Origin of the sequence: Stenotrophomonas sp. HITSZ_GD (assembly GCF_029543105.1) — a bacterium.
Lineage (GTDB): Bacteria > Pseudomonadota > Gammaproteobacteria > Xanthomonadales > Xanthomonadaceae > Stenotrophomonas_A.
The window spans coordinates 115344-340180 of the sequence record NZ_JARQXB010000003.1 but is presented as its reverse complement, the minus strand read 5'-3'; the positions used below and the strand labels follow the sequence as shown (position 1 = coordinate 340180).

Annotated in this window: 225 protein-coding genes and 5 tRNA genes (2 of these 230 cut by a window edge); 65 read left to right on the top strand and 165 right to left on the bottom strand. The window is 67.5% G+C overall.

Annotation, left to right across the window (positions count from 1 at the left end):
* A protein-coding gene (locus P6166_RS05110; RefSeq protein ID WP_277763428.1) for a DUF2939 domain-containing protein crosses the window boundary here: on the top strand, window positions 1-399 show its 3' portion. The gene continues 156 nt to the left of window position 1, outside the view; only the last 399 of its 555 coding nucleotides appear in the window; its start codon lies off the left edge, out of view; it ends in the stop codon at window positions 397-399.
* A gap of 116 nt (window positions 400-515) precedes the next feature.
* Here P6166_RS05110 and P6166_RS05105 read toward each other — a convergent pair whose 3' ends face one another.
* The 4 genes from P6166_RS05105 to P6166_RS05090 all read right to left on the bottom strand — a co-directional run bounded on the left by P6166_RS05105 (window position 516) and on the right by P6166_RS05090 (window position 8444).
* Complete coding sequence (locus P6166_RS05105) at window positions 516-1235, bottom strand: transferase (RefSeq protein ID WP_277763427.1); 720 nt, start codon at window positions 1233-1235, stop codon at window positions 516-518.
* Window positions 1232-2185 (bottom strand): 5'-nucleotidase, encoded by a 954-nt coding sequence (locus tag P6166_RS05100; RefSeq protein ID WP_277763426.1) that lies wholly within the window; start codon window positions 2183-2185, stop codon window positions 1232-1234. The genes P6166_RS05105 and P6166_RS05100 overlap by 4 nt, the downstream gene beginning before the upstream one ends.
* Window positions 2186-2246: 61 nt before the next feature.
* The gene (locus tag P6166_RS05095) at window positions 2247-3017 is read right to left on the bottom strand and encodes an NAD kinase (protein WP_277763425.1); all 771 of its coding nucleotides are present in this window, start codon (window positions 3015-3017) and stop codon (window positions 2247-2249) included.
* Between the two features lie 429 nt (window positions 3018-3446).
* Window positions 3447-8444, bottom strand: coding sequence for an NAD-glutamate dehydrogenase domain-containing protein (locus P6166_RS05090; RefSeq protein ID WP_277763424.1), 4998 nt, complete (start codon window positions 8442-8444; stop codon window positions 3447-3449).
* Window positions 8445-8769: 325 nt separating this feature from the next.
* Between P6166_RS05090 and P6166_RS05085 the strand changes: the two genes are divergently transcribed.
* The 4 genes from P6166_RS05085 to P6166_RS05070 all read left to right on the top strand — a co-directional run bounded on the left by P6166_RS05085 (window position 8770) and on the right by P6166_RS05070 (window position 14531).
* A complete protein-coding gene (locus P6166_RS05085; protein ID WP_277763423.1) occupies window positions 8770-9417 on the top strand; it encodes a TetR/AcrR family transcriptional regulator in 648 nt (215 codons plus the stop codon).
* A 28-nt stretch (window positions 9418-9445) separates the two neighbouring features.
* Window positions 9446-10639, top strand: a complete 1194-nt coding sequence (locus P6166_RS05080; RefSeq protein WP_277763422.1) for an efflux RND transporter periplasmic adaptor subunit — start codon at window positions 9446-9448, stop codon at window positions 10637-10639.
* A gap of 12 nt (window positions 10640-10651) precedes the next feature.
* Window positions 10652-13822, top strand: coding sequence for a multidrug efflux RND transporter permease subunit (locus P6166_RS05075; RefSeq protein WP_277763421.1), 3171 nt, complete (start codon window positions 10652-10654; stop codon window positions 13820-13822).
* A 313-nt stretch (window positions 13823-14135) separates the two neighbouring features.
* Window positions 14136-14531, top strand: coding sequence for a DUF1398 family protein (locus P6166_RS05070; protein ID WP_277763420.1), 396 nt, complete (start codon window positions 14136-14138; stop codon window positions 14529-14531).
* Window positions 14532-14595: 64 nt separating this feature from the next.
* On the opposite strand, the gene secF is transcribed toward P6166_RS05070, so the two are convergent.
* The 7 genes from secF to P6166_RS05035 form a co-directional block, all read right to left on the bottom strand.
* Entirely contained in the window at window positions 14596-15570 is a 975-nt protein-coding gene (secF, locus tag P6166_RS05065; protein WP_277763419.1) for a protein translocase subunit SecF, read from the bottom strand.
* An 18-nt stretch (window positions 15571-15588) separates the two neighbouring features.
* Window positions 15589-17442 carry a protein translocase subunit SecD gene (gene secD / locus P6166_RS05060; RefSeq protein ID WP_277763418.1) on the bottom strand — a complete coding sequence of 618 codons (1854 nt, stop codon included), beginning with the start codon at window positions 17440-17442 and terminating at the stop codon, window positions 15589-15591.
* Between the two features lie 55 nt (window positions 17443-17497).
* The gene (gene yajC / locus P6166_RS05055) at window positions 17498-17845 is read right to left on the bottom strand and encodes a preprotein translocase subunit YajC (protein WP_130319091.1); all 348 of its coding nucleotides are present in this window, start codon (window positions 17843-17845) and stop codon (window positions 17498-17500) included.
* Window positions 17846-17983: 138 nt separating this feature from the next.
* The gene (gene tgt / locus P6166_RS05050; protein WP_277763417.1) at window positions 17984-19129 is read right to left on the bottom strand and encodes a tRNA guanosine(34) transglycosylase Tgt; all 1146 of its coding nucleotides are present in this window, start codon (window positions 19127-19129) and stop codon (window positions 17984-17986) included.
* A 35-nt stretch (window positions 19130-19164) separates the two neighbouring features.
* Window positions 19165-20211 carry a tRNA preQ1(34) S-adenosylmethionine ribosyltransferase-isomerase QueA gene (queA, locus tag P6166_RS05045; RefSeq protein WP_277763448.1) on the bottom strand — a complete coding sequence of 349 codons (1047 nt, stop codon included), beginning with the start codon at window positions 20209-20211 and terminating at the stop codon, window positions 19165-19167.
* Window positions 20212-20278: 67 nt separating this feature from the next.
* Complete coding sequence (locus P6166_RS05040; RefSeq protein WP_277763416.1) at window positions 20279-20662, bottom strand: hypothetical protein; 384 nt, start codon at window positions 20660-20662, stop codon at window positions 20279-20281.
* 78 nt (window positions 20663-20740) lie between these two features.
* The gene (locus tag P6166_RS05035; RefSeq protein ID WP_277763415.1) at window positions 20741-21172 is read right to left on the bottom strand and encodes an Lrp/AsnC family transcriptional regulator; all 432 of its coding nucleotides are present in this window, start codon (window positions 21170-21172) and stop codon (window positions 20741-20743) included.
* A 122-nt stretch (window positions 21173-21294) separates the two neighbouring features.
* Here P6166_RS05035 and P6166_RS05030 point away from each other — a divergent pair, with 122 nt between their 5' ends.
* Window positions 21295-22791 carry an aminotransferase class III-fold pyridoxal phosphate-dependent enzyme gene (locus P6166_RS05030; protein ID WP_277763414.1) on the top strand — a complete coding sequence of 499 codons (1497 nt, stop codon included), beginning with the start codon at window positions 21295-21297 and terminating at the stop codon, window positions 22789-22791.
* Window positions 22792-22898: 107 nt separating this feature from the next.
* Here P6166_RS05030 and P6166_RS05025 read toward each other — a convergent pair whose 3' ends face one another.
* The 4 genes from P6166_RS05025 to P6166_RS05010 are packed head-to-tail and all read right to left on the bottom strand — an operon-like array spanning window position 22899 to window position 28580.
* Window positions 22899-23528, bottom strand: a complete 630-nt coding sequence (locus tag P6166_RS05025) for an inorganic diphosphatase (RefSeq protein WP_277763413.1) — start codon at window positions 23526-23528, stop codon at window positions 22899-22901.
* Window positions 23529-23551: 23 nt separating this feature from the next.
* Window positions 23552-24883 carry a metallophosphoesterase family protein gene (locus tag P6166_RS05020; RefSeq protein WP_277763447.1) on the bottom strand — a complete coding sequence of 444 codons (1332 nt, stop codon included), beginning with the start codon at window positions 24881-24883 and terminating at the stop codon, window positions 23552-23554.
* Between the two features lie 41 nt (window positions 24884-24924).
* Window positions 24925-26076 (bottom strand): phytase, encoded by a 1152-nt coding sequence (locus P6166_RS05015; RefSeq protein ID WP_277763412.1) that lies wholly within the window; start codon window positions 26074-26076, stop codon window positions 24925-24927.
* Entirely contained in the window at window positions 26073-28580 is a 2508-nt protein-coding gene (locus tag P6166_RS05010) for a TonB-dependent receptor (RefSeq protein WP_277763446.1), read from the bottom strand. Before P6166_RS05010 ends, P6166_RS05015 begins: the two co-directional genes overlap by 4 nt.
* Window positions 28581-28782: 202 nt before the next feature.
* Here P6166_RS05010 and upp point away from each other — a divergent pair, with 202 nt between their 5' ends.
* Entirely contained in the window at window positions 28783-29412 is a 630-nt protein-coding gene (upp, locus tag P6166_RS05005; RefSeq protein ID WP_277763411.1) for a uracil phosphoribosyltransferase, read from the top strand.
* Between the two features lie 60 nt (window positions 29413-29472).
* On the opposite strand, the gene P6166_RS05000 is transcribed toward upp, so the two are convergent.
* Window positions 29473-32499, bottom strand: a complete 3027-nt coding sequence (locus tag P6166_RS05000; protein WP_277763410.1) for a sensor histidine kinase — start codon at window positions 32497-32499, stop codon at window positions 29473-29475.
* A gap of 333 nt (window positions 32500-32832) precedes the next feature.
* On the opposite strand from P6166_RS05000, the gene P6166_RS04995 reads away from it, so the two are divergent.
* The 3 genes from P6166_RS04995 to P6166_RS04985 all read left to right on the top strand — a co-directional run bounded on the left by P6166_RS04995 (window position 32833) and on the right by P6166_RS04985 (window position 34842).
* The gene (locus tag P6166_RS04995; protein ID WP_277763409.1) at window positions 32833-33444 is read left to right on the top strand and encodes a hydrolase; all 612 of its coding nucleotides are present in this window, start codon (window positions 32833-32835) and stop codon (window positions 33442-33444) included.
* A gap of 30 nt (window positions 33445-33474) precedes the next feature.
* Window positions 33475-33957 carry a cupin domain-containing protein gene (locus P6166_RS04990; RefSeq protein WP_277763408.1) on the top strand — a complete coding sequence of 161 codons (483 nt, stop codon included), beginning with the start codon at window positions 33475-33477 and terminating at the stop codon, window positions 33955-33957.
* Window positions 33958-34047: 90 nt separating this feature from the next.
* The gene (locus P6166_RS04985; RefSeq protein ID WP_277763407.1) at window positions 34048-34842 is read left to right on the top strand and encodes an SDR family oxidoreductase; all 795 of its coding nucleotides are present in this window, start codon (window positions 34048-34050) and stop codon (window positions 34840-34842) included.
* A gap of 40 nt (window positions 34843-34882) precedes the next feature.
* Here the strand turns inward: P6166_RS04985 and P6166_RS04980 are convergent, their stop codons facing one another.
* Window positions 34883-35506, bottom strand: coding sequence for a response regulator transcription factor (locus tag P6166_RS04980; RefSeq protein WP_277763406.1), 624 nt, complete (start codon window positions 35504-35506; stop codon window positions 34883-34885).
* 176 nt (window positions 35507-35682) lie between these two features.
* On the opposite strand from P6166_RS04980, the gene P6166_RS04975 reads away from it, so the two are divergent.
* Window positions 35683-36324, top strand: coding sequence for an isochorismatase family cysteine hydrolase (locus tag P6166_RS04975; protein WP_277763405.1), 642 nt, complete (start codon window positions 35683-35685; stop codon window positions 36322-36324).
* Window positions 36325-36350: 26 nt separating this feature from the next.
* Window positions 36351-37274 (top strand): alpha/beta hydrolase, encoded by a 924-nt coding sequence (locus P6166_RS04970; protein ID WP_277763404.1) that lies wholly within the window; start codon window positions 36351-36353, stop codon window positions 37272-37274.
* Between the two features lie 125 nt (window positions 37275-37399).
* On the opposite strand, the gene P6166_RS04965 is transcribed toward P6166_RS04970, so the two are convergent.
* The 8 genes from P6166_RS04965 to rsmD all read right to left on the bottom strand — a co-directional run bounded on the left by P6166_RS04965 (window position 37400) and on the right by rsmD (window position 44461).
* The gene (locus P6166_RS04965; RefSeq protein WP_277763403.1) at window positions 37400-37687 is read right to left on the bottom strand and encodes a hypothetical protein; all 288 of its coding nucleotides are present in this window, start codon (window positions 37685-37687) and stop codon (window positions 37400-37402) included.
* Window positions 37688-37792: 105 nt separating this feature from the next.
* The gene (locus P6166_RS04960) at window positions 37793-39532 is read right to left on the bottom strand and encodes a glycoside hydrolase family 9 protein (protein WP_277763402.1); all 1740 of its coding nucleotides are present in this window, start codon (window positions 39530-39532) and stop codon (window positions 37793-37795) included.
* 127 nt (window positions 39533-39659) lie between these two features.
* Entirely contained in the window at window positions 39660-40562 is a 903-nt protein-coding gene (locus P6166_RS04955; RefSeq protein ID WP_277763401.1) for an MBL fold metallo-hydrolase, read from the bottom strand.
* Between the two features lie 10 nt (window positions 40563-40572).
* The gene (gene ggt, locus P6166_RS04950; protein ID WP_277763400.1) at window positions 40573-42324 is read right to left on the bottom strand and encodes a gamma-glutamyltransferase; all 1752 of its coding nucleotides are present in this window, start codon (window positions 42322-42324) and stop codon (window positions 40573-40575) included.
* Window positions 42321-42605, bottom strand: a complete 285-nt coding sequence (locus P6166_RS04945; protein ID WP_130319108.1) for a YfhL family 4Fe-4S dicluster ferredoxin — start codon at window positions 42603-42605, stop codon at window positions 42321-42323. Before P6166_RS04945 ends, ggt begins: the two co-directional genes overlap by 4 nt.
* A 184-nt stretch (window positions 42606-42789) precedes the next feature.
* Entirely contained in the window at window positions 42790-43284 is a 495-nt protein-coding gene (locus tag P6166_RS04940) for a hypothetical protein (protein ID WP_277763399.1), read from the bottom strand.
* 50 nt (window positions 43285-43334) lie between these two features.
* On the bottom strand, window positions 43335-43841 hold the full coding sequence (coaD, locus tag P6166_RS04935; RefSeq protein ID WP_277763398.1) for a pantetheine-phosphate adenylyltransferase: 507 nt from the start codon (window positions 43839-43841) through the stop codon (window positions 43335-43337).
* A gap of 14 nt (window positions 43842-43855) precedes the next feature.
* On the bottom strand, window positions 43856-44461 hold the full coding sequence (gene rsmD, locus P6166_RS04930; RefSeq protein ID WP_277763445.1) for a 16S rRNA (guanine(966)-N(2))-methyltransferase RsmD: 606 nt from the start codon (window positions 44459-44461) through the stop codon (window positions 43856-43858).
* Window positions 44462-44616: 155 nt separating this feature from the next.
* On the opposite strand from rsmD, the gene htpG reads away from it, so the two are divergent.
* The gene (gene htpG, locus P6166_RS04925) at window positions 44617-46515 is read left to right on the top strand and encodes a molecular chaperone HtpG (protein ID WP_277763397.1); all 1899 of its coding nucleotides are present in this window, start codon (window positions 44617-44619) and stop codon (window positions 46513-46515) included.
* Between the two features lie 351 nt (window positions 46516-46866).
* Here the strand turns inward: htpG and P6166_RS04920 are convergent, their stop codons facing one another.
* Complete coding sequence (locus P6166_RS04920) at window positions 46867-47163, bottom strand: hypothetical protein (RefSeq protein WP_277763396.1); 297 nt, start codon at window positions 47161-47163, stop codon at window positions 46867-46869.
* A 130-nt stretch (window positions 47164-47293) separates the two neighbouring features.
* Between P6166_RS04920 and ftsY the strand changes: the two genes are divergently transcribed.
* The 3 genes from ftsY to P6166_RS04905 are packed head-to-tail and all read left to right on the top strand — an operon-like array spanning window position 47294 to window position 49943.
* Complete coding sequence (ftsY, locus tag P6166_RS04915) at window positions 47294-48577, top strand: signal recognition particle-docking protein FtsY (RefSeq protein WP_277763395.1); 1284 nt, start codon at window positions 47294-47296, stop codon at window positions 48575-48577.
* A 38-nt stretch (window positions 48578-48615) separates the two neighbouring features.
* Entirely contained in the window at window positions 48616-49662 is a 1047-nt protein-coding gene (mutY, locus tag P6166_RS04910; protein ID WP_277763394.1) for an A/G-specific adenine glycosylase, read from the top strand.
* A 5-nt stretch (window positions 49663-49667) separates the two neighbouring features.
* Entirely contained in the window at window positions 49668-49943 is a 276-nt protein-coding gene (locus tag P6166_RS04905; RefSeq protein WP_130319116.1) for an oxidative damage protection protein, read from the top strand.
* Window positions 49944-49964: 21 nt separating this feature from the next.
* Here P6166_RS04905 and hutC read toward each other — a convergent pair whose 3' ends face one another.
* Both hutC and P6166_RS04895 read right to left on the bottom strand, forming a co-directional pair.
* A complete protein-coding gene (hutC, locus tag P6166_RS04900) occupies window positions 49965-50669 on the bottom strand; it encodes a histidine utilization repressor (RefSeq protein ID WP_277763444.1) in 705 nt (234 codons plus the stop codon).
* Between the two features lie 29 nt (window positions 50670-50698).
* Window positions 50699-52087, bottom strand: coding sequence for a formimidoylglutamate deiminase (locus P6166_RS04895; protein WP_277763393.1), 1389 nt, complete (start codon window positions 52085-52087; stop codon window positions 50699-50701).
* A gap of 61 nt (window positions 52088-52148) precedes the next feature.
* On the opposite strand from P6166_RS04895, the gene hutI reads away from it, so the two are divergent.
* The 9 genes from hutI to dxs all read left to right on the top strand — a co-directional run bounded on the left by hutI (window position 52149) and on the right by dxs (window position 63670).
* Complete coding sequence (gene hutI / locus P6166_RS04890; RefSeq protein ID WP_277763392.1) at window positions 52149-53369, top strand: imidazolonepropionase; 1221 nt, start codon at window positions 52149-52151, stop codon at window positions 53367-53369.
* A complete protein-coding gene (hutH, locus tag P6166_RS04885) occupies window positions 53366-54904 on the top strand; it encodes a histidine ammonia-lyase (protein WP_277763391.1) in 1539 nt (512 codons plus the stop codon). The genes hutI and hutH overlap by 4 nt, the downstream gene beginning before the upstream one ends.
* A gap of 19 nt (window positions 54905-54923) precedes the next feature.
* The gene (hutG, locus tag P6166_RS04880; protein ID WP_277763390.1) at window positions 54924-55787 is read left to right on the top strand and encodes an N-formylglutamate deformylase; all 864 of its coding nucleotides are present in this window, start codon (window positions 54924-54926) and stop codon (window positions 55785-55787) included.
* Window positions 55784-57451: a urocanate hydratase gene (gene hutU, locus P6166_RS04875; protein WP_277763389.1), complete on the top strand. Its 1668-nt coding sequence runs from the start codon at window positions 55784-55786 to the stop codon at window positions 57449-57451. Before hutG ends, hutU begins: the two co-directional genes overlap by 4 nt.
* Window positions 57452-57883: 432 nt before the next feature.
* Window positions 57884-58075 carry a hypothetical protein gene (locus P6166_RS04870; RefSeq protein WP_207221044.1) on the top strand — a complete coding sequence of 64 codons (192 nt, stop codon included), beginning with the start codon at window positions 57884-57886 and terminating at the stop codon, window positions 58073-58075.
* A 152-nt stretch (window positions 58076-58227) separates the two neighbouring features.
* A complete protein-coding gene (locus tag P6166_RS04865; protein ID WP_345781850.1) occupies window positions 58228-59811 on the top strand; it encodes a recombinase family protein in 1584 nt (527 codons plus the stop codon).
* Entirely contained in the window at window positions 59808-60701 is an 894-nt protein-coding gene (locus tag P6166_RS04860; RefSeq protein WP_277763387.1) for a plasmid partitioning protein RepB C-terminal domain-containing protein, read from the top strand. The genes P6166_RS04865 and P6166_RS04860 overlap by 4 nt, the downstream gene beginning before the upstream one ends.
* A complete protein-coding gene (locus tag P6166_RS04855; RefSeq protein ID WP_277763386.1) occupies window positions 60698-61600 on the top strand; it encodes a plasmid partitioning protein RepB C-terminal domain-containing protein in 903 nt (300 codons plus the stop codon). Before P6166_RS04860 ends, P6166_RS04855 begins: the two co-directional genes overlap by 4 nt.
* 159 nt (window positions 61601-61759) lie before the next feature.
* Window positions 61760-63670 carry a 1-deoxy-D-xylulose-5-phosphate synthase gene (gene dxs, locus P6166_RS04850; RefSeq protein ID WP_277763385.1) on the top strand — a complete coding sequence of 637 codons (1911 nt, stop codon included), beginning with the start codon at window positions 61760-61762 and terminating at the stop codon, window positions 63668-63670.
* 66 nt (window positions 63671-63736) lie between these two features.
* Here dxs and P6166_RS04845 read toward each other — a convergent pair whose 3' ends face one another.
* From P6166_RS04845 to P6166_RS04770, 16 genes are all read right to left on the bottom strand, one after another.
* A complete protein-coding gene (locus P6166_RS04845; RefSeq protein WP_277763384.1) occupies window positions 63737-64768 on the bottom strand; it encodes a TraB/GumN family protein in 1032 nt (343 codons plus the stop codon).
* A gap of 76 nt (window positions 64769-64844) precedes the next feature.
* On the bottom strand, window positions 64845-65300 hold the full coding sequence (locus P6166_RS04840) for a cupin domain-containing protein (protein WP_277763383.1): 456 nt from the start codon (window positions 65298-65300) through the stop codon (window positions 64845-64847).
* Window positions 65301-65323: 23 nt separating this feature from the next.
* Window positions 65324-66106, bottom strand: coding sequence for a WecB/TagA/CpsF family glycosyltransferase (locus tag P6166_RS04835; RefSeq protein WP_277763382.1), 783 nt, complete (start codon window positions 66104-66106; stop codon window positions 65324-65326).
* A complete protein-coding gene (locus P6166_RS04830) occupies window positions 66103-66906 on the bottom strand; it encodes a polysaccharide pyruvyl transferase family protein (protein WP_277763381.1) in 804 nt (267 codons plus the stop codon). Before P6166_RS04830 ends, P6166_RS04835 begins: the two co-directional genes overlap by 4 nt.
* 21 nt (window positions 66907-66927) lie before the next feature.
* Window positions 66928-68088, bottom strand: coding sequence for a glycosyltransferase family 1 protein (locus P6166_RS04825; RefSeq protein WP_277763380.1), 1161 nt, complete (start codon window positions 68086-68088; stop codon window positions 66928-66930).
* The gene (locus tag P6166_RS04820; protein WP_277763379.1) at window positions 68085-69575 is read right to left on the bottom strand and encodes a lipopolysaccharide biosynthesis protein; all 1491 of its coding nucleotides are present in this window, start codon (window positions 69573-69575) and stop codon (window positions 68085-68087) included. The genes P6166_RS04825 and P6166_RS04820 overlap by 4 nt, the downstream gene beginning before the upstream one ends.
* The gene (locus tag P6166_RS04815) at window positions 69572-70597 is read right to left on the bottom strand and encodes a GDP-mannose--glycolipid 4-beta-D-mannosyltransferase (RefSeq protein ID WP_277763378.1); all 1026 of its coding nucleotides are present in this window, start codon (window positions 70595-70597) and stop codon (window positions 69572-69574) included. Before P6166_RS04815 ends, P6166_RS04820 begins: the two co-directional genes overlap by 4 nt.
* A complete protein-coding gene (locus P6166_RS04810) occupies window positions 70594-71733 on the bottom strand; it encodes a glycosyltransferase family 4 protein (RefSeq protein WP_277763377.1) in 1140 nt (379 codons plus the stop codon). Before P6166_RS04810 ends, P6166_RS04815 begins: the two co-directional genes overlap by 4 nt.
* Window positions 71730-72800 carry an acyltransferase family protein gene (locus P6166_RS04805; protein ID WP_277763376.1) on the bottom strand — a complete coding sequence of 357 codons (1071 nt, stop codon included), beginning with the start codon at window positions 72798-72800 and terminating at the stop codon, window positions 71730-71732. Before P6166_RS04805 ends, P6166_RS04810 begins: the two co-directional genes overlap by 4 nt.
* A complete protein-coding gene (locus P6166_RS04800) occupies window positions 72797-74059 on the bottom strand; it encodes a polysaccharide biosynthesis protein GumE (protein ID WP_277763443.1) in 1263 nt (420 codons plus the stop codon). Before P6166_RS04800 ends, P6166_RS04805 begins: the two co-directional genes overlap by 4 nt.
* Before the next feature lie 59 nt (window positions 74060-74118).
* On the bottom strand, window positions 74119-75573 hold the full coding sequence (locus P6166_RS04795) for an undecaprenyl-phosphate glucose phosphotransferase (RefSeq protein WP_277763375.1): 1455 nt from the start codon (window positions 75571-75573) through the stop codon (window positions 74119-74121).
* A gap of 272 nt (window positions 75574-75845) precedes the next feature.
* The gene (locus P6166_RS04790; protein WP_345781849.1) at window positions 75846-77258 is read right to left on the bottom strand and encodes a GumC family protein; all 1413 of its coding nucleotides are present in this window, start codon (window positions 77256-77258) and stop codon (window positions 75846-75848) included.
* Window positions 77255-77899, bottom strand: a complete 645-nt coding sequence (locus P6166_RS04785; RefSeq protein ID WP_345781854.1) for a polysaccharide biosynthesis/export family protein — start codon at window positions 77897-77899, stop codon at window positions 77255-77257. Before P6166_RS04785 ends, P6166_RS04790 begins: the two co-directional genes overlap by 4 nt.
* Window positions 77900-78427: 528 nt before the next feature.
* On the bottom strand, window positions 78428-78661 hold the full coding sequence (locus P6166_RS04780) for a hypothetical protein (RefSeq protein ID WP_277763374.1): 234 nt from the start codon (window positions 78659-78661) through the stop codon (window positions 78428-78430).
* A gap of 77 nt (window positions 78662-78738) precedes the next feature.
* Window positions 78739-79440 carry a hypothetical protein gene (locus P6166_RS04775; protein ID WP_277763373.1) on the bottom strand — a complete coding sequence of 234 codons (702 nt, stop codon included), beginning with the start codon at window positions 79438-79440 and terminating at the stop codon, window positions 78739-78741.
* Window positions 79441-79563: 123 nt separating this feature from the next.
* Entirely contained in the window at window positions 79564-79815 is a 252-nt protein-coding gene (locus P6166_RS04770; RefSeq protein WP_277763372.1) for a DUF2188 domain-containing protein, read from the bottom strand.
* Between the two features lie 528 nt (window positions 79816-80343).
* On the opposite strand from P6166_RS04770, the gene P6166_RS04765 reads away from it, so the two are divergent.
* Genes P6166_RS04765 through P6166_RS04755 form a run of 3 tightly spaced genes read left to right on the top strand, consistent with a single transcriptional unit; the run spans window position 80344 to window position 81094 of the window.
* Complete coding sequence (locus tag P6166_RS04765) at window positions 80344-80577, top strand: hypothetical protein (RefSeq protein WP_277763371.1); 234 nt, start codon at window positions 80344-80346, stop codon at window positions 80575-80577.
* Between the two features lie 52 nt (window positions 80578-80629).
* Window positions 80630-80806 (top strand): hypothetical protein, encoded by a 177-nt coding sequence (locus tag P6166_RS04760; protein ID WP_277763370.1) that lies wholly within the window; start codon window positions 80630-80632, stop codon window positions 80804-80806.
* A gap of 3 nt (window positions 80807-80809) precedes the next feature.
* Entirely contained in the window at window positions 80810-81094 is a 285-nt protein-coding gene (locus P6166_RS04755) for a hypothetical protein (protein ID WP_277763369.1), read from the top strand.
* Window positions 81095-81169: 75 nt separating this feature from the next.
* Here the strand turns inward: P6166_RS04755 and P6166_RS04750 are convergent, their stop codons facing one another.
* From P6166_RS04750 to P6166_RS04515, 47 genes are all read right to left on the bottom strand, one after another.
* Window positions 81170-81406: a hypothetical protein gene (locus P6166_RS04750; RefSeq protein ID WP_277763368.1), complete on the bottom strand. Its 237-nt coding sequence runs from the start codon at window positions 81404-81406 to the stop codon at window positions 81170-81172.
* Between the two features lie 363 nt (window positions 81407-81769).
* On the bottom strand, window positions 81770-82294 hold the full coding sequence (locus P6166_RS04745) for a DUF1772 domain-containing protein (protein ID WP_277763367.1): 525 nt from the start codon (window positions 82292-82294) through the stop codon (window positions 81770-81772).
* A gap of 371 nt (window positions 82295-82665) precedes the next feature.
* Window positions 82666-82932 (bottom strand): hypothetical protein, encoded by a 267-nt coding sequence (locus P6166_RS04740; protein WP_277763366.1) that lies wholly within the window; start codon window positions 82930-82932, stop codon window positions 82666-82668.
* Between the two features lie 15 nt (window positions 82933-82947).
* A complete protein-coding gene (locus P6166_RS04735) occupies window positions 82948-83274 on the bottom strand; it encodes a hypothetical protein (protein ID WP_277763365.1) in 327 nt (108 codons plus the stop codon).
* 76 nt (window positions 83275-83350) lie between these two features.
* Window positions 83351-83578 (bottom strand): hypothetical protein, encoded by a 228-nt coding sequence (locus tag P6166_RS04730; RefSeq protein WP_277763364.1) that lies wholly within the window; start codon window positions 83576-83578, stop codon window positions 83351-83353.
* A gap of 5 nt (window positions 83579-83583) precedes the next feature.
* Window positions 83584-84252 carry a hypothetical protein gene (locus tag P6166_RS04725; RefSeq protein ID WP_277763363.1) on the bottom strand — a complete coding sequence of 223 codons (669 nt, stop codon included), beginning with the start codon at window positions 84250-84252 and terminating at the stop codon, window positions 83584-83586.
* A 31-nt stretch (window positions 84253-84283) separates the two neighbouring features.
* Window positions 84284-84568: a hypothetical protein gene (locus tag P6166_RS04720; protein WP_277763362.1), complete on the bottom strand. Its 285-nt coding sequence runs from the start codon at window positions 84566-84568 to the stop codon at window positions 84284-84286.
* A gap of 292 nt (window positions 84569-84860) precedes the next feature.
* Window positions 84861-85793, bottom strand: coding sequence for an SOS response-associated peptidase family protein (locus P6166_RS04715; RefSeq protein ID WP_277763361.1), 933 nt, complete (start codon window positions 85791-85793; stop codon window positions 84861-84863).
* A gap of 3 nt (window positions 85794-85796) precedes the next feature.
* The gene (locus tag P6166_RS04710; RefSeq protein ID WP_277763360.1) at window positions 85797-86024 is read right to left on the bottom strand and encodes a hypothetical protein; all 228 of its coding nucleotides are present in this window, start codon (window positions 86022-86024) and stop codon (window positions 85797-85799) included.
* Window positions 86015-88303 (bottom strand): phage tail protein, encoded by a 2289-nt coding sequence (locus tag P6166_RS04705; RefSeq protein WP_277763359.1) that lies wholly within the window; start codon window positions 88301-88303, stop codon window positions 86015-86017. The genes P6166_RS04710 and P6166_RS04705 overlap by 10 nt, the downstream gene beginning before the upstream one ends.
* Entirely contained in the window at window positions 88300-88887 is a 588-nt protein-coding gene (locus tag P6166_RS04700) for a tail assembly protein (RefSeq protein ID WP_277763358.1), read from the bottom strand. Before P6166_RS04700 ends, P6166_RS04705 begins: the two co-directional genes overlap by 4 nt.
* On the bottom strand, window positions 88880-89617 hold the full coding sequence (locus tag P6166_RS04695; RefSeq protein ID WP_277763357.1) for a C40 family peptidase: 738 nt from the start codon (window positions 89615-89617) through the stop codon (window positions 88880-88882). Before P6166_RS04695 ends, P6166_RS04700 begins: the two co-directional genes overlap by 8 nt.
* A gap of 2 nt (window positions 89618-89619) precedes the next feature.
* On the bottom strand, window positions 89620-90318 hold the full coding sequence (locus tag P6166_RS04690) for a phage minor tail protein L (protein ID WP_277763356.1): 699 nt from the start codon (window positions 90316-90318) through the stop codon (window positions 89620-89622).
* A complete protein-coding gene (locus P6166_RS04685; protein WP_277763355.1) occupies window positions 90315-90812 on the bottom strand; it encodes a DUF4376 domain-containing protein in 498 nt (165 codons plus the stop codon). Before P6166_RS04685 ends, P6166_RS04690 begins: the two co-directional genes overlap by 4 nt.
* The gene (locus tag P6166_RS04680; protein WP_277763354.1) at window positions 90812-91978 is read right to left on the bottom strand and encodes a hypothetical protein; all 1167 of its coding nucleotides are present in this window, start codon (window positions 91976-91978) and stop codon (window positions 90812-90814) included. The genes P6166_RS04685 and P6166_RS04680 overlap by 1 nt, the downstream gene beginning before the upstream one ends.
* A 7-nt stretch (window positions 91979-91985) precedes the next feature.
* Window positions 91986-92321 (bottom strand): phage tail protein, encoded by a 336-nt coding sequence (locus P6166_RS04675; protein WP_130318244.1) that lies wholly within the window; start codon window positions 92319-92321, stop codon window positions 91986-91988.
* Window positions 92321-95056, bottom strand: a complete 2736-nt coding sequence (locus tag P6166_RS04670) for a phage tail tape measure protein (protein WP_277763353.1) — start codon at window positions 95054-95056, stop codon at window positions 92321-92323. The genes P6166_RS04675 and P6166_RS04670 overlap by 1 nt, the downstream gene beginning before the upstream one ends.
* A 69-nt stretch (window positions 95057-95125) precedes the next feature.
* Window positions 95126-95707 (bottom strand): hypothetical protein, encoded by a 582-nt coding sequence (locus P6166_RS04665; protein WP_277763352.1) that lies wholly within the window; start codon window positions 95705-95707, stop codon window positions 95126-95128.
* A 90-nt stretch (window positions 95708-95797) separates the two neighbouring features.
* Window positions 95798-96142: a DUF1799 domain-containing protein gene (locus P6166_RS04660; RefSeq protein WP_277763351.1), complete on the bottom strand. Its 345-nt coding sequence runs from the start codon at window positions 96140-96142 to the stop codon at window positions 95798-95800.
* On the bottom strand, window positions 96106-96399 hold the full coding sequence (locus P6166_RS04655) for a hypothetical protein (protein ID WP_277763350.1): 294 nt from the start codon (window positions 96397-96399) through the stop codon (window positions 96106-96108). Before P6166_RS04655 ends, P6166_RS04660 begins: the two co-directional genes overlap by 37 nt.
* Window positions 96399-97058: a phage tail protein gene (locus P6166_RS04650; protein ID WP_277763349.1), complete on the bottom strand. Its 660-nt coding sequence runs from the start codon at window positions 97056-97058 to the stop codon at window positions 96399-96401. Before P6166_RS04650 ends, P6166_RS04655 begins: the two co-directional genes overlap by 1 nt.
* Before the next feature lie 62 nt (window positions 97059-97120).
* Window positions 97121-97477 (bottom strand): DUF3168 domain-containing protein, encoded by a 357-nt coding sequence (locus P6166_RS04645; RefSeq protein ID WP_277763348.1) that lies wholly within the window; start codon window positions 97475-97477, stop codon window positions 97121-97123.
* Window positions 97467-97946 carry an HK97 gp10 family phage protein gene (locus P6166_RS04640; protein ID WP_277763347.1) on the bottom strand — a complete coding sequence of 160 codons (480 nt, stop codon included), beginning with the start codon at window positions 97944-97946 and terminating at the stop codon, window positions 97467-97469. Before P6166_RS04640 ends, P6166_RS04645 begins: the two co-directional genes overlap by 11 nt.
* Window positions 97939-98295, bottom strand: coding sequence for a phage head closure protein (locus tag P6166_RS04635; protein WP_277763346.1), 357 nt, complete (start codon window positions 98293-98295; stop codon window positions 97939-97941). The genes P6166_RS04640 and P6166_RS04635 overlap by 8 nt, the downstream gene beginning before the upstream one ends.
* Before the next feature lies 1 nt (window position 98296).
* On the bottom strand, window positions 98297-98644 hold the full coding sequence (locus P6166_RS04630; protein WP_277763345.1) for a head-tail connector protein: 348 nt from the start codon (window positions 98642-98644) through the stop codon (window positions 98297-98299).
* Between the two features lie 4 nt (window positions 98645-98648).
* Window positions 98649-98993: a hypothetical protein gene (locus tag P6166_RS04625; protein WP_277763344.1), complete on the bottom strand. Its 345-nt coding sequence runs from the start codon at window positions 98991-98993 to the stop codon at window positions 98649-98651.
* Window positions 98994-99067: 74 nt separating this feature from the next.
* Window positions 99068-100402 carry a phage major capsid protein gene (locus P6166_RS04620; protein WP_277763343.1) on the bottom strand — a complete coding sequence of 445 codons (1335 nt, stop codon included), beginning with the start codon at window positions 100400-100402 and terminating at the stop codon, window positions 99068-99070.
* Window positions 100403-100416: 14 nt separating this feature from the next.
* Entirely contained in the window at window positions 100417-101289 is an 873-nt protein-coding gene (locus tag P6166_RS04615; RefSeq protein WP_277763342.1) for a head maturation protease, ClpP-related, read from the bottom strand.
* Window positions 101290-101294: 5 nt separating this feature from the next.
* Window positions 101295-102578: a phage portal protein gene (locus P6166_RS04610; protein ID WP_277763341.1), complete on the bottom strand. Its 1284-nt coding sequence runs from the start codon at window positions 102576-102578 to the stop codon at window positions 101295-101297.
* A complete protein-coding gene (locus P6166_RS04605; RefSeq protein WP_277763340.1) occupies window positions 102575-104275 on the bottom strand; it encodes a terminase large subunit in 1701 nt (566 codons plus the stop codon). Before P6166_RS04605 ends, P6166_RS04610 begins: the two co-directional genes overlap by 4 nt.
* A gap of 1 nt (window position 104276) precedes the next feature.
* Window positions 104277-104624 carry a hypothetical protein gene (locus tag P6166_RS04600; protein ID WP_277763339.1) on the bottom strand — a complete coding sequence of 116 codons (348 nt, stop codon included), beginning with the start codon at window positions 104622-104624 and terminating at the stop codon, window positions 104277-104279.
* 921 nt (window positions 104625-105545) lie between these two features.
* On the bottom strand, window positions 105546-106040 hold the full coding sequence (locus P6166_RS04590) for a lysis system i-spanin subunit Rz (protein ID WP_277763338.1): 495 nt from the start codon (window positions 106038-106040) through the stop codon (window positions 105546-105548).
* Window positions 106041-106042: 2 nt separating this feature from the next.
* A complete protein-coding gene (locus P6166_RS04585; RefSeq protein ID WP_057643407.1) occupies window positions 106043-106264 on the bottom strand; it encodes a hypothetical protein in 222 nt (73 codons plus the stop codon).
* Complete coding sequence (locus tag P6166_RS04580; protein WP_130318230.1) at window positions 106261-106581, bottom strand: hypothetical protein; 321 nt, start codon at window positions 106579-106581, stop codon at window positions 106261-106263. The genes P6166_RS04585 and P6166_RS04580 overlap by 4 nt, the downstream gene beginning before the upstream one ends.
* The gene (locus P6166_RS04575; protein WP_277763337.1) at window positions 106581-107066 is read right to left on the bottom strand and encodes a glycosyl hydrolase 108 family protein; all 486 of its coding nucleotides are present in this window, start codon (window positions 107064-107066) and stop codon (window positions 106581-106583) included. Before P6166_RS04575 ends, P6166_RS04580 begins: the two co-directional genes overlap by 1 nt.
* A gap of 380 nt (window positions 107067-107446) precedes the next feature.
* Window positions 107447-108376 (bottom strand): DUF4760 domain-containing protein, encoded by a 930-nt coding sequence (locus P6166_RS04570; protein ID WP_277763336.1) that lies wholly within the window; start codon window positions 108374-108376, stop codon window positions 107447-107449.
* 197 nt (window positions 108377-108573) lie between these two features.
* Complete coding sequence (locus P6166_RS04565) at window positions 108574-109359, bottom strand: hypothetical protein (protein WP_277763335.1); 786 nt, start codon at window positions 109357-109359, stop codon at window positions 108574-108576.
* A 207-nt stretch (window positions 109360-109566) separates the two neighbouring features.
* Window positions 109567-109935, bottom strand: coding sequence for a hypothetical protein (locus P6166_RS04560; protein WP_277763440.1), 369 nt, complete (start codon window positions 109933-109935; stop codon window positions 109567-109569).
* Window positions 109935-110456 carry a hypothetical protein gene (locus P6166_RS04555; protein WP_277763334.1) on the bottom strand — a complete coding sequence of 174 codons (522 nt, stop codon included), beginning with the start codon at window positions 110454-110456 and terminating at the stop codon, window positions 109935-109937. Before P6166_RS04555 ends, P6166_RS04560 begins: the two co-directional genes overlap by 1 nt.
* Window positions 110453-110821 (bottom strand): Ref family recombination enhancement nuclease, encoded by a 369-nt coding sequence (locus P6166_RS04550; protein ID WP_277763333.1) that lies wholly within the window; start codon window positions 110819-110821, stop codon window positions 110453-110455. Before P6166_RS04550 ends, P6166_RS04555 begins: the two co-directional genes overlap by 4 nt.
* Window positions 110814-110966: a hypothetical protein gene (locus P6166_RS04545; protein ID WP_277763332.1), complete on the bottom strand. Its 153-nt coding sequence runs from the start codon at window positions 110964-110966 to the stop codon at window positions 110814-110816. The genes P6166_RS04550 and P6166_RS04545 overlap by 8 nt, the downstream gene beginning before the upstream one ends.
* A 19-nt stretch (window positions 110967-110985) precedes the next feature.
* Complete coding sequence (locus P6166_RS04540) at window positions 110986-111588, bottom strand: hypothetical protein (RefSeq protein ID WP_277763331.1); 603 nt, start codon at window positions 111586-111588, stop codon at window positions 110986-110988.
* The gene (locus tag P6166_RS04535) at window positions 111542-112462 is read right to left on the bottom strand and encodes a helix-turn-helix domain-containing protein (protein ID WP_277763330.1); all 921 of its coding nucleotides are present in this window, start codon (window positions 112460-112462) and stop codon (window positions 111542-111544) included. The genes P6166_RS04540 and P6166_RS04535 overlap by 47 nt, the downstream gene beginning before the upstream one ends.
* The gene (locus P6166_RS04530) at window positions 112459-112680 is read right to left on the bottom strand and encodes a hypothetical protein (protein ID WP_277763329.1); all 222 of its coding nucleotides are present in this window, start codon (window positions 112678-112680) and stop codon (window positions 112459-112461) included. Before P6166_RS04530 ends, P6166_RS04535 begins: the two co-directional genes overlap by 4 nt.
* Window positions 112677-112847: a hypothetical protein gene (locus P6166_RS04525; protein ID WP_277763328.1), complete on the bottom strand. Its 171-nt coding sequence runs from the start codon at window positions 112845-112847 to the stop codon at window positions 112677-112679. Before P6166_RS04525 ends, P6166_RS04530 begins: the two co-directional genes overlap by 4 nt.
* 181 nt (window positions 112848-113028) lie before the next feature.
* Window positions 113029-113478 (bottom strand): phage regulatory CII family protein, encoded by a 450-nt coding sequence (locus P6166_RS04520; protein WP_277763327.1) that lies wholly within the window; start codon window positions 113476-113478, stop codon window positions 113029-113031.
* A gap of 230 nt (window positions 113479-113708) precedes the next feature.
* On the bottom strand, window positions 113709-113954 hold the full coding sequence (locus P6166_RS04515) for a YdaS family helix-turn-helix protein (protein ID WP_277763326.1): 246 nt from the start codon (window positions 113952-113954) through the stop codon (window positions 113709-113711).
* Window positions 113955-114036: 82 nt separating this feature from the next.
* On the opposite strand from P6166_RS04515, the gene P6166_RS04510 reads away from it, so the two are divergent.
* On the top strand, window positions 114037-114759 hold the full coding sequence (locus P6166_RS04510) for a S24 family peptidase (protein WP_277763325.1): 723 nt from the start codon (window positions 114037-114039) through the stop codon (window positions 114757-114759).
* Window positions 114760-114784: 25 nt separating this feature from the next.
* Here the strand turns inward: P6166_RS04510 and P6166_RS04505 are convergent, their stop codons facing one another.
* Window positions 114785-115180: a hypothetical protein gene (locus tag P6166_RS04505; protein ID WP_277763324.1), complete on the bottom strand. Its 396-nt coding sequence runs from the start codon at window positions 115178-115180 to the stop codon at window positions 114785-114787.
* Window positions 115181-115400: 220 nt separating this feature from the next.
* Here P6166_RS04505 and P6166_RS04500 point away from each other — a divergent pair, with 220 nt between their 5' ends.
* The 15 genes from P6166_RS04500 to P6166_RS04430 all read left to right on the top strand — a co-directional run bounded on the left by P6166_RS04500 (window position 115401) and on the right by P6166_RS04430 (window position 121843).
* Window positions 115401-115745: a hypothetical protein gene (locus P6166_RS04500; protein ID WP_277763323.1), complete on the top strand. Its 345-nt coding sequence runs from the start codon at window positions 115401-115403 to the stop codon at window positions 115743-115745.
* Window positions 115742-116269 carry a hypothetical protein gene (locus P6166_RS04495; protein ID WP_277763322.1) on the top strand — a complete coding sequence of 176 codons (528 nt, stop codon included), beginning with the start codon at window positions 115742-115744 and terminating at the stop codon, window positions 116267-116269. The genes P6166_RS04500 and P6166_RS04495 overlap by 4 nt, the downstream gene beginning before the upstream one ends.
* Window positions 116266-116496 (top strand): hypothetical protein, encoded by a 231-nt coding sequence (locus P6166_RS04490; protein WP_277763321.1) that lies wholly within the window; start codon window positions 116266-116268, stop codon window positions 116494-116496. The genes P6166_RS04495 and P6166_RS04490 overlap by 4 nt, the downstream gene beginning before the upstream one ends.
* The gene (locus tag P6166_RS04485; protein ID WP_277763320.1) at window positions 116493-116624 is read left to right on the top strand and encodes a hypothetical protein; all 132 of its coding nucleotides are present in this window, start codon (window positions 116493-116495) and stop codon (window positions 116622-116624) included. The genes P6166_RS04490 and P6166_RS04485 overlap by 4 nt, the downstream gene beginning before the upstream one ends.
* Complete coding sequence (locus P6166_RS04480) at window positions 116621-116788, top strand: hypothetical protein (protein ID WP_277763319.1); 168 nt, start codon at window positions 116621-116623, stop codon at window positions 116786-116788. The genes P6166_RS04485 and P6166_RS04480 overlap by 4 nt, the downstream gene beginning before the upstream one ends.
* The gene (locus P6166_RS04475) at window positions 116785-117057 is read left to right on the top strand and encodes a hypothetical protein (RefSeq protein WP_277763318.1); all 273 of its coding nucleotides are present in this window, start codon (window positions 116785-116787) and stop codon (window positions 117055-117057) included. Before P6166_RS04480 ends, P6166_RS04475 begins: the two co-directional genes overlap by 4 nt.
* Entirely contained in the window at window positions 117054-117557 is a 504-nt protein-coding gene (locus tag P6166_RS04470; RefSeq protein WP_277763317.1) for a hypothetical protein, read from the top strand. The genes P6166_RS04475 and P6166_RS04470 overlap by 4 nt, the downstream gene beginning before the upstream one ends.
* Window positions 117557-117781 carry a hypothetical protein gene (locus P6166_RS04465; RefSeq protein WP_277763316.1) on the top strand — a complete coding sequence of 75 codons (225 nt, stop codon included), beginning with the start codon at window positions 117557-117559 and terminating at the stop codon, window positions 117779-117781. Before P6166_RS04470 ends, P6166_RS04465 begins: the two co-directional genes overlap by 1 nt.
* On the top strand, window positions 117778-118044 hold the full coding sequence (locus tag P6166_RS04460) for a hypothetical protein (RefSeq protein ID WP_277763315.1): 267 nt from the start codon (window positions 117778-117780) through the stop codon (window positions 118042-118044). Before P6166_RS04465 ends, P6166_RS04460 begins: the two co-directional genes overlap by 4 nt.
* 295 nt (window positions 118045-118339) lie before the next feature.
* Window positions 118340-118489 carry a hypothetical protein gene (locus P6166_RS04455; RefSeq protein WP_277763314.1) on the top strand — a complete coding sequence of 50 codons (150 nt, stop codon included), beginning with the start codon at window positions 118340-118342 and terminating at the stop codon, window positions 118487-118489.
* Window positions 118486-119835 carry a DNA methyltransferase gene (locus P6166_RS04450; RefSeq protein WP_277763313.1) on the top strand — a complete coding sequence of 450 codons (1350 nt, stop codon included), beginning with the start codon at window positions 118486-118488 and terminating at the stop codon, window positions 119833-119835. Before P6166_RS04455 ends, P6166_RS04450 begins: the two co-directional genes overlap by 4 nt.
* A complete protein-coding gene (locus P6166_RS04445; RefSeq protein WP_277763312.1) occupies window positions 119832-120002 on the top strand; it encodes a hypothetical protein in 171 nt (56 codons plus the stop codon). Before P6166_RS04450 ends, P6166_RS04445 begins: the two co-directional genes overlap by 4 nt.
* Complete coding sequence (locus tag P6166_RS04440) at window positions 119999-120262, top strand: hypothetical protein (protein WP_277763311.1); 264 nt, start codon at window positions 119999-120001, stop codon at window positions 120260-120262. Before P6166_RS04445 ends, P6166_RS04440 begins: the two co-directional genes overlap by 4 nt.
* A 255-nt stretch (window positions 120263-120517) precedes the next feature.
* The gene (locus tag P6166_RS04435; RefSeq protein ID WP_277763310.1) at window positions 120518-120718 is read left to right on the top strand and encodes a helix-turn-helix domain-containing protein; all 201 of its coding nucleotides are present in this window, start codon (window positions 120518-120520) and stop codon (window positions 120716-120718) included.
* A 6-nt stretch (window positions 120719-120724) separates the two neighbouring features.
* On the top strand, window positions 120725-121843 hold the full coding sequence (locus tag P6166_RS04430; RefSeq protein WP_277763309.1) for a tyrosine-type recombinase/integrase: 1119 nt from the start codon (window positions 120725-120727) through the stop codon (window positions 121841-121843).
* Here the strand turns inward: P6166_RS04430 and P6166_RS04425 are convergent.
* From P6166_RS04425 to thrS, 12 genes are all read right to left on the bottom strand, one after another.
* A complete protein-coding gene (locus P6166_RS04425; RefSeq protein ID WP_277763308.1) occupies window positions 121836-122786 on the bottom strand; it encodes an O-methyltransferase in 951 nt (316 codons plus the stop codon). The genes P6166_RS04430 and P6166_RS04425 overlap by 8 nt on opposite strands.
* 1 nt (window position 122787) lies before the next feature.
* Window positions 122788-124119, bottom strand: a complete 1332-nt coding sequence (locus tag P6166_RS04420; protein WP_277763307.1) for an ATP-binding protein — start codon at window positions 124117-124119, stop codon at window positions 122788-122790.
* Between the two features lie 34 nt (window positions 124120-124153).
* Window positions 124154-125272 (bottom strand): DNA cytosine methyltransferase, encoded by a 1119-nt coding sequence (locus P6166_RS04415; protein WP_277763306.1) that lies wholly within the window; start codon window positions 125270-125272, stop codon window positions 124154-124156.
* Window positions 125273-125439: 167 nt separating this feature from the next.
* A tRNA-Pro gene (locus P6166_RS04410) sits at window positions 125440-125516 on the bottom strand.
* Between the two features lie 70 nt (window positions 125517-125586).
* Window positions 125587-125943, bottom strand: coding sequence for a MerR family transcriptional regulator (locus tag P6166_RS04405; protein WP_057647501.1), 357 nt, complete (start codon window positions 125941-125943; stop codon window positions 125587-125589).
* Window positions 125924-126223: an integration host factor subunit alpha gene (locus tag P6166_RS04400; protein WP_057647499.1), complete on the bottom strand. Its 300-nt coding sequence runs from the start codon at window positions 126221-126223 to the stop codon at window positions 125924-125926. The genes P6166_RS04405 and P6166_RS04400 overlap by 20 nt, the downstream gene beginning before the upstream one ends.
* A 22-nt stretch (window positions 126224-126245) precedes the next feature.
* The gene (gene pheT / locus P6166_RS04395; RefSeq protein ID WP_277763305.1) at window positions 126246-128624 is read right to left on the bottom strand and encodes a phenylalanine--tRNA ligase subunit beta; all 2379 of its coding nucleotides are present in this window, start codon (window positions 128622-128624) and stop codon (window positions 126246-126248) included.
* Window positions 128625-128664: 40 nt separating this feature from the next.
* The gene (pheS, locus tag P6166_RS04390) at window positions 128665-129660 is read right to left on the bottom strand and encodes a phenylalanine--tRNA ligase subunit alpha (protein ID WP_277763304.1); all 996 of its coding nucleotides are present in this window, start codon (window positions 129658-129660) and stop codon (window positions 128665-128667) included.
* A gap of 136 nt (window positions 129661-129796) precedes the next feature.
* Complete coding sequence (gene rplT / locus P6166_RS04385; RefSeq protein ID WP_003484828.1) at window positions 129797-130156, bottom strand: 50S ribosomal protein L20; 360 nt, start codon at window positions 130154-130156, stop codon at window positions 129797-129799.
* 10 nt (window positions 130157-130166) lie between these two features.
* A complete protein-coding gene (gene rpmI, locus P6166_RS04380; protein ID WP_010342861.1) occupies window positions 130167-130364 on the bottom strand; it encodes a 50S ribosomal protein L35 in 198 nt (65 codons plus the stop codon).
* A 257-nt stretch (window positions 130365-130621) separates the two neighbouring features.
* A complete protein-coding gene (gene infC / locus P6166_RS04375) occupies window positions 130622-131149 on the bottom strand; it encodes a translation initiation factor IF-3 (protein WP_345781853.1) in 528 nt (175 codons plus the stop codon).
* A 62-nt stretch (window positions 131150-131211) separates the two neighbouring features.
* On the bottom strand, window positions 131212-133116 hold the full coding sequence (thrS, locus tag P6166_RS04370) for a threonine--tRNA ligase (protein WP_277763303.1): 1905 nt from the start codon (window positions 133114-133116) through the stop codon (window positions 131212-131214).
* A gap of 284 nt (window positions 133117-133400) precedes the next feature.
* Between thrS and P6166_RS04365 the strand changes: the two genes are divergently transcribed.
* Complete coding sequence (locus P6166_RS04365) at window positions 133401-134429, top strand: LacI family DNA-binding transcriptional regulator (RefSeq protein WP_277763302.1); 1029 nt, start codon at window positions 133401-133403, stop codon at window positions 134427-134429.
* A 132-nt stretch (window positions 134430-134561) separates the two neighbouring features.
* Here the strand turns inward: P6166_RS04365 and P6166_RS04360 are convergent, their stop codons facing one another.
* Genes P6166_RS04360 through P6166_RS04350 form a run of 3 tightly spaced genes read right to left on the bottom strand, consistent with a single transcriptional unit; the run spans window position 134562 to window position 140001 of the window.
* Window positions 134562-136310, bottom strand: coding sequence for an alpha-amylase family glycosyl hydrolase (locus tag P6166_RS04360; RefSeq protein WP_277763301.1), 1749 nt, complete (start codon window positions 136308-136310; stop codon window positions 134562-134564).
* Window positions 136310-137791 carry an MFS transporter gene (locus P6166_RS04355; RefSeq protein ID WP_277763300.1) on the bottom strand — a complete coding sequence of 494 codons (1482 nt, stop codon included), beginning with the start codon at window positions 137789-137791 and terminating at the stop codon, window positions 136310-136312. Before P6166_RS04355 ends, P6166_RS04360 begins: the two co-directional genes overlap by 1 nt.
* Window positions 137788-140001, bottom strand: a complete 2214-nt coding sequence (locus tag P6166_RS04350) for a Six-hairpin glycosidase-like protein (protein ID WP_277763299.1) — start codon at window positions 139999-140001, stop codon at window positions 137788-137790. Before P6166_RS04350 ends, P6166_RS04355 begins: the two co-directional genes overlap by 4 nt.
* Window positions 140002-140233: 232 nt before the next feature.
* On the opposite strand from P6166_RS04350, the gene P6166_RS04345 reads away from it, so the two are divergent.
* Together P6166_RS04345 and P6166_RS04340 are read left to right on the top strand one after the other, a co-directional pair.
* Window positions 140234-142291 (top strand): glycoside hydrolase family 97 protein, encoded by a 2058-nt coding sequence (locus P6166_RS04345; protein WP_277763298.1) that lies wholly within the window; start codon window positions 140234-140236, stop codon window positions 142289-142291.
* Window positions 142292-142576: 285 nt separating this feature from the next.
* Window positions 142577-145333 (top strand): TonB-dependent receptor, encoded by a 2757-nt coding sequence (locus P6166_RS04340; RefSeq protein WP_277763297.1) that lies wholly within the window; start codon window positions 142577-142579, stop codon window positions 145331-145333.
* Between the two features lie 62 nt (window positions 145334-145395).
* Here the strand turns inward: P6166_RS04340 and P6166_RS04335 are convergent, their stop codons facing one another.
* The 4 genes from P6166_RS04335 to P6166_RS04320 form a co-directional block, all read right to left on the bottom strand.
* A complete protein-coding gene (locus P6166_RS04335; RefSeq protein ID WP_277763296.1) occupies window positions 145396-146079 on the bottom strand; it encodes a LysR substrate-binding domain-containing protein in 684 nt (227 codons plus the stop codon).
* A gap of 145 nt (window positions 146080-146224) precedes the next feature.
* Window positions 146225-147838, bottom strand: coding sequence for an alpha-glucosidase (locus P6166_RS04330; protein WP_277763295.1), 1614 nt, complete (start codon window positions 147836-147838; stop codon window positions 146225-146227).
* Window positions 147839-147963: 125 nt separating this feature from the next.
* Entirely contained in the window at window positions 147964-148341 is a 378-nt protein-coding gene (locus P6166_RS04325) for a hypothetical protein (RefSeq protein WP_277763294.1), read from the bottom strand.
* Window positions 148342-148421: 80 nt separating this feature from the next.
* Window positions 148422-148733 (bottom strand): hypothetical protein, encoded by a 312-nt coding sequence (locus P6166_RS04320; protein ID WP_277763293.1) that lies wholly within the window; start codon window positions 148731-148733, stop codon window positions 148422-148424.
* Window positions 148734-148894: 161 nt separating this feature from the next.
* Here P6166_RS04320 and P6166_RS04315 point away from each other — a divergent pair, with 161 nt between their 5' ends.
* The 6 genes from P6166_RS04315 (at window position 148895) to P6166_RS04290 (ending at window position 154378) form a co-directional block, all read left to right on the top strand.
* Entirely contained in the window at window positions 148895-149188 is a 294-nt protein-coding gene (locus P6166_RS04315) for a hypothetical protein (protein ID WP_277763292.1), read from the top strand.
* 151 nt (window positions 149189-149339) lie between these two features.
* Window positions 149340-150239, top strand: a complete 900-nt coding sequence (locus P6166_RS04310; protein ID WP_277763291.1) for a DUF4440 domain-containing protein — start codon at window positions 149340-149342, stop codon at window positions 150237-150239.
* A 165-nt stretch (window positions 150240-150404) separates the two neighbouring features.
* Window positions 150405-150764 (top strand): hypothetical protein, encoded by a 360-nt coding sequence (locus P6166_RS04305; protein WP_277763290.1) that lies wholly within the window; start codon window positions 150405-150407, stop codon window positions 150762-150764.
* 10 nt (window positions 150765-150774) lie between these two features.
* Window positions 150775-151239 (top strand): hypothetical protein, encoded by a 465-nt coding sequence (locus P6166_RS04300; RefSeq protein ID WP_277763289.1) that lies wholly within the window; start codon window positions 150775-150777, stop codon window positions 151237-151239.
* A 227-nt stretch (window positions 151240-151466) separates the two neighbouring features.
* Window positions 151467-152615, top strand: a complete 1149-nt coding sequence (locus tag P6166_RS04295; RefSeq protein ID WP_277763288.1) for an SIR2 family protein — start codon at window positions 151467-151469, stop codon at window positions 152613-152615.
* Window positions 152612-154378 carry an ATP-binding protein gene (locus tag P6166_RS04290; protein ID WP_277763287.1) on the top strand — a complete coding sequence of 589 codons (1767 nt, stop codon included), beginning with the start codon at window positions 152612-152614 and terminating at the stop codon, window positions 154376-154378. The genes P6166_RS04295 and P6166_RS04290 overlap by 4 nt, the downstream gene beginning before the upstream one ends.
* 165 nt (window positions 154379-154543) lie before the next feature.
* Here the strand turns inward: P6166_RS04290 and P6166_RS04285 are convergent.
* Window positions 154544-154618, bottom strand: a tRNA-Val gene (locus P6166_RS04285).
* A gap of 99 nt (window positions 154619-154717) precedes the next feature.
* Window positions 154718-156736 (bottom strand): excinuclease ABC subunit UvrB, encoded by a 2019-nt coding sequence (gene uvrB / locus P6166_RS04280; RefSeq protein ID WP_277763286.1) that lies wholly within the window; start codon window positions 156734-156736, stop codon window positions 154718-154720.
* Window positions 156737-156886: 150 nt separating this feature from the next.
* Between uvrB and P6166_RS04275 the strand changes: the two genes are divergently transcribed.
* Window positions 156887-157411: a GspH/FimT family pseudopilin gene (locus tag P6166_RS04275; RefSeq protein WP_277763285.1), complete on the top strand. Its 525-nt coding sequence runs from the start codon at window positions 156887-156889 to the stop codon at window positions 157409-157411.
* 57 nt (window positions 157412-157468) lie between these two features.
* Entirely contained in the window at window positions 157469-158152 is a 684-nt protein-coding gene (locus tag P6166_RS04270; protein WP_277763284.1) for a DUF2306 domain-containing protein, read from the top strand.
* A gap of 19 nt (window positions 158153-158171) precedes the next feature.
* Here P6166_RS04270 and P6166_RS04265 read toward each other — a convergent pair whose 3' ends face one another.
* On the bottom strand, window positions 158172-158789 hold the full coding sequence (locus P6166_RS04265; RefSeq protein WP_277763283.1) for a LysE/ArgO family amino acid transporter: 618 nt from the start codon (window positions 158787-158789) through the stop codon (window positions 158172-158174).
* 91 nt (window positions 158790-158880) lie between these two features.
* Between P6166_RS04265 and P6166_RS04260 the strand changes: the two genes are divergently transcribed.
* The 4 genes from P6166_RS04260 to P6166_RS04245 all read left to right on the top strand — a co-directional run bounded on the left by P6166_RS04260 (window position 158881) and on the right by P6166_RS04245 (window position 164769).
* Complete coding sequence (locus P6166_RS04260) at window positions 158881-159471, top strand: biliverdin-producing heme oxygenase (RefSeq protein WP_277763282.1); 591 nt, start codon at window positions 158881-158883, stop codon at window positions 159469-159471.
* A 165-nt stretch (window positions 159472-159636) separates the two neighbouring features.
* Window positions 159637-161886: an ATP-binding protein gene (locus P6166_RS04255; protein ID WP_277763281.1), complete on the top strand. Its 2250-nt coding sequence runs from the start codon at window positions 159637-159639 to the stop codon at window positions 161884-161886.
* Complete coding sequence (locus tag P6166_RS04250) at window positions 161883-162356, top strand: response regulator (RefSeq protein WP_277763280.1); 474 nt, start codon at window positions 161883-161885, stop codon at window positions 162354-162356. Before P6166_RS04255 ends, P6166_RS04250 begins: the two co-directional genes overlap by 4 nt.
* Window positions 162357-162387: 31 nt before the next feature.
* Entirely contained in the window at window positions 162388-164769 is a 2382-nt protein-coding gene (locus tag P6166_RS04245; protein ID WP_277763279.1) for a PAS domain-containing protein, read from the top strand.
* A gap of 83 nt (window positions 164770-164852) precedes the next feature.
* Here the strand turns inward: P6166_RS04245 and P6166_RS04240 are convergent, their stop codons facing one another.
* Entirely contained in the window at window positions 164853-165095 is a 243-nt protein-coding gene (locus P6166_RS04240) for a hypothetical protein (RefSeq protein ID WP_277763278.1), read from the bottom strand.
* Window positions 165096-165301: 206 nt separating this feature from the next.
* Between P6166_RS04240 and P6166_RS04235 the strand changes: the two genes are divergently transcribed.
* Window positions 165302-165493 (top strand): hypothetical protein, encoded by a 192-nt coding sequence (locus P6166_RS04235; RefSeq protein WP_277763277.1) that lies wholly within the window; start codon window positions 165302-165304, stop codon window positions 165491-165493.
* Window positions 165494-165768: 275 nt separating this feature from the next.
* Here P6166_RS04235 and P6166_RS04230 read toward each other — a convergent pair.
* The 12 genes from P6166_RS04230 to grxD form a co-directional block, all read right to left on the bottom strand.
* Window positions 165769-165845 (bottom strand) — tRNA-Asn (locus P6166_RS04230).
* Between the two features lie 74 nt (window positions 165846-165919).
* Window positions 165920-166363 carry a type IV pilin protein gene (locus tag P6166_RS04225; protein ID WP_277763276.1) on the bottom strand — a complete coding sequence of 148 codons (444 nt, stop codon included), beginning with the start codon at window positions 166361-166363 and terminating at the stop codon, window positions 165920-165922.
* Window positions 166360-171414 (bottom strand): PilC/PilY family type IV pilus protein, encoded by a 5055-nt coding sequence (locus tag P6166_RS04220; RefSeq protein WP_277763275.1) that lies wholly within the window; start codon window positions 171412-171414, stop codon window positions 166360-166362. Before P6166_RS04220 ends, P6166_RS04225 begins: the two co-directional genes overlap by 4 nt.
* Window positions 171415-171417: 3 nt before the next feature.
* Window positions 171418-171906: a PilX N-terminal domain-containing pilus assembly protein gene (locus tag P6166_RS04215; RefSeq protein WP_277763274.1), complete on the bottom strand. Its 489-nt coding sequence runs from the start codon at window positions 171904-171906 to the stop codon at window positions 171418-171420.
* 3 nt (window positions 171907-171909) lie between these two features.
* A complete protein-coding gene (locus P6166_RS04210) occupies window positions 171910-173175 on the bottom strand; it encodes a PilW family protein (RefSeq protein ID WP_277763273.1) in 1266 nt (421 codons plus the stop codon).
* The gene (gene pilV / locus P6166_RS04205) at window positions 173172-173645 is read right to left on the bottom strand and encodes a type IV pilus modification protein PilV (protein ID WP_277763272.1); all 474 of its coding nucleotides are present in this window, start codon (window positions 173643-173645) and stop codon (window positions 173172-173174) included. The genes P6166_RS04210 and pilV overlap by 4 nt, the downstream gene beginning before the upstream one ends.
* The gene (locus P6166_RS04200; RefSeq protein WP_277763271.1) at window positions 173642-174157 is read right to left on the bottom strand and encodes a Tfp pilus assembly protein FimT/FimU; all 516 of its coding nucleotides are present in this window, start codon (window positions 174155-174157) and stop codon (window positions 173642-173644) included. The genes pilV and P6166_RS04200 overlap by 4 nt, the downstream gene beginning before the upstream one ends.
* Window positions 174158-174306: 149 nt before the next feature.
* A complete protein-coding gene (gene ppnN / locus P6166_RS04195; RefSeq protein WP_277763270.1) occupies window positions 174307-175695 on the bottom strand; it encodes a nucleotide 5'-monophosphate nucleosidase PpnN in 1389 nt (462 codons plus the stop codon).
* Between the two features lie 106 nt (window positions 175696-175801).
* Window positions 175802-178984: a TonB-dependent receptor gene (locus tag P6166_RS04190; RefSeq protein ID WP_277763439.1), complete on the bottom strand. Its 3183-nt coding sequence runs from the start codon at window positions 178982-178984 to the stop codon at window positions 175802-175804.
* 343 nt (window positions 178985-179327) lie between these two features.
* Complete coding sequence (locus P6166_RS04185; protein ID WP_277763269.1) at window positions 179328-179927, bottom strand: YhgN family NAAT transporter; 600 nt, start codon at window positions 179925-179927, stop codon at window positions 179328-179330.
* A gap of 144 nt (window positions 179928-180071) precedes the next feature.
* The gene (locus tag P6166_RS04180) at window positions 180072-180824 is read right to left on the bottom strand and encodes an SDR family NAD(P)-dependent oxidoreductase (protein ID WP_277763268.1); all 753 of its coding nucleotides are present in this window, start codon (window positions 180822-180824) and stop codon (window positions 180072-180074) included.
* Window positions 180821-181141 carry a Grx4 family monothiol glutaredoxin gene (gene grxD, locus P6166_RS04175; RefSeq protein WP_130319187.1) on the bottom strand — a complete coding sequence of 107 codons (321 nt, stop codon included), beginning with the start codon at window positions 181139-181141 and terminating at the stop codon, window positions 180821-180823. Before grxD ends, P6166_RS04180 begins: the two co-directional genes overlap by 4 nt.
* Window positions 181142-181250: 109 nt before the next feature.
* On the opposite strand from grxD, the gene P6166_RS04170 reads away from it, so the two are divergent.
* Window positions 181251-181829 carry a Fe-Mn family superoxide dismutase gene (locus P6166_RS04170; protein ID WP_277763267.1) on the top strand — a complete coding sequence of 193 codons (579 nt, stop codon included), beginning with the start codon at window positions 181251-181253 and terminating at the stop codon, window positions 181827-181829.
* Between the two features lie 113 nt (window positions 181830-181942).
* On the opposite strand, the gene P6166_RS04165 is transcribed toward P6166_RS04170, so the two are convergent.
* Window positions 181943-183088: a 5-(carboxyamino)imidazole ribonucleotide synthase gene (locus P6166_RS04165; RefSeq protein ID WP_277763266.1), complete on the bottom strand. Its 1146-nt coding sequence runs from the start codon at window positions 183086-183088 to the stop codon at window positions 181943-181945.
* A complete protein-coding gene (purE, locus tag P6166_RS04160; protein WP_277763265.1) occupies window positions 183085-183588 on the bottom strand; it encodes a 5-(carboxyamino)imidazole ribonucleotide mutase in 504 nt (167 codons plus the stop codon). The genes P6166_RS04165 and purE overlap by 4 nt, the downstream gene beginning before the upstream one ends.
* 67 nt (window positions 183589-183655) lie before the next feature.
* On the opposite strand from purE, the gene P6166_RS04155 reads away from it, so the two are divergent.
* The 3 genes from P6166_RS04155 to P6166_RS04145 are packed head-to-tail and all read left to right on the top strand — an operon-like array spanning window position 183656 to window position 185938.
* Entirely contained in the window at window positions 183656-183925 is a 270-nt protein-coding gene (locus tag P6166_RS04155) for a Trm112 family protein (RefSeq protein WP_277763264.1), read from the top strand.
* Window positions 183926-183928: 3 nt separating this feature from the next.
* A complete protein-coding gene (nadC, locus tag P6166_RS04150) occupies window positions 183929-184819 on the top strand; it encodes a carboxylating nicotinate-nucleotide diphosphorylase (protein WP_277763263.1) in 891 nt (296 codons plus the stop codon).
* A gap of 45 nt (window positions 184820-184864) precedes the next feature.
* The gene (locus tag P6166_RS04145) at window positions 184865-185938 is read left to right on the top strand and encodes a DUF2272 domain-containing protein (RefSeq protein ID WP_277763262.1); all 1074 of its coding nucleotides are present in this window, start codon (window positions 184865-184867) and stop codon (window positions 185936-185938) included.
* 302 nt (window positions 185939-186240) lie between these two features.
* On the opposite strand, the gene pnp is transcribed toward P6166_RS04145, so the two are convergent.
* The 31 genes from pnp to trpB all read right to left on the bottom strand — a co-directional run bounded on the left by pnp (window position 186241) and on the right by trpB (window position 218674).
* A complete protein-coding gene (pnp, locus tag P6166_RS04140; RefSeq protein WP_277763261.1) occupies window positions 186241-188343 on the bottom strand; it encodes a polyribonucleotide nucleotidyltransferase in 2103 nt (700 codons plus the stop codon).
* A gap of 145 nt (window positions 188344-188488) precedes the next feature.
* On the bottom strand, window positions 188489-188749 hold the full coding sequence (gene rpsO, locus P6166_RS04135; RefSeq protein WP_057646089.1) for a 30S ribosomal protein S15: 261 nt from the start codon (window positions 188747-188749) through the stop codon (window positions 188489-188491).
* Between the two features lie 165 nt (window positions 188750-188914).
* The gene (gene truB / locus P6166_RS04130; RefSeq protein WP_277763260.1) at window positions 188915-189817 is read right to left on the bottom strand and encodes a tRNA pseudouridine(55) synthase TruB; all 903 of its coding nucleotides are present in this window, start codon (window positions 189815-189817) and stop codon (window positions 188915-188917) included.
* 125 nt (window positions 189818-189942) lie between these two features.
* Complete coding sequence (gene rbfA / locus P6166_RS04125; RefSeq protein ID WP_277763259.1) at window positions 189943-190311, bottom strand: 30S ribosome-binding factor RbfA; 369 nt, start codon at window positions 190309-190311, stop codon at window positions 189943-189945.
* Window positions 190312-190393: 82 nt separating this feature from the next.
* Window positions 190394-193123 carry a translation initiation factor IF-2 gene (infB, locus tag P6166_RS04120; protein ID WP_277763258.1) on the bottom strand — a complete coding sequence of 910 codons (2730 nt, stop codon included), beginning with the start codon at window positions 193121-193123 and terminating at the stop codon, window positions 190394-190396.
* Window positions 193124-193218: 95 nt separating this feature from the next.
* Window positions 193219-194730, bottom strand: coding sequence for a transcription termination factor NusA (gene nusA / locus P6166_RS04115; RefSeq protein ID WP_277763257.1), 1512 nt, complete (start codon window positions 194728-194730; stop codon window positions 193219-193221).
* A gap of 4 nt (window positions 194731-194734) precedes the next feature.
* The gene (gene rimP / locus P6166_RS04110; protein WP_277763256.1) at window positions 194735-195325 is read right to left on the bottom strand and encodes a ribosome maturation factor RimP; all 591 of its coding nucleotides are present in this window, start codon (window positions 195323-195325) and stop codon (window positions 194735-194737) included.
* A gap of 351 nt (window positions 195326-195676) precedes the next feature.
* A complete protein-coding gene (locus P6166_RS04105) occupies window positions 195677-196087 on the bottom strand; it encodes a CBS domain-containing protein (protein WP_277763255.1) in 411 nt (136 codons plus the stop codon).
* A 203-nt stretch (window positions 196088-196290) separates the two neighbouring features.
* Window positions 196291-196367: transfer RNA gene (locus P6166_RS04100), tRNA-Met, on the bottom strand.
* Window positions 196368-196434: 67 nt separating this feature from the next.
* Complete coding sequence (gene nuoN / locus P6166_RS04095) at window positions 196435-197895, bottom strand: NADH-quinone oxidoreductase subunit NuoN (RefSeq protein ID WP_277763254.1); 1461 nt, start codon at window positions 197893-197895, stop codon at window positions 196435-196437.
* Window positions 197896-197929: 34 nt separating this feature from the next.
* The gene (locus tag P6166_RS04090) at window positions 197930-199435 is read right to left on the bottom strand and encodes an NADH-quinone oxidoreductase subunit M (protein WP_277763253.1); all 1506 of its coding nucleotides are present in this window, start codon (window positions 199433-199435) and stop codon (window positions 197930-197932) included.
* Between the two features lie 19 nt (window positions 199436-199454).
* Complete coding sequence (nuoL, locus tag P6166_RS04085; RefSeq protein ID WP_277763252.1) at window positions 199455-201647, bottom strand: NADH-quinone oxidoreductase subunit L; 2193 nt, start codon at window positions 201645-201647, stop codon at window positions 199455-199457.
* A 7-nt stretch (window positions 201648-201654) separates the two neighbouring features.
* On the bottom strand, window positions 201655-201960 hold the full coding sequence (gene nuoK, locus P6166_RS04080) for an NADH-quinone oxidoreductase subunit NuoK (RefSeq protein WP_057646098.1): 306 nt from the start codon (window positions 201958-201960) through the stop codon (window positions 201655-201657).
* A complete protein-coding gene (locus tag P6166_RS04075) occupies window positions 201957-202616 on the bottom strand; it encodes an NADH-quinone oxidoreductase subunit J (protein WP_277763251.1) in 660 nt (219 codons plus the stop codon). Before P6166_RS04075 ends, nuoK begins: the two co-directional genes overlap by 4 nt.
* A 4-nt stretch (window positions 202617-202620) precedes the next feature.
* Window positions 202621-203109, bottom strand: a complete 489-nt coding sequence (gene nuoI / locus P6166_RS04070; RefSeq protein WP_057646100.1) for an NADH-quinone oxidoreductase subunit NuoI — start codon at window positions 203107-203109, stop codon at window positions 202621-202623.
* A 3-nt stretch (window positions 203110-203112) separates the two neighbouring features.
* Entirely contained in the window at window positions 203113-204210 is a 1098-nt protein-coding gene (gene nuoH / locus P6166_RS04065) for an NADH-quinone oxidoreductase subunit NuoH (RefSeq protein ID WP_277763250.1), read from the bottom strand.
* Window positions 204207-206441, bottom strand: a complete 2235-nt coding sequence (nuoG, locus tag P6166_RS04060) for an NADH-quinone oxidoreductase subunit NuoG (protein ID WP_277763249.1) — start codon at window positions 206439-206441, stop codon at window positions 204207-204209. The genes nuoH and nuoG overlap by 4 nt, the downstream gene beginning before the upstream one ends.
* Window positions 206438-207775, bottom strand: a complete 1338-nt coding sequence (gene nuoF, locus P6166_RS04055; RefSeq protein ID WP_277763248.1) for an NADH-quinone oxidoreductase subunit NuoF — start codon at window positions 207773-207775, stop codon at window positions 206438-206440. The genes nuoG and nuoF overlap by 4 nt, the downstream gene beginning before the upstream one ends.
* A 4-nt stretch (window positions 207776-207779) precedes the next feature.
* Window positions 207780-208307 carry an NADH-quinone oxidoreductase subunit NuoE gene (gene nuoE, locus P6166_RS04050; RefSeq protein ID WP_277763247.1) on the bottom strand — a complete coding sequence of 176 codons (528 nt, stop codon included), beginning with the start codon at window positions 208305-208307 and terminating at the stop codon, window positions 207780-207782.
* Window positions 208304-209611 (bottom strand): NADH-quinone oxidoreductase subunit D, encoded by a 1308-nt coding sequence (locus P6166_RS04045; RefSeq protein ID WP_277763246.1) that lies wholly within the window; start codon window positions 209609-209611, stop codon window positions 208304-208306. Before P6166_RS04045 ends, nuoE begins: the two co-directional genes overlap by 4 nt.
* The gene (locus tag P6166_RS04040) at window positions 209608-210357 is read right to left on the bottom strand and encodes an NADH-quinone oxidoreductase subunit C (protein WP_277763245.1); all 750 of its coding nucleotides are present in this window, start codon (window positions 210355-210357) and stop codon (window positions 209608-209610) included. The genes P6166_RS04045 and P6166_RS04040 overlap by 4 nt, the downstream gene beginning before the upstream one ends.
* A gap of 33 nt (window positions 210358-210390) precedes the next feature.
* The gene (locus P6166_RS04035; RefSeq protein ID WP_057646107.1) at window positions 210391-210945 is read right to left on the bottom strand and encodes an NADH-quinone oxidoreductase subunit B; all 555 of its coding nucleotides are present in this window, start codon (window positions 210943-210945) and stop codon (window positions 210391-210393) included.
* A complete protein-coding gene (locus P6166_RS04030) occupies window positions 210936-211292 on the bottom strand; it encodes an NADH-quinone oxidoreductase subunit A (protein WP_130319211.1) in 357 nt (118 codons plus the stop codon). The genes P6166_RS04035 and P6166_RS04030 overlap by 10 nt, the downstream gene beginning before the upstream one ends.
* 106 nt (window positions 211293-211398) lie before the next feature.
* A tRNA-Leu gene (locus tag P6166_RS04025) sits at window positions 211399-211483 on the bottom strand.
* A gap of 47 nt (window positions 211484-211530) precedes the next feature.
* On the bottom strand, window positions 211531-211992 hold the full coding sequence (gene secG / locus P6166_RS04020; protein WP_277763244.1) for a preprotein translocase subunit SecG: 462 nt from the start codon (window positions 211990-211992) through the stop codon (window positions 211531-211533).
* A gap of 36 nt (window positions 211993-212028) precedes the next feature.
* Window positions 212029-212784, bottom strand: coding sequence for a triose-phosphate isomerase (gene tpiA / locus P6166_RS04015; protein WP_277763438.1), 756 nt, complete (start codon window positions 212782-212784; stop codon window positions 212029-212031).
* Between the two features lie 188 nt (window positions 212785-212972).
* Window positions 212973-213908, bottom strand: coding sequence for a 2-oxoglutarate and iron-dependent oxygenase domain-containing protein (locus tag P6166_RS04010; protein WP_277763243.1), 936 nt, complete (start codon window positions 213906-213908; stop codon window positions 212973-212975).
* A gap of 239 nt (window positions 213909-214147) precedes the next feature.
* Window positions 214148-215497, bottom strand: a complete 1350-nt coding sequence (gene glmM, locus P6166_RS04005) for a phosphoglucosamine mutase (RefSeq protein WP_277763242.1) — start codon at window positions 215495-215497, stop codon at window positions 214148-214150.
* On the bottom strand, window positions 215494-216387 hold the full coding sequence (gene accD, locus P6166_RS04000) for an acetyl-CoA carboxylase, carboxyltransferase subunit beta (protein WP_277763241.1): 894 nt from the start codon (window positions 216385-216387) through the stop codon (window positions 215494-215496). Before accD ends, glmM begins: the two co-directional genes overlap by 4 nt.
* Window positions 216388-216525: 138 nt before the next feature.
* Window positions 216526-217329, bottom strand: a complete 804-nt coding sequence (gene trpA / locus P6166_RS03995) for a tryptophan synthase subunit alpha (protein WP_277763240.1) — start codon at window positions 217327-217329, stop codon at window positions 216526-216528.
* A 127-nt stretch (window positions 217330-217456) separates the two neighbouring features.
* Complete coding sequence (gene trpB / locus P6166_RS03990) at window positions 217457-218674, bottom strand: tryptophan synthase subunit beta (protein ID WP_277763239.1); 1218 nt, start codon at window positions 218672-218674, stop codon at window positions 217457-217459.
* Window positions 218675-218786: 112 nt separating this feature from the next.
* Here trpB and P6166_RS03985 point away from each other — a divergent pair, with 112 nt between their 5' ends.
* Window positions 218787-219683, top strand: coding sequence for a LysR family transcriptional regulator (locus tag P6166_RS03985; RefSeq protein WP_277763238.1), 897 nt, complete (start codon window positions 218787-218789; stop codon window positions 219681-219683).
* A 72-nt stretch (window positions 219684-219755) separates the two neighbouring features.
* Here the strand turns inward: P6166_RS03985 and P6166_RS03980 are convergent, their stop codons facing one another.
* The 5 genes from P6166_RS03980 to P6166_RS03960 form a co-directional block, all read right to left on the bottom strand.
* Window positions 219756-220412: a phosphoribosylanthranilate isomerase gene (locus P6166_RS03980; protein WP_277763237.1), complete on the bottom strand. Its 657-nt coding sequence runs from the start codon at window positions 220410-220412 to the stop codon at window positions 219756-219758.
* A complete protein-coding gene (gene truA, locus P6166_RS03975; RefSeq protein WP_130319345.1) occupies window positions 220409-221182 on the bottom strand; it encodes a tRNA pseudouridine(38-40) synthase TruA in 774 nt (257 codons plus the stop codon). The genes P6166_RS03980 and truA overlap by 4 nt, the downstream gene beginning before the upstream one ends.
* Before the next feature lie 85 nt (window positions 221183-221267).
* Window positions 221268-223013, bottom strand: a complete 1746-nt coding sequence (locus tag P6166_RS03970) for a FimV/HubP family polar landmark protein (RefSeq protein WP_277763236.1) — start codon at window positions 223011-223013, stop codon at window positions 221268-221270.
* A 109-nt stretch (window positions 223014-223122) separates the two neighbouring features.
* Window positions 223123-224151 carry an aspartate-semialdehyde dehydrogenase gene (locus tag P6166_RS03965; protein ID WP_277763235.1) on the bottom strand — a complete coding sequence of 343 codons (1029 nt, stop codon included), beginning with the start codon at window positions 224149-224151 and terminating at the stop codon, window positions 223123-223125.
* Window positions 224152-224242: 91 nt separating this feature from the next.
* A protein-coding gene (locus tag P6166_RS03960; RefSeq protein WP_277763234.1) for a D-glycerate dehydrogenase crosses the window boundary here: on the bottom strand, window positions 224243-224837 show its 3' portion. It continues 461 nt past the right edge of the window; only the last 595 of its 1056 coding nucleotides appear in the window; its start codon lies off the right edge, out of view; it ends in the stop codon at window positions 224243-224245.

Below are 224837 nucleotides of genomic sequence, written 5' to 3'. Positions count from 1 at the left end.
CGCGCCAACCTCAAGGCGCAGCTGGATGACTACGTTGTGCGCCGCGCGGGCATCGGCACGCAGTCCAGCCTGCTCGGCGGGATCGCCCTGCAGCTGGCGGGCGGCCTCACCGGTGCCGGCGTGGATGCGCTGGTCACGCCGCTGGGCATCGGCGCGCTGCTGCAGGGCCACCAGCTGTGGAAGCGCGCCAGTGGCGAGACGCTCGACGGCGATACGTGGTCCCGCCCGATGCCGGCACGGCCGCTGGCGCACGCGGTCACTCGCTACGCGTCCACCTCGCGCTTCACCGCTACGGTGCACACGCCCGACGGCGAGCCGGTCGTGTTCGTGCTGGACCGGCAAGGCCTGCTCTGGCGGCTGACCGATATCCGCCTGCCGCTGGCCGATTCGCCGCCCTGACCGCACGCACTGGCGATTCTTTCGCCAACCCGTTCAAGACGCCGCTACCGCAAGGGCGGGCGAAGGTTATCCACATGTTGGCCCACCGCGCATCCACACCCGGTGTGGACAACCGCTCAGCGGCGCGCCCAGGCCCGCGCCAGCCGCTGTACGCCACCGCGCAGTTGCCAACGCGCGGACAACCCCCACGTCCGCAGCCACTGCGATGCGGGCGGTGGCGTGGGGGTGCCCCGCCACGCGAACGCGACCTCGTTGCTCATGCCCGGCTCGGGCAGGCGCAGGCATTGCCCGCCGAAGACCTGGCGCAGGCGTGCCTCGTGCGCGCGCAAATCGGTGTCGTAGAGGTTGCTGGCCATCACGCCCCCGGGCGTCAGCGCGTCCCGGCACAGCGCATGGAAGCCGTGGCTGCCCATGTGGGCGGGAATGCCGCCGGCGTCGTAGGCGTCCAGCAGCAGCACATCGAACGCCCCCGGGTGATCGCGCAGCCAGGCGGCGCCATCGCCCTGCACCACCTGCAGGCGGGCGTCGTCGCGCGGGATGCGGAAGGCGTCGCGCAGCCCCAGCACGCCGGCGTCGTTCTCCACCACGTCCAGCCGCGCCAGCGGCAGATGCCGGTGCAGGAACTTCACCTGCGCCCCGCCGCCCAGCCCGACGATGCCGATCCAGCGCGGCGCCGGATGCAGCCACAACGCGGCCAGCATGCTGCGTGTATAGCCCACCCACAACACGTCGGGCGCCCAGCGCAGCATGCGCGTCTGGGTCACCGCGCCTTCGAACTGCAACTCCAGGAATGGCCCGCTACGGCGCAGGTAGGCGCCGGACCCGGCGCGCTTCATTGCGGGCGCGGGTCGTTCGCCACGCCGTGCGGCACGTGGCCGGCGGCGACGTGCTGGTGCTGGCGGGCGCTGTCGATGTTGTGCTGCGAATCGTCGAAGAAGATATCGGCGCCGAACGCGGCCAGGAACGGACCCTTGTGGCGGCCACCGAGGAACAGCGCCTCGTCCAGGCGCACGCCCCATTCGCGCAGCGTGCGGATCACCCGCTCGTGCGCCGGCGCCGAACGCGCGGTGACCAGCGCGGTGCGGATCGGCGAGGCCTCGCCGGCAGGGAACGCGGCCTGCAATGCATGCAGCGCGGAAAGGAAGTTGCGGAACGGGCCGCCGGTCAGCGGCTCGCGCGCGTTCTCGCGCTCGTGGCGGCCAAACGCCTCCACGCCCTGTTCGCGCGAGATGCGCTCGCTCTCGTCGCCGAAGATCACCGCGTCGCCGTCGAAGGCGATGCGCAGCTGGCGGGCATGCGGGTCGCCATCCGGGCGTGCGGCCTCCACCACTTCCTCGCGCCCGCGCGGCAGGATCGTCGCCGCCGCCACGCCATGGGCCAGCGCGCGACGCACCGATTCCGGGTTGGCCGACAGGAACAGGTCGGTGCCGAACGGCTTGACGTAGGGCCAGGTGGCTTCGCCGGAGGTGAACGTGGCGCGCACGATGCCCAGCTCGTAATGCTGGATCGAATTGAAGATGCGCAGCCCGGTGTCGGCCGAGTTGCGCGAGAGCAGGATCACCTCGACCCGTGGCGTATCCGGCGGCGCGCCCTCGTTGAGCGCCAGCAGCTTGCGCACCACCGGGAAGGCGACGCCGGGGCGCAGGATGTCGTCCTCGTGGTCGCGCTGGTAGGCGGCATAGGCCTCCACGCCTTCGCGTTCGAACAGCGCGTGACCCTCCTCCAGGTCGAACAGTGCGCGCGAGGTCACCGCGACGGTCAGCAGGCGGGGGGTGTTGTCGGCCATCTTCCAGGGAAATCGAAGGGAATGCGCGGCCATTGTGCCGCAGTCCGGGCTCGCCGGCCGCTCAGACGACGAACTGCTCGCTGAGGATGCGCTCTTCCAGGTTGTGCTCGGGGTCGAACAGCAAGGTGACGCGGTGTTCGCGCGATTCGCGGATGGTGACCTCGACCACGTCGCGGGTCTCGTGCGAGTCGGCGGTGACGCTCACCGGGCGCTTGTACGGGTCCAGCACCTGCAGGCGCACTTCGGTGTCGGCCTTGAGGATGGCGCCGCGCCAGCGCCGCGGGCGGTACGGGGCGATGGGGGTCAGGGCCAGCGTGTGCGAGCCCAGCGGCAGGATCGGCCCGTGCGCGGAGTAGTTGTAGGCAGTGCTGCCGGCCGGCGTGGAGACGAGCACGCCATCGCCGATCAATTCCTCGATGCGGGTCTGGCCGTTGAGGTCGATGCGCAGGTGCGCGGCCTGGCGGGTTTGGCGCAGCAGGGAAACCTCATTGTAGGCGAGCGAGCCGGTGGTGGTGCCCGATTCGGTCTGGGCGAGCATTTCCAGCGGGCGCAAGTGGGCCGGTTCGGCGCGGGCGAGGCGCTCGATCAGGTCGTCGTCGCGGAACTGGTTCATCAGGAAGCCGATGGAGCCGAGTTTCATGCCGAACACGGGTTTGCCCGAGCCGCCATGGCGATGCAGCGTCTGCAGCATGAAGCCGTCGCCACCGAGCGCGCACAGCACCTCGGCCTCGTCGGTGGGGTGATCGCCGTAACGGGCGGCGTAATCGGCGCGCGCGCGTTGCGCCGCGTCGGTGTTGCTGGCTAGGAAGGCGATGCGGGGGGATGCGCTCATCTTCGGCTCCGTGGATCGGTGGTCAGCATATACGAGGGGGCGGTGTTGGATCGGGCGGTGTTGGATCGGGCGGTGTTGGATCGGGCGGTGTCTGGTTCTGCGTGCGGCGGCCGGGGCGGGGCGCCCATCGGGACACGCGGTGAACCCATCCATGGGGCTCGTAGGCGACATCCATGTCGCCTACGGTCCCGAGGGGCGCCCCGCCCCGGCCACCCCAGGCGTTCATGCCCGCCCGATTCCTTTTTTTTCGCGAAAAGCAAAGGCCGACGCATTGCGTCGGCCTACTCGTGATTCATCTGGTGGAGAGCCCCCTTCTGTTAAGGGGGCGCGGCGAAGCCGCGGGGATAGGGAAGCCAGGCACTGCGGCGCCAGAAGTCTTGCTTGCAAGACGTCTGGGTCGGGCCCGCAAACGCGGGCCCGACCACGGGCTTACAGCCCGTGCGCCGCCAGCTGGCCGAGGCGCTGCACCGCGACCGAGACGGTCGGGTAGTCCAGCGTCTTCTGCGCGGCCAGTTCCTGCAGCATCGAGAGGGTGAAACGCAGGCTGGAGTCGTCACGCTCCATCCAGCGGGCCACCTTGGTCTCGGCGTTGGCGCCGGGCATCGACAGCACCTGGCCGGCGAGGTTGCGCTGGTGGGCGGCCAGTTCGTCGCGCAGCACGCCACGGGCCACGGCATGCCAGCGGCCGTTGACCTCCAGCGCGTCGATCTGCTCGAACAGCCACGGCAGCTGAAGCGCTTCGCCCAGGCGGAAGTGGACCTTGGACACGTCCACCGGCTTGAGCTTGCGCGTACGTGCCAGCTCGATGATGTCGAACGCCGGCTCCAGGTAGCGCAGCTCGGACAGCTGCTGCGCCAGCGCCGGCGGCAGGCCCTTGTCCTTCCACTCCTGCACGCTGGCCAGGTAGGCCGGGCGCTGCGAGTCGCCCAGCACGCCGGAAGCGACACGGATGTCGTTGAACGGGCCGTGGTAACGCTCCACCGCGGCGGTGATGCCCGGCATGGCGCCCGGGCGGAACAGCAGCCAGCGCACGAACGAGCGCTGCAGCTTCCAGATCACTTCCAGCGCGTCGATCTGCACCGACTCGGGCACCTTGCCGTCGAGCGCGTCGATCTGCGTCCACAGCGAGCGCGCATCGAGCGTTTCGCGGCTGATCGTGTACGCCTTGGCGACCTCGGCGATGCTGCGGCCGGTGTCCTCCTGCATGCGCATCAGGAAGGTGGCGCCCATGCGGTTGATGGTGGTGTTGGTGACCGCCGTGGCGATGATCTCGCGCTTCAGGCGGTGCTTCTCCATCGCGTCGGCGTACTTCTTCTGCAGCGGCTTGGGGAAGTAGCGCTGCAGTTCCTTGGACAGGTACGGGTCCTCGGGGATGTCCGATTCCAGCAGTTGCTGGAAGGCCACCAGCTTGGAGTAGGACAGCAGCACCGCCAGCTCCGGACGGGTCAGGCCCTGGCCACGCGCCTTGCGCGCGGACAGCTCGGCGTCGGAGGGCAGGAACTCGATCTGGCGATCAAGCAGGCCCTGCTGCTCCAGCGTGCGGATGAAGTGCTGCTTGGAGCCCAGGCGCTTGACGCTCATCCGCTCCATCAGGCTGATGGCCTGGTTCTGGCGGTAGTTGTCCCACAGCACCAGCTCGGCCACCTCGTCGGTCATCGAGGCCAGCAGCTTGTTGCGGGCGTCCACCGTGAGCTTCTTGTCCTGCACGACGGCGTTGAGCAGGATCTTGATGTTCACCTCGTGGTCGGAGGTGTCCACGCCGGCGGAGTTGTCGATGAAGTCGGTGTTGAGCAGCACGCCGGCCTGCTGTTCGGCCTCGATGCGGCCCAGCTGGGTCAGGCCCAGGTTGCCGCCCTCGCCCACCACCTTGCAGCGCAGCTCGCCGCCGTTGACGCGCAGGCCGTTGTTGGCGCGGTCGCCCACGTCGGCGTGGGTCTCGGTGGATGCCTTGACGTAGGTGCCGATGCCGCCGTTCCAGAACAGGTCCACCGGCGCCTTGAGGATGGCACTCATCAGTTCGGTGGGCGACAGGCTCTTCACCGCCGCGTCCAGGCCCAGCACCTCGCGCACCTGCGGGGTGATCTCGATGGACTTGAGCGTGCGCGGGTACACGCCGCCGCCCTTGCTGATCAGCTTGGCGTCGTAGTCGGCCCAACTGGAGCGCGGCAGCTTGAACATGCGCTCGCGCTCGACGAAGGAGGTCTCCGCGTCCGGGGTCGGGTCCAGGAAGATGTGGCGGTGGTCGAACGCGGCGACCAGGCGGATGTGCCGCGAGAGCAGCATGCCGTTGCCGAATACGTCGCCGGACATGTCGCCGATGCCGACGACGCTGAAGTCCTCGTTCTGGCAATCGCGGCCCAGCGCGCGGAAGTGGCGCTTGACCGACTCCCACGCACCGCGCGCGGTGATGCCCATGCCCTTGTGGTCATAGCCCACCGAGCCGCCGGAGGCGAACGCATCGCCCATCCAGAAGCCGTGCGCGATGGCCAGGCCGTTGGCGATGTCGGAGAAGGTCGCGGTGCCCTTGTCGGCGGCGACCACCAGGTACGGGTCGTCCTGGTCGTGGCGCACCACCTGCGGCGGCGGCACGATCTTGTTGCCGACGATGTTGTCGGTGATGTCCAGCAGGCCCTGGATGAACAGCTTGTAGCAGGCGATGCCCTCGGCCTGCACCGCGTCGCGCTCGCCGGACGCCGGCGGGCGCTTGCAGAAGAAGCCGCCCTTCGCGCCGACCGGCACGATGACGGTGTTTTTCACCATCTGCGCCTTCACCAGGCCCAGCACCTCGGTGCGGAAATCCTCGCGGCGGTCCGACCAGCGCAGGCCGCCGCGCGCCACCGCGCCGAAGCGCAGGTGCACGCCTTCCACGCGCGGGCCGTAGACGAAGATCTCGCGGTACGGGCGCGGCTTGGGCAGGTCCGGCACCTTGGCCGAATCGAACTTGAAGCTGATGCAGTGGGCGTGGTTGCCCGCCGCGTCGGTCTGGTAATAGCTGGTGCGCAGGGTGGCGTCGATCACGCCGATGAAGCTGCGCAGGATGCGGTCCTCGTCCAGGCTGGAGACGCGGTCCATCAGCTTGAGCAGCGCGGCGCGCGTGGCCTCCTGCTGCGCGGCCCGGTCGGCCTTGCGCGCCTCCACCACCGGCTGCAACGCCTTGAGCGTGGCCTCATCGCCACCGGCGAACACGTCCAGCGCGGCCTTCAGGCGCGCCTGGCCCTCGGCGATCTCGGCCTTGCTCTCGTTGCCGGTGGCCGGGTCGAAGCGGGCCTCGAACAGTTCCACCAGCAGGCGCGCCAGCAACGGGTAGTGCTGGAAGGTCTGCTCGACGTAGGCCTGCGAGAACGGCACGCCGGTCTGCAGCAGGTACTTGCAGTAGCCGCGCAGCAGCGCGACCTGGCGCCAATGCAGGCCCGCCGAAAGGATCAGGCGGTTGAAGCCGTCGTTCTCGGCATCGCCGTGCCAGATGCGCGCGAACGCCTCGCCGAAGGCGGCATCGGCCTGGGCCGCATCGATCGCGCCGGCGGTGGACTCGACCTCGAAGTCCTGGATGTACAGCGGCGTGTCGCCGACCTGCAGCCGGTACGGGCGCTCGGAAATCACCCGCAGGCCCATGTTCTCCATCATCGGCAGCGCGTCCGACAGCGGGATGTCGTCCAGCTGGCGGTACAGCTTCAGGCGCAGGCCCTCGCCGCCTTCGCGGCGCACCGCCTGCAGGCTCAGGTGCAGGTCGTCGGGGCCGGCCAGCGCGGCCAGGTGCTCCACGTCGCTGGCGGCGGCCTCGGTGGTGGATTCCTCGATGTAACCGGCCGGCAGCGCGCGGCCATAGGCGGCCGCCATGCGCAGGCCGGCGGCTTCGCCATGGCGGGCCACCAGCGCCTCGCGCAGGTCGTCCTGCCAGTTGCGCAGCAGGTGGGCGAGCCGGTCCTCGAGCACGCGGGTGTCGAACTCCAGCGCCTCGCCGGCCTTGGGCCGCACGATCAGGTGCAGCTGCGCCAGCGGCGACTCGCCGAGCACCACGTTGGAATCGATGTATTCGCCGTGCAGCGCTTCCTTCAGCAGCGCCTCGATGCGCAGGCGCACGTCGGTGTTGAAGCGCTCGCGCGGCAGGTAGACCAGCGCGGAAATGAAACGGCTGTACTTGTCGCGGCGCAGGAACAGGCGGCTGCGCACGCGCTCCTGCAGGCCGAGGATGCCCATCGCGGTGCGGAACAGCTCTTCCTCGTTGGACTGGAACAGCTCCTCGCGCGGCAGGGTCTCCAGGATGTGGCGCAGCGCCTTGCCGCTGTGGCTGCTCGGCGCCAGGCCGGACTTGCCCATCACGTAGTCGTGGCGGCGGCGCACCAGCGGGATTTCCCACGGGCGGCGGTTGTAGGCGCTGGAGGTGAACAGGCCCAGGAAGCGCTGCTCGGCGACGATGCGGCCCTTGGCGTCGTACTCCAGCACGCCGATGTAATCCATGTAGCCGGCGCGATGCACGCGCGAACGCGCGTTGGTCTTGGTGAGGATCAGCGCGTCCTTCGGGCCGTTGCCGGCGCTCAGGCCGTGCGCGGCCAGCGTCTTGACCGGGCGCGCGGGCGACTTGTCCTTGCCGCGCATCAGGCCCAGGCCGCTGTCCTCGACCGGCGCCAGCACGTCCTCGCCCTCGCGCTTCTCCACGCGGTACTCGCGGTAGCCGAAGAAGGTGAAGTGGTCGGTGGCGGCCCAGCGCAGGAATTCCTGCGCCTCGTGGCGGCTGTCGTCGTCCACCGGCAGGCGGCGCGAGGCCAGGTCCTCGGCCAGGCCGAGCATCTTCTCGCGCATCGCGCCCCAGTCGCCGACGATGGCACGCACCTCGGCCAGCACCTTGCGGATGTTCGCCTCGACCTGCGCCATTTCCTCGGCGGGCTGGCGGTCGATCTCCAGCACCATCAGCGATTCGGCCTTGCCCTGCCCCACCGTGGCCAGCTTGCCGGCGCGGTCGCGGGTGACGTGCAGCACCGGATGGCCCAGCACGTGCACGCCCACGCCCATCTCGGCCAGCGCCATGCTCACCGAATCCACCAGGAAGGGCATGTCGTCGTTGGCGATCTGCAGCACGGTGTGCGGCGATTCCCAGCCGTTGGCCTTCTGCGTGGGGTTGAACACGCGCACGCTGGCCACGCCCGCCTTGCGGGTGCGGAAGAACTCCAGCGTGTCGGCCGCCAGCGCGGCCCATTCCTCGGCACTGTGGTGCGGGAATTCGTCGGACTCCATGCGCTTGTAGAAATCGCTGGCGAACGCCTGCGCCTCGGGCTGGCGCGCGGCGGGGTAGCGCTTGCGCAAAGCTGCATACACCGGTTCGAGGCTGAAGGCCTGCACCTGCGTGCTGACCGGGGAAACTACACGCTGGCCGCCGGACTTGGTTGCCGGGGCCTTGGTCGATTTCGAAGCAGCTTTCTTGGGTTTCATGACAGGAGCGGTGAGAGCCCGACGGGAAAGTTGCAAATTGTAACGATGCGCCGTGACAGTGCCTTGCTGCATAGCGCAAACACGAGAAAAGATTTCTACGGCGTTCAAACAGCGGGGCGTACACGCATGAGCGCTTCGCAGCGGCCAATTGCGCGCCGGCGCGATGCATGCGGCGGTTTTCCGTCGCGCGGCGGCGGGCGCGGCAGCGGGCAGGCATGCGCTCGCCAACGGCCAGGAACGGCAAGGCACCCACCGCTTTGTGCATGGCCGGCACAAGCCCGTCAAGGCTATTTAAAAACTAAACTGGACGGTATAGTCCACCGCCATGATGCCGACCTCCTCCCCCGCCCGGCCGCGCCATGACCGCGACCGCCGCGTGCACGAAGCCGTGCATGAGGCCGTCCACGCGCTGCTGGCCGAACAGGGCATGCGCCTGAGCATGGAGGCCGTGGCCGCCCGTGCGGGCTGCTCCAAGCAGACCCTCTACGCCCATTACGGCTGCAAGCAGAACCTGTTGCGCGCGGTGATGCGCGACCAGATCGCGCTGACCACCGTGCCCTTCGACGAGGACGGCGCGGACCTGCGGCAGAGCCTGCTGGCCTTCGCCGAGCGGCACCTGGAGCAGTTGAACCGTCCTCACGTCATCCAGACCTGCCGCCTGCTAGATGCCGAATCGCATCGGTTCCCGGACCAGGCCAGGCAAATCTACGAGGACGGCATCGCCGCGCTGCAGGACCGGCTGGCACAATGGCTGCGCCGGGCCAGCGCACGCGGCCAGCTCAGGCATGACGATCCGCACGCGATGGCCGAGCTGCTTTTGGGCATGATCGTGGGGCTGGATTTCGAAAGGCAGCGGTTCCATACGCCGCACCGATCCGACGCCCCCTCGCGGCGCCGGTGGGCGGAACGCACGATCGACAGTTTCCTGCGCGCCTTCGCTCCGCAGAGCGGTTCCCCCGAATCCCACGCTTAAAAACAACAAAAAAACGGAGTTTTCCCCGATGACCGCCCCGTTCCGCACCCTCGCCCTGGCTTGTGCCGTCACGCTGGCGCTGGCCGCCTGCAAGAAGCAGGAACAGCAGCAGCCCCCGCCGCCGGAAGTCTCCGTCATCGAGGCCAAGCCGCAGACCTTGCCGTTGCAGCGCGAACTGGTCGGCCGCCTGGCCGGTTTCCGCACCGCCGACGTTCGCGCGCGCGTGGCCGGCGTGCTGCAGAAGCGGTTGTACACCGAAGGCACCGACGTCAAGGAAGGCCAGCCGCTGTTCCAGATCGACCCGGCGCCGTTGAAGGCCACGCTGGCCTCCGCGCAGGGCGAACTGGCCGCGGCCGAGGCGACCTACGCCAATGCGAAGGTCGCCGCCGACCGCGCCCGCCGCCTGGCCCCGCAGAGCTATGTGTCCAAGTCCGACCTGGATACCGCCGAGGCCACCGAGCGCACCTCGGCCGCCTCGGTGCAGCAGGCGCGCGCCGCGGTGGAGACCGCGCGCATCAACCTGGGCTACGCCACCGTCACCGCGCCGATCAGCGGCCGGGCCGGCAAGCAGCAGGTCACCGAGGGCGCGCTGGTGGGCCAGGGCGATGTCACCCTGCTGACCACCATCGACCAGCTCGACCCGCTGTACGTCAATTTCTCGATGAACAGCGACGAGCTCGCGCAGCTTCGCCAGGCGCAGGCCCAGGGCGCTGTCGCGCTGAGCGGCGACGGCCAGGCCACGGTCAACGTCAAGCTGGGCGACGGCACCGTCTACCCGCACGCCGGCACGCTGGACTTCACCTCGGTCACCGTGGACCCGAGCACCGGCAGCGTCTCGCTGCGCGCGCTGCTGCCCAACCCCGACCACGTGCTGCTGCCCGGCTCGTTCGTCTCCTTCGACGCCACGCTGGGCCAGCGCGCCAACGCGTTCCTGGTGCCGCAGGCCGGCATCCAGCGCGACGCGCACGGCGCCTACGCCCTGGTGGTGGGCAAGGACGGCAACGTGGTGCGCCGCAACGTGGTGGCCGACAGCCAGCAGCAGGGCCAGTGGGTGGTCACCAGCGGCCTGGAGGCCGGCGACCAGGTGATCGTCAGCGGCCAGCAGAAGGCCAAGGAAGGTGCGCCGGCCAAGGCCGTGCCGTACAACCCGAACGCCAACGCGGCGCAGCAGCAGCCCGGTGCCAAGCCGGCGGCCGCGCCCGCCCCGTCCGAGAAGAAGTAACGGAAGCCGGCCATGCCCAAATTTTTCATCGAACATCCGGTATTCGCCTGGGTGGTGGCGATCCTGATCTCGCTTAGCGGCGTGATCGCGATCCTCAACCTGGGCGTCGAGTCCTATCCCTCCATCGCCCCGCCGCAGGTCACCGTCAGCGCCACCTATCCCGGCGCCAGCGCGGACACGGCAGAGAAGGCGGTCACCCAGGTCATCGAGCAGCAGCTGACCGGCATCGACCACCTGCTGTACTTCAACTCCTCCTCGGCCGCCAACGGCCGCGTCTCCATCACCCTGACCTTCGAGACCGGCACCAACCCGGACATCGCCCAGGTGCAGGTGCAGAACAAGGTGGCCCTGGCGACCCCGCGCCTGCCCACCGAGGTCACCCAGCAGGGCGTGGTGGTGGCCAAGGCCAACGCCGGCTTCCTGATGGTGGTGGCGCTGCGTTCGGACAACCCGGCGGTGGACCGCGACGCGCTCAACGACATCGTCGGTTCGCGCGTGCTCGACCAGATCTCGCGCGTGCCGGGCGTGGGCAGCACCCAGCAGTTCGGTGCCGAGTACGCGATGAACATCTGGCTCAACCCCGAGCGCCTGCAGGGTTACCACCTGTCGGCCAGCCAGGTGTACAACGCCATCGCCAACCAGAACGTGCAGTTCGCCGCCGGTTCCATCGGCGCCGACCCGGCACCCGATGGCCAGGGCTTCACCGCGACCGTCTCGGCCGAGGGCCGCTTCAGCTCGCCGGAAGAGTTCGAGAACATCATCCTGCGCACCGACAGCGACGGCGCCACCGTGCGCCTGAAGGATGTCGGCCGGGTGGCGTTCGGCCCGTCCAGCTACGGCTTCGATACCCAGTACAACGGCAAGCCCACCGGCGCGTTCGCCATCCAGCTGCTGCCCGGCGCCAACGCGCTGAGCGTGGCGCAGGCGGTAACGGCCAAGATGGACGAGCTGGCCCCGAGCTTCCCGCAGGGGGTGACCTGGTTCTCGCCGTACGACAGCACCGCGTTCGTGAAGATCTCCATCGAGGAGGTCGTGCACACGCTGGTGGAAGCCATCGTGCTGGTGTTCCTGGTGATGCTGCTGTTCCTGCAGAACTTCCGCGCCACGGTCATCCCGACCCTGGTGATCCCGGTCGCGCTGCTGGGCACGTTCCTGGGCATGTGGATCATCGGCTTCACGATCAACCAGCTGACGCTGTTCGCGATGGTGCTGGCGATCGGCATCGTGGTGGACGATGCGATCGTGGTGATCGAGAACGTCGAGCGCATCATGACCGACGAGCACCTGGCGCCGAAGGCGGCCACGACCAAGGCGATGACGCAGATCACCGGCGCGGTGGTGGCCATCACCGTGGTGCTGGCGGCGGTGTTCATCCCCTCGGCGATGCAGCCGGGCGCGGCGGGCGCGATCTACAAGCAGTTCGCCATCACCATCGCCATGTCGATGGCGTTCTCGGCGTTCCTGGCGCTGAGCTTCACCCCGGCGCTGTGCGCGGCCTTCCTGAAGTCCACCCACGACCAGAAGAAGAACTGGGTGTTCCGCACCTTCGACAAGTACTACGACAAGGTCGCCCACCGCTACGTCGGGCTGGTCGGCCACACCCTCAAGCGCGCCCCGCGCTGGATGGTGCTGTTCGTGGTGCTGGTGGCGCTGTGCGGTTTCCTGTTCACCCGCATGCCGGGCAGCTTCCTGCCGGAAGAAGACCAGGGCTTCGCGCTGGCCATCGTGCAGCTGCCGCCGGGCGCGACCAAGACCCGCACCAACGAGGTCTTCACCCAGATGCGCAGCGTGCTGGAAAAGCAGGACGCGGTGGAAGGCATGCTGCAGGTGGCCGGCTTCAGCTTCCTGGGCTCGGGCGAGAACGTGGGCATGGGCTTCATCCGCCTCAAGCCCTGGGATGACCGCAAGGTCACCGCCACCGAATTGATCCAGCAGCTCAATGGCGCCTTCTACGGCATCAAGGGCGCGCAGATCTTCGTGGTGAACCTGCCCACGGTGAACGGCCTGGGCCAGTTCGGCGGCTTCGACATGTGGCTGCAGGACCGCGCCGGCGCCGGCCAGGAAGCGCTGACCAACGCGCGCAACATCCTGCTCGGCCAGGCGGCGCAGCGTTCGGACACGCTGGTGGGCGTGCGCCCGAACGGTCTGGAGAACGCGCCGCAGCTGCAGCTGCACGTCAACCGCGTGCAGGCGCAGACCATGGGCCTGTCGGTGACGGACATCTACAGCGCCATCCAGCTGATGCTGGCGCCGGTGTACGTCAACGACTTCTTCTACGAGGGCCGCATCAAACGCGTGAACGTGCGCGCCGACGAGCAGTTCCGCACCGGGCCCGAGTCGCTGCGCAGCTTCTACACGCCCAGCGCCACGGCCACCGATGCCGACGGCCAGCCGGCGATGATCCCGCTGAGCAACGTGGTCAAGTCGGAGTGGACCTACGCCTCGCCCGCACTGAACCGCTACAACGGCTATTCGGCGGTGAACATCGTGGGCAACGCCGCGCCGGGCAAGGCGTCCGGGCAGGCGATGACGGCGATGGAGGACATCGTGCAGAACGACCTGCCGGCCGGCTTCGGCTACGACTGGTCGGGCATGTCGTACCAGGAAATCATCGCCGGCAACGCGGCGACCCTGCTGCTGGTGCTCTCGGTGGTGGTGGTGTTCCTCTGCCTGGCCGCGCTGTACGAAAGCTGGTCCATCCCGGTGGCGGTGCTGCTGGTGGTGCCGATCGGCGTGCTCGGCGCGATCTCGCTGTCGCTGCTGCGCGGCCTGCCGAACGACCTGTACTTCAAGATCGGCATGATCACGGTGATCGGCCTGGCGGCGAAGAACGCGATCCTGATCGTGGAGTTCGCCGTCGAGCAGCGCGCGGCGGGCAAGACGCTGCGCGAGGCGGCGATCGAGGCGGCGCACCTGCGCTTCCGCCCGATCCTGATGACCTCCTTCGCCTTCATCCTGGGCGTGCTGCCGATGGCGATCTCCACCGGTGCCGGCGCCAACGCCCGCCACTCGATCGGCACCGGCGTGATCGGCGGCATGCTGTTCGCCACGATCCTCGGCGTGATCTTCATCCCGCTGTTCTTCGTGGTGGTGCGGCGCATGCTGGGCGACAAGCTGGACGAGCCGTCCAAGGAGTTCGTGGACGCGCAGACCGAGAGCGCCGCGGCGCGACCGGATCGCTGATCGCCGGTCCGTCTGGCGGAAACGCAAAAGCCCCGGCGCGAGCCGGGGCTTTTTTGTGCGCGCGCGACACTGGCCAAATATTGGCCAATGACCGGAAGAGCCTTGCGCCACGGGGGCATCGCAAGGTTGTCCACAGGTTTGCAGACGGGGCATCCACATCGGGTGTGGATTACCTCGCCGCGATCGGCGGGCGCGTCTTCGGCCGCGACGGCGCCGCGGCCGAAGACGCCGATCAGCCCGTTTGACGCCTTCCGCCGCGGGACAGCCACCGCGGTGCGGCGCACACTAGCGCTTCCGCCCCGTGGAGCCTGCCTTGGATACCGCCACCCGCCACCTCATCGAGGAAGCCGCCAACGGTTCGGCCGAGGGCCGCCTGCACTTTGGCGAGGTCATCGACGTGCTGACCCGCGCCGGCGTCGACTCCTATACCGCCGACTATCGCGCCGAGCGCACGACCTACTACCTGCGCGACGAACCGCCGCTCGACCTCCCCCTGCCCTCGCCCGGCACCCCCATCGCCGACGCTTTCGATGCCGCCGCCTTGCGGGCCGCCATCCGCGGTGCCCAACGCGGCGAGGTCATGTACCCGGCCTTCAAGGAGCTCACGCGCGCGGCCGGCTGCGTTGGCTACACGGTCTGGATCACCGGCCGCCATGTCGCCTACTACGGCCGCCGTGGCGAAACGCACGTGGAGCGCTTCCCGGACTGACCGTCGGCGCAAAGAAAAAGCCGCGCTTGCGCGCGGCTCTCCTGGAACGCATCGCGAGGCGGGCTCAGGGCCGGCGTGCGAGCGCTTCCACGTCCTTGGCCTTCGGCAGCAGGTCCTGCTTGGTGACCTTGAACGGGCCGATCGACAGCATCGGCACCGCGACCACGATCGAGGACACCACCACGATCACCGCACCGATCATGTGCGTGAGCGCCAGGCCTTCCATCGAGGTGCCACCGTACAGGTACAGCGCCCAGGCCGAGAGGAAGAACATCACCGCGGTGATCACCGTGCGCGACAGCGTCTGGTTGATCGAGCGGTTCAGCACTTCCAGCGGCTCCACGCGCAGGCTGCGGAAGTTCTCGCGCACGCGGTCGAACACCACGATGATGTCGTTGATCGCGAAGCCCATCACCGACAGCAGGCCGGCCAGCACGGTCAGGTCGAACTCGCGGCCCGTGCCGTAGATGTAGGCGGCGGTGACGATCAGGTCGAAGAACGCGGTCAGGCTGGCCACCACCGCGAACTTCCACTCGAAGCGGAACGCGATGTAGATCAGGAAGCCAACCAGCATGAACAGCGTGGCGTAGATACCGTCGCGCACCAGGTCGGCGCCAACCTGCGGGCCGACGAACTCGGTGCGCAGCACGGTGGCCGGGTTCTCGGCGGTGTTGATCGCCTTGAGCACCTGCGCCGAGACCGTCTTGTCGCCCTCGGCGTTGCTGTTCTCGCCGTGCGGCTGCAGGCGGATCATCAGCTCGTTGCCGCCGCCGAAGCCCTGCACCTGGGCGTTCTCGAAGCCGGCCGCGGCCAGCTTCTCGCGCACCTGGTCGACATCGGCCGGCTGGTCGAAGCGGGTCTCCACGACGGTGCCGCCGGTGAACTCCAGCGCGTAGGCCTCCTTCTGGAAGCCCTTCAGGCCGATGACCACCAGCGAGGCCAGGAACACCGCGAGCATCAGCCACAGCACCGCGTGGCGCCAGCGCATGAAGTCGATCTTGGTGTCGTTCGGGATGAGGTGAAGCGGGAAAATTTTCATCGATTCTTTCTCACCCGGTCAGATGGCCACGGACTTGATCTTCTTGCGCGAGCCGTAAATCAGCTGGGCCAGCGCGCGGGAGACGGTGATCGCGGTGAACATCGAGGCGAAGATGCCGATCATCATGGTCAGGGCAAAGCCCTTCAGCGGGCCGGTGCCGAAGGCATACAGCGCCACGCCCACGATCAGGCCGGTCAGGTTGGCGTCGAGGATGGTGCCGCCGGCCTTTTCATAGCCGGCCGCGATGGAGGCCTTCGGCGGCACGCCGTGGCGCAATTCCTCGCGGATTCGCTCGTTGATCAGCACGTTGGCGTCCACCGACAGGCCCACCGACAGCGCCAGGCCGGCGAAGCCGGGCAGCGTCATCGTCGCGCCGAACATCGACATCACCGCCACCACGATCAGCAGGTTCAGCAGCAGCGCCACCGAGGTGATCACGCCGAACATGCGGTAGTAGATGGTGAAGAACGCCAGGGTGAACACGAAGGCATAGAGCACCGCGGTGATGCCGCGCTCGACGTTCTCCGCGCCCAGGCTCGGGCCGATGATGCGTTCCTCGACGAAGTCCATCGGCGCGGCCAGCGAACCGGCGCGCAGCAGCTTGGCCAGGTTCTCCGCCTCGCTCTTCTCCAGGCCGGTGGTCTGGAAGTTCTTGCCGAACACGCCCGCGATGCGGGTCGGTGCCAGCGCCTCTTCCTTGACGCGGACGCTGCGCACTTCCTGCCCATCCACCACGGTGACCGTGGGGATGCGCTCGATGTAGACCACCGACATCAGCTTGCCGACGTTGGCGCTGGTGAAATCGAACATGCGCTGGCCGGCGGCGTTGTTGAGCGTGATGCTCACCGCGGGCATGCCGTTCTGGTCGGTGGCCACGGTGGCGTTGACCATCTGGTCGCCCGAGGCCAGCACGCGCTTGTTCAACAGCACCGGCTGGCCGGTACCGCGCACGGTGTAGAGCTTGGCGTCCGGCGGCACGCGGCCGGTGCGCTGCGCATCCTGCGCGTCGCCATCGACCACGGAGCGGAACTCCAGCGTGGCGGTGGCGCCGATCAGGCGCTTGGCCTCGGCGGTGTCCTGCACGCCCGGCAGCTGGACCACGATGCGGTCCTCGCCCTGGCGCTGGATGATCGGCTCGGCCACGCCCAGTTCGTTGACGCGGTTGCGCAGCGTGGTGATGTTCTGCTCCAGCGCGCTGCCGGCGATCTGCGCCAGTTCCTGCTGCGGGATCGTCACGGTGACGCGGTCGCCGCTGACGTCGTAGCTCAGCGTGGGCTGGGTCTTGGCCAGCGCCGCGCGGGCGCGCTCGGCCGCATCGGCGCCGGCCGACGGGCTGAGGGTGGCCACGATGCTGTTGTCCGGGCGACGCTCCACCGACTGGTAGCCGATGCGGTTGTCGCGCAGGGTCACGCGGATGTCCTCGGCGTAGGCGTCCACGCGCTTTTCCAGCGCCGCCTTCTGGTCCACCTGCAGCACGAAGTGCACGCCGCCCTGCAGGTCCAGGCCCAGCACCATCGGCTTGCCGCCCAGGCGGGCCAGCCAGTCCGGCACGGTGGAGGCCAGGTTCAGCGCCACGGTGTAGTTCTCGCCCAGGCTGTTGCGCAGGGCGTTGCTGGCCTTGCTCTGCGCTTCCAGGTTGGGCAGGCGCACCATCAGGCTGTTGCCTTCCACGGCCACCGACTTGGCGGTGATGCCGGCCTGGGCCAGTTCGGCCTGCACCTTGCTGCGCAAGGTGTCGTCGAGCGCGCCTTCGCGCTGGGCGGTGATCTGGACGGCCGGGTCCTTCTGGTAGGCGTTGGGCAGCGCGTAGAGCACGCCGATCGCGATCACGGCCAGGATCAGGAAATATTTCCAGCGAGGAAATTCAAGCATTGCATAACCCCGCGCGGCGCCTCCCCGGCGCCACGCATCAGGAGAAAGGAACGGATCAGGCGGACTTCAGCGTGCCCTTGGGCAGCACGTTGCCGACGGCGCCCTTCTGCACGCGCACGCGCACGTTGTCGGCCACTTCGATGGTGATGAAGTTGTCGCCCACTTCCGACACCACGCCGGCGATGCCGCCGGAAGTGATGACCTCGTCGCCGCGGCTGAGCTTGTCCAGCATGGCGCGGTGTTCCTTCTGCCGCTTCATCTGCGGGCGGATCATCAGGAAGTACATCACCACCAGCAGGCCGATCATCGGCAGGAAGGTCAGCAGCGGGCTGCCGCCGCCGGCCGGCGCGGCGCCGGCGGTCTGCGCCTGGGCGGCGGGAATCAGGAAATCGAGCAGGTTCATCTTTGCGTCCTAGGTTGGGCGCGGGGCCGGAAAAGCAGCCCCGCGTTCAATTCAAAGCGCCCGTCCGGGCGCAGAGCCCCCGATTATGCCATGGGGGCGCCGGCCCGCACGCCGGGCCCCGGCGTTCCCCGGTGACGGTCAGCCCGCCTGCCCCGGAAGCGCCGGTGCCTGGGCACCGCGTGCGGCATAGAAGGACTGCCTGAATGCGGCAAAGGTTCCCGCCGCGATGGCCGCGCGCATGTCGGCCATCAACTTCTCGTAGTACCAGAGGTTGTGCAGGGTGCCGAGCATCGGCGCCAGCATCTCGTTGCAGCGGTCCAGGTGGCGCAGGTAGGCGCGGGTGAACCCGCCGGCGCAGGCCGGGCACCCGCAGCCCGGCTCGATCGGGTCCAGGTCGCGCTCGTACTTGGCATTGCGGATGCGCACGGTGCCGAAGGCGGTGAAGTAATGGCCGTTGCGCGCGTTGCGAGTCGGCATCACGCAATCGAACATGTCCACGCCGCGGGCCACGCCTTCCACCAGGTCCTCCGGGCGGCCCACGCCCATCAGGTAGCGCGGGCGGTCGGCCGGCAGCCGCGGGTGCAGGTGTTCGAGCATGGCATTGCGCTCGTGCTCGGGCTCGCCCACCGCCAGGCCGCCGATGGCATAGCCGTCGAAGCCGATCTGCTGCAGGCCATCCAGCGAACGGCTGCGCAGGTCCGGGTGCACGCCGCCCTGGACGATACCGAACAACGCCGCATCGTTGCCCAGCGCGTCGTGCGCATCGCGCGAGCGGCGCGCCCAGCGCAGGCTCAGCTCCATCGAGCGGCGCGCCACGTCCTCGGTGGCCGGGTACGGGGTGCATTCGTCGAAGATCATCACCACGTCCGAGTCGAGCACCTTCTGAATCTTCATGCTCTCCTCCGGGCCGAGGAACACGCGCGCCCCGTCCGTCGGCGAGGCGAAGGTCACGCCCTGCTCGGTGATCTTGCGGCGGTGCGCCAGCGAGAACACCTGGAAGCCGCCCGAATCGGTGAGGATCGGGCCGTTCCAGCGGCTGAAGCCATGCAGGCCGCCGTGATCGGCGATCACGTCCAGGCCCGGGCGCAGGTACAGGTGGAAGGTGTTGCCCAGGATGATCTCCGCGCCCAGCTCGCGGATCTGGTGCGGCAGCACGCCCTTGACCGAGCCATAGGTGCCGACCGGCATGAACGCCGGCGTTTCCACCGTGCCGCGCGGGAAGGTCAGGCGGCCGCGGCGGGCGTGGCCGTCGGTGGTCTGGAGCTGGAACTGGAGTCGGGACATGAAGACCTGGAAGACGATGGATTTCTGAACGACGCTCAGGCGCCGGGGGCGTCGGCGTCGGCCGACCACAGCAGCATCGCGTCGCCGTAGCTGAAGAAGCGGTACTGCTCGGCGATGGCGTGCCGGTAGGCCTCGAAGATGCGCGCGCGGCCTGCGAAGGCCGAAACCATCATCAGCAGCGTGCTCTCGGGCAAGTGGAAGTTGGTCACCATCGCATCGACGCTGCAGATGCGGTAGCCGGGCAGGATGAAGATCTGCGTTTCGCCCGCGAACGGCTGCAGCTCGCCGTCGCGCATCGCGCTTTCCAGCGAGCGCACGACGGTGGTGCCCACCGCGATGACGCGGCCGCCGGCCGCGCGGGTGCGGCGCACCTGCTCGACCAGTTCCGCGCCGACATTGAGCCACTCGCGGTGCATGACGTGATCGGCCAGCGATTCCACGCGCACCGGCTGGAAGGTGCCGGCGCCGACATGCAGGGTGACGTGGCCGAACTGGACGCCACGCTCGCGCAGGCGCGCCAGCAACGGTTCGTCGAAATGCAGGCCGGCCGTGGGCGCGGCCACCGCGCCGGCCTCGCGGGCGAACACGGTCTGGTACCGCTCGCGGTCGTCCAGCCCAGGCTCGCGGCGGATGTACGGCGGCAACGGCAGGCGGCCGGCATGCAGCAGCCACTGCTCCAGCGGCTCGGGCACCTCGAAGCGCAGCACGTAGAACTCGCCGTCGCGGCCCAGCACCTCGGCTTCGCCGCCGGCGTCCAGCGCGATGCGCCCGCCGGCCTTGGGCGACTTGCTCGCGCCGATCTGCGCGCGTGCCTGCTGCGCGCCGAGCAGGCGCTCGATGAGGATCTCCACCCGGCCGCCGCTGGCCTTCTGCCCGAACAGGCGCGCCGGGATGACGCGGGTATCGTTGAACACGAGCAGGTCGCCTGGCTGGAGCAGCTCGGGCAGGTCGCGCACGTGGCGGTCCTGCAGCGCGGCCGGTGCCGGCGGCACGACCATCAGCCGGCTGGCCGAGCGCTCGGCCAACGGGGCCTGGGCGATCAGGGCCTCGGGCAGTTCGTAGTGGAAGTCCGACTTCTTCAAGGACACGGGGGTATGGCGGGGGAAAGACCGCCCATTGTACCGGCCCTGCCCGCCTCCGCCGCCCGGGCTACTCGGTGTGCTCCTTCACGGTGATGCCCTGCACCGAGTTGCCGGTGAGGGCGATGTCCAGCTTCGGGTGGCTGCCGCGCCGCTTGACCAGCACGTCCTCGCCGTCGTCGATCTCGACGTGGTAGCCCTTGCCCAGCGCGGCCTTCAGCGCGTCGCGGATCAACCGGGCGACGTGGTTCTCGTGCAGGTCCTTGTCCACGGGCACATCGACTTGGCGCGCGGTGCCGCCCTCCGGCGTGATGCCCAGCTGGATCGTCCCGGCACTGGACGCGTGGCCGTCCACTTTCAGCCGCCACTTGTTGGAGAACTGGGCATGGGCGGCAAACGCCAGCAATACACCGGCCGCCAGCAGTACACCGCGCATCCCGCCTGCGTGCTTCATGTCGTGCGCTCCATGGGGAACGGCCAGATCATGAGCCGCAGACGCGGCCGAGCGCATCGGAAAAACTACTGGCCGGCGTCAGCGCTCGAACTTCGTCGCCAGCACGATCGCCGAGGTCGTGCGCTCCACGCCGTCCAGCGCGCCGATGCGGTCGGTCAGCACGTCGATGTCGCCCACGGTGGCGGCCACGCCGAGTGCAACCAGGTCGTAGGGCCCGCTCACCGAGTGCAACTCGCGCACCTCGGCGATCGCCTGCAACGCCTTCACCACCTGGGCCATCTGCTTGGGCAGCACGGTGATCATGATGTGCGCGCGGATGTAGGCCCGGTCCACCGCGTCGTGCACCCTCACGGTATAGCCGCCGATCACGCCCTGCCGCTCCAGTTTCTCGATGCGGCTCTGCACCGTGGTACGCGACACGCCAAGCCGCCGCGCGATCTGCGCGGTGGAGGCGCGGGCGTCCTCGCGTAGCACGGCCAGCAGGGCCTCGTCGGCCTCGGTAAGCTTCATATCGCCGAAACCCCTCGTCAATCCGTCAGAACTCCGGGCAATTATGCACGATCCACAGCTGCCAACCGACGATGGACAGCAGTTACCTTAACGGTCATACCGCCCATTCGACGGAGACCGCCATGTTCCAGACCGCCCCCCTCGCCCCGCTGCGCGCCCATGCCGGCCGCCGCCTGACCGACGGCCTGGACGATGCCACCGTCGAACGCCTGGCGGCCTCCCACCCGGCCCTGGCCGAGGCGATCGCCGCCGCCGCGGCCGAATACGCCCGCCAGAAGGACGAGTTCGCCGACCTGCTGGACCTGGACGAACAGGCCCAGGTCGAGGCCGTGCAGGGCGGCTTCATCAATTTCTACGCGCACGATGCGGTGACCCCGTACATCGCGCTGGCCGCGCGCGGCCCGTGGGTGGTCACGCTCAAGGGCGCGGTACTGTATGACGCCGGCGGCTACGGCATGCTCGGCTTCGGCCACACCCCGGCGCCGGTGCTCGACGCGATGGCCCGCCCGCAGGCGATGGCCAACATCATGACCCCGAGCCTGGCCCAGCGCCGCTTCGACCTGGCCATGCGCGCGGAGATCGGCCAGCGCCGCGGGCGCTGCCCCTTCAGCCATTTCATGTGCTTGAACTCCGGCTCGGAAGCCGTGGGCCTGGCCGCGCGCATCGTCGACATCAACGCCAAGCTGCACACCGACCCGGGCGCGCGCCACGAAGGCGCGACGATCAAGCGCCTGGTGGTCAAGGGCAGCTTCCATGGCCGCACCGACCGCCCGGGCCTGTACTCCGATTCCAGCCGCCGCACCTACCTGCAGCACCTGGCCAGCTACCGCGGCGAGGATTCGGTGATCGCCATCGCGCCCTACGACGAGCAGGCCCTGCGCCGCGCGTTCGCCGAGGCGGCGCGGAACCGGTGGTTCATCGAGGCGGTGTTCCTGGAGCCAGTGATGGGCGAAGGCGACCCGGGCCGCGCGCTGCCGGCGGCGTTCTACGCCGCCGCGCGCGAGCTGACGCGCGAGCATGGCAGCCTGCTGCTGGTCGATTCGATCCAGGCCGGCCTGCGCGCGCACGGCGTGCTCTCGGTGACCGACTATCCGGGCTTCGAAACGCTGGACGCGCCGGACATGGAGACCTACTCCAAGGCGCTCAACGCCGCGCAGTATCCGCTCTCGGTGGTCGCGCTCACCCCGGAAACGGCGCAGGTGTACCGCAAGGGCTGCTACGGCAACACCATGACCAGCAACCCGCGTGCGCTGGACGTGGCCTGCGCCACGCTGTCGATGCTGACGCCCGCCGTGCGCGCGAACATCCGCGAGCGCGGCGCGCAGGCGCTGCAGAAGCTGGAAAAGCTGCGTGGCGAACTCGGCGGCATGATCACCAAGGTGCAGGGGACCGGCTTGCTGTTCTCCTGCGAGCTGGCGCCGGAATTCAAGTGTTATGGCGCCGGTTCCACCGAGGAATGGCTGCGCCGGCAGGGCGTGAACGTGATCCATGGCGGCGAGAACTCGCTGCGCTTCACCCCGCATTTCGGGATGGATGCGCAGGAGTTGGACCTGCTGGTGGAGACGGTGGGCAAGGCCCTGCGCGAGGGGCCGCGACAGGCACAGGCGGCCGCAGCTTAACCGGCGGCCGAACCGCCGCTGCCGCCTCGCTCGACCTGTAGGAGCGGCTTCAGCCGCGACCGCCATCTGCACGGTCGCGGTTTCGCTCGTCGGGGCTGAAGCCCCTCCTACAAGGAGGCAGCTTTCTCCGGTTTCCGCTGGGTGAAGCGCTGCAGCGATTCTTCAATCAACGTGCGTGCCTCGGCCGCGTTGCCCCAGCCATTGAGCTGCACCGGGTTCCTGCCGCCCGGCAGGTCCTTGTACACACGGAAGAACGCCTCGATGCGCTGCCGCTCGATCTGCGGCAGGTCCGACAGGTCGCGGATGCCGGCGTAGGTCGGGTCCACCTTGTCGGTCGGCACGCCGATCACCTTCTCGTCGTGTTCGCCGCCGTCGATCATCTTCAGGTAGCCGATCGGCCGGAAGCGGATCAGCACCCCCGGATGCAGCGGCTCGCGCGTGAGCACCAGCGCATCCAGCGGATCGCCATCGCCGGCCCGCGTGCGCGGCAGCGAGCCGTAGTTGGCCGGGTACGCCACCGGCATCGACTGGAACCGGTCCACGTACACCAGCCCCTGCGCGTTGATCTCGTACTTGGTGAAGCTGCCGGCGGGGATCTCCACGGCCAGGTTCACTTCCTCCGGCGCCTGCTTCGGCTGCTCGGCATAGAACGGATGGCGCACCGACGGATCGGCCTGGGCCAAGGCGGCGGCCGTCAGCAAGGCCAGCAGCGGAACCAGGGAAAGGCGCATTTTCATCGGCAAGCTCCTCGCGTCACGGGTCATTCCCAGCAGCGTTCTTCGCGGCCTTTCGGACTGGCCGCGCGCGGACAATCGCGCGGGGCGATGCGGCCCTGATCGATCTCCACCAGCCGCTTGCCGCCGTCCGCGTCGCGCCGCAGTTCGAAGGCGTCGTACAGCCGGCCGGTGGCGGTGCGCGATTCGTAGGCGATGCGCTGCGGGTCGACACGCAGCACCTGGTAGAGCTGGGTGTCCTCGCCGACCGGGCGCATCGTGCGCCGCGCCATGTCCGAAAGGCGGTACTGCTTCGGCCCGGCCACCGAGACGATGAACACCGGCGTGGCCGCCCCACCCTCGTCGCCGCGGCGGCCGTAGGTGTGGTCGTGGCCCTGCAGCACGAGGTCCACGCGATGCTTGCGCAGCACCGGCAGCAGCGTGTCCACCAGTGCGACGTTGTCGCGATCCGCGCGCGGAGAGTAGAACGGCTGGTGGATCAGCACGATCGACCACGGGTGCGGGTTGTCGCCGAGCACCGTGTCCAGCCACTTCGCCTGCGCCTGCGCGGTGCCCAGGTCCAGCGCCGAGGTGCCGTCCACCACCGCCACGCGCACGTCCTGGTAGTCGAACCAGTACGTCGTCCTGGCGGTTTCCACCGGGCCGTTGGCCGGCAGCGCGAAGGTCACCGGCCAGTGGCCGCCGAGCACGCGGCGCGCCTGGGGGGTGTCCTCGAATTCCTCGAAATACTCGTGGTTGCCCGGCGCCGGCGCCACCGCGGTGCCCTCCAGCAGCCAGCGGCCGGCTTCGAACCATTCGCCCCACTCGCTGTCGTCCACGCCGTCGCCGCCGCTCACCAGGTCGCCGGCGAACACCGCCAGGCGTGCGTCCGGCGCGCTGCGCCAAGCCTGGCGGATCACCCGCGATACCAGGCTGAGGTTCTTGTTCTGCGTGTCGCCAAAGTACAGCATCGTCAGCGGCTGGCCGGCCGGCGCGGCGGTGCGGAAGTGATTCCACGCGCTCCACGTGTGCTGGCCTTGCACGCGGTAGGCGTACAGCGTATCCGGCTGCAGGCCGTCGACATCGGCACGATGGTGCAGCGACACGCCGTTTTCGCTGCGCAGTTCCTGCGTGCGTGCGGCGATCACCCGCGGCGTGCCGACATCCGGCGAATCGCCGGCGACGACGAGCTGCAGCTGCGGCGTGCGCACCGAGGCATCGGTACGCCATGCCACGGCAAAGCCATGGGCGGCGTCCTGCGCGGGCGAGGCGACGATGCGGTCCGGGAAACCGGTGGCGGCGTAGTGGTGGCTGCCCGCGGGCACCTGCGTGTTGGGCTCGGCGGCCGCCCAGGCGACCGGGGCCCGGGCAGCCAGCAGGCCGAGGGCAAGCGCGACGGCGCCAACGCGACGGACCGCGCTCACTTAGCGCAGTCCTTAAGCCGTAGCGCCTTGGCGATATCGCGCCAGTCGAACGCGGCCACGGCCTGGTCGTCGTGCAGCGCGTAGAACACGCCATGGGGGAAGCGCGCATCGCCGGTGGGGTCCAGCCACACGCCATCGGTGTTGGCGGTGACGCGGCCGCTGAAGGCGCCCACGTGTTCCAGGCTGCGGCGGTCGAACACATGGAACAGGCTGCGATCCTTGAACTGGTCGGTGGCGATCCAATAGCCGCTGCCATCCTGGCACTGCAGCAGCGCCATGCCTTCGGCCTGCGCCTGGAACAACCTCGCGCCGACATTGCGGCTCTTGTAGCGACCGTCCAGGCCGTATTCGCGCAGCTGCGTGCCTAACGCGGTGTCTTCCTCGGCGATCATCAGCCGGTCGTGGGCGACATCGCCATACACCGACTCGGCGATGCGCACCGCGCCCTGCGCGCCGGTGTCGCCGAAGCTGCCGATGGCTTTGCCTTGCCACTGGCCGCCTTCGCGGGCGAAGCGGAAGCGCTTGAAGCGCTGGCCCAGTTCAGCCAACGGCGGCGGCACGTCCTTGTCGCCCGGCGACATGTAGTTGTCGCTGACGATCACCTCGTAGCCGCCTTCGAGCGGGCGCACCCACAGGCCGTACGGCTCGCGCAGCACGTCGCTACCGAATACCGCCAGCGGCTCGAAGGCAGGTAGCGAGAACACCTGCACGCGGCGGTTGTCGCGTTCGACCACGAACGCGAGGTCATCCACCACCGAGATGCCGTTCGGGCGATCGAGCTGGCCCAGGGCCGCTCCCTTGCCGCCCACGCCGCGCAGGCGCACGCCGCTGTCGCCGTCGAACACCACCAGCTGGTGGCTGCCCTTGGCGGTGGTGATGATCCAGCGGCGGCCATCCGGCGCGCGCCAGGCGGCGGGCGAATCGAGGTTGTCGGCCGGCGCGGACGGGGTCAGGAAGGTCTCACTGATCACCGCGTGCGGCACATGCGCCTTGGACAGCAGCGGCTCCCCGCCCTGCTCGTCCGGCTCGCGGTCCGCCTGTACGCGGGGCGCGGGCGCCGACGTGGACGCACAGGCGGCCAGCAGCGCCGCCGCCAGCGCCAGCAGCGCGCCGCGGGCGGCGTGCGTGCGATGGCCTACCGCCCTCACAGGGCCACCTTCAGGCCGAGGGCGTAGGTGCGGCCGTATTCCTCGTTCTGCAGCGTGCGCGAACACACGCCCTGGTAGAGCTCCAGCGGTTCGTCGAGCAGGTTCTGCGCTTCGAAGTAGACGCTCACCGCGTCGGTGAACTGGTAGCTCATGCTGAAGTCCAGCTGCGTGTTCGGCGCCACATAGATGTCGTAGGCCTTGCTGTCGCCAATGGTGTCGAGGTACGCGCTGCGATACACCGTCGCCACGCGGGCGCTGAAGCCGTACTTCTCGTAGCCGATATGCGCGCTGTACAGGTTCTTCGAGGCGCGCGGCAAGGTGAAGTCGTCGCCGTCGCGGTCGGCCAGGCCCGGGTCGAAATCGGTGTCCAGGTAGGTCGCGCTGACGCCGACCAGCAAGCCATCCCAGCCTTCCGGCAGGAAGCTCAGCTGCTGCTGCCAGTTGAACTCGGCGCCGTACACCTCGGCCTTGTCGCCGTTGATCACGCGCGTCACGTCGAAGTCCGGGTATTGCGGGTCATCGTTGCTGAAGGTCTGCACGATGTAGTCGTCGATCGACTTGTGGAACAGGCCCAACGAAACGATGCCGCTGTCGCCCAGGTACTTCTCCGCCGACAGGTCCAGGTTGGTGGACTTGTACGGGTCCAGCTCCGGGTTGCCGACGTCCACTTCCTCGTCGTCGCGGTTGACGGTCAGGCGCGGGGCGATGTCGCCGAAGGACGGACGCGAGATCGTCTTGGTCGCGGCCAGGCGCAACACCCAGTCGTTGCCCGCGTCATAGCGCAGGTGCAGGCCCGGCAGCACGCTGGTGTAGCTGCTGCTGGCGCGGGTCGGGGTGACGGTATAGGCGCGGCCGCCGTCGGCCACGTCCACCTGGTTGCCCTGCGCGTCGAACTGGGTGTTCTCCACGCGCACGCCGGCGATCACGCGCAGCGCGTCGATGTCCCAGGTGCCCATCGCGTAGGCGGCCAGCACGTCCTCGCTGGCGGTGTAGTCCTCCGACAAGCGGGTGACGGCATTGGCGCCGGCGTCCTGCGGGCGGGCCCGGTAGAGGCTGCCGTTGGCCGTCCAGTAGCGGCGCATCTCCGACGAGCTCAGGCTCTCGCCCAGCGTGCCGCCGCGATGTTCCGGCGCGTTGGTGGTCCACGGGCCCAGGTCGATGTCCGGTCCGTTGCGCAGCTCTTCCTCGTCCGAGTTCACGCTGCGGTCGCGCCAGCGCCCCAGCACGCCGAACTTGTAGCTGGACGCATCGCCGTCGAAGCGCACGTTCACCTGCGCGCTGTGCTCCTTGTCGTCCACCTGCTTGGGCGAAATCACGAAGCGGTTGAACTCGAACTCGTCGTTGCTTTCCCAGCCGTTATCGGAGAAATCCAGGGTCGGGATGCGGTGGTTCTGGTCCACGGTCACCGTGTCGATGTCGTCGCCGGCATATTCGAAGCGCGCTTCCTTCTCGTCGTTCACGCGCTCGCGGGTCTTGGTGTAGCCGACCTTGTAGTCCAGCGTGGCGGCGGTCAGCCGGTGCTCGCCGCCGAAGCTGGCGGCCAGCGTGTCCTCGCTCTTGGTGCGGTAGCGCACGCGCTTGGTGATGGCGTCCGCCGGCAGGTCGCTGACGGTGTAGGTGCCGTCGCCGTTGCCGGACACGTCGCCATCGCCCAGGCCGAACACGGTGTTCTGCCGGGTCTCGGCATCCTCGAACTTGCTGTACAGCGAGCGGAAGTAGTAGCGGTTGTCCGCGTCGGGGCGCCAGTCCAGGTTGAGGTTGGCACCGGTGCGCTTGCGCTCGATGGTGTACTTGCGGCGCTGCACCTCGGTGGCGAACAGGTCGTCCGGCCGGTCTTCGTCGTACTCGTCGTACTCGACCTCGGTGTTGTCGGACTCGAATTCGCGGTCCTGGTAGTTCACGCCCACGGCCACGCCGAAGGTGTCGTTGAAGATGTCGCTGTAGTTGAAGGCGGCCTTCGGGCTGGTCTTGCCGCTGAGCTGCTGGTGGCTGGCCTCGACGCTGCCGCGCACGCTGCGGCCATCGCGGTCGAACGCCGAGACCGATTCCACCTCGATGGCACCGCCGATCGAGTCGCCCGGCATGTCCGGGGTCGGCGACTTGATGACCTTCAGCCGCTCGGTCGAGTCGGAGGGGATCACGTCCAGCGGCGCCGAGCGGCTGGAATCCTCCGGCGTGCCCATCGCGATGCCGTCCACGGTGACGCTGTTGAGGTTGGCGTCCAGGCCGCGGATCACCACGTAGCGGCCCTCGCCCTGGTCGCGGGTGACGCTCACGCCCGGCAGGCGCTGCAGCGACTCGGCGACGTTCTTGTCCGGGTAGTCGCCCATGGCGTCGGAGGACACCGCGTCGAGGATCGCCTGCGCATCGCGCTTGAGTTCGACCGCGCGTGCCTGCGCTTCGATCTGCGGGCGCACTTCGATGCGGTCCAGGTCGGTGGCGGCCGGAGCACCGCTGGCGGCATCGGCGGCCATGGCCGGCACGGCGAGCGAGGACAGGGTCATGGAAATGGCGAGAAACAACGGCTTGCGGTTCGTGGTCACTGTGCGCCCCGGGGGAGGTGTCAAGAATGGGTGTGCACGGTATGTCCACGAGGTTTCATCGGCATGACACCGGGGCGACTGTTCTGTGCGGACGTGAGCGCGCTGGCGGTCGCGGCGCCCTCTCCGGCACACTGTGCTTACCTGCCACCGTCATCGAACCGCCATGAAGATCGTCGAAGTCCGTCATCCGCTCGTGCAGCACAAGATCGGCCTGTTGCGCGACGCCGCGCTGAGCACCAAGGGCTTCCGCGAGCTGGTGACGGAGCTGGGCACGCTGCTGGCTTACGAGGCCACCGCCGACCTGGAGACCGAATCGCACACGATGGAAGGCTGGGCCGGCCCGGTGCAGGTGCAGCGCATCGCCGGCGCGAAGATCACCCTGGTGCCGATCCTGCGCGCCGGGCTGGGCATGCTGCCGGGCGTGCTGGCGCTGATCCCGGCCGCGCGCGTGAGCGTGGTGGGCCTGCAGCGCGACGAGGAGACGCTGCAGCCGGTGCCGTATTTCGAGCGGCTGACCGGCCGACTGGAAGAGCGCGACGCGCTGATTCTGGACCCGATGCTGGCCACCGGCGGCACGCTGATCGCCACGGTGGACATGCTCAAGCGCGCCGGCGCGCGCAAGATCAAGGGCATCTTCCTGGTCGCCGCGCCGGAGGGACTGAAGGCGCTGGAAGCCGCGCATCCGGACGTGGAGGTGTACACCGCGGCCATCGACGCACGGCTCAACGAGAAGGGTTACATCCTGCCGGGGTTGGGGGATGCGGGGGATCGAATCTTCGGGACGCGGTTGTAAGGCTGCCCGCACGCCCACGGCGATCGCCACGGCGGCGGTGGCGTGTCGAGATTCGAGCCGTCACCTCGCGCCGCGCCAGCGCGGCAGGAACAAGCGCACGAGCGTGCCATTCCCCGGCGTGGACGCCAGCGACAGGGTTGCCCCCAGCGCGCGGGCCCGTTCACGCATGCCGATCAATCCCCAGTGGCCTTCGCGTTGTCCACCGGCAAGCAAGGCCGGGTCGATGCCGCAGCCGTCGTCACGCACCTCCACCCGCACGCCCCGCCAGCCGTGGGCCACGGATACCGTGATGTGCCGCGCACCGGCGTGACGCGCCGCGTTGGCCACCGCTTCGCGCACGATGCGGTACACCTCGTCCTGCTCGGCGGGCTTCAAGCGGCCCGGCCTGCCGCGCGTACTGAACGCGTAGGTGGTCTCCGGCGGTAGCGCCAACTTCTCGGGCAACTCGCCCAACCGGGCCTCCAGGTGTCGCGGCTCGGCGGGTTCCTGGCGCAACTCGCGAATCCTGTCGCGGCCTTCCACCAGCCCGGCGTTGGCTTCGGTCACCACGCGCGACAGCGCGGCCTTGGCCGCTTCGCCATCGCCTTTTTCGAGCCGCGCTCGCGCCGCCTCCACCATGAACATCAGCGCCTGCATGGATTGCAGCAAGGTGTCGTGCAAATCACGCGCGATGCGCTCGCGTTCGACGAAGCGCGCGCGATACACCCGCTGCAGCCCCGCGCGTGCGGCGGCCACGCGCCAGCGCACGAGCGCCCAGATCGCGCACAGCAGTGCCGCCAGGCAAGCCAGCGAGAACCACCAGGTCTGCCAGAACGCCGGCGGCACGTCGAATGCCCACGTGGCTTCGTTTCCGGACCCGTCCTCGCCGCTGTCGGCCGCCTGCAACGTGAAGCGGTAGTGGCCGGGCGCCAGGCCGCTGTACATCGCCTGGCGTTGCGCGCCGGCGTCATGCCAGTCGGTCTCCCGCCCTTCCAATCGATAGCGGAAACGGGCGCGTTCTGGCCGGCCCAGGAACGGCGCGGTGTAGTCGATCCGCAGGTCGCGGCTGCGCGCCGGCAAGGACATCGCCGACGCCAGCGGCACCGCCCTGTCGTCCACGTGCACCGCCAGCACGACGGGCGGTGCTGCGGGCTTGGCGTCGCGGCGCGGGTGCGCGGCGGGGTCGATCCAATGCACGCCGCGACTCGTCGCGACCCATATCCGGCCCTGGTCGTCGGCCACCGCCACCGGGGACGCGCCGCTTTGTTCCGCCGCCCCCCGCAGGCCATCGAGCACCCCGAACCGCTCGAAGGCCACGCGATAGGATGGCTGCGCCCGCCATCGGGCCATCTCGCGGGCGGGCACGCGGGTCACGCCGGGCCGCCCGACCAGCCACGCTTCGCCATTGGCGAGCATCACGATGCCGGCCGTGCGCTCGAACGTTTCACCCCCGCGCCCGAGCAGGTGCTGGAAATGGTCGCCGATGCGCGCGGCCACGCCCCGCACGCCGCCGATCCACAGCTCGTCCTTCCAGGCCCGCAGCACGGCGATGCGCCCGACCTGCGGCCCGTCTGCGTCGAAATCGTGGTGGCCGCCTTCCTCGAACACGCGGATCGTCTGTCCGGCGTCGGACCAGAGGCGGCCTTGCGCATCCTGCGCAAGCGCGCGCGGCGCGGTGCCCGCTTGCATGCCGTACTTGGCGTTCTGCGCTTCCCACCGCCCCTGGTACAGCCGCAACAGCCCGCCGTTGACCTTGCTCACCCACAGGGCGCCGTCGCGGTCGCTGGCCATCGTCACGATCGTGCCGTTGCCGGCCACCTCGGGCGGCAGCGGCACCGACTGCAGCTTGGCGCCCTCGCTGCGCCACAGGCCGCCGTTCGCATCACCGACCCAGAACTGGCCGTTGCCATCGCGAAACAGCGCGGTCACGCCGGCTTCCGCGCCCGCCACCTCCTGCACGCGCGCGCCGCCCGGCGCGTCCGGATCCGGGGTGATGCGCATCGGGCCCTTGTCCGCGTTCGCGGCCCACACCTGGCCCTGCCCGTCCACGCCTACCGCGAACACCTGGTCGCGGCGCGGCAGTTGGATGGCGGCCAGCGTGTTGGCACGGAAGCGATCCAGCCCGTTGGCGGTACCGACCCACAGGTTGCCTTCGCGGTCTTCGAACAGCGTCCACACCACCTCGGAGGTCAGGCCCTGTGCCGTGCCGAAATATTCCGGCGTCGGCGCGGCGTGGGCCCTGTCCGGCGCATGCAGCACGGCGGGGTCCCGCACACGCGCGACGCCATGTTCGTTGGCGAGCCACATCACGCCATCGCGGTCGAAGCGCAGGCCGGCGCCCTTGAAGGCCGGGTCGAGCCAACTGGCGGTGACGCCCGCGCGTCCGGGAAGCGGCACGGCCTGCGACAACGGACGCACGCCCCACTCGTCGGCCGCCCACAGCGTGCCATCGGGCGACTGGTCGAAGAACGGGGAGTCGATGGACTGCGGCATGACCTCGAACGCGCGCGCACCCGGTGCCAGATGCGCGATGTGCGCGGAGGTGCCGTCCGAATACGCCACCCACATGCCGTGGTCGCGGTCGAAGAACAAGCGCTGCGGCATCCAGGCAGGATCGAAGCCCATGTCCGGGACGCTCTTCCACGTGTCCGTGGCAGGGTCCAGGTAGACGAGCGCGGCCGACGTGGCGGCCCACAGCCGCCCCGTGGCATCGCGCCCGAAGCCGATCACCGAACCCAGCGGTACGTCGTCGCGCTGGTATTCGTAGTTCGCCGGATGGGCGCCGCCCATGCGGCTCATCCCGCCGCTGACATAACCCACCCACACGCTGCCGTCGCGATCGACGAACAGGTTGAGGATGTCGTCATCGACGATGGGGGCGCCGGCGATGGCGGTGATGCGTTCGAAGCGCAGGCCATCGAAGCGATACAGGCCCTGCCGTGACCCCAGCCAGAGGAAGCCATCGGGCGTTTGCGCGATCGACAGGATCTGCGCCGGCGCGCCCTGTTCGGGTGTCCAGCGGTCGTGCCGCAGCTGCGAGAGCGCGCGATCCGGCGCGAGCGCCTGGGCACCAGCGCACAGGCCAAGCCAGAACATGACCAGGCCCATGCGCAGCACACGGCGCAGCGCGTGCCTGGGCGCGACGCACCGCCAGGAAGAAACAGCAGGGACCGGAGGGGCCATGGCGGCGCGGGTGTCGAAGGAAGGTGCCCGGCGATCTCCCCCCGCCGGGATGGGCGGCGCGAGTATGGCCCAGCCTCCGGGTCGCCGCACAGCGGCCCGATGCCCGCCCGGGCCACGCCGATACCGCTCCCCCAAATGGAGGAGCGCCGCCCGCCCGATCCCTGTGATGCGAAGCGCCCCACCCGCGCGGATGCTGGCACCACGCCCCACCTCCGCGCTGCCATCGGCCGCGCCCCTTCTTTCCTGCAGGCAACCGAGATGACCTCCTATCCCCACGTCCGCGATGCGCTCCACGACCGCCTCCTGACGCCGCAGAACGCCGCGGTGGTCATCATCGATTTCCAGCCGGTGCAGGTCAGCTCCATCGCCTCGCGCGACAAGCGCCAGCTGGTGGCCAACATCACCGCGCTCGCGCGCATCACCCGGCTCTACGGCCTGCCCACGGTGCTGTCGTCGGTAAACGTTGCCACCGGCCGAAACCAGCCACTGATCCACCAGCTGACCGACGTGCTGCCCGACGTCCCGGTCGTGGACCGCACGTCGATCAACGCGTGGGAAGACCAGGATTTCGTCTCCGCCGTGAAGGCGACCGGCCGGAAGAAACTGGTGATGGCCGCGCTGTGGACGGAGGTGTGCCTCGTGCACCCGGCGCTGGATGCCCTGGCGGAAGGCTTCGAGGTCTACCCGGTGGTCGATGCCTGCGGCGGCACCTCGCTGGAAGCCCACGACGCCGGCCTGGAGCGACTGTTCCAGGCCGGTGCCCAACCCACCAGCTGGGTGCAGCTGATCTGCGAGCTCCAGCGCGACTGGAACCGCGAGGCCACGGTGCCGGGCTTCACGGAGATCCTGTTCGCGGTCGAAGGCCACTGAACCGCCACCCAAACTGGAAGGAGCGCACAGATGAGCAGATGGACGATGACCCTCCTGGTGGCCTTCGCGGCTACCGCGCAGGCTACCCCGCCCGCGGTGTCCGACCCGTACGCCAAGACGCCGGCGGAACTGTCGGCCCTCGCCACGACGGGCGGCGCGGGCGGTTCGGGCAATGCGAAGGTGCAGGTGGTCAGGTTGCTGGGCGATCCCTCCCGGTCCGGCCCGTACAGCCAGTTGCTACGCGCGGCGCCGCACGCGGCCATCCCCGCGCATCATCACGCGGGCGACCGTGTCGCCACGGTGCTGTCGGGCACGTGGCACTTCGGCTATGGAAGCAAGTTCGACGCGCGCAAGCTGAAGACCCTGCCGGCCGGTTCGGTGTATACGGAGCCGGCGAACGCGGCGCACTTCGCGCAGACCGGGGACGAGCCCGTCACCGTGCTCATCACCGGCATGGGTCCGACGGATACGGTGTACGAGAATCCCGCCGACGACCCACACGCCGGGCATTGAAGCGCGGTCCTTGATGCGCCCGGAACCTGCGCGGCGGTAAAACACCCATCCAGGCGTTACCGCCCTTCCCCCCTGCTGAAAGGAGCTTCCATGCACATCGACCTGAGCCACAGGAGCGCCATCGTCACCGGTTCGACGGCCGGCATCGGGCTGGCCATTGCCCACGGGCTGGCCGCCTCCGGCGCACGGGTGGTCGTCACCGGACGCACGCAGCCGCGCGTGGACGAGGCCATCGCCACCCTCACCCGCCAGGTGCCCGGCGCCCGCGTGTCGGGCGTGGCCGGCGACCTAGGCACGTTGAAAGGCGCGCAGGCGCTGATCGAAGCCGAACCGTCGACCGACATCCTGGTCAACAACCTGGGCATCTTCGAGCCAAAGGCCTTCTTCGATATCCCCGACGAAGACTGGATGCGCTTCTTCGAAGTGAACGTGCTCAGCGGTATCCGGCTGGCCCGCCACTATGCGCAGGGCATGGCGCAACGTGGCTGGGGCCGGGTCCAGTTCCTCTCCAGCGAGTCGGGCGTGCAGATTCCGACGGAAATGGTCCATTACGGCACGACCAAGACCGCGCAGCTGGCGGTATCGCGCGGGCTCGCCGAAACACTGGCCGGCACCGGCGTCACCGTCAACGCCATCCTGCCCGGCCCGACGCGGTCGGAGGGCGTGGGTGATTTCTTCGGGAAGATCGCCGCCGAAAAGGGCAGCTCGCTGGCCGAGGTCGAGCGCGACTTCATTGCCACGCACCGGCCGACCTCGCTGATCCAGCGCCTGGCCACGGTGGAGGAAGTGGCCAACCTGAGCGTCTACTTGGCCTCCGAGCAGGCGTCGGCCACCACCGGCGCGGCGGTGCGCGTGGACGGCGGCGTGGTGCGCTCGGTGATCTGACCTCGCGGCGCGCAGGCTGCGCGCGGCGCAGCCCGCCTGCTCAATCGTCCAGCCGCACCAGCCCGCGGCGCAGCGCGATATGGAACGCCTCGGTGCGGTTGCTCGCATCGATCTTCTCGAAGATGCGCGTCAGGTGCGACTTCACGGTTTCGGCCGAGATGCCCATCTCGTTGGCGATCCGCTTGTTCTCCCATCCCCGCGCCAGCGCGGTGAGGATGGTCAGTTCGCGCGCGGTGAGTGCCTCATCGCCGATGTGCCGCGAAATCTCCTGGGACACCTCGTTGGAGACGCAGCGCTTGCCCTGCGCGATCTTGCGCAGCGCGTCGATCAGCTCGCCGCGCAGCGCGCTCTTCAGCAGGTAGCCGTACGCGCCGGCGGCGATCGCCTCGCGCGCGTTGCCATCGCCGCTGTAGGTCGTGAGCACGGCCACGCGGGCCTCGGGAAACTCCGCGCGCAGGCGGCGGATGAATTCGATGCCGTTGCAGCCCGGCATCTGCAGGTCCACCAGCACGACATCGGGCAGCAGCCGGCGGAACTGCGCCAGGCCGTCGTCGGCGTCGCCGGCCTCGCCGGCCACGACCAGGTCCGGCTCCACCTCCAGCATGGCGCGGATGCCGTTGCGCACGAGCGGATGGTCGTCGATGGTCAGTATCCGGATGCTCATGTCCCGCTCCGCTACGCCCGCCGCTGCCGGTCACGGCGCAATGTATAGCAACCGGCGGCCCTCCGGGGGCATCCCCCAAATGGAGGACACGCGGGCCACCGTTCACCGCGATGACCCGGCCCGGGGCACGGCCGATGCTGCTCCGGCAGGCGCATACGGCGCGCGGAGAAGCAGCCATGGATTCGCTGGGGCCGGTCTATCCACCGGGACATACCGCGCTGCTGCTGGTGGATCCCTACAACGACTTCCTTTCCGAAGGCGGCAAGTTCTGGCCGCGCCTGGCCGAGGTCGCGGCGGGCGTGGACCTGCTGGCGAACCTGCGCCGCATCCGCCAGGCGATCCGCTGTGCCCGCTGGCCCCTGTTCTTCGTCCCCCATCACCGCGCGATGCCCAATGACTTCGAACGCTGGCAGCACCCCACGCCGTGGCAGCAGGCGATGTCCCAGGCCCAGGCCTTCGCCATGAATAGCTGGGGCGGCCAGTGGCATCCCGATCTCACGCCCGGGCCCGGCGACACCGTGGCCCGGGAGCATTGGGGCACTAACGGCTTTCTTGGCACGGACCTGGACCTGCTGCTCAAGCAACAGCGCATCAGCCACGTCGTCGTGGTCGGTGCGATCGCCAACACCTGCATCGAGACCACCGCGCGCCATGCCAGCGAGCTGGGCTACCACGTCACCCTGGTCACCGATGCCACGGCCGCGCTCAGCCACGACGCGATGTTCTACGCGCACGAGGTCAACGGACCGACCTTTGCGCATGCCCTGCTGACCACGCGCGAATTCCTGGCGCGCGTGCCCTTCACCACCGACCCGTGAACCATCGAACCCGACGAGGAATTCCCATGAAAACGCTCCTTCGCCTCTTCCAGCGCGCCGCCCTCGCGGGCATGGCGCTGTTCGCCGCCACCCTCGCCCACGCGGCGAACGTGGACATCCAAAGCCATACCGCCCAGGTCAATGGCGTCACCCTGCATTACCTGCAGGCCGGCCACGGCGACGGCACGCCGGTGGTGTTGCTGCACGGCTATGCCGAAACCAGCCGCATGTGGCAGCCGCTGATGCGCGAGCTGGCCGGCCGCCACGTGATGATCGCGCCGGACCTGCGCGGCGCGGGCGGCTCCTCCAAGCCGGCCGGCGGCTACGACAAGAAGACCCTGGCGCAGGATATCCACGCGCTCGTGCAATCGCTGGGCTATCCCAAGGTGAAGATCGTCGGCCACGACATCGGCCTGATGGTCGCCTACGCCTACGCGGCGCAGTACCCGGACCAGGTCGAAAGCGTGGTGCTGATGGATGCGTTCCTGCCGGGCGTGGGCGACTGGACCAAGGTGTGGCTGCTGCGGGACCTGTGGCATTTCCACTTCTACGGCGAAACGCCGCTGAAGCTGGTCGATGGCCGCGAGCGCATCTACTTCGAGCACTTCTGGAACGACTTCGCCGCCGACCGCAACCACTCGGTGCCCGAGGCCGACCGGCAGTTCTACGCGGCGCAGTACGCCCAGCCCGGTGGCATGCGTGCCGGCTTCGAGTACTTCCGCAACTTCGAGCAGGATGCGAAGGACTTCGCCGGCTTCGCCCGGACGCCGTTGCACATGCCGATGCTGGTGCTGTCCGGCGAGAAGGCCGGCGGCCAGTTCCTGATCGACCAGGGGCGGATGGTGGACACGAATGTGGAGGGCATCATCATCAAGGGCTCGGGCCACTGGCTGATGGAAGAAGCGCCCGGGCAGACGATTCCGGCGCTGGTGGCGTTCCTCGACCGGTAAGGCATGCTCGAGAAACGCGGCGCATGGAGAGAAGGCGCTGCCGGCAGGCAGCGCCCTGGTGCTGATAGACGCGCGCTATAGGATGGCAAATGGCTGGCGTTCTGGCCCCTGATATCCCGCCGTGGTCATGCACCAGGCAGTTTGGGAGACCGCGCTGCGACGGCGATGAACGCTGAAAATCCCCACAGTGCCGCCAATGGACCCAGACAAATCAGCAGCCACGACATGGTGTGAAGCGTCACCTGGAAAGGCGCCGAGGGAATGTTGGTCACCGACACGGACCAGAATGGATTGGGTTCCGGCAGAGCAGCGATGGCGCCGACTGCCGGATATAACAACGCAGCAAGACCTGCGATCATCCCCACCCAGATGAGGGACATCACAAGCAGTGCACGTACGGTCGATCGGGTCATCCGTCCCTCCAATGGTCGGCAGCCGGGCGAATCCTCTCAGTCGCGACGCCCGATGGGGCCCGATGTTCCGTCAGTTCCCGCCGGCTGACAAGCAACCGCTTCGCCTCAGCGCTTCCCTTCCACCGTTGCCGGGGTCAGCGCCTGCAACGCAGCGCTCACGTACACCAGCGGTGCGTTCCAGTTGATCGCCACCTCGTTGCTCGCGTAGCTGCACGTATCGTCCAGCCACGACAGCGCCGGCAACGCGCTGGGATAGCGCACCGCTCCGCAATCCTTCGCATCCTGCTGGCCCGGGTTCGGGCCGCCGGACAACCAGCCCGGCACCGGGGCGGCGATGCCGTCCGCTTCCGAAGGCCGGTGGTGGATATTCATCGGGCTGCGCGCGCCCTGCCCGGTCACGAACGACACGCCCAGCGGATTGCGCCCCAGGATGTAATCCAGCTGCGACTGCGCGGCGTCCAGTTGCACGCGATCGCCGTCCAGCCGGTAGCCCTGCAGCAGCATCAGCGCCTGGTTGAGCACGTCGGCATTGCTGCCCCAGCGAAAATCCTGTGGCTGCATCGTCACCCGCCACGCCGATTGCGACCACTTCGTCGCCAGCTTCGCCGCCTCGCCTGTCACGCCGTCGCGCACTTTCGCCCGCGCGGCATCGTCGGGCAGCTTGGGCAGTTCGCTGGCCAGCGAGATCCAGCCCAGCGCGCCCACGTCCGCCCAGTTCGGCACGCCCGGCGGCTGCGCGTAGCGCTCGAAGGTCTGGTAGTAGGCCGGCGTGCCGGTCAGCAGGTACAGCTCGGCGGCCGCCCACGCGAATTCGTCGTCGAACTTGTCATCGTTGTAGCCGCCGGTCTTGACGTCGGCTGGCTGCACGTAAGCCACGTCCGGATGGGTCATCGCCCAGCCCCACGCCGCTTCGGCCGCCGCGCGCATGCGCGCCGGCACGCCGGGAAAGCGGGCTTCATAGGGCGCGTAGACCCGCGCGGCCATCGCCATGACCGCGGCGAAATCCAACGTCGCCGCCGTGCCCTTGCCGACCATGTAGCGCCTGGCGTTCGCTTGCGCGGGCATCACGATGCCGTCGAACTGCAGGTTGGTGAGCTTGTGGTACACGCCGCCATCGCCCGGGTCCTGCATGGCGAGCATCCATTCCAGGTTCCACATCGCCTCGTCGAGGATGTCCGGCACGGCGTTGCCGCTTTCGGGGATATTGATGTCCCGGCCCTTGAAGACCTGCGGGTAATGCGCGTAGGCGGCCAGCAAGGTCCAGGTCGAGATGCCGGAGTTCACCACGTACTTGTTGTAGTCGCCGGCGTCGTACCAGCCCCTGGGCGCGGAGACCACGGTGCCGGCCGGCCGCCCGGGCGATGCGGCGGAAGGATGGATCTCCACCTGCGTATCCGGGTGGCCGGCCGCGCGCGCGAACTGCCCGGCGTAGCGCGCGTCCAGCGCGGTGCTGGCGCGGTTGTAGTAGTACGCCTTCAACGCGGCGTCGTTCAGCCCGGCATACGCGTTGGCGTCGATGCGGAAAAGGTCGGAGGCCGGCACGCCACGCACCTCGATGCGGTACTGGCCTGGCGTGGCCAGTGGGCTGAAATCAGCCAGCGCCGCCATGCGGTCGGCCGGCGCCCAGCGCGCCGGCGCGCCCAGCGTGCCCTTGAACACCGTCTTGCCATCCTTCGCGCGCACCACGGTGAAGGGTTGGCTCGCCTCGATGCCCTCCACCACCGCCAGCTTGCGTGCGCCAGGGGCAAATCCGAGCTGGTCGACACGGATGGCCGGTTCGGCCAGCGCGGGAACGGCGGCGACCAGCAGGCAGGATGCGGCAAGGCGCAACAGGCGGTGGGACATCGAGGCAGGCTCACGGGCGGGACGCCCGATCCTGCCCGGCCTGCGGTCGCGGGCGCAAGCCGCGCGGCGACGCCGGGTCGGCGAACCTTCATGCAGATCGCGCCGTGTCCAGCCGCGGCACGTGTGCTCAGGCCAGCAGCGGCGTGAACAAGCTGCGCGCGCGCAGCTCGGCCACCTCGTGCGTGGTGCCGTAGCGGCCGCGCGCGTCGCGCACCACCTGCGCCAAGGCGCAGTCCGGGTCGTGGGTGAAGAACAGATGGACGTTGCGCGCCAGCTTGTCGTCCAGGAAAGCGTGCTTCTCGTCGATCAGCAGCTCGGCATTGCGGTCGTAGCCCATGGTGATGGGCACGTGCACCCACGAACGCCCGGGGATCAGGTCGGCGCAGAACACCACCCCACCGTGCGGCTGCCCGTCGATCCATTCCGGGCCGACGATCTCGGCCAGCATCAGCCCCGGCGTATGGCCGTCGCTGAAGGTGAAGCGCACGCTGTCGCCGAGGGCCTGCGAACAGGCGCCTTCGACGATCTCCAGCCGCCCGCTGGCCTCCAGCAACGCCGGCAGTTCGGCAATGAAGCTGGCGCGGTCGCGCGGATGCGGGTGCAGCGCGCGTTGCCAATGCGCCGCGCCCACCAGGAACGTGGCATTGGGAAACAGCAGTTCCGGCGCGCGGCCTTCGCTCCAGGGCGCCAGCAGGCCGCCGGCATGGTCGAAGTGGAGGTGGCTCAGCACCACCACGTCGATGTCCTCGTGCTCGAAACCGGCTTCGCGCAGCGAATCCACCAGCACGTGCCGGTCTTCCTGCACGCCGTAGCGCTCGCGCAGCCTGGGCTCGAAAAACGCGCCGATGCCGGTTTCGAACAGCACCGTCTTGCCGGCCAGCGGGCTGGCCAGCAACGCGCGGCAGGCCAGCGCGATGCGGTTGTGCTCGTCCGGCGCGGCCCACTTCTCCCACACCGCGCGCGGCGCGTTGCCGAACATCGCGCCGCCATCCAGCTTCTGGCTGTTGCCGCGCAGGGACCAGAGTTTCATCGCGCGCGCCTCAGTTCGACGGGGCGGCGATCACTTCGGCGCTGCCCACCGGGTTGCGCGGGTCGCTGCCGCCGCGCAGCACGTTGCCTTGCAGGTCCCACTCCACCGTCTGCAGGTTGCCCCACACGTGGCTGGAACCGCGGCCGCCTTCGGCGCTGTCGCCCGGCACGTCCACCGTATGACCGAGCTTGCGCAGCCCGGCGACCACGTCCGGGCCGAAGGCGCCGCCCTCGGCCTCGATGGTGTCCGGCAGCCACTGGTGGTGGTAGCGCGGCAACGCGGCGACCTGCTGCGCGTCCAGGCCGGCGTCGTAGCCGAGGATGCCCAGCAGCACCATGGTGATGATGCGGCTGCCGCCCGGCGTGCCGAGCACGGTCACGCGCTGCGGCGATTCCATGAACGTCGGCGTCATCGACGAGAGCATGCGCTTGCCCGGCTTGGGCGCGTTGGCCTCGTAGCCCATCACGCCAAACGCATTCGGCGTGCCGGGCTTGAGCGCGAAATCATCCATCTCGTCGTTGAGCAGCACGCCGGTGCCCTTGGGAATCAGGCCCGAGCCGTACAGCAGGTTCACCGTCTGCGTGGCGCCCACGCGGTTGCCTTCGCTGTCGATGATCGAGAAGTGCGTGGTCTCGTCGTCTTCCAGCGGCGTGGGGTTGCCCGAGAGCAGGTCGCTGGGCGTGGCCTTGGCCGGATTGAGGGTGGCACGCAGCCCCATCGCGTAATCCTTGCTGGTCAGCACGCGCTGCGGGATGGTGACGAAATCCGGATCGCCCAGGAAGAACGTGCGGTCGCGGTAGGCGCGGCGCATGGCCTCCACCACCAGGTGCGTGCGCTGCACCTCGTCCAGCTTGGCCAGGTCCCAGCCTTCGAGGATCTGCAGCATCTCGGCCAGCGCAATGCCGCCGGAGGACGGCGGCGGCGCGGTGGTGATCTTCCAGTCGCGGTACTGGAAGCTGATCGGCGTGCGTTGCTTGACCTGGTAACCGGCCAGTTCCTGCGCGGTCCAGCGGCCGCCGGCCTGCTTCACGCCGGCCAGCAGCTTCTTGGCGGTCTCGCCGCGGTAGAAGCCATCAAAGCCCTTCTCGCCGAGCAGCGCCAGCGTGTGCGCCAGCTCCGGCTGCTTGAACACGTCGCCGGTGGCGATGGGGCGGCCGTTGCGCAGGTACACCTCGCGCGTGCCGGGGTAGCGTTCCATCACTTCGCGGCGCGAGGCGTAGCCCTTGGCCATGCGCTCGTACACCGGGAAACCCTCGGTGGCGATGCGGATCGCCGGCGCCAGCGACTGCTTCAGCGGCAGCCGGCCGTGCTTGCCGGCCAGCTCCACCAGCGCCGCCGGCAGGCCCGGGATGCCGGCCGACCACGGGCCGTTGATCGAGCGGTCGCGGTCCAGCTCGCCATTCTTGTCCAGGAACTGCTGCGGGGTGGCGGACTCGGGCGCGTACTCGCGCGCGTCCAGCATCACGTCCTGGCCGGTCCTGGCGTCGTGCAGCAGGAAGAAGCCGCCACCGCCCAGGCCCGAACTGATCGGCTCGACCACCGCCAGCGTGGAGGACACCGCCACCGCCGCATCGAACGCGTTGCCGCCTTCCTTGAGGATCTGCAGGCCGGCCTCGGTAGCCAGGTGGTGGCCGCTGGCCACGGCCGCGCCGGGCGGATGCCGGCCGGTTGCGGGCGCCGCCACTGGCGGTTCGGCGGCGAACGCGGGCGCGGTGAACAACACCAGCAGGCACAGCAGCACGGGGCGGGCGAAGGGCTTCATGGCGATGGCGGTTCCTCTTCGTAGAACTCGGGATGGTCGCGCTGCAATTGGCGCAGCTTGGCCAGGAGCTGGTCGTGGGTCTCCGGGATGTCCGGATCGGGGTCGATGCATTCGACCGGGCAGACCATCACGCACTGCGGCTCATCGTAATGGCCCACGCACTCGGTGCAGCGCGCCGGGTCGATGATGTAGATGGTCTCGCCCATGGAGATGGCCCGGTTCGGGCAGGCCGGCTCGCAGACATCGCAGTTGACGCACAGCTCGTTGATCTTCAGCGACATGGCGGCGGCATCGCGTCTGCGCGTGCGGCGTGTCGCGCGCGGGGCGGGGGCGCGGCGCCGGCACGGGCCGGTCCGGCGTGGCGGGGATCGTGCGCGAGCGCGCCGATCGCCAGGGGGAGTTGCGGGTACGGCAAGGCGGTTCCGATGGAGGGACCGGGCGCACGGGGCGCCCGGTCCGCGGGTATTACTTGGCTTCGACGAAGATGTACTCGGCGCCGGTCGGCTGGATGATGGTCTGCACGCGCGCGTTGTCGGCGGCGTCGCCGATGAACACGATGCGCACGCCCTTCATGGAGTCGGCCTGCACGTCCTTGAACACCGCGGCGATCATGTCGGCCATCTTGGCCGAGGCCGAGGAGCCGAAGGCGATCATGTTGCCCGGGCTGATGCCGCGGCTGATGGTCGTGGTCGCGCTCTCGACCTGGCGCTCGTACTTGGCCTGGAACTCCGGATCCGATTCCGGCGGCAGGTAGTACAGGAACGGGCTGTTGGTGACGTTGCCCATGTTCTGGATCGCCACCTGCTGCAGGTACTGCTTCCAGCCGGCATCGTCGTCCTTGCCCGGGGCCTTCAGCGCCACGGCGGCCTCGGTGGCAGGCTTGGCTTCTTCCTTCTTGCAGGCGGTGAACGCCAGCGCGGCCATCGATGCGATGAGCAGCCCACGCATGAGATTCTTCATTGGGTGATCCTCCCTGTTTCCTGTTTTGTTATGGGTGTGACGGGTGAAATTCACGCCTGGGCGCGCGCTTGGCGCGCCTGGCGCAGCGCCTCGACCACCGAGGCGGGGACGAAGCCGGACACGTCGCCGCCCAGGCGGGCGATCTCGCGCACCAGCGAGGACGAGATGAAGCTGTACTGCTCGGCCGGGGTGAGGAACAAGGTCTCCACCTCCGGGATCAGGTGGCGGTTCATGCTCGCCATCTGGAATTCGTATTCGAAGTCCGACACCGCGCGCAGGCCACGCAGCAGCACCCCGGCCTTCACCTCGCGCACGAAATGCGCCAGCAGGGTGTCGAAGCCGCGCACCTCGATGTTGTCGTGCCCGCCCAGCGCCTCGCGCGCCAGCGCCACGCGGCGCTCCAGCGGCAGCGCCGGCCCCTTGGAAGGGCTGTACGCCACGCCGACCACCACCTTGTCGAACAGCGGGGCGGCCCGCGCGACGAGGTCGATATGGCCGTTGGTGATCGGGTCGAAGGTGCCCGGATAGACGGCGATGCGGCGATTGGCCACGGTCATGCTGGATTACCGCGTTAAGGTGGCGTCAGTGTAGCAGCGGCCCGCCGCTGGTACAGCGCATAGCGCACCTCGCGGGTCGTGCCCTCGCGGTGCGGGCGCCATTCGGCCGGCAGCGCGGGCGCGGCGTCATGCGGCGCCTCCACGTACAGCCAGGCCTGCTCGGACAGCTGCGCGGGCAGCGCCGCAAGCACCTGATTCCAAAGGCCGGCGGCGAAAGGCGGGTCGACGAAGGCAATATCGAAACGCGCCGCCGGCGGGCGCGCCAGCCAGCGCAGGGCGTCTTCCTGTACCACCTCCACCTGCCCCGCCGCGCCGAGCTTGCCGACCTGCTCGCGCAGGCGCGCAGCCAGCCCGGCGTCGCGCTCCACCAGGCACGCGCTGCCGGCGCCGCGGGAGACGGCCTCCAGCCCGAGCGCGCCGCTGCCGGCGAACAGGTCCAGCACGCGTGCGCCGGGCAGCGCCGGCTGCAGCCAGTTGAACAGGGTTTCGCGCACGCGGTCGCCCGTGGGGCGCAGGCCGGGCAGGTCCGGCACGGCCAGGCGCGTGTTGCGCCAGCGTCCGCCGATGATGCGGACCTGCCCTTCTGGCTTGCGCGCGCTCACGCGCGGCCCCGCGCGGATGCGACGGGGCGGCAGGGCCGATACGGGGCGGAAGGCAGGCGGGTCATCAGGCCGCGCATGATAGACCAGCGCGGCCACCACCTTGAAAAGCGCGCGCCGGCCCATACCCGGAGCGCATCGCCGCATCCGCGGCCGCAACACGAGGAGCCACGCCCATGACCGAATCGCAACCGCAGACCCTGGGTTTCCAGACCGAGGTCAAACAGCTGCTGCAGCTGATGATCCACTCGCTGTACTCGAACAAGGAGATCTTCCTGCGCGAGCTGGTATCCAACGCGGCCGACGCCGCGGACAAGCTGCGCTTCGAGTCGCTGGTGCGGCCGGAACTGCTGGAAGGCGGCGGCGAGCTGCGCATCCGGGTCGATTACGACGCCGCCGCGCGCACGGTCAGCATCGAGGACAACGGCATCGGCATGAGCCGCGAGGAAGCCGTGGCCCACCTGGGCACCATCGCCAAGTCCGGCACCGCCGACTTCCTGGCCCACCTCAGCGGCGACCAGAAGAAGGACGCGCACCTGATCGGCCAATTCGGCGTGGGCTTCTACAGCGCCTTCATCGTCGCCGACCAGGTCGATGTCTACAGCCGCCGCGCCGGCCTGCCGGCCAGCGAGGGCGTGCATTGGTCCTCGCGCGGCGAAGGCGAGTTCAACGTCGCCACCATCGAGCGCCCCGAGCGCGGCACGCGCATCGTGCTGCATCTCAAGGACGGCGAGGAAGGCTATGCCGACGCCTGGCGCCTGCGCGGCATCATCAAGAAGTATTCGGACCACATCGCCTTGCCGGTGGAGCTGCGCAAGGAGGCCGAGGGCGAAGACGCCGGCGCCGAGGCCCAGTGGGAAGCGGTGAACCGCGCCAGCGCGCTGTGGACGCGGCCGCGCGGCGAGGTGAAGGACGAGGAATACCAGGAGTTCTACAAGCACCTCGCGCACGACCATGCCAACCCGCTGGCGTGGAGCCACAACAAGGTCGAGGGCAAGCTGGAATACACCTCGCTGCTGTACGTGCCCGGCCGCGCGCCGTTCGACCTGTACCACCGCGACGCCGCCAAGGGGCTCAAGCTCTACGTGCAGCGCGTTTTCATCATGGACCAGGCCGAGCAGTTCCTGCCGCTGTACCTGCGCTTCATCAAGGGCGTGGTGGATTCGGCGGACCTCTCGCTCAACGTCTCGCGCGAAATCCTGCAGGCCGGGCCGGTGATCGACTCGATGAAGGCCGCGCTGACCAAGCGCTCGCTGGACATGCTGGAGAAGCTGGCCAAGGACAAGCCGGAAGATTACGCCGCGTTCTGGAAGCAGTTCGGCCAGGTGCTGAAGGAAGGCCCGGCCGAGGACTACGGCAACCGCGAGAAGATCGCCGGGCTGCTGCGCTTCGCCTCCACCCACGGCAGCGACGGCGCGCAGGACGTGGCCCTGGCCGACTACGTGGCGCGCATGAAGGAAGGCCAGGACAAGCTGTATTACCTGACCGGCGAAAGCTACGCGCAGATCAAGGACAGCCCGCACCTGGAGGTGTTCCGCAAGAAGGGCATCGAGGTGCTGCTGCTGACCGACCGCATCGACGAGTGGCTGATGGGCTACCTGACCGAGTTCGACGGCAAGTCGTTCGTGGACATCGCCCGTGGCGACCTCGACCTGGGCGCGCTGGACAGCGAGGAGGAGAAGCAGGCGCAGGCGCAGGCCGCGCAGGAGAAGCAGGCGTTGGCGGAACGGATCCAGCAGGCGCTGGGCGATGAGGTGGCCGAGGTGCGGGTGTCGCAGCGGCTGACCGATTCGCCGGCGATCCTGGCCATCGGCCGCGACGACCTGGGCCTGCAGATGCGCCAGATTCTGGAAGCCAGCGGGCAGAAGCTGCCGGAAGCCAAGCCGGTGTTCGAGTTCAACCCGGCGCATCCGCTGATCGAACGGCTGGATGCGGAGCGCGACGACGCGCGCTTCGGCGAGCTGGCGCACGTGCTGTTCGACCAGGCGGCGTTGGCGGCCGGCGATACGCTGAAGGATCCGGCGGGTTATGTGCGCCGGCTCAACAAGCTGCTGCTGGAGTTGGCGGGGCGGTGATGGGTGCGGGAGGGGCGATGGTCGGCGTCGCCCCTTCTTTTTTGCAGGGTGCGGCAGCTGATCGTCGAGGTGACGCGGCGCCCGCTTTGGGCCGCGGTCTCGCGTTGATGGCTGGAGGCTCGGTGTCGCGTGGCTGGCCGTGGGCGTCGTGCGTTGCTCGCCTCGGTGTCGCGTTGCCTGCCGTTGTAGGAGCGGCTTCAGCCGCGACCCGTAGAGGGTGCAGTCGCGGCTGAAGCCGCTCCTACAATGCGGGCGGCAAGGCACGCGGACGGCGGGCGGACCGGCGATCCAGCAGCAAAGCCAGCCTCCATGCCAGCGACGCCGCCACCGGCAACGCCTCCCCCGCCCCCCTCACGCCATCACATCCAGCAAAAACCCAAGGCTTTCATCACTCGCCTTCAGCATCCGCGCGTTGGCATCGAAGGCCAGCGCCGAGGCGCGGGCGTCCACCAGGTCGCCCACCGGCGCGCCGGCGTCCGGCGCGGCTTCGGTGAGCGTGCCCTGCACGCCGCCGCCGGCACTGGCGGTGGCGCTGACCGCCACGCGCGGGCTGCCTTCCACCGGCAGGCGCGCCACGTTGGACGCGCTCGCCTCCAGCCGCAACGCCGCCACCCGCATGCCCGACGCCGAAATACCCAGACTGTCCATGTACGCCTCCGTGCCGCCCAGAACGGCAGCCCTGCACGCTCGGTAGCGGCCGCGCGCGCCTGGACTTGAGTCCACGCGGGCGCCACGGCCCCGGGTGTTAGCATATCGACCTGTCTTGAAGCCCCCGCCAATGCTCAATATTTTCCGCCGCAAGAAGCCCCAGGACGCCGCGCCGGACGCGCCCGCCACCCAGCACTACTCGGCCGAGGAGCTGGCCGCCGCGTTCCCGCAGGCGCCGGCCCAGGCCAGCGAGACGGTGACCGAGGCCGAGCTGGTGCAGGCCCTGCCGCAGGAGGCGCCAGCGGCCGCCACGGGGGCTGCGGAAGCCGCGCCCGCCGCCGCCGAGCCCACTGCGGTGGCCCCGGCCGAGGCCAGTATCCAAACGCCTGGCGCGGTGCCCGCGGCCGCCCCGCCCGCGCCCGTCGAACCCCCCGCCGCGACGCCGGCCAACGACATGGCCGACCTCGGCGCGCACGACGCGGTGCCGGCAGCGGCCGGCAAGCCGGGTTGGCGCGAGCGCCTGCGCAACAGCGGCTTCGCGCGCAGCTTCGGTGGCCTGTTCTCGCGCAACCCGCGCCTGGACGACGACCTGCTGGACGAAATCGAAACCGCGCTGATCACCGCCGACGTCGGCGTGCCGGCCACCACCGCATTGGTCGAGGGCCTGCGCAAGCGCATGAAGTCGCGCGAGTTCGCCGATGCGCCGGCGCTGCTGGCCGCGCTGCGCGCCGAGTTGATCGGCATGCTGCGCCCGGTCTCGCAGCCGCTGGTGATCGATCGCGCGGCCAAGCCGTTCGTGGTGCTCACCGTGGGCGTCAACGGCGTCGGCAAGACCACCACCATCGGCAAGCTCGCCAAGCGTTTCAAGGACGAAGGCCACGGCCTGATGCTGGCCGCCGGCGATACCTTCCGCGCCGCCGCCGTCGCCCAGCTGCAGGCGTGGGGCCAGCGCAACGGCGTCACCGTGATCGCGCAGGGCCAGAACGCCGACGCCGCCTCGGTGGCATTCGACGCGTTGCAAGCCGGCAAGGCGCGCGGCACCGACGTGCTGATCGCCGACACCGCCGGCCGCCTGCATACGCAGACCGGCCTGATGAACGAACTGGGCAAGATCCGCCGCGTGCTCGGCAAGGTCGATCCGACCGCGCCGCACGAAGTGCTGATGGTCATCGACGGCACCACCGGCCAGAACGCGCTTTCTCAGCTGCGCCAGTTCCATGCCGCGGTCGGCGTGACCGGCCTGGTGGTGACCAAGCTCGATGGCACCGCCAAGGGCGGCGTGGTGTTCGCGCTGGCACGCGAGTTCGGCATTCCGATCCGTTTCGCCGGCATCGGCGAGCGCCCGGAAGACCTGCGCGTGTTCGACCCGGAAGCGTTCGTCGACGCGCTGCTGCCCGAGGCGCTGGGCGCCTGACCGCCCCGTCCCCGCCGCCGCGCGGGGACGCGCACCGCATGCCGGACGCCTACAGCCACCGCCTGCTGGCCTGGTTCGACCGCCACGGCCGCCATGACCTGCCCTGGCAGCACCCGCGCACGCCGTACCGGGTGTGGCTGTCGGAAATCATGCTGCAGCAGACGCAGGTCGCCACGGTGATCCCGTATTTCGCGCGCTTCCTGCAGCATTTCCCCACCCTGCCCGACCTGGCCGCCGCCTCCGACGACGCCGTCATGGCGCAGTGGGCCGGCCTGGGCTACTACGCCCGCGCGCGCAACCTGCATGCGGCGGCCCGGCGCTGCGTTGAATTGCATGGCGGCGAGTTGCCGCGGGATTTCGACGCGCTGCATGCGCTGCCGGGCATCGGCCGCAGTACCGCCGGCGCAATCCTCAGCCAGGCCTGGAACGACCGCTTCCCCATCCTCGATGGCAACGTCAAGCGCGTGCTCGCGCGTTTCCACGGCGTGGAAGGTTTTCCCGGCCTGCCGGCGATCGAACGCCAGCTGTGGGCACTCGCGCAGGCGCACGTGGACACCGTGCCGGCCGGCCGCCTCGCCGACTACACGCAGGCGCAGATGGATTTCGGCGCCACCCTGTGCACGCGCGCCAGGCCTGCGTGCGCGCTGTGCCCCCTGCAGGACGATTGCGTGGCCCGCCGCGAAGGCCGCACCGATGCGCTGCCCACGCCCAAGCCGGGCAAGGCGGTGCCCGAACGCTCGGCGGTATTCCTGCTGCTGCGCAACGCGCGTGGCGAACTGCTGATGCACAAGCGCCCGCCGACCGGCATCTGGTCCTCGCTGTGGTCGCTGCCGCAGGCCGACGACCTCGCCGGTGCGCGCGCGTGGTTCGAGCAGCACGTGCGCGGCGATTTCGATGCCGCCGAAAGCCTGCCGGACCTTGTCCACGTGTTCACCCATTTCCGCCTGCACATGCAGCCGCTGGCTATCGCCCCGGTCGCCCCCGGCGACGCGGTGCGCGACAATGCCGACCTGCGCTGGGTCGCCCCCGGCGACCTCGCCGCGCTGGGCTTGCCCGCGCCGATCCGCAAACTCCTGGGCCCCTGACCGCCATGTCCCGTACCGTGTTCTGCCATTACCTCCAGCGCGAAGCGCCCGGCCTGGCCTTCGTGCCGTATCCCGGCCCGATCGGCCAGCGCGTGTTCGCCGAGATCAGCCAGGAGGCGTGGGCCGCGTGGCTGGCGCACCAGACCATGCTGATCAACGAGAACCGCCTGTCGCCGCGCGACCCGGCGCACCGTGCGTTCCTGGAAGGCGAACTGCAGAAGTTCCTGTTCGCCCGCGATGCGGAAAAGCCGGCCGGCTTCGTCGCCCCCGACGCGGGCTGAGGCGGGGCGCGCGCGCAGCGCTCAGCGCAGGCCGGGCGAAAAACGCGCGACCAGGTCGTAGAAGCTGCCCAGGAATACCTGGCGCACCCACGTCACCGGTTGATCGTCGCGCCATGTACGCCGTTCGATCACCAGGCAGGCGGTGGCTTCGGGCACGTCAAGCAGCCGTGCTTGCGCCGCGTCGGCGTTGATCGCGCTGATGCGGTGCTCGGCGCGGGTCCACGGCACATGCCGCAGCAGCCAGCTGCCCGGCGCCTGCGCGGCGAAATCCTGTTCGATGGCGGCGGGCACCGCGCGCGGGTCGATCAAGCGTTGTTCCAGCGCGAAAGGCCGGCCGTCGGCCAGGTGCCGGCTGTCCAGCGCCAGCACGCGCCCGCCTTCGGCCAGCGCACGCTCCTCTGCCTGCCCGGCGCGCGGCGCGCGCAGCTGCCGCTGCAGCAGTTCGAAGCGATAGGCGAAGCCGCGCTCGGTGACCTGCGCCTCGATATCGGGAATCTGCAGCGCCACCTGCTCCAGGTGCGGATGCGGCCGCGCCACGAAGCTGCCCGCGCGGCGGCGGCGCTCGATCAACCCGGCGCTGGCGAGTTGGGTCAGCGCCTTGTTCACCGTCATGCGCGAGCAGGCGTATTCGGCCATCAGTTCGTGCTCGCTCGGCACGCGGTGGCCGGGCGCCCACTCGCCGCGCAGGATGCGGCCCTGGATGTCGTCGCGGATGCGCTGGTGCAGCGAGGCCGCGACGCTGGCGACGGCGTCGCTCACGCCGACGCGCCCAACAGTGCCTTGAGCACCTGCGCGTAGCGCGCGGCGATGCGTTCGCGCGCCACGTGGCGGCCGTCGCGCACCAGCGCGCGGCCGTCGCGCCATACCGAACGCACGGCACCGCCGCGCGCGGCGAAGATCCAGCTGTCCAGCCAGGCATCGCCTTCGCGCATGGCGAGTGCCGGATGCGTGGTGTCCAGTTCGACCAGTTCGGCCGGCCGCCCCGTGGCCAGCCCCGCCTGCACGCCCAGCGCCTGCGCCGCGCCGTCGAGCGCCTGCGCGAACAACCAGCGGCCGCTGGAAGCGCCCTCGCGCGCCAGCACGTTGCGGCCGCGCAGTGCCAGGCGCTGGCCGTATTCGAGCAGGCGCAGCTCCTCGGCCGCATCGATCAGCACGTTGGAATCGGAGCCCACGCCGAAGCGCCCGCCGGCAGCGGCGAAATCGCGCATCGGGAACAGCCCGTCGCCGAGGTTGGCCTCGGTGATCGGGCACAAGCCCACCACCGCCTCGCGCGCGACCACGCCCTGCCACTCCTGCGCGGTGACGTGCGTGGCGTGCACCAGGCACCAGCGCGCATCGACCGGTGCGTGGGCCAGCAGCCACTGCACCGGACGCAGGCCGGACCACGCCACGCTGGCTTCCACCTCGCGCGTCTGCTCGGCGATGTGGATGTGCACCGGGCCGTCGTTGAGCGGCAGCAGCGCGGACAGCTCATCGGGCGTCACCGCGCGCAGGCTGTGCGGCGCGATGCCGAGCACGGCATCGGGCAACGGCGCCAACGCGTGGCGGCAACCTTCCAGCAGCCGCGCGAAGCCGTCCACGTCGTGGATCAGGCGGCGCTGCGCCGGGTTTGGCGGCGCGCCGCCGAAATCCGCATGCGCGTAGAACACCGGCAACAACGTCAGCCCGATGCCGCTGGCCTGCGCGGCGGCGGCCACGCGCGCGGACATCTCGGCCGGGTCGGCATGCGCGCGGCCTTCGGCGTCGTGGTGCAGGTAGTGGAATTCGCCCACGCGGGTGAAGCCGGCTTCGAGCATCTCGATGTAGGCCAGCTCGGCGATGGCCTGGAAGCTGTCCGCGTCCAGGTGCGCCAGGAAGCGGTACATCAACTCGCGCCAGCTCCAGAAGCTGTCGCCGCCGTGGTCCCCGATCTCGGTGAGCCCGGCCATGCCGCGCTGGAACGCATGGCTGTGCAGGTTGCCCAGGCCCGGCACGACGACGCCCAGGCGCTCGTCGCCCGGTTGCGCCGGCACACCGGCCGCGACCGATTCCCAGCGCCCGCCCGCCGACACCAGCCGCACCGCGCGCGCCCAGCCTTGCGGCAGCAGCGCATGCTCGGCCCACAGGCCCCGGGACGCTTCGTTGGAGTTTTGCTGCGCCGCCACTGGACACCCTCCTTCGCCGGCTTCTATTGTATAGACATATCAGATCAGCCCGGCGCACACCATGCACTGCGACACGCTCTGGCACAACGCCCACCTCGCCACGCTGGCCGAAGACGACGGCCTGGGCATCGTGCGCGATGGCGTGGTGGCCTGCCGCGACGGCGTCATCGTGCATGCCGGACCCGCGGCCGCCGCGCCCACCTTCGACGCCGCCGAACGCATCGACTGCGGCGGGCGCTGGATTACCCCCGGCCTGATTGACTGCCATACCCATCTCGTCTACGCGGGCAACCGCGCCCACGAATTCGAGCAGCGACTGCGTGGCGCCACCTACGCGGAAATCGCACAGGCCGGCGGCGGCATCGTCTCCACCGTGCGCGCCACCCGCGCGGCGGATGAGGACGCGCTCATCGCGGCCTCGCTGCCGCGCCTGGGCGCGATGCTGGCCGAAGGCGTGACCACGATCGAGATCAAATCCGGCTACGGCCTCACCCTGGAAGACGAAAGCCGCCAGCTGCGCGTGGCGCGCCGCCTGGGCGAACTGCGTGCGGTGGAAGTGGCGCCCACCTTCCTCGGCGCGCACGCGGTGCCGCCGGGGATGGAGGCGCAGGCGTACATCGACGAGGTCTGCACGCGGATGATCCCCGCCATCGCCGCCGAAGGGCTGGCCGAAGCGGTGGACGTGTTCTGCGAGCACATCGCCTTCTCGCCGGCGCAGGCCGAACAGGTGTTCGCGGCGGCGCGCACGCACGGGCTGGCGATCAAGATCCACGCCGAGCAGCTGAGCAACCAGCATGGCGCGGCGCTGGCCGCGCGCCACGGCGCGCTGTCGGCCGACCACATCGAGCACCTGGACGCCGACGGCGTGGCCGCGATGGCCGCCGCCGGCACCGTCGCCGTGCTGCTGCCCGGCGCGTTCTATTTCACCCGCGACACGCTCGTGCCGCCGCTGGACGCCCTGCGCGCGGCCGGCGTGCCACTGGCGCTGGCCACCGACTGCAACCCCGGCACCTCGCCGCTCACCAGCCCGCTGCTGGCGATGAACATGGCCGCCACGCTGTTCCGCATGACGGTGGACGAGTGCATCGCCGGCTTCACCCGCCATGCCGCACGCGCGCTCGGCCGGGGCCAGCGGCTGGGCCAGCTGCGCGAAGGCTTCGACGGCGACCTGGCGATCTGGGACATCGACGCGCCCGCCGACCTGGTCTACCGCATGGGCTTCAACCCGCTGCACGCGCGCGTCTGGCGCGGGCGCACCACCGCTTCCCGGAGAGATCGATGAGTTCCCCCCTCGTGCTGCGCCCCGGCGCGGTCACCCTCGCGCAGTGGCGCGCGCTTTACCACGGCGCCGACGTGCGCCTGGACCCCGCCGCGCTGGCCGCGGTCGAACGCAGCGCGCAGGCCGTGGCACAGATCGTCGCGCGCGGCGAGCCGGTCTACGGCATCAACACCGGCTTCGGCAAGCTCGCCAGCGTGCGCATCGCCGATGCCGACCTGGCCCAGCTCCAACGCAACATCGTGCTCTCGCATGCCGCCGGCGTGGGCGAGCCAATGCCGCGCGCGGTGGTGCGGCTGATGCTCGCGCTCAAGCTCACCAGCCTGGCGCAGGGCGCCTCGGGCATCCAGCCGGCCACGCTGGCGCTGCTGGAAGCGCTGCTGGTGCACGACGTGATTCCGGTCGTGCCGTGCCAGGGCTCGGTGGGCGCCTCGGGCGACCTGGCGCCGCTGTCGCACATGGCGGCGGTGATGATCGGCGTGGGCGAGGCCTTCGTCGGCGATGAGCGCCTGCCGGCCACCGAAGCGCTGGCACGTGCAGGCCTGCAGCCGATCGTGCTCGGCGCGAAGGAAGGCCTGGCGCTGCTCAACGGTACGCAGTATTCGACCGCCTACGCGCTGGCGGGCCTGTTCGAGATCCAGACCGTATTTTCCGCCGCGTTGGTCGCCGGCGCGCTGTCGGTGGAAGCGGCCAAGGGCTCGGACACGCCGTTCGACCCGCGCATCCACGCGTTGCGCCGCCAGCCCGGCCAGATCGCCACCGCGCAGGCCTTGCGCGCGCTGATGACCGGCTCGGAAATCCGCGAATCACACCGCCTGGGCGATGTGCGCGTGCAGGACCCGTACTGCCTGCGCTGCCAGCCGCAGGTGATGGGCGCGGCGCTGGACGTGATGCGCCAGGCCGCCGCCACGCTGGAAACCGAGGCCAATGGCGTCTCCGACAACCCGCTGGTGTTCACCGACACCGGCGAGGCGCTGAGCGGCGGCAACTTCCACGCCGAGCCGGTGGCCTTCGCCGCCGACATGCTGGCGTTGGCGGTGTGCGAGATCGGCTCGATCAGCGAGCGCCGCACCGCGATGCTGGTGGATCCGGCGTTGTCCGGCTTGCCCGCGTTCCTCACGCCCAAGCCCGGCCTCAACTCGGGCTTCATGATCCCGCAGGTCACCGCCGCGGCGCTGGTGTCGGAGAACAAGCAGCGCGCCTACCCGGCCAGCGTGGATTCGATCCCGACCTCGGCCAACCAGGAAGACCACGTCTCGATGGCCGCGCATGGCGCGCGCCGCCTGCTGGAGATGGCCGCCAATGCCGCGCACGTGGTGGGCATCGAACTGCTCGCCGCTGCGCAGGGCTGCGACTTCCACGCCCCTCTGCGCTCCAGCACGGCGCTGGAGGCGGCGCGTGCGCTGCTGCGCGCGCAGGTGCCGATGCTGCAGGAAGACCGCCATTTCCACCCGGACATGCTCGCCGCCACCGCGCTGGTGCGCGCCGGCGCGCTGGCGGCCGCCGCCGGCGTGGCACTGCCCGATGTCTGCGGCGAATGATCCCCGCCAGGAGCCCGCGATGAACGCCCTCCCCGACTGGTTGACCGTGCACCGCGGCGAGGCGCCGCTGCTGATCAGCTTCCCGCATACCGGCAGCGACTTCCCGCCCGAACTCACCGAGCGCTATGCCACCCCGTGGCTGGCACAGCGCGATACAGACTGGTGGGTGCACCACCTGTACGACTTCGCCGCCGAGGCGCTCGGCGCCACCACCGTGCGCACGTCCATCTCGCGCTCGGTGATCGACGTCAACCGCGACCCCAGCGGCGTGTCGCTGTATCCGGGGCAGAACACCACCGGCCTGTGTCCGCTGACCACCTTCGACAACGAGCCGCTGTACCGCGAGGGGCAGGCGCCGGACGAGGCCGAAATCGCCGAGCGCCGCCAGAAGTGGTTCGACCCGTACCACGCCACGCTGCGCGCGGAAATCCAGCGCCTGCGTGCGATCCATCCGCGCGTGGTGGTGTACGACGCGCATTCGATCCGCTCGCACATTCCGCACCTGTTCGAGGGCCAGCTGCCGCAGTTCAACATCGGCACGAACATGGATGCCAGCTGCGATGCGGCGCTGACCGATGCGGTCGAAGCCCTGTGCGCTGCCAGCGGCATGGGCCACGTGCGCAACGGCCGCTTCAAGGGCGGCTGGATCACCCGCCACTACGGCGCGCCGGCCGACGGGGTGCATGCGATCCAGATGGAGCTGGCCTGCCGCGGCTACATGCACGAGCCCGATGCGGTGGCCGCCGGCAACTGGCCTTCGCCCTGGCTGCCCGAACGCGCCGTGCCGCTGCGCGCCGTGCTGTGCCAGGTGCTGCGCGCATGCCTGGCGTTCGCCCGCGACACCGACAACACCTTGCCTTCGTCTTCGAGGAACCCCGCATGACCCGCCGCGACCCGACCCGCGTCATCCACGCCCCGACCGGCACCACGCTGAGCGCGAAGAGCTGGCTCACCGAAGCGCCGCTGCGCATGATCCAGAACAACCTGGACCCGGACGTGGCCGAGCGCCCCGAAGAGCTGGTGGTGTACGGCGGCATCGGCCGCGCGGCGCGCGACTGGGAAAGCTTCGACGCCATCGTCGAGACGCTCAAGCGGCTGGAGGACGACCAGACCTTGCTGGTGCAATCCGGCAAGCCGGTGGGCGTGTTCCGCACGCACGCCGATGCGCCGCGCGTGCTGATCGCCAATTCCAACCTGGTGCCGCGCTGGGCCAATTGGGACCACTTCAACGAGTTGGACAAGAAAGGCCTGGCCATGTACGGCCAGATGACCGCCGGCAGCTGGATCTACATCGGCGCGCAGGGCATCGTGCAGGGCACCTACGAAACCTTCGTGGAAATGGGCCGCCAGCACTACGGCGGCGACCTGTCCGGCAAGTGGCTGTTCACCGGCGGGCTGGGCGGCATGGGCGGCGCGCAGCCGCTGGCGGCGGTGATGGCCGGCGCCTCGTGCCTGGCGGTGGAATGCCGCCAATCCAGCATCGACATGCGCCTGCGCACCGGCTACCTGGACACCTGGACCGATTCGCTGGACGAAGCGCTGCGGTTGATCGACGAATCGTGCCGCGCGAAGAAGCCGCTGTCCGTCGGCCTGCTCGGCAACGTGGCCGACGTGCTCGCCGAGCTGCTCGCACGCGGCATCAAGCCGGACCTGCTCACCGACCAGACCTCCGCGCACGACCCGGTGAACGGCTACCTGCCGCAGGGCTGGACGGTCGAACAGTGGGACGACAAGCGTGTTACCGCGCCGAAGGAAGTGGAGAAGGCCGCGCGCGCCTCGATGGCGAACCACATCCGCGCCATGCTGGGTTTCCACGCACTGGGCGTGCCCACGGTGGACTACGGCAACAACCTGCGGCAGATGGCGCTGGAGGAAGGCGTGGCGAATGCCTTCGACTTCCCCGGCTTCGTGCCCGCCTACATCCGCCCGCTGTTCTGCCGGGGCATCGGCCCGTTCCGCTGGGCCGCGCTGAGCGGGGACCCGGAAGACATCGCCAAGACGGATGCCAAGGTGAAGGAGCTGATCCCGGACAACCCGCACCTGCACCGCTGGCTGGACATGGCCGCCGAGAAGATCAAGTTCCAGGGCCTGCCGGCGCGCATCTGCTGGGTCGGCCTGGGCGACCGCGACCGCCTGGGCCTGGCGTTCAACGAGATGGTCGCCAAGGGCGAGCTGAAGGCGCCGGTAGTGATCGGCCGCGACCACCTGGACAGTGGCAGCGTGGCCTCGCCGAACCGCGAGACCGAAGCCATGCGCGACGGCTCGGACGCGGTATCGGACTGGCCGTTGCTCAATGCATTGCTCAACACCGCCTCGGGCGCGACGTGGGTATCGCTGCACCACGGCGGCGGCGTGGGCATGGGGTTCTCCCAGCATGCGGGCATGGTGATCGTCTGCGACGGTACCGAAGCGGCCGCCAAGCGCATCGCGCGCGTGCTATGGAACGACCCGGCCACGGGCGTGATGCGGCACGCTGACGCGGGCTACGACATCGCCATCGACTGCGCGAAGGAAAAGGGGCTGGATCTGCCCGGGATTCTGAAATAGCTCATCTGAAGTTGGAAGAAGGGCGAAGCGTAGATGTTTACGCCGCATTCCTGTCAACGTCAGCAGTTCTGACAACAGCATGTCCCCAACGAATTTTCTTATAGTCGAGAGCATCAAAAGGGGCTTTCCTTGAAAAGCCAGAAGATTGCTGGCGATTAAAAGGAAAGATCATGAGAGTGTTGTCCGAATGCGAAATCGCGCAGGTGTGCGGCGCAATCAACGGGGTATCTCGCGAAACTGTCGGCTGCGCCGCAGGCGGAGCGATAGGCACTGGCTTTGGCGGCGTCGCCGGTGGGCTGGCCGGATGTATCGGCGGAGCCCTGGCCGCCAACAACATGGCAATTGGTGGAAGGTTCTCCGGTCCTTTCGGTGGCACACCTGCTGGACTGAGGGCGTGGATCGTCCGCATCTATAGCAGTTAGGACTCCGACTATGCCTTGGTGGATCAAGAGCTCGCTTTACGTTGCGATGCTGATCTGCACAGCAAGTCCACTGCAAACGCGCGTACCGCGCGGGTGGTTCATCGTCGTGCTCGCGATCCTCACCACGATCATCCTTATCCTGATAGAGGGGCTTGATCGTTGGTGGAAGCATAGAACGCACCAGCAAAAAGGCGATCACTGACTGCTTGACCCGTCGGCAACATGAATGTTGCCGACGGGCTTACCGTGGCCTCCCGCCCGCGCAATCACGGCGATGAGTGGTTCATCGGACCAAGAAATCTGAAATATTTCTGCAAAGCAGGATAACTAGCTTTATCCGGATGAACGGCACGCATGCGGATTATCGCAATGAATTCTGCTCATTGTGGAACTCAGGACCGTTGCAACAAGAGCCCACGAGTTCCGGTAGCTCAATACGTGCGCATGTCAACTGAGCACCAGCGATACTCCACCGAGAACCAGTCCAACGCCATCCGCGAGTACGCAGCTGCAAACGGAATGGAGGTTGTCCGAACATACGAAGATCACGGCAAAAGCGGCCTGAACCTAAGAGGCAGATCTGCACTTAGATCCCTTCTGCGCGACGTCGAGTCCTCCGACCCCGGATTTCAAGCCATACTCGTATATGACGTCAGTCGCTGGGGAAGATTTCCTGATCCCGACGAAGCTGCTGCCTATGTTCACGCCTGCAAGAGCAGAGGCATACCCGTCATTTATTGCGCGGAGCCCTTCAAGAATGACGGATCCCTGCCATCGACGCTCCTCATCGGACTAAAAAGAAGCATGGCTGCGGAATACAGCCGAGAGCTTTCCGAAAAAGTGTTTCGAGGAGCATGCACTATCGCTCGTCATGGCTACAGACAGGGCGGCCCACCCGGCTTCGGACTTCGTCGCCAACTGATCGATGAGAACCACAGACCCAAGACACTATTGGTCAGAGGGGAGAAGAAGAGCATACAGACGGACAGGGTCAGGCTCGTTCCAGGCCCAGAAAGCGAGGTGGCAACCGTACTACGAATCTATCGACTATTTGTGGAGAAGGCCCTCCCAGAACGCGTGATCGCCGCGACACTCAACAGGGAAGGCATCTACAACGGATCGGATAATTCGTGGACACGTTCGACGATCCACCAAGTTCTCACAAACGAAAAGTACATCGGCAGCAATATCTACAACCGTAGATCGTTCAAGCTCAAGCTTAGAAGAGTACAGAACCCGCCAGATGAGTGGATCTGCACCAAGAACGCATTCGAGCCAATCGTTTCCCTGGATCTATTCAACCAAGCGCAAGCGGTCATAGCAGCGCGATGCCAGCACTTGAGCGATAGCCAGATGCTTGAAAGTCTTCGATGCATCCTGGATAAGCGCGGAGATCTGTCGAAGGCACTCATCGATGAAGAAGAGGCTTCCCCATCCAGCAGCGTGTTCCGAACGAGATTCGGCAGCTTGCTACGGGCATATTCGCTAATCGGGTATGTGCCCAAACGGGACTACTCATATCTGCAAATCAATCAGCAGATAAGAGCCTTCCGCAGATCACTCCTCGATGAAACCATTGACGGGATCTTGAATCACGGCGGCCAGGCAGAGACAGGCCACGGAAATGAGATCCTCAACGTAAACGGCGAGCTTCGCATTCTGGTAGCTATTGCCCGCTGCCGTCAGACGCCCGGCGGATCGTACCGCTGGCTGATCCAACTTCCCACACCGCTTGAGACAGAAATCGTAGTCGTCGCCCGCATGGATTCCGGCAATCAAAAGCCTCAGGACTTCTACGTACTGCCGTCGCTCGACCTTGCGCCAACCAATTTGCCGACCCGGGAGGACAATGGATTCTCTCTGGATGCGTACAGAACGCTCTCTCTCGAAAGTCTCTTCGAGCTTACACGTCGCGCCCTACTGACGGAGTCCTCATGAGCATCCATGACGGCAGCATCAAGATGATAGAAATATCCGACATTCATATATCCAACCCACGGGTCCGCAATCAGCGGACGCACAGAAGCATTGTTCGTAGCATCGAAACCATCGGAATCAAACGTCCAATCAGCGTCAGACCCGCGAGCTCATCTGACGACCCCCGCCCATACGTGCTCATCTGCGGACAAGGACGCTTGGAAGCCTGCCAGCAACTGGGCCACAAGAGCGTCCCAGCTCTTGTTCTGAACGTAGACGAGAAGACGGGTCATGTAATGGGCATCATCGAGAACGTGGCGCGCCGAACCCCTCGTGCGGCTGAAATCATGGACAGAGTCCAAGATCTTCGCTGCTCGGGATACTCAGATCGCGATATAGCCACCAAACTCGGATGCACCGCATCTTGGGTAAACATCGTCGGAAATCTTCTTGAGCGTGGTGAACGCCGACTTCTTTCCGCTGTAGAAGCGGGCCACATGTCGATGAATCTTGCAATCGAGATATCAAGATCGGAGGACCAGGATGTCCAGCAGCTGTTGATAGATGCCTACGAGTCCGGCGATTTGAAGGGCAGAAAGATCTCTATCGTCAGAAGGTTGTTAGATCGGCGCTCGCACAGCGGAAAGAGTGGTACATCCACCTTTTCACGACAAGCAAACAGAAGAAAAATGACCCCAGAGGACTTGTCCAACCTCTATAAACGAGACGCCGAAATGCACAGGAAGATTCAGAAGAAGGCTGAGTTTGTCGAAAGATCACTCCTACTGTGCAGAGAAATTATGAGGGACCTCTTCCGTGATGAAGATTTTCTTGCCCTCATGAGGGAGCAGGACCTCCGAACCATCCCACAGCCTTTGGCCGACCTACTTCCAGCCGGAAAAGCAAGATGACAACGCCCAAATCAGAAGCAGTCAGACTTGGCTTCCAAAGGAGTTGCATCCAGATCCCGCTTGACCAACTCCACTACACCATCGACATTCCGAGCGGAGTGAAGCAGTCGATCAAGTACCGCCAGATCGTCGCATCGATCAAGGCAGTCGGGCTAGTTGAACCAGTTGCAGTGACGGTAGACAGGAGTGCGCCCAATAAGTTTCTTATATTGGATGGCCGTTTACGCCTTGAAGCTCTGAGAGACATTGGCGCTGCTTCAGCAACTTGCATGCTATCGACTGATGACGAGGGGTACACCTACAACAAGTATGTCAATCGACTATCCGTGATACAGGAGCACCGTATGATCCTGCGAGCTGTCGAGCGCGGGGTATCGATTGAACAGTTGTCAGCTGCTCTAGACATATCGCCGAGCACCATTCGTGACAGATTTCGGCTCTTGGAGGGGATTAGCGAAGACGTCGCAACAGCTCTTGCCGATAAGCCTGTCGCTGCGGGCGTGTTTCGCCTCCTGCGAAAGATGCGGCCGTTCCGGCAGATTGATGCAGCGCACACCATGATCAATCTTGGTGACTACTCGATCCGATTAGCCACGGCACTCCTTCAGAACACCCCAGCTGAGCAACTGTTAGATCCACCGAATGGGCAGAATCAGAATGCATCCCCCGCTGCAGCACTGCAACGACTTGAAAGAGAGCTTGCTGCGCTCCAGGCCGATACCAAGCTACTGGAAGAAAGCTACGGACCTTCTAGCCTTCAACTAGAGATCGTTAGAACCTACGTAAGGAACTCTCTATTGAATAATGCATCGGTCGTCCGTTGGCTTGCCTCCAAGAAGGCAGACTACCTGCAGCAGCTTCAGCGAATTGCTGACATCAAAAGCGCTGACGGCATTTGATCGAACGTTTTGGAGAAGGGTTCTCCACGACTGGCGGCGAGATCGCCATCGAACAGTGAGCACGCAATCCTTCACGCCCAAATGAACGGAAAACTGCCATTCTTGCCCCCCGCGCACCGGGGCGGGACAATAGCCAGTCATTCAGCACGCCCCACCTCCATGATCGATTCCGCCCGCTACCCCCGCCTGTCCCAGGTGCAGACCCCGGCCGACCTGCGCCGCTTCGGCGAGGACGAGCTGCCGGCCATCGCCGAGGAACTGCGGGCGTATCTGATTGAATCCGTGGGCAAAAGCGGCGGGCACTTCGCGGCCGGCCTGGGCGTCATCGAGCTGACGGTCGCCCTGCACTACCTCTATCAGACCCCGGCCGACCAGCTGGTGTGGGACGTGGGCCACCAGACCTACCCGCACAAGATCCTCACCGGGCGGCGCGACCAGATCCACACGGTCAAGCAGAAGGACGGCGTGGCGCCGTTCCCCAAGCGCGAGGAAAGCCCCTACGACACCTTCGGCGTGGGCCATTCGTCCACCTCGATCTCCGCCGCGCTGGGCATGGCCATCGCGCTGCAGCAGACCGGCGACGAGCGCAAGGTGGTGGCGGTGATCGGCGATGGCGCGATGACCGCCGGCATGGCCTACGAGGCGCTCAACCACGCCGGCGGCATGGAGCCGGAACCGAACCTGCTGGTCATCCTCAACGACAACCGCATGTCGATTTCCGAGGCGGTCGGCGGGCTGACCAAGATGCTGGGGCGTGCGACCGGTAGTCGCACCCTCAACGCGATCCGCGAGGGCGGCAAGAAGATCCTCGGCGACAAGAAGAACAACCCGACCGCGCGCTTCGTGCGCCGCTGGGAAGAACACTGGAAGGGCATGTTCGTGCCGTCCACGCTGTTCGAGGAAATGGGCTTCCACTACACCGGCCCGATCGACGGCCACGACCTGCCCGCCCTGCTGGGCGCGCTGAAGACGCTCAAGACCCTCAAGGGTCCGCAGCTGCTGCACGTGATCACCACCAAGGGCAAGGGCTACGAGCTGGCCGAGGGCGACCAGATCGGCTACCACGCGGTGGGCCCGTTCGACCCGGAAAAGGGCCTGGTCGCCAAGGCCGGCGCGGTGAAGAAGCCGACCTATACCGACATCTTCAGCGACTGGCTGTGCGACATGGCCGCCGCCGATCCGAAGCTGCTGGGCATCACCCCGGCGATGCGCGAGGGCTCGGGCCTGGTGCGTTTCAGCAAGGAATACCCGCAGCGCTATTTCGACACCGCCATCGCCGAGCAGCATGCGGTGACGCTGGCGGCGGGTATGGCCACCCAGGGCGCCAAGCCGGTGGTGGCGATCTACTCGACCTTCCTGCAGCGCGCCTACGACCAGCTGGTGCACGACGTGGCCGTGCAGGACCTGGACGTGCTGTTCGCGATCGACCGCGGCGGCGTGGTCGGCCCGGACGGCGCCACGCACGCCGGCAACCTGGACCTGAGCTTCCTGCGCTGCGTGCCGAACATGGTGGTGATGGCGCCCGCCGACGAAGCCGAGGCGCGGCAGATGCTGAGCACCGGCCATCGCCACGTGGGCCCGGCGGCGGTGCGCTATCCGCGCGGCACCGGCCCGGGGACCGCGGTGGGCAGCGACCTGTCCACCTTGCCGATCGGCAAGGCGCAGGTGCGCCACGAAGGACGCCGCATCGCGCTGCTCGCGTTCGGCGCGACCGTGCCGGCGGCCGAGAAGGTAGGCGCGGAGCTGGGCCTGACGGTGGTGAACATGCGCTTCATCAAGCCGCTGGACCGCGCGTTGCTGCTGCAGTTGGCGCAGACGCACGAAGGCTTCGTGACCATCGAGGACAACGTGGTGGCCGGCGGCGCGGGTTCGGGCGTGTCGGAGCTGTTCAACGCCGAAGGCGTGCTGCGCCCGGTGCTGCACCTGGGCCTGCCCGATGCCTTCCAGCACCATGCCAGCCGCGAGGACCTGCTGGCCGAGGCCGGCATCGACGCGGCGGGCATCCGGGCGGCCGTGCTCCGGCGCTGGCCGGAGCTGGGTACCAAGCCGCCGCTGAGCGTGGCGGGCTGAGCGCAAGCCCGGCCTGCCGCCGGGCGCGCGCCGCGTAGGCGCTGCGCCGGCGTGCGATGCCGCGCCCTATTCCGGCGCCTCCACCGCGTACCCTTCGGCCCGCAACGCCTCCAGGTAGCCGTTCGGCGCCAGCAACACGCTCAGCGGCAGCACCGCGAAGGTGCCGCTGTTCTCGCGCAGGGCTTTGCGGGCGATGCCCAGCCAATGCTCGCGCAAGCGCTGCTCCAGCCGATCCATGCCGCGGTTGCGCGCGAAATCCGTATCCGACAACGCCGCGCTGCATGCCGAGGCCGGGTCCTCGCGCGGCATTTGCCGCAACGCCTCGATATCCCCCACGGCCCAGGCGTTCGCACGCTCCACCATGGTGGGCAGGTCGTTCTGCACCGCATTGATCAGGCTGCGGAAGCACCCCGCATCGTGGATGCCGCCGGCGGTGAAATCGCGCAGCGCCTGCTTCGGGTCGGCCACCTTGAATTCCAGCGTGGTCGGCGTGGGCGTGATCCCGTGGCGCTTGGCGGCCGCCTCCACCACCGGCCATACCACCGGCTTGCGCGACAGACCATTCTTCTTGATGGCCGCCTGGTACAGCTCGCCGGCGGCGATCATCGGGCGCTTCTTCTCCACCCCGCCGTCGCGGCCCAGGTAATACGCCTTCAGCGGCACCCAGCGTGCGTACAGATCGGCCGGGAGCACTTGCTGCAGCGTGGCGCCGTCCGGGTTCTTCATCGCCTTCATCGCCGAAGGCACCAGCGCCAGCTTGCCGAAGAAGCCCACATCGGCATCGAGCTTCACCGAAGGCGAGGACAGGATCTGTTGCGATTGCGCGATGGCCGCCTCGACCTCGTCCGCCTGCCAGGTCATCTCGCTCGGCAGCGGCGCGATGGTGCCCAGAATCCACAGCGTGTGCTCGCCCTGGGTGATCTTCCACAACCCCGGGCCGGGCTGCACGCCGCGCACCACCATCGCCTCGAGATCGACGATGCCGCCCTGCCCGTTCGCCGCGGACGGCAAGGCGTCCTGCGCCTGCGCCACGCTGGATGCCAGCAACGCCGCCATCAACCCGCCCACCCACTTCCTTCGCCGCACCGCGTCCAGCATGACCCGCTCCGTTGGTTCGCCTGCGCGGACGCTAAACGATGGCGCGCGTTTTTGCGTTAGCGATTCGTTGCCGGGTTCACGGCCATTGGCCTTGCGTGCGCAACCACGCGGCCAGCGGATCGTCGTCGGCCATCAGCGCGAAGCGTTCCCAGACGAAGCCCGGCGATACGGTGCAGGCCACCAGTGCAAATGCCTCCAACGGGCGCGCGGCTTGCCACCAGCCGGCGGGCACCACCTGCATCGCCGGCTCGCCGGCCTCGGCCGCGCCGAGCCGGCACACATGCAGGTTGCGCGTGGCCGGGTCGAGCATGCGCAACTCCATCGCGCCGCCCTGCTGCCAGTGCCAGCATTCGTCGGCGTCCACGCGATGCCAGCGGCTGCGCTCGCCGCGCGTGAGCAGGTAGTGAATGGCGGTGAGCGCCGGCCGTCCATTCGGGCGCAACGCCGATTCGTAGCAGCGGCGGAAGTGGCCACCTTCCGGGTGCGGTTCCAGGCCGAGACGGGTGACGAGTGCGAGGGCGGCGGCGTCCATCGCCGCATCCTAGCGCGGCGCGCTCACTCGTGTCGGCGCGCATGGCAGGTGCGGAAGAACACCAGCAGGTCCCAACTGTAGCGCTTGAGCAGGCGGCGCGGCTCGTGCGCCAGGCGGTACAGCCACTCCAGGTGGAAACGCCTTACCCACTGCGGCGCCCGGCGCGCGTTGCCGGAGAGGAAGTCGAGCAAGGCCCCCACGCCGAATACCAGCGGCGTGCGCAGGCGCGGGGCGTGGTCGAGTATCCACTGTTCCTGCAACGGGTTGCCGAACGCCACCAGCAGCACGTCCGCGCCGCTGTCTTCGATCAGCGCCGGCAGCGCATCGCCCGCCTCCCGGCGGCCCGCATAGCCGTCGCACACGCCCACCACGATCTGCCCGTGCTGCTCGCGCAGCGCGCGCGCGGCGGCCTCGGCCACGCCCGGCTTCCCGCCCAGGAGGAAGAAGCGCAGCGGCCGCGATGCGTGGCGGCACAGATAAGGAATGAGGTCGGTGCCGTTGAGGTTGCCGGCGAAGCGGCGGCCGTGCAGCCAGCGCGCGGCCAGGTCCATGCCGATGCCGTCGTTGACGATGCGCACGCCCGGCGCGTCGAATCGCGCGCGCAACGGCTGGCACTGCACGATGAAGTTGGTGTTGGCGAAGAACACTTGCCGCTGTTCGCCCCGGGCGCGCGCGGCGAACAGCTCGTTCGCGAACGCCGCCTGCGTGGTGGACAACACCGGAAAGCCGCCCAGGCGCACGACCTCGCCGACCGCGAACCGGTCCGCGCCACCACCGAGGTCCGAGGCGGCCGGGTCGCTGCTCATGCGCGCGTCCACAGATCGTACGGAAAGGCATCGAGCAGGCCGTGCTGGACCGCGGCCAGGTCGAAATCGCCGTTGCCGCCCAGCGCGATGCACTCGGCCACGCTGGTGCCGGCGTGCCATTGCTCCCGCCCGGTGCCGCTGTAGTAATCGTCGTACTTGAAGCGATCCTCGCCATTGCCCCAGTCCAGATAGACGGCGGGGATGCCGTAGGCCTCGGCCAAGATCAAGCCATGCAGCGAACTGCTCACCACCAGGCGGGCGCCGAGCAGGCGGCGCATGAAGGTCACCGGCGGGCAATCCGGGGCGACCAGCTGGCCGGCGAATTCTCGGTACTTTTCCGCCGGCTCGTTGAAATGCGGCACCACCACGACATCGCGCGGCGTGCCGCCGCCCAGCAGGTCGGGCGGGAAAAACAGCGGCATCAGCAGGCCGGGATCGCCATAGACCTCCGGCACGGGGATGCCGCGATCGAGCAGGTACTGCCGCGTGCGCGGACCGCGCACCGCGCGCACGTCGAGCATGCCGAACTGGTGTGCGTCGGCGGCGATCTTGCCGTTGATGCCGCTGCCCCACACCGTGTCGCCGGTGCGGGCGAAGTGCAAGACCGAGCCGATGGCGAACAGGCGCTGGCCGTTGGCCGGCTTGTCGATCAGTTCCAGGTCGCGCAGCCCCAGGGTGCGCGCGACGATCACCTGCGAGAGCTGGTCGCCCATGTTGATGCGGCCGTCCTTGGGCTGCCACCAGAACATGGCGCGGCGCTCGGCGTGGGTGATCCAGCGGTGCAGCAGGGCGTTGGGCATGGAGAGGTCTCGGGAGAAGGATCAGCGCACGAGGGCGAGGCGGGTGTCGGGGTATTGCGTGGGGTCGAGCACGCGGTCGGTGGTCTGCGACCAGTCCAGGCACTGGCGCAGGCGTTCGCGCGGGGCGGCCAGGGCCAGCGACATCGCCGCCACGATGGAGGCCTCGTCGCCGGGCGTGTAGCCGAAGCGCGAGCGGTAGTCGCCCACCACCGCGTGCGGGCACACCGCCGGCAGGCCGAAGAAATCGTACTGCAGCAGCTTCATCGAGCTGTCGGCCAGGTAGGCCGGCACCTGCTCGGACGCATACGGCGCGATGCCGACCTGCGCATGCTTGATGTAGCGGATGGTGTCGGCGTGCTTCATCTCACCGTACACGACCACGTTGTCGCCGTAGTCGGGATGGCGCCCCATGCCCGAGCCGATGACATGGAAGGTCACCTGCGGGAAGGCGCGGCTGGCGGTGACGAAGAAGCGCGGATCGAACAACATCGAGCCCACCGCCACCGCATGCAGGCCTTCGCCGTAGGGAGACGGATCGCCGAGTGCGTCCAGGTCGTGGTCGATGCCGTGGCCGATGTGGAAGACGTTCTCGCGGCTGGCGATCTCCCCGGCCATCGCCGGCGAGACCAACGCGATCACGTCCAGCTGCGGCGCGACCCGGTCGAAGGTGCGCGCGACCCAGTCGGCGACATCGATGGCCGAGAGCGCGTCGGAGGCGCGGTAGATCAGCCGGGCGCGCGGGTTGAGCCGGCGTGCCAGCTCGATGAACGCGATGGCCGTGCCGCTCTCGAACACGATCACGTCGGACTCCACCATCCATTGCCGCAGGATCTCCGGCGGATGGCGCGCATACCAGTCGAACATCGCGTTCTCGATCGGCCGCGCCCAGCGCCGGCGCGTGTTGAACGGATGCACCAGCGCGCGCCACAGGTAGCACTCCACGCCGCGATGCTCCACAACGCGGTTGGCGGTGTCGTCCAGCGGCAGGCGCGCATCGCCCTTCCAGCGCGACAGGCGGCTGTAGCGCAGCGAGAAGAAGCGGGTCTGCCCGCGCAGCGCCAGCTGCTCGGCGATGAAATGGATGTTGGCGCGGCGCGGGGTGCGGTAGTCGTGCGCCGAGAGCACGAGGTAGCGCGGCGTGCGCGCTTCTGGGCGCGAGGGGGTGGACAGGAGGGCGTTCATCGGCGGCTCCGGGCTTCGGCGATCAGGTGGCGGGTCTGCAGGATGGACAACACGTCGCGGCGGAAGGCCGGCCAGGCGACGAAGACAAGGGCGAAGGCGGCGAGCATCGCGCCGGTGCCGACGGCCAGCTGGCGCCACAGCGCCCCGCCGATCCACCAGGAGGCCGCCCACGACGCCACCGCGCACAGGCCGTAGCCCACGACGGCGCGCAGGCCGTTGGCGAACACCGTCCATACCGGGATGTCGCTCACGCGGCCCACCCAGTACAGCGACAGCGGCCACATCACCAGCAGGCCGAACGAGTAGCCCGCGGCCACGCCTTCCACGCCCCACCACGAGCCGGCGAAGATGCAGGCGATCAGCAGCACCCGCGTCACCACCGAATAGCGCAGCTGCGCGCCCATCAGGCCTTTGGCAAGGAACACCCAGTAGGCAGCGTAGGCGGTGGTCTGGAAGACGCCGCCGGCCGTCAGCCACTGGAACAGCGGCACCGCCGGGCGCCACTGCTCGCCCAGCACGAGCACCATTAGCGGCAACGCTTGCGCGCAGGCGAAGGCGAAGGTGGCCACGATCAGGTGCACCATCACCGTCTGCCCGCGCACCAGGAACGCGGTGAAGCGCTCGCGCTCGTCCTGCAACTGCGATAGCACCGGCAGCGCGACCGTGGTGGCCGGCGCGTTGATCTGGTTCAGCGGCATCATCAGCAGCTGGAAGGCGCGGTTATACAGGCCCAGCGCCTCGGCACCGGTGCGCGCGCCGATGATGACCTGCCCGACGTTGCGGCTGGCGTAGCCGAGCAATTGCGCCAGCATCAGGTTCCAGCCGAAACCGAGGAACTGGCGCATGGGCGCGGCGCGGGTATAGCCACGCGGCAGCCAGCGCGCGCACAGCACGGTCAGCAGCAGCTGCACGCCGGCCTGCACCACCTGCTGCAACACCAGCGCCCAGAAGCCCAGCCCGGCCAGCGCGGCGGCCACGGCAGCGGCCAGGCCGGCGACCTGCGCGCCCACGTCGCTCAGCGCCAGCTGGCCGAAGCGCAGGCCGCGGCTGAGGTGGGCGCGGAACTGGGTGGTCATGCCGCTGAGCAGGAACGTGACCGCCAGGGCCTGCGAAATCTGCACCAGCGCCGGCTCGTGGTAGAACGCGGCCAGCGCGTGGGCGCCGGCGAACACCGCCACCGCCAGCAGCAGGCCGATGCCGCTGTTGATCCAGAACAGGTTGTCGCGCTGTTGCCGGCTGACCTCCTTGGCCTGGATCGCCGCCGAGGACAAGCCGAAATCACGCAGGATCTCCGCCGCGCCCACGATGGCGGTGACCATCGCCATCAGGCCGTAATCGTGCGGGGTGAGCAGGCGCGCCAGCAGGATGATGCCGCCGAACTGCACGGCCACCCGCACGCCCTGCCCGGCCATGGTGACGAAGGCGCCACCGGCGGCGCGTGCGCCCAGGCGCGGTGCGGGCGACATTCGCGCGGCCTCGCTGCTCATGCGTAGGCCTCGCTGTCGTGGCCGAGCGCTTCCAGGTAGGTGCGGTAGTGCTGCAGGCCGATCTTGGGCCAGTCGCGGCGCGAGAGGTCCGGCGCGGCGCGGCGGGGTTGATCGCGCAGGCGGGCCAAGGTGTCGGCGAGCACTTCACGGCTCAGCTCGCCGCGATACAGATGCACCCAGCCCGGCCCGACTTCCTCGGCCACGGCGGCGTTGGACTCGCTCCACGGCGCCAGCACCGGGCGATGCAGCGAGAGCGCCAGCAATAGCGTGCCGGAGTTGTGCATCTGCCGGTAAGGCAGCACGACCAGTTCGGACAGGCCGACCTCGCGCGCGAGCGTCTCGTCGTCCACATAGGCCAGCTGGGCGCTGATGCGCGGATCGGCGGCGCAGGCCGCCTCCACCGTGGCGCGCATGTCCGGCGTGGCCGGATTGCCGCAGATGCGCAGCCGCAGTTCGGGATCGGGCGTAGCCTGCACCACGTCGATCAGCGTCTCCACGCCCTTGTACGGCCGGATCAGGCCGAAGTGCAGCAGGCGGCCGCGTTGCGAGGCGGGCTGCGGGAAGCCGGCGAACCAGTCGCTGTAGTGTCCGTGCAGGATGGTGTCGGTGAACGGCGGGCGCGGCGGCGTGACGGCGTTGATGCGGACCCAACGCCGCGTCTGCCGGTCGAGCCAGCCCAGCAGCCACTGCTCCACGCGGCCCTGGCTTTCGTGCGGCTGCAGGTTGTGCAGGGTCCGCACTACCGGCGTGCGGGTGAGTTGCAGGCGCAGGAGCAGCAGCGCGGCGCAGGCGCGCTTGGCCCAGGTACCGGCGCGGCTGGGATGGCGCATCAGGTACTCGGGCCAGTGCACGTGCAGCACGTCGTAGCGCGACAGCAATGCGGTGCGCATGGAGAAGTAACGCACGGCGACATGGCCCGGCAACGCGCGATAGAGCTGCGTGAGGTAGGGATTGGTCTTGTCGCCCGGGGGATCGGTGGAGAACAGCACCACCATCGATGGGGCGTCGCGGCGCGGGGTCATCGGGCCACCTCCGTCGCGGCGTTCGGATCGAGCGCGAAGCGGTATTCGTCCTGGTACTGGCGCGCGATGTGGCGCCAGTCGTAGCGGGCGGAAAACGCCATGGCTTGCTCGCGCAGCGCCGGCAGGTCGGCATCGCTGGCCTGTGCCAGCGCCTGCACGCGCGCTGCGGCGGCGTGCGCATCGGATGGCTGCACGATCACGCCCAGGCCGGACTCGCGATGCAGGCGTGCGAATGGCGGGATGTCGCTCAGCACGGGCAGCAGGCCGGCGCTCATCGCCTCCACCGCCGCGATGCCGAAGCCCTCGTGGCGCGAAAGGCACACGAAGAATTGCGCCTGCTCCAGCAGCTTGGCCAGCTGCGAAGGAGTCGGCGACGGCACCAGCTGCACCGCCTCGGCCAGCCCGCGCGCGCCGATGGCCTGCTGCAGCGTTCCCAGGTCGAAATCGTATTCGCGCCCGGCCAGCAACAGCCGCCAGCGCGGATCGCGTGCGCGCAGCGCGGCGAGCAGGTCCAGCGTCTCCAGCAGCCCCTTGTTGACCGACCAGCGACCGAAGTACACCAGGGTGCGCCCGGCATGCGGGCTGCCGCGCCCGGCGAACTTCGCCACGTCCACGCCGTTCTCGATCACGCGCAGCCTCCGGCCCGGCACGATCTGCGAGAACAGCCGGCCGTCGTTCTCGCTGGTGGCGATGATGCGCGCGTAGGCCCGCGCCGAGGCGCGGGTGAGCGTGCGGAACCACAGTTGCTTCAAGCGCGAGGCGTAGGCGGTATGGAAGAAGCCGCCGTGCGTGGACACCACCATCGGCTTGCGGTGCAGCGGGCGGCTGAGCGCCAGGAAATCGTAGAAGAAGTCGATGCCATGCACGTGCACCAGGTCGGCATCGTGCAGGTGCGAGAGCACCGAGGGCGCCAGCGGATAGCGGGAGGAACCGCGGTAGCCGATGCGGCGGATCGCGATGCCCTCCACCTCGTCGTGCGTCTCCAGCCGGGTGTCCGGCGCGGTGAACAGGCGGTCGAGCGTGAGCACCTCGGCTTGCCCGCCCTGCTGCTGGTGTTGCCGCGCCACGTTGAGCACGACCTCCTCCATGCCGCCCACGGAAGGATGGAACTGGCGAACGACGTGCACGACTCTCATTGCGAACCTACCTCGGGAGCAGCGGGGACCGGCTTGCGGTACATGGCGGTGGGCGACAGGCCCAACGCCCAAGGCGCCCAGCGCGCCAGCATCGCGCGCGCGGGCACCGCCGCGGCGATGGCCACGGCGGTGGCGAACAGCGCCCATGCCGGGCCGGGCGGCCCGCCGATACCTGCCACGGACCGCACACCGGACAGAAAGAACAGCACCAGGAAGTGGGTGCAGAGGATCACCAGCGTGTTGCGGCCGATCCACTGCACGCCGGGCACGTGCTGGATCCAGCCGCCCACATGCAGCATCAGCGCGGTGCCCAGCAGCGCCACGCCCAGGAACACGGCCGGCGACTGGCCGAAGCGCAGCAGGTTCACGTCGACCTTGCCGTTGATCCAGGCCAGGGGCAGCCACAGCACCGCCAGCAGCAAGGGCATGCCCCACCAGCGCAGCGCCGGGTGGGGCTGGGCGGCGGCCGCATGGCGGGCCACCGCGGCACCGGCGGCGAAGAAGAACAGCGACACCGGCAGCACGTCCAGGCCCCACGGCAGGCGCACGCCCTGCCCCGGGAACCACGCGCACCATAGGCAGGCCACGACGGCCATCACCGCGGCAAGCAGCATGGCGGGCGCGCGCTTGCCCACATAGTGGAATGCGAGCGCGGTGACGAACAGCGCCGGCAGGAACCACAGCGCCGGCTGCACGTACAGGCCTTCGCCGGTGCCCTGCGCCCCGCCCACCAGCGGGTCCCACCAGGGCAACGCACCCCAGCGCGCGGCCTTCGTGCCGATGTGGCGCGTCGCCAACCAGTAGGCATAGGCGACGAAGAAGAAGAACACGTAAGGCACGACCAGCCCGCGCACGAGCTTGGCCCAGGTCTGCGCGTCGCTGCGCGGACGGCCATAGGCCGCGCCCACCCAGCCGGACAGGAAGAAGAACAGCGGCACGTGGAAGCTGAAGGCGAGCAGCGTATACGCCTGCGGCACGCCCTTGGCGTGCCCGAGCACGACCAGCACGATGGCAATGGCGCGGGTGGCATCGATGCGCCCGTCGCGCGTGGCCGCCGCCGCGTTCACGTCGCCGGCTCCGCATGCAGGCGACGGGCATGCCAGAGCCGCCGCGCCGATGGCAGCACGGGCGCGCCCTGCCACAGCCAGCCGCACACGAACCACCACAGGGCGGCGGTCTTGATCGAGAAATAGCCGTTGGACACCAGCAGGCTCAGCGCGAACGCGAAGATCGCCAATTGCTTGAACAGCTGCCCTTCCGTGCCCGGCAGGAACATCAGGAAGGAATACGCGAGCAGGAAGGCGAGCACGACGAAGATCGACTGGGAAACGATGAAGTACGCGATGCCGCTGTCGAAATAGCGGTACGCCGCATCGGTATCCAGGCCCAGCCAGGCGGGCAGCGAGAGGCGCGAGATGGAGTCGACGGTGAAGAAGATGCGGCCCAGGGTGGTGTCCTCATAGGCCTGTACCCCCGCCGCGGTGACCAGCAGCCAGCCCCCGAACAGGACGAGGAGGAACAGCCCGAAGGCCAGCCGCTGGTCAACGCGCCGCAGGATCGGTGCGAGCATCGCCATCAGCACGCATGTGCCGGCGGCCAGGCGGCCGTCCGAGGCGACGATGAGAAAGCCGATCAGGCCGATGCTCAACAGTTGTTTCCAACCGCTCAGCCAGCGCCGGAACGCCAGCAGCACGGCGGTGAAGAAGATGATGTAGTTGCCCATCGTCACCGGCTCGATGAACACCGAGGAGGCGCGCGGCAGGTTGCTCGAAGGCAGGAAGTTGCGCGCGCCCGGCCGGGTCGCGCTGACGAACAGGTTGCTGTCCTCGTTCCAGAAGCCGGAGGCGCTGAAGCCGCGGGCGTTGACGAAGTAGCTCTTGGGGTTCACCACGTCGCCATAGGTCGTGGGGGCGGCGAGCTCGAACCCGGCGACCAGCGCGATCACCAGCGTCATGCGCACGCACAGCTGCGGCACCGAGCCGCGATACGCGCAGCCCAGCACCAGGAACGCGAAGGGAATCAACGCATCGCGCAGGAACTTGGGGTCGAACTCCCACGTCAGGAAGAAGCGCAGCAATACCAGTGCCACGAGGAAGCCGAGCCCGCCGATGACCAGCGCGGCTCGCTTGCGGTCCAGCGACCACAGGCCGAGGACGAAGCAGGCGCCGTACAGCGCGAACTCCACCACGTAGGTCATCGCCGGGCGCACGGTGAATACCTTGGCGTTGATCACCGCCAGGACGAAGTTGTACCCCACCGCCAGCAACAGCACGCATTCGATGGCCACGTTGCGCCAGCGCACCCGGTGCGCGACGTGCGGCGGCAACGCCGTCGCCCACGCGGGCGACGGCGACGGCGCGCCGGCGTGGGCACCGAGGGCCGACATCAGTAAGCGTTCTTCTGGCCGAGCACCCGCACCGCGGTGAGCACGATGATGCGCAAATCCAGCCACAGCGACCAGCGGCGGATGTAGTCCAGGTCATACTGGATGCGCTTCTTCATCGTGCGCAGCTCCGGCGTCTCGCCGCGGAAGCCATTGACCTGCGCCCAGCCGGTGATGCCCGGCTTGACGTAGTGGCGCTGCATGTAATGGTGGATCAGCTTCTCGTAGTGGGTGTTGTGCTGGGCCGCGTGCGGGCGCGGGCCGACCACCGACATGCTGCCGCCGAGCACGTTGAAGATCTGCGGCAGCTCATCCAGGCTGGAGCGGCGCAGGAAAGCGCCAAAGCGGGTGATGCGGCTGTCGTTGCGCGTGGCCTGCTGCACATGCTGGCTTTCGTCGTGCACGCGCATGGAGCGGAACTTCAGCATCCAGAACTCGCGCCCGCCCAGGCCGTGGCGGCGCTGGCGGAACAGCACGGGGCCGGGCGAGCTGAGCTTGACGCCCAACGCGCAGGCCAGCATTACCGGCCACAGCACCAGCAGCGCGGCGATGGCGACGATCTTGTCCTGCATCGCCTTGGCGACGATGAAGTAGCTGTCGCGGTCCACGCCGCCCTGGCGCAGGTTGATCACCGGCACGTTGCCGATCACCTCGCCGGACTGGTTGAGCATGCCGAAGTCGAACAGGTCCGGCACCAGCTTGACGTTGATCGGGTAGCGGTCCAGGCGCTCCAGCAGCTGCTTGATGTGGTCGCGCTCGCCCAGCGGCAGCGAGATCCACACCTGGTCGACATGGTTGCCTTCCAGGTAGTCGATCAGCCCTTCCGGGTCGCCCAGGCACGGCAGGTCTTCCTGCCGGTGGTCGGCCAGCGTGAGGTCGTAGCGGCTGCTGAAGTAGCCGACCACCTGCATGCCCACCCAGGGATTGCGGCTCAGGTGCTGCTGGATCTTCATCACCGGATGGCGCAGGCCCACCACCACCACGCGCTGGGTATCCACGCCGCGGCTGCGCAGGTTGTTGAGCAGCATGCGCAAGGTGGTGCGCGAGACCAGCAGGCTGCCCAGCGCGCCGGCGAACCACAGGCCGATCCACAAGCGCGACACGCCCTGGCCGAATTGCACCACCAGCGCATGCACGGAGAACAGCGCGAACACGCCGCCAAAGGCGGCACCCAGCACGAGCAGCTCCTGGCGCAGGCCACGCCCCCGCCAGCTGCGGTACAAGGGGAACAGGGCAAAGCAGATCACCGCGTACAGCGCGGTGGTGCCGATCGCCACGCGATACGCGGCGGCCGGCACCCAGGTGCCGTACAGGAGGCGGTATGCGCACAAGGCGCTGGCCACCACCACCGCGACGTCGAAGACGCGCAGCACCAGGTCCGCGGCGGCGGAGTACTTGGTCAACAATCGCGGCGAAGTCGCCGTATAGGTCGCACTGCTCAGATCGGCCAACAACATGGGAATGTCCTCCAAACCTTCAGGCGTCGCGCGCGTGGGGGAACACGCTGCGCCTTCTGGCCTCGATCGCCTGCCACATGGATCAGCGACGCCCTCCTACGTCGACCCCGGATCCCGCGGCAGCCCTTTTCACTCGGCGGTATCCTCACCGCCGCCTATCTGGTGCATCGGTCAAACCTTCCTCCCGACCCGCGCTAACGACAGCTTGAAAACTAATCCATCCATTCGTTTCGACCCTGAACCACTTGTCACCAAGTTGACCGCGCACGCCCTCACGCAGCCGCCGGTTCATCGAGCGGATCACGTAACAGGAAACGCAGCAGCGCCACCGCCACGCCGATGAACAGCCCGAACACCAGCGCCAGCGCCACGTTAAGCGGCAGCTTGGGCATGTTGGGATTGCTCGGCACATCGGCGCCATCGACGATGGAGACGTTGTTGTTGCCGACATTGCCGGCCACGCCGATCTCCTTGTAACGCTGCAGCAACGCGTCGTAGAGCTGGCGGTTGGTATCGGCTTCGCGCTTGAGCAGGTTGTACTGGATGGAGCGCGTCTGCAGGTCCAGCTCGTCGCCCTTGAGCGCGGTGATACGCGCGTTCATCAGCTGCTCCTGCTGAGTGTCGGCGTCGTACTGGGCCTTCAGCGCCTGCCGGATGTTGAGCACTTCGCCGTTGATCTGCCGCTGCACTTCGCCGATCTGCGACTTCAGGCGCTGCATCTCCGGGTAATCGGGCTTGAACGTGGAGAGCTTTTGCTGGTACTCCGCATTCAGCCGCACCTGCTCGGCGCGCAGCTGCTGCACGAGCGGATTGGAGATCACCTGCGGCAGCGACAATCCATCGCCGCGGCTGGCCTGGCGCCACGCCGCCTCGGACTTGATGCGCTGATCCTGCGCACCGGCCAGCAGCGCATTGAGTTCGCTGAGGTTCTGCGCCGGCAGAGATGGCTTGTCATCGCCCACCGGCACGATCATCTCCTGGCTGGAGTAGGCCACCAGCTTGCGCTCGGAATCCTCCACGCGGCCTTGCAGCTGCTCCAGGCGTTCGGACAGGTACTTGGTCGCGAACGCCGACGCCTGCATGCGGCGCTGCTGGTTGCTGACGATGAACACGCGCGCATAGGCGTTGGCGACCTTGGCGGCCACGCGCGGATCGGGCGAGTCGAAATTGACCCGGACCAGGCGCGAGTTGCGGATCGGCTCGATCTCCAGCCCGTCCAGCAGGGCGGCGACCAGCGCCCGTTCGATGGCGGCCTGGCGCTCGGGCGATTGCTTGCCGCCTTCCGGGTGGCTGGCGTCGAACTTGGCCGTCACCTTGTCCACCAGCGGGCGGAAGTATGGATCGTTGGCCAGCTGCGCCTCTCGCGCCACCTGGCGGGCCAGCGAACGGCTCTTGAGCAGCTCGTACTGGGTTTCGTAGAAGTCGCGATCCTGCGGCGATTCGGCCGGCATAAGGTTCTCGACGTTGACCACGTTGAGCGCTTCGCGCTCGATCTGCAGGGTGCTGGTGGCGCGGTACGAAGGCGTCATCAGAAAGGTCACCACCAACGCCACCAGCACGATGGCCGCGGTGATGCCGACGATGAGCCAACGCTGCGCGAGCAGCGCGCGCCAGTAGTCGCGAAGGCCCAGCTCGGGGTGATGGTGCACGTGGGTGTGCGGGGTCGGGGCAATGGGCTGGCTCATCGATAAGCCCGCCACACCATCACGAAGGGAGTCAGCTCCAGCGCCGTGCGCAGCAGCAGGCGGGCATCGGAGCGGTATACCACGACGACGTCGCCGCCGTAGATTTCCGGGTCCGGCGCCTTGCCGTGCTCGATGTCGCTCAGGTCGAAGCGCGCGATCATCTTCTGGCCCTGGACCGTGCGGAACACGATGATGTTGCCGCGGCTGGCGATGTTGCTCACGCCCTTGGCCTGCGCGATCGCCTGTTGCAGCGTGAGGTTGGCGCCCACCACCGGATAGATGCCCGGCTCGTCCACGGCGCCGGTCACGGTGACGCGGCGGCCGTTGGCCTCCTGCACGAACACCGACACCTGCGGGTTCTGCAGATAGCTCTGCTGGTAGCGCTGGGCAACCTCGCGCTCGAATTCGGCCACGCCCTTGCCCGCGGCGGTCACGGTACCGATCAGCGGCAGCGAGACGTTGCCGTCGTTATCCACGCGGATCTGCCGCTCCAGGTCGTCGACCTGGAACACCTTGACCAGAAGCACGTCGCCAGGCGAAAGCCGGTACTCCGGCTGCACGGTGGCCAGGGCCAACGGGTCGGGCTGGGGCAATTCGTTTGCCATGTGGGACGTGCCGGCGCACGCGGCCAGCAGGAACATCAGGCCGAGCGGCAGCAACAATCTCGTCAGGCGTCTACTTCTGGTGGCGTAACTCATGCGTGGGGATCACCGCCTCGATCGGGATTTTCGGTACGACCTCGTCCACTCCGACCGGCACGCGGCCAGGCAGTGGTGAACTGAGGTGATGGAGTGGCCTTGCTTGCCGGCGGGGGGACACCGGCGCTCCGCTGACATCAACGTTATGGGGGAAGCGTTGTTGCGTTGGCAAAGCGTTGTTGCGACGCACTATGGCATAGAAAACGCTTCAGGCAATCCCTATGCGCCAAAAAAATGGCGCGCGCGGGGTTCTTGGTTCAAGTTCGTCTGCGGCGCGTTCACGCGCCCTGCACGGCTAGCGAAAAAGTGTGCATGACCGCACGAATCGAGGCGCTAAATGCATCACGACATGCCATCGGGTGAGGGTCGCTATTCCGTGCGGTGCCGAATCGTTTCAAGTGCGACGATGAAGCGCGACATGTCGCGGCGTGGCATCTGCGCGGAATTCACGCGCGCTGCACGTCGCGCCGCTCAACGCCTGCGCTCGGCCTCCGCATCGGTGGGAATCAGGCCCGCCTGCTCCAGCATGGCCTGCAGGCGACCTCGCACATGCTCGATATCCTCCGGCGCGGCCGACGCGACAATGCGGTCCGCCTGGGCCTGGAAGGCCAGGAAATCGAAATCGGCATCCTCGTCGCTGCGCAGGTTCGGCAGCTGGTCCTGCAATGTATCCAGGCAGCGATCGAGTTCTACTCGGCTCAACATGACCTTCGCCCCGCTCTACCTCACGGTGGCCCCTGTGCGCGCCATCCTAAGCGATGGGCAGGTCGTGAATCCGTGCACTAGGACGCGTGTGGGGACCACGGGTCGTCATCGCCGGCGGGATGCGCGCCACCCCCGCCCATGCCGCCTCCCATGCCCCCACCCATGCCCCCACCCATGCTACCGCCACCGCCTCCGCCGCCGGCCCCGCCGCGCTTGCCCTCGCCCTCCTTTGCCCGCGACCCACCGCTGCTCCGGGTAGGGCCTTGCGAGGGAATCGCCAGCGACGCGGGAATCGGGGCCAGGTCCAGCGCCTGGCGGATGAAATCGCGCAGCGAGACGACCAGCTCGGCGGTCTCCACCGGGCGGCCGGCCACCATCTCGGCTGCCGCCCGGGCGGCCAGCCGCACCTGCTCCTCGGTGCCGAGCAGCACCACATCCGAGAGCGCCGCCTCGACCGCGTCGCGGATGCGCCGGCGCCGGTCCGAGCCGTTAAGCGCCGGCTCGCCGCCTTGCGCGCCGGTCTCCTGGCGCGCGCGCAGGTCGCGCAGGTGGCTCGGGTCCACGCTCAACTCACCGGTGAAAGAACCTCCGAGCACCTTGTAGGCCGCGATCAGCGTCTTCAGGCGCTCGTTGATCTGGCGGTTCTCGCGTTCGCGCCGCCGCTGCAGCGTCTGCATGAACAGCAGGCGCACGCCCACCGCGACGAGCGAGACCATCACCAGTCCGAACAAGGTGGTCAGCAACGCGTTCCAGGAGCTGAAGTCGAGCATGTTGCGCATCGGCGATCCCTAGGCGTGTGGTGCAGACCATAGCCGATGCCATGCGCAGGGCCTGCATGCGCCGCCCACGCCATCCAGTGCGCCGTGCCTTGCCCGGCCTGCGCCCACGTCACGCGGCGCAGATCATCCGCTGGCGGCCACCGGATCCAGCCCATAGGACCAGCCCTCGCGCCAGCGCGCATCGCTGCCCTGGATCCGCACGCCGGTGAGCGCGCCGGTGGCGGCGTGCGCCGCGCGCGCGCAGAAGCGGGCGAACTCCAGCGCCTCTTCCTTCGTGCGGAACTGCCGGGCCGCGCCGGCCGCCAGGATCCCCTCGCCCTCGCGCACCGCCCACCCGTTGATATGCATCAGCACGTACCAGTACTTGCGTTCCATGACTTGCCTCGCCGCCTTCATGCCCCCTGGCGCCAGTAAAGCGCGGCCGCGTGCCGCGCGTTACACGGATTCGGCAAGCACGAAAAAGAAGGAACGCGTCTGCAGGCGGCGTGCGTGCCGGGTCGCCGGCCATCGGCGGCCGCGCACCACTCGCATTCCGGCGCGCGGGGGCGCGATATCGAATCCATTCGCTTCTTGGCCCAATAGGGAGTACGGTCAACCGGCACCCGACTTCCCACGTTCCGCCGCCCAGAAGGTGGCGCCTGGAACGATCTCCCGTCGCGACAGACTCGGCCGCCTCGCCCCTTCATCTCCAACGGAGATCGAAATGCTACAGCGTGGAAACCATCAATACTCACCGTACCGCCCCGGTGCGAGCAAGATTTCTTCGCACCAACTCGCTGCCGACCTGATGGCTTTCCAGCGCCAGGGCGGCGAGATCGAAAAGCTCGGACCGACGCGCGTCCTGCAAAGAATCCCGCTCCCTGGCGCCCCTGCCGGCCAACACGGGGAAGGTGAAACATCGACATGAGCAGCACCAAGCCCATCCTGGAAAAGCGGTTCGTCGAAGGCAGGCACAACGGCAGCGAGTTTTCCGTCGAAGCTTGGCTTCGCGAGGGCTCGGAGGCGTTTGTGCACCGCGTGGATGTCGACAGGTTGCCGGTGCCTGCCGGCCACCTACCGGTCTGCATGGGGATCGATGCGGCCTTGGACATCGGCGCGCACCTGGCACGTGGATTCATAGACGGCAGGCATCTGTGAAAGTGCCCTGCGCAGACGCCATGGTGCCCGCCCTGCCCGCCATGGAAGCGCCATGACCTCACCCGAGTCACGCATCGAATCGCTACTGGAAGATCTCGAGGAAATCCTGCACAGGCGCGATGAGCCCGCCAACGACGAACCCGACGGGTATCGCGTCGCGAGGATTCCCGAAAGCGATGCGTTGCGCCGGATACGCATCCGCCTGGCTCGATTTCGGCAGGGATACTGAGCCGTGACCCACCCGCCGTCGGGGATCGATATCCACGCCATGATCGAGCATTGGCGCGCCAGGCACGCCCGGGGCGAGCTGGGAAACCTGATGTTCGAACGCGATATCGCGCCGCTGATTCGCGCAGCGTGCGCCTCCTACGTGTCCTGCAACGGCAGCCGCCCGCAGATGAGGCAGTGCTACCGCACGCAGGTGGAATACATGGTGAGATTGCGCACCACCTCGCGCCAAGTGGATTGCGTGGCCGAGCACTGCTGGCGTGCGCTGGAAAATCCAACCCGGGCGTAGCCCGGCTACCGGCGCATCCCTCCCTGCGAGCTGATCGCGGCGGCCCGCGCGGAGCCGCCGCCACGACCGCGCACCTCAAGCGGATGGCGTATCTGTCCGAAGACGGTCCACCATCTCGCGCAACTCGGAAATCACCCGCTGCGCGTCTTCGGGCTTCACGTCGAACACCACCCTTCGAAAGCCCGGACCGCTGGCGTAGAAATCGCACAGGTCGTGGTCCGAAAAACAGTATCGATGGATGACGTACTTGCCGCGAAACTCGATGACCTCGTTGCGAGATCGCGCCCCTGCGTAGGCGCGCTCACCGTCCACCACGTTCCTCGGGTTCGCTGCCGCCCGATTGACCGCCGGCGCTCACCGTGCCGGTGGCGCGACGCAATGGCGTATTGCCGAGCCGCTCGATCTTTCCCCCCGTTCTGAGAAATTCCGCCACATCCTGCTGGACGTCGACGGCGCGTACGCGCGAACGGGTTGGCCTACTCGACGTGTAGTCAGTCGCCCTGGGCTGCATGTTTTGATCACCTGCGAAAACGCGAAGGGGCAGGTGCAGGCTACGACGCCTTCATCTGGAAGACGGCCCGGCGCAAGCGGGACCGTTGGATGCAGCATACGCCACCCGCCCGGCATAAGCTTGACGGGGTGATCACGCGCTCCAGCCCGCCAGGCAGGGAATGTCTACACCTCGCCTGCGGGCAGGCGGATGCCCGGCGTGGCGAGCGTAAGCGCTCTGACGGAGGCGAGAAAGCCGACGGCGATGAGTGCGATCCGGAACCCGTCCCACGCCCTCCAGCGCGCGGTGAGTTCCACGGCCTGCGCCACGCTGGCCACAGCCTTGCCCGTGGCAATGTCGTATTGCGCGTTGATCATCGGCCAAAAGATCGTGGGCGTGATCGCCCAGATCACCACGAACGCCCCCGTTCCCGCCAGCAACCAGGGGCGTACCGCGCGAGGCTGGTTCCATCCGGCAACCAGCGCTCCGACGATCGTGATGGCCATGAAGATCGACAGCGGCTGGAAGAAGCCTCCCGGGCTCATCGGATACTTCGGGCCATACGGCAGCAGCGCAAATGACGCAGGCGGCGAAGCCCCCCATGCACCCGCCACGACGAGAAGATCAAATATCTTCGCTCCGAGCCCGATGCCCCAGGCGAACGTGGAAGCCCACAGGAAGGCCTGCGTGATGCGGGTTCGTGACGACATCGCGTGATTGTCCTGTGCGGGTGACGGAAAACGCTGATGGATGGCGGGCGCCGGCCTCGAGCGCGTCTCAAGGCCACCCGCTTCGCGATACTAGGCTGAAATCGCGGTGCGCTGTGCGTGCCTGGGCCGACCAGTAGGCGACCCGCCCGTGCAAACGAACAACGGCCCACGCTTCGTCAGCGTAGGCCGTTGTTCGTAAAAGGGAATTTGGTCGGGGTAGCCGGATTCGAACCGACGACCACCAGTCCCCCAGACTTGACCTCTGTGCAGCGCAAGCATTTGAAATCTATTGCGCTGAGCCCTCCGCGGCACCGTCTAAAGATGGCCTTCTCGTATTAAAAGAATCAAGACGTTACACCCCGATAGGGTGATCAGCGCACCGGGCGCCTGACCTCGTAGATCGCTCCTCGGGTGAAATACCAGTCGTCCGGCGCGCCGTCCGGCAGCGCCCCAGGCGGCTCGGTGGCGATGTGGGTGGCCTGATAGCCGTTGGGGCCGAGGATTCGCAGCGGCCCGACCACGATCTTGCCAGCGACAGCCGGGTTCACCAGCACCACCGTGTCGCCGTTCTGCAGGCGCACTGGCTCGTCCGGCACTTGGCCGTTGAGCAGGATCGGGGGTTCGTCATGGCCCGTCATGAGTCCCGTCCCGCCTCAGCGACGCCGCCGGCGCCGATGGGTCGTCTGAACCTCGACGCCGGTCCGGCGTTCTTCTGGCAGCGCGCAGCCCAGACCGCGGTACTGCTCCCGGATCCGCTCCTCCCAGCGCACGGCCCAGCGCTCCAGGAAGCGGACAGACGCGTCACGGCTCGGAAGGAACTCGAATCGGAGGTTCGTCGTCCCGTCGTTCCGGGAGACGCGACAGCCTCGGCCCTCCGGCAGTTCGACGATCAGGCCGATCCCCCGGCCGTCGAGGTGAAGGTGCAGCTCGGTGCCCCAGGGGCGCCATTGGAAGCCGGGGGGAAGGTTCGGAAGGTCCATGCCGACGATCCTACGCCGCCGCGTCTCGGCGCTTGCGACGCGCGGATCACGGCGCTGAGCCGTTCACCTTCCCCGCCTAAGCGCGGTTGACCGGGGCGATGCCGTCGGGCATCAGGCCGGCCCGGTCCAGATGCCAGAGCGCGTACTGCCAGATGTAGATGCTGTCAGCCCGGCACTGATCGGCGACGCTGGCCACCCGCTCCCGGAACCAGCCGTAGTCGAAGTCGTCAGCCTGGGGAGTGCCGCCCGAGGGCAGCTCCCGGCAAAGTTGGTCGATCAGCGCGGTGGCGGTCGCGCGATCCATGCCAGCTACACGACAAAGAAAGCCGCCACGATAAGGATCGCGGCCGTCGTAATTAGGAAAGACGCGAGCACGAGCCCAAAGGCGCGCAACCAGCTTGCCTGGTTGAGTGCTCGAAAGGCCGAGGTTCGCGCCCACAAGTACCAAGTAACGCTCGCCAGCTGCAGAGCTACGCCCCACATGCTCCAGTTTCCAGTAGGCCAGCGAATCATGTACTCGCTGACGGCCAAGCCGAGCACGAAGGGACACGCCACAAATGCCTGGATCGAAAACGGCTCACGAAGTGTGTCCCGCGTGACGCGCGACCGCTGTCGCCTCAGAGTACCGAGCGCTGCGCCGAGTGCATACACGCAAAAGATCGCAGATCTTGTCAGGATTAGACCTTCCTCGGTCCCGAACAATACCTGCCCCACCGGACTTTCGATCTTCGGCAGTGGCATCTTCAGCGAGAGCTCAAGCGCATGGGCGAGCGCGACGGTCAGAATCAACATCAACACGGGGCTGATGGTCTCCTGAAACCGACTCTCCAGTGGCTTTGACAGCTCCTCGTGGGTATACCGCGCAATCTGCCCTGGATGGCAAAGAATTCTCCACAGGGTCCGGGGATAGAAGACTAGCCAACCCACCAGCTCGTAGAGGAACTCTTCGAGGGAACGTAACAGGCGGATCAAATCCATGGTGTCTAGGCCCTTGCAGACAAGGCGAAGCTTATGTCAACTCACTGGGACTTGGTGGGCTCAAATCTCTTGCAGCAATAAGTGCGTCCAGGGTCTCAGTCCACGCCGCCAGCTCATCCACGTAGGCATGCTTGTAGCCAATGCCCTCCCCCTGTGTCCTTCCGGCTCGCTCGTCGGCCAGCCGGCGGGCATGCCAGCGCCAGCGCACCACTTCCAGATCCTGATGCGACTGAATCAACGCGGTCGCCACCCACGTCAGTGCGTCACACCTGGCCTGGAGCACCTCAACGAGTTCTGCTTCCGTAGGCTTCTGCATGATGCCTCCGAGTTGAACTGCCAAAATCTGCCAGCCTGGGGCGAGGCGGTGCCGTCCGGTTGACATTTGATCGGATCCCGCACGCGAGAGATGCCAATTCTCCCTTGCCGTTGCGCACAAAAAACCCTGCTTGCGGACGGCCGGCAACCGTCCTAGATTGTAGCCATGCGAAGGGGGAGCGCATGGAATTTCTACGTCGATTCGAAGTGCCCGTGAAGGCGGCTCTGGGGTGTTTGTACGTGCTGCTTTTGGTCTACGCCGCGAGCATATTCGCCCGCTAGCGGGATATTGATCACGCCGCCAACTGGTGCTCGTAGAAGGGGTGCCGCTTGTCGTCGAAGATCGCGTACAGGGCCGCCAGGTTATTGGGGTCGGGGCTGAGCCAGGCGTCGACGTGCTCGGGCTTGATGTTGATGATCGTCCTGTCGTGGCCAGCGGCGGCGACCTCGGGCTCCGGCTCGTCGGTGATCGCCGCGAAGCTCAGCAGGTCCGGCTCCTGCCCCTTCGGATCGGTCCAGGCTGCCCACAGGCAGGCCACCAGCATTGGCTCGCGATCGCGCGGGGTGAACTGCAGAACCTGGTTCTTGCCGTCCGGCCCTTCCACGTTCTCGTAGAAGGTGTCCACCACCAGGATGCCGTGGCGCCGGCCGAAGGCCTCGCGCCAGTAGCTCTCCAGGCTGTCGCGGCGGGCGTTGTAGGTGCCGGGGAACTTGGTGTCGTAGAAGGCTGGCTTACCCTCCAGCCGGCACTGGTAGCGCATCGGCTTGATGACGCGCTTGCCGCCCTCCATGACGATCACCGGCGCGTACATGCCGGGGAAGATGCGGCTGTCCCGGTCGAGAGGTTCATCGCGCCGCAGGTCGGCCAGGCGCTTGGTGGCGCGCTCGATCTTGTTGGTGGCCACGCGCACGTCGTTCTCGGCCTTCTTGGTGACCTTCACCTGCAGGGCGCGCTGCGCGGTGTTCAGGCGCGTCTTCTGAGCGAAGAGCTCCTTCTCCAGAACCGTGGCCTCTTCGCCCCGCCACGCCACGATGTCGCGCCAGATGTCGTGCTCGGCGGTGTTCGACCACTCGGCGAAGGCGTCATCCATGGCCTTGGGCGTCTTCGGCCGCGCCTTGCCCGGGTCGTGGAAGTACAGCTTGGCGAAGTCGTCCAGCGACATGATTGCGCCGTACGTGCGCACCAGCTTCCGGTAGTCGGCCATCACCTGCGCGGAGTAGCACATGGGTCAAGCGGCCTCGTCGATCGGCGGAATCAGCCCGTGGCGGGCCAGCATACCCAAGGCCTGATGCTCGACCCAGTCCCGGTCGGCGCCAGGACCAGCCGCGTCGGCGATCGTCTCGACCATGGCCGCGAACGCTTCGATGAAGTGGTGCTCCTGGGTATCGACCAGCCCGGGCACGCTGCCCTCGAGCTGGTCCAGATGCACCTGCAGTTGGTCTCGGGTCAGGGCCATGGCTTGACCTCCGCTTGGGAGGACAGCCTAGGTCCGGTGCCGTTGAGGCGGCGTAGACGGGCCGCCACCCGATGGAGCCTGGCCACGGCGTCGGCATGGCGGCACCAGGCGCGCCAGCCTCCCGCGCGTGGCGGGGTCATCGCCAGGATCTGCCGCTCGATGGCTTCCGCCCGCTGAGCGGCCCTGCGGGCCTTGGTGGTGGCTTTGGGCATGGCCGGGAGGATGAATTGAGGGCGTCGCATGTGCTGCGACCGGCCAGTTCGAACGTATTTCCCCGGCAGCGGCGGCGGGATGCTTCCACCGCCTTGTCGACCGCGCAGAATTGCGCGAGGACCGGGACGTCCGGCGGCTACGGTGGCAATGCCCTGCTCCACCATCGAGCGCGAGGCCAAGGTGACGTTGGTCGGCGGGGCCTGGACGCTGGGCGGGATGATGCTGAGCGGCGGCAGCTCCAGCTTGGCGCCATCGTCGATCGCGGCGAACTTGCCGGGCACGTGCTTGAGCGCAGTGATGTTGAAGGTGATCCCCTCGCCCTCCGTCACCGCCAGCACCTTGAAGGTCTGCAGCGCCAGCTCAGCGCTTTCCGTCGCCCAGACCCCCTGCGGCTGGGGCTCCGACGACCACGGAGCGGAGACCGTCACCTGGTTGCCGCTGATCGCGGCGATGGTGCGCGCCTGGCTGCGGCCGGTGGGGAGCATCACCACGAGGCTGTCCCCCGCCGCCATGCCCTCCGGCGCCAGGTCAAGCACAACAGTCTGGCCGCTCGCCGAGTGGATGCGCCCGCCAATCCGACGGCCAGCACGCTTCGCGTCAGCCACCTGGATGATCTGCCCCGGCTCGGCCACCACGCCATCAAGGCCGACGGCGAAGCTCACCGTCTCGGTCTCCAGGTTCTCCGAGAGCAGGATGTGGTTGCCGATGCGCTGTGCCTGGCTGCGGGAGGTGCACCCGAAAGCGGTCACCTCGGTCTGCTGGATGCCGTAGCGCGCCACGCCCTCGCGGTAGATCACCGGCTCGACCTTCTGTCGGCCGAAGTCGCTCTGGTCGCTCCAGGACACCAGCGCCACGGTGTGGCGCGCCTTGCGGCCGCTGCCCTCGTAACTGAACCGGCTGTCGATCACGTTGGCGCCGGTGTAGGTATAGACCGGGTCCATCGGCATGTCCGCCGAGGCCAGAACCTGGCCCATGGCGTAGTAGCTGATGCCCCGGAACACCGAAGCCAGGTCCTGCAGGAGCTTGTAGGCATCCTGGGCGGTCTGCAGGTACACGTTGCAGGTGAAGCGCGGCTCCTGGCCCCCGAGCCCGTCGCTCACCAGCTGGTCGCAGTACTGGGCGATCTGGTACAGCCGCCACCGATCGACCATCTCCGGCGCGACGATGCCGCCCAGGCCGAACCGGTCGTTGGTGACCATGTCGTAGAACACCCAGGCCGGGTTGTCCGACCACGCCGACTTGAACGTGCCATCCCAAATACCGACGTAGGCCCGAGTCTCGGGGTCGTAGTTCGTCGGCACGCGGATGATCCGCCAGTAGCAGTCGTAGCCACGCGTGGGGATGCTCTGGAACTGGCTGGCGTCCACTTCGATGGCGACCAGCGCACTGTTGGGGTAGCGCAACTTCGCGTCGATGATCTCGGTCAACGACAGGATGTTGAGCGTGTCGGCGATGGTGGCGCTGTTCGCGTTGGGCGTCAGGCGCCGGAAGCGGATCTGCCACACGCTCCCAGCAGGTAGGTCGATGCGCCGGCTGCGCTCGTACTGGGTGGTGGTCTTGCCGGTGATCGTGTCGGTGAGCAGCGTGGTGTAGGCGCCGCCGTCGGTGGCCACGTCCACCGCATAGGTGATGCTGTACCCCACGGTGTCGCCGTTGTCGGTCTTCGTCCGCTGCAACGCCGGCACGGCCAGGCGCACGCGCACTGCCGACAGCTCGGAGCCGGAGACGGTGCGCACGATCGGCGTGTCGCTGCGCAGCTCCACGCCCACCGAAATCTCGTTCTCGACGCTCGGGAAGCCGGCCACGTATTCCTGGTCCTGCGTGCCGACGCGCGTCTGCACCACGACGTTCTGGAAGTTCATGGAGCCGTCGCTGCCTTGCAGCGGCGCACCATCCAGCGCGATCGACTGCAACCCGTTGGCCAGGCCGCGGATCTCGCCCTCGCTGATCAGGTCGATGATCTTGGCGTAGGCGATCGAGTGCAGGCTATCGGGCGACTCGACGGGCGTGCGGGCGCTGCTGGAGCCCTTGCCGCCGGCACCGCGGAATTCAGGGCCTGCGCTCACGCCTGGTCCTCAGCGTAAACGCCGCCGCTGATCACTGCCGAACCGCCCCAGCAGCGGCCATAGCCCACCGGTACCGGGTTGCCCTCGGCCTCGGTGTTGACCGGCCCATTGAAGCTGTAGCTGGGCTGGTTTTCGGGACTGTCCTTTGCACCGAGCCCTTTGGGCTGTGGAGAGAGCATTTGCACGACACCGCCAGCGATCATGGCGACACCCAGATTGATGAAGGGCGTGCCGCTGAAGCCGGTGTACACGTTGAGCACCACACCGACCACCACCAGGATCGCGCCAACGATGGTCTGCAGCACACCCGCGCGCTTGGCGCCCTGCAGAACCGGCGCAACGCGGATTTCGGCCGAGCCCGGCGGATCGTGCAATTGCTGCTCGCCGATATTGCGCTTGCCCAGGAAGACGGCGAAGACCATGCCCTTGTCCTTTGCGGAGTTCAGGTAGGCAGCCAGCCCCGGAATCTGCACGCACAGCGCACGCATAGCCTCAGCTGCGCTATCTACGGCCAGGTGGAACTCCCGCCCGAACCGCGCGCCCAGCGCGCCATATAGCCGAATGGTGCGGATAGTCTCAGCCATCGATCATCTCCCGGTGTCGCACGATGTAGCAGGTCCGCTCGGCCCAGTAGCCGCCGTAGACGACCCGGTCGGATAGCCGGCTGTGGAGGTGGTGCAGCATCACCCCGTCGCCCAGGTAGATGCCGGCGTGGTTGGGGACCGTGGACCGGATCTGCATGAGGATCAGGTCGCCACGACGCGGGGCATCCGTGATGCGCTCGAACCCCTCGGCCTGCAGGCGATCCAGGCTGTAGAGCTGCTGACCCTTGAGCCACCAGTCGTCCTCGCGGGTGTAGTTCGACAACTGGATGCCGAGCTCGCGGCGATAGAAGTCCTGCACGAGCGTGTAGCAATCCAAAATGCCGTGCGCGAACTGGCGTCCGATCAACGGTGCCTCGTAACCGGACGGCTCGATCGTCTGGATGTCGCCGCACTCGGCCGCGCCATCCACCTGGCCCACGCTGACGATATGCCAAACCAAGCCGCTGCCTTCGCACTGAACCCGGTCGGCGTCACTGGGCGTTGCCGGCGCATTGGGGTGGCTGTGCACGAGCGCCAGCACCTCGCCACGATCCTCAGCTGAGGCGTAGTCCTCCGCCGGCAGGCGAAAGTGCTCGCTGGGCGCGGCCGCCTCATTGCGGCAAGGCACGTAGGTCTCACGCCCTTCGATGGCGACCACCAGCCCGCAGCATTCGCGCGGGTATTCGGCCACGGCGTGCTCATGGATTGCCGCCAAGGTCAACGCGTCCATGGTCAGCTCCTCAGCAGCCCGGCGGCGGGGAACCCGCCGTAAGGAAGCGGATCGTTTTGGCCGAACCGCAGTTTGCAGCTCCCCAGCCGGCCGCCGCACTGGTCGCGGCTCGGGTCGCTGGTCGGCACGTCGTTAATGTCGGCTACCGGCGGTCCTGCATAGCCGCAGTAGGGGCCGCGGTACCCGCCGATGGTCACCCAGGCGCAAACGCCGGCGATAATCTGGCGGCGGGGCAACGTCACCTCGTTGAGGTCGATCGCAGTGGACAGTTCGAACTCGACGACCTCGCGGTCTTCACGCACCTTGCGCTCGATGAACCAGATCTCGTCCGGAAAATGCTCGTCGGGATCCGCCTCGGGGTTGCCCTGGGCGAAGTTCGGCGCATCGAGGTACTGCCTCAGCGTCTGCCTGCGGATGAGCTTCGCGCCCACCAGGTCGTCGAACAGCAGGCACATCGCTGTGATGCTGCCGTCGATGTTGCCCACGCTCAGGCGCGGGTTCGGCGGCTGGTCGCTCGTGCGCTCGAATCCCGTCGCCTCGATCGGCCACGGACCATAGTCCTGCCCCTGCCAGATGATCGGCTCGCTCTGCAGGTGGGCGTGGAAGAACAGCTGGTCGGCGCCGATGCCGCGTGCGTCGAGCTCGAACACGGTGACCCGTGCGCCGGGCTCCAGGGTCTGGATGTCGGCCAGCACGCTCACGCCGGCCACCCGCTCGTCACGTCATAGGCCTCAGCGGCCGCGATATCCGGCAACGCGTCGATGGCCTCGTGGTGCGCGCGCTCGGCGCTGAAGCACGCCTGCACGTGCACGGAGATAGCTCCGGCGATGGCCTGGATCTCGGCGAGCGTCAGTCGCGTCCAGCCGGACGCCGCCTTGAAATCGACCTCGGCGAGATCTCCCAGCTGGCCAGCAGCCAGTACCGAACTTATGCGGTTCTGGTCCTCCAGGCCGGTGGCCACCGAGACGCCGCCCACCTCAATACCGCCGGTCTCGTGCGACCAGCGCTGGGCGGTGGCTGCTGCGCGCAGACCGTCCTTCAGCGACTGCAGGGTAGCAGGCGGATCCGCCGGCTCGGCCTCATTCCCCGCGGCGAGCCAGGCCTCGTACTCATCCCACCAGCGGTGGCCACGCGGGATGTACATGGAATCCTCAATGCGTACCACGCACTCGGGATCATGAGTCAGACGGTACATTAGGGAATCTCCGCATCAGAAATGAAGTGGAAGAAGCCACCCCAACGCGACGCCGTGTTCTTCCAGTTGACTTGGAACTGATGCACGCCGACGTGGCTGATAGAGGCGGAGATCAGGCTTCCGTCGTCCTGCCCCACAGTGCCGGCGGAACTGGTCAGACCTGTGCCCCACAGCGCAACGGCTGGGGCTACCCGCTTAGTGACCTTGAACGGTACGGACACAAACATGTCGGCATTTACTGCACTGCTAATGCCGATAGAGAACCGTCCTAGGTTGGAAAGCGTGCCTGGGAATACATCGAGCTGAAAGCTCTTTTCGCAGTAGCGCTGGCACAGCACCAGCTCTACGCCAAGAGGACGAACCTCGAAGTTGCTGGGTACCGTTCCGCGCTCTAGCTGCACTTCACCGATGTACAGCTGGCCAGACTGCGCTCCAAGCGAGCCGTTGCGGGCGCTGTAGGAGCTGCCGCCGGAGAACCACAGCACCATGCTCAGGCAGTGGTTGGCGTTACCGATAGTTTTTCCGGCCGTGCTGGGCAATGTCACTTGCCCAGAAATGTGATTGATGCCAGCCGCCAAGGTGAACTTCTTAGGGCTGATGCCGGTTACCGTAGCAGAGCCGCCCGTACCGAACTCCTGCAAAAACTCCACGGCGATCTGCCGTCCCGCTGCGCCAGCATTGAAGACCGTTGCGCTAAAACTGACCGTCTGACCGTTGAACGTATTAACGTTCTCGATCTTCTGGGTCATGATGAAAAAGTGGTTCGTGCCGTCGCTGTTTCCAGTGTTGTTCACACTGCAAGCGAACGCACCCGTCTTGAAGTTGGCATCGCCAGCACCGACGACATACGCTTGGATACCCGCACCGGTGAGCGCATTGAAGGCGCAATTCCAACGATCCGGCCCGTAGCCGGTAACGGTGAACGGACCCCAGCCGCGCTGCCAGAAATCGAAGTTGCCGTTGATGAGCTTATTCTTTCCCAGGGCCAAAGCGATCGCCGACTCAATGACGTCAACTCGCTCATCAAGGGAGGTGCCGGATCCATCGCCCACCACGAGGCCATAGAGATCGTTGAAGTTCTCTTCCGCCTTCGCGAAAGCCTGCCGCGCGGTATCGCCGTCGGTTCCAGCGGGCGGCGTGCCGAGTTGGATGTGCTGCTGTGCCATGGGTGTCTCAGGGCTGGAAGGATTGCTGGAAGGTTGCGGAGAGCGTGAAGATGCCTCCGCCGTTGTCGCTGGCGTTGTAGCCATCGCACTGGTAGAGGCCCTGCGCCGCAAGCGGTGGCTTCCACAGGAAGGATTGGCCCACGTGGGCGTCCAGGAAGGAGGCGACGGCCTGGATAACGGACTCGCGGTCGGTGAAGCTCACCTGCCATTCGCGCGAGATGGGGTTGATCCCGTCGGCGCTCGACTGGCTGTAGCCGTCGCCGAACTGGGCACGGCTCACCTTGCCGGCGGCAGTGCCGCTGCTGCTCTGCGCCGTGGGGCGCCAACCGAAGATGTCAGCCATCAGCGAGCCCTCGAAGCGCTGAACATGCCGCCGGGGCGCTGCTGCTGGATCAGCACCTCGACCACCTGCGCCTTGATGAGGCCGGCGAGCTGCCTGGCCTGCGTGTCTGTGCTTCCGGACACCTCGTCCTGGCTTCCGCCGCTATCCACGGTCACCGCGATGTTCACGACTGGCGAAGCGGCAGCGCCAGTCGTGCGGCTTGCCGCAGAGATCGGCCGCACGGTGCCGTCGTTGCCGGGAATGAGGTAGCTGCGTCCGCCGGTACTGAAGATTTCCGGCTTGTTGTTCTCCCCGACCTCATAAAGCGAGGACCGGGAGACAGGTCCGCCCGCGGCGCGCCCACCACCGAAGCTGTAGCCGGCGCCGTTGTTCAGCCAGTCGGTATTGTTGCCGAAGCTCTGCGCGCTGTAGGTACCCGACACGCCTCCCGCGCTACCGGTGAACGCGCTGGCGACCATGTTGACGATGCCCACGATCGCTTGTTTGGCCGCGATGCGCGCGAGGTCTGCGATGATGGAATTCGCCAGGTCGGTGAAGGACAACTTACCGGTCTGGACGAACTTCACGAAGGCATCTTCCGCGCCCGTGAACGCGTTCTCGAGCAGGTGCTGCGTCTGGCTCGCGACGTCGCCTGCCTGGGCGCGATACTCCTCCCATGCCGCGTTCGCGCCGTTGCGCCAGTCGCCCATCATGGCAATGCGCTCAGCCTGGTACTCGCGCTCCGTTTCCAGCATGTCCGCCAGGTGCCGCTCGGCGTTGGCCTTCTGAGCGTCCCAGCTGTCCTTGTCCGCCGCCACGCTGCGGTCGCCCAGGCGCTTAAGTTCGTCCTCATAGGCGCGGCGAATGTCGAGCTGCCTACGAAGTAGCTCCGAAGCCTCGGAGCCGTGCCCGATCTGGACGAGGTCCGCCTCGTTGGCCCGCCGCTGGTTCTCCGATTGCTGAGCGAAGATGGCGTTCTGGCGCGCCAGCGCCTCCTTCGCCTTCTCCTGCTTGGTGTAGCTGTCCGTGAGCGCTTCGCTGGTCTCCAGCTCGGGCAGGATGGCCTTGAGCAGCGCGCGGGAGCTCGCGGACATCTGGTTGTTCTTGTCGGCCAGCATCTGCTTGGCCTGGATGGCCAGCTGATCGCCGGCCGTCACCTTGTCGCCGGTATCGCGCAGCTGCTCGTTTGCCGTGATCTGCCGCTGGATCGACTCCACCAGCGTCTGCGCGCTGTTCGAGTCTGCTTTGGCCTTGGCCGCCGCGGCGTTGCCGGCCGCCTTGTCGGCGTACTTCGCCTCGATGGCCGCGACCTGCGCGGAGATCTCCGCCTGGGTCTTGCCGAGCTTGTTGCCCAGCTCCCGGGCGTCGTTGATCTCCTTGCGCTTCTTCCCTTCCTTGTCGAGGCTCTGCTGGGTGAGCTGGGTCCACTCCTTCTCCAGCTTGATCTGGCGCTCGACCTCGGCAGAATCGACGATAGCGCCGGACGCGCCGCTGCCGGGCGAGTGCTGCGGCCGGCCAGCGATGCTGGCGTCGGCGGGATTCTGCGCCGCAAGGTACTTGCGCCCGTACGCATTGAGCAGCTGCAGCTGCTGCAGATTGCCGATGGGAAGAAGGTCGCTGAGGCCCTGTACGCCGGTGCCACCCAGCTTCATCGCGGCCACGCGGGCGAGCAGGTCCGCGTAGGTCTTGACCTCACCGACCAACTGGCTGGCGTAGTCCGTGGCCTCGCGCCAGAGCTTGGTGGTGGCGGGGAGCGCGGCTTCCGACCGGCGCGCGACCTCATCCAGGTGCTCGGCGTAGATGCGGACGCCTTCCGATGCGGCATCCTGCGCGCGGCCCTCTTCCTCGAGCTGCCGGATGCGGTCGATCTGGGCCTGCGTCAGGAAGTGCTCGGCCTCGTTTAGCTTGAGCAGCGCCTTGACCGGGTCGTTGGCGATGTCCTTGAAGCGGTCGATAGTCGTGTCGATCGCCTGGCCGGCGCTGGCCTCCATCCGCGCTGCGGCGGTGGCGACCAGGTCGAACTGCTGGCCGGCGAAGCGCCCCGATTCGGCCACCGCCCGCACCGCATCTGTGGCGCCGCCGCGCGTGACACCGTCAAGCTGGTCCAGCTGCAGCGCCAGCGACTGCAGCTGGGTGACTGACTTGCCTGCGTAGTCGCCGGTCAGGATGAGCGCGCTCTGGAAGGCCGCCTGCTCCTGGCGGGCTGCGTTCCACGCCAGCGCCAGCGCGCCTATGCCGGCCACCGTCAGGGTGATCGGGTTCACGAGGCCCGCGAGCGCCGTGCCGACGCCACGGATCGCCAGGCTGGCGCTGCCGAACTGGTCGCGGATCTGGCCACCCTGCTGCAGCAGCACCAGGCCCAGGTTCTGGCCGCCGGCCAGCTGGGTCACGATGTCGGTGCCCTGTGCGGGCAGGCTGCGCAGGGCGGCGCGGTACTGGCCGGAAGCGGTTGCCGCCCCCTTCATCGACTGGACCTGCTTGTCCAGCAATGCCGTAAGGCGAGCAGCTTGGTCACCGCTCGCCTGCTGCGCGATGCGCCAACGGATGATCTCCTCGCGGTCCTTGCCGAGGGTGGCGATCTGCCGCTCCAGCGCACGAATCTGTCGCGTCGTGGCCTGGACCTGCCGCTGGCTACCCTGCTCTACCTCCGTGGTGAGCGAGGAAACCGACTGCTTCGCGCGATTGATGCCGGGCTCGACCTTGCTGTTGTCGATCTCGATTTCAATTCGGGCGGTGCCAATGCTCTGGTCTGACATTGGGAATCCTTCGTGCAAAAAAGAAGCCCGCCAGATGGCGGGCTTTGTTGAGCCGCTTCTAGGGCGTCTCTACGGCTTGTCGGAAGCGAGAGTACTCGGCACTTTTATCGAGTAAATGGAACACTCGGCAGCTATCATCGCCACCGCGCCCATGCGCACCTGCTCCTCGTTAGCTCCGGTGATCGCGATCTTCACCTGCTCTCTCACCTTCGCAGCAATCTCATTCCGAGTCTCGGCGTCGGCAGCGCCTCCCAATCCAGTCGATTCCAGCGCCTTTCCTGTAAGGCCGGAGGCGCCTGCGAGACCGCTGAGCCCTGCGATCGTGGCGGCATTGGCCGATGCATTCGCAGCCGCAAGGGCTGGGACCACGATCGAACCAGCAACCAGTCCAGTCAAATAGACACCCAGTGCCCACTTCCGCTGGGTGCGGGAGCTTGCTTCGAACGAGGATAGGCGTCTGTCACAGACGGCCATCGCCTGCTTAAGGGCTTCCTCCACTCGCCGATCCTCTTCCTGCTGCTCTTTGGATCGACCCTTGTCGAGCGAACCCACGCGAACCGTGCGCAAGTCGCCGCCCGAAACCCCTACCGTTGAACACCCCGCACAGAATAGAGCCACTAAGCAAACGCTGGCAGCAAATTTTCTGTTCATTCCTTTCCCCTGTGCAACAGGCGTCATGCCTGCCGTGCGGCCTATCTACCACAGCTGAGCGGGCCGTTCCATCGCCCCGGAAACGGCGCCTCAAGCTTCGGCAAGAGCTCGAAGCGCAGCCGCCTCAATTACGGCCAGCGCGCCCATGACCTCGTCCCGCTCCTGGCCGGTGATCCCGGCGTGGGCCATCTCGTTGAAGACGACGCCGTAGTCCAGGCCGATAGGACCGCCCGCGCCGCAGCGCCACTGGTTGGAAATGCGCCGGAACAAGTCCACAGCGCGGTGGTTCTCGGGCCAGAGGTCGACCACCGGGGCGACGTAGTGCTTCGGCTTGAAGCCGGTGCCTTCGAGTTCGGCGGCGGTCGGGACGCGGAAGTACAGCGCCCCGACCGCCTCGATCAGTTTTTTTCCAGCGCCACCGTGCGCGCGCGCCACCAGGCTTCGATCAGGCCCTGACTGATGCCCGGGTGCTCATCCTCGAAGTCGGAGATGCCATCCACGGTCAGCGGATACTCCGCGTCCCAATCGTCGATCAGCCACAGCACCAGCTCGCCAATCGTGCCCTTGTGCTCGCGGTATTCCTTGCTGGTGTGGTTGACGAACTTCACGTTCAGCGCAAACTTCTCCGCCGCGGAGCTGAAGTTCAGCTCCGCCGGCAGTTGCCTGGGGGCCTCGCCCTTGCGTACGGGCATCAGACAGCCTCCACCAGGGTCGACTCGCTCAGCGCGGTGAACGTCATAGTGTTGCCCATCGGCGTGTTCGCCGCGATGGTCGGGTCGCCGTCGAAGGACATGTAGCCGTACCAGTACAGCACATCGCCGCCCGGGATCTTGCAGCGCAGGATGATGGGCTCGCTGCGCGCGTCGACCGCCTTCGCCGCCTTGTACCAGGGCAGCTTCGGATCGTAGTAGGTGGGCAGGGTCAGGGTCTTGGCGTTCTTCGTGGTGGGGATCGAAATCTGCCGGCCGGTCGGATCTTCGAGGAGGGTGCCCTGCCAGTACTGCTGGTCACCCCCAGACGAGGAAGGGTCGCCCTGCTGGGTGTAGTCCACGAACTCGCCGGCGATCAGCAGGGTGCCGGCGCCGCTGGTGCCGGGGAAGAGCACCGAATCGGAGGTGTCGGCGCCCAGCAGGGGCAGCGCGCCCGCAACTTCCTCGCCCGCGACCGCGACCTTGTTGTTGAGCAGCGGCCAGCCAGCGAGCTGGATAAGGACAACCTCGCCCTCATCAACCTCGCCGGTGGCGACGGTGGCAACGGTCGGATCGGCCTTGGAGAATGCGGTCGCCGCGATGGCGCTGGAAAGCACCGACGCGAAACCGAACTGGATGCCCTTGGGGAGCTTCAGTGCCATGGGAAAACCTCGCTTTGGTCAAAAAAAAGCCCGGCGCGACGCCGGGCGGTGGAGAGAACTGCTCAGGGGTCGGGGTACCAGAGTCCGAAGTCCTGCCGGGCCCCGTACTTCTTGATCGCGTCCTCGTAGGTCGCGGTCAGCGCGCCGATCACTTCGGACTTCGGCAGGCTCGTGCACAGCACGCCCTCGATGGCGCGCATCAGCGTGTTGGCCTCGGCGCGGCTTCCCGCCCAGAGGGTGATCTGCAGGCGCGCGTGCTTGTGATCAGGCATCGCGCCCTCGGCGAACCACAGGCCGCGGCCGCCGACCTGCTGGTAGACGCCGCAGGGATAGGTCGGATTGTCCGGAAGCACGTCGGCGTAGAACCGACCGCTCAGCAGCGGCGCGACCAGCCCATGCAGCAGCGGCTCATACGGCATCGCCTTCACCCTCCCCGCTCAGAAGCTCGGCCAGGCGCTTGCGCCCGCGCGCCGCGGCGATCTCCGTGAGACGCGCCAGGGTCGCCTCGTAGGCGGGCCGCAGGAATGGGTACGCCGGAGTCCACACCGGCGCCGGCAGCAGCTCCGTGGTTGCGCGCCACTTCCCGTCCTCGCCGCGCACCAGCACGTTGGTGCGCCAGTGGCCGAACTCCAACAGGTGGCCGTGCGGCGCCTTCTTGCTGTTCCAGCTGATCTGGTAGACGACTCGCGCGTCGCTGGACTCGCCCTCGCGGTAGGCCAGGTAGATCGAGTCGCGCAGCGTGCCGTCGTCTACCGGCGCGCGGGCCTTTGCCTCGCCGCGGACGGCCTGGCCGGCGGCCACGCCCATTGAGCGCGCCACGCTCGTGGTCATCTCGCCCAGGTTGTCGAGTCCGGCGAGCGCACTGGACAGGTTCACCCGGCTAGCCATTGTTCCCGCCCTGCTCGGCCAGGATGTACGCGCGCTCCCGGTCCTTCAGGTCGCGCGTGACGCCCTTGATGTCGAACACCAGGCCGTCGTGGACGATGCGCATGCCCTGGTCGATAGCGAGCGCCTGCGCGGTCTGAAAGCGCACGAGGAAGCTGTAGCGCGCGATGGACGCGGGCACATTGCCCTGCAAGCTGGAGCGAATGGCGCCCATGCCGGTCTCGTTCCCGATGCCGGCCCACACCTCGCCCACCAGCGCCCACTCCTCGATAGGCTGGCCCCAGCCATCCGTCCCGGTGCCGCGCCGCTCGATGCGGATGCGGCGGTTCAGCTCGCCGGCGGCGATGCTCACCTCAAACCCCCAGCCCGACGCGGTACGGCCACAGCAGGCTGTGGGCGCCCATCGGGATTTGGACCGCGGCGGCGCCTTGGCCGGTCTGCACGTCCTCGCGCGTGCGGTACAGATGGCCGAGGATCAGCAGGATGGCGGCAACCACCGGCTTGGTGACCACCATGGGATCGTCGCCAGCGACCTCGTCGATCACCGCGTCGGCCAGCGCATCGGCGTCCTTGAACACACGCCGGTTGAGGAAGTCCTGCGCGGCCTGCTCCGCGGCGTCGGCGTATACGGTCAGCATGTCGTCGTCGCCGGCATCGGCCCGGCAGTGCTGCCGGGCCTGCTCAAGGGTGATCAGGTCCACAGATTCAGGCCTGCGGCTGCTCGAGCACGGCGATGCGCGCGGTCAGCGCCTCGACCACCGTCTTGCGCTTTTTGCCGGCCTCGGCCTGCTCGGCCGCCAGCGCGGCGCGGCCCAGCTCGACGTCCGTCACGGCGTCCAGGCTGGCGATGACCTCGGCAGCCGTGCCCGAGACCAGCTGCTCGCCGGGGGTCGGGCCGTCGACGGGCGGCGCGGGCGACTGGACGTCCGTCACGGCGCCTTCCTTGACCAGGTCCGCGGAACCGGTGTCGATGAAGTACTGCCCGCGGCTGCTGTCCATGCGGACGGTCTGTCCGGCGCGCGGATCTGGGTTCTTGAACTTGATGAGCATGGGATACCTCCGAAAGAGGAGAGGCGCGCCGAAGCGCGCCCCTCAATGCCACCTGCGGACAGGCGGCGCTGCGATCAGGCCACGTTGCCCAGGTCGCCGTAGATGAAGGCCTGCGGGCGGTACACCGCCAGCGCCAGACGCTCCTCGGCCAGGATCGTGACCAGGTTCTTGACGAAGTCGTCCTCGTTCTCCGTCGCCACCTCGACGCGGGCCTGCCAGCGATCGAACACCTGCGCGCCCAGGCGGAAGGCACCGGTGAGGAACTTGTCCACCGCGATGGCCTGGGTGGCCACGACCGGACGGTTCCACAGGCTGGCGCCGATGACGCCCTGCGGGTTGCCGATGATGTAGCGGCCGGTGGTGTCCTTCAGCAGCTCGACGCGCGCCCAGTCCGTCGGGTTCAGCACGATGCCGGTGGCCGGGTACTCCGCCAGCTCGGCCTGCAGCATCGCCAGCCGGATCTGGTCGATCACGGTGACGTCGCCCGGATCGAACGGCGCGGCGTACGCAGTGGCCTGCGGGATGATGCCGAGCAGGTTCTGGCCGGTGCCGTCGCCGTTGAGCAGCTGCTGCTCTTCCTTGAAGGCCAGGCCGTAGCGCAGGCGGCCGTCGATGTAGCTCTGCAGCTGCGAGGCGTCGTCCAGGATCTGGCGCGAGGCCTTCACGAAGTGCGCGATGACCTTGGCGCTGGTGTTCACCAGGTCGAACTTCAGGGTCGACTCGGGCTTCTTCGCGCCCTCGGCAACCATGCCGGCGTTGTTGGTGAAACCGGTCTCTTTCACGTACTCCAGTGTGCTGCCGTCCATGCGGCCAGGAGTGATCAGGTCGCGCACCGTCATGCGGCGGTCCGGCGGCGCGATGATGCCCGGCAGGCGGGTGGTCTGGACCAGATCGCCGGCAGCGCCGTCGGTGTCGGTGGTGATGCTCGTGATCGCCGCCTGGAACGTCATATCCACTCGGCCGCGCGGGGTGGTCTGGCTGCGGAAGGCCTTCCACTGATCGCTGCCGATGAACTGCTCGCCGAAGGTCTGGTGCTGGACGTCGCCGCCGGCGCCGTTCGCCTCGATCTTTGCCAGCTTCTGCTCGGCGCCCTGCAGGTTGGCCTGCAGCTCACCCTGCCTCATCAGCAGTTCGTCGACCTTGGCCTTGGTCTCATCGGCCAGCTTTGCATGAGCCTTGATCTCGCTCTGCGCCTGCTCGGCCATGGCTTTGACCTGGTCGCCGATGCGCTCCAGCTCGGCCTTGATGCCTTCGGGCAGTGCGGCCATGACCGGGGCGGCCATCACGGCACCGGCGTGATCCGAGTGCAGCAGGTGCTGCACCAGGGTGGCAGCGCCCGCGTCGAAGGTGAAGAACAGCGCGACGATCGCGGTGATCGCCAGCAGGTAGAGGTACTTCTTGGTGTTCATGGTGTCTCCGTTGGTTACTGGGTGAGGGAAAAGCTGCGCAGCGCGGCGGCGAACGCCTCCTCGCTGGGTACTGCGCCGGCGTCGTCGCCGGGTTCGGTGGGATCTCCCTCACCGCCGCCAGCCGGGTCACCCGAGCTGGTCTTGATCTCGCTGATGAGGCGCATCGCCTCGCTCTTCGGCATCCCGCTGGCGCGCAGCGCCGACTCAATGCGGCGTACGGCAGAGGCGCCTGCCTTGCTGGCGCCCTTTTCGACTTTGTCGGAGGGCAGAAGCTCGTCGGCGAAGCCGTCCTCTACCGCGGCCTCGCCGGCGATCCAGGTCTCGCGGTCCATGAGCTTCGCCATGGCCGTGCTGTCCTGGCCGGTCTGCGCGGCGTAGATGCTGGCCATCGCGTCGTCGAAGGGCTTGAGGGTTGCGGCAACCTCCTCGAGGTCGTGCCGGTTGCCCACGGCCATGACCCAGGCGTTGTGGATCATCAGGAACGCCGCGCGGGCGATCTGGATCTTGTCGCCGGCCATGGCGATGACCGAAGCCGCGGAGGCGGCCAGGCCGAGGACCTTCACGGTCACCTCGCCGTCGTGCTCGCGCAGCAGGTTGTAGATGGCCAGGCCTTCGAACATGTCGCCGCCGGGCGAGTTGATGTTCACGGTGACCGGGCCGGCGCCCATACCGCGCAGCGCTGCGGCTATGCGCTTTGCGGTGACGCCATCGCCGGTCCAGTAGTCGTAGCCGATCACGTCGTAGATGCTGATGCTGCGCTCGCCCTCGCTGTCGGCCGCGGCGCGCACGCCCGCGTTCCAGCGGTCAAGGGCGCGCGGCTGCAGCTGACTGCTGACGCCGGCGCACGGCCGACCCTCCGGAGCACCCGGCAACGTCTTGATGGTCATGAGGATCAGTCCTTCTGGTCGTCGGAGAAGCCCAGGAACGCAAGGATCGCGGCCCGGGCCTGGTTGGCGTCGGTGCTGGTGCCGATTCCGTCCAGCGTGGTCATGGCCGACTGCACGGTGAGCACGGCAGCGTTGCCGCCCATGGCCTCGCGGTCCTCAAGCTCGCGCACCTCGTCGCGGGTCAGGATGCCGTTATTCACCATGGCGGCGTAGAAGGCCGCGCGGCCGGCGCTGTCGGCGCGCAGCAGGCCTTCCACGTTGAACTTCGGGTAGTACCGCAGGCGCTCGCCAGGAGTCAGTAGGTCCTTGCTGATGCCCTGCTCGATCCGACGCAGCCAGGGGCCGAGCGTGAAGGTCAGGAAGCCGATCATCTGCTGCTCGATGCCGGTACCCCAGCTGGTCGACTTCTCGGTATGGCCAACCATCCACGGTGGGACGCGGAACCAGCGGCAGATGGACTCGACCGAGAAGCCGCGCGATTCCAGCAGCTGAGCGTCGGACGGGTTTACTCCCAGCGTACCGGCCTCGGTCCCGCCTTCCAGCAGCGGTGCCTCGCCCCGCTCGATCGAGCCGACGAGATTGGCCTTGAACTCAGCGCGCTGCTTCGGGTTCAGGAACGCGCTGACCTTGTAGTAGATGGTCTGCAGCAGACCGTTGCGAAAGGTCTGCGCAGCAGCCTTGTCTGCTGCCATCGCGTTGCCGAAGACCTTCGCGCCGTAGCGGATCACCGAGACGCCATGCTGGCCGTCCAGCGTAAAGCCCGGCAGGGTCCAGATCCGCGAGGCCGGAATTACGCGAGGCGTCCCGTCCTGCTTCAGGTACCGGTAAATCTTGTTACCGCGCTGGTCCCGATTGATCGTGAGCTTGTCCGGATCGAGGAGCATCAGGCCGATCAGCCGCGGGCCGGCGTACAGCTTCTCCGCGCGCCCGTTCCCGCGCAGCAACATGGCCACCACCATCGCTTCCCAGAACACCGCTGCCGTCGATTCGTCGTTCGGCTGGTCATGGATGACGAAATGCAGCGGGTGCTGGCTGGCCACGCGCTTGCCTGCCGAGGTGCGCTCGTACATCGACAGGGGCAGCGTGGCGATGGTCTCGGAGATCAGACGCACGCACGACCAGACCGCGTCGAGCTGCAGCACCGTCTTGGCCGTGACCTCCACGCCCGCCTCGCTGGCCAGCACACGGTCCGCGTACAGTTCGCTGTCACGCAGCGTGAACGAGCGCACCCAGCCATCCACGGCGGCGCGCACGCGGCTGACGATGCCGCCGGTCGGCTTGATCTTCATGCGCGGCCTGCCCTCACCGGGTTGCTGAGCCAGTCGTCCATACAGCCTTGTCCTTCAGGGTTGAGCGCCATCAGCGACACGGCGTTGAAGAGAGCCATCAGTGGGTCGATCTTTGCCGAGCCACTGACTTGCTTCGTGATGGTGATGGCATTGCCAGTCGGCACCACCTTCGCGTTGCCGACGCACCACGCCATCATGGGCTGTCCTCCGTGGATGAGCGACCCGCCAGCCAGCGCCCGTTCCGCGGTCTTGATCGCGCCGTTGAGCTTCCAGCCTTGCGACACGGCCACAATCTGCTTCATGTCCACGCCACGGTCTTCGGTGGTCAGCTCATCGACGATGGCACCAATGCCCGCCGGGTCAACGCCGATGGCGTGCTCCTCCGGCAGTAGCCCCGCATCGAGCACCTGGCAGATCACGTCCGCAACCTGCTGCACGTCCAGCCCTGGCCGCTGGACGATCGTGAGGTCGCCGTCGCGTTCGAAGTCGCGCAGGCTCGACACCACGTCCTTGCGCCGCTCCAGCACGATCTCGTGGGCCCATGCGTGGCACCAGGCGACCCACCGACGGGTCTGGCGTTCTCGGCCAAGGGCCGCCAATCCCAGGAGATCGTCCAGGCCGCCGCCGTCGATGCCGAACGTCACGACGTCGCACCGCTCAATCAAATCCTCAATGGACAGCGCGCGATCCGCCCGGCACTCCCAGAAATCTGCGCCGGCCCAGCGGTCCGAGCGAAGGTTCTGGCCGACTTCGACGTTGCCATGCTTGGCCAGGAATCCGCGCAGCGCGTGCTCGCCTTCCTGGTCCGCCTTTATGTACTCGCGGCGCAGGTACTCCGCGTCTACCGATATCCCGAAGTTCGGGTTCACCAGCCGCAGGTTCTCCAGCTTCAGGTGCTCCCCCGAGGCGACCATCTCCGGCGGATGCTCGTAAAGCACCGGCAGAGAGGTCACATCGACGATCAGTCCGTCTCGGATCGACCGCATCCGCTGCAGGTCCGCTTTGAAGACGCCCGCGGGCGGCTCATCCGACTGGGTGCTCAACTTGATCACGATGCCTTCCGGGCGTGAGGTCAACCCGCCGGTCGCTTCGCGGAACATCGCATCCGTGTTCGCTTTCTTGCCGAACAGCCACTCCTCGTCGATGAGGACCCAGCTCGCCTTGTTGCCGCCGACCGTGTCGCTATCGGCGGCCAGCACGGTCAGCGTGGCCTTGGTCAGCCGGTGCGTGATCGTGCGGATGTGGTCCTGCACCTGGAACAGCTCGACCAGCTCGTCGTCCGCCTTGATCATGTCGCGCGCCGGCGCGAAGGCGTTGTTGGCGATCTTGATGGTCGGTGCCAGGATGATCATCTCGGCGGACATGCGCCAGTTGAGGATCATCGCGGTGACCATGATCCCGGCCGCCAGCGTGGACTTGCTGTTCTTCTTCGGGATGAGCATCAGCACTTCCCGGATCAGCCGCCGACCGGTCTCCGCGTCATAGGCGCCGAAGATGGCCGCCACGAAGTCGAACACCCACTGGTCGCAGGCCTCGCCAAACGTCGGGCTGCCCGGCGCATCGACGATCCGCAGCTGCTTGAAAACCCGCAACGCCTCCTCGGCTCGATCAGGAAAGATCGGCGGCGGGATGATCGATGCACCCGCGCGCAACCGCGCCGCCCAATCCGGGCAGGCGGTGGAATACGTAGGAACCACGTCAGTTCATCCGCGCCCGGGGCGGGGCGGTCGGCGCGAACCGCCCGCCGACCTTCTCCGCGGCCTTCTGCCGCTCTTCCTTCTTGCCGCCCTCGCCCTTCTTGGCGTGTGTGTACTGCACGGCGGCCACCGCCGCCTTCACCTGGATGGCATTGGCAGCAGTCTTGCCCAGCGCGATGTTCTGCAACAGGGTCAGCATGTCCTGCTCCTCCTGCTCGACGGGCTGCTCTTTCGAGCGCTTCAGAGCGCCGCCGTGCGGCTGAGCTTCCAGCTTCACCGCCACCGAGGTCGCCGCCTTCGGCTTGGCCTTGGTATTTGCTGATTTCGCAGCCTTCGCCGGGGTGGTCATCTTGGGCTTCCGACCGGCGCCAGGCCTTGCGCCGCCTGCGTTCTTCCGCGGGCCGCCGCTCTTGCCCTTCACGCCTGCCATTTGCTGATTACCTCACTGAAAGGGGGATTTTTTCTCTGCATGAGAGGACAGCCGGTCTAGCTTTTCGGAACCGCGCCGACTTTCGACCCACCCCTCCCGGGTCGGCTCGGGGTCGTGCCGGGGGGGGCGCTGGATGCCCGCAGTCGGCCCGTGGTGGCGCGCCCAGCCGAGCGGTCTGCTGCCTCCTGCCGCTGCTTCGTGCCGTCGTGGCAGGGCTTGCAGAGCGCCTGGTGGTTCGACGCCGACCAGAACAACTGCTGGTCCCCCTCATGCGGCACCACGTGGTCCACCACCACCGCAGCCTCCACCCGGCCTGCGGCCTCGCACATCACGCACAGCGGGTGCTGCGCCAGGTACCGCAGGCGGTACTGCTGCCACTGGTAGCCGTAGCCACGCGCCGTGCTGCCCTGCTTCCCTGCCCTCCAGCTATCCGAGTTGACCGTGGCCAACCTGCTGGGCACCTGCTGCAGGCGCGAGGGAACGGTGTGCAGGCGTGCCATCAATGGTGGGCCTGCAGAGGTTGGTCGACGCTGGCATGCGACGAGCGTGCGTGCGGAAACCTGAGGACGTTTAGCGTTGTGCCTGCCACGTACCCGCGTCCGCGCGTCCCGTAACACTCCCCTACTTCGAGCAGTTCAATGTGGTCGCCCTTCTGTCGGAGTGCACCATGAACCCCACACCCGTAGAAGCGCTCCGAATTCTGGCCCGTATACAGGACCGGCAACCCATCTCCGAGGCGCATCAGGCGTGGGCCGTTCGGCTGGGCTTCGCCACCCATGTACCTGACCACCCACTGGCGCTTACGCAGGCTGGGACGCTTGCGCTGAAGCACTGCCATCTCTAGCGAGCTCCCTCGCTGGGTGCGACCGGCCCAACTCGATCGGCCTCGATCACGGCCTGGGCTGCTCGGACTTGGTCGTCGGCGTCTCGGGCGACTCGAACAAGAGCGCCCGCGACCTCTGCTCGTAGTTGGGCGCCCGCATCACGTTCGACGGCGCCGGCGACGGCTTCGGACAGGCGGGCGGTGTTGCAGGTGGCAAGGTCGTCGCGCAGCCGGAGATTGCCAGTGCGCAGGTCATCGACCACAGCAGCAGGGACAGCCTCGGCTGCCCGGCGGTCTTCTTCATGCTTCGCTCCGATGTCGGCCAGCGCGGCCGCCTGGGTGTGTTCGGTGGTGCGGACTTCGTTGACCTGGGCCAGTGCGGCCGTGCCCGACTGGAACTGCCGCTCGGCGTCCGCCTTCTCGGCTCGGTCCCCTCTCCAGGCCCAGCCAGCGCCGAAGGCGGCAGCCGACCACACAACGAAGGCGACCACCGCGATCAGGATCCGGTTCACGCTCAGCTCCCGCCGGCCTGGCGCCGGCTGGTGATGTTGAAGAAGTAGCCGACCACGCCGCCGAGGGCGGTGTTCAAGCCGCCCAGCAGCAGCGAGAAGGCGTCCCGGTTGCTGTCCGGGATCGCCACCGTGATCAGCGCGGCCATGGCCATGCCGTACATGAAGAGGATCAGCACGGCGATGCCGATGCGGCCGGCGCCGGCGTTGCGCGTGGCCCAGCTCATGCCGCGCCCGCCAGTGCGTGGATCTCGCCCAGCGCCCAGTGGTACAGGCTCTGGTCCACGATCGTCACCCTCGTCAGCTGCTTGCCGCGCACCGTGCGCTGGGTCACCTGCGTGGACTGCTGAACCGCCAGAAGCACGAATGCCACCCGCTTCTGCAGCGGGTCCCGCTCCTGGAGCACGTCCAGCGCGTCCTGGACCATCGTCCGGATCGTGCCCAGCACCTCCGCCGTCGGCGTCTTCGTCTTCTGGTCCAGGACCATCAGGACGCCGCGCAGCTGGCTCTCGGCCGGCAGCTTGGCGGGCTTCTTCCCCGACATCAGTTGTCGCCCGCCGCATAGCGCAGGTTCCCGGCCACGCGGCGCGTCCAGCCGCGGCCGAAGGTGTCGAACGTGCTCAGCTTGGTGTAGAACTCCAGCCGCTCGGCATTGAACAGCAGCACCAGGTCGGCGGGCTGGGCGCGTGCCACCGCGGCCAGCGTGGCAGGGCCGATGATCCCGTCGTCGGCGACGCCGGCGGCGCGCTGCAGCCAACGCACAGCGTTCCCGATCCCGTGGTTCACCGCTGCATCCAGCGCCTGGAAGGCGAACGCCTGCGGCAACTTGTCGCCCTGCACGCGCGCCCAGAAGTCGCGGCGGTAGATCTCCACCGCATCCTCGCGGGTCAGCGCCCGGATGTTGAGCTGCGGGTAGCTCCGCTTGCTGATGCCCCACTGCGTCTCGCCGCCCGGGTCCTTCGGGTCGTTGACGTAGCCGCCCTCGTGGGAGAGGACCCGGCCGATGAACTGGTCGAAGCTGCTGGCCATGGTGCCTCCGGCAATAGGTGCCCGTCCTGCGGTCCAGGTGGTCCGAGGGTAGATTTGGCGAGAGGATGGGCAAAGAAAAAGCCCCGGCTGGTCGGCCGAGGCTCGGTTCACTTGCGATAGTAGGAATCTACGTCCGAATGTGCGGGGGCAGCAACCCCGCACCAGCTACATGCGCTAATTCTCGGAGAACACAGAGTCGAATGACCAGCGGGCTAGGCCGCGCGAAGCTCAAAGCCGTAGCACCTAGACGTCCAGGTAGCCAACAATGCAGCTGGTCAGCTGACCGACCAAGGCTTTGATCAGTCGTGCTGGCAGCAGAAGAGCGAGCTAGGTGAAATAGTCACCGCCCTAGGACAAGCTGCTCACGGCACACGAAATCATCAGGACCTTCTTTCCTTCTCGGCCCGCTCCGCCCGCTCCTTATCGCACTGCTTTTCCCACCGCTCGACGAGAGGATCTAGCGCACTAAACGCAAGTGAGTCCTTATCCTTCGATTGCACCTTTCGAACATAGGCCTCAGCTCGCCGATAGATGGACGGGACATGGGTTCCAAGCGAGTCATAGAGCAGATGGTCATCCAGATCGTTCTTCTCGATGCCCACCGCCATGAACTCGTAAAAGTTGAGCATGTAGCGAATTGCGAGAAGCGCTTCGATCTTGGAAATCTCTTGCTTCAGTTCAGCCTCAGCGCCGCCCCCAGCATCGTGCCCCTTAACCACCTGCAGGAGCGCCAAACGATCCTCTCTCTCGCGCAACTGCACCCAATTTGCAAGTGACGCGTCATCGTCCGTTAGCTGGGTACCATGCGGAAAATACCGGTTGATCGCTTCGGCCCTTTGCAGGAACTCCTTGCTGGTGCGCGTCTGCATCAGCAAGTTCCATGCGTTATTGGTCCGATGGGCTTTCGCTGTTGCTTGAAAATGAACGTACCAGCCCAATCCGGCGGCCCAGGTCGCAGCAATGACTGGTGGGATATTCAGAAGCTTATCGACCCCGAGCGGACCAGAGTCAGGACCAGCCGACATCTGTCCGAAGGTCATGAAATACGCAAGGTAAAGCAGAGTTAGCGTGACAATCAGCAAGACCACTGACCAGAAACAAACCTGACCAATGCTCTTGGCACCCCTATCAGCGCATCTGCGAACGGCGATTGCCATCGTGACGACGAAGGCGCCGCCGATGATCAGGAAAACCCCAGGCTTGTATTCTTCGTAAGCTGGATAGTCCGCAATGTCGAGCCCAAAGCACAGCGCAATAAACATGGCGATCGCTACTAATGCGAAAGCCATCGGGCCACTGATGTGACTCATCACCGCATGCGGATTCCGTTCCACGCTTTCCCCCTGAGACAATATAGAAGGGCCCCTTCCGGGGCCCCTTTGTGCGATTAGCAGTCGCCTTCGCCTTGATCGAACATCTTCATGGCTGGTTTCCTCTCCTAGTGCCCAAAGGGACTTCAATCTTCAGGTCGGACCGCCCCTGATGGTCCGACGCGCCCATGCTCGCACTATGTTGGACTGCCTGCAATTGGCCTCTTTGTCCTGGGTTGAGCGTCGTTAATCTCACGCACCAAAGAGACTCCGCAGGCCTGAGGCCAGGCCGAACGTCCGAGGGCTAAACGAAACGCGTCGGCGGCATCCCGTTCAGCTTCCTGCATCCGGCGAAGCATCCATTCATAGACCCCTCTCCAAGCCTCCCGGTAGCTGGACTCATCACGCCCAATCGCAGCCGCCCTACCCCTGTCGCTGAGCGGCACAGTGCCGTACCCCGAGCAGGTCTTGCACGTCACCAGGAGCTCGCAGGCCATCGCCTGGCCCCGTCCCTCGCAAGTCGTACAGTGGTTACAGCCCGCGATCTCAGCAATTACGGCGGTGGCTAGGGTGGGCAAGGATTCCAGGGTCGACCGTGGCCAGCACTGCCGCTTGATATGGCCCAGGCGCTCGGCCGCGCGGTCACGCTCTGCACGTTGCTCCGCGGTCACCGTGCCCGACCAGCCCATGCAGACCTCGGCCAGACCAACCTCCGTTCGCGCATCAGCCAGCCGGCGCTGCTGGCGCTGCAGCTCAGGGGCGACCAGCGCGATCACTGCATCCCTCAGCCGATGGCGGCGAAGGGCAGCGCCATCCGGCCACCAGCAGGCCTCCAGAAGCTCGCGACCCAGGCCAGCCGGCACCATGGCCAGCGCCGCGGCGATGTCCTGGTTCGTCAGCGCCGGCGCGCCACCGCCCTTGCCGATGTCGAACTTGATCGTTTGCGGATTCAGCCGCGCCAGCAGCTCTCGTACGTCAGCCATGGTTCCCCTCCCCAGTCAGTTGGCCTCGGGCCGATTTCATAGTCCGCACCCAGCGATACGCCGTCGCTCGATGCATTCCCCAGCGGTCCATCAGCTCCTGCGGCGTCGGCACCCGATGCGGGTACGCCTCGGCCAGTCGGAATGCCAGTTCGGCACCGGCGATCACCGAGGTGCGGGGGCCGCCAAGCTCGTCCATGAAACCGGGCTTCATAGCAGCGCCCCTGCTGGCGTGATCCGCACGACCACCACGCCGCCCGGGCGCACCTCGTCCTGCAGGCGCGGATGGCTGTAGAACCTGCTGTCGTCGATGCCCAGCGCCTGCGCCAGTCCGTCGCGAGCAGCCTTGAAGCTGGCGAGCATTCCGTCATCGTCCCGGCGGCGGCGGTCCGGAGGGTAAAAGTCGACCCAGAGATCCAGGCGTCCCTCGGGAAGCAGCGCGCGTCGCCAGCCGGCCTGCAGGGCAAGCGCAAACGCCGCCTCACGGGCCGCCTTTGTGGCCTTGGCCTTCTTGCCCCAGTGCGTACGAGCGTTTGGATGCAGGAGCCGGTCCGGCCACGGGAGTGTCACCGAAAGCATCATGCCGCCCTCCAATAAACGGGCAGAACCTCTACGCGACCGCCCCGTGCCTCGAACTCGGCAACGGTCTCCACAGGTCGAACAGCGCGCGCGCCGGCAGCGGGCGCTGGAATGTTCGCTGCGCCCAGCCCTACTCTGGCCAGCCGCGGTTGCCGAGCTGCAGGCCGTGCTTTCGCCGGTCGCCGGCGGGCGCGCTCCAGCTCGCGCACCCGCTCCGGATGCCGGGCTCGATACCGCTGGGAGGCTTGGCGCTGGTACTGCCGAAGTTCGTCCGGACTCAACGGCTGACGCAGTACCTGGACCTTGCCCGTCGAGCGGTAGCGGCTGTGCAGGCGCTCTCCGGACTGGCTCACGTAGCCGGCCGCCACGAGATCCCGCGTTGCCCATGCGACGCGCTTCCGATCCTTCCCAGTCACGATGCCCAGCGCGGCGCAGATGTCGGCCATGCAAAGCTCGTCGGAAGTCGCTTCGAAGACGGCGCGCACCCGGGCGCCGATGCCGGTCTTGATGCTGGTGGTCATGCTGCCTGCCTCATTTCGATGATGACGGTCTGCTGCTCGATCAGTTCGTCGTCGGCGCCGTAGGTCTCGTGGAAACGCCTGGACCCATCCATGAGGCTCGGACCGTATCGGTCAGCGGTCTCGCGGAATGAGAGGCCGTGCATCGGCTGGTGCCGGTGGTGCCAGACGCACAGGGCAAAGCCGAAGGCATGGCCGCGGCGGCGGTTGCCGCTCTTGCAGTGCTGGTAGTCGCAGCCGTAGACGACGTGGGCAGCGGCGAGCCTCCCATGCAGGTTGAGGACAAGACAGGCCATGCAAGGACCGGCCTTAGACGCTTCAATTCGCGCCGACTCGACAGCGTTAGGCGGCGGCGCAGAGCTACGCATGGCCCCTCTCCCGCTCCAGCCGCTCGGCCTCGGCCATGTAGTGGTCGTGGCGGCGCTGGCACGCGTCCGGCGTCTCCCACGGATTCTCCAGCGCGCGCAGCGCGGCCTGACGAAAGTCCGAAGGTGTCGGCTTCAACGCGATCACCAGCTTCCCTTGCCGGGCCTTACTCGCCATCGCTACCCCCATCGAAGGCAGCGCTCAGCTCGGCAGCGGCGCGCTCCATGGCAGCGCGCGCCTTCGCTCTGTCGGACACCAACGGCGCGCGCATCGGCTCGTGCGCGATGGCTTTCGCCGCCGAAGGCAACGGCTCCCCAGCCTGCACCAGCCGCAGCGCCTGCTCGTAGGCGTTCTGCACCAGCCGATGCTGGTCGCGGCCATCCCCTGTCCGGTAACGGTGCAGGTCCAGCTTCGACCACACCAGCACTGAGAACGGCGAGCGGTCCTGCCCCGGGCCCAATTCGGCCTCCACCTGCGCGAGGCTGGGTAGCCCCAGCGCCAGGATCCGGAAGCGTGCCGCGTTGGGCGGGAACTCGTGACCGGATCGCTGGGCTGCGGTGATGCCCGCGATGACGTGTCGCGGCGTCAGCCCGGAGATCGCCTCTGCCCAGGCCTTGCCCGCCTGGGACAGCTCCCCCTCCCGCATCGGGCTCAGTCCGTACTGGCTGGCCCAGGTGTTGCCATAGATGCCGAGCATCGCCTCCCACAGCGCGCGCAGCGCCTCATGGAGTCGTGCCGACTGCTCGCCATTCGACGTCGACGACGTCACCGGCAAGTTCTCCGGCGTGACCGCCGCGGCCCACGCCTGCACCTCGGCTCGGGCCGTCTGCGGATTCACGGCGCTGGTGGTCATGCTGCCGGGCAGCGCGGTCTGCAAGGGATTCGCCATGGTGGTTTCCGTGGGTGCTGGTGCTGGAGGTCGGGGTGACCGGCAGGTGCAAGCCGGCGCGGATCGTCTGCCGCAGCGATTCGTTGAGGTCATGGCCTTGCGCTTCGAGCTCGGCGAAGCGCGGAAGCAGCTCCAGCCAGGAGCTGATCGACCAGGTTCGCCGGCCCACACGCCGGTGACGGACGAAACTCGCCAGCACTTCGCGATCGAGGTTGGCCGGAATCCGGGGCAGGCCAGCGAGCTCCCGCTCGATCGCATCCGGCGAGAGGCGGCCGTCGTCGTCGCGCGCATGCGCAGATGACGGTTCCTTACGGTTCCTTACGGTTAATGACGGTTCCGTGTCCCGTTTTTGGGACTCTTCACGGGAAAAACGGGACTGTTTGGCGGGAAAAACGGTACTGTTTGCCTCCGTTTTCGGAACTGTTCCGTTTTCGGAACTGTTCCGTTTCTCCCCGCCCTTTCCGCCGTCGTCGGACCACATGAAATCGGGACCTCGCAGGCGGTAGACGATCACCTGCCTGGTGTCGCCCTGCCGCTTGCCGCTGTCCTCGATCAGGCCCCACTCGCGGAGCTTGGCTAGGTTCGAGACGACGGTCTTCCGGTCCTGTCCCGTGGCCTCGGCCAAGTAAGCCGTAGACGGAAATGCGAGCCAGCTGTCGCCGCTGGCACAGTTGGCCAGAACCACCAGCACGAACTTTGTCGACGACTGGCGGATGGGCTGCTTTAGGGCCCAGGTGATGGCCTCAACGCTCATGGCCTCGAACCCCCCAGCGGATGCCGCGCCGCTTGGTTGTCCTGCCAATGGTTGAACGCGCGCGCGATGCGGCGCTGCGAATGCAGACGGCCTGAGTAGCGCACATCCGCCACGAGTACCTCTCGAACTTGGGACGGCTCGGCACCCAGTGCCAAGGCGATCTCGGTGACGTTGCAGCGCTCAGTGGCCAGCGCGCGAATCTGCGCGGCCCGGCTCACGGCTTCACCTCGGCGGCGACCGCGGCCTTGAGGCGCTCGACCGTTCTGCGCTGATAGAAGAGCTCCTCGGACAGGCGGACGCGGCGCCACTCGCTGCTGCACGAGGCCAGACGCCCGCACAAGTCATCCAGCCGGTGGGTAGCCAGCTCGAGCTGGACCTCCAGCATGGTCTTGGGCAGACGGGGCTCAAGCGGGGCCATCGGCGGGCCAGCGACGTACCTTTTAAAGTCTCCTCGCCTCACCAGGCAGCCCTCCCCGTCAGGCGCCGAACGAGGCCGGCCCACAGCCAGCGACGGCGCACCGCGCACAGCGCGCGTTCGGTGGCATTCATGCGCAGCGAGCCCCGGCTCATGCCTCGACTCCGGGCCGACCAGTCACAGCACGCAAGCGCGAAAGCAGGTGGACCATGGCCTCCATCTGCGCGGTGCCAGCGGCACTGAGCGAGTTCATCTCGTTTTCGGTGATCAGGCCGTCAGAGAGGGCGTCGCGGAGAGCCTGTGCGAAAGCGCCCTGCTGTGACGCGTTGGCCAGCACCGCGCCCATGACGGTGTCATGCGCACTCGTCGAAATTGGCTGCAGCGTGTAGCCATGCTCGGCCGCCAGCGCGTGCAAGATCCTGTCGTCGCTGGTCACACCCATGATCTCGCTGGCCTCGACCAGGGTCAGGTGGTGCGTGTCGTTGTTCGGGTTGACCTTGTTGCGCAGCACAGCGGCAGACATGCCGATGCGCGGAGCTAGCGATTCGCTACCGCCCGGGTAGTTCTTCACGGTCTTGTGCGCGGCGTCGAGGATGTTCATGGGCGGAATACCTGAACGTGGTTCGGAACTGAGCAGTCCGGCAGGCTGTGCGCCATGGACGAACTGCAGCGAAGGATCAAAGCGGCAAGGAAGCGAGCCCCGAACGTCGTGACGATCGTGCGGGTCGCTGGGAACGTGTTCGGATTGCGGTGGGCGGACGGCCAAATGCACGTCCGGCTATTGCGGAAGGATTGACGGCATTGGCTATGGACGGCCCCGCCTCCCTGCACTCATGCAGCATCGGCGACCTCCTGCCCTTTGGCGGGCGGGAACAGATCAGGCCGCAGATCTCGATGGGTCACATATCCATCGGTCACGCGCTCGATGAACGCCCATCGCTCGGGCGGGATCAGCACCGTCCCGTTTTCCCACTGGGAAACGAGTCCCTGTGTGGCTGGCGATCCAGTCGCTGTCAGCAGAGCCGCAAGAGCAGCCTGAGACAGCCCTTTTTCCTGTCGGTAGGTGGCGAGGTCCATGGCCCAATATTAGCGCCCCTAATCCTGCAGTCAATAGCGCCCCTCATGGCGACAGTCGGCCGCGTTCATTAGCGTTGCTGATATGGACTCGAATCGACGGGCAAAGCCCACTCCACAGGACGTAGCCTCTGCCGCCCGCCTCAAGGCGGCGTGGCATGCCCGCGCGCGCGATCTCGGACTGACCCAGGAGAAGCTGGCAGACGAGCTCGGGATAACGCAAGGCGCCGTAAGCCAGTACCTGAACGGCCGCATTCCGATGAACTACCGGACGCTGATGGCCTTCAGCCAAGCCCTCGGCATAGCGGACACGGACATTCGCTCAGACCTTCCGGAGCAGCGCTTGGGGGCCAGCGCGACCCCTGAAGCCGAATGGGAGGACGTGACGGGCTACTCGCAGGCGGCGGGCTTGGGCAATGGCGCCGAGGCCGATGAGTATGCGGAGACGCACAAGCTGAAGTTCAAGGCCACTAGTCTTCGGCGACGCGGTATCTTCGGCCGCCCTCTCGCCGTGTACTACGGCAGGGGCGACAGCATGGAACCGACCATCAAGGATGGCGATGCCATCCTGTTCGACACATCTGACACGCGCGTGGTCGATGGCGTTCTGTACTTGGTGCAGTTCCATGGGAATGGCAATCCGGAGTACTTCGTGAAACGCGCTACGGTGCTGGACGGAATCGTGTTCTTTGCCAGCGACAACCCCACAGGTGATCACAACTGGAAAAAACCCAGGCGTATGGATTCCGCCCGATCGCCGATTACCGTGATCGGCCGCGTCCACTGGATAGGCGGCTGGGCCGACTGAAGTTGCGGCGCGTGCCGCATTCCCCCTACAGCACGGGCTCTATCGTCGGCTCGTTGTCCGTGTTTGTATGGATGCGGTAGCGCCTACTCTGTCCAGCGTCCACCGTGATCTCCGCTGATCTAGCGCGGGCCGTCGCGGCCTTCTCGCTGTAGAAGGCTCCGCACAAGCCATTGCCCCCGATATAGCGTGGCGTCAGCACATGTCGCCCAGCGCTAAGTTGGAAGCGCACCTGCTCGGAGGGATCGAGCCGGGCCGCTTCGGTTCCATCCACGAATATCCCGAGGAAGCAGCCGCTTCCAATCAGACCCACGTCGCGGGTGATAACCACCTCGCCTTTTGTCACCCCCTGATCGGGCAAGGCGAACACGCGCTCGGCCGGCGCCATCCGCACGTCCTTCGCGGGCGGCTGCTTTGTCGGCATGACGCAACCGCTACCTGCCACGGCGGCCAGCACTGCCGCGGCCGCCCATAGACAAAGTCGCCTTTCCATCCTGTCCTCCCCGTCTCCTCACCTGAGCATAGCCGACCCTGCCCAGAGGCAATATTAGCGCCCCTATTGACACCAATAATTAGCGCCCCTAATCTTGCGCCGTAGCCACGAGGACCCCCGGACTTCCCGGTAACGTGGCCCGGAGAGAGAGATGTCCGCAGCACCTCGCTTCACGTTGGCCACAGGCGACAGCCGTTCGAGCTTCGAGGTATCGCCCACCCCAGGTCCGTTCTACTGCGGCCCCGGCGTCACGACCATCTGGTCCGGCAATGGCAGCATCCGCATCGCCGAGTGCAAGTCGCCCCAGCTGAGCGTTGAGGGCAACGCCGCCAACGCCCACCACCTCGCCAAATGCTCCGAGCTGCCTGCCATCGTCAGACGCGCCGAGGCGGTGCTGCGCGGCCTGGGCGTCCAGCCCCGCCAGATCGGCAAGCCGGCCGAGCAGTTGCTGCATGACCTCCAGCGCGCGTGCGCTGAGCTGGGAGAAGCAGCATGAGCGCCGGTCCCGTGCATCAGCCCGGCACTTTCAACATCGAAGCCCATTCGGGCGGGCGCTGGCATGGCGGAATGAATCGCCTCACGCGGGAAGCAGCGATCGCCACCGCCCGAACTTGGGCCGCGCGGGATGGCAGCCGTCACCGTGTGTTCGACCTCGATGGCAAGGCGATCTTTGACACCGACGCCGCGCCTGTCGATGTGCTAGCGGTGATAGACGCGGATGCGCGCGCATCCCGGGCTGATCGGCTCGCGCAGGCCCGGATGTCTTCTCATTCGGTCGAGGAATCGCAGCGAGCGCAAGCACTTTGGAGTCGGTCTATCGATGCCCGCGCCGCCGTGGCCGAGCTGATCGACTCCCAGAAGGCGGACGCAAGGCTGGTAGCGGTCCTGCTGTCCTGCCTCAACGACAACCTATCCGAACGGGAAAAGGGACGGCTGGGTGCCGAGCTGATGGCGCGCGACCTGTCGGATCACGCTGCTCGCCGTGCCGCCGCCCTCGCCCGCGTCGGGGGTGCGTCGTGAGCGCCGTCATCCTGCCCTTTGTGCGCCCTGCTCGGGCTACCAACGCCGACGGCGCGTTCGCGGCAGTGAACATCGCCGCCCGCCGCATGGGCTACTCCGAGCACCTGGCGTTGCGCGCAGCGCGCGTGGCCCGCCGGGACGTCCTCGACGGTCGCGGCAGCGCCGCCGCGGTGGTGTCCAAGCTCAAGGCCGCCCTCGCCTGCGCCGCGCGCAAGGAGGAAGCATGAGCCGCTTCGAACAGCAGCTCGAAGACCTGAACCGCGATCACTTCCGGTTCGGCATCGTCCTCAATGCCGGCAGCTTCATCGCAGGCGTCGTGATCTCCCTCCTTCTGCAGGCGGTGGCCAACTCATGAACGAGCGCGACTTCATCGCGGCAATGAGCCAAGACCTGCCTGCATTGCCGGCCCCGACGGGCTTGGAGGTCAGCGAGTACACCAGCGACGGCGCGATCCTCAAGGGGAACCAGGATCTCCAACTTCCCGATGCCGAGCGCGTCGGCAAGGCTGGCGTGCCGTGAGCCAGCGCCAGGTCACCCACCTCGATCCGCTGCCACGCTGCCAGCACGGCCACAGCGCGCGCCACATCCTCGACGCCCGCCGTGCCAGCGCCGGCGGCGGCCATTTCCTGGAGTGCTCCTGCAGCGCCACCAGCAAGCAGCAGGAGTACATCGACGCGCTTCGCGAGTGGTGCCGGATGCACGGGCACCCGATGCCGGTCGGCACGGACCAGCGCCCGCTGCCGCTCACCGTCATCCCCATCCGTCCTGTTGAGGCCCGCGCAGCATGATCCACCAACTGCTGTCCCGCATGCGCGCACGCATTGTCGCCCACGCCCAGGCCCGGGAGCCTGACTTCATCGTCGGCGGGAATGAATCGCCCTACCTGCTCCGCTGGTGGCTGATCCCGCGCAACCGGCTGTTCAACGTCTACGTGCACTGCTTCCTGCGCGATGACGACGACCGGGCGCTGCACGACCATCCGTGGATGTGGTGCTCCGTCCTGCTGCAGGGCGGCTACACCGAGCACACCATCGACGCTGGTGGGATCCACCACCGCCGCCTTCGAATCGCCCCCAGCATCAAAGTCAGCTTGCCCAGCCGTGCCCACCGCATCGAGCTGCGCCGCGCCTACGGGCAGCCGCGGCCGTGCTGGACGCTCTTCATCACGGGACCGCGTGTGCGCAACTGGGGCTTCCACTGCCCAGAGCGGGGCTGGGTGCCATGGCAGGAGTTCACCGACCCGGGTGACGTAGGCCGAGTCGGCCGTGGTTGCGAGGAGGCCCCCTGATGTCCCGCACCTGCACCAGCTGCTGCCGACGCTTGCCGTCGGACCACTTCCCACCGGCGGAGCGGCGCCGCTCCACCTGCCGGCTCTGCGAAGCGGATGAGCAGCGCGTGCGCGCCCGCCTGGCGCCGGTGCGGATCGATCCGCTCCAGGTACGCCTGAACAACGCCGCCGAGATCTGGCACGGCCCGGTCGATCGTGGAACCCCGCTGAGGTGCGCTGCATGAGCCGTCATGCCACCCGCCGCGCGCCGAAGCGCAATGGCGACTTCTCGTGGGGCCGGCTGGCCACGTTCGATGGAGCCTTCATCACATGGCGCCTGTTCCGCCGCGACCACAGTGGCGCGCTGCACATGCGCGCGATGACCTTTTCCGCGACCGAAGCGCCGACACGCGTAGCCAAGCGCCTGCGCCGGGCCTGCCACCAGCTGCGCGACAAGGTCGACGAGATCGAGCTGGCCGCGATGTACGCTGCCGAGGAGGCCGCATGACGCTCTCAGCGCGTGTAGTAGTAATCGCCGCCCAGGATCTCGCATATCTCCGCTTCGGAGCAGCCGTGGGACGCCGCGCCGCCTTGCCGAAGCACAGCACGCATGGCGTAGATCGACGCCATCTCTCGGCTGTGCTGCCGGCCCTCCTTCTCAAGCCAGGCCCTGTAGTCCTCTCGAAGCGCCTGCGCTTGCCGTGCGTCGTATCGCTTTCTCGCCATATCCGCTCTCCCTCTCGGAGTCCACGAGCCTTTGCGCTATCGCGCATTGAACCCCAAGAAGCCAAGGAGGGTTGCGAGTGACTAGCATTTTCGATTTTCCCGATGCCCTGAATCCGTCCATTGCCCGTGCATGTGAGGCTGTTCAGACCCACAACCTCGTGCGCCTCAACGTGCTGCCGGCCCTGCAGGCCGAGCGCGACATGGTGCAGAAGGCGGTGCACGGGTGATTCACATCGGCGACTGTCTGGAAGTGATGCGCGGCATGGCCGAGAACTCGGTCGACGCTGTCGTGACCGATCCGCCCTACGGCATCGGGTTCATGGGGAAGGCCTGGGACGGGGCCGACATCGCAGCGCGCCACGGAAAGCGGCGCAGCATGCCTTCGGCCGATCCCACCGCGACCGCGAATGGGGCGCACAACAGCGCAGCAGCGGCGGCCGGTGCCTACGACCTCAGCCCCGAAGCGATGCGAGCGTTTCAGCGGTTCAGTGCTGCGTGGGCAGCTGAGGCGCTGCGCGTGCTCAAGCCTGGTGGGTACCTCCTATCGTTTGCCGCCGCGCGCACCTACCACCGGATGGCCAGCGGCATCGAGGATGCCGGTTTCGATGTGCGCGACCAGATCATGTGGGTGTTCGGCTCCGGATTCCCGAAGTCACACAACGGGCCATGGGGCGGCACCGCGCTCAAGCCAGCGCACGAGCCCATCGTCATGGCGCGCAAGCCGCTGATCGGCACGGTGGAGTCGAACTGGCGCGCGCACGGCACCGGGGCGCTGAACATCGACGGCTGCCGTGTCGTGACCGGAGGCGAGGTAAATCCGAGCATCGCCAGGAGGCAAGGGGCGGTAGGTCATCTCAGCACCCGCAGCGCAGCCGAGGCACAGGCCGACGGCAAGCTGGAGAGCCGACAAACCGAAGCGGCCTATCGTGCTGAGCGCGCAGGCGAGGCGCTGGGTCGCTGGCCGGCCAATCTGATTCACGACGGCAGCGCTGAGGTTCTCGCTGAGTTCCCGGACGCGCCAGGCCAGCTCGCGGATGCGAGCCGAAACCGCGACCAGCGCAAGACCCAGAACACCTACGGCGCGATGCGGCGCGGACGCGGCGATGAAGCCAGCGCGGACAGCGAGAATGAAGGCGCAGTTGGGTTCAAGATGCGCCCCGGCGCGCGGCGGTTCGATGCAGGCGGCGCAGCGCGCTTCTTCTATTGCGCCAAGGCGAGCAAGGCTGACCGCGACGAAGGGCTCGAGGCCATGGCGAAGCGCCCCGCCGGGATGGTGTCGAATACGAGCGGACAGCACATGACGCGGCGCGACGACGGCTACGAAGTCGCTGCCCGCGCTAACTACCACCCGACCGTGAAGCCCACGGATTTGATGCGCTACCTGTGCCGGCTGGTGACGCCGGCAGGCGGGATCGTTCTCGACCCCTTCGCTGGAAGCGGCAGCACCGGCAAGGCTGCCGTGCTGGAGGGATTCCAGTTCATCGGTATCGAGCTCGACTCCGCCTATGCGGCTATCGCCGAAGCGCGCATCCGCGCGGCGCAGCCCGGCCTGCCGCTGGGAGTCGTGGCATGACCGCCCAGCTCTTCCCCAAGCCGCCGAAGCGCATGCGCCAGCCGACGAAGGAGCAGCTGCGCGACCAGGTGGCCACCGTCACCGAAGAGAACATCCGGCTCCGTGCCGAGATCGACCACCTGCGCCGCCCGTGGTGGTGGCGCCTCTTTCATAGGAAGGCAGCATGAGCCAGATCATCGTTTTCCCGCGCGGTCAGTTGAAGGAGCTGGATCGCGCACGGATGGAGGAAGCTGGAATCGTCGCGGTGGAAGCCGACGACCCCGCGTCGGTCCTCACCATCATTCCGGGCGCGCCCCTCGCTACGCCCGATGACCTGGCAATGGCGGCGCTGTGGGCCGTGACGAATAGCGGCATCAGCAGCGTGGGCATGGACTTCGTCCGGGCGCTGCACCAGCGAATGAAGGCGCGGGAGGCCGGCAATGGCTGACGGTACTCACCCGTTGGCCATCGACAGCGCGGCGGACCAGCAGCGCAAGTGCCGGCGCGGCGGCCACTCCCGAGCCCACCACTTCGCGCAGGCAGTCGAAGGCCGATGCGTCACCACGGCACAGATCGCCGAGCGCCTGGACGTGTCGATGACGACCGCCTACGACCGCGCGCGGCGCGGCCCCTCCCCGCTCACGTGGAGCGCACTCACAGTACGCCCGACCCCGCGACAGCGGCCGGGAAAGGAAACCACGCCATGCTCCTGATGACCGTTTCGGCCTGGTCGGCGAAGTACTTTGCGCTAGGCAGCGAGCCCTCTGAGATCACCGTGCGGAGATGGATCCAGAACGGCGTGCTGCCGGGTCGCAAGGTCGGTGGCACCTGGTACATCGACGAACACCAGTGGCTTGCCGGCGGCGACGAGCTGGTCCTGCGCGTCCTGGCTGAGGCGGGGTAATCTCCGATGATGGGACGTGTCCGTTCACGCAGCAGGGCTGGATGGCCCGACAACCTCTACCCGAACCGGGACGGCTTCAAGTACCGGCACCCGGTGACGCGCCGCGAAACCTGGATGGGCAAGGACAAGGCGAAGGCCTTCGCCGCTGCCCGCCAGCTCAACGCGCTGCTCAGCCAGGCGACAGACCTGGTCGCGCGCGTCACGGGGTCAGCGAAGACCGTGGCCGACGCGGTAGAGGTCTTCCGGAAGGACGACATCCCCAACCGGAAGTGGGGAGCAAGGACCGCGGCCGAATACGAGATCATCATCCGCCGCATCGAGCGCGGCCTGGGCGACAAGCCGCTGGAGTCGCTGTCGGTGAAGGACTGCGCGGAATGGCTGCGCGCCGATACGGAATCCGAGCGCGGCCGGCAGACCCGGCGCCTGGTGCTGGGCTGGATCCTTGCGTGCGCCGTCGAGGAAGGCTGGATCGACTCGAACCCAGCGACGGTGACGCGGAAGTTTGCCTTCACGCGGAAGCGCCAGCGCCTGACGCTGGAGACGTTCCAAGCGATCCGCGCGGCTGCGCCGCACTGGCTGCAGGTGGCGATGGATCTCTCACTCCTCACCCTGCTCCGCCGCGACGACGTGGTGAGCCTGACGTTTGCCGATGTGCACGACGGCGCGCTCTGGGTCGTGCCCAGCAAGACCGAAGACAGCACGCTGGTGAAGCTCAAGATCACGCTCACACCAGAACTCCAGGCCGTGCTCACGCGCGCACGTGATCGGGTGGTCTCGCCCTACATCGTGCACCGCCTGCCGGAGAAGGCGCGGCCGCAGCAGAAGCGAGCCAAGGCGCGCGATCACCACACGCAGGTCCTGCCGGAACAGCTGACCCGTGCCTTTCAGGACGCGCGCGAGGCTGCCGGACTGGAGGCCGAGAACGCGCCGACCTTCCACGAGATTCGCAGCTTGGGCGGCGCGCTATTGCGTCAGTCCGGTTGGACGCTTCAGCAGGTGCAGCAACTGATGGGTCACGCGAGTACAACGATGACGGCAGTGTATCTCGACGGCCACGACGCGCCGTGGAGCGAGGTTCAGCCAGGAACACCGTTAGGCGTCGGCCAGCGCGGCGAGTCTAACTGATCTCAGCTTCAACGAACTTCGGAAAGTATCGATAGAACTTCGCATACTTCTCGATCTCCGCCGCCGGAAGGGGTAGCCGACACGACGCTTTAGTTCTTTCCGAGTCCATGTGGCGCATCTCTGCGTAGGTAACCAAGGGCGCCTCAATCAGGTAGGCATCCCCACCGAAACGGCAAAATTCAAATTGCTCGAAGTTGCACGCTCGGAAAACGCCCTTATGGGCGTCCTCAACCAGAACGCCGCCGAAAGTCACCATCTTCGTTCCGTCAGCGTAACGAAAGTTATAGACAGGCTCGAAGGTCATGCGCGAGCTAGAGCCTCCCGTAGAGCCACGCACGCGAAGGGCCTCCTCGATGACGGCCATCACAATGCGCCGGTACACATCTCCGACGCCCCACCCCGAGAGGTGCTTGTTCTCAACGTCTGCAGGAACTGCTTCTGCACCCACCTGCACCTTCAGCGTGTCTAGCGGCTTCATGCCCTCGGATCCACTGCTCTGTATCGGACCCGCGTTGAGGCTCAGCAACAACAGCGAGCCGCTTGGGGCGTTCCGCACGAAATACGCGACGTCTTCAAGGCAACTAGCGGCAAGCGCCCCGTCGTAATCTAGCCAGCAAATCGTTCGCACGTTCCACTTGAGCTTCTGCAGAACAGCCGTGGATGCGCCGAAATGCATCTGAATGTTGCCGAACGGCACGTTCAGGCGAAATCTAGCCTGCACGGTGAGATCCTGCGCATCCTCAATGCTCACCATCTCTTCGATACCCAGCGCCCTGTGCACAAGCGAGAAATCGGTGAAGTAGACAGAACCGAGCCCTACGTAGCGATACTTCTCCACTGCCCCGAAGCTGCGGAGGGCGCGGAACGAGTCGACCAACATCTTCCTTTCGATGCTTTTCGCCGGCCTGACTCGATAGTCGATTTTCGCGTAGCTTCCTGCCACGTCAGTGCTCCCTGTCCCACACGTATTCAAATGCAAGCTCGCCCACTTGGCGTGCGCTTTTAACGCCAAAAAAATCCTTCGCCCAGTCCACATCTTCGACTGCCCTGTCGTACTGGATTCTTACTGTCTTTGGCCTGTGCGCGGGCCCCGTCTGCGGGTAGTAAAACGATCTTGACTCGGTGATCATCGAGAGTCGAACCGGTCTGGCCGCAGCGACTACGTCCCGAAGGTGAGTACTGTCGGTATCCAGTTCGGCATCGAGCGCGTTCAGGAAATCGATCACCTGCCTGAGGGCAGCCACCATTTCACCCTTCATGAACTGGAAGATCGAGTTCTCTTCATCAACGCCACTCTTGGCGGTGTTCCAAGGCAATGATTGGGCATCATCGCTTTCGAAGAATACGTACCCTCGAAACCGAGAGAACTGATTGTGGACTTTAGGCACGGTAATTTCATTGAATACCGCGCCCCATCCAGTCAATGCGCTCTTGTCGGCACGCACAATCTGGCGCCCGTTACAGACGATGTACCAACCAGCCTCGTCAATGTTTGACTCGGCCACACCAGCATAGAGATTCACAAGAACCGGCCTTCGAATTCCCTGCGCCGGGTTCGCTGGAAACGACTGAACGATCCGAATCGGCTTGAGCTGCCCGCTCTGCAACAACATCGCAATATTGTGCGTCAATTGATGGTTGTTGACGGTTATCTCTAAGCCAGCATCCAAGCTCCGCGCATGCGCCTCTTGTATGCCGCGAATCAGCGTGGTCTTGAATCTTTCAGTAGCAAATTCTGCAGCGATGGGCGGGTGCAGATCCGTGACGACAATTGTCGTTGAGCACTCATCTGGGGGACGCGTCTCTCCCTCGATTGCCTCCTTGAACTCGAAGGTCCAGTCGTCTCGACCCTTCTCATCCTTTCTTGTTCGCCACTCATGCACGTTGACTTCGAGCAGGAAATGAGAGTCCGGTGCCTTCGATTGGATCTCGAAGTTGTTTCCCATCTTGAAAAGCGCGCGCTTCATTCCCACGCCGAACTGCCCGATCGAGCCGTCAGTTACCGGTGCGTCAGCCGGCCGACCAAACCGAAACGCATATTCACGCGCGACACTTACCTGTATCCCACCGCAATTGTCAGCAATTGCGAAGTGAGTCTCGGACAGCTCAATCGAGATATGAAGCCCTTCGTAGGAAGCTGCCTCCCCTGGCCTCAATCGCCTAGCACCGTCTATGCAGTTGTCCACCAAGTCCTTCGCAGCGTCTAACAGCGAAATGTCTCTGGTGATGATAGAGATGAAGAAATCTTTCGTTGGCGAAGCATCGATGACGTTCATTAGTGCCCCCTGCACTCCTTGTCTCGCGTCGACCTTAGACCATCAGCCGCCGAATCCTTTTCACAATAACTTCCGCCACGACTGGGCTGACGCTGTTTCCGATCTGGCGAAACGCGTGCCACTTAGTATCATGGAATTGGAACCAGTCAGGGAAGCCCTGGAGCCTGGCTGCCTCTCGAGGACTAACCACACGATGCGCCCTATGATGAATTGGCCGTACAGCTTGGAAGCTCCCCCTGTCTGAACCAGTTCCTGCTCTCAATGTCGGGCAATAGCCACTTTCCTTCAGTCGCGGGAAACGCGAGATCGGCTCGGTTCGCCCTTGAGGCGTCCTACGAAAGCGCTCCACCACTTCGGCTGTGTGTTCCGTCCCAAGGTTGCCAGACGTCAGACCTCCCACCGCAAGCTGCTCTATCGCATAGGCACTGCCCACGCCCGGCGGTATGTTGGACGATAAGTTAGCTACTAGGTCCGCTCGCATGCCGTCATAGCAAATCTTGCGCCAGCCCTGGCTAGGCAACTGCCAACTGCTCCGCACTCCTGGCATGCCTTTGAGCGCCTCGCCGACTGTGGGAGCGGTCACAGCCTCCGGCCCGAACAAATCCAGCTCCGTGACCGAATCGACTTCGTCGGGATCGTATCCGAAGAAGAACACCCGCTTCCGGGTCGTCGGCGCGCCGAGTTCTTCAGCTGAGACCACGGTCGGCCGGAGTACGCGATACTTGCTGGGCAACCGGCTGAGTGCCGCTTCGATCGTTGCCGCGTTCTTTGGCGCGAGCAGACCGGGGACGTTCTCGGCAAGGAATGCACGCGGCTTAGCCTCGGCAACGATACGAAAGAAGTGCCCGAACAGATCATTGCGCGGGTCATCGGGACGGCCGTGGCCCATCGTACTGAAGCCCTGGCAAGGCGGCCCACCTACCATCAGGTCGAGCTTAACCGCACTCGGCCAAAGCGTCTTTGCATCAAGCTCCGCGACGTCATGTTGAAGGTGCCGCGCAGCGGGGAAATTGATCTTGTGGGTCGCGCTGGCAATGGCGTCAAGCTCAACGGAACAAGCGAGCTGGAATCCCGCCCGGGACACACCCAGACTCATGCCGCCGACACCGGAAAATAAGTCCACTGCAGTGGGCAAGTCCAGCATTGTCGTCATCGCAAAATGTTAGCCAATTTTGAGGCAAACGTCGATCGACAGTTGCATCGCACTCGACCTGAGGCCGTGGTTCCAGACAGATAGGGTGAGGTTAGGGTGGAAATAGGGTGCAAACGAACAACGGCCCACGCTTCGTCAGCGTAGGCCGTTGTTCGTAAAAGGGAATTTGGTCGGGGTAGCCGGATTCGAACCGACGACCACCAGTCCCCCAGACTGGTGCGCTACCAGGCTGCGCTATACCCCGGAAGGTTGGTGCTCCGCCCTTGCGGGCGGCCCGCGATTATAACGGCTTCGCGCGCCGTTGTCGCTCGACTTCAGCGACGCAGCAGCTGCAGGACTTCTTCCAGCTCCATCCGCACCTGCTTGATGATCTGGTTGCTCAGCGCCGATTCCTCGCGCGCGCCAGCGCTATCCAGGCGCAGCCGCGCGCCGCCGATGGTGTAGCCCTGTTCGTACAGCAGGCCGCGGATCTGCCGCACCATCAGCACGTCGTGGCGCTGGTAGTAGCGGCGGTTGCCGCGACGCTTCACCGGCTCCAGGCTGGGAAACTCGGTCTCCCAGTAACGCAGCACGTGCGGCTTGACGTCGCACAGCTCGCTCACCTCACCGATGGTGAAGTAGCGCTTGGCCGGTATCGGCGGAAGTTCGCGGTTACTGCCCGGATCCAGCATAAGTCTCCACCCGTTCCTTGAGCTTCTGTCCCGGGCGGAAGGTCACCACCGTCCGCGCGGAAATCGGAATTTCCTCACCGGTCTTGGGATTGCGACCGGGCCTCTGGTTCTTGCGCCGCAGGTCGAAGTTGCCGAACCCCGACAGCTTCACCTGGCGTCCCTGCTCCAGCGCATCGCGCAGCACGTCGAAGAACGCGTCGACGAACTCCTTGGCCTCGCGCTTGTTCAGACCGACTTCGTCGAACAGGCGCTCGGCCATTTCCGCTTTGGTCAATGCCATGGCATTCCCCCTGATGACCGCCTCAACTCCGGATCCGGGCGCGGTGCTCGCGCTCGACGGCGGTCACCACGTCGGTCACCACGGCGTCCACATCCCGATCCGTGAGCGTGCGCGAGTTATCCTGCAAAATCAAGCCCATAGCCAGACTCTTGAAGCCGGCTTCGACGCCGGGCCCGACGTAGCGGTCGAACAGCTGCACATCGCGCAGCAGCGGGCCGATGCTGGCGCGCACGGTGGCGGCCAGGTCCGCCCAGGCGACCTGCTCGGGCACCAGGAAGGCCAGGTCGCGGCGCACCGAGGGGAAGCGGGACAGCTCGCCGGCGCGCGGCAGCGCGCGCGCGGCCAGCGGCGCCAGGGCCAACTCGAAGGCCACCACGTCCACGTCGATCTCCAGCGCCTTGGCCAGCGCCGGGTGCAGTTGGCCGATCCAGCCGATGCACTGGCCGTCGCGCCACACGTCGGCCGACCGGCCCGGATGCCCGAACGCGCGCGTCGAGGGGCGGTACTCCAGTGCCGCGCCGCTGGCGGCGGCCAGCGAGGCCAGGTCGCCCTTGAGGTCGTGGAAATCGACCTTGCGCGCGGGCTCGCCCCACTGCAGCGCCACGGCATCGCCGCAGACCGCGGCGGCCACGTGCTGGGTCTCCACCGGCGCGGCGCCCGCTTCGGACGCAGCGGCGAACACCTTGCCCAGCTCGAACAGGCGCACGCGCCCGGCCTGGCGGGCGGCGTTGCGGCCCAGCGCGGCGACCAGCCCCGGCAGCAGCGCCGGGCGCATCACCGCCAGCTCGGCGCTGAGCGGGTTGGCCAGCGACACGAGCCCGTCCCGCAGCTGCCACTTGGCCAGCAGGTCGGCCTCGACGAAGGCGTAGTTGATGGTTTCCTGCAGGTCGCGCGCGACCAGTTGCGCGCGCACGGCCGAGTCCTCCAGCACCGTCTCGGTCGGCATCGCGATGCGGCTGGCGCCGCCGGGCAACGTGGTCGGGATGCTGTCGTAGCCGTGGATGCGCGCCAGTTCCTCGATCAGGTCTTCCTCGATGGCGATATCGAAGCGGCGCGTCGGCGCGGTGACCTGCCAGCCGGCGGCGTCCGCCTCGACCTGCATGCCCAGCGCGCGCAGGATGCGCTCGATCTCGGCATCGGCGATCTCCAGGCCCAGCACGCGCGCCACACGCGCGCGGCGCAGGCCGATGCGCGTGGCTACCGGCAAGTATTGCGGCAGGTCGGCCTGGGTGACCGGGCCGGGCGTACCACCGGCCAGCTCCAGCACCAGGCGGGTGGCCAGCTCGATGGCCTGCGGCGGCAACTGCGGGTCCACGCCGCGCTCGAAGCGGTGGCCGGCATCGGTGTGCAAGCCGAGCTTGCGGCCGCGGCCCATGATGGCGGCCGGCTGGAAGTGCGCCGCCTCGAGGAACACGTTGCGCGTGGCCTCGGTGACGCGGGTGTCGAAGCCCCCCATCAGGCCGGCCAGGCCGACCGGGCGATCGGCATCGGTGATGACCAGGAAGCTGTCATCCAGGGTGACGTCGCGGCCATCGAGCAGCTTGAGGGCCTCGCCGGTGCGCGAACGGCGCGCGGCGACGGGGCCCTTCAGCGTATCGAGATCGTAGGCATGCATCGGCTGGCCGAGTTCGAGCATCACGTACTGGGTGATGTCCACCAGCAGCGACACCGGGCGCACGCCGCTGCGGCGCAGGCGCTCGGCCATCCACACCGGCGTGCGCGCGGACGGGTCGATGCCTTCGATCACGCGGCCGCAGAAACGCGGCGCTTCCGCGCCGGCGTTGAGTTCCACGGCGAGGGTGCGGGTGGACGCCGCCGGCACGGCGGGCACATCCATCGCCACCACTTCGCTGCCGCACGCGGCGGCCACGTCGTAGGCGATGCCGCGCACGCTGAAGCAGTCGGCGCGGTTGGGGGTGAGCTTGATCTCGATGCTGGCATCCGGCAGGCCGAGGTACTCGGCCAGCGGCGTGCCGACCGGCGCATCGTCCGGCAGCTCGAACAGGCCGGAAGCATCGCTGTCCAGGCCCAGTTCCTTGGCCGAACACAGCATGCCGTTGGATTCCACGCCGCGCAGCTTGGCGGCCTTGATCTTCATCTCGCCGATCTGCGCGCCGACCAGCGCCAGCGGCGCGACCAGGCCCGGGCGCGCGTTCGGCGCACCGCACACGATCTGCAAGCGCTCGCCGCCGCCGGCATCGACCTGGCAAACCTGCAGGCGATCGGCCTCGGGGTGGCGCACCGCCTCGACGATGCGCGCCACCACCACCTGGCCGAGCGCGCCGCCAAGCGGCGTCACTTCCTCGACCTCCAGGCCGATCGCGGTGAGGGTCGCGGCGAGCGCGTCGCGGTCGGCGTCGGTGGGGACATGGCTGCGCAGCCAGTTTTCGGAGAATTTCATGGGAAGCCGGAATCAGAAGGCGAAAGGAAGGACGTTCGACTTACGCGAACTGCCGCAGGAACCGCACGTCGTTCTCGAAGAACGCGCGCAGGTCGTTCACGCCGTAGCGCAGCATGGCGAAGCGCTCCACGCCCAGGCCGAACGCGAAGCCGGTGTAGCGCTCCGGATCGATGCCGACCGCGCGCAGCACGTTCGGATGCACCATGCCGCAGCCGAGCACTTCCAGCCAGCGCGTGCTGCCATCGGGCTGCTGCCAGGCGATGTCCACTTCCGCGCCGGGTTCGACGAACGGGAAGTAGCTCGGGCGAAAGCGCATCTCGAAATCGCGCTCGAAAAAGGCGCGCACGAATTCGGACAGCGTGCCCTTCAGGTCGGCGAAGGTCGAATGCTCGTCGACCAGCAGGCCTTCGACCTGGTGGAACATCGGCGAGTGGGTCTGGTCGCTGTCGCTGCGGTAGACCTTGCCGGCGGCGATCATGCGCAGCGGCGGGGCGTGTTCGCCCATGTAGCGCACCTGCACGCCGGAGGTATGGGTGCGCAGCAGGCGGCCGTCGCCGAAGTAGAAGGTGTCGTGCATGGCGCGCGCCGGGTGGTGCGGCGGGAAATTCAGCGCCTCGAAGTTGTGCCAGTCATCCTCGATCTCCGGCCCGTCGGCAAGCTCGTAGCCCAGGCGGGCGAAGATGCCGGTGATGCGCTCCAGCGTGCGGCTGACCGGATGCAGGCCACCGCGCTCGGCACGACGGCCCGGCAGGGTGACATCGATGCGCTCGCCGGCCAGGCGCGCATCCAGGGCGGCGGCGTCCAGCACCTGGCGGCGCTGCGCCAGCGCTTCGGACACCGCATCGCGGGCCAGGTTGATCGCCTCGCCGGCGGCCTTGCGCTGCTCGGGCGGCAACGCGCCAAGCTGCTTGAGCTGGGCGGTGATGGAGCCGTTCTTGCCCAGCAGGGCCACGCGCAGGTTTTCCAGGTGCTCGGGCGCCTGGGCGGCGGCGATATCCGCCAGCGCCTGTCCGGTCAGGGTTTCGATCTCGCTCATGGGCTTGCCACGTGTCCTGCTTGCAATGTCCGTCCGGCATGCGCCGGCACAAAAAAGAATGGGGAAGGACTCGCGCCCTTCCCCATGCATTGGTCCTACCTGGACGCCCGCGCCATGCGCGGGCGACCGGAACGACTTATGCCGCCAGCGCGCCCTTCGCCTTCTCAGCCAGCGCGGCAAAACCCGCCGCGTCGTGCACGGCGATGTCCGCCAGCACCTTGCGGTCCAGGGTGATGCCAGCCTTCAGCAGGCCGTTCATGAAACGGCTGTAGCTCAGGCCGTTGATGCGGGCCGCCGCATTGATGCGGGTGATCCACAGCGAACGGAAATTGCGCTTCTTCTGCTTGCGGCCGATGTAGGCGTACTGCTGCGCCTTGATGACCGCCTGCTTGGCGACGCGGAAAACCTTGCGACGGGCGTTGTAGTAGCCCTTCGCCAGGGTCAGGATCTTCTTGTGCCGGCGACGCGCCTGCACACCACGCTTAACTCGTGCCATTGTTCAGTCCTCAGAGGTAGGGAAGCATGCGGTCCAGACGGCCCGCGTCCTCGGCACGAACGTGGTTCGTCTGCCGCAGGTTGCGCTTCCGCTTGGTCGCCTTCTTGGTGAGGATGTGGCTACGGTTGGCGTGGCCAGCCTTGTACTTGCCGGAAGCGGTCTTGCGGAAACGCTTGGCCGCCGCCCGGTTGGTCTTGATCTTGGGCATTGCTATGTCCTTGATGGTTTTTATGTCACTGACCAGGGCGGTGGCTCGCGCCACACTTTCCGTCCATGCCCTCGCCTGCTTGTAAGCTCTTGATTCCTAAGGAACAACAGCCGGTCCTGTCACCGTTTGCACGGCATTCCCGACGGATCGGGCCGCACATTATGCCCGGGCGGGGAAAGCCATGCAAATCAGCGGGTTCTGGCGCGGTCGGCGACCGCGCGCAGGGCCGGTGGCGGCGCCACCGGCGGGAGCTGGGGTCAGCTCTTCTTCTTCGGCGCGATCATCATCACCATCTGCCGGCCTTCCAGGCGCGGACGGGATTCGATGACGATGTCCTCGCCCAGGTCGGCCTCGATCCGCGCGGCCATCTCGCGGCCCAGCTCCTGGTGGCTCATCTCGCGGCCACGGAAGCGGATGTTGACCTTGACCTTGTCGCCTTCCTCCAGGAAGCGGCGCATGTTGCGCAGCTTGATCTGGTAGTCGCCCTCGTCCGTGACCGGACGGAACTTCAGCTCCTTGATCTCGACCTGCTTGGTCTTCTTCTTGGCCTCGTTGGCCTTCTTCTGCTGCTCGAACTTGAACTTGCCGAAGTCCATGATCTTGCAGACCGGCGGGTCGGCCTGGGGCTGGATCTCGACCAGGTCGAGCCCTTCCTCCTCCGCCTTCGCCAGCGCTTCGTCGCGCGACAACACGCCGATCATCTCTCCGTCGCTGCCGATCACGCGCACGCGCGGCACACGGATTTCCTGATTACGACGGTTCTGTTTGTTGTCAGGTGTACTGATGTTGCAATCTCCCAGGGGAATCGAACCGGCGCTTCCGGAACCTCCAGACGGCCGGGGTTGGCTTACGCGGCGTGCTCGGCACGCAGGCGTTCGGCGAAGGCTTCCACGGACATCGTGCCCAGATCCTCGCCCGAACGGGTGCGTACCGCAACGGCGCCATTGTCCCTCTCGCGGTCGCCGACGACCAGCAGGTAGGGCACGCGCTGCAGCGTATGCTCGCGAATCTTATAGCCGATCTTCTCGTTGCGCAAATCGGCCTGGACCCGGAAGCCTTGATTTGCAAGGGTTTTCCGAACCGATTCGACGTATTCAGCCTGCGCATCGGTGATAGTGGCCACCACGGCCTGCACCGGGGCCAGCCAGGCCGGGAAGGAACCGGCGTGGTGCTCGATCAGGATACCGATGAAGCGCTCCATCGAGCCGACGATGGCCCGGTGCAGCATCACCGGGTGGCGGCGCTGGCTGTTTTCGTCCACGTACTCGGCGCCGAGGCGGCCGGGCATCATGAAATCCACCTGCATGGTGCCCAGCTGCCAGGTGCGGCCGATGGCGTCCTTGAGGTGGTACTCGATCTTCGGGCCGTAGAAGGCGCCCTCACCCGGCAGCTCCTGCCATTCCACGCCCGAGGCACGCAGCGCCGAGCGCAGCGCGCCTTCGGCCTTGTCCCAGGTGGCGTCGTCGCCCAGGCGCGAATCCGGGCGCAGGGCGATCTTGATCTGGATCTCCTCGAAGCCGAAGTCGGCGTAGACCTTCAGCGCCTGCTCGTGGAATGCGCGCACCTCGCCTTCGATCTGGCCCTCGGTGCAGAACACGTGGCCATCGTCCTGGGTGAAGCCGCGCACGCGCAGGATGCCGTGCAGCGCGCCGGAGGGCTCGTTGCGGTGGCACGAGCCGAACTCGCCGTAGCGGATCGGCAGGTCGCGGTAGCTGTGCAGGCCCTGGTTGAACACCTGCACGTGGCCGGGGCAGTTCATCGGCTTCACCGCGTAGGTCCGCTTCTCGGACTCGGTGAAGAACATGTTGTCCTTGTAGTTGTCCCAGTGGCCGGATTTCTGCCACAGGCTCACGTCCAGGATCTGCGGGCAACGCACCTCGCCATAGCCGGTATCGCGGTACACCTTGCGCATGTGCTGCTCGACGACCTGCCAGATCGACCAGCCCTTGGGGTGCCAGAACACCAGGCCCGGGGCCTCTTCCTGCAGGTGGAACAGGTCCTGCTGCTTGCCGATGCGGCGGTGGTCGCGCATCTCGGCTTCCTCGATGCGCTTGATGTAGGCGTCCAGCTGCTTCTTGTCCGCCCAGGCGGTGCCGTAGATGCGCTGCAGCTGCTCGTTCTTGGCATCGCCGCGCCAGTAGGCGCCGGAGATGCGGGTCAGCTTGAACGCCTTGAGGAAGCGCGTGTTCGGCACGTGGGGGCCGCGGCACATGTCCACATATTCCTGGTGGTAGTACATGCCCATCGCCTGGATGTCCTCGGGCATGTCCTCGATCAGGCGCAGCTTGTAGTCCTCGCCGCGGGCCTTGAAGATCTCGATGACCTCCGCGCGCGGGGTCATCTTCTTGACGACGTCGTAGTCCTGGGCGATCAGCTCGGCCATGCGCTGCTCGATGGCGGCCATGTCCTCGGGCGTGAACGGGCGCTCGGAGTAGATGTCGTAGTAGAAGCCCTCGGCGATCACCGGGCCGATGACCATCTTCACGTCCGGGTACAGCTGCTTGACCGCGTGGCCGACCAGGTGGGCGCTGGAATGGCGGATGATCTCCAGGCCTTCCTCGTCCTTGGGCGTGATGATGCGCAGGGTGGCGTCGTGGTCGATGACGTCGCTGGCGTCCACCAGCACGCCATCCACGGCCCCGGCCAGGGTGGCCTTGGCCAGGCCGGCGCCGATCGACTGGGCGACCTGCATGACGGAAACGGGCTGTTCGTACTCGCGGCGGCTGCCGTCGGGGAGCGTGATCGTGATCATGGCGGGTATCTGGATGAAAAACCGGGCGGCGGCGGCCGCGGGCGGTGGAAAACGAAAGATCGGCGTGGCGGCCGGGCGAAAAAAAAGCGCCGCGAGGGCGCCGGGGGCCGGGCCTCGTCGGGAATCAGCGCTGGGCGGTGGTAGTGCTCATGTCGCACGCTAGGCCGGCGTTGCCGCGGGCCACCTGGGCTGTTTGGGTCAGGGGTGCATGGTAAACCAATCGCGGCGGGCCTGCGCAGGCGCCGCGTGGCATGATGCGAGCGCCGTTTCCGCCGCGCGACCCGATGACCACCAAAGGCAAGGCCACTTCCCTCGACATCGCCTACCTGGCGGGCGTTTCGCAGCCGACGGTGTCGCGCGCCCTGCGTGGCAGCCCGATGGTCAACGAAGAAACCCGGCGGCGCATCCTGAGCATCGCCCGGCAGCTGAACTACAAGGTCGACAAGAATGCCTCCAGCCTGCGCCTGCGCAATGCCGGCACGCTGGCCCTGCTGTTCTTCGAGGACCCGACCCCGGACGATTCGCTGATCAACCCGTTCTTCCATTCGATGCTGGGCTCGATCACCCGCGCCTGCGCCCTGCGCGGCTATGACCTGCTGGTGTCGTTCCAGCAGCTGTCCACCGATTGGCAGGCCGACTACGAGGACAGCAACAAGGCCGACGGCATCATCCTGCTCGGCTATGGCGACTACCATGAGTCGCGCGCGCGGCTGCAGACCCTGGTCGAGCAGGGCACGCATTTCGTGCGCTGGGGTGCCGCCCTGCCGGACCAGCCCGGCGTGTCCATCGGCAGCGACAACTTCCAGGGCGGGTTCGACATCACCGGCCACCTGCTGGCGCAGGGCTGCCGGCGCATCGCGTTCCTGGGGCACGCCTCCAGCCACTACCCCGAGTTCGAGGAGCGCTATCGCGGCCATGTGGAGGCGATGCGTGCGGCGGGCATCCAGGCCGAGCCGGCGCTGCAGCAGGATGCGATCACCACCGAGCAGTCCGGCTACGACGCCTGCCAGGCGCTGCTGGCACGCGGCGAGCGCTTCGACGCGGTATGCGCGGCGAGCGACCTGATCGCCATCGGCGCGATGCGGGCGTTGCGCGAGCACGGCCTGCAGGTGCCGGCCGACGTGGCCGTGACGGGGTTCGACGACATCCCGCTGGCCGGCTCGGTCTCGCCCTCGCTGACGACCGTGCAGCAGGACACCAAGCTGGCGGGCAGCCTGCTGGTGGACGGGTTGATCGCGCTGATCCGCGGTGAAGCGGCGGAAAGCCGGGCCATTCCGACCCGGCTGGTGCCGCGAGATTCCTCTCGGCGATAAGAGCAACGGGCCGACGGCCGGCCCGCGTTCCCGATCCTCACGTCAAACCTGCCCCTCCCCTCGTAGGTGCGGCTGCCGCCGCGATGGCCATCCCACCGTTGACGACGCCGCCTGTCGGGGCTGAAGCCCCTCCTACGGGTTCGACGTAGCCGGTGCCTCGCGCTGGGCATCGCGCGCATCACGCGCCGCCTGCTGCTTCATCGCCTGCGCCAGCGCCGCCTGCAAGCCCGCGTCGCGCACGGGCGCGTCGAGCAGGAACACCCGCACGCCGTGGGCCGGCACGTCGGCCGCCAGCCGGCCCCTCGCCTTCACCGGCGCGCCATCGAACGCATCGCGCCATGCCCCGGCCTGCACGTAGCGATCCGCCTGCAGCGTCTTCGGGGCGTCGCCCTTGTTGAGCATCACCAGGGCCGTCTGCGCCTGCCCGTCATGCTGGTAGACGCGCAGGAAGACCGCTTCGTCGCCCTGCAGCCGCAGGTTCACCTGCAGGCCGCGCTGCAACGCCACGCTCTCCTCGCGCAGCCGCGCGATACGCCGCAGCGGCGCGTAGATCGGGCTTTGCGGCGCGGCATCGATGCGTTCCTGGCCGAAATACGCGCGGTTGCCCGCATGCTCGGCCCGCCCGCGCATGAAGCCGATCTCCGAGCCGTAGTACAGCACCGGAATGCCGCGCGCGGTGAACAGCCAGTTGTTGGCGTCGATGAACCCCGCATCGGTGGCATCGAGCCGCGCCATGTCATGGTTGTCGTAGAACGTCATCAGCTCGTAGGGGTTGCGATACGGCCCCTCCCCCAGGAACAGCGTGCCGTCCAGCTTCTCGAAGCCTTCGCCCTTGCGGCCGAACACCTCGGACATCGCGCCGCGCTGCGGGAAATCGAGCACGCTCACGCCGGCGTTGCGCTGCCAGGTGTGGCGCGCGATGGAGGCCGGGTCGTAGTCGAAGGCTTCGCCGAACATGAAAAAGCCGGGCTTGTGTGCCCGGATGCGCGCACTGAAGGCGTGCCAGAACCGGTCCGGCATCCAGGCGATGGTGTCGATGCGGAACGCGTCGGCGCCCTGGTCCAGCCATTGCAGATACGCGCCGGCCAGGTAATCCAGCACCGCCGGATTGTCCTGGTTGAAGTCGGCCAACTCGGCCAGGTTGCCGTCGAAGATCGAACCATCCTTCGCATCCACCGCGCCGATGTTGTTGTAGAACGCGTGCAGCGGGTTGTGCTTCGGATCGAGCTTGCGCGGCGGCAGGTTCTGGTGGTCGGCCAATAGCTTGCCGTCACGGTCGAACACCTGGCCGAACTTCGCCTGCTTGCGGGTCATGCCGAACGCCGGCGAGCCGTGGTTGCCCACGATGTCCAGCACCACCTTCAGGTCCTTGGCGTGCAGCGCGCGGGTGAAACCGGCGAAATCCAGTCCCGGGCTCGGCAGGTGCTCGTCGAGCTGGTAGAAGTTCACGCCCCAGTAGCCGTGGTAGCCGGTCTTGCCGTTGTCGCTGAGGTTGCTGTCGCAGCTCACCGGCTTGCCGCCGCTGAACGGCTCGTCCGGGTTGTCGACGATCGGGGTGATCCACACCGCGCCAAAGCCCAGGTCGCGGATGTAGCCGGCATTGTCGGCCACGCCCTTGAAGTCGCCGCCGAGGTAGCCGATGTTGCCGTCGATGCCGTCCGGGCAATGCACCGGGATGTCGAAGGTGGGGTGCTGCCCGCCCTGGTCGCGGTGGTCATTGGACGGGTCGCCGTTGACGAAGCGGTCGGTGACGACGAAGTACACCGCGTCGCTGGCGAACGGCTCCAGCGTGCCGTAATAGTCCGGGGCCGAGGCAGCGTGGGACGTGCCAGCGAGCAGTGCCAGGCAGGTGCCGAGGAACAGGATCGAGCGCGAATGCATCAGGGAGTCTCCGAAACGGCGGGCACCCGCAGCGCGCACACGCCGGCGATGAGCAGGCTCACGCCGCCCAGCACCAGCACGCGCATCGGCTCGCCGCCCAGCAGCGTGCGCAGCACGAAGCCGAGCGCGCTGGCGGCGACCAGCTGCGGGATCACGATGAAGAAATTGAAGATGCCCATGTACACGCCCATCTTCGCCGCCGGCACGCTGTCCGACAGCAAGGCGTAGGGCAGCGAGAGGATCGAGGCCCAGGCAAAGCCGACCCCGACCATCGACAGCAGCAGCCAGTGCGGGTCGCCGATCACCGTCAGCGAGATCAAGCCCAGCCCGCCCAGCCACAGGTTGACCAGGTGGCTCCAGCGCAGGCCGATGGCGCGCACCATCCACGGGATCAGCAGCGCGGCCACGGCGGCGAAGCCGTTGTACGCACCGAACAGCACGCCCACCCAGTTGGCGCCTTCGTTGTAGGCGGCCGACGCGGTATCCGTCGCCCCGAAGTGGCGCCCTGCCACCGCCGCGGTGGTGTAGATCCACATCGCGAACAGCGCGAACCAGGAGAAGAACTGCACCCACGCCAGCCGGCGCATGGTCGCGGGCATGCCGCGCAGGTCGTCCACGATCGCCGACAGCATGTGCGTGCCCGGCAGCTGGCGCGCGAGCCACAGCAGCACGCCGTAACCGGCGCACAGGCCGGCCAGCACGTAGAGCATGCGGTCGCCATCGCGCCAGGCAATGGCCGCCGCCAGCACGATGCCGATCACCAGCCAGCGTACGACCTGCGCGAACGGCGGCGGGCCATTACGCCGTTCGGCGCGGTGCGCCACGGCGGGTTCGGCGTCGTCGAAGGCGGCCAGCTGCTGCGGCGAATACTCGCGCGTGCGCAGCACCGTCCAGCCGATGGACAGCAGCAGTACCGCCGCGCCGGCATAGAACGACCAGCGCACCGTATCGGGCACCTGCCCCGGCGCGGCGGTATTGGCCACGCCCCAGTGCGCCAGCAGGTAGGGCAGGAAACTGGCGACGATCGCGCCCACGCCGATGAAGAAACTCTGCATCGCGTAGCCGGTGGGGCGCTGGCGCGGCGAAAGCTGGTCGCCGACGAAGGCGCGGAACGGCTCCATCGAAATGTTGATGGAGGCATCCAGTATCCACAGCGTGCCGGCGGCGATCCACAGCGCGGGCGAGTTCGGCATCACCAGCAGCGCCAGCGTGGTGAACAGCGCGCCGAGCATGAAGTAGGGCCGGCGGCGGCCCCAGCGCGTCCAGGTGCGGTCGGAGAGGTAGCCGATCACCGGCTGCACGAGCAGGCCGGTCAGCGGCGCGGCGATCCACAGCCCGGGCACGGCGTCCATCGGCGCGCCGAGCGTTTCGAAGATGCGGCTGGCGTTGGCGTTCTGCAGGGCAAACCCGAACTGGATGCCGAGGAAGCCGAAACACATGTTCCATATCTGCCAGAACGACAGGCGCGGCTTGGACGTCATCGGGCGGCCTCCACGACCGGCAGCGGGTACAGGCTCAGGCTCAGCACGCGGGCGTCGTTGACCACGCCCTCGTGCCCGCCCTGCCCGCCCGTGTAATGGGCGAAATGCGCCAGCGCGCTCATGTTGAAACCGGGTTCCAGCGCGAGGCGGCAAGGTCCGCGGCCGGCCTGGAATTCCACCAGCGTCGAGTCCTGCGGGCCCACGCTGTGCGGCAGCACCACGGCAAGCCGTTGCGCCGGCAAGCCCTCGCACTGCACCTGCAGCTGCTTCACCGCCGCGGTCACGCCGGTGTTGATCGGGCCGTGCGGGTTGTCGTAGCGCAAGCGCGCGCGCCACACGCCGGGGCGCGGGGCCGTCCAGCGCCAGTCGCCGGGCCCCTCGAGGTGGAGAAGCTCGCCGACGCAGGCTTCCGGGCTCGGCAGCGATTCCAGCCCGTCGCGGCCACGGCGCGTGAGCCGCAGGCAGGTCGCCGCGCCGGGCGCCAGCGACACGCGCGTCGTGCCGGCGGGCTGCGCCACGCCATCGCGCCACAGCACCTCGTCGGCGCCCACGTGGACCCGCCACGCGGCGCCCTCGGCCTCCACGGCCGGCGCGGCGGGCGTGGCCGGCGCGAAGCGCGCGGTGGGCTGCGGCGGCGCGCTGGCGGCACTGCGGCGGCCGACCAGTTGCACCACGGTCTGTTCGCCGCGGGTTTCCACCTTGCCGGCCACCAGCAGGTCGCCTTGCACGCGCGCCGGGCGCACCAGCACGTAGCGATGCGCGCCCTCGTCCAGGGTAATGCGATCGCGCGTGCCGAACAGCATGGGCACCAGCGACACCGGCAGCTTCGGCGCGACCTGCCCGTCCGGCATCACGCCGAACACGGCTTCGCGCACCATCGCCAGGTAGCCGGCCACCGACCACAGCTGGCGCTGCGAATTGACGACCGGGCCGCTCAGCTTGCCGTCGTCCACATGCACGGCCTGGCTGAGCATCTCGTAGTTCTCCATGTTCGAACCGGCCAGCGCGGCACCGCGCAGGATCGACTCGATCTCCACCGCGATGCGCGGCGCATCGTCCAACTGGCGCGCCGCGCGCAGCGCGTAGGCGCTGACGAACGGCCAGATCGCGCGGTTGTGGTAGATGGGCTGGTCCGCTTCCTGCGGCCACACCACGGGGCTGCCGGCGGCCGTGGTGGGATAGCCTTGCAACGCGCGGCGCGCGCGTTCGGCCGGGAACACGTCGGCCAGCACGCCGAGCGACAGGCCCAGCAGGTCGTACTTGGCCACCGGCAGCGGCGCGGACGCGCCGCCCCCGGCGTTGCGACCGCCGGCCGGGCCGAGGTAGCTCATGTATTGCCCGGCGTCCTCTCGCCAGAAAAGCTGGTCGATCTGCGTGCGCAGCGCATCAGCCCACTGCGCGTACTGCGCCGCGCGGGCGTCGCCGTGGCGCCGCGCCAACGCTTCGGCCAACCGCAGCGCCTGGTAGTGCAGGACGTTGGTGGACAGCGCGTAGGACTCGCCGATGAAGCGCACGTCCTGCGCAGTCCAGCCCGGGTAGGTCTGCTCGCGCCAATCCAGGAACGAGGTCTCGCCGCGATACAGGCCCACCGAGGCGTCGAACGCGTACTGGCGATCCTGCGCCACGGTCGCCTGCAGGGCTTGCCAGGTCTCCGCGGCGAAGGCCTCGTCGTCGAGCAGGTCGCGCGCGGCCAGGAACCACACCACGCGGTCGGTGCTGATCGGCCAGCTACCGCCCGATCCGGTGTCCTGGGCCACGAACAGCCCCGGCGTGTGCCCGTCGCGCGCCGGCGAGAGCTTGAAGCGCAACGATTGGCGGGTGCGTTGCGGGTCCAGCCGTGCCAGCGCCAGGTCGGCCGCGAAGCTCATGTCGCGCGTCCACACGTAGGGCCAGCGCGCACCGGTCTGGAAGCACTCGCACGGCACCGGCCGCCCTTCGTCGAAGGCCGGATCACGGATCGCATCGACCCGATTGGCGTCCAGCTCCTGCTGCGCCAGCGCGAACAGCGCATCGAACAGCGCGCTGCCGGTGTCGCTGCGCATCGGCTGCGCGGCGATGCGCACGTCCTCGCCGGACGCGTGCAGCACGTAGCCACCGTCGGTGGCGGTCTCGGCGCGCGCTTGGCGGCCGTCGAATTCCAGGTCCGCCGCAGCCGCGGCCGGACCCGCCGTCGCCCCGAGGGCCACGGCCAGGCAGATCATCTTCAGCATCGAAGCGGCAAACCGGTTCGCACCGGCCAGCCTCCCTCCCTCTTTGCCCGCGTGGTGGTGCACGCCGGTCGCCCGGCGCACGTTCGCGGCCCCCTCCCAGGGGCCTGCCACATGGTAGGCACGGCGGCGTGATGCGCGTCCAGCTGCATACGTATTCATGGCGTGCGGCGCGGCGCGAGCGGCCACCGTCGCTATAGTCCCCGGCAGTCACGCGGCCGCCTTGGGAGGGGAAATGCCGTCGTTGTTCCTGTTGCGGCGCGTGCCGCGCATCCTGCTGGTCCTGTGCGCCGCGGCCTGCGGCATCGCCTCGCTGCATGCCGAACCGGCCACCGTGGCCAGCGTCGAATCGCCCGGCAAGGTGCTGCGCGTGGCCTTCGAACTGGACGGGGGGCAACCCAGCTACCGCGTCGAGCGCTTCGGCGAGCCGGTGGTGGGCCGCTCCAAGCTGGGGTTCCAGTTGCGGGACGGCCGCCTGGATCGCGACCTGGCCGCCCTGGCGCAGGAAACCCGCAGCGTCGACGACACCTGGGAACAACCCTGGGGCGAGCGCCGCTTCGTGCGCAACCACTACAACGAACTGGTGGTGCACCTGGCCGAACGCGGCGGCGCCAAGCGGCGGCTGGACGTGGTGTTCCGCGTCTACGACGACGGCCTCGGCTTCCGCTACCGCTTCCCGGAGCAGCCGGGAATGCGCGAGGCAATCATCGACGACGAGCTGACCGAGTTCGACATCGCCCCCGAATCGACCGCCTGGTGGATCCCCGCCGGCGAGCCGATCCACTATGAATACCTGTATCGCCGCACGCCGCTGGACGAAGTGCCGCTGGCGCACACGCCGATCACCCTGCGCAGCCACGACGGGCTGCACGTATCGATCCACGAGGCCGCGCTGGTGGACTACGCCGGCATGTGGCTGCGCCGCACCGAGGGCCAGCGCCTGCGCGCGCAGCTCTCGCCGGCCGCCGAGGGCTGGAAGGTGCGGCGCACCCTGCCCTTCGACACGCCCTGGCGCACGCTGCAGATCAGCGACCGCGCCGGCGGCCTGGTCGAATCCAGCCTGATCCTCAACCTCAACGAGCCCAACAAGCTCGGCGATGTCAGCTGGGTGCACCCGGCCAAGTACATCGGCGTGTGGTGGTCGATGCACCTGAACCAGGAGACCTGGGCCACCGGTCCCAGGCACGCGGCCACCACGAAGAACACCAAGCGCTATATCGACTTCGCCGCCGCGCACGGCTTCCGCGGCGTGCTGGTGGAAGGCTGGAACCCGGGCTGGAACGGTGATTGGGTCGGCAACGGCAACGGCTTCGACTTCACCCGACCCACGCCGGATTTCGACATCGAAGCGCTCTCGGCGTATGGCGCGCGCAAGGGCGTGCACCTGATCGGCCACCACGAGACCGGCTGCGCGATCGACCACTACGAGGACCAACTCGGCGCCGCGCTGGACCTGTATGCGCGCCTGGGCGTGGATGCGGTCAAGACGGGCTACGTGTGCGACGACGGCCAGGTGGAACGACGCAACCCGGCCGGTGGCGCGCCGTGGCGCGAATGGCACGACGGCCAGTTCATGGCCGAGCACCACCTCAAAGTGGTGGAGGAAGCCGCGGCGCGGCATATCGCGGTCAACGCGCACGAGCCGATCAAGGACACCGGCCTGCGCCGCACGTATCCCAACTGGATGTCGCGCGAAGGTGCGCGCGGCATGGAATACAACGCCTGGGGCCAGCCGCCCAACCCGCCCGAGCACGAGGTCAACCTCGTATTCACCCGGCTGTTGGCCGGGCCGATGGACTACACCCCGGGCATCGTCAGCCTGGTGGGCCGCAACGGGCAGAAGATCCCCAGCACCCTCGCCCGCCAGCTGGCGCTGTACGTGACCCTGTACAGCCCGCTGCAGATGGCGGCCGACCTGCCCGAGCGCTACGAACAGCACCGCGACGCCTTCCGCTTCATCGAGGACGTGGCCGTGGATTGGGACGACACCCGCGTGCTGGACGGCGAGGTGGGTGACTACGTCACCATCGCGCGCAAGGACCGGCACAGCCGCGACTGGTTCCTGGGCAGCATCACCGACGAGTACGGCCGCGTGCTGCCGGTATCCCTTTCCTTCCTGGAACCGGGCGTTCGCTATCGCGCGGAGATATACCGCGATGGCGACGGCGCGGATTTCCGCACGAATCCCTTCGCGTTCGTGCGCGAGACGCGCGAAGTCCGCAGCGGCGATACGCTGGAACTGAAGCTGGCGCCCGGCGGCGGCGAGGCCGTGCGTTTCATTCCTTTGCCGTAGCCACCGCATCTGTAGGAGCGGCTTCAGCCGCGACCTGCCACATGGCGGTCGCGGCTGAAGCCGCTCCTACATTGGAAACGCTGCACGCGCCCGCCGCTGGCATAGCCGCGCCGCTTGGAATCGATTCCAGCGCGATGACCCGCATTGAATACGTATGCAGAAATATTCATACGCGCAGCACACTGCCTACCATTACCCACAGTCGCGCACCGCCCTGGTTGCGACGCGCTACCCGCTCGCGGGGGCGACACAATTCGAAATGACAACATTGCCTGGGAGGGGAAAATGTTGAACCACAAGCACAGCGCGCTGAGCATCGCGCTGGCCGCCGCCATGATGCCCATGATGGCCGCCGCGCAATCGGCCGATCCGGCCGCCGAAGACACGCAGGCCACACCGTCGAGCGATGTCACCAACCTGGATACCGTCGAGGTCACCGGCATCCGCCGCGGCATCGAGAGCGCCATCGCGGTCAAGCGCGATTCCACCTCGGTGGTCGAGGCGATCTCGGCCGAGGACATCGGCAAGCTGCCGGACATCTCCATCGCCGAATCGCTGTCGCGCCTGCCGGGCCTGTCGGCCCAGCGCGTGGCCGGTCGCGCGCAGGTGATCAGCGTGCGCGGCCTGTCGCCCGACTTCGCCACCACCCTGCTCAACGGCCGCGAGGTCGTCAGCACCGGCGACAACCGCAGCGTCGAGTTCGACCAGTACCCGGCCGAGCTGATGAACGGCGTCACCGTATACAAGACCCCGGATGCCGGCCTGGTCGGCCAGGGCCTGTCGGGCACCATCGACATGCAGACCGTGCGACCGCTGAGCTTCAGCGAGCGCGTGATCACTGTCGGCGGGCACTTCCAGAACAACTCGCTGGGCAAGGCGGCCAACGTCGACGCCAACGGCAACCGCTTCAACGCCAGCTACATCGACCAGTTCGCCGACAAGACCTGGGGCATCTCGATCGGCTACGCGCACACCGACACGCCGATCCAGGAAAACCAGGTCGGCCTGTACGAGCCGTGGAGCACCGAGAACACCGACCAGGGCTACCGCCCCGGCGTGCCGGCGGGCACCTACTACTCGGATGGCATCAAGGCCCTGCGCCGCACCGGCAACGCCAAGCGCGACGCCTTCATGGCCACCGTGCAGTTCCGCCCGTCCAACGCCTGGACCAGCACGCTGGACGCCTTCCACACCAAGGCCGAGCAGATCGACACCGCCAACCAGTTCGAGGTCAACCTCAGCAACTACAACGGCGGCTACACCCCGGGCCTGAACGTCACCGGCGTGCAGGTCAACGACAACGGCACCATGACCGGCGGCACCGCCAGCGGCGTGTACCCGCTGGTGCGCGGCATGTACAACAAGCGCGAGGACAAGATCGACGCGTTTGGCTGGAACAACGAATTCACCACCGATTCGGGCATCCGCTTCAACGCCGACGTCAGCTACTCCAAGGCCACCCGCGAAGAGCTGAACCTGGAGAACAACACCCAGCTGACTCCGATGCCGCAACTCGATACGGTCGGCCTGACCTATCGCAGCAACGACTTCTCGCAGCTGGTGCCGGGCCGCGACTATTCCGACCCGAGCACGCTCTACCTGACCAACACCATCTACGGCTCCGGCTACGGCAAGGTGCCCAGCGTGGAAGACCGCCTCAAGGGCGCGCGCCTGCAGGCCAGCTTCCCGATGCAGCTGGGCTGGTTCTCGGACCTGGACGTGGGCGTGAACTACGCCGACCGCGAAAAGCACAAGGAACAGCCGGAAGGCAACATCCTGCTCGGCGCCCAGGGCGACACCGCCATCGCCAGCGACCTGCAGTACAGCCCGGTCAACCTCGGCTTCGCCGGCGTGGGCTATATCCCGGCCTGGAACGTGCCGGCCGCCGTGGGCCGCTACATGATCTTCGAGCCGGTGGACGACCTGTCCTACCTGGTGTCGAAGGCCTGGACGGTGAACGAGAAGATCACCACCGCCTGGCTGAAGGCCAACCTGGATACCGAGCTGGGCGAGAACGTCACCCTGCGCGGCAACATCGGCGTGCAGATGCAGCACACCGACCAGTCCTCCCAGGCCAACTACTGGGACGGCACCCAGCCGGCCGGCAACGAAGTGCAGCCGTACGAAGCGGGCAAGACCTACAACGACTGGCTGCCGAGCATGAACCTGGTGTTCGGCTTCCCGCACGACCAGACGCTGCGCTTCGCCGCCGCTAAGCAGGTCGCGCGCCCGCGCGTGGACCAGATGCGCGCCTCGCTGGAATTCGGCGTGGATACGGCCACCGGCAAGCCCGGCGCCAGCGGCGGCAACCCGCTGCTCGACCCGTGGCGCGCCAACGCGCTGGACCTCTCCTACGAGAAGTATTTCGGCGAAAAGGCCTATGTGGCCGCCGCGGTGTTCTACAAGGACCTGAAGAGCTACATCTACACGCAGAGCCGCGACAACTACGATTTCTCCTCGTTCGTGGCCGATTACGTCCCGCCGCCGGGCGGCGCGCCGGCGCAGACCATCGGCACGTTCACCGCGCCGGAGAACGGCAACGGCGGCACGCTGCGCGGCCTGGAACTGACTGCCTCGCTGCCGCTGGACATGCTGTGGTCGCCGCTGCGCGGCTTCGGCGTGCAGGCCAGCGCGACGTTCAACGACAGCGACGTGAAGATCCGCGATCCGGAGAGCGCCTCCAGCGTGGGCAGCGGCGAGATCAGCCTGCCGGGCCTGTCCGACCGCGTGTACAACTTCACCGCCTACTACGAGAACAAGGGCTTCGAGGCCCGCGTGAGCCAGCGCCGTCGTTCGGACTTCATCGGCGAGATCGGCAACTTCAACGGCAACCGCACGCTGCGTTACGTGGTCGGCGAGAGCGTCACCGACGCGCAGGTCAGCTACAGCTTCGGCGATTCGCTGGAAGGCCTGAGCATCCTGCTGCAGGTGAGCAACCTCACCAACGCGCCGTACCGCACCTACGCCGGGCAGAAGGATCGCCCGCTGGAATACATCGAGTGGGGCCGTACCTACCTGATGGGCGTGACGTACAAGTTCTGATCCCTCCCAAAGGTGCAGAAAGGAAGGGCCCGCTGCTTCGGCAGCGGGCCTTTTTCTTTTGCTCAGTCGCCCAGCGCCGGTGGGCAGGCCACCACGCGGGAAAGAAACGGCCGGGCGTGTTGCCGGGTGGCGGCCGCTTCGGCCTCGAGCCACCTTCGCAGCCGCGCGATCTTGTCGTGCTGGCAACGCTTGACCGGCGCGGCGAACCAGAACGCGCGCCCATCGGAGGCGACGAACGTATGTGCCGGCACCAGCAGGCCGGCGCGCAATTCGCGCTCGAACACCAGCGGCGAGGCGATCGCCACGCCCTGCCCCGCCACCGCCGCGGCGACGTCCAGGTGCGTTTCCGGCAGGCGCGCGCCGAGCTTCCCGGAGAGATCCGCCAGCGGAAATCCGCGTGCGCGATACCACAGGCGCCACCAGTCGGGCCTGCCCAGCAGCGGCAGGTCGAGCGGCTGGCCGGGGTCTTCGATCGCGCCGGCGGCGCGGCGCAGCGGCGGCGCGCACAGCGGCATGAAGATGCACGGGAACAACCGGGCCGCGTGCAACCCACGCCAGTGGCCATGCCCGGCGCGGATGGCCGCATCGAATTGGCCAGACGACAGATCGCGCACGTCGCGCGACATTTCCAGTTCGATGGACAGGTGCGGGTGCTGGCGATGGAAGCCATCCAGGCGCGGCGCGAGCCAGCCCATGCCCAGGCTGGGCGGCGCGGTGAGGTTCAACCGCGCCGGCGCCTGGCCCACCGGCCCCGGGCGCGCCGTCGCATCGCCTTGAGGGCCGCGCGTGTTGCCGGAAGCGGCCGCAGGGGAAGGAGCGCCGATTTTCACGCCGGCCTGGCCCGGTCAGGGGGGAAGCCGGATGGTAACGCCGCGGGCGCGCGGCGCGGGGTCAGCCGCGCTTGGCGCAGTACATCGCATGGCCCGGCAGGTGGACGAGGCCGTCGCGTGCCTCGCCCGTGTCCGGGCCCGGCACATGGACCTGATGCCATGCGCCCGACGGCAGGGCGACCTGGGCCGGTTCGGCCGAGAGGTTGAAGGCCAGCAGCAGCACTTCATCGCCCAGCTGGCGTTCGAACAGCAGCACCGGTTCGGCGCTGTCGTGGAAGCGGATCGCGCCCTCCACCAGCACCGGCATGGTGCGCCGCCAGGTCAGGAACTGGCGGAACGCGCTGAGCACCGAGGCGGGGTCATGCGTCTGCCCCGCCACCGACATCGCCTTGTGCTCGTCGGGAATCGGCAGCCACGGCGTGCCGGTGGTGAAGCCGGCCTGCGGGCCGTCGTTCCACGGCATCGGCGTGCGGCAGCCATCGCGGCCCTTGAAGTTGGGCCAGAAGGTGATGCCGTAGGGGTCCTGCAGCGCCTCGAACGGCACGTCGGCCTCGCCCAGGCCCAGCTCCTCGCCCTGGTAGAGGCAGATGGAGCCGCGCAGCGAACACAGCATCGCCACCAGCAGGCGCGCCAGGCGCGGATTGGCCGGGTGGCCGCCCCAGCGCGTCACCGCGCGCTCCACGTCGTGGTTGGAGATCGCCCAGCATGGCCAGCCCTCGGTCATCGCCGCTTCCAGGCGCGAGACGGTCTGGCGGATGTAAGCCGCGCTGAAATCGTCCACCAGCAGCTCGAAGCTGTAGCCCATGTGCAGGCGGCCGGCGGTGGTGTACTCGGCGGTGGTGGCCAGCGAATCCTCCGAGGAAATCTCGCCCAGGCTCACCGCGCCGGGGTACTGGTCCAGCAGCGCGCGCAGGCGCTCCAGGAACGCCAGGTTCTCCGGCTGGGTGTTGTTGTAGTAGTGGTACTGGTAGGCGTACGGGTTGTCCGGGCTGAAACCGCGGCCGACCCGCTTGTCCGCCGGCTTGGGCGGGTTGTCGCGCAGCTGGGCGTCGTGGAAGCAGAAGTTGATGGCGTCCAGGCGGAAGCCGTCCACGCCGCGGTCCAGCCAGAAGCGCACGTTGTCCAGCGTGGCCTGCTGCACCTGCGGGTTGTGGAAGTTCAGGTCCGGCTGGCTGGCCAGGAAGTTGTGCAGGAAATACTGCTCGCGCCGCGGCTCCCATTGCCAGGCCACGCCACCGAACAGCGACATCCAGTTGTTCGGCGCGGTGCCGTCCTCGCGCGGGTCGGCCCAGACGTACCAGTCGGCCTTGGGGTTGGTGCGGTCCTGCCGGCTCTCGCGGAACCAGGCATGCTCGATGGAGGTATGGCTGAGCACCTGGTCGATCATCACTTTCAGGCCCAGCGCGTGCGCCTTGGCGAGCAGGCGATCGAAATCGTCCAGCGTGCCGAACAGCGGATCGACATCGCGGTAGTCGGCAATGTCGTAGCCGAAATCGGCCATCGGCGACTTGAAGAACGGCGACACCCAGATGGCGTCCACGCCGAGCGCGGCGATGTGGTCCAGGCGCTCGATGATGCCGGGCAGGTCGCCCACGCCATCGCCATTCGCATCCAGGAAGCTGCGCGGATAAATCTGATAGATGACGGCACCCCGCCACCATGGAGTCTTCGACATCGAGCCCCCCTCCGGGCTTTGAAAGCCCCCAGAAAAACGGGGCCTCGAACGAACCCGGCTAGCTTAGCGTCGGCGTCCCGGCACAGGGCCGGGATGCATACGTATTCAAGCGAGGAGGACGTGCATCACAACGCGGCGTTGGGTGGGAGCGCGATGACGGTGACGCCGTCGATGCTGCTGATCAACTTGCCCTGCCCACCGGACAACAACGCCGCCGCCGGTGCCGCATCGGCCGGACCGGGGCAACCGACCAGCACCGAGGTGTGGTCCAGGTAAGCCGATACCGCGGGTGATTCGCCCAGCCGGCGGCACGCATCGCCCGAGCGCGGGAAGCCATCGCCGATGGGCTTGAGCGACGCGGGCCAGGAGAACGCCTTGGCCTCGGCGGGCGTGGCGGCGGAGGCCAGCGCCTCCGGGGCCTGGCGCTGGCAGCCGGCCAGCACGCCGATGGCGGCGCATATGGGCAGCAACGAACGAACACGGAAGGCGGAACGGATCTGCATGCGGCAACTCCGGGGCCGGACGGGGCGTCCGCGCGCATTCGGCGGCAGCCGACGTCCGCCGTCAAGTGCGCCCGCCACGGTCAGCGCCGGCGCGCGCTCCCGACCGACCACAGCCCATCCTCGTTGACCACCGGCCGGCCAATGGCCTTGAACAGCGGCCACTGCGGATCGTAAGGACGATGGGTGGCCCGCCAGATGCCATCGGCAATGGCCAGCTCGGGGTCCTCGTACCAGTGCACCGCCGACATGTCCGGCACCACGCGGCGGAATTCCGCGTACGACGGCACCAGGCGTCGCAGCAGCTCGGCCGCGTCGTGCAGGGTGAGGCGCTCGAGGTCCGCACGGGCCAGGCCTGCGGACAGTTGGTGACGCCAGCGTTCGATCATCGGCATGGAAGCGGACTTTTCCTTTCGCGGACCCGCGGCGGCGTGGCGGCCGACGCCATTACCCTGCGGGCGCCGGCGTCAAGAACGCGCGAACGGGTGCGACAACGTGGCCCATGGCGTTTGCCGCCGCGAAGCCTAACGTGGAAGGCCCATGCGCGGTGTACGCCATGCCCTTCCCCACCTGCCCTCCCGACCCCCTGGAATACGCACTGCCGGCATGGCGCGCCACCCACGCGCTGGGGCCGTACCAGCACCTGCATTTCGAACGGCAGGTCGTGCCGATTCTGCTTGCGGCGTGCGCGGCGTATCGCGCGCATCCCGGGCAAGCGGGACGGATGTGGCGGCAACTCACGCGAGAGTTGGCCCGCCAGCCCGCGCTGCACGCTACCGATGAGGAACTGCGCGGAATCGCGCACGACTGCTGGGAGGACCTGCTGCGCGCGGCGCAGCGAGCCGCCTGACTCGGCTCGCGTCCGCCGGAGGCCCGGAAGCTCCCCCACCAGCAGGCGACGGAACCCCTCGGCCCGCTCGGCCGAGGCGCGTGGCGCACCCCGCCGATTTGGGGTTAGAGTGCGCCGGATCGGCCATTCCCGACACCGCACGAGGTCCACCATGAAGTGGCTCCTGTTGGTCCTGTTGTCCTTTTCTGGTGCCGCCGCCGGCACCGAGGCCGCCACCGTCGCGCAGCGGCTGCAAGACGCCAATGCCGGCATCGCCGCGGACTGGCGAACCGCCGACGCCGCGGCACTCGCTCGCCGGTATACGCCCGACGCCACCCTCATGCCGGAACACAGCCAGGTGCGCCGCGGCGCGTCGAACATCGGCCAGTACTACGCCGCGCTGTTCGATGCGGTGCGGGTGGAGGATTACCAACGCACTTCCCACGACGTGACCGTATATGGGCAGCATGCGGTGCAGATCGGCCACTATGCGCTGGCGTTCTCGCAGGCAGATGCGGGGCGTACCACGTTCAACGGCAAGTTCATGGCGTTATGGGACCTGGCCTCGCCGCAGCCGCGACTGATCTGCGAGCTGTGGGGAACGGACGCACCGTTCGATCCCGCGATATGGCCCAGGCTCAATGCGGCCACGGCCCCGGAGGTGACCGCATCGCCGGCCGACGCCGCACTGCTCCAGGAAATCACCGGGCGCAACCGGATCATCGGCGAACTGGTGACGGCGCGGCGCGGCGCCGAACACGCCGAGCTGTTCATGCCGGACGCGGCGTACCTCACGTACTACACGCCGATGCTCCTGGGCATGACGCAGATCCGCGATTACTTCGTGGCGCATGAGCGGCCCGGCGACGTGACGATCGAATCGCTGGCGCTACGCAGCGGCAAGCTTTACCCGCTGCAGGGCCGCGACCTTGCGTTGGAGGAAGGCCTTTACCGCGTCGCCTGGCGGGCGGGCGATACGCATGGTGTGGTGGAGGGGAAAAGCCTGAATCTTTGGAAGCGGGATGGCGATGGGACGTTGAAGTTGTTTCGGCAGGCGGTGAATCACGATTGAGTGGCGCCGGGCAGAACGAAGCTCATCGGCAAGCGGGCCTTCCGCATGGCGGTGGGAAAAATTCAACATCCCGGCGCTTTTTTGCGATCTGTCTATTTGAACCGAGATCGACCACGTCGGACGCGCGGGAAGCCCGTATCTCTCCTGCACCCCGAACGCTTGCGCGTGCTGAGCGTCGCCTACTACGGCGCGTCGCGCGCGCTGACCGAACGCGCCAACGACCTTCGCCGTCACCGCCGCTCGCTGGAACAGGAGATCCAGGATCTGGCCAACTACTTCGACGGTAGCCAGCCGCACATCATGCCCGGCGAACGCCGCTACAACTCGCGCGGCAGCGTCGATGCGGCGGTCAAGGCCAAGACCGAGGCAGCACGCCAGCAGGTCGCCGCCATCGACGCCATGCTCGAGATCGTGGAGAAGGCAAAGCGCGACCACGAGGAGAACCGCGGCGACGCTGCCGCCTTCCAAGCCGCCCAGCAGCACATGCGCAGCACGCTGGTGGCCTGGGGCTTTGAGAACCACTGAGGCGCGCCTCATGCCCGACTTCAACAAAGACGTGAGCCGCCTGCGCAGCCAGATCGCCGCGCTTAAGGAACAGCTGCAAGAGCAGGAGAATGGCGTACTGCCGAAGGCGGCCGCGCTACAGCGCGCTGAGGCGAGCGTCTACGCCTTCGCCGCCGACGTCGACTTCCCTGCCCACCACTTCCTCGATCAGGAGCGCAGCCACCTGGTCAACCCGACGCCTCAGGGCGCCAACGGCGCCTACGCGCTACTTTGCAAGCTATTTCCGGAGCAGGTCATCGGGCTGCTAACTACCGAGATCAAAGCCGCCTATGCCGGTGGTGTGACCATCGCTGATGACAAGGAGCGCGGAAAGATGGAAGCCAAGTTCGGCGAGCTCGAACGCCAGGAGGAGCGCATCATCCGCCAAGCAGCTGCCGTCGGCGTCCGCATCGCCCGGCGCGCCGACGTCAATCCGGAGGTACTGCTGGCGAGCTGATTGCGAAGGGACCAGCAGGCGGTGTCCCCAAGAACACCTGCAGCCTGGGCCGGCTCCCTGCAGATCCTAGAGGCCTCGCGCCGGTGACCGCCCCCCTCTTCCTCCAATGGCCTCACGGGTTATAAAGTTCGCCCACAAGGGGCCACGGATCTGGCCATGCCCGACTGCCATGGCATGCCAGAAGCGGAAACACGTCGCCTCGACTCGGCCGAAGGGGGACGCGCGCGATGGCTAGCAAAATCAACATTCCAGATATCTACGATAAGAATGTCAATTTCCTAATTGGCTCCGGCGCATCCGCCGGATTGTTCCCGACCCTGTCGCTGCAGGTAAGGGACGACTTCGGCGAGAAGATGACGATTGAGTCGCTCGCCACCGCATTTGAAGCTGCATCAGACGCGCGCTACATCCCACTGTTTATGTACTACTACACACGGTGCGTTCGACCCGCGCAGCTCTATGACCCAGCCAATGTAAAGAGCGAGGACAAGATTAGAGTTCTCGACAACTACAAGACACTACTGCGCACGATTCTCACTGCTCTGCAACGTCGGAAGCCGCTTGACAAGCGGTGCAACATCTTTACGACCAACTACGACAGCTGCTTCGCACATGCCGCCGACGCTCTCATTGAAGAATCGGCAATCGACTTCGTGCTCAACGACGGAGCGAGAGGATTTCGTAGGAAGACCCTCAACGCCCGAAACTTCAACTCATTCCTATGCCAGACCGGAATTTTCGACCGAACGCAGTCGAGCATCCCCCAAATCAATCTAATCCACCTCCACGGGTCGATCTACTGGAAAAAGGAGGGCACCGGGATCGCGGTGGATTACTCCAACCCAGCGACTGCAGATCTTATCGATAAGCAGACGATGAATAGCCTGACGCCGTTTAGCACCTCGCTCTGGGATGACGGATTGACTTACTCAGAGATCCCCACCCCCAAAATCACCCAGAGCAAGCTGGAAAATTTCTGGACTACATACAAGCAACTTCCAATTGTGAACCCGACCAAGTGGAAGTTCCACGAGACGGTCTTTGACGAGCACTACTATCAGATGCTGAGGCTACTTAGCTACGAACTCGAGAAGCCAAACTCGATCCTTATCACGTTCGGATTCTCGTTCGCTGACGAGCACATCTTGCATCTTGTCGAAAGATCACTCTCAAATCCGTCACTTCAGCTATTCGTCTGCTGCTATGACAGCGCCCAATACGAGCGCGTACAAAAGACGTTCAGAGCCTTCAAGAACGTCACATGCATTCAACCCGGCGCGTCGAACATCAACTTTGACGAGTTCAATCGCACCGTCTTTACCCTTGAATCCACTTTGCCCGATAGCGCGCCTACTCCTGGTGGAGACACCCCATGAGCATCAGAGTCGGCGAGGTAGTCGCGATTAGCGGCATAAGGATAACGCTCCGCATCGACGAGGAATCGAATAAAGAAACACTCTTCCATGAAGGGCAAAGGTATAAGGGCATCTCGATTCGGGAGCACATAGCCATCCAGAGGGGATTCAAAGACATTGTGTGCATCGTGGAAGGGGAACAGCTCGATGAGAAAAAGTTCGAGCTAGACGGCGATCGCACCCAGTACATTCGCAAGATTGAAGTTCGCCCCATAGGCTACTTCGAAGGCGACACATTCAAACATGGCGTCAAGTTCCTACCAATGATCAAGGATGCCGCATTCCTCTTGAACGAGGCACGGGTCCTGCAGATCTACGAAACATCTAAGGCCGGCGGACTCACCATCGGGAGAATGCTGAAGGAAGACCTTCCGGTGAGGCTACCGTGGCACCGCCTCTTCAACAGCCACATCGGCATCTTCGGAAACACTGGCAGCGGAAAGTCCAACACGCTAGCCAAGCTTTTCACAACACTTTTCGAAGAGCGCCAAGCCAGCATCCTTGGAAAAAGCCAGTTCGTGATCATCGATTTCAACGGAGAGTACACCGGCAATCAACTTACGACCCAAAAAAGGTCCTACCACCTGTCAACGAATCCAAGCAATTCGCTCTTCTACATCGACCAAGAAGAGTTCTGGAATTCAGACACGCTCTCGCTGCTCTTCCAAGCGACCCAGAACACCCAACGACCCTTTCTAACCAGACTGGTGGAAGGACGCCGCCTGTTTGGCGGCCTCCCCAACTCACTGAGCGGCTACGCACAGGCCACCTTCAAGAAGGTCTTTAGCTCAGCATCCCCTCGACCAGAGTCGCTAGAGCTATTGCGGAGAATTTGCAGGATAGCTGGCTCAGCTACCGTTGAAAGTGCGCTGCAAGACATATCCTGGAATGCGACTCTGAAGAACTTCTTCCGTCGCACCCCTAACAGGACCATCTACTTCGATGCCGACGGCCTGGAGTACGCCGCCACACTTGAACAGACCGTTCTTATGCTCGATTTATCGCGACTTAGCGCGTTCGACGAGCTAATCGTCCGCGTCCACATACAGTTGACCCGGGAGTTGCAGCACGGATTCGTTCAGTTCGATCACATACAACCACTGGTTAAGCGAATGGAATCCCTTGTGGGCGGCCTCCAAAAGGTGATTGCGGTTGGACGAGACCCTCTTTCAACTTCCGACTTGGTAAGCGTCATTTCACTGAAGCGCTGCAACACAGAGATCAAGAAGGTCGTCCCTCTGCTGTTGGCACAACACTTCTACCAACGCCACAAGGCTCAGTCCCTGACCCCACCGGAGCGAACAACGCACCTGATAATTGATGAGGCCCACAACATCCTGTCGCAGCAATCCACGCGCGAACACGAAAGCTGGCGTGACTATCGCCTAGAGATGTTCGAGGAGATCATCAAAGAAGGACGAAAGTTTGGCTTCTTTTTGACGGTTTCCAGCCAACGCCCGGCGGACATCTCACCCACAATTGTTTCCCAGCTGCACAACTTCTTCATACATCGGCTGGTCAACGATCGAGATTTATTCCTCATTGACAACACGCTCAGCACGTTGGACGCACTATCGCGCGCGCTGGTTCCGACGCTAGCCCAGGGCTGTTGTGTGGCGACGGGAACCGCCTTCGAACTCCCGTTAGTGATGCAGGTAGAGCAACTGGCGAGAGGCAAGTCTCCAGACAGCGAGGACGTCAACCTCAGTGTTCTATGGAGCTAACCGGCCACTGAGCGCAGTCAGGACGCATGCTGGCGACATCCCGGCCACCGTCGCAGAGACAAGATCGGACGATGGAACCGCACTTATACGGCACTTACGAAAAAGCCGACCTCTCGGCCGGCTTTCGTCTGATCCATCTTTCCCCTGATTCCTCAGGTACTTAGATGGTGGGCGGTACAGGGTTCGAACCTGTGACCCCTACCATGTCAAGGTAGTGCTCTACCGCTGAGCTAACCGCCCGGTAAGCCCGGCAACACGTTGCGCGTTGCGGGGCGCGCATTCTAGCCCAGCCGCGCGACGCAGGGCAATAGCCCGCCAGGCGTCGCGCGCGGGGCCGCCTTACGCCAGGCTGGCAGCCTTCAGCTTCTGAATCTGGTCGCGGATCTGCGCCGCTTCCTCGAACTCCAGGTCGCGGGCGTGCTGGTACATCTGCTGCTCCAGCGCCTTGAGCTTGGAGGCGATCTCCGCCGGCGCCAGCGCCCGGTAATCCGCCGGCTCCTCGGCCACCGCCACGCGCCGGCCCTTGCCCTTGCCGCGCCCGCTGGCGCCCTCCTCGCGCGCGCCTTCCAGGATGTCGGCAATCGGCCGCGCCACGGATTTGGGCACGATGCCATGCGCTTCGTTGTACTCCACCTGCTTCTGGCGGCGGCGGTCGGTTTCGTCGATCGCCGCCTTCATCGAGCGGGTCATCGTGTCCGCATAGAGGATCGCCTTGCCGCGCAGGTTGCGCGCGGCGCGGCCGATGGTCTGGATCAGCGAACCGGTCGAGCGCAGGAAGCCCTCCTTGTCCGCGTCCAGGATCGCCACCAGCGACACTTCCGGCATGTCCAGGCCCTCGCGCAGCAGGTTGATGCCCACCAGCACGTCGAACTTGCCCAGGCGCAGGTCGCGGATAATCTCCACGCGCTCCACCGTGTCGATGTCCGAATGCAGGTAGCGCACGCGAATGCCGTGCTCGCCCAGGTACTCGGTCAGGTTCTCGGCCATGCGCTTGGTGAGCGTGGTCACCAGCACGCGGTCACCCATGGCGATGCGCTTGTTGCATTCGCTCATCAGGTCGTCCACCTGCGTGCCGACCGGCCGAATCTCCACCTCCGGGTCCACCAGGCCGGTCGGGCGCACCACCAGCTCGGTGATCTCCTCGCCCGATTCACGCAGCTCGTACGGCCCGGGCGTTGCCGAGACGTAGATGCTGCGTGGCGAACGCGCCTCCCATTCCTCGAAGCGCAGCGGGCGGTTGTCCAGCGCCGAAGGCAGGCGGAAGCCGAACTCCACCAGCGTTTCCTTGCGCGAACGGTCGCCCTTGTACATCGCGCCGATCTGCGGGATGGTCACGTGCGATTCGTCGATCACCAGCAGCGCGTCGGCCGGCAGGTAGTCGAACAGCGTCGGCGGCGGCTCGCCCGGGCCCTTGCCGGTGAGGTGGCGGGAGTAGTTCTCGATGCCGTTGCAGTAGCCGACCTCGGCCATCATCTCCAGGTCGAATTGCGTGCGCTGCGCCAGGCGCTGCGCTTCGACGAGCTTGTTCTGCGCGTACAGCACCTCCAGGCGCTCCTTGAGCTCTTCCTTGATGGTGTCCACGGCGCTGAGCGTGCGCTCGCGGGTCGTGGCGTAGTGCGTCTTGGGGTAAACGGTGTAGCGCTGCAGCACGCGCAGCGTCTCGCCGGTGAGCGGGTCGAACAGGGTCAGCTTCTCGATATCGCCGTCGAACAGCTCGATACGCAGCGCTTCGGTGTCCGATTCGGCCGGGAACACGTCCACCACCTCGCCGCGCACGCGGAAGGCGCCGCGGGTGAGTTCGAACTCGTTGCGGGTGTATTGCAGGTCGGTGAGGTGGCGGATCAACTGCCGCTGCTCGATATGCTCGCCCACCGAAAGGATCAACCGCAGCGACAGGTAATCCTCCGGCGCGCCCAGGCCGTAGATCGCCGAGACGGTCGCCACCACCAGCGCATCGCGGCGGGACAGCAGCGTCTTGGTCGCGGCCAGGCGCATCTGCTCGATGTGTTCGTTGATCGAACTGTCCTTCTCGATGAAGGTGTCCGACGAAGGCACGTAGGCTTCCGGCTGGTAGTAGTCGTAGTAGCTGACGAAGTATTCCACCGCGTTGTGCGGGAAGAACGCCTTGAACTCGCCGTACAACTGGGCCGCGAGCGTCTTGTTCGGCGCCATCACCAGCGTGGGCTTCTGGATCTGCTGCACCACGTTGGCCACGGTATACGTCTTGCCCGAACCGGTGACGCCCAGCAGGGTCTGCTTGGCCAGGCCAGCCTCGAAGTTGGACACCAGTTTCTCGATGGCCTGCGGTTGGTCGCCGGAGGGCGAGTAAGGGGATACAAGCTGGAACCGGTCGCTCATGGAACGTGCCTCGGAAACGATTGGTCAGTATAGCGATGGGGGGATGACGGGCTCGCGAGGCGCGGGCCGATGCCGCGCCGGGTCGTAGGCCGATAGGGGGCGACCGGCGCGCCGGAAATACTGGCGCTTCCTCACCCCGTAGCGCCGCCCATGCAACGCCCTTCCGGCTTCACCGTTCTCGAACTGCTCGTCACCCTGGCGGTGCTGGCCGTGCTCCTCGGGCTCGGCATCCCGGCCTTCCGGGCCAGCCTGGAGCGGCAGCGCATCAGCGGGGCGGTGTTCCTGGTCGCGGCGCAGTTCGCCACGGCGCGCCATGCGGCCATCACGCGTCGCGAGGTGGTCACCCTGTGCCCCTCTGCGGGCGGCACGGAATGCGACGAGACAATGGACTGGAGCCACGGCTGGCTCATGTATGGGGGCCGGCATCGCGCTTCCCAACCCGAAGCACCGCAGGCCGTCCTGCGCCGTTTTCCACCGCCGGGGCATGCCACCCTGCGGTTCCATTCCAGCGCGGGGCGCCGCGCCCTGCACTTCCTGCCGGATGGCCGCAGCGCCGGCAGCAACCTGCGCCTGCGCATCTGCCTGGCAGGCCAGCTGCGCGGCGAAGTGGTGGTCAACAACCTGGGCCGCGTGCGTTCGCGGCGCCTGCCCGGCTGGCAGGCCTGCGAGGGGTGAGCGCTAGCCGCCCGGGTTTACGTGTAGGCTGGCGCGCGACGACTCCGGAGGCGCTGCATGGAAGTCAGGTCGGCACAGGGGTGGGCCTCTCCGCGCCGCGGCGTGTTGCGCCTGGCGGCGTGGCTGCTGTGGCTGGCGGTGGCGTGGTGGTGCGGCGAGTTCCTGTTGATCGCCTACGGCAAGTACCGCCACCTGGGCTCCGATGCCTATGCCCTGTTCGCCGAGCGGCACGGCTGGCTATGGACGCACCTGGCGGGCGGCGCGATCACCCTGCTGCTGGGGCCGGTGCAGTTGCTCACGCCTTGGTGGCGAACGCGCGCGCGGTGGCATCGCTGGGTCGGGCGCACGTTCCTCGTCGGCATGCTGGTCGCCTCCACGGGGGCGGCCGGGCTGATCGCCACGTCTCCGGCGCCGACCGGCATCCGCGTGGCCTTCGCCAGTACGGCGCTGGCCTGGCTGACGTGTGCCCTGATCGGCATGCGGGCCATCCGCCGCGGCGATGTCGCCCTGCATCGGCCCGCGATGACCTGCTGCTATCTGGTGACCCTGGCTCCCGTCACGTTCCGCCTGATGATCCGGGTCCCCGGCCTCATGGCGCTCGCCTCGCCGCCGACGATGATCGCCACCTTGCTGTGGGTGAGCTGGGCGCTGCCGCTGGTGATCTATCTGGTGGGCCGCCGTTTGATTGGCGCGGCATGGGCGCCGCAGGCCCGGTCGCGGGTCAACGCCACCCTGTCCTGATCCACTGCGGCGCCCTGCCTCACTGCAGCGGCCGGGTCACCAGCAGCACGCACAACACCAGCATGAAGGCCGCCACCAAGCCATCGAGCACGCGCCACGCCACCGGCTTTCGGAACAACGGCAGCAACAGCCGCGCACCGAAGCCCAATGCCGAAAACCACACGACGCTCGCCAGGCATGCGCCGAGGGCAAAAGCCCATTGCGCGGCGCCGGGGTAACGCGTGGACAGGCTGCCGAGCAGGATCATCGTGTCCAGGTACACGTGGGGATTCAGGAACGTAAAGGCCAGGCAGGTGGCGAACACGGCGCGCCACCCCAGATCCGCTTCCGTGCCCGGCGCGAGGGCGCCGCCACCGGCCCACGCACGCCGGGCGGCCAGCAGGCCGTAACAGAACAGGAAGGCCGCACCGCCGTAGCGGAACAGGTCGAGCACCACCGGCCACGCGCGCACGAGCGCGCCCATGCCGCCGACTCCACATGCGATCAGCCCGATGTCGCCCAGCGCGCACGTCGCCACCACGAGGGCGACATGGCGCCGCCGCAGTCCCTGCCGCAACACGAACGCATTCTGTGCGCCGATGGCGACGATGAGGCCGGCGCCGGAGAGCAAGCCGGCGAAGAACGCGGTGATCAGCATGCAAGGAACCTGTCGTCAGGGCGCGCCATGCTCGCGTCTTGGCCGCCGCTCGCCAAGTCCCAAACCGGCACGATCCTGATACGCTGAATGCATGCCCGCTCCCCTTGTCCTCGCCGTCACGTCGCGCGCCGAATCCCTGCGCCGCCTGACCAGCACGACCCACGCGCGGCTCGATCAGGCGATCATGGCCGGGGGCATCTTCCAGGACCGCGCGCGCTTCGCCCGCTTCCTTCACGTGCAGCATCGCTTCCATACGGATATCGCACCGCTCTACGCGCGTGAAGACCTGAACGCCGCGCTCCCCGCACTCGCCACGCGTGCTCGCCTGGCGCAGGTGCGGGCCGACCTTCACGCGCTGGGCGTCGAAGTACCGCGCGTGTCCGGCGAGGTGCCGGCGGCGCGGATGCCTCTACCCACCGCACTCGGATGGCTGTACGTGGCCGAAGGCTCCCAGCTCGGCGCGGCGGTCATTCTCAAGCTCGCTGCCGCGCTGGGCCTGTCGGCGTCGTTCGGCGCCACGCACCTTGCGCCCGCCCCCGCGGGCGTGGCCGCACACTGGCGGCACTTCACTGCCGCGCTCGATGCGATCGAGCTCGATGCCACCGAGGAAGCGCTTGTCGTCGCCGGTGCGCGTGCGGCCTTCACGCGCGTTCACGCTTACGTGCGCGAAGCATTCGCCTGACCTTCACATCACTTGGCGGAAAGGCCCTCGCTGGTCGTATTCACCATGCGATTGCGGCAAGATGCGCGACGCGGGCGCGCAAGTATCCCGCTGATGTTCACACCGTGCGGAAATCGGCGCCGAGGCCCCGATCGCAAGGTGTGCGGCCCGCAACAGGAGTTCCGAATGCCCGACGCCCCCTTGCTGGACCCGACGCTGGATCTGTTCCAATGCGCGCGTGAGCCCATCCACACGCCCGGTGCGATCCAGCCGTACGGCCTGCTGCTGGTGGTCGATCCCGAACGCTGGGTCGTGATCGAGTGCGCCGTGGCGCAGCCGGGCGTCGTGGCGCAGTTCGGCAACCCGCTCGGCCAGCCGCTCGACGCGGTGCTCGGCGGCGTGCTGCGCGCCTCGCACGCCACGCTCTCCGCCCTGGCACCGGATACATCGGCCTTCCTCGGCACGTTGCCGCTGGGCGAGGCGGGCCCCCATCACGCGCTGGCGCATCGTTCGGCCCACTACCTGCTGGTGGAGATGGAAGCGCCCATCGCCGGCGAACCGGGATCGCTGGAGGATCTGTATCCGGAGATCCGCCAGTTCATGGTCGAGATCGAGAATGCGACGAACGTGGCCGAGCAGTGCCAGGTCGCGACCCGGCACGTCCGGGCGATGTCGCAGTTCGATCGCGCGCTGGTGTACCAGTTCGATCGCGAGTGGAACGGCACGGTCATCGCCGAGGACCTCAACGAGGCGTTGGCGTCGTACATGGACCTGCGCTTTCCCGAGTCCGATATCCCGGCCCAGGCGCGTGCGCTGTACCAACGCAACCGCGTGCGGCTGATCGCCGACTGCGACTACACCCCGGTGCCGCTGCTGCGCGATGGCGCGCGGGCGGATGCCCCGCCTACCGACCTCAGCGCCTCCATGCTGCGCAGCGTCTCGCCCGTGCACCTGCAGTACATGCGCAACATGGGCACCGGCGCGTCGATGTCGGTGTCGCTGATCCGCGAAGGCCAGCTGTGGGGGCTGATTTCCTGCCACAACCGCGTGCCGCGGCGCGTGGCCTACCACGTGCGCACGGCCTGCGAGTTCATCGGCCAGATCCTTTCACTGCAGATCGCGCTCAAGGAGCGTGCGCTGGCGGTGGAGGAACGTGTCGCGCGGCGCGCGATCCAGGTGCGCCTGCTGGCGCGCATGGCCGGCGACGAGGATTTCATGGCGGCGCTCGGGCGCGATCCCGGCAGCCTGCTCGCGTTGACGCAGGCCGGGGGCGCGGCGATCGTGCATCGCGGCGCCTGCATCATGCTCGGCGAATGCCCGCAGCAATCGCAGGTGCTGGCGCTGGTGCACTGGCTGACCGCCCAGCATGGCGACCAGGATGTGTTCTGGACGGAGAAACTGCCGGCCGTGTGGCCGCAGGCCGAAGCGTTCTGCGGACCGGCAAGCGGCGTGCTGGCGATTTCCATCTCGCAGTTGCATGACAGCTTCCTGCTCTGGTTCCGCCCGGAAGTGGTGCGCACCGTGCGCTGGGGCGGCGATCCGCGCCACAAGCTGCAGGCCGGCGACGCGGGCCAGGCGCTCAGCCCGCGCATGTCCTTCGAGGCGTGGAAGCAGACGGTGCGCCAGCAATCCCTGCCCTGGCAGGAGGTGGATCGCGACGCGGCGCTGGAACTGCGCACGGCCATCGTGGACATCGTGCTGCGCAAGGCCGAGGAGATGGCCGAACTCAACGAACAGCTGGTGCGCAGCAACAAGGAGCTGGAAGCCTTCTCCTACTCGGTCAGCCACGACCTGCGCGCGCCGTTCCGCCACATCGTGGGCTATTCCGAGTTGCTCGGCGCCTCGGCCGCCGAGCGCCTGGACGATACCGAACGCCGCTTCCTGGCCACCATCGTCGAATCGGCCAAATCGGCCGGCACCCTGGTCGACGACCTGCTGAGCTTCTCCCAGATGGGTCGCTCCACCCTGGGCCTGGCGTCGGTGGACCTGGGCGTGCTGGCCGAAGACGTGCGCAGCAAGTTGGACATGGAGTACGCGGGCCGCTCGATCCAGTGGCGCATGGCCCCCTTGCCGCGCGTGGAGGTGGACCCGGCCATGCTGCGTCTGGTCTGGCAGAACCTGCTCTCCAACGCCATCAAGTTCACCCGGCACACGCCGGAGCCGCTGATCGAGATCGGCTACGCCCGCGTGGGCGACGAGAACGTCTTCCACGTGAAGGACAACGGCTGCGGCTTCGACCCGCGCTATGTCGACAAGCTTTTCGGTGTCTTCCAGCGCCTGCACCATGCCGACGAATACGAAGGCACCGGGATCGGCCTGGCCAACGTGCGCCGCATCATCGACCGCCACGGCGGGCGCACGTGGGCCGAGGGCGAGCTCGGCAAGGGCGCGACCTTCTATTTCACCCTCCCCCTTTCTCCCGGAGCCGACCAATGAGGGACCTGCGCCCCATCCTGCTGGTGGAAGACAACCCCAAGGACGCCGAACTGACCCTGGCCGCGCTGGCGCGCTGCCAGCTGCTCAACGAGGTCACCCACGTGCGCGACGGCGCCGAGGCGCTGGACTACCTGCGCGCCCAGGGCGCTTACGCGGGCGCGCAGCATGGCGGCCCGGTGGTTGTCCTGCTCGACCTCAAGCTGCCAAAACTGAACGGTTTAGAGGTTCTCGCCGAGGTCCGCAAAGACCCCCACCTGAGCAGCACCCCCATCGTTATGCTCACCTCCTCGAAGGAAGAGCGTGACCTGGTGAGGAGCTACGAATTGGGTGTGAACGCCTTTGTCGTCAAACCGGTGGACTTCAAGGAGTTCTTCGAAGCCATCCAGGGTCTGGGCATGTTCTGGGGCATCACCAACCAGCCGCCGCCCCATCGGCCCTTCGCTACCGGGCCTGTCCGCGGCAATGGTTGAGACGCAGCGCGCAGGGCCGATCCGTATCCTCATGCTGGAAGACAGTGCGCTCGACGCCGAGCTCATCGTCGCCCAACTCAAGCGCGCGAGCCTGGTGTTCGCGGTGGATCGCGTGTGGACGCGCGAGGACTTCCTGCGGGCGATCGAGCACGACTACGACGTGATCCTCGCCGACCACGTCTTGCCCGGTTTCGATGGCGACACCGCGCTGACCCTGGCGCGCGAGCATGCGCCGGAGATCCCCTTCATCTTCGTGTCCGGCACGCTCACCGAAGAGCTGGCCGTGCAGGCGCTGACGCGCGGTGCGCGCGATTACGTCGTCAAGCAGCGCCTGCAACGGCTGCCCGATGCCGTCGTGCGCGCGCTCGCCGAGCGCACCGAGCGCGCCAAGCTGGCGCGCGCCGAGGCCGAGCTGCAGCAAAGCCGCAACCGCCTGCAGCTGATCACCGATTCACTGCCGGCCCTGATCAGCCATCTCGGCCCGGACCACCGCTTCCGCTTCGCCAACCCCGCCAGCCTGGATTGGTATGGCATCGCGCCCGACGCACTGATCGGCATGTCGATCGCCGAGGTCGTGGGCGAGGCCGCCTTCGAGCGCGCGCGTCCCCACCTGGAGCGCGCGCTCGCGGGCGAGCGGATCAACTTCGAAAGCCATCTCACGCGCCCGGACGGTTCGGTGCGCTATGCGCAGGTGGATGGCGTGCCCGAGCGCGACGCGCACGGCGCCGTTACCGGCTACTACACGATGGCGCGCGACATCAGCGACCTCAAGCGCGCGGAGCTCTCGCTGCGTCAGATCAACGAGTCGCTGGAGCACCAGGTGCTGGAGCGCACCGCCGACCTGCGCCGCAGCGAGAGCCGCTTGCAGGCCGTGTTCCAATCCAGCTTCCAGCACCAGAGCCTGCTGACCATCCATGGCGATATCGTGCAGGCCAATGCCGCCTCGCTGGCGGCCATCCTGTGCACGTTGCCGGAGGTCGCCGGCCAGCCGTTCTGCGAATCGGCATGGTTCGCCGCCACGCCCGGCGCCCCGGCGCTGATCCGCGAAGCGGTGAGCGCGGCCGCGGCCGGCCGCGAGTCGCGCCACGAGCTGGAGCTGCAATTGCCGACCGGTACGCGCAGCTTCGACTTCTCGTTCCGCCCGCTGCACGACCCGGACGGCGAGGTGTCGGCCGTGGTGTCCGAGGCGGTGGAGACCACCGAGCGCCGCCAGGCCGAGGCGGCCTTGCGGCAGAGCCAGAAGATCGAGGCGGTGGGCCAGCTCACCGGCGGCATCGCGCACGATTTCAACAACATCCTGACCATCATCGCGGGCAACATCGAACACGCGCGATTGATGATCGACCACCTCGGCGATGCCGCCGCCCGCCCCGCCCGCGCGTTGGACAACGCGATGCGGGGCGTCTCGCGCGCCGCCGCGCTGACCCAGCGGCTGCTGGCGTTCGCGCGGCAGCAGCCGCTGCAGAGCCAGGCGGTGGACATCGGTGCGCACATGCAGGGCATGCAGGACATGCTGCAGCGTGCCCTCGGGGAACTGGTGCGGCTGCAGGTCGATGTCGCCCCCGACGCGTGGTGCGTGGAGCTGGACCCGGCGCAGCTGGAGAGCGCGATTCTCAATCTCGCGGTCAATGCCCGCGACGCCATGCCCGAGGGCGGCGTGCTGTCGATCGAAGCGGCTAACGTTCATCTGGACGAGGACTATGCCGCCCAGCATCCGGACATCGCCGAAGGCGACTACGTGCGGCTGCGCATCCGCGATACCGGGCACGGCATGTCACACGAGACCATGGTGCGGGTGTTCGAGCCGTTCTTCACGACCAAGGAAGTTGGCCGCGGCACGGGCCTGGGCTTGCCGATGGTATATGGCTTCGTCAAACAATCCGGCGGCCACGTGCTGCTGGAGTCCACGCTGGGCGTGGGCACGATGGTCACGCTGCTGTTCCCGCGTTCGGACCTGCCGCTGCCGCTTTCGCGCGAGACGCCGGCCCCGCTGATGGCAGGCGTCGACGCACCGGAAGAAACCCTGCTGGTAGCCGAAGACAACGACGATGTGCGCGCGTACACCGTGGAGGCGCTGCGCCACCTGGGCTATCGCGTACTGGAAGCGCATGACGGCGCATCCGCGCTGCGCCTGCTGGAGCGCCCCGACGTGCGCGTGGACCTGCTGCTCTCCGACATTGTCATGCCGGGCATGAGCGGCTGGGAACTCGCCCAGCAAGCCAAGCTGCGCAAGCCGGGACTGCGCGTGCTGCTGGCGTCTGGCTACCCGCGCGACATGGCGGCGCAGGACAGCGTGGCACGCGGCACGGCGATCCTCGCCAAGCCGTTCACGCGCGCGGATCTTTCCAACGCGGTCCGCAAGGCACTGGACGCGCCGGCGGTGGAAAACCAGGTCGCTGGCGCGGCACCTTGAAGTAAAGACAGGGCGGAGCGACGCAACGTCGCTCCGCCCGTTTCGCCGTACTTGGCGAAGACGCGTTCGGCAGTCACCTGCATTTAGTCGGGCGCCTTTTCGCTGATCAACCAGGCAATACCGCGCTGCTGGAACAGCAGCACGAGGGTATTTCCCCCGTCATCCAAGTAGGTGGCACTGGCCACTTCCGGCGGCGTTCCGATAAAGCTCGTCGCCGTCCACGCCACCGTGGGGTAGCGGTTCGCGAGAAACTGCTGCGCGGCGCGAGCAGGCTTGCTGCCGGCAAATTCCAGCATCTCTGCCGGGGTCTTATCCAAGAATCGCATAGGCGGCTCCTTGTGAACGTCGACCCGAGCATGCAAAGGCGAACCTGTACGAATTCATTCCGACGCGGATTTGCGTCAGCGGCGATTGCATTACGTGTAGCGCGGGTGATCACGCGCTCACTCGGCGTGGATGTCGCGCACGTTTGAGAAATTTCGTCGAGTGGTGGCGATCCGTGGGGGCTATCGCAAGGCTGAAACGATGCGCATTGAACGAAGACTTGCTCAGGGCATGGACCAAGTACGCAATGGCCGCGCCGAACCCGAAGACCCTGAAGCGTCTGCTCCTGCTTTCGCTTGAAAAGCACGCACTGCTGATGACGCAACTTGCGCTTGGCCCGCTCAATGCGCAAGGCGGTTTGACGAAGACGCTTCAGCGCCGAGATCGAGACCAGGAATGATCGATGGCATAAAGAGGCTGTCGGCCGCGCTCGATCCGCGGGTACCAAGGAGGCGTTGTTGTGCGCACCGGCGATACCGTCGCGCCCTTCCCCACCGCCCGCAGATGCCGCGTCAATGCGGCTACTACATGCACGTCATGCCGCCCAAGTTCCTGCACGGAGGAGCGCGGGACCTCGACGAGGTCGCTCCGGCCCTGAAAAGGCCTCATTCTCCCGGCGATTTCCCCGCACAAAGAAAAAGGGCCTGCGGAAGATCCGCAAGCCCTTGATATTTCTGGCGCCCGAAGTTGGACTCGAACCAACGACCCCCTGATTAACAGTCAAGTGCTCTAACCGGCTGAGCTATTCGGGCGGGGGCGCGCATTGTAACGAGATTTCCGGGAGGCATGCAAGCGCCCGAACATCACTTCTTTTCAGACCCTGATATCACCAGCAAACCGGGCCGTCGTCACTCGGCGCGGGCGTCTTGCGGTTCGCCTGATTGATGGTGAGCGTGCCGCACGGGTCACCCTCCTGGCTTCCCACCGGCACCGCTTCCAGCTCGAACGTGCTGGCATCGGGCTCTTCCGACCACTGGATCGTGTAACGCGCGGTCCCTTCGCGCGGCGACTGCGCAAATGGCAGGTCGAACTCGCCATAGGTGTTGTGCACCGTGCGGGAGCGCTCGGCGAGCTGCGCCAGCTCGAGCAGGTCGGCCTTGGCCTGCGCGCGACGCGACTTGCGCACCTGGTCGGTGAACGAGGGATACGCGATCGCCGCGATGATCGCGATGATCGCCACCACGATCATCAGCTCGATCAGGGTGAAGCCGGCGGCGTCGCGGCGATTACGGGTGCTGCCCAGGGCCATCATCGAAGTCCTCGTGTTCATCGCAGTTGTCGCCAGGATTGACGGCCGCACACGCGCGCGGTGGTCAGGGTGTTGGTCGAATCGGGGCTGTCCAGGATCACCTCGGTGCAACGCGCCTCGCTGCCACCGTCCTCGTCGGGCAGTGTGCAGTCGTCGTCGCCGGGGTTGCAGAACGCCGGGTCCGGCTTGGAGTTGTGCGTCAGGCCCACGTTCTGGTTCGGCGCATCGCCCTTGGTACCCACCGCCACCGTGTCCTCGCCACCCACGGTGGTGCCGGAAGGCTCCAGCGTCACCACGCCCATGTTCGGCGTACCGGTCAGCGAGGCCAGCTTGTACGTCATGTTCAGGCCGCCCGGATCGCAGTCGGCCGTGACGCCCGGCGTGTAGGTCGGGAACAGGATGCTGCCTTCGGAGATCTGTGGCTGGGCGATCATGCGCTCGCCCTGTGCATCGTCGCCCACCACCAGGTCCATGAACCAGCCGCGGTGCGTGTAGTAGTTCACCGAATTGCGGCTGCCCACGCGCGTGGAGGGATCTCCATTGCTGCCGGCACTGAGCGTCTGTTGCACGAGCGCGCTACGCGAATTGTCCACCGCCGTGCCGTTGTCCCACACCGCATACAGGCTGCTGATGTCCTTGGTGCCGTTGTCGCCCACGGCGAAGTAGCGGCCGGTACCGAAGTACACCATGTAGCCCGTGCCCGGACCCACCGCGATTTCCAAGCCGCCGGTGATCGGCTGCCGGTTGCCGCTCGGGTCGCGCGCGATGAACAGCGGCTTGGCATTGCCCAGGCCGTCGCGATAGGACGTGCCCCAGTTCGCTTCGTTCGCGTCGCTCAGGTCGAACTTCCACAGGTTGCCGTGGAGGTCGCCGCCGTACACGGTGTCCACCAGGCCGTCGTAGTCGGTATCCACGGCGGAGATGCTGCCCATGCCGTTGTAGCCCAGCTCGGACAACCCCGCGGCGGTCTCGTTGCCGACGATGCCATCGTCCACCATGATCTTCTTGATCACCGCACCGGTGGCGATATCCACCACGAACAAGCCGGCCCGGCCGTTCGTGCTGTTGTAGCCGTTGCCGAACAGCGCGACCCAGCGGCCGTTCTGCAGCGGCACCACGACCGGCTTGCCCATCACGTAGCCCAGGTCCGGCTGCGTGGTGGAGGTGACTTCCCACATCACGTTGCTTTCGTCGAACTCGCCGGGGTTGCTGATATCCAGGCCGAACACCGAGCGGCCGCCGGCGCCCAGGCCACCCACCAGCACGGTCTTCCAGCTGCCATCGACCACGGCGTCGCCCAGCGTGAGCTTGCCATCCACGTAGTACTGGTGCTGGTAGGCGCGGTTGGCCAGGTAGGCCATGTTGCGCAGCACGCCGTTGGGGACATAGGCGAACTGCTCGTCGCCCTGGTCGTTGAAGGCGTGCAGCATGCCGTCGTTGGCGCCTACGTACACGTACTCGCGGTTGCTCGAATCCGCCTTGGCGGTCAGATAGGTGGTGTACGCGGTGCGCGTGGCCTGCGGCAGGCCGCTGGCGCGTGCCCAGCCGTAGTTGGCGCGCTTGGTGGCCACCACCGGCGAGGAGTTGATAATGTCGCCCATGATGCTGCTGCGCGTACGGAACGGCGCCGTATTGAGCACCGCACCCTCCATCGTGCGCTCGCCGCGCAGGTAGGCGACCAGCTGGTTCGGCGTGACCGCGCCGAAGTTGGCGGAGATCTCGCCTTCGGTATAGCCCAGCCGCCCGAACATCTCGCTGTTGCTGGTGTTATTCGGGTCCACGGCGAGTTGCGCGGCGCGGAACTCGCGTACGTTGTCGTCGCGGTTGGCCGAATTGACGTCGGCGATGGCGGTGTACACCTTGCGCTCGTTCACCGCCGTGGCCGTCGCCGGCAGGCGCGCGGCCGCCGACCACAGCTTGGCGCCGAAACCACCGCTGGAGGACACCGAGTAGGCGGTGATATCGCCCACCCAGTCCTTGCCGTCGTTGAGGCTGGCATACGACGGCACCACCAGGAACGAGCTGGCGCTGACGCGGGCGCCGACCACCGCGGTGGAACCGCTGAAGCCGGACGAGGTGCCGATGGCATCGAACGCCTTGGTCAGCTGCTCGCGCAGGTACAGCGGGTTGGTGACCAGGAAGTAGTTGGTCGGGTCGCCATCGGCGTCCAGGGTCACGCCCTGGTCGTTGCCATACTTGGCGGCATACCACAGCGGATCCTTGAGCAACGTCGCGCCGGCGGTGTTGCCCACGCTGAAGTTGCGCACGGCGGTCGGCGGCAGGCCGGTGCAGTCGCTCGGCATCGAAGTGGTGTTGCAGTAGCCCGGCGAACGGCCCGGCGGGGTATTCAACTTGTAGGCCTGCTGGCCGGCGCAGCTGCTGCGGTTGCCGTCGTTGGTGCGGCCGTCGGCCAGGTCACAGACCTCCAGGTACACGCCGTCGTCGGTGGTGCCGGAGATGATGTAGCCCATGTGCTGGTCGATGCCGCCGGCGGCGTACTCGGACTTCAGCGTCACCTTCAGCTCGTTGGTCGCCGTCACCTCCAGCGTGTAGAGCACGATGGCGTCCATGTCATGGTCGGCGCCCTGCTCCACGTCCTCGTAGTTGATGCGGAACTCGGCGTAGGGGCGGCCGCCGTTGACCGTGGCGTCCTGGTCGCGCGCACCCGTGTTGGCGACCTTGGCGACGTAGAAGTCCACGATCTGGTCGGTCGGCTGGAAGTTGCCGCTGGCGTCGATCGAGCTGCCGCGCACCGACTTGGCGAACGGCACCAGGGTCACCCGGCCGCTTCCCACCGGGAATTCGAACTTCGGCAGCGGCGAAGCCAGCGCCACCGAGTAGGTCCGCACGAACTTGTCGCCACCGATCTTGTGGTTGGCGCCGAAGCGCGCCACCGAGGCGGAGTAGTACGTACCCTGCTTGGACGGCTCCTCCGGCGACAGGCCGCGGATGGTGGACATGTTGTTGACGTCCTTCGGCGTCGGCGCGTTGTCCACCACGCCGTTGGATTCGCCGATGAACACCTTGCGCGTGCCGCCGCCTTCCGCCGCCCAGATGGCGTCGGCCTCGGTGGACACGTTCAGCCCGCTGAGCGAGGTCGGGTCGCCGCTACCGCTGAACGTGCTCCAGTGGGAGCCAGGCAACTTGTAGTCGTAGGACGGGTTGATGTCGCTGAGCACCGTCATGGTCGGCTGCGAGCAGGCCGGGTAGCCGCCACCGCCGTTGGCCTTGGAGGTGTAAGGCGGCACCCAGCTCGGCTTGGACAGCGCCAGCGTGGCGATGTCCTGCGAGTTGTTGTTGATGTCGTATTCCGCGCGCGGCTGCGTGGCGCCGCCGAAGTAGCGCAGCGTCTCGTACATCATTTCCGCGACGGGGTTGCCCCACATCCAGCACTCGCCGGCATTCACCGGGCGGGTGGTGATCCAGCCGCAGCCGTACTGGTAGCCGTTGTAGTTGAAGTCGAGCATGCGGAAGGTGCTAATCGTATGCACGATGCCCTTCACGTCGTTGCCGCTGCCGCAGTTGCCGTTGAGGCAGAACTGGCCAGTGGTCGGGCTCAGCTCGCGCGAGAAGCTCGACATGTTCGAATGCAGCACGCCACCGGTGGTGTTCTTCTGGTACGAGCCGGTGAGCAGGCCGAAGAACATGCGGTTGCTCTCGCCGTACTCGTGCAGGATGCCGGTCGGCTTGTAGGAGGTGTTGTTCGAGTAGACCTTGCAGTTGTCCTCGCGCAACGCGGCCTTGCCGGCACCCGGCGGGCACGCTTCCACGCGCAGCGGATAGTTGGTCATGCTGACCGAGCCGCCGGAATCGGGCGTCTTCCAGTACAGCTGCCAGTAGTCGTCGCCGGCGTTTTCGCGATGGCGGACCTGCACGGTGTGGCTGCCCTGGGTGAGGTTGACCGTGCCGGAGTGGCTGGTCAGGCCGTTGGCGGAGGTGTCGCCGCCATGGTCGCCATACCAGCCGACCACGAGGCGGCCGTCGATATACACGTCGATCGCGTCGTCGCCGTTGACGGCGAAGCTGTAGTTGCCGGCGGTGGAGGCGTAGATATTGCCGGTGATCAGCGTGGCGTACCCATCCTGCGTACAGTTGTTGCTGCCGGGCACGAAGGGATTGTTGTTCGGACCGGTGGTGTAGATCTGGGTGAGGTTGGTGCCCGTGCCGCAACGGTTGTTGTCGCGGTTGCCGTTGAAGAACGTGGTCATATCCGCGTCGCTGCCGGGCGTGTTGCCCGAACGCTTCCACGTCGTGATCCGCAGGTTGGACAGGTTGGCGGCCGGCACCACCTGCCAGCCATCCGCCGTGCCGGAGCCGGTCACGCAGTTCACGCGGCTGTTGTTGGCGGTGAAGCAATCGTCACCGGCCACCGGGCGTTCGATCGACACCCAGTTCCAGATCTTGAAGGTGGTGTTGCGCAGCACCCGCATCTGCGGGATGCCGTTGTCGCTGAGCGTGGTCACCGCGAACAGGTGGTAACGGCCGGTGCCCGGCGCGCTCAGCGGGGTGTACTTGGTGATGTCGTAACCATCCACCGCCTGGGAGGTGTACTGCTTGCCCCAGCTATGGGCGTCCTGCGGGGTGTAGGACGCGCGCAGGATGGTCTGCGTGGCGCTATCGACCTCGCGGTAGCCACCGAAAAGCACCTTGCGCAGGGCGTCCATGCGCGAGGTGGTCACGTAGTTGAGGAAGTCGCCGCTCCAGGTGGCGCCGTCGCACTGCTTGCCGTTGGTGCCGCCGGCCGCCGACGAGGGCACGAACTTGGTGCCGTCGGTCGTGTAGCAGACGTGGGAGTTGTAGTAGCCGTAGTAGGTCGAGATCTGGTCCGGCTTGTAGCCGACGTCCAGCGCGCCATCGTTGTCCAGGTCCGAGGCGTCGTTGTACGCCTCGTAATAGAGCTTGTGGTCGCGCCCCATCACCAGCATGTTCAGCGGCGGCAGCGCGACGCGGGTGAACAGCGGCGCGTCGGCGATGTTGAGCGGGCCCGGCGCGGTGACGCCCTTGTAGACGAGCGAACCCAGCGCGGCGATCGCGACCAGGGGCAAGCCGTACTTGAGGAGATTGAGTTTCATCGATCAGGGCCTGATGAAGATGGTGTCGACCGCGGCCAGCGAAGAAGAAGCGGCGGCGTCATCGGGGAGATTGCGGCTGAACGCGGTGGTGCGGAACATGTTGCAGGGCTGCTCGGAGACATCCACGCCGGCCCCGGCGCTGCACTGGCGGTTGCAGATGCTGACGTTGCGCGTGCGCACCTCCGAACCCACGTCGTTGCCCACCTCGTTCGCCCACTCCACCGGCTCGAACGGCACGTTGCATTCTTCGTAGTCGTACTCGCCGCCGCTGGTGATGTCGGCCTCGCGCTCGCGCACCTGCAATTCGGCTTGCTGGAACGCCTGGTTGGACGCCAGGTAGTTGGCCGACATGCGCTCCTGCATGCTGGCGACCTGCATGCCGACCACGCCGATCAGCGCCAGCAGGATCAACATGATCAAGGCCACGTAGAGCACGGCGCCTTGCTGGTGGCCGCCACCCAGGCGGGTGGCCTGGAATTTGCGCTGGTTCATGCGTCAGTTCCCGAACAGGCGGTTGCGCAGCGCAACCGTGGTTTCGTATACGGAGCGGTAATGCCCGTCGGCGGGCGGATTGATCGACACCGCCAGCACGCTCATGTCGCCGTCCTCGGCCTGCTCGGAGGCGGCCCGCTCGCTGCCGCCGCGCACGATCAGGCCCACCTGCACCGAGCCGATGCGGCGCCAACGCGCGGCGTTGGTCGCATCGCCGATGTCGGCGGCCGAATAGCTTTCGTTGATGTAGCCGCTGGGCATGGAGGTCAGCGCGGCCGAGTCCTGGCCATACAGCAGCTGCAAGGACTCCACGCCTTCCACCATCTCTTCCGAATCCACGGCGAGCGCGCCCGCCGGATTGGCGCGCCAGCGCGCGCGATACAGCGACGGCACGTTGTCCGCGTTCAGCCCCACGTAGTAGGCCACTGACTCGGCGCGGAACAGCGACGCCTGGCCGGCGCTGTAGGCCGGCGCGCCGTCGTGGGAGCCGACGAAGCTCAGCGAGCTGAGGTTCAAGCCGCTCTGGTCCACGTTCATGCCGGTGTTGCCCGGCGCGGCGGTGGCCTGGAACACGGTGGCGCCACCGCAGTCGGCCACCGCGTACAGGCCGCGGCCACCGGTCGCCACGCGGGTGCTGCCCGCCGCGCCTTCGTCCGGGTAAATGACGGCCGGCGTCGCGCCAGGTGTGTAGCCCTGGATCTTGGTTTCTTCCGCCGAGAAGTAGCGCAGCATGACGATGTCGCTGCCGCGGATCGGCCGCGGGGTCAGGTTGGCCAGCGCGTTGGGCAGCGCCGGCGACCAGTCGGCAGCGGCACCGGCGGCGGGCGTGGTGCTGACCGCGAGGCTGTCGCCCGGTTCGGTGCCGACCGCATCGAAGCCCTGGATGGCGACATCGAAGCGCAGCGGGAACGGAACGTTGGCCACCGTATTGCTGTTGCGGTCGGCCTCGTTGAGGAACAGCGTGCGGATGTTGCCGCCGATCGGCAGGCCGGCGGCATTGGCGGCCAGCAGCTGCTGGTCGTTGACGCAGCCGGTGTGGCCGGCCATGCGCAGGTCGCGCGACAGGAAGTCGATCGCGAAGCGGCCGTTCTCCTGGTTGCGCGCGATGCCCTGGGAAAGCTGGTAAGCCTGGCGCGAAGCGGCGAAGACCTGGATCAGGCCGAGGATCAGCACCAGGCCGATCACCATGGCGATCATCAGTTCGATCAGCGACAGACCCGCCTGGCGACGGCGGCCTCGCGCTGCCGCGCGGGCTACGGCGAAACTCATATCCGGCTCCTCACGGTGAACGCGGTCACGGCCTTGGTGACGTCGGTTTCCCAGCTGGAATCGCCCCAGCGCACGGTCACGTCCACGGTGCCGTCCGCCTGCAGCTGCACCTGCGCCTGCCCGTCCGGCAGCGCGGTGGCGACCTCGCACTTCCAGCGATCGATGCTGGCCGTGGGCCCCATGTCCTGGCCCCGCTCGCACGGCCCGCTGATGCCGCCGAAGCTGTCGTAGCTGATGCCGTTGAAGTAGGAGCCGCGGCTGCGCTGGCTGCGCATGATGTCGATGATCTCGTAGGCCAGGTTGGTGGCCACGGTGCGCTGCTGCGCGCTCTTGGTGAAACGCACGTTCATCGTCTGCAGCAGCGCGAAGGCCAGCAGGCCCACGCCCATCACCAGCACGGCGATCATCACTTCGATCAGGGTGAAGCCCGCCGCGCTGGCGCGGGGACGGAAACTCAAACGCCGGCTCATGGGCAATTTCCCTTGGTGACGCGCACCGTGCCCGTCGGGCTCACGTTGACGGTGCGCTGCAGCTCCTGGCCGCCGCAGGTGGTGGGACGCAGGACGATGGCCTGGTCGGCCGTGGAAACGCGCATGCCGCGCGAGTTGAAGGCGATCACGTCCACGCCGTCGCCATCGGCTTCCATCTTGGGGTTGAGCTGGGTGAAGTTGATGACGGTATCGCCATCGGTGAAATCGCCGCTGCCGTCGTTGTCGGCGAACGCGATCCAGCCATTGCTCCAGTTGCCGTTGCAGCCCTCGCCGTCGGCGCTGGCGCACACGCCGCCGCCGCGGGTGTTGCGTACCGCCTCGCTGCGGGCCATCGACAGGGCCGACAGCAGCGCGTTGTTGGTGGTGGCCACGCGGTTGGAACGGAAGGTCGCCTCGAAGCTGGGGAAGGCGATCGCGACCAGGATCGCCAGCACGGCGATGGTCACCATCAGTTCCACCAGTGTGAAGCCACGACTGCTACGGCACGGCATACATACGCTCCCCAGCGTGTAGGTGCCCAGCGTGCCCGCCGGGACCGCCGGGGGCAAGCACGGGCGGGACGAACGGTCGGTTCGGGCGGACGGGCGTCAAGGCTTTGACGCCCGCCCTCCCCGGCCAGCCCCGGGGGCCGGCGCCCGGATCAGGTCACGACCCGGTAGCAGGGCTTGTAGTCCCCGGCGATCTTCATGCGGCGCTGCTCGACGAAGGCGCGCAGCAGTTCGTCCAGGGCCTGCATCATCTGGGCATCGCCGTGGATCTCGAACGGGCCGTGGGCCTCGATCCGCTGCATGCTTTCCTCCTTCACGTTGCCGGCCACGATGCCGGAGAACGCGCGGCGCAAGTCGGCCGCCAGCGCCGGCGCCGGCCGGCCCTGGTGCAGGTCCAGCCCGGCCATCGCCTCGTGCGTGGGCACGAACGGGCGCTGGTATTCCTCGGGAATGGTGATCGACCAGTTGAAGTAGAACGAGTCGCGCTGGGCGATGCGGTATTCGCGCACCTGCTTGATGCCGCGGGTCATGCGGCGCGCCACCTCGACCGGGTCGCCAACGATGATCTCGTAGCGCGAGGCGGCCGCATCGCCCAGCGTCAGGCGGATGAAGCGGTCGATCTGCTCGAAGTACGGCGCGGCGATGCTCGGGCCGGTGAGGATCAGCGGCAGCGGGAGGTGGGCGTTTTCCTCGCGCAGCAGGATGCCCAGCAGGTAGAGGATTTCCTCCGCCGTGCCCACGCCGCCCGGGAAGACGATGATGCCGTGGCCGATGCGGACGAAGGCCTCCAGGCGCTTCTCGATGTCCGGCATGATGACCAGGTGGTTGACGATGGGGTTGGGCGATTCGGCGGCGATGATGCCCGGCTCGGTCACGCCGATGTAGCGCGTGTTGGTGCGGCGCTGCTTGGCGTGGGCGATGGTGGCGCCCTTCATGGGCCCCTTCATCGCGCCCGGGCCGCAGCCGGTGCAGATGTCCAGCCCGCGCAGGCCCAGCTCGTAGCCGACCTGCTTGGTGTAGAGGTATTCGTCGCGCGAGATCGAGTGGCCGCCCCAGCACACCACCAGGTTCGGGTCGGAGGGCTGCAGGATGCGCGCGTTGCGCAGCAGGCCGAAGACCGCGTTGGTGATGCCCTCGCCCGACTCCAGGTCAGCCGCGTACTGCGGGCCCAGTTCGATGGCCATGTAGGCCAGGTCGCGCACCACGGCGAACAGCAGCTCGGCCACGCCGCGGATGATCTCGCCATCCACGAACGCCATCGCCGGCGCCTTGCTCAGGTCGATGCGCACCCCCCGGTCCTGCTGGGTGACCTGGATGTCGAAATCCGGATAGAGATCGCGCGCGGCGCGCGGGTCGTCCGAGGCGCTGCCGCTGGTCAGCACCGCCAGCGCGCAACGGCGCAACAATTCATGCATGCCGCCGGCGGAAGCATCGCGCAGGCGCGCCACTTCGGCGCGGGAGAGCACGTCCAGCCCGCCGCGCGGGTAGATCCGCGCATCCACTGCCGGCAGCGCCGTCGCCACCTTGTTGCCTTGTTCCATGAGCTACTCCTTCAATGCAGCCGCGGGACTGTAACCCAGTCCCCCCGACAAAAGAAAACGGCCGGGTTGCCCCGGCCGTCTCCTGTTCCGCTTGGGTTCCGAAGGATCAGAACTGGTAGCGGAAGCCCACCTGCAGCGACCACTGCGAGACACCGACGTTGAAGCCGTCGGCGTCCGCGTTGGCAGCGGTCGGCTGGCTGGTGCCGGTGTAGTTGTACACGTACTGGCCGTTGTAGATGCCGGCCAGGCGCGCCACCGAGGCGTCGGCGTAGAAGCCGTAGTCCACGATGTGGCCCCAATCCTTGTTGATCAGGTTGCCCACGTTCTGGATGTCCAGCCAGATCTGCGACTTGTGGCCCTTGTAGAAGCCCGGCAGCTCCTGGCTGATGCGCACGTCGAAGGTGTTCACGAAACCGGTGCGGAAGGCATTGGCCGGGGCATAGCTGCCGGCGTACTTCGCCACTTCCGGATGCGCGGCGAGCCAGGCATTGAAGTTGGCGGCCATGGTGGCGTCCGGGGTGAACTGGCCGGCCGAGTTCACGCTGCCGAACAGCACGTCGCCATTCGGAACGTAGAACAGGTCGTTGTAGGTACGGCCGTCGCCATTGAAGTCGTTGGCGTAGACGTAGCTGAACGGACGACCGCTGCGGCCTTCGTACACCAGGCCCACGCGGGTTTCGTAGTCACCGAAGAACTTGTGCTTCCAGTCCAGCGAACCGCTGATGCGGTCCTTGATCTCGTAGCGCGAGGTGTTCTCGGTGTTCGAGTTCACGTCGAAGGCGTACTGGTACGCCCAGCCCGAGCTGGCGGTGGAGCTGGTCAGCGGGCCGACTTCGGTGGCGTGGGTGTAGGTGTAGCCCAGGGTCCAGGACCAGTCGCTGCCTTCCGAGAACGGCTTGGTCAGCGAGACGGTGAACTGCGAGGTCTTGCCCTTGTCGGTGTTGTCGATCAGGTAGACGGCGTCGTAGTTGCTGTAGCGACCGAAGCGGCTGGCGGCCGAGTTGCTGCCGGTTTCCGCCGAGGTCCAGCTGACCTTGGTCGGGTTCCAGTACAGGGTGCGGCCGTCCGGACCGGTATAGCCCGGGCCCAGGTTCAGCGCCTGGTAGTACAGGCCGTCCTTGACCTTGGTGTACAGCACTTCGGCCGACGCGACGATGCCATACCACGGCAACTCGCTGTCAATGGCCAGGTTCGCCTTCCACAGCGACGGCTGCTTGAAGTCGTGGCCGACGAAGTTGACGTTCTGCAGCCGCGAGCCCGGCACGGTCGGGACCGGCTGGTTCAGACCATCCGGCGAGAACGGCACAGGCGTGGTAGTGGTGCTGGTGTTTGTCTGGTTGTACGAGGTGTAGTTCAGGCCGGTGTTGGAGTAGCTGTTGCCGATCCACACCTGCGGCGAATCACCCTGGAACAGGCCCACGCCACCGCGCAGCTGCATCGGGCGGTCGGTGTCGAAGTTGTAGTTGAAGCCCACGCGCGGCTGGAACAGGAAATCGCCGTTGAAGATTTCGCTGTTGTTGTAGCCGAAGGTGTTCGAGGCGGGCGCGTTGTAGGTCGGCGACGGGCTGGTGTCCGGACGGTCGGCGCGCAGGCCCAGGGTCAGGGTCAGGTTGCTGTTGACGTACCAGGTGTCCTGCACGAACAGGCCCAGGCTGTTGTACTTGTAGTCGGCCGGGATCGAACCGGGCGAGGTCTCGGCGGCCAGGCGGTAGCTGGACCAGATGCCGGCGGCGAAGTTGTCCAGGCCCTGGAAGATGTAGCTGCCCCAGCCGTTCTGGGCGAAGTAGTTGTAGATCTCGTTGGTGCTGTAGTCCACGCCGAACTTCAGGTCGTGGTCACCCAGCGTCCAGGTACCGGCACCGTAGTAGTTCCAGGTCTTGGTCGTCAGGATGTTGTTCTGCGAGCTCAGCTCCGTACCCAGGTACAGCGAGTCGTTGCCCGACTGGATCTGGATGCTCGGCGCGGTGGTCGGGGTGACGCGGATGGCCGAGTAGTCACGGTAGGACACCTTGAACTCGGTCGAGAAGGTGTCGGTCCAGTCGGAGAACAGCTGGCCGACGTAGCTCTCGATCGACTTCTCGTGCTGGTACCAGTACGAGCTCAGCGAGACCGAGCTGCTGGCCATGCCGTTGATGCGCAGCTTGCTCTGGTCGAGCTTGCTGTAGCGCACGCTGGCGCGGTGCTGGTCGTTGATGTTCCAGTCCAGCTTCAGCGCGTACTCTTCCAGGTCGGTGTTGCCGTTGCTGCTCAGCGTGCCCGGGTCGATGCCCCAGTTGTTCTGGGCGATCTGCTGGGCCTTCGCGATGAAGTCGTCATTGATGACCGCATTGGCCTTGCCGTACGCGGTGCTGGCCAGGTCGGCGCCCGGCGCGTTCTGCTCGAACTTCTCGTAGTTGGCGAAGAAGAACAGCTTGTCCTTGACGACCGGACCACCCAGGGTCATGCCGTAGGTCTTTTCCTTGGTGAAGCCGTTGAACGGGGTGCCGTCCGGGTTGTCGCCGAACCAGTCGCCGTCGCGGTAGCTGCCGTACACCGAGCCGTGGAACTCGTTGGTACCGGACTTGGTCACCGCGTTGACGGTGGCGCCGGCGGCGCTGGCGATGCTGACGTCGTAGTTGGACAGGTTGATGTCGAGGGCTTCGATGGCCTCCATCGACACCGGCTGGCGACGGGTCGCCATGTTGTTGCCTTCCAGGCCGAAGGTGTCGCTGGCGGCGACGCCGTCGATGCTGACGGAGTTGTAGCGCGGGTTCAGGCCGCCGGCCGAGATGCTGCCCGAGGCGCGGTCAACGAAGGCCACGCGCGGGTCCAGCCGCATGTAGTCCTGGATGTTGCCGTTGATGGACGGCAGCGCGGTGATCGTCTCCTGGCTGACCTGGGTGCCCGAGCCGGTCTTGGTGGCGCTGAACACTTCCGAGCCACCGGCCACGGCCACGGCGTTGACGGTTTCCAGGGTGGTCAGGTCACCGGTCAGCGCGGCGTTGACGCTCGCGGTCTGGTTGACGCCCAGGTAGATGCCGTCCTCGGTCTTGGTGCCCTCGCCCGGCTTGGTGATGGTGATGCTGTACGGACCACCGACGCGCAGGCCGCGCGCGGTGTAGCGACCCGCTTCGTCCGTGGTGGCGCGGCTGACCGTGCCCGACTCGACGTGGGTGATGGTCACTTCGGCGCCGGACACCGGCTGGCCGCTGGTGGAGGTGACCACGCCGCCGACGCCGGCGGAGGTGCTCTGCGCGAACACGGGCGCGGCGGCAAGGGCGGCCACGAGGCCAAGCGCGAGCTTGGACATGCGGAACTGGCGGGGGTGAGTCATGGGCGGTAGCCTCGATGCGTTGACGGATGCGGAAAAAACGGCTCAGCCACCGCCGTCGCCGGCAATGCGCTGATGTGATCTGGGGTTCCCTACCGGACGGTCTGGTTTCGGCCGTAACGGTTAACAACAGGTTAACACGTTAGTCGGGAAATGTGACGGGCGCGTGACTACGAATCCACCGCGCGCCACGGATGGAAACGCTTGCAACACAAAGACTTGCGCCGAAACAGGCACTTATGTGCGCCCGCAGCATGGCGGGGCTTGCAAGGACACGGTCAGCGCTTCATCACGCCCCGTGTACGGCGGGCATGGGGCGCCGTCAGATGGTGGTCGGCAGCTTGAGGTAGGTGCCGATGCCATCCAGGAACATCTGGACCGAGATCGCCACCAGCAACATGCCCATCAGCCGCTCCAGCGCCGAGAGGGCGCGGTGGCCCAGCAGCTTGTAGAGCAGCGTGGCGGAGAACAGGATCGCCGAGGTCGCGCCCCAGGCGATCAGCAGCGCGAAGCTGAAATCCGGCAGGCGGTGCGGCTCGCCGCTGCCCATCAGCATCACCGCAGCCATGCCGGAGGGACCGGCGACCAGCGGAATGGCCAGCGGCACGATGAAGGGCTCGCCATCCGGGATCTCGCCCATCAGCCCCTCCGGGCGCGGGAAGATCATGCGGATACCGATCAGGAACAGCACGATGCCGCCGGCGATGGATACCGACTCCTGGCGCAGGTGCATCATCTCCAACGCGTACTTGCCGCCCCACAGGAAACCCATCAGCACGACCAGCGCGATCAGAAGCTCGCGGGCGAGCACGATGCGCTGGCGCCGCGCCGGCAGCGGCTTGAGCACGCTGAGGAAGACGGGAATGTTGCCCAGCGGATCGAGGATCAGGAACAGCAGCAGGGCGGCGGACAGGATGGTCATGGGAGAGCCTGGGAAGACGGAAGGCGCCCGCCTTGGCGGCGGTCACGAAAGCGGCGCCGGGCGCGGGCGCCGGACGCGGCCTCGGCAGCAGGGCGCCGGCACGGCGCGTCGGGCGCGTATTGTCCCGTGCCGGATGCGATTCGGCTAGGCCGGCGTGGGCGTGGCCGCCCATACCGTGCCGCGATGCGCGGCGCCGGCAGGCGCGAGCAAGGTCACGCAGGCCGCGGCGTAGCGCGAGGCCTCGACGGCCTCGCGGTCTTCCTGGTGGGTGTAGGCCCGCGCGCGCAACGCGGTTCGCATCGGCCCCGGCTGCAGGGCGCAGACCCGCACCGGGCTGGCGGCAGTTTCGCCATGCAGGCTCGCGAGCAGCCCGCGTTGGCCTTGCTGCGAGACCCCATAGCCTCCCCAGTACGCCTGGCCGACGCGCGCGGGATCATCGACGACGAATACCAACGCGGCGTCCTCGCGCTGGCGCAGCAGCGGCAGGCAGGCCTGCGACAGCCACGCACGCGCGGTGAGGTTGACGTGCAGCACCCGCGCCATCACCGCCGGATCGGCCAGCTCGAACGGCGTCAGGCCGGGAAAGTCGGCGGCGCAATGGAGCACGCCATCGAGGCGGCCCAATTCGTCCTGCACGCGCTGCGCCAGGGTGGCGTAATCGTCCGGCGTGGCACCGGCCAGGTCCAACGGGTAGATCACCGGCTCCGGCCCGACCTGGGCGAGGCGGTCGTACAGGCGTTCCAGCTTCGCCGGCTTGCGGCCGAGCAGGATGACGGTGGCCCCCGCGGCGGCGGCGGCTTGCGCGGCGGCGGCGCCGAGCCCGCCGGCCGCACCGCTGATCAGCACCACGCGGCCTTCGAGCACGCCCGGTGCGCTGGCCGCCTCGCCGGCACTCACGAGGCGTAGGCCTCGGCGACGATGCGCTTGAGTTCGCCGGATTCGAACAGCTCCAGGGTGATGTCGCAGCCGCCGATCAGCTCGCCATGGATGAACAACTGCGGGAACGTCGGCCAGTTGGAATAGCGCGGCAGGTTGGCGCGGATCTCCGGCTCCTCGAGCACGTTGACCGTGTGCAGGCGCTCGGCGCCGGCGGCCAGCAGCGCCTGCACGGCGCGACTGGAAAAACCGCACATGGGGAACTGCGGGGTTCCCTTCATGAACAACACGATCGGATGCCCTTCGACTTCCGCCTGGATGCGCTCCATCACCGGCATGGCGATTCTCCTGTAGCGGCGGCAGTACCGACCTGCGGGTCGGCTAGACTGCTGCCTGGTCCGTCATTGTAAGCACAGGCCGCGACCCACGTGGCCCCTTCCCTCGCCCATGCCCATCGAACTCACGCCCCTGCCCTACGACCGCGCCGCGCTGGCGCCGCACCTGTCGGCCGAAACGCTGGATTACCACCATGGCAAGCACCAGCGCGCCTACGTGGACCGCCTCAACGCGCTGATCGCCGGCACCGAATTCGCCGAACTGGTACTGGAGGACATCGTGCGGCGCGCGCAAGGCCAGCTCTTCAACCAGGCCGCGCAGGTGTGGAACCACGAGTTCTACTGGCAGTGCCTGCGCCCACGCGGCGGCGGCGAGCCGACCGGCAAGCTGGGGGAGAAAATCGTGCAGGCGTTCGGCGACTTCGGCCATTTCCGTGGCGAGTTCGACCGCATGGCGCTAAGCACCTTCGGGTCGGGCTGGACGTGGCTGGTGCAACGCCCGGATGGGCAGCTGGCGGTGGTCAGCACGGCCAATGCGTCCACCCCGCTGACCGGCGACGACACCCCGCTGCTGGCCTGCGACGTGTGGGAGCACGCCTACTACATCGACTACCGCAACGGCCGCGCGCAATACCTGGAAGCGTTCTGGAAGCTGGTGAACTGGGACTTCGTGGCCTCGCGGCTGCGTTGATCGCCGTGGCGCCGCCGCCCGCGCGGAGAATCCGCGGCGGCGGCTTCCATCGCGACCGCGCATTCCGCGCCCGCGCCTGAAGCCATTGCGGCCAGGCGCGCAGCCGATACCGCTCAGCCTTCTTCCAGCCGCGCCACCACCGGCGCGACCTGCGCCACCCGCCCGAGCGCCTGGCCGGCGCGGGAAAGCGCCTGCGCCAGCGCGACCTGGGTATCGGCGCGCAGCGTGGCATGGCCCACCTTGCGACCGGCGCGCGAGGTCTTGCCGTAGTCGTGCCAATGCCCGCCCGGCACCGCCAGGAACGCGGACGCATCGGGCATCTCGCCCAGCCAGTTGAGCATGCAGGCGTGGCCGCGCATCGCGGTATCGCCCAGCGGCAGGCCCAGCACCGCGCGCAGGTGGTTCTCGAACTGCGAGGTCTCTGCGCCTTCGATGGTCCAGTGCCCGGAGTTGTGCACGCGCGGCGCCATTTCGTTGGCCAGCAGTTCGCCATCGCGGCAGAACAGCTCCAGCGCGAACACGCCCACGTAGTCCAGCCGCTCGGCCAGGCGCTGCGCATGGCCGGCCGCGGTGGCCTGCAACGCGGCGTCGGCGCGCGCCGGTGCCAGGCTTGCCGACAGCACGCCGTCGACATGCCAGTTCTCGGTGAGCGGCCACGCGCGGAATTCGCCATCGCGGCCACGCACGGCGACCACGCTGACCTCGCGCTGGAACGGCACGAATGCCTCGACGATCAACCCGACGCTGCCGGCCTGCGCGCCCAGCGCGTCCCACGCCGCGGCGGCGTCGGCCGGCGACTTGATGCGGAACTGCCCCTTGCCGTCGTAGCCGAAGCGGCGCGTCTTGAGGATGCACGGCGTGCCGATGCGCGCCAGCGCCTCGTCCAGCCCCGCGCGATCGGAGACGGCGGCGAAATCCGGCACCGGGATGCCCAACTCGCGGAACAACGTCTTCTCGCTCAGCCGGTCCTGCGCCACGGCCAAGGCCTGCGGGCCGGGGAACACCGGTGCGTGGTCGAGCAGCCACTGCGTGCTGTCGGCCGGCACGTTCTCGAAATCAAAGGTCACCACGTCCACGCCTTCGACGAAGCGGGCGAGCGCGTCGTGGTCGTCGAACGCACCGACCTGCAGCGGTGCGAGCTGACCCGCGCAGGCTTCGGCGGAAGGATCGAGCAACTTGAAGCGCAGGCCGAGCGGCGCACCGGCCAGGATCATCATGCGCGCCAACTGGCCGCCGCCGAGGATGCCAACCGTGGTCATTGGCGCGGGTCGTCGCTGGCCATCACATCGTTGGTCTGGCGCTGGCGGAACGCGTCCAGCGCCTGGCCGATCGCCGGCTGTTGCGGTGCGAGCATCGCCGCGGCGAACAGCGCGGCATTGGCCGCACCGGCGTTGCCGATGGCGAAGGTCGCCACGGGGATGCCCGCGGGCATCTGCACGATCGACAGCAGCGAATCCATGCCGTTGAGCGCCTTGGATTGCACCGGCACGCCGAGCACCGGCACCGCGGTCTTGGCGGCGAGCATGCCCGGCAGGTGCGCAGCGCCGCCGGCGCCCGCGACAATCGCGCGCAGGCCGCGCGCGGCCGCCTGCTCGGCGTACTGGAACAGCACGTCCGGCGTGCGATGCGCCGATACCACCTTCACTTCGTAAGGAACGCCCAGCGCGTCGAGCTTCTGGGCCGCGTGCTGCATGGTGTCCCAGTCCGAGCGCGAGCCCATCACGATGCCGACCAGCGGCGCGGTTTGCTTGGAGGTCATGGCCCTACCCTGCCTTAAAGACGTATTCTAGCCGCCTTCCACGCAAGACGAAGACCCGACCCAGGCCATGGACCGCAAACTGCTCGACCTGCTCTGCTCGCCCCACACCCGCCAGCCGCTCGGGCTGCTGGAATCCGCCGGACTGGATGCATTGAACCGCGCCATCGCCGCTGGCAACGTGCGCAAGGCCGATGGCGAGGCGCTGGCGCAGCCACTGCGCGAGGCGCTGGTGAGCCGCGACCGCAAGCAGATCTTCCGCGTCGAGGATGGCATCCCGGTGCTGCTGGCCGAAGAAGCCATCGACACCAGCCAGGTCGCCGACTTCCCCGCGCGCTGAACCGTGTCCTTCGCCGCCCCCGTGCTGCCGGCCTGGCTGCCGCAGGCGCAGATCGACGCCGACGTGGCCCGCGCCCTGGCCGAGGACATCGGCAGCGGCGACGTGACCGCCGCCTTGTTGCCCGACACCGACGACATCGCCTACCTGCTGTGCAAGCAGGATGCGGTGATTGCCGGCCGCCCCTGGTTCGACGCCTGCCACCGCGCACTCGACCCGCAGGTGCGGATCGACTGGCGCGTGTCCGAAGGCGAGCGCGTGGCGGCGGGCAGCGTGCTGGCCACGCTCGCCGGGCGCAGCCGCAGCCTGGTCAGCGCCGAGCGCACCTCGCTGAATTTCCTGCAGACCCTGAGCGGCACCGCCACCACCACCGCGCGCTACGTGGCGGCCGTCGCCGGCACCGGCACGCGCATCCTGGACACGCGCAAGACCCTGCCCGGCCTGCGGCTGGCGCAGAAGTACGCGGTGCGCTGCGGCGGCGGCGAGAACCATCGCATCGGCCTGTTCGATACGGTGATGCTCAAGGAGAACCACGTCCGCGCCGCCGGCTCGATCACCGCGGCGGTCGCCGCGGCGCGCCGGCAGCAGCCCACGTTGCCGCTGGTGGTGGAGGTTGAGGACCTGGACCAGTTGCGCGAAGCGATCGCCGCGGGCTGCGAGCGCATCCTCATCGACGACTTCGAGCCCGCACTGCGCCGCGAGGCGGTGCGCATCGCGCGCAGCGTGCCGCAGGCACAGCGCATTCCGCTGGAAGTTTCCGGCAGCGTCGGCCTGGAAGGCTTGCGCGCGATCGCCGAGGACGGCGTGGATTGCATCTCCATCGGCGGGCTGACCAAGCACGTGCACGCGGTGGATCTTTCGCTCAAGCTCGGCCCGCCCCCTCATCACACCGCCTGAACGGCGCTCTGGCAGTGTTCGGTTGTCCCGACCGCTCACTCGCCGATGAAATACCGCGCCCTGTTCCGCTGTGCTCTTGCGCTGTTGCTGGTGGCCTGCGGCCACGCGGCGGCGGCCGAGATCTGCGACCTGCCGCCACGTTACGGATTGAGCCCCGCGGCCATGGCGATCGTGCGCACAGCCTGCAACGAGCATCGCGCCTGGAACCAGCCTTTCATCGATACGCAGGGCCGTGTCGCCAGCCTCAGCCTTACCGAAGCCGAGCGTGGCGAGCTGTCCTATGTCGGCATGCCCGCCTGGATGCGGGTCGCGGCGTACTGGCGTGACACCGGGCTGCTGGCCTCGGTAGGCGACCGCCCGGGCGCGCGTAGCTGCATGGCGCCGGACGGCTCGCGTTGGAGCGAGGTGGATTGCCGTGCGTTCCTGATCGACACGCCGTGGTCGGCGGCGTTCGTCTCCTGGGTAATGGCGCGCGCCGGCGTGGCCGGTTTCCACGCTTCGGCGCGGCACCTGGACTACATCCGCGCGGCCTACCGTGCGCAAGACGGCGATGCCTACACCTTCACCGACCCGGAGAACTCCAAGCCCGAGCCCGGCGACCTGTTGTGCCTGCTGCGCGGGCGCGACGACGTGGTGGGCTTCGCCGGCCTGAGCGCGGCGCTGTCACGCACGGGCGCCGTGGGCTGGCCCTCGCATTGCGACATCGTGATCGCGGCGAACGTGGGCGGCGACCGCACGCTGTACCTGATCGGCGGCAACGTGTTCAACACGGTGATGATGCGCAAGCTGCCGCTGGACCGCACCGGCCGCCTGGTGCTGCCCAAGCCGTTGGCGACGGGCGATGGCAGCGAGGACGGCGTGGGTGTCGCGCTGGATTGCTCCCCGGCGCGCGAGGCCCAGTGCGACCTCAACCGCCGCGATTGGGCGGCGCTGCTGAAACTGCGGCCCACGGCGCTGCTGATCGCGCCCCCGCCCCAGGCGCTGCCGACGGTGACGCCGGCCACCCCGACACAGACACCGATGCCGCCGGGCTTCCCGCGCGTGGTGCCACCGCGTCCGGTGCCGCAGCAGACCCCGGCCACGCCCGCAGAACCGAACACTCCCATCAAACCGCGGTAGCGCGCGCTCCGGCGATAGGCCCCAGTCCTCGCAACCGCTAGTTGCCGGGGCAGGCGCTCAGGCGGGCGGCGCCCATGCCATGGCGGGGGCGTAGGGCGACATGGATGTCGCCCTACGAGCCCCGCATGGATGCGGTTTTTGGCGTCCCCCGGCATGGCATGGGCGCCGCCCGCCTGAGCGCCTGCCCCGGCAACGGGCCGAAGCCGAGGACGCCCCTACACAAGCAGCGCCCTGCAAAAGAAGCACCCACAAAAAAAGCGGGCCGAAGCCCGCTTTTCTCGCAAGTCAGGGGAAGCCAGCGATTACTCGCCCGCGCCCTCTTCCTCGACGGCCTTGATCGACAGGCGGATACGGCCCTGCTTGTCGACTTCCAGCACCTTGACCTTCACCAGATCGCCTTCCTTCAGCTTGTCGCTGACCTTCTCCACGCGCTCGCTGGAGATCTGCGAGACGTGCACCAGGCCGTCCTTGCCCGGCAGGATGGTCACGAACGCACCGAAGTCCATGATCTTGGCGACCTTGCCTTCGTAGATGCGGCCCGGCTCCACGTCCGAGGTGATCTGCTCGATGCGCGCCTTGGCGGCCTGCGCGGCGATCGCGTTGACCGAGGCGATGACGATGGTGCCGTCGTCCTGGATGTCGATCTGCGTGCCGGTTTCCTTGGTGATGGCCTGGATGGTCGAGCCACCCTTGCCGATCACTTCGCGGATCTTGTCCGGGTGGATCTTGATGGTCAGCAGGCGAGGCGCGTAGTCCGACAGCTCCGAACGCGGCGCGGTCAGGCCATGGGCCATCTCGCCGAGGATGTGCAGACGGCCGGCCTTCGCCTGCTCCAGCGCCTGCTTCATGATCTCCTCGGTGATGCCTTCGATCTTGATGTCCATCTGCAGGGCGGAGATGCCCTCGGCGGTACCGGCCACCTTGAAGTCCATGTCGCCCAGGTGGTCTTCGTCACCCAGGATGTCGGACAGGACGACGAAGCGGTCGCCTTCCTTCACCAGGCCCATGGCGATGCCCGCCACCGGCGACTTCACCGGCACGCCGGCATCCATCAGCGCCAGCGACGAACCACACACCGACGCCATCGAGGAGGAGCCGTTGGATTCGGTGATCTCCGAGACCACGCGGATGGTGTACGGGAAGGCTTCGATGGTCGGCATCACGGCCAGCACGCCGCGCTTGGCCAGGCGGCCGTGGCCGATCTCGCGGCGCTTCGGCGCGCCGAAACGGCCGCACTCACCCACCGAGTAGGGCGGGAAGTTGTAATGGAACAGGAAGTTTTCCTTGTACTCGCCCGACACCGCATCGATCACCTGGCCATCGCGGGCGGTGCCCAGCGTGATGGTCACGATCGCCTGCGTTTCGCCGCGGGTGAACAGCGCCGAGCCGTGGGTACGCGGCAGCACGCCGGTCTTCACGGCGATCGGGCGCACGGTGTCCAGGGCGCGGCCGTCGATGCGGACCTTGGTGTCGAGCACCGAGTCGCGCATGGTGCGGTATTCCAGCTCGCCGAATTCCTTCGACAGCTCGGCCGGGTTCCAGCCTTCGGCGGCCACGCGGCCGGCCAGCGACTCGACCACGTCCTTCTTGATCGCCGAGATGGCATCGCGGCGCTGCAGCTTGTCGCGCACCTGGAAGGCCTCGCCCAGGCGCGGGCCGATGGCTTCCTTCAGCGCGGAGATCAGCGCGGTGTTCTTGGCCGGGGCCACCCACTCGCTCGGCTTGGTGCCGGCTTCGACGGTCAGCTCGTTGATCGCGTTGATGACCTTCTGCAGCTCGCGGTGGCCGAAGGTGACCGCGCCCAGCATCACTTCTTCCGACAGCAGCTCGGCTTCGGACTCGACCATCAGCACCGCGTTGGAGGTACCGGCGACGACCAGCTCCAGCTGCGATTCCTTCAGCTCGGTGGCGGTCGGGTTGAGGATGTACTCACCGTTCTTGTAGCCGACCTTGGCCGCGCCGATCGGGCCCATGAACGGGGTGCCGGCCAGCGCCAGCGCCGCCGAGGCACCGATCATCGCCGGGATATCGCCGTCCACTTCGGGATTGAGCGACATCAGGGTGGCGATGATCTGGACTTCGTTCTTGTAGTCCTCCGGGAACAGCGGGCGGATCGGACGGTCGATCAGGCGGGAGATCAGCGTCTCCTTCTCGGTCGCACGGCCTTCGCGCTTGAAGAAGCCACCCGGGATACGGCCGCCGGCGTAGAACTTCTCCTGGTAGTCGACCGTGAGCGGGAAGAAGTCCTGGCCTTCGCGCGCGCTCTTGGCGGCGACGGCGGTGACCAGCAGTACGGTGTCGTCCATCTTGACGATGACGGCGCCACCGGCCTGGCGGGCGATCTCGCCCGTTTCAAGCGTGACGGTGTGCTTGCCGTACTGGAAGGTTTTGGTGATTTTTGCCACGGGGGTTTCCTTGGGAATGTAGCTTTCTTCGGATGGACCACCCTCGGCCCTTGCCAAGGATGGGTGGCCGGCGGTCCGGCCCGGAATGCGGGGGGTCACACAAAACGAAACCGCGGCGCATCACTGCGCCGCGGTGGGGGATCGATCAGCGGCGCAGGCCAAGCTTCTCGATCAGGGACTTGTAACGCTCGCCGTCCTTCTTCTTCAGGTAGTCGAGCAGGCTGCGGCGGCGGTTGACCATCTGCAGCAGGCCGCGGCGGCTGTGGTGATCCTTCTTGTGGGTCTTAAAGTGGCCGGTCAGCTGCTCGATGCGGGCGGTCAGCAGGGCGACCTGGACTTCCGGCGAACCGGTGTCGGCGGCGCTGCGCTTGTTGTCTTCAATGACCTTCTGGGTGTCGATCGACATGATGTTTTCTCTGGTAGATGCGGGGTCGGCAGGAACGCGCAGGGGGCGCACCGCCTGACTCGCCGATTGCGGGTGATTGCGCGTGAAGCGCGAGGTGCCTGAAAAGGCCGCGAAATTGTACCGGCCATGACCGCCGCGGACAAGGTCGCCCCGGCGCGCCCGGATTCAGGCGTTGAACAGGCGCTGCGGCGCCAGCAGGCCGTCGGCGTCCACCCGGCCCAGGCCGGAGGGCTGGCCGTCGGGCCCGAAGACGACCACCTCGCCGGCCGGGAACGCCGCGTCGCGCAGGCGCTGGCCCATGCGGAAGCGGCGGGCCGGCGCTTCGGCCAGGTCGATGCGGGGATAATCGGCCAGCCCGGCCGCCAGCGGCAGCAGCAGCGCCTCGGCCGGCTCGCCGGCCGCCAGCCGGGCCTCCAGGGCCTCCAGCGTGAACATCGCCGGTGCCCGGAACGGTTCCACCCACAGGCGGCGAAGGCCGGCGATATGCGCGCCGCAGCCCAGGGACTCGCCCAGATCGCGGGCCAAGCTGCGGATATAGGTGCCCGACCCGCAGGTCACCCGCAAGCGCAAGCGCGGGCCGTCCAGGCCGAGAATCTCGGCGGCGTGGACCTCCACCTCGCGCTCCGGCGCCTCGATCGCCTCGCCGCGGCGGGCCTTGGCGTACAGCGGCTCGCCGCCTTGCTTGAGCGCCGAATAGATCGGCGCCCGCTGGCGGATGCGGCCGGTCAGCGGGACCAGGGCCGTGGCGATGGCGGCCTCGTCAAGCACGGGAACGGGGCGCTCGCGCAGCGGCACGCCATCGGCATCGTCTGTGTCGGTCGTGACGCCCAGCACGATCTCGGCGTCGTAAGCCTTGGCCGAGCCGAGCAGCAGGCCGGCGATCTTAGTGGCCTCGCCGAAGCACAGCGGCAACAGGCCGGTGGCCAGCGGGTCCAGCGCGCCGGTATGGCCGCCCTTTTCCGCGCGCAGCAACCGGCGCGCCGCCTGCAGCGCCTGGTTGGAACTCAGGCCGGCCGGCTTGTCGAGCAGCAGGATGCCGTCGAGGCGACGGAAGGGGATCTTCGACATGGAATGCTCATGGGTGCCGGAAGCGCGCCGAACCCGCTGATTGTAGGCGCGGCTTCAGCCGCGACCCCGGGAATCCGACAGGCCGTGCAGTCGCGGCTGAAGCCGCTGCTGCGGGGATCGCGCCGTCAGGACTCGTCGTCGGCCGGCGCCGTCGGCAGGTCGCGCAGCAGGTTGTCGATGCGCTCGCCGCGGTCGACCGAATCGTCGTAATGGAAGTGCAGCTCCGGCACATGCCGCAGCTTCATCGCACGCGCCAGCTGCATGCGCAGCTCGCGCGCCAGTTCCTTGAGCCCCTTCATCGCCTCGGCCGAACGCTCCGGCTGCAGCGCGGTGACGAACACCTTGGCATGCGCGAGGTCGCGGGTGACCTCCACGTCGGAAACGCTCACCGACGGCAGCCCGTGCTCGCGCACGGCGACATGCACCAGGGTGCCGAGCTCGCGGCGGAGCTGGGCGGAAACGCGATCGGTGCGATGGAAGGACTTGGTCGGCACGTGCTTGGGATTCTTCTTCTATTGCGGGGGAACGGCGGATACGGGGAACCGGGGCCCGCGGTGGCAGGCCCCGGAACAGGTCTTACAGGGTGCGCGGCACTTCGATGCGCTCGAAGCACTCGATCTGGTCGCCCACCTTGACGTCGTTGTAGGCCTTCACGCCGATACCGCATTCGGTACCGTTGCGAACTTCCTCGACGTTCTCCTTGAAGCGGCGCAGCGATTCCAGTTCGCCCTCGAACACCACCACGCTGTCGCGCAGCACACGGATCGGCTTGGAGCGCTTGACCACGCCCTCGACCACCATGCAGCCGGCCACGGCGCCGAACTTGGAGCTGCGGAACACGTCGCGGACTTCGGCGATACCGATGATCTCCTCGCGAATCTCCACGCCCAGCAGACCCGAGGCGACCTGCTTCACCTGGTCGATCACGTCATAGATGATCGAGAAGTAGCGCAGGTCCACGCCGTTGGCTTCGATGATCTTGCGCGCCGAGGCGTCGGCACGCACGTTGAAGCCGATGACCGTGGCCTTCGAGGCGACCGCCGAGTTGGCGTCCGACTCGGTGATGCCGCCCACGCCGGAGTGGATCACGTTGATGCGGATGTCGTCGTTGGACAACGCCACCAGCGCCTGCTTCAGCGCCTCGACCGAGCCCTGCACGTCGGCCTTGATCACCAGGTTCAGCACCTGCTGGCCTTCGCCCTTGCCCATCTGGGCCAGGATGTCTTCCATGCGGTTGCCCGCCGAAGCGACCAGGCGCGTCTCGCGGCGCTTGGCTTCGCGCTGCTGCGCGACGTCCTTGGCCAGGCGCTCGTCCTCGACCACGACGAAGTCGTCGCCGGCATCCGGCACGCCCGACAGGCCGAGCACCTGCACCGGGATCGACGGGCCGGCCGAATCCGGCTGCTTGCCGGTTTCGTCGAACAGCGCACGCACGCGGCCGTACTGGATACCGCACACCAGGTAATCGCCCTTCTTCAGCTGGCCCTGCTGGACCAGCACGGTGGCGACCGGGCCACGGCCCTTGTCCAACGAGGACTCGATGACCGTACCGCTGGCGCGGCCTTCCGGCACTGCCTTGAGCTCGAGCACTTCGGCCTGCAGCGAGATGGCGTCCAGCAGCGTGTCGATGCCCATGCCCGTCTTGGCCGAGACCTCGACGAACTGGGTGTCGCCACCGAACTCTTCGGCCACCACGTCCTCGCTCAGCAGCTCGTTCTTCACGCGCAGCGGATCGGCGTCGGACTTGTCCATCTTGTTGACCGCCACGATCAGCGGCACGCCGGCCGCCTTGGCGTGCTGCACGGCTTCCTTGGTCTGCGGCATGACGCCGTCGTCGGCAGCCACGACCAGCACCACGATGTCGGTCAGCTTGGCGCCGCGCGCACGCATCGAGGTGAAGGCGGCGTGGCCCGGGGTGTCGAGGAAGCTGATGACGCCCTTCGGGGTTTCGACGTGGTACGCACCGATGTGCTGGGTGATGCCGCCGGCTTCGCCCGAGGCGATCTTGGTGCGGCGGATGTAATCCAGCAGCGAGGTCTTGCCGTGGTCGACGTGGCCCATGATGGTGACCACCGGCGGACGCGGACGCGCCTCGCCCTGCACTTCCTCCGAGTGCGCCAGGAGAGCGTCCTCGAAGTCGTTGCTGTCGGCGCGCACGGCCTTGTGGCCGAGCTCTTCGGTGATCAGCACCGCGGTGTCGTGGTCGATGCTCTGGGTGATGGTGGCCATCACGCCCATCTTGAACAGCGCCTTCACCACGTCGCCGCCCTTGAGCGCGAGCTTCTGCGCCAGGTCGGCCACGGTGATGGTCTCGCCGATGGCGATCTCGCGCACGACCGGGGCGGTCGGGCGTTCGAAGCCATGCGCACCGCCGCTGCTGCTACCGCCACGCGGGCTGTCGAAGCCGCGGCGCCCGCCGGTCGGCTTGGGCTTGCCGCGCACGTTGGAACGGCGCGCGCGGTCGGCGGCCGACAGGTGCAGCTGGCCGGCGAAGCGCTTGGTCGCGTCGTCGTCTTCCACGCCCGCCACCATGGCGTGCGAGCCACGGGTCTTGTGGCGCGCGGCGTTGTTGTTGCGATCGTCCGCACGCGGCGCGGGCGCGCGCGGCGGCAGCGGCGCACGCGGCGCCGAAGACGGCGCCGGGCGGGCGGCGCGGGCGGGCGCGGCAGCGGTGCCGGCGGAAGCCGCGTCCGCGCTGTCGGCACGGGCGGCGGCCTCGGCGGCCTTGCGCTCGGCTTCCACGCGGTCGCGCTCGGCCTGTTCTTCCTTGCGCTTGCGGTCCAGTTCCTCGGCCCGCTTGCGGTCGACCTCGGCCAGCGCCTGCTGCTCGGCCAGGTTGCGCGCGCGCGACTCCTCCAGCTTGCGCAGGATTTCGGCACGCTCAGGATCGATCGGGCCGGACGGCGCGGCGGGACGCGGGGGCGCGGCCACCGGTGCGGCAGCGGCGACGGGCGCGGCCACCGGCGCCGCCGGCGCCTCGGCATCGGCCGCCTTCACGTAGGTGCGCTTCTGGCGGACTTCGACGTTGACCGTGGTCTTGCTGCGGCCCGCGCTGACCGTCACTTCCTCGACCTTGCGCCGGTTCAGGGTGATCTTCTTCGGCGCTTCGCCCACCGATTCGGCCGACGCCTCGGACTTGCCGTGGGTGCGACGCAGGAAGCCGAGCAGCTTCATCTTCTCGGTGCTGGTCACGACCTGGTCGGGACCGCTGAACTTCATACCGGCCGTGGCCAGCTGTTCCAGCAGTTTCTCGACCGGCGTATTGACCAGTTCGGCAAGCTTGCGGATGGTGGTTTGCTGCGACATTCGGATCCTATGATCTGGTTGGCGCCCCCTCGCCCAGAGCAAGGGAAGCGCAGATTCTAAGCCCTGAGCGGCTCAGGGCGGGTTTCATCGCCGGCTCATTCGCCGCGCTCCAAGCGGGCGATCTCCTCGGCGCGGGCCGCCAGGATCAGCGCGGCGGCGCGCTCGGCGGTCAGCCCTTCGATGCCGAAATCGACCACCTCGTCGGCGGCCAGGTCGGACAGGTCCTCGCTGGTGCGCACGCCGTGGGCGGCCAGGGCGTAGGCGGTAGCCTCGTCCATGCCCTTGAGCGCCAGCAGGTCCTCGGCCGGCTGGTGCTCGTCCAGGCCCTCTTCCTCGGCCAGGGCGGCGTTGAGCAGGGCGTCGCGGGCGCGGGCGCGCAGTTCCTCGACGATGTCCTCGTCGAAGCCCTCCACCGCCAGCAGCTCGCCCACCGGCACGTAGGCGATTTCCTCGACCGTGCTGAAGCCCTCGGCGACCAGGATGCCGGCGATTTCCTCGTCCACTTCCAGCTTGTCCATGAACAGCTGGCGGGCGGTGGCCTGCTCGGCCTCGCTCTTGGCCTGCACCTGGTCGGCGGTCATCACGTTGAGCTGCCAGCCGGTCAGGCGGCTGGCCAGGCGCACATTCTGGCCACCCTTGCCGATCGCCTGGGCCAGGCGGTCCTCGGCCACGGCCAGGTCCATCGAGTGCTTCTCTTCGTCGACGATGATCGACTGCACCTCGGCCGGCGCCATCGCGTTGATGACGAAGTTGGCCGGGTTCTCGTTCCACAGCACGATGTCCACGCGCTCACCGTTGAGCTCGTTGGACACGGCCTGCACGCGCGAACCGCGCATGCCGATGCACGCGCCGATCGGATCGGTGCGCGCGTCGTGGGCGATGACGGCGATCTTGGCGCGGTCGCCCGGGTCACGGGCGCAGCCCTTGATTTCCACCAGGCCCTGGCCGACTTCCGGCACCTCGAGCTTGAACAGCTCGATCATGAATTCCGGCGCGGCGCGGCTGATGAACAGCTGCGGGCCGCGGGGCTCCGAACGCACCTCGGCCAGGTAGCCGCGCACGCGGTCGCCGGCGCGCAGCACGTCGCGCGGGATGCCCTTGTCCTTGGGGATGAAGCCTTCGGCGTTGCCGCCGAGGTCGACGTAGATGTTGCCGCGCTCGGCACGCTTGACCACGCCGGTGATCAGCTCGCCCACGCGATCCTTCCACGCGTCCACCACCTGCTGGCGCTCGGCTTCGCGCACGCGCTGCACGATCACCTGCTTGGCGGCCTGGGCGGCGATACGGCCGAAATCCGGGTTCTCGATCTGCTCTTCGATGAAGTCGCCGATCTCCACGCCGTCGGCTTCGTCCACCGCATCCATCATGCGGATCTGCCGGTCCGGCGAATCCATCACGACGTCGTCGGCGACGACTTCCCAGCGGCGGTAGGTCTCGTAGCTGCCGTCCTTGTGGTCGATCGACACGCGGGTCAGCACGTCCTGGTCGGGGTAGCGCTTCTTCGCCGCCGAGGCCAGCGCGGCCTCGATCGCGTCGAAGATCACTTCACGCGGCACGCCTTTTTCATTGGCCACCGCGTCCACTACCAGCAAAAGTTCCTTGCTCATTTGGTCACTCCGCGCGCGGCTTCTTTGCCGCCGACTCGTTGGATGGTTTCTTGGTGCCCTGGCCCGCCTTCTTCGGGCCCGGCTTGTTGGGTTTCTGCGGGGCCAGCCCCAGGGCGACCCAGTCCGGCACGATGCGTGCCTTGTCGATGTTGTCGAAGGTCACCACGACCTGCGCGCCTTCGACGTCGAATTCCACCTGCCCGGCGTCCGCATCGACCCGCACGATCTCGCCCTGCAGGCGGCGGCGGTTGTTCTGCGGCAGCTTCAGGCCCACCTTGGCCGACTCGCCCACGTGGCGGGCGAACTGGGCCAGGGTGAACAGCGGGCGGTCCACGCCCGGCGAGGACACTTCCAGCGTGTAGTTGCCGCTGATCGGGTCCTCCACGTCGAGCTGCGCGGACACCTCGCGGCTCACGCGCTCGCAATCGTCGATGTTGACCACGCGCTCGGGCTGCTCGTCCAGCGGCACGTCGATGTACAGGCGCAATGTCGCGCTTCCGGGCGCCGGCAGATACTCGGCGCCCAGAAGTTCCAGCCCCAGCGCCTGGACGGTGGGTGCCAGCAGTTCGGCGATTTCAGTAGCCTTGTCGCTCACAGCTGCCCTCGGTAATGGGTACGGGCCAGGTCAAAATCCAGCCCCGGGAAACAGCAAGGGGCCCCATGGGCCCCTTGCGAGTGTGCCCGGCCTCGGGGGCCGGCGCGGCAGCGGGAACATGGCTGCCACGACTTCGGATCCAGTGCGCCTGCCCTGCCGGGCCGGGTGGGGTCCGCCAACGGAAGCCGGGTCCCGGTCGGAGGCCCATGGCGCCGACCCTGAAACGCTTTCCGCAAGAGCCCGGTATGTTACGGGCTACCCCCTGCGGTGGCAACCCTGCGCCGGGCCGGCACCGTGCAAGGCGCCAGCCGGCGTTCAACGCGTAGTGCGCCCCTGCCAGGCAGGCGCGGCTCAGTGCGGCGTCGCCACGCCCTGCGCCATCACCGCACCGGCCGACGGTTCGGAATGCACCATGTTGGCCAGCGACACGATCCCCACCAGCCGCTTGTCGCCATCCAGCACCGGCAGGCGGCGCACTTCCAGGCTGGCCATGTTGCGCGCGATGTCCTGCACGTCGTCGCTGGCATAGCAGTACTTCACCGCCGGGGACATCACGTCGCGCACGGTGCGGGTGTCGATATCGCCTTCGGCGACCGCGCGCACCACGATGTCGCGGTCGGTCAGCATGCCGACCAGGCGGTCGTTGTCGCGCACCGGCAAGCTGCCGATGTTGAGCGTGCGCATCGCCTCGGCGGCTTCGCGCAGGGTCTGGTCGGGGCGCACGGTATGCACGTCCCGGCTCATGATGCTTTCGATGATCATCGTCGATATCTCCTCTGGCGGAATGTGAATCGGCGATAGCGTGCGATGACCCAGGTGTGCGCGCGATGAGCCCGGCGTGAGCGGGATTTTCACCCGCTGGGCCACCGCGGACGATGCGGCAAACGAAAACGGCGGATCCGTTTCCGGATCCGCCGCTTCGTTTTTTCTACTGCGACCCCGTCGCGAACGCCGGGATGCTGATGTGGTAGCGGGGGCAGGATTTGAACCTGCGACCTTCGGGTTATGAGCCCGACGAGCTGCCAGACTGCTCCACCCCGCAGCAGAGAAAGAGATTATGACGATACAGGCGAACTATTGCAACCCCCCTGTAGCGTTTTTTGCGTAAATCAGGCCAGGTGCTCGAACGCGCGCTGGCACCACACCATGATCGGATTCCACGCCACGCCCAGCGCCAGCAGTGCCAGCGCGTTCACGCCGAGCACCACGCCCAGCACGCGGTCGTGGTTCGCCGGCAGCGGTTCGCCGACCGGTTCGTCGAAGTACATCACCTTGATGACGCGCAGGTAGTAGTACGCACCGATCACCGCGCAGATCACGCCGAGGATCGCCAGCCACAGCATGTGGCCCTGCACCGCCGCGCCCAGCACGGCCAGCTTGGTCCAGAAGCCCAGGAACGGCGGAATGCCGGCGAGCGAGGCCATGATGCACAGCACCAGGCCGGCCATCCACGGGTTGCGCGCGTTCAGGCCCTTGAAGTCGTCGATGTTCTCGGCTTCGAAGCCGCTGCGCGAGAGCGCGATGATCGCGCCGAACGAGGCGGTGGACATGATCGCGTAGCTCACCGCGTAGAACATCGCGGCCGAATACCCGCGCTCGTCGCCGCCGGCCACGCCCATCAGCAGGAAGCCGATGTGCGAGACGGTCGAATAAGCCAGCATGCGCTTGAGGTTGCTTTGCGCGATCGCCATCAGGTTGCCGATCACCAGCGACAGCGCCGACAGCGCGCCGATCAGCAAACTCCACTGCGGCGAGAGCGGGCCCATGCCCGTCTCCAGCAGGCGGTAGGCCATGCCGAAAGCGGCGAGCTTCGGCGCCGAGCTGATGAACAGCGCGATCGGCGCCGGCGCACCCTGGTACACGTCGGGCAGCCACATGTGGAACGGCGCCGCGCCCAGCTTGAAGGCCACGCCGGCGATCATGAAGACCGTGCCGGTGAGCAGCAGCAGCCGCTCGGGCGAGCCATCGATGGCGTCGTGGATGCCGGCCAGGCTCAGCGTGCCGGTGGCGCCGTAGATCAGCGACATGCCGTACAGCAGCAGGCCCGAGGCCAGCGAGCCGAGCACGATGTACTTCATCGCCGCCTCGGTGGCCAGGCCGTTGTCGCGGTTGGAGGCCACCAGCGCGTAGGAGCACAGCGCCAGCAGTTCCAGCCCCAGGTAGACCATCAGCAGACTGCCGGCCGAAACCAGGATCATCATGCCGGCGGTGGCGAACAGCACCAGCACGGGGATCTCGCCCTGGAACAGGTTGCGCTCGCGCAGGTAGCTCCAGCCGTAGACCAGGGTCAGGCCACTGACCAGCACGATCACGGTCTTCATCACGTCCGCGGCGGTGTCGCGCACGAACATGCCGTTGAAGATCTCGCCCTGCCCGCCCACGCCGGTGGCCAGCATCGCCAGCACGATGGCGAGGATCGCGACCGAGATCAGGTGGGTCCAGACCTTGTGCCGCTGGCTGACGAACAGGTCGATCATCAGCAGGGCGAAGGCGCCGCCGATCAGCACCAGCTCGGGGGCGAGCGGCGCCAGGTCGGCAGTGGTCAACGACAGGGGCGTTGGCGTGGTCATCATCATTCCTGGTTCAATTTCTTGCGGCGGCCCATCAGAGCTTGCTGACGGCGATCTGGGTCGCCAGCTTCGCGATCGACGGTTCCATCAGGTCGGTCAGCGGCTTGGGATAGATACCCAGGGCCAGCACGCCGGCGGCGAACACGCCCAGCACGAACGCCTCGCGGCCATTGATGTCCTTCAGCTCGGCGACGTGGGCATTGGCGACCTCGCCGAAGAACACGCGCTTGTACAGCCACAGCGTATAGGCGGCGGTGATCACCAGCGTGGTGGCCGCGCCGAAGGCGATGAACGGATGCTTCTGGAAGCTGGCCATGATCACCATGAACTCGCCCACGAAGCCGCTGGTACCCGGCAGGCCGGCGTTGGCCATGTAGAACAGCATGGCGAAGGTGGCGAACCACGGCATCACGTTGACCACGCCGCCGTAGTCGGCGATGCGGCGGGTATGCATGCGGTCGTACAGCACGCCGATGCAGGTGAACATCGCGCCGGAGACGAAACCGTGCGAGATCATCTGCACCATCGCGCCCTGCAGGCCCAGGCGGGCGGCGTCGATGCTGCCGTAGTCACGCACCAGGGTGAAGGCGATGAAGGTACCCAGGGTGACGAAACCCATGTGGGCGATGGACGAATAGGCCACCAGTTTCTTCATGTCGTCCTGCACCAGGGCGACCAGGCCGACGTAGATCACCGCGATCAGCGACAGCGCGATGACCACCCAGGCGAAGTGGTTGCTGGCGTCCGGCACGATCGGCAGGTTGAAACGCAGGAAGCCGTAGCCGCCGATCTTCAGCGCGATCGCCGCCAGGATCACCGAACCGGCGGTCGGCGCTTCCACGTGCGCGTCCGGCAGCCAGGTGTGCACCGGGAACATCGGCACCTTGACCGCGAAGGCGATCAGGAAGGCGAAGAAGATCCAGGTCTGCTCCTTGGCGGTGAGCTGCATCGCGTAGAGGTCGGCGAGCTGGAAGCTGCCGCCCTTCAGGTACAGGTAGATCAGCGCCACCAGCATCAGCACCGAGCCGAGGAAGGTGTACAGGAAGAACTTGATCGCGGCGTAGATGCGGCGCGGACCGCCCCACACGCCGATGATCAGGAACATCGGGATCAGCATCGCCTCGAAGAACACGTAGAACAGCATCGCGTCGGTCGCCGCGAAGATGCCCACGGTCACGCCTTCCAGGATCAGGAAGGCCGCCACGTACTGGTTGACGCGCTTCTCGATCACGCCCCAGGCGCCGACCAGGGCCAGCACCGTGACCAGCGTGGTCAGCACGATCAGCGCGATGGCAATGCCGTCCACGCCCAGGTTGTAGCCGATGTTGTAGGCGGGGATCCACGCATGCAGCTCGACGAACTGCAGCGCGTCGCTGCTGCGGTCATAGCCGGTGAGCAGCGGCAGGCTGACCAGCAGGGTCACCACCGCGACCAGCAGCGATGCCCAGCGGGCGGCCTGTGCGTTGCGCAGGGCAAGGATCAGGGCGCCGCCAAGGATCGGCAGCCAGATCAGGACACTCAGTAGGGGCCAGTTCGACACGTCTTCTTATCCGTACAGGTCAACGCCAGACAAACATCACGACCATCAGCAGGGCGATCAGCCCGATGATCATCGCGAAGGCGTAGTGGTAGAGGAAACCGGACTGCGTGCGACGCAGCAGGTGGGCGGCCAGGTCGACCACGCGGGCCGATCCGTTGACCACCGCGCCGTCGACCACATAGGTGTCGATCGCGCGGGACACCTTGCCCAGGCGGACACCGCCGCCGGCGAAGCCGTTGATCCAGAGCTTGTCGAAACCGTACTTCTCTTCGAGGATGCGTACCGGCAGCCGCAGGGCGTGGCGCAGCTTGCCCGGCAGGTCGGTCTTCCACAGGTACAGCACCGCGGCCAGCAGGAAGCCCAGCACGGTGAGCACGAACGGCCAGGCGGTGATGCCGTGCAGCGCGAAGGCCACCGGGCCATGCCAGCCCTCCTCGCCCACCAGCGCCACGGTATCGCGGGCCGGGACGTAGAAATCGATGATGCCGCTGAAGAAGGTCAACAGCTGGCCGGGAACACCGCCCTCGGCGTGGTGGCCCAGCCAGTCGGTGCCGAACAGCATTGGGCCGGCGGTGAAGAAGCCGATCGCGATGGACGGGATCGCCAGCAGGATCAGCGGCAGGGTCACCACCCACGGCGACTCGTGCGGCTCGTGCGCGCCGTGGCCGTGGCCGTGGTCGTCGTGCGCGTGCTGCTGCGCTTCGGCGTCGGCGTGGTCGGCATCGCCATGCGCGTGGTCGTCGTGCGCGTGGTCATGCGCATGGGCGTCGCGGAAGCGTTCCTTGCCGTGGAAGGTCAGGAACAGCAGGCGGAAGCTGTAGAAGCTGGTGACCAGCACGCCGCCGAGCACCGCCCAGTAGCCGTAGGTCGCCACCCAGTTGTTGGCGTGGTGCGCGTGCAGCTCGGCCGCCTCGATGATGGTGTCCTTCGAGTAGAAGCCGGAGAAGAACGGCGTGCCCACCAGCGCCAGGGTGCCGATGACGCTGGTCCAGTAGGTGATCGGCATGTACTTGCGCAGGCCGCCCATCTTGCGCATGTCCTGCTCGTGGTGCATGCCGATGATGACCGAGCCGGCCGCCAGGAACAGCAGCGCCTTGAAGAAGGCGTGCGTCATCAGGTGGAACACGGCCGCCGAGTAGGCCGACACGCCGAGCGCGACGGTCATGTAGCCCAGCTGAGAGAGCGTCGAGTAGGCGACCACGCGCTTGATGTCGTTCTGCACGATGCCGATCAGGCCGGTGAAGAACGCGGTGGTGGCACCGACGAACAGCACGAAGTTCAGCGCGGTCTGCGACAGCTCGAACAGCGGCGACATGCGCGCCACCATGAAGATGCCGGCGGTGACCATCGTGGCGGCGTGGATCAGCGCCGAGATCGGGGTCGGGCCTTCCATCGAGTCCGGCAGCCAGACGTGCAGCGGCACCTGTGCCGACTTGCCCATCGCGCCGATGAACAGGCAGATGCAGATCAGCGTGGCGACCGACCACACCACCGGCTGGCTGAGCAGCGCGAAGTGCTGGCCGAACAGGTCGATGGAGCCATCCCACAGCTGCACGGCCGCACGCGGGTCGGCAAGCAGGCCGGCGTTGGCGAACACGGTGGCGTAATCGAGCGTATTGAACACCCACAGCACCGCGGCGATGCCGAGGATGAAGCCGAAGTCGCCGACGCGGTTGACCAGGAACGCCTTCATGTTGGCGAACACGGCGGTCGGGCGCTTGAACCAGAAGCCGATCAGCAGGTACGACACCAGGCCCACCGCTTCCCAGCCGAAGAACAGCTGCAGGAAGTTGTTGCTCATCACCAGGGTGAGCATCGAGAAGGTGAACAGCGAGATGTAGCTGAAGAAGCGCTGGTAGCCCGGATCATCGGCCATGTAGCCGATGGTGTAGATGTGGACCAGCAGCGAGACGAAGGTCACCACGACCATCATCATCGCGGTCAGCTTGTCGATCATGAAACCGACGTGCGCGCTGTACTGGCCCACTTCGAAGAAGGTGTACAGGTTCTGGTTGAACGGGGCGGCGCCCTGCCCCACCAACTGGTAAAGCACGAAGCACGACAGCGCGCAGCTGATGGCCACGCCGAGGATGGTGGCGAACTGGGCGCCCTTTCGTCCGACCTGCCGGCCGAACAGGCCGGCGATGATGCTGCCCACCAGCGGTGCGAGCACCACGGTGATGAGCAGGCCCTTGGAGAGTGTGATTTCCATCTTCGGGTCAGCCCTTCAGCGAATCGACTTCGGCCACATTGATCGTGCGGCGGGTGCGGAACAGGGTCACCAGGATGGCCAGGCCGATGGCGGCTTCGGCGGCGGCGACGGTCAGGATGAAGAACACGAACAGCTGCCCCGCCGTGTCGCCGAGATGGCGCGAGAAGGCGATGAAGTTGATGTTCACCGAGAGCAGCAGCAGCTCGATGCACATCAGCAGCACGATGACGTTCTTTCGGTTGAGGAAGATGCCGGCGAGGCTGATGCAGAACAGCACCGCGCCCAGGCCCAGCAGGTGGCCAAGGGTGATCACGAATTTGCCTCCTGGGTGTTGCCGGCATCGCCCGGCGCCGGGGCGGCCGGCTTCACGGCGGCCATCTTGACCATGCGCAGGCGGTCACGCGACTTGACGCGGGTCTGCGCCGAGGGGTCCTGGGTCTTGACGCCGGTGCGCTTGCGCAGGGTGAGCATCACCGCGGCGATCACCGCCACGGTCAGGATGACGGCGGCGAACTCGAACGGCAGCAGGAACTCGGTGAACAGGCTGCGCGCCAGCCAGGTCAGGTTGGAGGTGTCGGCGGCCAGCGCGGCGGCGTTGTCGGCCGGCAGCGCGGCGGCGGTGCGCGACTTCACTCCCACCAGCGCGAACATCTGCACCAGCATCACCACCGCGAAGAGGATGCCGACCGGCAGGTACCTCACCCAGCCCTCGCGCAAGCGGCTGGTGTCGATGTCCAGCATCATCACCACGAACAGGAACAGCACCATCACCGCACCGACGTAGACCAGCACCAGGGTGACACCGAGGAACTCGGCGCCCACCAGCACCCACACGCAGGCGATGGAGAAGAACGTCAGGATCAGGCACAGCACCGCGTAGACGGGGTTGCGCACGCTGATCACCGAGGCGGCCGAGACCACCGCGATCGCCGAGAAGGCCCAGAAGAGAATATTGACCCAGTCCATCATGACCTCAGCGGAAGGCGGCGTCGGCGGCGCGGCGCTCGGCGATCTCGGATTCGAGACGGTCGCCGATCGCCAGCAGCTGCGGCTTGGTGACGATGTTTTCGCCACGGTTCTCGAAGTGGTACTCGAGGATGTGGGTTTCCACGATCGAGTCGACCGGGCAGCTCTCTTCGCAGAAGCCGCAGAAGATGCACTTGAACAGGTCGATGTCGTAGCGCGTGGTGCGGCGGGTGCCGTCCTCGCGCTTGGCCGAGTCGATGGTGATGGCCAGCGCCGGGCACACCGCCTCGCACAGCTTGCAGGCGATGCAGCGCTCTTCCCCGTTCGGGTAGCGGCGCAGCGCGTGCAGGCCGCGGAAACGCGGCGACTGCGGGAACTTCTCCATCGGGTAGATGACGGTGTACTTCGGCTTGAAGGTGTACTTCAGCGTCAGCCACAGGCCGCTGAGCAGCTCGAGGAGCAGCAGGCTCTTGAAGTAATGGGTGATCTTGTTCATCGATTACACGCCCTTCTGGATCACGCCGTAGAACACCATCAATGCCGTAACCGCGATCCAGACGATGGTCAGCGGAATGAAGATCTTCCAGCCCAGGCGCATGATCTGGTCGTAGCGGTAGCGCGGGAACGACGCGCGGAACCAGATGTAGGCGCTGGCGAAGAAGAACACCTTGATGAACAGCCACGGCCAGCCGCCCAGCCAGATCCAGTCCACCAGCGGCGAGACGCTGCCCGGGTTGACCCAGCCCTGGATCGGGCTCAGCCAGCCACCGAGGAAGAAGATCGAGATCAGGAAGCTGACCAGGATCATGTTGGCGTACTCGGCCAGGAAGAACAGCGCGAAGGCGCCGCCCGAGTACTCCACCATGTGGCCGGCGACGATTTCCGATTCGCCTTCCACCACGTCGAACGGCGCGCGGTTGGTCTCGGCCACGCCGGACACCCAGTACACGACGAACAGCGGGAACAGCGGGATCAGGAACCAATCGAAGAAGCCGGAGTTGCCGCCCTGGGCTTCAACGATCGCGGTGAGGTTCACGCTCTGCGCGGCGATCATCACGCCGACCAGCGCGAAGCCCATCGCGATTTCGTAGCTCACCACCTGCGCGGCCGAACGCATCGCGCCGAGGAAGGCGTACTTCGAGTTCGACGCCCAGCCGGCCAGGATGATGCCGTACACGCCCAGCGAGGTCATCGCCAGCAGGTACAGCAGGCCGACGTTGGCGTTGGACAGCACGATCTTCGCGTCGAACGGCACCACCGACCAGGCCGCGAAGGCCGGGGCCAGCACGATCAGCGGGGCGATCACGTACAGCGCCTTGTGCGCGCTGGACGGCTGGATGATTTCCTTGGTGAGCAGCTTGAAGACGTCGGCGAAGGCCTGCAGCAGACCGCCGAGGCCGACGTAGCTCGGCCCGTGGCGGACATGCATCCAGCCGATCAGCTTGCGCTCCCACACCACGTAGAAGGCCACCGCGGTGATGACCGGCACCGCGATCACCAGGATCTTGGCGATGATCCACAACACCGCGCCGATGTCGCCCAGGCCCAGCAGCCACTGGTGCAGCGGATCGACCAGGTTCAACAGCATCTCGTTCATGCAGCCACCACCGTTACGCGACCGGCGCCGAGCGGCGCGGTTGCGCCATGGCCGGATTCAATCCACACCGTGCCCGCGGCCACCCGCTTGTCCAGCACCACCGGCAGCGTCGCCTTGCCGGCGGCGGTACCGACCTTGACCATCTGGCCTTCGGCGACCTGCAACTGCGCGGCGGCCTCCGGGCTCATCACCACGGCCGGGGCCAGGTTGAGCGGATGCGCCTGCAGCGCGGCGGCGCGCCGAACGACCGCGTCGGTGCGGTAGATCGCGGCGGTCGCGGCCACTTCCAGGCCCTCGCCCGCCACCGCCGGCTGAGCCGAAGCGCTCGGGGTGACGCTGCGGCCCTGCATGCCGGCGCGCAGGCCGGCCAGGTCGATGAACTCGAAACCCGCCAGGCCCAGTTCGCCGCCGAGGGCACGCAGCACGCGCCAGCCCTCGCGGGCTTCCACCGGCAGCTTGCCGCCGGCCTTGGCCTTCTGCACGCGGCCGTCCAGGTTGGTCAGCGTCGCCTCGATTTCCGGCAGCGCGCCGATCGGCAGGATGACGTCGGCGACATCGCGGGTGGAGGCGCAGGCGAACTGGCTGAAAGCCACCACCTGGGCGCCATGCAGCGCGGCACGCGCGGCCGGAGCGTCGGCGAAGTCCAGGCCCGGCTCGATGCCGTAGATCACATAGGCCGAACGCGGCTGGGCCAGCATCGCGCCGGCATCGCGCGCGGTGGGCAGCACGCCCTGCGCGACCAGGCCGACGGCATTGGCGCCCTGCGGGATGCGGCACACCGCCGCGCCCGTGGCGCCGGCGAAATCACGCACCGCGGCGCGCAGAGAGGCGGCCTGCGGGTGGTTCTCGACCAGCCCGCCGACGATCACCACGGCGCGCGAGGCGCCCTGGACCGCATCGCGCAGCGCGGCATCGGAGAGCGCCGAGGCGATCTGCGAGGGGGCCACGATCTGCTTGCCGGCCAGCTTGAAGGTGAAGTCGAAATCGACCGGGTTGACCGCGTGGATCTTCGTGCCGTTGGCCACCTGCGCCTTGCGCAGGCGGGCGTGCAGCAGCGGCAGCTCATGGCGCACGTTGCTGCCGACGATCACCACCACGTCGGCCTGCTCGATCTCGGCCAGCGGCACGGCGAACGGTTCGGCGACGGCGGCATCGGAGAAATCGCGGTTGAAGATGCGGTGGTCCAGGTTGCCGGTGCCCAGGCCCGAGGCCAGGCGCGCCAGCAGCTCGCCCTCCTCGTTGGAGGTGGCCGGGTGGACCAGCACGCCGAGGTTGTCACCCGACTGCGCCTTGAGGATGGCGGCAGCGGCGGACAGGCCTTCGGCCCAGCTCACTTCCACCCACTCGCCGTTGACCTTCTTCAGCGGCTTGACCGCGCGGTCCGCGCTGTACAGGCCCTGGTGCGAGTAGCGGTCGCGGTCCGACAGCCAGCATTCGTTGACCAGCTCGTTGTCGCGCGGCACGGTGCGCAGCACTTCGCCACGACGCACGTGCAGGAACAGGTTCGAACCCATCGCGTCGTGATAGCCCAGCGACTCGCGCGCGGCCAGCTCCCACGGGCGGGCGCGGAACTGGAACACCTTGTTGGTCAGCGCGCCCACCGGGCACACGTCGATGACGTTGCCGGAGATCTCGGTGGTCAGCGGCTTGCCGTCGTAGGTGCCGATCTGCAGGTTCTCGCCGCGGTACATGCCGCCCAGCTCATAGGTGCCGGCGACATCCGCGGTGAAGCGCACGCAGCGCGTGCACTGGATGCAGCGGGTCATCTCGGTGGCGACCAGCGGTCCGATGTCCTCGTCCGGCACCACGCGCTTGCGCTCGTTGAAGCGGCTCACCGAACGACCGTAGCCGAGCGAGACGTCCTGCAGCTCGCACTCGCCGCCCTGGTCGCAGATCGGGCAATCCAGCGGGTGGTTGATCAGCAGGAACTCCATCACGCTGCGCTGGAACTTCAGCGCCTTCTCGCTGCGCGTGGCGACCTTCATGCCGTCCATCACCGGGGTGGCGCAGGCCGGCGCCGGCTTGGGCGACTTCTCCACGTCCACCAGGCACATGCGGCAGTTGGCGGCGATCGGCAGCTTCTCGTGATAGCAGAAACGCGGGATCGGGATGCCGGCCTTGTCGGCGGCCTGGATGATCATCGAGCCCTTGGGCACGACCAGGCTCTGGCCGTCGATTTCGACGGTCACGTGATCCGGCGGAACGTTCGGATTTACCGGCTGTGCGCTCACGCAGCCACTCCCATTTGCCCGTCCACGATCGAGCGACCGTTGACGATGTAGTACTCGAATTCATCCCAGAACTGGCGCAGGAAACCCTGGATCGGCCAGGCCGCGGCTTCGCCGAACGCGCAGATGGTATGGCCCTCGATCTGGCCGGCCACCGCCTTGAGCTGGTGCAGGTCTTCCATGGTCGCCTTGCCAGCGACGATGCGCTCCAGCACGCGGTGCATCCAGCCGGTGCCTTCGCGGCACGGGGTGCACTGGCCGCAGGACTCCTTGTGGAAGAACTGCGAGATGCGGCAGGCAAAGCGCACGCAGCACACGCTGTCGTCCAGCACCACGATGGCGCCCGAACCCAGGCCGGTGCCGAGGTTCCGCAGGGTGTCGTAATCCATCTGCAGGCCGGCCAGCTGGTCGGCCTTGAGCACCGGCATCGACACGCCGCCCGGGATCGCCGCCTTCAGCTTGCGGCCCGGACGCAGGCCACCGGCCATTTCCAGCAGCTCATCGAAGGTCGTGCCCAGCGGCACTTCGAAATTGCCGCCCTTCTGCACGCAGCCGGAGACCGAGAAGATCTTCGGGCCGCCGTTGGCGGTCTTGCTCAGGCCCTTGAACCACTCGGCGCCGTTGCGGATGATCGCCGGCACCGAGGCGTAGGTCTCGGTGTTGTTGATCGTCGACGGCTTGCCGTACAGGCCGAAGTTGGCCGGGAACGGCGGCTTGTAGCGCGGCTGCCCCTTCTTGCCTTCCAGCGATTCCATCAGCGCGGTTTCTTCGCCGCAGATGTAGGCACCGGCGCCCAGCGCACCGTAGATGTCGATGTCCACGCCCGAGCCCAGCACGTTCTTGCCCAGCCAGCCGTTCGCATACGCGTCGGCCAGGGCCTGCTCGAAATGCTCGAACGGTTCGTGGTGGAACTCGCCGCGCAGGTAGTTGTAGCCCACGGTCGAACCGGTGGCGTAGCAGGCGATCGCCATGCCCTCCACCACCGAGTGCGGGTTGTAGCGCAGGATGTCGCGATCCTTGCAGGTGCCCGGCTCGGATTCGTCCGAGTTGCAGAGGATGTACTTCTGCATGTCGCCCTTGGGCATGAAGGACCACTTCAGGCCGGTCGGGAAGCCCGCGCCGCCGCGGCCGCGCAGGCCCGACTGCTTGACCATCTCGATCACGTCGGCCGGCGAAATCTTCTCTTCGAGGATCTTGCGCAGCGCCGCGTAGCCGCCGGTCTTCAGGTAGCTCTCGTAGGACCAGGGGGTGTCGTAGTGCAGCGTCGTGTAGACGACCTGGTGCGGCTGCGGCGCGGGGCCGACCGGACCGGTGGATGCGTGGGGATGCTGTGCCATGCCGTTACTCCAGCCCGTCCAGCAGGGCATCGACCTTTTCCTTGGTCAGATGCTCGTGGTAGTGGCCATTGATGACCATCATCGGTGCACCGGCACAACCGGCCAGGCACTCTTCCTCACGCTTGAGGTAGACGCGGCCATCGGCGGTGGACTGGCCCAGCTTGCAGCCGAGTTTCTTCTCGGCATGCGCGACCAGGTCCTCGGCGCCGTTGAGCCAGCAGCTGATGTTGGTGCAGAACGCGACGTTGTTGCGGCCGACCTTCTCGGTCTCGAACATCGAGTAGAAGCTCGCCACCTCGTAGGCCCACACCGGCGGCAGGTCCAGGTACTTGGCGACGCCGGCGATGAGTTCGTCGGTCAGCCAGCCCTCGTTCTGCTCCTGCGCGGCATGCAGGCCCTGCAGCACCGCCGAACGCTTGCGGTCCGGCGGGAACTTGGAGAGCCAATGATCGATGTGAGCGCGCGTCTTGTCGCTCAGCACCACCAGCGGATCGACGTCGCGCGCCGCTTCGAAATTGCCCGTCGCCTTCATCGGTCGACCTCACCGAAAACCAAATCGTAAGTACCGATCATTGCCACCACGTCCGGCAGCATGTGACCGCGGATGATCGCGTCCATCGAGGACAGGTGCACGAAGCCCGGCGCGCGCAGGTGCACGCGGAACGGCTTGTTGGCACCGTCGGACAGCAGGTAGCAGCCGAACTCGCCCTTCGGCGCTTCCACCGCGCTGTAGGTCTCGCCGGCCGGCACGCAGTAGCCTTCGCTGAACAGCTTGAAGTGGTGGATCAGCGCTTCCATGTCGTCCTTCATGTCCTCGCGGCTGGGCGGAGCGACCTTGAAGTTCTTGACCATGACCGGGCCGGGGTTGGCCTTCAGCCATGCCACGCACTGCTTGATGATGCGGTTGGACTCGCGCATCTCGGCCACGCGGACCAGATAGCGGTCGTAGCAATCGCCTTCGGTGCCGAGCGGGATGTCGAAATCGACCGCGTCGTACTTGGCATACGGCTGCTTCTTGCGCAGGTCCCACTCGATGCCCGAGCCACGCAGCATCACGCCGGTCATGCCCCAGGCACGGGCCAGCTCCGGCGTCACCACGCCCACGCCCACGGTACGCTGCTTCCAGATGCGGTTATCCGTCAGCAGGGTTTCGTACTCGTCCACGCGCGACGGGAACGTGTTGGTGAAGTCTTCCAGGAAGTCGAGCATCGACCCTTCGCGGGCGGCGTTGAGCTTCTTCAGCGCATTGCCCTTGTGCCAGCGCGATTCCTTGTACTTCGGCATGCGGTCCGGCAGGTCGCGGTAGACGCCACCCGGGCGGTAGTAGGTCGCGTGCATGCGCGCGCCGCTCACCGCCTCGTACACGTCCATCAGCTCTTCGCGCTCGCGGAACGCATAGAGCATGACCGCCATCGCGCCCAGGTCGAGCGCGTTGGAACCCACCCACATGAGGTGGTTCAGGATGCGGGTGATCTCGTCGAACATCGTGCGGATGTACTGCGCACGTTCCGGCGCCTCGATCCCCATCAGGGTCTCGATCGCGCGCACGTAGGCGTGCTCGTTGCACATCATCGACACGTAGTCCAGGCGATCCATGTAGCCGATCGACTGGTTGAACGGCTTGGACTCGGCCAGCTTCTCGGTGCCACGGTGCAGCAGGCCGATATGCGGGTCGGCACGCACCACGGTTTCGCCGTCCATTTCCAGGATCAGGCGCAGCACGCCGTGCGCCGCAGGATGCTGCGGGCCGAAGTTCATCGTGTAGTTGCGGATTTCCTGCTTGCTTTCGGCAGGATTGCTCGCGAAGGCCTGGCCGGCCTGGTGGAACTCGCTCACTTGGCGGCCTCCGTGCGCGACTCACCGGCCGCGGTCTGGTAACGCGCGTCGTCGCGGATCACGCGCGGCACGTTCACGCGCGGCTCGACCGAGGTCACCGGCTCGTACACCACGCGCTTCTTCTCTTCGTCGTAGCGCACTTCGACGTTGCCGATCAGCGGGAAATCCTTGCGGAACGGATGACCCACGAAACCGTAGTCGGTCAGGATGCGGCGCAGGTCCGGGTGGCCGGCGAACACGATGCCGAACAGGTCGAACGCCTCGCGCTCGAACCAGTTCACGCCCGGCCAGATGTCGCACACCGAGGCCACCACCGGCAGCTCGTCGTTGGGCGCGTAGCAACGCACGCGCAGGCGCTGGTTGTGCTGGTAGGAGATCAGCTGGGCGACCACCGCGAAGCGCTGCTGCGGCATGGTGTCCGGCTGCGCGCCTTCCGGCGTCTCGCGGCTGGGGAACTCGCCCCAGGCGAAGCGACCGGCCGACTTGCCTTCCACGCCACGGCTGAAGCCCTGCGAGGAGACGTCGTCGGTATCCCACTCGTCGCTGCCGTAGCCGAGGTAGTCCACCCCGCACAGGTCCGAGAGCTGCTCGAAACCGAGTTCGTCGCGCAGTGCCAGGCAGGTCGCATGCCAGTCGGCGGCAGAGACTTCCATCGTCACTTCGCCGCGCGGTTCGACCACGGTGACCCGCGCGCCGGCGAAACGCGCGCTGAGTCGGTCAGTGAAGGGAGTTGCTTGCTCTGCCATGGGGGCTTGGCTGCTTTGTAAGAGGAAGACGGGTCAGCGTGCGATCGTCTGGGTACGCCAGATCTTCTTCTGCAGCTGCAGGATGCCGTACACCAGCGCCTCGGCCGTCGGCGGGCAGCCCGGCACGTAGACGTCGACCGGCACCACGCGGTCGCAGCCGCGCACCACCGAGTACGAATAGTGGTAGTAGCCGCCGCCGTTGGCGCAGCTGCCCATCGAGATGACCCACTTCGGGTCGGGCATCTGGTCGTAGACCTTGCGCAGCGCCGGGGCCATCTTGTTGACCAGCGTGCCGGCGACGATCATCACGTCGGACTGGCGCGGCGACGGGCGGAACACCACGCCGTAGCGGTCCAGATCCAGGCGCGCGGCGCCGGCGTGCATCATCTCCACCGCGCAGCAGGCCAGGCCGAAGGTCATCGGCCACATCGAGCCGGTGCGCGCCCAGTTGAGCAGCGCGTCGACGCTGGTGGTGACGTAGCCCTTTTCGAGCAGCGGGTTCTCGCCTTCGGGGCGGAGAATGTCGTCGATGCGACCTTCCGGGATCGGATTGGTCATCAGACGATCGAGGGTCTGAATCACTCCCATTCCAGGGCTCCCTTTTTCCAGACGTAAATGAAACCGAGGAACAGCATGCCGACGAACAGGCCCATGGTGACCAGCGAACGCGCGCCGATTTCCATGAACACCTGCGTCCAGGGCACGATGAAGATGATTTCCAGATCGAAGACGATGAACTGGATCGCGATCAGGTAGTAGCGCACGTCGAACTTCATGCGCGCGTCTTCGAAGGCTTCGAAGCCGCATTCGTACGGCGAGAGTTTCTGGAGATCGGGGCGGCGGGGGCCGAGCAACCGGCCAATGACCATCAGCGCGATGCCGATGCCCGTAGCGACGACCAGGAACAGCAGACTCGGCAAATATTCGGCCAGCACAGCGATTCTCTCTTGCCTCTGCCGTGCGCGTGGGGCGCGCCGGCATGGGGTATAGGCGGTACCCGCGGCAGGCGTTGCCACAACCCGCAGGAACCGCAGCCAAACATGGTGCCCAAGAGGGGACTCGAACCCCTACGACCTAAGTCGCTACCACCTCAAGGTAGTGCGTCTACCAATTCCGCCACCTGGGCTTGCGTTGCGCACCGGCGTTGCAGTGCGCAGCGTATTGTAACCGGCTTCAGCGTTTTTGTGACGCGCCGGCGTTATTTTCTTCGGCTGCCGGCGGCGCCTGTTCGGCGGGCGCGGAGGCGGCCGGCGCCTGCTGCGCCGGTGCGGTCTGGACCGGCGCGCTCGGCACCGTGGAGGAAGCCGGCGCCTGCGGCAGCGCCTGGCTCAATTCACCGGCCGGCGCGGCCGGGGCGGCTTCCTGCGACATCACGCCCAGGCCCTGCTCGGTCGGGCGGGCACCATGGCTGGCGTACCAGGCCATGAAGAGGCTGATGGCGAAGAACGCCACGGCCAGCCACTTGGTGGACTTGGAGAGGAAATTCGAAGCGCCGCGCGCGCCGAACACGGTGCCCGAGGCGCCCGCGCCGAAGCCCGAACCGGCGGCTGCACCGGCGCCGCGCTGCATCAGGATCAGCGCGATCATCGCCACCGCGATCAGCACATAGATCACATTGAGGATCAACATCAGCATTTTCGAATCCGTCCCCGGACTAATGACTTTGAGGGTTTAGCAACCGACCGCCGCCCGGGCGATCGCCAGGAAATCCTCGGCGACCAGCGAAGCGCCGCCGACCAGCCCGCCATCGACATCGGGCTGCGAGAACAGTTCCGCGGCGTTATCGGGCTTGACGCTGCCGCCATACAGGACCGGCAACGAATCGGCGATTCTAGCATCGAGGGCGCGGATTTGACCACGAATGAAGGCGTGCACCGCCTGGGCCTGCGCCGGGCTGGCGCTGCGGCCGGTGCCGATGGCCCAGATCGGCTCGTAGGACACCACCGCCTGCCGGAACCCCTCCACCCCCACCAGCGCCACCACGGGCGCTAGCTGGCTGGCGATGACCTGCTCGGTCAGGCCGGCCTCGCGGTCCTGCAGGGATTCGCCCACGCACAGGATCGGGGTCAGCCCGGCGTGCAGCGCGGCGGCAAACTTGCGCGCCACCAGCTCGCTGCTCTCGAAGTGGTACTGGCGGCGCTCGGAGTGCCCGACCAGCCCATAGTCGGCGCCCACATCCACCAGCATGGTGGCCGAGACCTCGCCGGTGTAGGCGCCCTTTTCGTTGCTGCTCACGTCCTGGGCGCCGAAGCGCAGGTGGCCGCCTTCGAAATCCTCGATCAGGTCACCGAGGTAGGGCAGCGGCGGCAGGATGACGACGTCCACCCCCTCCAGCGGCATCCCCGCGGCGACCTGGGCGACCAGTTCGGTGGCGAACCGGCGGGTACCGTGCAGTTTCCAATTGCCGGCCACGATCTTGCGACGCATCGCCATCGCTGGGTCACTCCTTGCAAAAGGGTATAAGAATAATCCAATGCGCCATGCCGAACCGTTATCGCGGACAACGGCGGGACAAAACGCGTCCCGGCCACGCCATCCCGCCGCCGGCAGGCGACAAAAAAGGGCCGGTCATGGACCGGCCCCGGCATGCGGCGGGCGGGCGCCCTGCCCCTACCTTACTTGAGCTTGATCTCGCGCAGGCGTTCTTCCAGGTAGCCCTGGGCGGTGATCGGCTCCGGATAGCGGCTCGGATTGTCGGCGGTGACCGTGGAGGGCAGCACGTCGATCAGGAAATCCGGGTTCGGGTGCAGGAAGAACGGCACCGAGTAGCGCGGCTGGCGGGCCAGCTCGCCTGGGGGATTGACCACACGATGGGTGGTCGACGGGTACACATGGTTGGTCAGGCGCTGCAGCATGTCGCCGATGTTGACCACGATGGTGTCGGCCGAGGAGGTGAAGGGCACCCATTCGCCCTGCTTGGATTTCACTTCCAGCCCGGCGGCGCTGGCGCCGACCAGCAGGGTGATCAGATTGATGTCCTCATGCGCGCCGGCGCGCACATTGGGGATGTCGTCGGCGGTGATCGGCGGATAGTGGATCGGGCGCAGGATCGAGTTGCCCGAATCGGTCTTGTCGACGAAATAGTCTTCCGGCAGGCCGATGTGCAGCGCCAGCGCGGAAAGCACGCGTGCGCCGAGCTGGTCGAGCTTGCTGTAGAGGTTGTAGCCGTGTTCGCGGAAGCCTTCGATCTCGTCCGGCCACAGGTTGGCCGGCATCACGTCGCGATACTTCGAGCCCGCGGGAATCTCGCGCCCGATGTGCCAGAACTCCTTGAGGTCGAAATGCTTGGAGTCCTTGGCCGTCTCCACGCCGAAGGCGGTGTAGCCGCGCGCGCCGCCGCTGCCGGGCAGCACGTACTGGCGCTTGACGTCTTCGGGCAGGGCGAAGAACGCCTTGAATACCTCGTAGGCCGCGTCGATCTCGGCCTGCGGGATGCCGTGGTTGCGGATGCCGGCAAACCCCCATTCGCGATAGGCGGCGCCGAGCTCGGCCACGAAGGCCTCGCGGTCGGTATCGAAGCGGGTGATGTCGAGGGTCGGAATCTGGCTCACGGCGTGTCCTGCGGTGCGGGCAATGAAGGCGGCCGGTGCCGCCGAGGGTCGCCATTGTGACAGATCGCCCCACCCGCTCGGCCAGCGCGCGCCGCCCGCGCGATGAACGCCAGGAGCGCCCTGCCCGCCGCGGACAGCGCGCGGCTACGCAGCCGATGCGGCTTCGTCCAACGCCGGCCCGCCGCAAACGAAAACGCCGGCGCAAGGCCGGCGTTCCCGAGGCATCGCGAAGGGCGCGCTTACACCGCCGCGCGCACCGCCGCGGCGAGCCCATCGAGCGTGTCCTGCATCAGCGCGGCCTCGTCGGCCTCCACCGTGACGCGCACCACCGGCTCGGTGCCGGAGGGCCGCAGGAACGCGCGCCCGCGCCCGCTCACCGCCGCCTGCGCCTGCAACAGCGCCTGCTGCACGGAAGCCGCGCCCACGACCGCCTTGGCATCGCCGCCATCGAGCTTCACGTTGACGGTCTTCTGCGGCACCTTGCGCAGGCCCGACAGCGCCTGGCGCAGGCTTGCGCCCTCGCGGCGCAGGGTTTCCAGCACCTGCAGCGCACTGACGATGCCGTCGCCGGTGGTGGCGCGGTCCAGGCACAGCATGTGGCCGGACGTCTCGCCGCCCAGCACGCCGCCCCCCTCGACCAAGGCCTGGTGCACGTAGCGGTCGCCGACCTTCACGCGCACGAACGGAATCTCCAGCGCGGCCAGCGCCTGCTCCAGGCCGTAGTTGGTCATCAGCGTGCCGACCACCGTGCCCTTCAGCCGCCCGCTCGCCTGCCAGCCGCGCGCCAGCACGTACAGCAGGTCGTCGCCATCGACCGGGTGGCCCTGGTCGTCGGCCATCAGCACGCGGTCGCCGTCGCCGTCGAAGGCGATGCCGAGGTCCGCACCGACCTCGCGCACCTTCGCGGCGAGGTTGTCGATGTGGGTTGAACCCACGCCGTCGTTGATGTTCAGGCCATCGGGCGTGGCGCCGATCACCACCACCTCCGCGCCCAGCTCGCGGAACAGCATCGGGGCGATGTGGTAGGTGGCGCCGTGCGCGCAGTCCAGTACGATCTTCAGCCCGCGCAGGTGGAAGCCGCGCGGCACGCTGGACTTGCAGAACTCGATGTAGCGGCCGATCGCATCGCGCGCACGCGCGGCCTTGCCCAGCCGCGCCGAATCCACGGTGAGGAACGGCGCGTCCAGCGCGGCTTCGATCGCCAGCTCGGTGGCGTCGTCGAGCTTCTCGCCGTCGGCGGAGAAGAACTTGATGCCGTTGTCGTAGTGCGGGTTGTGCGAGGCGCTGATGACGATGCCGGCATCGGCGCGCAGCGTATGGGTCAGGAAGGCGATGGCCGGCGTGGGCATCGGGCCGATCAGCTGCACGTCGGCGCCGGCGGCGACCAGCCCGGCCTCCAGCGCGGCCTCGAACATGTAGCCGGAAATGCGCGTGTCCTTGCCGATCAGCACCACCGGTCGGCCACGGCCGCCCTCGCCCAGCACACGGCCCAGGGCGTTGCCCAGGCGCAGCACGAAATCGGCCGAAATCGGCCCCTGCCCGACGCGGCCACGAATGCCGTCGGTACCAAAATACTTGCGTGCGCTCATGCGGCGGCGGGCTTGTCGTCGGCGGCCGGACGCGCCTGGCGCATCATCATCGCGGTGAGGTCGGCCAGGCGCTCGCGCATTTCGCGGCGGTCGCAGATCTGGTCGATCGCGCCGTGCTCGAGCAGGAACTCCGAACGCTGGAACCCTTCCGGCAGCTTTTCGCGCACGGTCTGCTCGATCACGCGCGGGCCGGCGAAGCCGATCAGCGCCTGCGGCTCGGCGATGTTGATGTCGCCCAGCATCGCGAAGGACGCCGACACGCCGCCGGTGGTGGGATGGGTGAGCACCGAGATGTACGGCAGGCCGGCCTCGCGCAGGCGGCCGAGCGCGGCGGAGGTCTTGGCCATCTGCATCAGCGAGAACAGGCCTTCCTGCATGCGCGCACCGCCGCTGGCGGAGAAGCACACGTAAGGACAGCCCAACTCCAGCGCCACCTCAGCGGCACGGGCGAAGCGCTCGCCGACCACCGAGCCCATCGAGCCGCCCATGAAGGCGAAATCGAACGAGGAGGCGACCAGCGGGTTGCCCTTGAGCAGGCCGCGCATGGCGACCAGCGCGTCGTACTCGCCGGTGGCCTTCTGGGTGGACTTGATGCGGTCGGCGTACTTCTTCTGGTCGCGGAACTTGAGCACGTCCACCGGGCCCAGGTGCGCGGCGATCTCGCTGGTGCTGCCTTCGTCGAACAGCGACGCCAGGCGCGCGCGGGCGCGGATGGCCATGTGGTGGCCGCACTTCGGGCAGACCTCGAGGTTCTCTTCCAGCTCGGGGCGGTACAGCACGCTGCCGCAGTTGCTGCACTTCTCCCACAGGCCTTCGGGGACGCTGCGCTTCTTGCTCGGGGTGTTGTCGGTGCGGATGCCCGAGGGCATCAGTTTGCTGAGCCAGCTCATGCGGTGATGACGATCCTTGCAGGGCGGCCCCGGGGGGCCGCAGAGGGGCGTCAGTCTATCCCAGCCAGTTCGATACGGTGCAGGACGCCAGCGTACGTTGCGGCGGCCGCGCCCGCAGGGCGAGCGCTCGCCGCATCCTCACCCGGCGTCCAGCGCGGCCCGCAGCGGGACCAGGAACGCCTCGGCGCGCTGGCGCGCCTGGCCGCTGTCGGCCGCGCCCTCCAGCGCCTGCACCAGTGCGCTGCCCACCACCACGCCATCGGCATCCACCGCCATGGCCGCGGCGCTGGCCGCGTCCTTGATGCCGAAGCCGGCCACCACCGGCACCGTGGCCGCCTTGCGCAACGCCTGCAGGCGCTGGCCGGCGGCCCGGGTATCCAGGCGGTCGGCGCCGGTGACGCCGGCAAAGCTCACGTAGTACAGATAGCCGCGAGCGCTGGCGCAGACCTGCGGCAAGCGCTGGTCGTCGGTGGTCGGCGCGGCCAGGGCGATCAGCGCCAGGCCGGCGCGATCGAACAGCTCGCGGGTTTCCTGCGCTTCCTCCGGCGGCAGGTCGACCAGCAGCACGCCATCGACGCCCGCCGCCACCGCCGCCTCGGCAAAGCGGGCGGTGCCGTGGATCTCGACGGGGTTCAGATAGCCCATCAGCACCACGGGCGTGGTGGCGTCCTCGCGGCGGAATTCATGCACCGCCTCCAGTACGTAGGCCAGCCCGGCCCCGCGCCCCAGCGCGCGCTCGGAGCTGCGCTGAATAGTTGGGCCATCGGCCATGGGGTCGGAAAACGGCACGCCCAGTTCGATGACGTCGGCGCCTGCGCGCACCAGCGCGTGCATCACCGGCACGGTGGCTTCCAGCGAGGGGTCGCCGGCGGTGATGAAGGGGATCAGCGCCTTGCGGTTTGTGGCGCGGAGCTGGGCGAACGTGTCGTCGATGCGGCTCATGGGTTGGATTCTTCTGAAAGGATGGCTGCCGTCCGTGGCGCGGCAAATCGGCTCCGGAGCGTCCGGCCCGGCCATCCATGGCCGGGCGGTGACGGTGTTGCAGACGCCTGGGCGGCGTCCGCAAAGCTCACACCGTCACCCCTTCGCGGGCGGCGATGGTATGCACATCCTTGTCGCCACGGCCGGAGAGGTTGCACAGCACCAGCGCGTCCTTGGGCAGGTCGCGCGCCAGCTTGATCGCCTGCGCGACCGCGTGGCTGGATTCCAGCGCCGCCAGGATGCCCTCGGTGTGCGCCAGCAGATGGAAGGCGGCCAAGGCCTCGTCGTCGGTGATGCCCAGGTACTGCGCGCGGCCGGTGTCGGCGAGGAAGGCATGCTCCGGGCCGACGCCCGGGTAATCCAGGCCGGCGGAGACCGAGTGGGTCTCGATGATCTGCCCGTCGTCGTCGCAGATCACGTACGTGCGGTTGCCGTGCAGCACGCCGGGCCGGCCGGCGGCGATGGAGGCCGCATGGCGGCCGGTGGCGATGCCGTCACCCGCCGCTTCGGCGCCGTAGATCGCCACACCCGGGTCGTTGAGGAAGGCATGGAACAGGCCGATGGCATTGCTGCCGCCGCCCACGCAGGCGGTGATCGCATCCGGCAGCCGGCCGTAATCCTCCAGCATCTGCGCGCGCGCCTCGCGGCCGACGATGGCGTTGAAGTCGCGCACCATGCGCGGGTACGGGTCCGGCCCGGCCACGGTACCGATGATGTAGAAGGTATCGGCGACGTTGGTGACCCAGTCGCGCATCGCCTCGTTGAGCGCGTCCTTCAGCGTGGCCGAACCGCTGGTCACCGGCACCACCGTCGCGCCGAGCAGCTTCATGCGGTAGACGTTGATCTTCTGCCGCTCGATATCGGTGGCGCCCATGTACACCACGCATTCCAGGCCCAGGCGCGCGGCGACGGTGGCGCTGGCCACGCCATGCTGGCCGGCGCCGGTCTCGGCGATGATGCGCTTCTTGCCCATGCGGCTGGCCAGCAGCGCCTGGCCGATGGTGTTGTTGATCTTGTGCGCGCCGGTGTGGTTCAGGTCCTCGCGCTTGAGCAGGATCTGCGCGCCGCCCACTTCGCGGCTCAGCCGCTCGGCGTGGTAGATCGGGCTGGGCCGGCCCACGTAGTGCTTGAGGTCCTTGTCGTAGGCGGCGATGAACGCCGGGTCCTGGCGCGCGGCATCGTAGGCGGCCGCCAATTCCTGCAGCGGTCCGATCAGGGTCTCGGCGACGAAGCGGCCGCCGTAGCGGCCGAAGTGGCCGGCGGCGTCGGGATAGGCGTGGAAGTCACTGATGGAGGGGGTGGACATGGCAACCTGGAGCGTGTTCGCGCGGCATGGGCGCCGCAATGACAGGCACTTTACCGCAGCGCTGGCCGCGCGATAATCGAATCATCCTCCACGACCCGTGAGTTTCGCTCACATGAGCCAGGACCTGCCGCCCCTGCCTGCCCTGCGCGCCTTCGAGGCCGCCGCCCGCCTGGGCAGCGTGAGCCGGGCGGCCGGGGAACTGCACGTGACCCACGGCGCGGTGAGCCGCCATGTGCGCACGCTGGAAGACGCGCTGGGCCTGCCGCTGTTCGCGCGCCAGGGCCGTGGGCTGGTGCTGACGGAGGCCGGTGAGCGCCTGCGCGAGGCCAGCGGCGATGCCTTCGGCCGCCTGCGCGAGGCCTGGCGCGATCTGCGCCGCCGGCCCGCGCACGCCCCGCTGGTGCTCGGCTGCAGCGGCAGCCTGCTGGCCCGCTGGGTCATTCCCCGCCTGGCGCGACTGGGCGAAGCCCTGCCCCAGCTGACGCTGCACCTGTCGGCCACCGAGCACGCGCCCGGCCCGGAACTGGCCGGCCTGGATGCGGCGCTGCTGCTGGCCGCGCCGCCCTGGCCGGCGGGCTGGCAGGTACATGCACTGGGGCCGGAGCGCATCGGCCCGGTGCTGAGCCCCCGCATGGCCGGCGCCGACGCGCACGTGCCCGCCGGGCGGATCGCCACGCTGCCCCTGCTGGGCACGCGCTCGCGGCCCCAGGCCTGGCCGCAGTGGGCCCACGCGCACGGCATCGCGCCCGAGGCGCTGCCGATCGCCAACGATTTCGAGCACCTGCTGTATCTGCTGGAGGCGGCCGTGGCCGGGCTGGGCGTGGCGATCGCGCCGCAACCGCTGGTGGCCGACGACCTCGCCAGCGGGCGCCTGATCGCGCCGTGGGGCTTCGTGCAGACATCGGCGCAGTGGGTGCTGTGCGCCGACGCGCGCAACACGGACCGGCGCATCGACGCATTGGCCGAGTGGCTGCGCCACGAATTGGGCGCGGAGAGGCCGCCTTCGTAGGCGCGGCTTCAGCCGCGAACGGCAAGCCTCAGCACACCGGCATCCTCGCCAGGCGCGCGCCCGCCGGTCGCCTCACGACATCTCGTGGCAATCGGCCCGCCGCACTTCCTCGACGAAACGGCGCATCTTCTCGCCGTCCTTGATGCCCGGCTCACTCTCGATGCCGCTGGAGACATCCACGCCCCACGGCAGCGTCGCGATCACCGCATCGAACACGTTTTCCGGCGTCATGCCGCCCGCCAGCAGGAACGGGCGATGCAGGCCGGTCGGCACCTGCGCCCAGTTGAACGTGCTGCCGCTGCCGCCACTGCCGCCCGGCGCGTGGCTGTCGAACAGGAACGCGGCCGCATTGGGAAACGCCATCTGCAGCGCGCGCGCGTTGTGTACCTGCCCACCGCCCATCGGGATCGCCTTCATGTAGGGCAGGCTGAAACTGCGGCAGAAGCTGTCTTCTTCCTCGCCATGGAATTGCAGCAGTGTCGGCCGCACGGTCCGCACCGCCTCGCGCACTTCGTCCTTGGTGTTGTTGCGGAACAGCGCCACCACGTCGACCATCGGCGCGGTGGCCTGGCGCATCGCGCGCGCCTCGGCCGGCGCCACGCGGCGCGGGCTGCCGTGCGCGAACACGAATCCGATCGCGTCCACGCCAAGCTCGCCGGCCAGGCGGATGTCGCCGGCGCGGGTCATGCCACAGAACTTGATGCGGGTCCGGTACAGCGTTCGATTCATTGCGTGACCTCGGTGGGCAGCTGCCATTGCCGGTCGTACAGCGGCCCGACGAACACCAGCCCCTGCGGCGGTGCGGTCGGTCCTGCCACTGTGCGGTCGCGCCCGGCCAGCAGCTCGGCGATCCACGCCACCGGCTGCTCCCCGGCACCGACCAGCACCAGCGAGCCCACGATATTGCGCACCATGTGATGAAGGAATGCATTCGCCTGCACCGCCACTTCGATCACTTCGCCCTCACGACGCACGGAAATGGCCTGCAGCTCGCGCCGCGCGTGCAACGCCTGGCACTGCACGCTGCGGAACGCGCCGAAGTCGTTCTCGCCCAGCAACGCCTGCGCGGCCTCGTGCATGGCCGCCGCGTCCAGCGGCCGCCGTTCCCAGCTCAGGGTCTGCCGGTACAGCGCCGGCCGCACCGTGCGGTTCAGCAGCCGGTAGCGATAGCGGCGCGCGCGCGCGGAAAAGCGCGCGTGGAAATCGTGCGCCACCGGCACGCACCAGCGCACCGCCACCGAGCGCGGCAGGCGGGTGGTGGTGCCCAGCACCCAGGCGCGCGGATCGCGCCCGGCGTCGCTGTCGAAATGCACGACCTGGCACTCGCCGTGCACGCCGGCATCGGTACGCCCGGCGCACACCACCGACACCGGCGCATCGGCCACGGACGACAGCGCGTCCTGCAGCGCCGCCTGCACGCTCGGCCCGCCGTGTTCGCCGAGCTGCTGCCAGCCCAGGAATTCGCTGCCGTCGTACTCCACGCCCAGGGCGTAACGCATCGTCTTGTCCGGTGATGAGGGCGGCCGGCGCCGCCCGGGTGTGGCCATGGCCGATGCCCGCCGCGCGGCGGGCATCACGATCGGCTCAGCGCAGCTGGCCCAGCAGCGCGACCGCTTCGGCGCGCGCCTCCGCATCGGGCCCCTGCGCCACTTCCAGCAGCAGGCTGCGCGCGGTTTCGGTATCGCCCAGGTCGAGGTAGGCCACCGCCAGTTCGAGGCGGTCGCGGCCCGCCGGCACGGGATTCAATGGCGCCAGCGCATCGGCATGCCAGGCCGGCGCCACCGGCTCGGGCTCCGGCACGATCACCGGCTCGGGGATTTCCTCGGCCGGCGCACGCCACGCCGCGTGTTCCTCTTCGCGCAGGTCCACTTCTTCCAGCTCGACCTCGCGGTCCACTTCGCGCTCGCCCACGCTCGGCGCTTCCGCACCGGGCACGGCGGCGGCCAGTGCGGCGGCATCGAAGCCATGGCGCGGCAGCGGCGGCAACGGCGAAGGCTTGCGCCGGCGCGAGGCCAGCCAGGCGGCGACGCCGGCGAGCAGCAGCGCCAGCCCACCCCACAGCCACATCGGCGTGCCCGCCTCGGCGGCGGGCTGCGTGCCGGCCTTGGCCAGGCGCGCCTGCGCCGCGGCCAGGTCGCTGTCCTTCATCGCGATCAGCTTCTGCTGGTCCTGCTTGAGCTTCTCCAGTTCGCCCACGCGGGTGCGCAGCTCCTGGATCTCGGCATCGCGCGTGGCGATGTCCTCGCGCGCCTGCTGCAGTTGTTCGTTCGCCGCCATGTCTCCCTCGCCTCCGGCACCGGTGCCGCTGGTCGTTCCGGCATTCTTCGCGTCACTGGCCACCGCCGGGGCGATCTCCAGGCGTGCACCTTCCACCGCCGGCGACGCCGGGGTGCTGGCCGGCGTCGGCGCCGGCGTGGCGGCCGCGCCGGCTTCGGCCGGCTGCGGAATCGCCGCGCGCGCCTGGCGCCATTGCGCGGCCTGCTCCTGCACCATCGCGCGGGCCTCGGCCGCGCCCACGCGCGCCAGCTCTTCCTGCGCCGGGGTGCGCAGCACCGCGCCGGCCTTGAGCCGGTTGATGTTGCCGCCGATGAACGCATCCGGGTTGGCGCGCAGCAGCGCGACCATGGTCTGGTCCAACGTGGTGCCGCCCTCGCGCGCCAGCTGCGCGGCGATGCCGGACAACGTCTGGCCGCTGCGCACGGTGAGCGCATCGCCCGGCGACAGCGCCGGCGCTGTCGGCGCCTGGCGCACCGGACGCGGTGCGGGTGCGGGTGCAACTGCAGGTGCGACCGGTGCACCGGCTTCCGGTGCCGGCGTCTCGGGCGCGGCGGCCGGTTCGGGCGGCAGCGCTTCGGTCTCGCGGATGATGCGGTTCTCGGCGCTGGCGGCGGGCGCCTGGATCATCGGCTCGGCGATCGCCGCGGCGGTGTTGGGCGCATCGACCAGGGCCGAATACTCGCGCACCAGGCGACCCTGGCCCCAATCCACCTCGATCAGGAAGGACAACGCCTGCTGCGAGACCGGCAATGCGCTGGTGACGCGGATGACCGCACGGCCACCGGCATCCTGCGTGAACTGGAACTGCAGTTCGTTGACCAGGCCCTGCGGCGGCGCCAGGCCGACACGGGCGAACGTCGCCGGCGAAGCCAGCGCGACGTGCGCGTTCTCCAGTTCGCCAGGCTCGTTGGAGATGACCGGGATCTCGGCCACCAGCGGCTGCCCCGGGCGGGACAGCACGCGGATGTCGCCCAGCCCGAGCGCCATCGCAGCACCGCTGCACAGCGTCAGGACCAGCGCGCCGATACCTTGTAGGGGGCGCCTGGCGCCCATTCCCCTGCGTTTCATGGGCGCCAATATAACGTCGCGCCGGAAGACTGCCTACGGGCAGGTGAAGGACGCCGCGGCGAAACCCCGGCGTCCTTCCCGCAATGCAGCAGGCTCAGGCCTGCTCGGCGGCGACCAGTTCGGCCAGTTGCACCGCGTTGAGCGCGGCGCCCTTGCGGATGTTGTCCGAGACGATCCACAGGTTCAGGCCGCGGGGGTGCGAGAAATCCTCGCGGATACGGCCGACGTACACCGCATCCTGGCCCGAGGCGTGCGTCACCGGCGTCGGGTAGCCACCGGCCTTGCGCTCGTCCACCACTTCCACGCCGGGCGAACGCGCGAGCAGTTCGCGCGCCGCTTCCACGGTGATCTTCTCGCGCGTCTCGATGGCCACGGCCTCGGAATGGCCGTAGAACACCGGCACGCGCACGGCGGTGGGGTTCACCTTGATGCTGTCATCGCCCAGGATCTTCTGCGTCTCCCACACCAGCTTCATTTCTTCCTTGGTGAAGCCGTTGTCCTGGAAGTCGTCGATGTGCGGGATCAGGTTGAAGGCGATCTGCACCGGGAAGCGCTGCGGGTCGATCTCCTGGAAGTTCAGCAGCTGGCCGGTCTGCTTGCCCAGTTCCTCCAGCGCCGAACGGCCGCCGCCGGACACCGACTGGTAAGTGGCCACGTTGATGCGCTCGATGCCGTACTGGCGGTGGATCGGGCCCAGCGCCACCAGCATCTGCATGGTCGAGCAGTTGGGGTTGGCGATGATGCCGCGCGGGCGGTCCTTCAGCGCGTCCGGGTTCACTTCGGACACCACCAGCGGCACGTCGTCGTCGTAGCGGAAGGCCGAGGAGTTGTCGATCACCACGGCGCCCGCGGCGGCGAACTTCGGCGCGTATTCCTTGGACACGCTGCCGCCGGCGGAGAACAGCGCGATGTCCACGCCCTTGGGATCGAAGGTGGCCAGGTCCTGGACGGGAATCTTCTGGCCCTTGTACTCGACGGTGCCGCCGGCCGAGCGCTCGGAGGCCAGCGCGTGGAGGGTGGCGATGGGGAAATCGCGCTCGGCGAGGATGCTCAGCATGGTCTCGCCGACCGCACCGGTGGCGCCGACGATGGCGACGTTGAAACGACGGGTGTTCTGGCTCATGGAATGTGACTCGATGATTCGATGGGAAAAGGAGTTCGGCGCAGCATCGCTGGGTTCGGGGAACCTCCGGTGAAACGGACGCGGAGGCTCCCTATCGTTTGGCGTCGCCGATTTTGCGCGCGCGCACGCCCGCGCCGCCGGTTTTGCCGGCGTCGATCCGGTCCAGGTTCAGCGCGCTCGGCGGCCGGCCGGCATCCGGCCCCCGGCCCAGCGCGGCGATCAGGTTGTCCACGGCCAGCGCGACCATGGCGCGGCGCGTGTGCAGGCTGGCGCTGCCGATATGCGGGGTCAGCACCACGTTGCGCAGGGCGAGCAGCTCGGGGCGCACGTCCGGCTCGCCCTCGTACACGTCCAGGCCCGCGGCGGCCAGGCGCCCGCGGGCCAGTGCGTCGGCCAGCGCCACTTCGTCCACCAGCCCGCCGCGCGCGATGTTCACCAGCGTGGCGGAAGGCTTCATCTTCGCCAGCGCGGCGGCATCGATCAGGTGGTGCGCGGCCGGCGTGTAGGGCAGCACCAGCACGAGATGGTCAGATTGCGCGAGCAGGTCATCGAAGCCGACGTAGCGCGCACCGGTCTGCGCTTCCACCGACTCCGGCAGCCGGCTGCGGTTGTGGTACAGCACCTTCATGCCGAAGCCGAGCGCGCCGCGGCGCGCGATGCCCTGGCCGATGCGGCCCATGCCCAGG

Coding starts and splice junctions, on each gene's coding strand:
- P6166_RS05105 (WP_277763427.1), bottom strand. CDS start 1,235: ATGAAGCGCGCCGGGTCCGGCGCCTACCTGCGCCGTAGCGGGCCATTC.
- P6166_RS05100 (WP_277763426.1), bottom strand. CDS start 2,185: ATGGCCGACAACACCCCCCGCCTGCTGACCGTCGCGGTGACCTCGCGC.
- P6166_RS05095 (WP_277763425.1), bottom strand. CDS start 3,017: ATGAGCGCATCCCCCCGCATCGCCTTCCTAGCCAGCAACACCGACGCG.
- P6166_RS05090 (WP_277763424.1), bottom strand. CDS start 8,444: ATGAAACCCAAGAAAGCTGCTTCGAAATCGACCAAGGCCCCGGCAACC.
- P6166_RS05085 (WP_277763423.1), top strand. CDS start 8,770: ATGATGCCGACCTCCTCCCCCGCCCGGCCGCGCCATGACCGCGACCGC.
- P6166_RS05080 (WP_277763422.1), top strand. CDS start 9,446: ATGACCGCCCCGTTCCGCACCCTCGCCCTGGCTTGTGCCGTCACGCTG.
- P6166_RS05075 (WP_277763421.1), top strand. CDS start 10,652: ATGCCCAAATTTTTCATCGAACATCCGGTATTCGCCTGGGTGGTGGCG.
- secF (WP_277763419.1), bottom strand. CDS start 15,570: ATGAAAATTTTCCCGCTTCACCTCATCCCGAACGACACCAAGATCGAC.
- secD (WP_277763418.1), bottom strand. CDS start 17,442: ATGCTTGAATTTCCTCGCTGGAAATATTTCCTGATCCTGGCCGTGATC.
- yajC (WP_130319091.1), bottom strand. CDS start 17,845: ATGAACCTGCTCGATTTCCTGATTCCCGCCGCCCAGGCGCAGACCGCC.
- tgt (WP_277763417.1), bottom strand. CDS start 19,129: ATGTCCCGACTCCAGTTCCAGCTCCAGACCACCGACGGCCACGCCCGC.
- P6166_RS05040 (WP_277763416.1), bottom strand. CDS start 20,662: ATGAAGCACGCAGGCGGGATGCGCGGTGTACTGCTGGCGGCCGGTGTA.
- P6166_RS05035 (WP_277763415.1), bottom strand. CDS start 21,172: ATGAAGCTTACCGAGGCCGACGAGGCCCTGCTGGCCGTGCTACGCGAG.
- P6166_RS05030 (WP_277763414.1), top strand. CDS start 21,295: ATGTTCCAGACCGCCCCCCTCGCCCCGCTGCGCGCCCATGCCGGCCGC.
- P6166_RS05025 (WP_277763413.1), bottom strand. CDS start 23,528: ATGAAAATGCGCCTTTCCCTGGTTCCGCTGCTGGCCTTGCTGACGGCC.
- P6166_RS05010 (WP_277763446.1), bottom strand. CDS start 28,580: ATGACCCTGTCCTCGCTCGCCGTGCCGGCCATGGCCGCCGATGCCGCC.
- upp (WP_277763411.1), top strand. CDS start 28,783: ATGAAGATCGTCGAAGTCCGTCATCCGCTCGTGCAGCACAAGATCGGC.
- P6166_RS05000 (WP_277763410.1), bottom strand. CDS start 32,499: ATGGGCCTGGTCATGTTCTGGCTTGGCCTGTGCGCTGGTGCCCAGGCG.
- P6166_RS04995 (WP_277763409.1), top strand. CDS start 32,833: ATGACCTCCTATCCCCACGTCCGCGATGCGCTCCACGACCGCCTCCTG.
- P6166_RS04990 (WP_277763408.1), top strand. CDS start 33,475: ATGAGCAGATGGACGATGACCCTCCTGGTGGCCTTCGCGGCTACCGCG.
- P6166_RS04985 (WP_277763407.1), top strand. CDS start 34,048: ATGCACATCGACCTGAGCCACAGGAGCGCCATCGTCACCGGTTCGACG.
- P6166_RS04980 (WP_277763406.1), bottom strand. CDS start 35,506: ATGAGCATCCGGATACTGACCATCGACGACCATCCGCTCGTGCGCAAC.
- P6166_RS04975 (WP_277763405.1), top strand. CDS start 35,683: ATGGATTCGCTGGGGCCGGTCTATCCACCGGGACATACCGCGCTGCTG.
- P6166_RS04970 (WP_277763404.1), top strand. CDS start 36,351: ATGAAAACGCTCCTTCGCCTCTTCCAGCGCGCCGCCCTCGCGGGCATG.
- P6166_RS04965 (WP_277763403.1), bottom strand. CDS start 37,687: ATGACCCGATCGACCGTACGTGCACTGCTTGTGATGTCCCTCATCTGG.
- P6166_RS04960 (WP_277763402.1), bottom strand. CDS start 39,532: ATGTCCCACCGCCTGTTGCGCCTTGCCGCATCCTGCCTGCTGGTCGCC.
- P6166_RS04955 (WP_277763401.1), bottom strand. CDS start 40,562: ATGAAACTCTGGTCCCTGCGCGGCAACAGCCAGAAGCTGGATGGCGGC.
- ggt (WP_277763400.1), bottom strand. CDS start 42,324: ATGAAGCCCTTCGCCCGCCCCGTGCTGCTGTGCCTGCTGGTGTTGTTC.
- P6166_RS04945 (WP_130319108.1), bottom strand. CDS start 42,605: ATGTCGCTGAAGATCAACGAGCTGTGCGTCAACTGCGATGTCTGCGAG.
- P6166_RS04940 (WP_277763399.1), bottom strand. CDS start 43,284: ATGAAGAATCTCATGCGTGGGCTGCTCATCGCATCGATGGCCGCGCTG.
- coaD (WP_277763398.1), bottom strand. CDS start 43,841: ATGACCGTGGCCAATCGCCGCATCGCCGTCTATCCGGGCACCTTCGAC.
- htpG (WP_277763397.1), top strand. CDS start 44,617: ATGACCGAATCGCAACCGCAGACCCTGGGTTTCCAGACCGAGGTCAAA.
- P6166_RS04920 (WP_277763396.1), bottom strand. CDS start 47,163: ATGGACAGTCTGGGTATTTCGGCGTCGGGCATGCGGGTGGCGGCGTTG.
- ftsY (WP_277763395.1), top strand. CDS start 47,294: ATGCTCAATATTTTCCGCCGCAAGAAGCCCCAGGACGCCGCGCCGGAC.
- mutY (WP_277763394.1), top strand. CDS start 48,616: ATGCCGGACGCCTACAGCCACCGCCTGCTGGCCTGGTTCGACCGCCAC.
- P6166_RS04905 (WP_130319116.1), top strand. CDS start 49,668: ATGTCCCGTACCGTGTTCTGCCATTACCTCCAGCGCGAAGCGCCCGGC.
- hutI (WP_277763392.1), top strand. CDS start 52,149: ATGCACTGCGACACGCTCTGGCACAACGCCCACCTCGCCACGCTGGCC.
- hutH (WP_277763391.1), top strand. CDS start 53,366: ATGAGTTCCCCCCTCGTGCTGCGCCCCGGCGCGGTCACCCTCGCGCAG.
- hutG (WP_277763390.1), top strand. CDS start 54,924: ATGAACGCCCTCCCCGACTGGTTGACCGTGCACCGCGGCGAGGCGCCG.
- hutU (WP_277763389.1), top strand. CDS start 55,784: ATGACCCGCCGCGACCCGACCCGCGTCATCCACGCCCCGACCGGCACC.
- P6166_RS04870 (WP_207221044.1), top strand. CDS start 57,884: ATGCCTTGGTGGATCAAGAGCTCGCTTTACGTTGCGATGCTGATCTGC.
- P6166_RS04865 (WP_345781850.1), top strand. CDS start 58,228: ATGCGGATTATCGCAATGAATTCTGCTCATTGTGGAACTCAGGACCGT.
- P6166_RS04860 (WP_277763387.1), top strand. CDS start 59,808: ATGAGCATCCATGACGGCAGCATCAAGATGATAGAAATATCCGACATT.
- P6166_RS04855 (WP_277763386.1), top strand. CDS start 60,698: ATGACAACGCCCAAATCAGAAGCAGTCAGACTTGGCTTCCAAAGGAGT.
- dxs (WP_277763385.1), top strand. CDS start 61,760: ATGATCGATTCCGCCCGCTACCCCCGCCTGTCCCAGGTGCAGACCCCG.
- P6166_RS04845 (WP_277763384.1), bottom strand. CDS start 64,768: ATGCTGGACGCGGTGCGGCGAAGGAAGTGGGTGGGCGGGTTGATGGCG.
- P6166_RS04840 (WP_277763383.1), bottom strand. CDS start 65,300: ATGGACGCCGCCGCCCTCGCACTCGTCACCCGTCTCGGCCTGGAACCG.
- P6166_RS04835 (WP_277763382.1), bottom strand. CDS start 66,106: ATGAGCAGCGACCCGGCCGCCTCGGACCTCGGTGGTGGCGCGGACCGG.
- P6166_RS04830 (WP_277763381.1), bottom strand. CDS start 66,906: ATGCCCAACGCCCTGCTGCACCGCTGGATCACCCACGCCGAGCGCCGC.
- P6166_RS04825 (WP_277763380.1), bottom strand. CDS start 68,088: ATGAACGCCCTCCTGTCCACCCCCTCGCGCCCAGAAGCGCGCACGCCG.
- P6166_RS04820 (WP_277763379.1), bottom strand. CDS start 69,575: ATGAGCAGCGAGGCCGCGCGAATGTCGCCCGCACCGCGCCTGGGCGCA.
- P6166_RS04815 (WP_277763378.1), bottom strand. CDS start 70,597: ATGACCCCGCGCCGCGACGCCCCATCGATGGTGGTGCTGTTCTCCACC.
- P6166_RS04810 (WP_277763377.1), bottom strand. CDS start 71,733: ATGAGAGTCGTGCACGTCGTTCGCCAGTTCCATCCTTCCGTGGGCGGC.
- P6166_RS04795 (WP_277763375.1), bottom strand. CDS start 75,573: ATGTTGTTGGCCGATCTGAGCAGTGCGACCTATACGGCGACTTCGCCG.
- P6166_RS04790 (WP_345781849.1), bottom strand. CDS start 77,258: ATGAGCCAGCCCATTGCCCCGACCCCGCACACCCACGTGCACCATCAC.
- P6166_RS04785 (WP_345781854.1), bottom strand. CDS start 77,899: ATGTTCCTGCTGGCCGCGTGCGCCGGCACGTCCCACATGGCAAACGAA.
- P6166_RS04780 (WP_277763374.1), bottom strand. CDS start 78,661: ATGTTGAGCCGAGTAGAACTCGATCGCTGCCTGGATACATTGCAGGAC.
- P6166_RS04775 (WP_277763373.1), bottom strand. CDS start 79,440: ATGCGCAACATGCTCGACTTCAGCTCCTGGAACGCGTTGCTGACCACC.
- P6166_RS04770 (WP_277763372.1), bottom strand. CDS start 79,815: ATGGAACGCAAGTACTGGTACGTGCTGATGCATATCAACGGGTGGGCG.
- P6166_RS04765 (WP_277763371.1), top strand. CDS start 80,344: ATGAGCAGCACCAAGCCCATCCTGGAAAAGCGGTTCGTCGAAGGCAGG.
- P6166_RS04760 (WP_277763370.1), top strand. CDS start 80,630: ATGACCTCACCCGAGTCACGCATCGAATCGCTACTGGAAGATCTCGAG.
- P6166_RS04745 (WP_277763367.1), bottom strand. CDS start 82,294: ATGTCGTCACGAACCCGCATCACGCAGGCCTTCCTGTGGGCTTCCACG.
- P6166_RS04740 (WP_277763366.1), bottom strand. CDS start 82,932: ATGACGGGCCATGACGAACCCCCGATCCTGCTCAACGGCCAAGTGCCG.
- P6166_RS04735 (WP_277763365.1), bottom strand. CDS start 83,274: ATGGACCTTCCGAACCTTCCCCCCGGCTTCCAATGGCGCCCCTGGGGC.
- P6166_RS04730 (WP_277763364.1), bottom strand. CDS start 83,578: ATGGATCGCGCGACCGCCACCGCGCTGATCGACCAACTTTGCCGGGAG.
- P6166_RS04725 (WP_277763363.1), bottom strand. CDS start 84,252: ATGGATTTGATCCGCCTGTTACGTTCCCTCGAAGAGTTCCTCTACGAG.
- P6166_RS04720 (WP_277763362.1), bottom strand. CDS start 84,568: ATGCAGAAGCCTACGGAAGCAGAACTCGTTGAGGTGCTCCAGGCCAGG.
- P6166_RS04715 (WP_277763361.1), bottom strand. CDS start 85,793: ATGTGCTACTCCGCGCAGGTGATGGCCGACTACCGGAAGCTGGTGCGC.
- P6166_RS04710 (WP_277763360.1), bottom strand. CDS start 86,024: ATGGCCCTGACCCGAGACCAACTGCAGGTGCATCTGGACCAGCTCGAG.
- P6166_RS04700 (WP_277763358.1), bottom strand. CDS start 88,887: ATGGCTGAGACTATCCGCACCATTCGGCTATATGGCGCGCTGGGCGCG.
- P6166_RS04695 (WP_277763357.1), bottom strand. CDS start 89,617: ATGGACGCGTTGACCTTGGCGGCAATCCATGAGCACGCCGTGGCCGAA.
- P6166_RS04685 (WP_277763355.1), bottom strand. CDS start 90,812: ATGTACCGTCTGACTCATGATCCCGAGTGCGTGGTACGCATTGAGGAT.
- P6166_RS04680 (WP_277763354.1), bottom strand. CDS start 91,978: ATGGCACAGCAGCACATCCAACTCGGCACGCCGCCCGCTGGAACCGAC.
- P6166_RS04675 (WP_130318244.1), bottom strand. CDS start 92,321: ATGGCTGACATCTTCGGTTGGCGCCCCACGGCGCAGAGCAGCAGCGGC.
- P6166_RS04670 (WP_277763353.1), bottom strand. CDS start 95,056: ATGTCAGACCAGAGCATTGGCACCGCCCGAATTGAAATCGAGATCGAC.
- P6166_RS04665 (WP_277763352.1), bottom strand. CDS start 95,707: ATGAACAGAAAATTTGCTGCCAGCGTTTGCTTAGTGGCTCTATTCTGT.
- P6166_RS04655 (WP_277763350.1), bottom strand. CDS start 96,399: ATGCCCGTACGCAAGGGCGAGGCCCCCAGGCAACTGCCGGCGGAGCTG.
- P6166_RS04650 (WP_277763349.1), bottom strand. CDS start 97,058: ATGGCACTGAAGCTCCCCAAGGGCATCCAGTTCGGTTTCGCGTCGGTG.
- P6166_RS04645 (WP_277763348.1), bottom strand. CDS start 97,477: ATGCCGTATGAGCCGCTGCTGCATGGGCTGGTCGCGCCGCTGCTGAGC.
- P6166_RS04640 (WP_277763347.1), bottom strand. CDS start 97,946: ATGGCTAGCCGGGTGAACCTGTCCAGTGCGCTCGCCGGACTCGACAAC.
- P6166_RS04625 (WP_277763344.1), bottom strand. CDS start 98,993: ATGCTCATCAAGTTCAAGAACCCAGATCCGCGCGCCGGACAGACCGTC.
- P6166_RS04620 (WP_277763343.1), bottom strand. CDS start 100,402: ATGAACACCAAGAAGTACCTCTACCTGCTGGCGATCACCGCGATCGTC.
- P6166_RS04615 (WP_277763342.1), bottom strand. CDS start 101,289: ATGACCATCAAGACGTTGCCGGGTGCTCCGGAGGGTCGGCCGTGCGCC.
- P6166_RS04610 (WP_277763341.1), bottom strand. CDS start 102,578: ATGAAGATCAAGCCGACCGGCGGCATCGTCAGCCGCGTGCGCGCCGCC.
- P6166_RS04600 (WP_277763339.1), bottom strand. CDS start 104,624: ATGACCACCCCGGCGAAGGCTGCGAAATCAGCAAATACCAAGGCCAAG.
- P6166_RS04585 (WP_057643407.1), bottom strand. CDS start 106,264: ATGAGCTGGGCCACGCGCAACGCCGGCGCCGGCCGCATCGGCATCGCC.
- P6166_RS04580 (WP_130318230.1), bottom strand. CDS start 106,581: ATGTCGGGGAAGAAGCCCGCCAAGCTGCCGGCCGAGAGCCAGCTGCGC.
- P6166_RS04575 (WP_277763337.1), bottom strand. CDS start 107,066: ATGGCCAGCAGCTTCGACCAGTTCATCGGCCGGGTCCTCTCCCACGAG.
- P6166_RS04570 (WP_277763336.1), bottom strand. CDS start 108,376: ATGAGTCACATCAGTGGCCCGATGGCTTTCGCATTAGTAGCGATCGCC.
- P6166_RS04565 (WP_277763335.1), bottom strand. CDS start 109,359: ATGGCTGACGTACGAGAGCTGCTGGCGCGGCTGAATCCGCAAACGATC.
- P6166_RS04560 (WP_277763440.1), bottom strand. CDS start 109,935: ATGCTTTCGGTGACACTCCCGTGGCCGGACCGGCTCCTGCATCCAAAC.
- P6166_RS04555 (WP_277763334.1), bottom strand. CDS start 110,456: ATGACCACCAGCATCAAGACCGGCATCGGCGCCCGGGTGCGCGCCGTC.
- P6166_RS04550 (WP_277763333.1), bottom strand. CDS start 110,821: ATGCGTAGCTCTGCGCCGCCGCCTAACGCTGTCGAGTCGGCGCGAATT.
- P6166_RS04535 (WP_277763330.1), bottom strand. CDS start 112,462: ATGAGCGTTGAGGCCATCACCTGGGCCCTAAAGCAGCCCATCCGCCAG.
- P6166_RS04525 (WP_277763328.1), bottom strand. CDS start 112,847: ATGCTGGAGGTCCAGCTCGAGCTGGCTACCCACCGGCTGGATGACTTG.
- P6166_RS04520 (WP_277763327.1), bottom strand. CDS start 113,478: ATGAACATCCTCGACGCCGCGCACAAGACCGTGAAGAACTACCCGGGC.
- P6166_RS04515 (WP_277763326.1), bottom strand. CDS start 113,954: ATGGACCTCGCCACCTACCGACAGGAAAAAGGGCTGTCTCAGGCTGCT.
- P6166_RS04510 (WP_277763325.1), top strand. CDS start 114,037: ATGGACTCGAATCGACGGGCAAAGCCCACTCCACAGGACGTAGCCTCT.
- P6166_RS04505 (WP_277763324.1), bottom strand. CDS start 115,180: ATGCCGACAAAGCAGCCGCCCGCGAAGGACGTGCGGATGGCGCCGGCC.
- P6166_RS04500 (WP_277763323.1), top strand. CDS start 115,401: ATGTCCGCAGCACCTCGCTTCACGTTGGCCACAGGCGACAGCCGTTCG.
- P6166_RS04495 (WP_277763322.1), top strand. CDS start 115,742: ATGAGCGCCGGTCCCGTGCATCAGCCCGGCACTTTCAACATCGAAGCC.
- P6166_RS04485 (WP_277763320.1), top strand. CDS start 116,493: ATGAGCCGCTTCGAACAGCAGCTCGAAGACCTGAACCGCGATCACTTC.
- P6166_RS04480 (WP_277763319.1), top strand. CDS start 116,621: ATGAACGAGCGCGACTTCATCGCGGCAATGAGCCAAGACCTGCCTGCA.
- P6166_RS04470 (WP_277763317.1), top strand. CDS start 117,054: ATGATCCACCAACTGCTGTCCCGCATGCGCGCACGCATTGTCGCCCAC.
- P6166_RS04465 (WP_277763316.1), top strand. CDS start 117,557: ATGTCCCGCACCTGCACCAGCTGCTGCCGACGCTTGCCGTCGGACCAC.
- P6166_RS04460 (WP_277763315.1), top strand. CDS start 117,778: ATGAGCCGTCATGCCACCCGCCGCGCGCCGAAGCGCAATGGCGACTTC.
- P6166_RS04445 (WP_277763312.1), top strand. CDS start 119,832: ATGACCGCCCAGCTCTTCCCCAAGCCGCCGAAGCGCATGCGCCAGCCG.
- P6166_RS04440 (WP_277763311.1), top strand. CDS start 119,999: ATGAGCCAGATCATCGTTTTCCCGCGCGGTCAGTTGAAGGAGCTGGAT.
- P6166_RS04435 (WP_277763310.1), top strand. CDS start 120,518: ATGCTCCTGATGACCGTTTCGGCCTGGTCGGCGAAGTACTTTGCGCTA.
- P6166_RS04430 (WP_277763309.1), top strand. CDS start 120,725: ATGATGGGACGTGTCCGTTCACGCAGCAGGGCTGGATGGCCCGACAAC.
- P6166_RS04420 (WP_277763307.1), bottom strand. CDS start 124,119: ATGAACGTCATCGATGCTTCGCCAACGAAAGATTTCTTCATCTCTATC.
- P6166_RS04415 (WP_277763306.1), bottom strand. CDS start 125,272: ATGACGACAATGCTGGACTTGCCCACTGCAGTGGACTTATTTTCCGGT.
- P6166_RS04405 (WP_057647501.1), bottom strand. CDS start 125,943: ATGCTGGATCCGGGCAGTAACCGCGAACTTCCGCCGATACCGGCCAAG.
- P6166_RS04400 (WP_057647499.1), bottom strand. CDS start 126,223: ATGGCATTGACCAAAGCGGAAATGGCCGAGCGCCTGTTCGACGAAGTC.
- pheT (WP_277763305.1), bottom strand. CDS start 128,624: ATGAAATTCTCCGAAAACTGGCTGCGCAGCCATGTCCCCACCGACGCC.
- pheS (WP_277763304.1), bottom strand. CDS start 129,660: ATGAGCGAGATCGAAACCCTGACCGGACAGGCGCTGGCGGATATCGCC.
- rplT (WP_003484828.1), bottom strand. CDS start 130,156: ATGGCACGAGTTAAGCGTGGTGTGCAGGCGCGTCGCCGGCACAAGAAG.
- rpmI (WP_010342861.1), bottom strand. CDS start 130,364: ATGCCCAAGATCAAGACCAACCGGGCGGCGGCCAAGCGTTTCCGCAAG.
- thrS (WP_277763303.1), bottom strand. CDS start 133,116: ATGATCACGATCACGCTCCCCGACGGCAGCCGCCGCGAGTACGAACAG.
- P6166_RS04365 (WP_277763302.1), top strand. CDS start 133,401: ATGACCACCAAAGGCAAGGCCACTTCCCTCGACATCGCCTACCTGGCG.
- P6166_RS04360 (WP_277763301.1), bottom strand. CDS start 136,310: ATGCATTCGCGCTCGATCCTGTTCCTCGGCACCTGCCTGGCACTGCTC.
- P6166_RS04355 (WP_277763300.1), bottom strand. CDS start 137,791: ATGACGTCCAAGCCGCGCCTGTCGTTCTGGCAGATATGGAACATGTGT.
- P6166_RS04350 (WP_277763299.1), bottom strand. CDS start 140,001: ATGCTGAAGATGATCTGCCTGGCCGTGGCCCTCGGGGCGACGGCGGGT.
- P6166_RS04345 (WP_277763298.1), top strand. CDS start 140,234: ATGCCGTCGTTGTTCCTGTTGCGGCGCGTGCCGCGCATCCTGCTGGTC.
- P6166_RS04340 (WP_277763297.1), top strand. CDS start 142,577: ATGTTGAACCACAAGCACAGCGCGCTGAGCATCGCGCTGGCCGCCGCC.
- P6166_RS04330 (WP_277763295.1), bottom strand. CDS start 147,838: ATGTCGAAGACTCCATGGTGGCGGGGTGCCGTCATCTATCAGATTTAT.
- P6166_RS04325 (WP_277763294.1), bottom strand. CDS start 148,341: ATGCAGATCCGTTCCGCCTTCCGTGTTCGTTCGTTGCTGCCCATATGC.
- P6166_RS04320 (WP_277763293.1), bottom strand. CDS start 148,733: ATGCCGATGATCGAACGCTGGCGTCACCAACTGTCCGCAGGCCTGGCC.
- P6166_RS04315 (WP_277763292.1), top strand. CDS start 148,895: ATGCCCTTCCCCACCTGCCCTCCCGACCCCCTGGAATACGCACTGCCG.
- P6166_RS04310 (WP_277763291.1), top strand. CDS start 149,340: ATGAAGTGGCTCCTGTTGGTCCTGTTGTCCTTTTCTGGTGCCGCCGCC.
- P6166_RS04300 (WP_277763289.1), top strand. CDS start 150,775: ATGCCCGACTTCAACAAAGACGTGAGCCGCCTGCGCAGCCAGATCGCC.
- P6166_RS04295 (WP_277763288.1), top strand. CDS start 151,467: ATGGCTAGCAAAATCAACATTCCAGATATCTACGATAAGAATGTCAAT.
- P6166_RS04290 (WP_277763287.1), top strand. CDS start 152,612: ATGAGCATCAGAGTCGGCGAGGTAGTCGCGATTAGCGGCATAAGGATA.
- uvrB (WP_277763286.1), bottom strand. CDS start 156,736: ATGAGCGACCGGTTCCAGCTTGTATCCCCTTACTCGCCCTCCGGCGAC.
- P6166_RS04275 (WP_277763285.1), top strand. CDS start 156,887: ATGCAACGCCCTTCCGGCTTCACCGTTCTCGAACTGCTCGTCACCCTG.
- P6166_RS04270 (WP_277763284.1), top strand. CDS start 157,469: ATGGAAGTCAGGTCGGCACAGGGGTGGGCCTCTCCGCGCCGCGGCGTG.
- P6166_RS04265 (WP_277763283.1), bottom strand. CDS start 158,789: ATGCTGATCACCGCGTTCTTCGCCGGCTTGCTCTCCGGCGCCGGCCTC.
- P6166_RS04260 (WP_277763282.1), top strand. CDS start 158,881: ATGCCCGCTCCCCTTGTCCTCGCCGTCACGTCGCGCGCCGAATCCCTG.
- P6166_RS04255 (WP_277763281.1), top strand. CDS start 159,637: ATGCCCGACGCCCCCTTGCTGGACCCGACGCTGGATCTGTTCCAATGC.
- P6166_RS04250 (WP_277763280.1), top strand. CDS start 161,883: ATGAGGGACCTGCGCCCCATCCTGCTGGTGGAAGACAACCCCAAGGAC.
- P6166_RS04245 (WP_277763279.1), top strand. CDS start 162,388: ATGCTGGAAGACAGTGCGCTCGACGCCGAGCTCATCGTCGCCCAACTC.
- P6166_RS04240 (WP_277763278.1), bottom strand. CDS start 165,095: ATGCGATTCTTGGATAAGACCCCGGCAGAGATGCTGGAATTTGCCGGC.
- P6166_RS04225 (WP_277763276.1), bottom strand. CDS start 166,363: ATGAACACGAGGACTTCGATGATGGCCCTGGGCAGCACCCGTAATCGC.
- P6166_RS04220 (WP_277763275.1), bottom strand. CDS start 171,414: ATGAAACTCAATCTCCTCAAGTACGGCTTGCCCCTGGTCGCGATCGCC.
- P6166_RS04215 (WP_277763274.1), bottom strand. CDS start 171,906: ATGAACCAGCGCAAATTCCAGGCCACCCGCCTGGGTGGCGGCCACCAG.
- P6166_RS04210 (WP_277763273.1), bottom strand. CDS start 173,175: ATGAGTTTCGCCGTAGCCCGCGCGGCAGCGCGAGGCCGCCGTCGCCAG.
- pilV (WP_277763272.1), bottom strand. CDS start 173,645: ATGAGCCGGCGTTTGAGTTTCCGTCCCCGCGCCAGCGCGGCGGGCTTC.
- P6166_RS04200 (WP_277763271.1), bottom strand. CDS start 174,157: ATGCCGTGCCGTAGCAGTCGTGGCTTCACACTGGTGGAACTGATGGTG.
- ppnN (WP_277763270.1), bottom strand. CDS start 175,695: ATGGAACAAGGCAACAAGGTGGCGACGGCGCTGCCGGCAGTGGATGCG.
- P6166_RS04190 (WP_277763439.1), bottom strand. CDS start 178,984: ATGTCCAAGCTCGCGCTTGGCCTCGTGGCCGCCCTTGCCGCCGCGCCC.
- P6166_RS04185 (WP_277763269.1), bottom strand. CDS start 179,927: ATGACCATCCTGTCCGCCGCCCTGCTGCTGTTCCTGATCCTCGATCCG.
- grxD (WP_130319187.1), bottom strand. CDS start 181,141: ATGCCGGTGATGGAGCGCATCCAGGCGGAAGTCGAAGGGCATCCGATC.
- P6166_RS04170 (WP_277763267.1), top strand. CDS start 181,251: ATGCCCATCGAACTCACGCCCCTGCCCTACGACCGCGCCGCGCTGGCG.
- P6166_RS04165 (WP_277763266.1), bottom strand. CDS start 183,088: ATGACCACGGTTGGCATCCTCGGCGGCGGCCAGTTGGCGCGCATGATG.
- purE (WP_277763265.1), bottom strand. CDS start 183,588: ATGACCTCCAAGCAAACCGCGCCGCTGGTCGGCATCGTGATGGGCTCG.
- P6166_RS04155 (WP_277763264.1), top strand. CDS start 183,656: ATGGACCGCAAACTGCTCGACCTGCTCTGCTCGCCCCACACCCGCCAG.
- P6166_RS04145 (WP_277763262.1), top strand. CDS start 184,865: ATGAAATACCGCGCCCTGTTCCGCTGTGCTCTTGCGCTGTTGCTGGTG.
- rpsO (WP_057646089.1), bottom strand. CDS start 188,749: ATGTCGATCGACACCCAGAAGGTCATTGAAGACAACAAGCGCAGCGCC.
- truB (WP_277763260.1), bottom strand. CDS start 189,817: ATGTCGAAGATCCCCTTCCGTCGCCTCGACGGCATCCTGCTGCTCGAC.
- infB (WP_277763258.1), bottom strand. CDS start 193,123: ATGTCGCAGCAAACCACCATCCGCAAGCTTGCCGAACTGGTCAATACG.
- nusA (WP_277763257.1), bottom strand. CDS start 194,730: ATGAGCAAGGAACTTTTGCTGGTAGTGGACGCGGTGGCCAATGAAAAA.
- P6166_RS04105 (WP_277763255.1), bottom strand. CDS start 196,087: ATGATCATCGAAAGCATCATGAGCCGGGACGTGCATACCGTGCGCCCC.
- nuoN (WP_277763254.1), bottom strand. CDS start 197,895: ATGACCACGCCAACGCCCCTGTCGTTGACCACTGCCGACCTGGCGCCG.
- nuoL (WP_277763252.1), bottom strand. CDS start 201,647: ATGGAAATCACACTCTCCAAGGGCCTGCTCATCACCGTGGTGCTCGCA.
- P6166_RS04075 (WP_277763251.1), bottom strand. CDS start 202,616: ATGATGGACTGGGTCAATATTCTCTTCTGGGCCTTCTCGGCGATCGCG.
- nuoI (WP_057646100.1), bottom strand. CDS start 203,109: ATGAACAAGATCACCCATTACTTCAAGAGCCTGCTGCTCCTCGAGCTG.
- nuoH (WP_277763250.1), bottom strand. CDS start 204,210: ATGAACGAGATGCTGTTGAACCTGGTCGATCCGCTGCACCAGTGGCTG.
- nuoF (WP_277763248.1), bottom strand. CDS start 207,775: ATGGCACAGCATCCCCACGCATCCACCGGTCCGGTCGGCCCCGCGCCG.
- nuoE (WP_277763247.1), bottom strand. CDS start 208,307: ATGAAGGCGACGGGCAATTTCGAAGCGGCGCGCGACGTCGATCCGCTG.
- P6166_RS04040 (WP_277763245.1), bottom strand. CDS start 210,357: ATGGCAGAGCAAGCAACTCCCTTCACTGACCGACTCAGCGCGCGTTTC.
- P6166_RS04035 (WP_057646107.1), bottom strand. CDS start 210,945: ATGGGAGTGATTCAGACCCTCGATCGTCTGATGACCAATCCGATCCCG.
- secG (WP_277763244.1), bottom strand. CDS start 211,992: ATGCTGATGTTGATCCTCAATGTGATCTATGTGCTGATCGCGGTGGCG.
- tpiA (WP_277763438.1), bottom strand. CDS start 212,784: ATGCGTCGCAAGATCGTGGCCGGCAATTGGAAACTGCACGGTACCCGC.
- glmM (WP_277763242.1), bottom strand. CDS start 215,497: ATGAGCGCACGCAAGTATTTTGGTACCGACGGCATTCGTGGCCGCGTC.
- accD (WP_277763241.1), bottom strand. CDS start 216,387: ATGAGCTGGCTCAGCAAACTGATGCCCTCGGGCATCCGCACCGACAAC.
- trpA (WP_277763240.1), bottom strand. CDS start 217,329: ATGAGCCGCATCGACGACACGTTCGCCCAGCTCCGCGCCACAAACCGC.
- trpB (WP_277763239.1), bottom strand. CDS start 218,674: ATGTCCACCCCCTCCATCAGTGACTTCCACGCCTATCCCGACGCCGCC.
- P6166_RS03985 (WP_277763238.1), top strand. CDS start 218,787: ATGAGCCAGGACCTGCCGCCCCTGCCTGCCCTGCGCGCCTTCGAGGCC.
- P6166_RS03980 (WP_277763237.1), bottom strand. CDS start 220,412: ATGAATCGAACGCTGTACCGGACCCGCATCAAGTTCTGTGGCATGACC.
- truA (WP_130319345.1), bottom strand. CDS start 221,182: ATGCGTTACGCCCTGGGCGTGGAGTACGACGGCAGCGAATTCCTGGGC.
- P6166_RS03970 (WP_277763236.1), bottom strand. CDS start 223,013: ATGGGCGCCAGGCGCCCCCTACAAGGTATCGGCGCGCTGGTCCTGACG.
- P6166_RS03965 (WP_277763235.1), bottom strand. CDS start 224,151: ATGAGCCAGAACACCCGTCGTTTCAACGTCGCCATCGTCGGCGCCACC.